The 206423-nt window shown below is 43.2% G+C and carries 191 protein-coding genes, 2 tRNA genes and 2 riboswitches (1 of these 195 only partly in view); of the genes, 109 read left to right on the forward strand and 84 right to left on the reverse strand.

Features of this window, described 5'->3' with window-relative positions; translation table 11 throughout:
* From L2740_RS12325 to L2740_RS12350, 6 genes are all read left to right on the forward strand, one after another.
* On the forward strand, window positions 1–319 hold the final stretch of the coding sequence (locus L2740_RS12325; RefSeq protein WP_248950492.1) for a carbon-nitrogen hydrolase family protein. Its footprint begins 515 nt before the window's first position; 319 of the gene's 834 nt are visible here — the last part of the coding sequence; its start codon lies beyond the left edge, outside the window; the stop codon is at window positions 317–319.
* A gap of 145 nt (window positions 320–464) precedes the next feature.
* A complete protein-coding gene (gene tldD / locus L2740_RS12330) occupies window positions 465–1913 on the forward strand; it encodes a metalloprotease TldD (protein WP_248950493.1) in 1449 nt (482 codons plus the stop codon).
* A 215-nt stretch (window positions 1914–2128) separates the two neighbouring features.
* Window positions 2129–3520, forward strand: a complete 1392-nt coding sequence (locus L2740_RS12335; RefSeq protein WP_248950494.1) for a TolC family protein — start codon at window positions 2129–2131, stop codon at window positions 3518–3520.
* Window positions 3510–4481 carry an HlyD family secretion protein gene (locus L2740_RS12340; RefSeq protein ID WP_248950495.1) on the forward strand — a complete coding sequence of 324 codons (972 nt, stop codon included), beginning with the start codon at window positions 3510–3512 and terminating at the stop codon, window positions 4479–4481. The genes L2740_RS12335 and L2740_RS12340 overlap by 11 nt, the downstream gene beginning before the upstream one ends.
* Window positions 4482–4498: 17 nt before the next feature.
* The gene (locus L2740_RS12345; protein WP_248950496.1) at window positions 4499–5680 is read left to right on the forward strand and encodes an ABC transporter permease; all 1182 of its coding nucleotides are present in this window, start codon (window positions 4499–4501) and stop codon (window positions 5678–5680) included.
* Between the two features lies 1 nt (window position 5681).
* Window positions 5682–6818 carry an ABC transporter permease gene (locus L2740_RS12350; RefSeq protein WP_248950497.1) on the forward strand — a complete coding sequence of 379 codons (1137 nt, stop codon included), beginning with the start codon at window positions 5682–5684 and terminating at the stop codon, window positions 6816–6818.
* A 204-nt stretch (window positions 6819–7022) separates the two neighbouring features.
* On the opposite strand, the gene L2740_RS12355 is transcribed toward L2740_RS12350, so the two are convergent.
* Together L2740_RS12355 and yjgA are read right to left on the reverse strand one after the other, a co-directional pair.
* On the reverse strand, window positions 7023–9530 hold the full coding sequence (locus L2740_RS12355) for an Ig-like domain-containing protein (protein WP_248950498.1): 2508 nt from the start codon (window positions 9528–9530) through the stop codon (window positions 7023–7025).
* Window positions 9531–9675: 145 nt separating this feature from the next.
* Window positions 9676–10218, reverse strand: coding sequence for a ribosome biogenesis factor YjgA (gene yjgA, locus L2740_RS12360; RefSeq protein WP_248471119.1), 543 nt, complete (start codon window positions 10216–10218; stop codon window positions 9676–9678).
* A gap of 226 nt (window positions 10219–10444) precedes the next feature.
* On the opposite strand from yjgA, the gene pmbA reads away from it, so the two are divergent.
* The 6 genes from pmbA to L2740_RS12390 all read left to right on the forward strand — a co-directional run bounded on the left by pmbA (window position 10445) and on the right by L2740_RS12390 (window position 17762).
* Complete coding sequence (gene pmbA, locus L2740_RS12365) at window positions 10445–11785, forward strand: metalloprotease PmbA (RefSeq protein ID WP_248950499.1); 1341 nt, start codon at window positions 10445–10447, stop codon at window positions 11783–11785.
* 238 nt (window positions 11786–12023) lie between these two features.
* Window positions 12024–12368: a metalloregulator ArsR/SmtB family transcription factor gene (locus L2740_RS12370; protein ID WP_248471198.1), complete on the forward strand. Its 345-nt coding sequence runs from the start codon at window positions 12024–12026 to the stop codon at window positions 12366–12368.
* 57 nt (window positions 12369–12425) lie between these two features.
* Window positions 12426–13460 (forward strand): ACR3 family arsenite efflux transporter, encoded by a 1035-nt coding sequence (arsB, locus tag L2740_RS12375; RefSeq protein ID WP_248950500.1) that lies wholly within the window; start codon window positions 12426–12428, stop codon window positions 13458–13460.
* Window positions 13461–13606: 146 nt separating this feature from the next.
* The gene (locus L2740_RS12380) at window positions 13607–14620 is read left to right on the forward strand and encodes an ArsJ-associated glyceraldehyde-3-phosphate dehydrogenase (protein WP_248950501.1); all 1014 of its coding nucleotides are present in this window, start codon (window positions 13607–13609) and stop codon (window positions 14618–14620) included.
* A gap of 252 nt (window positions 14621–14872) precedes the next feature.
* The gene (gene arsJ / locus L2740_RS12385) at window positions 14873–16090 is read left to right on the forward strand and encodes an organoarsenical effux MFS transporter ArsJ (RefSeq protein WP_248950502.1); all 1218 of its coding nucleotides are present in this window, start codon (window positions 14873–14875) and stop codon (window positions 16088–16090) included.
* Between the two features lie 295 nt (window positions 16091–16385).
* Window positions 16386–17762: an alanine/glycine:cation symporter family protein gene (locus tag L2740_RS12390; protein ID WP_248950503.1), complete on the forward strand. Its 1377-nt coding sequence runs from the start codon at window positions 16386–16388 to the stop codon at window positions 17760–17762.
* A 104-nt stretch (window positions 17763–17866) separates the two neighbouring features.
* On the opposite strand, the gene L2740_RS12395 is transcribed toward L2740_RS12390, so the two are convergent.
* From L2740_RS12395 to L2740_RS12415, 5 genes are all read right to left on the reverse strand, one after another.
* Window positions 17867–18046, reverse strand: coding sequence for a PA3496 family putative envelope integrity protein (locus tag L2740_RS12395; RefSeq protein ID WP_248471125.1), 180 nt, complete (start codon window positions 18044–18046; stop codon window positions 17867–17869).
* 327 nt (window positions 18047–18373) lie between these two features.
* On the reverse strand, window positions 18374–19066 hold the full coding sequence (locus L2740_RS12400) for a TorF family putative porin (RefSeq protein ID WP_248950504.1): 693 nt from the start codon (window positions 19064–19066) through the stop codon (window positions 18374–18376).
* A 224-nt stretch (window positions 19067–19290) separates the two neighbouring features.
* A complete protein-coding gene (locus L2740_RS12405; RefSeq protein ID WP_012156924.1) occupies window positions 19291–19563 on the reverse strand; it encodes an HU family DNA-binding protein in 273 nt (90 codons plus the stop codon).
* Between the two features lie 135 nt (window positions 19564–19698).
* A complete protein-coding gene (locus tag L2740_RS12410; RefSeq protein ID WP_248950505.1) occupies window positions 19699–20496 on the reverse strand; it encodes a response regulator in 798 nt (265 codons plus the stop codon).
* An 82-nt stretch (window positions 20497–20578) separates the two neighbouring features.
* Complete coding sequence (locus L2740_RS12415; RefSeq protein WP_248950506.1) at window positions 20579–20971, reverse strand: hypothetical protein; 393 nt, start codon at window positions 20969–20971, stop codon at window positions 20579–20581.
* Window positions 20972–21143: 172 nt separating this feature from the next.
* Between L2740_RS12415 and L2740_RS12420 the strand changes: the two genes are divergently transcribed.
* Window positions 21144–21653: a DUF4240 domain-containing protein gene (locus L2740_RS12420; RefSeq protein ID WP_248471129.1), complete on the forward strand. Its 510-nt coding sequence runs from the start codon at window positions 21144–21146 to the stop codon at window positions 21651–21653.
* Between the two features lie 103 nt (window positions 21654–21756).
* Here the strand turns inward: L2740_RS12420 and L2740_RS12425 are convergent, their stop codons facing one another.
* On the reverse strand, window positions 21757–22062 hold the full coding sequence (locus L2740_RS12425; protein ID WP_248950507.1) for a hypothetical protein: 306 nt from the start codon (window positions 22060–22062) through the stop codon (window positions 21757–21759).
* Window positions 22063–22320: 258 nt separating this feature from the next.
* Window positions 22321–22626, reverse strand: coding sequence for a hypothetical protein (locus L2740_RS12430; RefSeq protein WP_248950508.1), 306 nt, complete (start codon window positions 22624–22626; stop codon window positions 22321–22323).
* Between the two features lie 297 nt (window positions 22627–22923).
* Between L2740_RS12430 and L2740_RS12435 the strand changes: the two genes are divergently transcribed.
* Window positions 22924–23448 (forward strand): DUF3016 domain-containing protein, encoded by a 525-nt coding sequence (locus tag L2740_RS12435; RefSeq protein WP_248950509.1) that lies wholly within the window; start codon window positions 22924–22926, stop codon window positions 23446–23448.
* A 33-nt stretch (window positions 23449–23481) separates the two neighbouring features.
* On the opposite strand, the gene L2740_RS12440 is transcribed toward L2740_RS12435, so the two are convergent.
* Window positions 23482–25224 (reverse strand): bifunctional diguanylate cyclase/phosphodiesterase, encoded by a 1743-nt coding sequence (locus tag L2740_RS12440; RefSeq protein ID WP_248950510.1) that lies wholly within the window; start codon window positions 25222–25224, stop codon window positions 23482–23484.
* A 261-nt stretch (window positions 25225–25485) separates the two neighbouring features.
* Window positions 25486–25797, reverse strand: a complete 312-nt coding sequence (locus tag L2740_RS12445; RefSeq protein WP_248950511.1) for a prephenate dehydrogenase — start codon at window positions 25795–25797, stop codon at window positions 25486–25488.
* Between the two features lie 45 nt (window positions 25798–25842).
* Between L2740_RS12445 and L2740_RS12450 the strand changes: the two genes are divergently transcribed.
* Window positions 25843–26727, forward strand: coding sequence for a TraB/GumN family protein (locus L2740_RS12450; RefSeq protein WP_248950512.1), 885 nt, complete (start codon window positions 25843–25845; stop codon window positions 26725–26727).
* A 107-nt stretch (window positions 26728–26834) separates the two neighbouring features.
* Window positions 26835–27701, forward strand: a complete 867-nt coding sequence (locus L2740_RS12455) for a MaoC family dehydratase (protein ID WP_248950636.1) — start codon at window positions 26835–26837, stop codon at window positions 27699–27701.
* Between the two features lie 83 nt (window positions 27702–27784).
* Here the strand turns inward: L2740_RS12455 and L2740_RS12460 are convergent, their stop codons facing one another.
* Window positions 27785–28675 carry an aldo/keto reductase gene (locus L2740_RS12460; RefSeq protein ID WP_248950513.1) on the reverse strand — a complete coding sequence of 297 codons (891 nt, stop codon included), beginning with the start codon at window positions 28673–28675 and terminating at the stop codon, window positions 27785–27787.
* 150 nt (window positions 28676–28825) lie between these two features.
* Here L2740_RS12460 and L2740_RS12465 point away from each other — a divergent pair, with 150 nt between their 5' ends.
* On the forward strand, window positions 28826–30538 hold the full coding sequence (locus L2740_RS12465; protein WP_248950514.1) for a formate--tetrahydrofolate ligase: 1713 nt from the start codon (window positions 28826–28828) through the stop codon (window positions 30536–30538).
* A gap of 77 nt (window positions 30539–30615) precedes the next feature.
* Here L2740_RS12465 and L2740_RS12470 read toward each other — a convergent pair whose 3' ends face one another.
* Window positions 30616–32232: a mechanosensitive ion channel family protein gene (locus tag L2740_RS12470; protein ID WP_248950515.1), complete on the reverse strand. Its 1617-nt coding sequence runs from the start codon at window positions 32230–32232 to the stop codon at window positions 30616–30618.
* Window positions 32233–32534: 302 nt separating this feature from the next.
* Between L2740_RS12470 and L2740_RS12475 the strand changes: the two genes are divergently transcribed.
* Complete coding sequence (locus tag L2740_RS12475; RefSeq protein ID WP_248950516.1) at window positions 32535–32747, forward strand: hypothetical protein; 213 nt, start codon at window positions 32535–32537, stop codon at window positions 32745–32747.
* A gap of 271 nt (window positions 32748–33018) precedes the next feature.
* Here the strand turns inward: L2740_RS12475 and L2740_RS21465 are convergent, their stop codons facing one another.
* Window positions 33019–33144, reverse strand: a complete 126-nt coding sequence (locus L2740_RS21465) for a hypothetical protein (RefSeq protein ID WP_275974212.1) — start codon at window positions 33142–33144, stop codon at window positions 33019–33021.
* A 386-nt stretch (window positions 33145–33530) separates the two neighbouring features.
* On the opposite strand from L2740_RS21465, the gene L2740_RS12480 reads away from it, so the two are divergent.
* The 6 genes from L2740_RS12480 to rraB all read left to right on the forward strand — a co-directional run bounded on the left by L2740_RS12480 (window position 33531) and on the right by rraB (window position 38338).
* A complete protein-coding gene (locus L2740_RS12480) occupies window positions 33531–33812 on the forward strand; it encodes an ABC-type zinc uptake system zinc chaperone (protein WP_248950517.1) in 282 nt (93 codons plus the stop codon).
* An 82-nt stretch (window positions 33813–33894) separates the two neighbouring features.
* Window positions 33895–35124 carry a hypothetical protein gene (locus L2740_RS12485; RefSeq protein WP_248950518.1) on the forward strand — a complete coding sequence of 410 codons (1230 nt, stop codon included), beginning with the start codon at window positions 33895–33897 and terminating at the stop codon, window positions 35122–35124.
* On the forward strand, window positions 35108–36034 hold the full coding sequence (locus L2740_RS12490) for a metal ABC transporter solute-binding protein, Zn/Mn family (protein ID WP_248950637.1): 927 nt from the start codon (window positions 35108–35110) through the stop codon (window positions 36032–36034). The genes L2740_RS12485 and L2740_RS12490 overlap by 17 nt, the downstream gene beginning before the upstream one ends.
* Window positions 36035–36142: 108 nt before the next feature.
* A complete protein-coding gene (locus tag L2740_RS12495; protein ID WP_248950519.1) occupies window positions 36143–36952 on the forward strand; it encodes a metal ABC transporter permease in 810 nt (269 codons plus the stop codon).
* Between the two features lie 217 nt (window positions 36953–37169).
* The gene (locus tag L2740_RS12500; protein ID WP_248471144.1) at window positions 37170–37898 is read left to right on the forward strand and encodes a 1-acylglycerol-3-phosphate O-acyltransferase; all 729 of its coding nucleotides are present in this window, start codon (window positions 37170–37172) and stop codon (window positions 37896–37898) included.
* A 29-nt stretch (window positions 37899–37927) separates the two neighbouring features.
* A complete protein-coding gene (gene rraB, locus L2740_RS12505; RefSeq protein ID WP_248950520.1) occupies window positions 37928–38338 on the forward strand; it encodes a ribonuclease E inhibitor RraB in 411 nt (136 codons plus the stop codon).
* A gap of 79 nt (window positions 38339–38417) precedes the next feature.
* On the opposite strand, the gene L2740_RS12510 is transcribed toward rraB, so the two are convergent.
* Window positions 38418–39389, reverse strand: a complete 972-nt coding sequence (locus L2740_RS12510; RefSeq protein ID WP_248950521.1) for a GGDEF domain-containing protein — start codon at window positions 39387–39389, stop codon at window positions 38418–38420.
* A gap of 13 nt (window positions 39390–39402) precedes the next feature.
* Entirely contained in the window at window positions 39403–40398 is a 996-nt protein-coding gene (locus L2740_RS12515) for a response regulator (protein WP_248471147.1), read from the reverse strand.
* Between the two features lie 384 nt (window positions 40399–40782).
* On the opposite strand from L2740_RS12515, the gene L2740_RS12520 reads away from it, so the two are divergent.
* Together L2740_RS12520 and L2740_RS12525 are read left to right on the forward strand one after the other, a co-directional pair.
* A complete protein-coding gene (locus L2740_RS12520; RefSeq protein ID WP_248950522.1) occupies window positions 40783–41589 on the forward strand; it encodes a crotonase/enoyl-CoA hydratase family protein in 807 nt (268 codons plus the stop codon).
* A 166-nt stretch (window positions 41590–41755) separates the two neighbouring features.
* Window positions 41756–42247 (forward strand): YqhA family protein, encoded by a 492-nt coding sequence (locus L2740_RS12525; protein ID WP_248471149.1) that lies wholly within the window; start codon window positions 41756–41758, stop codon window positions 42245–42247.
* A gap of 63 nt (window positions 42248–42310) precedes the next feature.
* On the opposite strand, the gene L2740_RS12530 is transcribed toward L2740_RS12525, so the two are convergent.
* Both L2740_RS12530 and rapA read right to left on the reverse strand, forming a co-directional pair.
* A complete protein-coding gene (locus tag L2740_RS12530; RefSeq protein ID WP_248950523.1) occupies window positions 42311–43207 on the reverse strand; it encodes a DUF3530 family protein in 897 nt (298 codons plus the stop codon).
* A 112-nt stretch (window positions 43208–43319) separates the two neighbouring features.
* Window positions 43320–46226, reverse strand: a complete 2907-nt coding sequence (rapA, locus tag L2740_RS12535) for an RNA polymerase-associated protein RapA (protein ID WP_248950524.1) — start codon at window positions 46224–46226, stop codon at window positions 43320–43322.
* 331 nt (window positions 46227–46557) lie between these two features.
* On the opposite strand from rapA, the gene L2740_RS12540 reads away from it, so the two are divergent.
* The 4 genes from L2740_RS12540 (at window position 46558) to L2740_RS12555 (ending at window position 55176) form a co-directional block, all read left to right on the forward strand.
* On the forward strand, window positions 46558–47952 hold the full coding sequence (locus L2740_RS12540; RefSeq protein WP_248471152.1) for a PhoH family protein: 1395 nt from the start codon (window positions 46558–46560) through the stop codon (window positions 47950–47952).
* A gap of 180 nt (window positions 47953–48132) precedes the next feature.
* Window positions 48133–51843 (forward strand): response regulator, encoded by a 3711-nt coding sequence (locus L2740_RS12545; protein WP_248950525.1) that lies wholly within the window; start codon window positions 48133–48135, stop codon window positions 51841–51843.
* A gap of 153 nt (window positions 51844–51996) precedes the next feature.
* The gene (locus tag L2740_RS12550; protein WP_248950526.1) at window positions 51997–54399 is read left to right on the forward strand and encodes a zinc-dependent metalloprotease; all 2403 of its coding nucleotides are present in this window, start codon (window positions 51997–51999) and stop codon (window positions 54397–54399) included.
* Window positions 54400–54858: 459 nt separating this feature from the next.
* Window positions 54859–55176, forward strand: coding sequence for a hypothetical protein (locus L2740_RS12555; protein ID WP_248950527.1), 318 nt, complete (start codon window positions 54859–54861; stop codon window positions 55174–55176).
* Between the two features lie 87 nt (window positions 55177–55263).
* On the opposite strand, the gene L2740_RS12560 is transcribed toward L2740_RS12555, so the two are convergent.
* The 4 genes from L2740_RS12560 to L2740_RS12575 all read right to left on the reverse strand — a co-directional run bounded on the left by L2740_RS12560 (window position 55264) and on the right by L2740_RS12575 (window position 60563).
* Window positions 55264–55632, reverse strand: a complete 369-nt coding sequence (locus L2740_RS12560; RefSeq protein ID WP_248950528.1) for a hypothetical protein — start codon at window positions 55630–55632, stop codon at window positions 55264–55266.
* A 31-nt stretch (window positions 55633–55663) separates the two neighbouring features.
* Window positions 55664–56047 (reverse strand): hypothetical protein, encoded by a 384-nt coding sequence (locus tag L2740_RS12565; protein WP_248950529.1) that lies wholly within the window; start codon window positions 56045–56047, stop codon window positions 55664–55666.
* A 257-nt stretch (window positions 56048–56304) separates the two neighbouring features.
* Window positions 56305–59385, reverse strand: a complete 3081-nt coding sequence (locus L2740_RS12570; RefSeq protein WP_248950530.1) for an efflux RND transporter permease subunit — start codon at window positions 59383–59385, stop codon at window positions 56305–56307.
* Between the two features lie 95 nt (window positions 59386–59480).
* A complete protein-coding gene (locus tag L2740_RS12575) occupies window positions 59481–60563 on the reverse strand; it encodes an efflux RND transporter periplasmic adaptor subunit (protein WP_248950531.1) in 1083 nt (360 codons plus the stop codon).
* A gap of 220 nt (window positions 60564–60783) precedes the next feature.
* On the opposite strand from L2740_RS12575, the gene L2740_RS12580 reads away from it, so the two are divergent.
* Entirely contained in the window at window positions 60784–61734 is a 951-nt protein-coding gene (locus L2740_RS12580) for a LysR family transcriptional regulator (protein ID WP_248950532.1), read from the forward strand.
* Window positions 61735–61768: 34 nt separating this feature from the next.
* Here L2740_RS12580 and L2740_RS12585 read toward each other — a convergent pair whose 3' ends face one another.
* Both L2740_RS12585 and L2740_RS12590 read right to left on the reverse strand, forming a co-directional pair.
* The gene (locus tag L2740_RS12585; RefSeq protein ID WP_248950533.1) at window positions 61769–62425 is read right to left on the reverse strand and encodes a Qnr family pentapeptide repeat protein; all 657 of its coding nucleotides are present in this window, start codon (window positions 62423–62425) and stop codon (window positions 61769–61771) included.
* Between the two features lie 32 nt (window positions 62426–62457).
* Window positions 62458–63822, reverse strand: a complete 1365-nt coding sequence (locus tag L2740_RS12590) for an MATE family efflux transporter (protein ID WP_248950534.1) — start codon at window positions 63820–63822, stop codon at window positions 62458–62460.
* A gap of 246 nt (window positions 63823–64068) precedes the next feature.
* On the opposite strand from L2740_RS12590, the gene L2740_RS12595 reads away from it, so the two are divergent.
* The 5 genes from L2740_RS12595 to L2740_RS12615 all read left to right on the forward strand — a co-directional run bounded on the left by L2740_RS12595 (window position 64069) and on the right by L2740_RS12615 (window position 69391).
* A complete protein-coding gene (locus L2740_RS12595) occupies window positions 64069–64359 on the forward strand; it encodes a co-chaperone GroES (RefSeq protein WP_220782516.1) in 291 nt (96 codons plus the stop codon).
* An 87-nt stretch (window positions 64360–64446) separates the two neighbouring features.
* On the forward strand, window positions 64447–66093 hold the full coding sequence (gene groL, locus L2740_RS12600; RefSeq protein ID WP_248950535.1) for a chaperonin GroEL: 1647 nt from the start codon (window positions 64447–64449) through the stop codon (window positions 66091–66093).
* Window positions 66094–66354: 261 nt separating this feature from the next.
* Window positions 66355–66990: a hypothetical protein gene (locus L2740_RS12605; RefSeq protein WP_248950536.1), complete on the forward strand. Its 636-nt coding sequence runs from the start codon at window positions 66355–66357 to the stop codon at window positions 66988–66990.
* Between the two features lie 582 nt (window positions 66991–67572).
* The gene (locus L2740_RS12610; RefSeq protein WP_248950537.1) at window positions 67573–68322 is read left to right on the forward strand and encodes a hypothetical protein; all 750 of its coding nucleotides are present in this window, start codon (window positions 67573–67575) and stop codon (window positions 68320–68322) included.
* Window positions 68323–68419: 97 nt separating this feature from the next.
* Window positions 68420–69391 carry a transposase gene (locus tag L2740_RS12615; RefSeq protein WP_248950538.1) on the forward strand — a complete coding sequence of 324 codons (972 nt, stop codon included), beginning with the start codon at window positions 68420–68422 and terminating at the stop codon, window positions 69389–69391.
* 691 nt (window positions 69392–70082) lie between these two features.
* On the opposite strand, the gene L2740_RS12620 is transcribed toward L2740_RS12615, so the two are convergent.
* The 3 genes from L2740_RS12620 to L2740_RS12630 all read right to left on the reverse strand — a co-directional run bounded on the left by L2740_RS12620 (window position 70083) and on the right by L2740_RS12630 (window position 73592).
* The gene (locus L2740_RS12620) at window positions 70083–70643 is read right to left on the reverse strand and encodes a hypothetical protein (RefSeq protein WP_248950539.1); all 561 of its coding nucleotides are present in this window, start codon (window positions 70641–70643) and stop codon (window positions 70083–70085) included.
* A 10-nt stretch (window positions 70644–70653) separates the two neighbouring features.
* On the reverse strand, window positions 70654–71226 hold the full coding sequence (locus tag L2740_RS12625) for a hypothetical protein (RefSeq protein ID WP_248950540.1): 573 nt from the start codon (window positions 71224–71226) through the stop codon (window positions 70654–70656).
* Between the two features lie 215 nt (window positions 71227–71441).
* Entirely contained in the window at window positions 71442–73592 is a 2151-nt protein-coding gene (locus L2740_RS12630; protein WP_248950541.1) for a bifunctional 2',3'-cyclic-nucleotide 2'-phosphodiesterase/3'-nucleotidase, read from the reverse strand.
* Between the two features lie 1296 nt (window positions 73593–74888).
* Here L2740_RS12630 and L2740_RS12635 point away from each other — a divergent pair.
* Window positions 74889–76514, forward strand: coding sequence for a BCCT family transporter (locus L2740_RS12635; protein ID WP_248950542.1), 1626 nt, complete (start codon window positions 74889–74891; stop codon window positions 76512–76514).
* A 117-nt stretch (window positions 76515–76631) separates the two neighbouring features.
* Here the strand turns inward: L2740_RS12635 and L2740_RS12640 are convergent, their stop codons facing one another.
* Entirely contained in the window at window positions 76632–76988 is a 357-nt protein-coding gene (locus tag L2740_RS12640; protein WP_248950543.1) for a hypothetical protein, read from the reverse strand.
* 325 nt (window positions 76989–77313) lie between these two features.
* Window positions 77314–78306, reverse strand: coding sequence for a hypothetical protein (locus L2740_RS12645; protein ID WP_248950544.1), 993 nt, complete (start codon window positions 78304–78306; stop codon window positions 77314–77316).
* Between the two features lie 110 nt (window positions 78307–78416).
* On the opposite strand from L2740_RS12645, the gene L2740_RS12650 reads away from it, so the two are divergent.
* Window positions 78417–79412 carry a tetratricopeptide repeat protein gene (locus L2740_RS12650; protein WP_248950545.1) on the forward strand — a complete coding sequence of 332 codons (996 nt, stop codon included), beginning with the start codon at window positions 78417–78419 and terminating at the stop codon, window positions 79410–79412.
* Between the two features lie 59 nt (window positions 79413–79471).
* On the opposite strand, the gene L2740_RS12655 is transcribed toward L2740_RS12650, so the two are convergent.
* Complete coding sequence (locus L2740_RS12655; protein WP_248950546.1) at window positions 79472–79720, reverse strand: hypothetical protein; 249 nt, start codon at window positions 79718–79720, stop codon at window positions 79472–79474.
* Window positions 79721–79963: 243 nt separating this feature from the next.
* Here L2740_RS12655 and L2740_RS12660 point away from each other — a divergent pair, with 243 nt between their 5' ends.
* The gene (locus L2740_RS12660; RefSeq protein ID WP_248950547.1) at window positions 79964–80368 is read left to right on the forward strand and encodes a hypothetical protein; all 405 of its coding nucleotides are present in this window, start codon (window positions 79964–79966) and stop codon (window positions 80366–80368) included.
* Between the two features lie 116 nt (window positions 80369–80484).
* Here the strand turns inward: L2740_RS12660 and ppnP are convergent, their stop codons facing one another.
* The gene (gene ppnP, locus L2740_RS12665) at window positions 80485–80766 is read right to left on the reverse strand and encodes a pyrimidine/purine nucleoside phosphorylase (protein WP_248950548.1); all 282 of its coding nucleotides are present in this window, start codon (window positions 80764–80766) and stop codon (window positions 80485–80487) included.
* Window positions 80767–81184: 418 nt separating this feature from the next.
* Here ppnP and L2740_RS12670 point away from each other — a divergent pair, with 418 nt between their 5' ends.
* From L2740_RS12670 to L2740_RS12680, 3 genes are all read left to right on the forward strand, one after another.
* Complete coding sequence (locus L2740_RS12670; RefSeq protein WP_248950549.1) at window positions 81185–84388, forward strand: HD domain-containing phosphohydrolase; 3204 nt, start codon at window positions 81185–81187, stop codon at window positions 84386–84388.
* A gap of 243 nt (window positions 84389–84631) precedes the next feature.
* Complete coding sequence (locus L2740_RS12675; protein WP_248950550.1) at window positions 84632–85798, forward strand: BamA/TamA family outer membrane protein; 1167 nt, start codon at window positions 84632–84634, stop codon at window positions 85796–85798.
* A gap of 85 nt (window positions 85799–85883) precedes the next feature.
* Window positions 85884–86567 (forward strand): hypothetical protein, encoded by a 684-nt coding sequence (locus L2740_RS12680; RefSeq protein WP_248950638.1) that lies wholly within the window; start codon window positions 85884–85886, stop codon window positions 86565–86567.
* A gap of 56 nt (window positions 86568–86623) precedes the next feature.
* On the opposite strand, the gene L2740_RS12685 is transcribed toward L2740_RS12680, so the two are convergent.
* Window positions 86624–87514, reverse strand: a complete 891-nt coding sequence (locus L2740_RS12685; RefSeq protein ID WP_248950551.1) for a universal stress protein — start codon at window positions 87512–87514, stop codon at window positions 86624–86626.
* A gap of 170 nt (window positions 87515–87684) precedes the next feature.
* Here L2740_RS12685 and L2740_RS12690 point away from each other — a divergent pair, with 170 nt between their 5' ends.
* Window positions 87685–88890 (forward strand): cation:proton antiporter, encoded by a 1206-nt coding sequence (locus L2740_RS12690; RefSeq protein WP_248950552.1) that lies wholly within the window; start codon window positions 87685–87687, stop codon window positions 88888–88890.
* Window positions 88891–89105: 215 nt separating this feature from the next.
* Window positions 89106–90638 (forward strand): TerC family protein, encoded by a 1533-nt coding sequence (locus L2740_RS12695; RefSeq protein ID WP_248950553.1) that lies wholly within the window; start codon window positions 89106–89108, stop codon window positions 90636–90638.
* Window positions 90639–90691: 53 nt separating this feature from the next.
* Here L2740_RS12695 and L2740_RS12700 read toward each other — a convergent pair whose 3' ends face one another.
* Entirely contained in the window at window positions 90692–92062 is a 1371-nt protein-coding gene (locus L2740_RS12700; protein WP_028766513.1) for an NCS2 family permease, read from the reverse strand.
* Between the two features lie 106 nt (window positions 92063–92168).
* Window positions 92169–92268: riboswitch (purine riboswitch) on the reverse strand.
* 143 nt (window positions 92269–92411) lie between these two features.
* On the reverse strand, window positions 92412–93329 hold the full coding sequence (locus tag L2740_RS12705; RefSeq protein ID WP_028766512.1) for an EamA family transporter: 918 nt from the start codon (window positions 93327–93329) through the stop codon (window positions 92412–92414).
* A gap of 142 nt (window positions 93330–93471) precedes the next feature.
* Between L2740_RS12705 and L2740_RS12710 the strand changes: the two genes are divergently transcribed.
* The 3 genes from L2740_RS12710 (at window position 93472) to L2740_RS12720 (ending at window position 96923) form a co-directional block, all read left to right on the forward strand.
* Window positions 93472–93957 (forward strand): MarR family winged helix-turn-helix transcriptional regulator, encoded by a 486-nt coding sequence (locus L2740_RS12710; protein WP_248950554.1) that lies wholly within the window; start codon window positions 93472–93474, stop codon window positions 93955–93957.
* Between the two features lie 233 nt (window positions 93958–94190).
* A complete protein-coding gene (locus L2740_RS12715; protein ID WP_248950555.1) occupies window positions 94191–96155 on the forward strand; it encodes a methyl-accepting chemotaxis protein in 1965 nt (654 codons plus the stop codon).
* Window positions 96156–96500: 345 nt separating this feature from the next.
* Window positions 96501–96923 (forward strand): arsenate reductase family protein, encoded by a 423-nt coding sequence (locus L2740_RS12720; RefSeq protein WP_248950639.1) that lies wholly within the window; start codon window positions 96501–96503, stop codon window positions 96921–96923.
* A gap of 71 nt (window positions 96924–96994) precedes the next feature.
* Here the strand turns inward: L2740_RS12720 and L2740_RS12725 are convergent, their stop codons facing one another.
* The 6 genes from L2740_RS12725 to L2740_RS12750 form a co-directional block, all read right to left on the reverse strand.
* Window positions 96995–97981, reverse strand: a complete 987-nt coding sequence (locus tag L2740_RS12725) for a permease (RefSeq protein ID WP_248950556.1) — start codon at window positions 97979–97981, stop codon at window positions 96995–96997.
* A 4-nt stretch (window positions 97982–97985) separates the two neighbouring features.
* Entirely contained in the window at window positions 97986–98666 is a 681-nt protein-coding gene (locus L2740_RS12730) for an aromatic aminobenezylarsenical efflux permease ArsG family transporter (protein ID WP_245603074.1), read from the reverse strand.
* A 4-nt stretch (window positions 98667–98670) separates the two neighbouring features.
* The gene (locus tag L2740_RS12735) at window positions 98671–99174 is read right to left on the reverse strand and encodes a nitrophenyl compound nitroreductase subunit ArsF family protein (protein WP_051435549.1); all 504 of its coding nucleotides are present in this window, start codon (window positions 99172–99174) and stop codon (window positions 98671–98673) included.
* Between the two features lie 54 nt (window positions 99175–99228).
* Complete coding sequence (locus L2740_RS12740; RefSeq protein ID WP_028766506.1) at window positions 99229–99465, reverse strand: thioredoxin family protein; 237 nt, start codon at window positions 99463–99465, stop codon at window positions 99229–99231.
* A gap of 118 nt (window positions 99466–99583) precedes the next feature.
* Window positions 99584–99907 (reverse strand): ArsR/SmtB family transcription factor, encoded by a 324-nt coding sequence (locus L2740_RS12745; protein ID WP_248950557.1) that lies wholly within the window; start codon window positions 99905–99907, stop codon window positions 99584–99586.
* 299 nt (window positions 99908–100206) lie between these two features.
* Entirely contained in the window at window positions 100207–100458 is a 252-nt protein-coding gene (locus L2740_RS12750) for a DUF2999 family protein (RefSeq protein WP_248471200.1), read from the reverse strand.
* 273 nt (window positions 100459–100731) lie between these two features.
* Between L2740_RS12750 and L2740_RS12755 the strand changes: the two genes are divergently transcribed.
* Window positions 100732–101406: a Bax inhibitor-1 family protein gene (locus tag L2740_RS12755; RefSeq protein WP_248950558.1), complete on the forward strand. Its 675-nt coding sequence runs from the start codon at window positions 100732–100734 to the stop codon at window positions 101404–101406.
* 60 nt (window positions 101407–101466) lie between these two features.
* On the opposite strand, the gene L2740_RS12760 is transcribed toward L2740_RS12755, so the two are convergent.
* Together L2740_RS12760 and L2740_RS12765 are read right to left on the reverse strand one after the other, a co-directional pair.
* The gene (locus L2740_RS12760; protein WP_248950559.1) at window positions 101467–102498 is read right to left on the reverse strand and encodes an HlyD family secretion protein; all 1032 of its coding nucleotides are present in this window, start codon (window positions 102496–102498) and stop codon (window positions 101467–101469) included.
* Window positions 102495–102806 (reverse strand): Mg2+ and Co2+ transporter, encoded by a 312-nt coding sequence (locus L2740_RS12765; RefSeq protein WP_248950560.1) that lies wholly within the window; start codon window positions 102804–102806, stop codon window positions 102495–102497. The genes L2740_RS12760 and L2740_RS12765 overlap by 4 nt, the downstream gene beginning before the upstream one ends.
* Before the next feature lie 427 nt (window positions 102807–103233).
* Window positions 103234–103316: riboswitch (cyclic di-GMP riboswitch) on the forward strand.
* Window positions 103317–103382: 66 nt separating this feature from the next.
* On the opposite strand from L2740_RS12765, the gene L2740_RS21470 reads away from it, so the two are divergent.
* The 6 genes from L2740_RS21470 (at window position 103383) to L2740_RS12795 (ending at window position 112349) form a co-directional block, all read left to right on the forward strand.
* Window positions 103383–105563, forward strand: a complete 2181-nt coding sequence (locus tag L2740_RS21470; protein WP_275974214.1) for an immunoglobulin-like domain-containing protein — start codon at window positions 103383–103385, stop codon at window positions 105561–105563.
* A 256-nt stretch (window positions 105564–105819) separates the two neighbouring features.
* Window positions 105820–106989: a pyridoxal phosphate-dependent aminotransferase gene (locus L2740_RS12775; RefSeq protein ID WP_248950561.1), complete on the forward strand. Its 1170-nt coding sequence runs from the start codon at window positions 105820–105822 to the stop codon at window positions 106987–106989.
* 105 nt (window positions 106990–107094) lie between these two features.
* Entirely contained in the window at window positions 107095–108183 is a 1089-nt protein-coding gene (locus L2740_RS12780; protein WP_248950562.1) for a cysteine synthase A, read from the forward strand.
* A 78-nt stretch (window positions 108184–108261) separates the two neighbouring features.
* On the forward strand, window positions 108262–108543 hold the full coding sequence (locus L2740_RS12785; protein WP_248950563.1) for a helix-turn-helix domain-containing protein: 282 nt from the start codon (window positions 108262–108264) through the stop codon (window positions 108541–108543).
* Between the two features lie 525 nt (window positions 108544–109068).
* A complete protein-coding gene (locus L2740_RS12790) occupies window positions 109069–109995 on the forward strand; it encodes a transporter substrate-binding domain-containing protein (RefSeq protein WP_248950564.1) in 927 nt (308 codons plus the stop codon).
* Window positions 109996–109997: 2 nt separating this feature from the next.
* Window positions 109998–112349 carry a putative bifunctional diguanylate cyclase/phosphodiesterase gene (locus L2740_RS12795; RefSeq protein WP_248950565.1) on the forward strand — a complete coding sequence of 784 codons (2352 nt, stop codon included), beginning with the start codon at window positions 109998–110000 and terminating at the stop codon, window positions 112347–112349.
* A gap of 71 nt (window positions 112350–112420) precedes the next feature.
* Here L2740_RS12795 and L2740_RS12800 read toward each other — a convergent pair whose 3' ends face one another.
* On the reverse strand, window positions 112421–113836 hold the full coding sequence (locus L2740_RS12800) for an aminotransferase class V-fold PLP-dependent enzyme (protein ID WP_248950566.1): 1416 nt from the start codon (window positions 113834–113836) through the stop codon (window positions 112421–112423).
* Between the two features lie 494 nt (window positions 113837–114330).
* Here L2740_RS12800 and L2740_RS12805 point away from each other — a divergent pair, with 494 nt between their 5' ends.
* Window positions 114331–114825: a peptidylprolyl isomerase gene (locus L2740_RS12805; RefSeq protein WP_248950567.1), complete on the forward strand. Its 495-nt coding sequence runs from the start codon at window positions 114331–114333 to the stop codon at window positions 114823–114825.
* A gap of 74 nt (window positions 114826–114899) precedes the next feature.
* Here L2740_RS12805 and L2740_RS12810 read toward each other — a convergent pair whose 3' ends face one another.
* Window positions 114900–115577: a YoaK family protein gene (locus L2740_RS12810; protein ID WP_248950568.1), complete on the reverse strand. Its 678-nt coding sequence runs from the start codon at window positions 115575–115577 to the stop codon at window positions 114900–114902.
* Window positions 115578–116057: 480 nt separating this feature from the next.
* On the opposite strand from L2740_RS12810, the gene L2740_RS12815 reads away from it, so the two are divergent.
* The 3 genes from L2740_RS12815 to L2740_RS12825 all read left to right on the forward strand — a co-directional run bounded on the left by L2740_RS12815 (window position 116058) and on the right by L2740_RS12825 (window position 117334).
* Window positions 116058–116348, forward strand: coding sequence for a DUF134 domain-containing protein (locus L2740_RS12815; RefSeq protein WP_248950569.1), 291 nt, complete (start codon window positions 116058–116060; stop codon window positions 116346–116348).
* Between the two features lie 2 nt (window positions 116349–116350).
* The gene (locus tag L2740_RS12820) at window positions 116351–116890 is read left to right on the forward strand and encodes a NifB/NifX family molybdenum-iron cluster-binding protein (RefSeq protein ID WP_248950640.1); all 540 of its coding nucleotides are present in this window, start codon (window positions 116351–116353) and stop codon (window positions 116888–116890) included.
* Between the two features lie 123 nt (window positions 116891–117013).
* The gene (locus L2740_RS12825; protein ID WP_248950570.1) at window positions 117014–117334 is read left to right on the forward strand and encodes a hypothetical protein; all 321 of its coding nucleotides are present in this window, start codon (window positions 117014–117016) and stop codon (window positions 117332–117334) included.
* 85 nt (window positions 117335–117419) lie between these two features.
* Here L2740_RS12825 and L2740_RS12830 read toward each other — a convergent pair whose 3' ends face one another.
* The 4 genes from L2740_RS12830 to L2740_RS12845 all read right to left on the reverse strand — a co-directional run bounded on the left by L2740_RS12830 (window position 117420) and on the right by L2740_RS12845 (window position 121883).
* Window positions 117420–117629, reverse strand: coding sequence for a TOBE domain-containing protein (locus L2740_RS12830; RefSeq protein ID WP_248950571.1), 210 nt, complete (start codon window positions 117627–117629; stop codon window positions 117420–117422).
* 336 nt (window positions 117630–117965) lie between these two features.
* On the reverse strand, window positions 117966–119099 hold the full coding sequence (rlmC, locus tag L2740_RS12835) for a 23S rRNA (uracil(747)-C(5))-methyltransferase RlmC (RefSeq protein WP_338056256.1): 1134 nt from the start codon (window positions 119097–119099) through the stop codon (window positions 117966–117968).
* Between the two features lie 229 nt (window positions 119100–119328).
* Window positions 119329–120498, reverse strand: coding sequence for an MFS transporter (locus tag L2740_RS12840; RefSeq protein ID WP_248950572.1), 1170 nt, complete (start codon window positions 120496–120498; stop codon window positions 119329–119331).
* Between the two features lie 347 nt (window positions 120499–120845).
* Complete coding sequence (locus L2740_RS12845; RefSeq protein WP_248950573.1) at window positions 120846–121883, reverse strand: class I SAM-dependent rRNA methyltransferase; 1038 nt, start codon at window positions 121881–121883, stop codon at window positions 120846–120848.
* A 340-nt stretch (window positions 121884–122223) separates the two neighbouring features.
* On the opposite strand from L2740_RS12845, the gene L2740_RS12850 reads away from it, so the two are divergent.
* Window positions 122224–122799 (forward strand): lipase family alpha/beta hydrolase, encoded by a 576-nt coding sequence (locus L2740_RS12850; protein WP_248950574.1) that lies wholly within the window; start codon window positions 122224–122226, stop codon window positions 122797–122799.
* A gap of 126 nt (window positions 122800–122925) precedes the next feature.
* Here the strand turns inward: L2740_RS12850 and L2740_RS12855 are convergent, their stop codons facing one another.
* From L2740_RS12855 to L2740_RS12865, 3 genes are all read right to left on the reverse strand, one after another.
* On the reverse strand, window positions 122926–123510 hold the full coding sequence (locus L2740_RS12855) for a GAF domain-containing protein (RefSeq protein WP_248950575.1): 585 nt from the start codon (window positions 123508–123510) through the stop codon (window positions 122926–122928).
* Between the two features lie 185 nt (window positions 123511–123695).
* Window positions 123696–125060 (reverse strand): sensor histidine kinase, encoded by a 1365-nt coding sequence (locus tag L2740_RS12860; protein ID WP_248950576.1) that lies wholly within the window; start codon window positions 125058–125060, stop codon window positions 123696–123698.
* Complete coding sequence (locus tag L2740_RS12865) at window positions 125054–125743, reverse strand: response regulator transcription factor (RefSeq protein ID WP_248950577.1); 690 nt, start codon at window positions 125741–125743, stop codon at window positions 125054–125056. Before L2740_RS12865 ends, L2740_RS12860 begins: the two co-directional genes overlap by 7 nt.
* A gap of 127 nt (window positions 125744–125870) precedes the next feature.
* Between L2740_RS12865 and L2740_RS12870 the strand changes: the two genes are divergently transcribed.
* The 4 genes from L2740_RS12870 to L2740_RS12885 all read left to right on the forward strand — a co-directional run bounded on the left by L2740_RS12870 (window position 125871) and on the right by L2740_RS12885 (window position 130622).
* Window positions 125871–126926 carry a glycosyltransferase family 2 protein gene (locus tag L2740_RS12870; RefSeq protein WP_248950578.1) on the forward strand — a complete coding sequence of 352 codons (1056 nt, stop codon included), beginning with the start codon at window positions 125871–125873 and terminating at the stop codon, window positions 126924–126926.
* The gene (locus tag L2740_RS12875) at window positions 126926–128353 is read left to right on the forward strand and encodes an ArnT family glycosyltransferase (RefSeq protein WP_248950579.1); all 1428 of its coding nucleotides are present in this window, start codon (window positions 126926–126928) and stop codon (window positions 128351–128353) included. The genes L2740_RS12870 and L2740_RS12875 overlap by 1 nt, the downstream gene beginning before the upstream one ends.
* Window positions 128338–128886, forward strand: coding sequence for a GtrA family protein (locus L2740_RS12880; RefSeq protein WP_248950580.1), 549 nt, complete (start codon window positions 128338–128340; stop codon window positions 128884–128886). Before L2740_RS12875 ends, L2740_RS12880 begins: the two co-directional genes overlap by 16 nt.
* Window positions 128887–129101: 215 nt before the next feature.
* Window positions 129102–130622 (forward strand): FG-GAP repeat domain-containing protein, encoded by a 1521-nt coding sequence (locus L2740_RS12885; RefSeq protein ID WP_248950581.1) that lies wholly within the window; start codon window positions 129102–129104, stop codon window positions 130620–130622.
* Between the two features lie 131 nt (window positions 130623–130753).
* Here the strand turns inward: L2740_RS12885 and L2740_RS12890 are convergent, their stop codons facing one another.
* A complete protein-coding gene (locus tag L2740_RS12890; RefSeq protein ID WP_248950582.1) occupies window positions 130754–131059 on the reverse strand; it encodes a hypothetical protein in 306 nt (101 codons plus the stop codon).
* A gap of 339 nt (window positions 131060–131398) precedes the next feature.
* Here L2740_RS12890 and L2740_RS12895 point away from each other — a divergent pair, with 339 nt between their 5' ends.
* Together L2740_RS12895 and L2740_RS12900 are read left to right on the forward strand one after the other, a co-directional pair.
* Window positions 131399–132073, forward strand: a complete 675-nt coding sequence (locus L2740_RS12895; RefSeq protein WP_248950583.1) for a YiaD family glycine zipper/OmpA-like lipoprotein — start codon at window positions 131399–131401, stop codon at window positions 132071–132073.
* Window positions 132074–132349: 276 nt separating this feature from the next.
* Window positions 132350–133141, forward strand: a complete 792-nt coding sequence (locus L2740_RS12900; RefSeq protein ID WP_248950584.1) for a molybdate ABC transporter substrate-binding protein — start codon at window positions 132350–132352, stop codon at window positions 133139–133141.
* 63 nt (window positions 133142–133204) lie between these two features.
* Here L2740_RS12900 and mgtE read toward each other — a convergent pair whose 3' ends face one another.
* From mgtE to L2740_RS12960, 12 genes are all read right to left on the reverse strand, one after another.
* Window positions 133205–134569, reverse strand: coding sequence for a magnesium transporter (gene mgtE, locus L2740_RS12905; protein ID WP_248950585.1), 1365 nt, complete (start codon window positions 134567–134569; stop codon window positions 133205–133207).
* A 93-nt stretch (window positions 134570–134662) separates the two neighbouring features.
* On the reverse strand, window positions 134663–134938 hold the full coding sequence (locus L2740_RS12910; RefSeq protein WP_248950586.1) for an HPr family phosphocarrier protein: 276 nt from the start codon (window positions 134936–134938) through the stop codon (window positions 134663–134665).
* The gene (gene rapZ, locus L2740_RS12915) at window positions 134925–135779 is read right to left on the reverse strand and encodes an RNase adapter RapZ (protein ID WP_248472018.1); all 855 of its coding nucleotides are present in this window, start codon (window positions 135777–135779) and stop codon (window positions 134925–134927) included. Before rapZ ends, L2740_RS12910 begins: the two co-directional genes overlap by 14 nt.
* Before the next feature lie 191 nt (window positions 135780–135970).
* Window positions 135971–136414 carry a PTS IIA-like nitrogen regulatory protein PtsN gene (gene ptsN, locus L2740_RS12920; protein WP_248472019.1) on the reverse strand — a complete coding sequence of 148 codons (444 nt, stop codon included), beginning with the start codon at window positions 136412–136414 and terminating at the stop codon, window positions 135971–135973.
* 2 nt (window positions 136415–136416) lie between these two features.
* Window positions 136417–136704 (reverse strand): ribosome hibernation promoting factor, encoded by a 288-nt coding sequence (gene hpf, locus L2740_RS12925; protein WP_248472020.1) that lies wholly within the window; start codon window positions 136702–136704, stop codon window positions 136417–136419.
* 30 nt (window positions 136705–136734) lie between these two features.
* Entirely contained in the window at window positions 136735–138192 is a 1458-nt protein-coding gene (locus tag L2740_RS12930) for an RNA polymerase factor sigma-54 (protein ID WP_248472021.1), read from the reverse strand.
* Between the two features lie 136 nt (window positions 138193–138328).
* Window positions 138329–139060, reverse strand: a complete 732-nt coding sequence (gene lptB, locus L2740_RS12935; protein ID WP_028766465.1) for an LPS export ABC transporter ATP-binding protein — start codon at window positions 139058–139060, stop codon at window positions 138329–138331.
* Window positions 139060–139593: a lipopolysaccharide transport periplasmic protein LptA gene (lptA, locus tag L2740_RS12940; RefSeq protein WP_248472023.1), complete on the reverse strand. Its 534-nt coding sequence runs from the start codon at window positions 139591–139593 to the stop codon at window positions 139060–139062. Before lptA ends, lptB begins: the two co-directional genes overlap by 1 nt.
* A gap of 65 nt (window positions 139594–139658) precedes the next feature.
* Window positions 139659–140216: an LPS export ABC transporter periplasmic protein LptC gene (gene lptC / locus L2740_RS12945; RefSeq protein WP_248472024.1), complete on the reverse strand. Its 558-nt coding sequence runs from the start codon at window positions 140214–140216 to the stop codon at window positions 139659–139661.
* Window positions 140213–140764 (reverse strand): 3-deoxy-manno-octulosonate-8-phosphatase KdsC, encoded by a 552-nt coding sequence (gene kdsC / locus L2740_RS12950; protein WP_248950587.1) that lies wholly within the window; start codon window positions 140762–140764, stop codon window positions 140213–140215. The genes lptC and kdsC overlap by 4 nt, the downstream gene beginning before the upstream one ends.
* A 1-nt stretch (window position 140765) precedes the next feature.
* Window positions 140766–141743 carry a KpsF/GutQ family sugar-phosphate isomerase gene (locus L2740_RS12955; RefSeq protein WP_248950588.1) on the reverse strand — a complete coding sequence of 326 codons (978 nt, stop codon included), beginning with the start codon at window positions 141741–141743 and terminating at the stop codon, window positions 140766–140768.
* Window positions 141744–141785: 42 nt separating this feature from the next.
* On the reverse strand, window positions 141786–142745 hold the full coding sequence (locus L2740_RS12960; protein WP_248950589.1) for a calcium/sodium antiporter: 960 nt from the start codon (window positions 142743–142745) through the stop codon (window positions 141786–141788).
* Between the two features lie 176 nt (window positions 142746–142921).
* Between L2740_RS12960 and L2740_RS12965 the strand changes: the two genes are divergently transcribed.
* The 8 genes from L2740_RS12965 (at window position 142922) to L2740_RS13000 (ending at window position 147910) form a co-directional block, all read left to right on the forward strand.
* On the forward strand, window positions 142922–143734 hold the full coding sequence (locus L2740_RS12965) for an ATP-binding cassette domain-containing protein (RefSeq protein WP_248472028.1): 813 nt from the start codon (window positions 142922–142924) through the stop codon (window positions 143732–143734).
* Window positions 143721–144506: a lipid asymmetry maintenance ABC transporter permease subunit MlaE gene (mlaE, locus tag L2740_RS12970; protein ID WP_248950590.1), complete on the forward strand. Its 786-nt coding sequence runs from the start codon at window positions 143721–143723 to the stop codon at window positions 144504–144506. Before L2740_RS12965 ends, mlaE begins: the two co-directional genes overlap by 14 nt.
* A gap of 73 nt (window positions 144507–144579) precedes the next feature.
* The gene (mlaD, locus tag L2740_RS12975; protein ID WP_248950591.1) at window positions 144580–145050 is read left to right on the forward strand and encodes an outer membrane lipid asymmetry maintenance protein MlaD; all 471 of its coding nucleotides are present in this window, start codon (window positions 144580–144582) and stop codon (window positions 145048–145050) included.
* A 32-nt stretch (window positions 145051–145082) separates the two neighbouring features.
* Window positions 145083–145733, forward strand: a complete 651-nt coding sequence (locus L2740_RS12980; RefSeq protein ID WP_248950592.1) for an MlaC/ttg2D family ABC transporter substrate-binding protein — start codon at window positions 145083–145085, stop codon at window positions 145731–145733.
* Window positions 145734–145738: 5 nt separating this feature from the next.
* Window positions 145739–146032, forward strand: a complete 294-nt coding sequence (locus tag L2740_RS12985) for an STAS domain-containing protein (RefSeq protein ID WP_248950593.1) — start codon at window positions 145739–145741, stop codon at window positions 146030–146032.
* Window positions 146033–146045: 13 nt separating this feature from the next.
* A complete protein-coding gene (locus L2740_RS12990) occupies window positions 146046–146297 on the forward strand; it encodes a BolA family protein (RefSeq protein WP_248472033.1) in 252 nt (83 codons plus the stop codon).
* Window positions 146298–146318: 21 nt separating this feature from the next.
* Complete coding sequence (gene murA, locus L2740_RS12995; protein WP_248472034.1) at window positions 146319–147581, forward strand: UDP-N-acetylglucosamine 1-carboxyvinyltransferase; 1263 nt, start codon at window positions 146319–146321, stop codon at window positions 147579–147581.
* Between the two features lie 182 nt (window positions 147582–147763).
* Window positions 147764–147910 carry a hypothetical protein gene (locus tag L2740_RS13000; protein ID WP_248950594.1) on the forward strand — a complete coding sequence of 49 codons (147 nt, stop codon included), beginning with the start codon at window positions 147764–147766 and terminating at the stop codon, window positions 147908–147910.
* 106 nt (window positions 147911–148016) lie between these two features.
* On the opposite strand, the gene degS is transcribed toward L2740_RS13000, so the two are convergent.
* From degS to L2740_RS13015, 3 genes are all read right to left on the reverse strand, one after another.
* Window positions 148017–149099 carry an outer membrane-stress sensor serine endopeptidase DegS gene (gene degS / locus L2740_RS13005; protein WP_248950595.1) on the reverse strand — a complete coding sequence of 361 codons (1083 nt, stop codon included), beginning with the start codon at window positions 149097–149099 and terminating at the stop codon, window positions 148017–148019.
* A 213-nt stretch (window positions 149100–149312) separates the two neighbouring features.
* Window positions 149313–150665 (reverse strand): DegQ family serine endoprotease, encoded by a 1353-nt coding sequence (locus L2740_RS13010; RefSeq protein WP_248472040.1) that lies wholly within the window; start codon window positions 150663–150665, stop codon window positions 149313–149315.
* 164 nt (window positions 150666–150829) lie between these two features.
* Window positions 150830–151213, reverse strand: a complete 384-nt coding sequence (locus L2740_RS13015; RefSeq protein ID WP_248950596.1) for a ZapG family protein — start codon at window positions 151211–151213, stop codon at window positions 150830–150832.
* A gap of 396 nt (window positions 151214–151609) precedes the next feature.
* Between L2740_RS13015 and zapE the strand changes: the two genes are divergently transcribed.
* The 9 genes from zapE to L2740_RS13060 all read left to right on the forward strand — a co-directional run bounded on the left by zapE (window position 151610) and on the right by L2740_RS13060 (window position 162419).
* Entirely contained in the window at window positions 151610–152719 is a 1110-nt protein-coding gene (zapE, locus tag L2740_RS13020; protein WP_248950597.1) for a cell division protein ZapE, read from the forward strand.
* Between the two features lie 363 nt (window positions 152720–153082).
* The gene (rplM, locus tag L2740_RS13025; RefSeq protein ID WP_248950598.1) at window positions 153083–153514 is read left to right on the forward strand and encodes a 50S ribosomal protein L13; all 432 of its coding nucleotides are present in this window, start codon (window positions 153083–153085) and stop codon (window positions 153512–153514) included.
* A 14-nt stretch (window positions 153515–153528) separates the two neighbouring features.
* Window positions 153529–153921, forward strand: a complete 393-nt coding sequence (gene rpsI, locus L2740_RS13030) for a 30S ribosomal protein S9 (RefSeq protein WP_012156791.1) — start codon at window positions 153529–153531, stop codon at window positions 153919–153921.
* Window positions 153922–154475: 554 nt separating this feature from the next.
* Window positions 154476–154664 carry a DUF2065 domain-containing protein gene (locus L2740_RS13035; RefSeq protein ID WP_248950599.1) on the forward strand — a complete coding sequence of 63 codons (189 nt, stop codon included), beginning with the start codon at window positions 154476–154478 and terminating at the stop codon, window positions 154662–154664.
* A gap of 66 nt (window positions 154665–154730) precedes the next feature.
* On the forward strand, window positions 154731–156026 hold the full coding sequence (locus L2740_RS13040; RefSeq protein WP_248472043.1) for an adenylosuccinate synthase: 1296 nt from the start codon (window positions 154731–154733) through the stop codon (window positions 156024–156026).
* Between the two features lie 175 nt (window positions 156027–156201).
* Window positions 156202–156825 carry a tetratricopeptide repeat protein gene (locus L2740_RS13045; RefSeq protein WP_248472044.1) on the forward strand — a complete coding sequence of 208 codons (624 nt, stop codon included), beginning with the start codon at window positions 156202–156204 and terminating at the stop codon, window positions 156823–156825.
* A 40-nt stretch (window positions 156826–156865) separates the two neighbouring features.
* Window positions 156866–159361: a ribonuclease R gene (rnr, locus tag L2740_RS13050; RefSeq protein ID WP_248950600.1), complete on the forward strand. Its 2496-nt coding sequence runs from the start codon at window positions 156866–156868 to the stop codon at window positions 159359–159361.
* Window positions 159362–160102, forward strand: a complete 741-nt coding sequence (rlmB, locus tag L2740_RS13055) for a 23S rRNA (guanosine(2251)-2'-O)-methyltransferase RlmB (RefSeq protein ID WP_248472046.1) — start codon at window positions 159362–159364, stop codon at window positions 160100–160102.
* 229 nt (window positions 160103–160331) lie between these two features.
* Window positions 160332–162419: a prolyl oligopeptidase family serine peptidase gene (locus tag L2740_RS13060; protein WP_248950601.1), complete on the forward strand. Its 2088-nt coding sequence runs from the start codon at window positions 160332–160334 to the stop codon at window positions 162417–162419.
* Between the two features lie 97 nt (window positions 162420–162516).
* On the opposite strand, the gene L2740_RS13065 is transcribed toward L2740_RS13060, so the two are convergent.
* The gene (locus L2740_RS13065; RefSeq protein WP_248950602.1) at window positions 162517–163260 is read right to left on the reverse strand and encodes a DUF481 domain-containing protein; all 744 of its coding nucleotides are present in this window, start codon (window positions 163258–163260) and stop codon (window positions 162517–162519) included.
* Window positions 163261–163596: 336 nt separating this feature from the next.
* Between L2740_RS13065 and rpsF the strand changes: the two genes are divergently transcribed.
* The 4 genes from rpsF to rplI are packed head-to-tail and all read left to right on the forward strand — an operon-like array spanning window position 163597 to window position 165043.
* Complete coding sequence (rpsF, locus tag L2740_RS13070) at window positions 163597–164010, forward strand: 30S ribosomal protein S6 (RefSeq protein WP_012278734.1); 414 nt, start codon at window positions 163597–163599, stop codon at window positions 164008–164010.
* An 8-nt stretch (window positions 164011–164018) separates the two neighbouring features.
* Complete coding sequence (gene priB, locus L2740_RS13075) at window positions 164019–164324, forward strand: primosomal replication protein N (protein ID WP_248950603.1); 306 nt, start codon at window positions 164019–164021, stop codon at window positions 164322–164324.
* 11 nt (window positions 164325–164335) lie between these two features.
* Entirely contained in the window at window positions 164336–164563 is a 228-nt protein-coding gene (gene rpsR / locus L2740_RS13080) for a 30S ribosomal protein S18 (protein ID WP_005497284.1), read from the forward strand.
* A gap of 27 nt (window positions 164564–164590) precedes the next feature.
* Complete coding sequence (gene rplI, locus L2740_RS13085; RefSeq protein ID WP_248950604.1) at window positions 164591–165043, forward strand: 50S ribosomal protein L9; 453 nt, start codon at window positions 164591–164593, stop codon at window positions 165041–165043.
* Between the two features lie 193 nt (window positions 165044–165236).
* Here the strand turns inward: rplI and L2740_RS13090 are convergent, their stop codons facing one another.
* Complete coding sequence (locus L2740_RS13090) at window positions 165237–167456, reverse strand: S46 family peptidase (protein WP_248950605.1); 2220 nt, start codon at window positions 167454–167456, stop codon at window positions 165237–165239.
* Between the two features lie 123 nt (window positions 167457–167579).
* On the opposite strand from L2740_RS13090, the gene dnaB reads away from it, so the two are divergent.
* The 3 genes from dnaB (at window position 167580) to L2740_RS13105 (ending at window position 171523) form a co-directional block, all read left to right on the forward strand.
* Window positions 167580–168986, forward strand: a complete 1407-nt coding sequence (gene dnaB, locus L2740_RS13095) for a replicative DNA helicase (protein ID WP_248950606.1) — start codon at window positions 167580–167582, stop codon at window positions 168984–168986.
* Window positions 168987–169078: 92 nt separating this feature from the next.
* Window positions 169079–170155: an alanine racemase gene (alr, locus tag L2740_RS13100; protein WP_248950607.1), complete on the forward strand. Its 1077-nt coding sequence runs from the start codon at window positions 169079–169081 to the stop codon at window positions 170153–170155.
* Between the two features lie 111 nt (window positions 170156–170266).
* Entirely contained in the window at window positions 170267–171523 is a 1257-nt protein-coding gene (locus tag L2740_RS13105) for a BamA/TamA family outer membrane protein (protein WP_248950642.1), read from the forward strand.
* Window positions 171524–171759: 236 nt separating this feature from the next.
* Here L2740_RS13105 and L2740_RS13110 read toward each other — a convergent pair whose 3' ends face one another.
* Window positions 171760–173901 (reverse strand): OmcA/MtrC family decaheme c-type cytochrome, encoded by a 2142-nt coding sequence (locus L2740_RS13110; protein WP_248950608.1) that lies wholly within the window; start codon window positions 173899–173901, stop codon window positions 171760–171762.
* Window positions 173902–174320: 419 nt separating this feature from the next.
* Between L2740_RS13110 and L2740_RS13115 the strand changes: the two genes are divergently transcribed.
* Both L2740_RS13115 and L2740_RS13120 read left to right on the forward strand, forming a co-directional pair.
* Complete coding sequence (locus L2740_RS13115; protein WP_248950609.1) at window positions 174321–175280, forward strand: LysR family transcriptional regulator; 960 nt, start codon at window positions 174321–174323, stop codon at window positions 175278–175280.
* 1 nt (window position 175281) lies between these two features.
* On the forward strand, window positions 175282–176232 hold the full coding sequence (locus L2740_RS13120; RefSeq protein ID WP_248950610.1) for a LysR family transcriptional regulator: 951 nt from the start codon (window positions 175282–175284) through the stop codon (window positions 176230–176232).
* 153 nt (window positions 176233–176385) lie between these two features.
* On the opposite strand, the gene L2740_RS13125 is transcribed toward L2740_RS13120, so the two are convergent.
* Genes L2740_RS13125 through L2740_RS13145 form a run of 5 tightly spaced genes read right to left on the reverse strand, consistent with a single transcriptional unit; the run spans window position 176386 to window position 180145 of the window.
* Window positions 176386–178455 carry a heavy metal translocating P-type ATPase gene (locus tag L2740_RS13125; protein WP_248950611.1) on the reverse strand — a complete coding sequence of 690 codons (2070 nt, stop codon included), beginning with the start codon at window positions 178453–178455 and terminating at the stop codon, window positions 176386–176388.
* Complete coding sequence (locus L2740_RS13130) at window positions 178455–178739, reverse strand: YtxH domain-containing protein (protein WP_248950612.1); 285 nt, start codon at window positions 178737–178739, stop codon at window positions 178455–178457. The genes L2740_RS13125 and L2740_RS13130 overlap by 1 nt, the downstream gene beginning before the upstream one ends.
* Window positions 178732–179037 (reverse strand): magnetosome protein MamC family protein, encoded by a 306-nt coding sequence (locus L2740_RS13135; protein ID WP_248950613.1) that lies wholly within the window; start codon window positions 179035–179037, stop codon window positions 178732–178734. Before L2740_RS13135 ends, L2740_RS13130 begins: the two co-directional genes overlap by 8 nt.
* On the reverse strand, window positions 179034–179846 hold the full coding sequence (locus L2740_RS13140; protein ID WP_248950614.1) for a YtxH domain-containing protein: 813 nt from the start codon (window positions 179844–179846) through the stop codon (window positions 179034–179036). The genes L2740_RS13135 and L2740_RS13140 overlap by 4 nt, the downstream gene beginning before the upstream one ends.
* Entirely contained in the window at window positions 179843–180145 is a 303-nt protein-coding gene (locus L2740_RS13145) for an HMA2 domain-containing protein (RefSeq protein WP_248950615.1), read from the reverse strand. Before L2740_RS13145 ends, L2740_RS13140 begins: the two co-directional genes overlap by 4 nt.
* Before the next feature lie 284 nt (window positions 180146–180429).
* Between L2740_RS13145 and L2740_RS13150 the strand changes: the two genes are divergently transcribed.
* The 4 genes from L2740_RS13150 (at window position 180430) to L2740_RS13165 (ending at window position 183497) form a co-directional block, all read left to right on the forward strand.
* Window positions 180430–180789 (forward strand): HMA2 domain-containing protein, encoded by a 360-nt coding sequence (locus L2740_RS13150; RefSeq protein ID WP_248950616.1) that lies wholly within the window; start codon window positions 180430–180432, stop codon window positions 180787–180789.
* A gap of 796 nt (window positions 180790–181585) precedes the next feature.
* Entirely contained in the window at window positions 181586–182602 is a 1017-nt protein-coding gene (dusA, locus tag L2740_RS13155; protein WP_248950617.1) for a tRNA dihydrouridine(20/20a) synthase DusA, read from the forward strand.
* Window positions 182603–182860: 258 nt separating this feature from the next.
* The gene (locus L2740_RS13160) at window positions 182861–183169 is read left to right on the forward strand and encodes a hypothetical protein (RefSeq protein WP_248950618.1); all 309 of its coding nucleotides are present in this window, start codon (window positions 182861–182863) and stop codon (window positions 183167–183169) included.
* Between the two features lie 127 nt (window positions 183170–183296).
* A complete protein-coding gene (locus L2740_RS13165) occupies window positions 183297–183497 on the forward strand; it encodes a PspC domain-containing protein (RefSeq protein ID WP_248472054.1) in 201 nt (66 codons plus the stop codon).
* Window positions 183498–183666: 169 nt separating this feature from the next.
* On the opposite strand, the gene L2740_RS13170 is transcribed toward L2740_RS13165, so the two are convergent.
* Window positions 183667–184404, reverse strand: coding sequence for an enoyl-CoA hydratase-related protein (locus L2740_RS13170; protein WP_248950619.1), 738 nt, complete (start codon window positions 184402–184404; stop codon window positions 183667–183669).
* Between the two features lie 33 nt (window positions 184405–184437).
* Here L2740_RS13170 and L2740_RS13175 point away from each other — a divergent pair, with 33 nt between their 5' ends.
* Genes L2740_RS13175 through L2740_RS13185 form a run of 3 tightly spaced genes read left to right on the forward strand, consistent with a single transcriptional unit; the run spans window position 184438 to window position 186644 of the window.
* A complete protein-coding gene (locus tag L2740_RS13175; protein ID WP_248950620.1) occupies window positions 184438–184920 on the forward strand; it encodes a copper chaperone PCu(A)C in 483 nt (160 codons plus the stop codon).
* A 12-nt stretch (window positions 184921–184932) separates the two neighbouring features.
* On the forward strand, window positions 184933–185904 hold the full coding sequence (locus L2740_RS13180) for a DUF2333 family protein (protein ID WP_248950621.1): 972 nt from the start codon (window positions 184933–184935) through the stop codon (window positions 185902–185904).
* A 2-nt stretch (window positions 185905–185906) separates the two neighbouring features.
* Entirely contained in the window at window positions 185907–186644 is a 738-nt protein-coding gene (locus L2740_RS13185; protein ID WP_248950622.1) for a TIGR04219 family outer membrane beta-barrel protein, read from the forward strand.
* Window positions 186645–186755: 111 nt separating this feature from the next.
* Here L2740_RS13185 and tolC read toward each other — a convergent pair whose 3' ends face one another.
* Window positions 186756–188072 (reverse strand): outer membrane channel protein TolC, encoded by a 1317-nt coding sequence (gene tolC, locus L2740_RS13190; protein WP_248950623.1) that lies wholly within the window; start codon window positions 188070–188072, stop codon window positions 186756–186758.
* 289 nt (window positions 188073–188361) lie between these two features.
* Here tolC and nudF point away from each other — a divergent pair, with 289 nt between their 5' ends.
* The 7 genes from nudF to parC all read left to right on the forward strand — a co-directional run bounded on the left by nudF (window position 188362) and on the right by parC (window position 196311).
* On the forward strand, window positions 188362–188988 hold the full coding sequence (gene nudF / locus L2740_RS13195) for an ADP-ribose diphosphatase (protein WP_248950624.1): 627 nt from the start codon (window positions 188362–188364) through the stop codon (window positions 188986–188988).
* A 115-nt stretch (window positions 188989–189103) separates the two neighbouring features.
* Complete coding sequence (locus L2740_RS13200; RefSeq protein ID WP_248950625.1) at window positions 189104–189457, forward strand: DUF1249 domain-containing protein; 354 nt, start codon at window positions 189104–189106, stop codon at window positions 189455–189457.
* Between the two features lie 21 nt (window positions 189458–189478).
* Window positions 189479–190318 carry a 3',5'-cyclic-AMP phosphodiesterase gene (cpdA, locus tag L2740_RS13205; RefSeq protein WP_248950626.1) on the forward strand — a complete coding sequence of 280 codons (840 nt, stop codon included), beginning with the start codon at window positions 189479–189481 and terminating at the stop codon, window positions 190316–190318.
* A 28-nt stretch (window positions 190319–190346) separates the two neighbouring features.
* Window positions 190347–190919 (forward strand): YqiA/YcfP family alpha/beta fold hydrolase, encoded by a 573-nt coding sequence (locus L2740_RS13210; RefSeq protein WP_248950627.1) that lies wholly within the window; start codon window positions 190347–190349, stop codon window positions 190917–190919.
* Between the two features lie 55 nt (window positions 190920–190974).
* Entirely contained in the window at window positions 190975–192861 is a 1887-nt protein-coding gene (parE, locus tag L2740_RS13215) for a DNA topoisomerase IV subunit B (RefSeq protein WP_248950628.1), read from the forward strand.
* A gap of 40 nt (window positions 192862–192901) precedes the next feature.
* Window positions 192902–194044, forward strand: a complete 1143-nt coding sequence (locus L2740_RS13220; RefSeq protein ID WP_420833531.1) for a PQQ-dependent sugar dehydrogenase — start codon at window positions 192902–192904, stop codon at window positions 194042–194044.
* Window positions 194044–196311 (forward strand): DNA topoisomerase IV subunit A, encoded by a 2268-nt coding sequence (gene parC, locus L2740_RS13225; RefSeq protein WP_248950629.1) that lies wholly within the window; start codon window positions 194044–194046, stop codon window positions 196309–196311. Before L2740_RS13220 ends, parC begins: the two co-directional genes overlap by 1 nt.
* A 375-nt stretch (window positions 196312–196686) precedes the next feature.
* On the opposite strand, the gene L2740_RS13230 is transcribed toward parC, so the two are convergent.
* Complete coding sequence (locus L2740_RS13230) at window positions 196687–196878, reverse strand: bacterioferritin-associated ferredoxin (RefSeq protein WP_248472067.1); 192 nt, start codon at window positions 196876–196878, stop codon at window positions 196687–196689.
* A 223-nt stretch (window positions 196879–197101) separates the two neighbouring features.
* Window positions 197102–198028, reverse strand: a complete 927-nt coding sequence (locus L2740_RS13235; protein ID WP_248950630.1) for a D-2-hydroxyacid dehydrogenase — start codon at window positions 198026–198028, stop codon at window positions 197102–197104.
* Between the two features lie 48 nt (window positions 198029–198076).
* On the opposite strand from L2740_RS13235, the gene L2740_RS13240 reads away from it, so the two are divergent.
* Window positions 198077–198421, forward strand: a complete 345-nt coding sequence (locus tag L2740_RS13240) for a DUF3392 domain-containing protein (protein ID WP_248472069.1) — start codon at window positions 198077–198079, stop codon at window positions 198419–198421.
* A 140-nt stretch (window positions 198422–198561) separates the two neighbouring features.
* Here the strand turns inward: L2740_RS13240 and L2740_RS13245 are convergent, their stop codons facing one another.
* From L2740_RS13245 to rsgA, 5 genes are all read right to left on the reverse strand, one after another.
* The gene (locus L2740_RS13245; RefSeq protein ID WP_248950631.1) at window positions 198562–199251 is read right to left on the reverse strand and encodes a glycerophosphodiester phosphodiesterase; all 690 of its coding nucleotides are present in this window, start codon (window positions 199249–199251) and stop codon (window positions 198562–198564) included.
* Between the two features lie 21 nt (window positions 199252–199272).
* Entirely contained in the window at window positions 199273–202458 is a 3186-nt protein-coding gene (locus L2740_RS13250; protein WP_248950644.1) for a mechanosensitive ion channel domain-containing protein, read from the reverse strand.
* 68 nt (window positions 202459–202526) lie between these two features.
* Window positions 202527–203405, reverse strand: coding sequence for a DMT family transporter (locus L2740_RS13255; RefSeq protein WP_248950632.1), 879 nt, complete (start codon window positions 203403–203405; stop codon window positions 202527–202529).
* A gap of 15 nt (window positions 203406–203420) precedes the next feature.
* The gene (gene asd, locus L2740_RS13260) at window positions 203421–204284 is read right to left on the reverse strand and encodes an archaetidylserine decarboxylase (protein ID WP_248950633.1); all 864 of its coding nucleotides are present in this window, start codon (window positions 204282–204284) and stop codon (window positions 203421–203423) included.
* A gap of 129 nt (window positions 204285–204413) precedes the next feature.
* Window positions 204414–205478 (reverse strand): small ribosomal subunit biogenesis GTPase RsgA, encoded by a 1065-nt coding sequence (gene rsgA / locus L2740_RS13265; RefSeq protein ID WP_248950634.1) that lies wholly within the window; start codon window positions 205476–205478, stop codon window positions 204414–204416.
* A 112-nt stretch (window positions 205479–205590) separates the two neighbouring features.
* On the opposite strand from rsgA, the gene orn reads away from it, so the two are divergent.
* From orn to L2740_RS13280, 3 genes are all read left to right on the forward strand, one after another.
* Window positions 205591–206136 (forward strand): oligoribonuclease, encoded by a 546-nt coding sequence (gene orn / locus L2740_RS13270; protein WP_028766399.1) that lies wholly within the window; start codon window positions 205591–205593, stop codon window positions 206134–206136.
* 116 nt (window positions 206137–206252) lie between these two features.
* Window positions 206253–206328: transfer RNA gene (locus tag L2740_RS13275), tRNA-Gly, on the forward strand.
* Window positions 206329–206346: 18 nt separating this feature from the next.
* Window positions 206347–206422 (forward strand) — tRNA-Gly (locus L2740_RS13280).
* The last annotated feature ends 1 nt before the right edge of the window (window position 206423 follow it).

Consider the following 206423-nt stretch of genomic DNA (forward strand, 5'->3'; position numbering starts at 1 on the left):
TGCCGAGATGATAGCGGTACCTGCAGCATTTACTAAAGTTACCGGAGAGGCGCATTGGCAAGTGCTACTGCAAGCCCGTGCAATTGAAACCCAATGTTTTGTGTTTGGCGCAGCACAATGGGGGCTGCACAACGGTGGAAGCCGTGAAACTTGGGGCCAAAGTATGATTGTTAGTCCTTGGGGAGAAGTGATTGCACAGAAGCCTCAAGGTACAGGTTGGCTACAAGCCGAAATCGATGTACAAAACGTACATAGTATTCGTGCCAAAATGCCAGTAATAAACCACAACAGATTTGTATCGCCACAGCTTAAGTCGTGATTAACTGCGAGTAGCGCTTGTACAGTAAAGCTGTGAGAATTTAATCACGACAGCGATGAACCCAATTTAAGCGAGCTGAGTCAGTTAGCTACAAAGCTACTCGGCTTTGCCAATAATTTTATCGAATTAATAAAAGAGAGAATAGATGTCACTTTTAACTCAAGTTGGACAAAGCTTATTACAAGATGGGCTAGCAATAGATGATTTACAAAGCTATTTAAAGCGTATCCACGAGCATCAAATTGACTTCTCCGATCTATATTTTCAAGGCAGTCGTCATGAATCTTGGGTGCTAGAAGATGGCATAGTTAAAGATGGTAGTTTTCATATCGAACGTGGTGTGGGCGTGCGCGCTATTACGGGTGAGAAAACGGGTTTTGCTTATGCTGATGAAATTACGCCAAGCGCACTAGAAGCGGCAGCAACAGCAGCGCGCGGCATTGCGACCTCTGGCGGAAATGCACAAGTTAATGCATGGGCAAAGCAAGACCACAAGGCACTTTACATCAGCAGCGATCCAATTGCTGCCATGGAAGAAGTGAAAAAGATAGAACTGCTCAAGCAGGCCGATGCTTATATTCGTAGCCTAGATAGCCGTATTATTCAGGTGGTTGTAAGCTTGTCTGGTGTACATGAAGAGATTTTAGTTGCCGCAAGCGATGGCACCTTAGCTGCCGATATTCGTCCGCTAGTGCGCTTTAACTGTAGCGTCATTTTAGAAGAAGACGGCAAGCGTGAGCGCGGCGCATCAGGTGGCGGTGGTCGTCATGATTACAGCGTACTACTTGAAGATGGCGACGATGGCTTACCATACTGCTTTGCCTTTGCACGTGAAGCGGTGCGCCAAGCACAAGTTAACTTGCACGCTATTGATGCTCCTGCGGGTGAAATGCCTGTGGTTCTTGGTGCAGGCTGGCCGGGCGTACTGCTGCACGAAGCAGTTGGTCACGGACTTGAAGGTGATTTTAACCGTAAAGGCAGCAGCGCTTTCAGTGGTAAAGTCGGCCAGAAAGTGGCGTCTGAATTAGTTACTGTTGTTGACGATGGCACCATGGCAAATCGCCGCGGTTCATTAACCATTGACGATGAAGGTGTGGCAACGCAAAAGACAGTGCTGATTGAAGACGGTATTTTGAAGGGTTACATGCAAGATAAGCTAAATGCTCGTTTGATGGGCCAGCAATCTACAGGTAATGGACGCCGTGAATCTTACGCGCATTTACCAATGCCACGTATGACCAATACCTATATGCAAGCAGGTGAATCAGATCCAGCTGAGATCATTAAGTCAGTGAAGAAGGGGATCTATGCACCTAACTTTGGTGGTGGTCAGGTAGACATTACCTCGGGTAAGTTTGTGTTCTCGGCTTCTGAAGCATATTTAATTGAAGACGGTGAAATTACCCAAGCGATTAAAGGTGCAACCTTAATTGGTAATGGTCCGGAGTCAATGAGCCAGATCTCTATGGTCGGTAACGATCTAGCGTTAGATAAAGGTGTTGGCGTGTGTGGTAAAGATGGCCAAAGTGTCCCTGTTGGTGTTGGTCAGCCAACGCTGAAGTTAGATAAATTAACCGTTGGTGGTACCGCTTAATTGCTGACAGCCTAATGACTAACAGCTTAAATGCTCGGTTTACTTATTAGTACTTTTTAGCAAACCCGCTCAAATTTTATATTGAGCGCTGTAAAGCAAAAAAATTAATATAGTCTAGGATTTAGCGATAGGAGTTTCGTCTAAATCCTAGCTTGCTATTTATAGCAGTGATAGTATTTACCAATGGAATTAGAGTAAAAGCTCTAGAGGTGCTGATGAAACGTTTGCTGTGTGCGATTTTACTGACTTTGCCGATAACGGCTCAAGCTAAACCAATGACCTTTGATGAGGCTTGGCAGCAGCTGACTAAAGTCAGCGATAAACTGCAAGCGGGGGCGCAAGAAGTTAACCGCGCAGAAGCTGAACGCGAAGCCGGTGAAGATATGAATCTACCGTCGATTAATTTGACCGGTAGTTATACTCGCTTAGAAAAGCCGATTGAACTCGATCTCCGCGATCTTAACCCCCTTGCTGCAATTGATCCTGCAACGCTGCCGCCAGCTCTAGGTGGCGCTTTAGCCGGGATCCCTGGAAGCTTATTTGTTACCCCATTCACCGAACAAGATATTTTCCGCTCTAGTCTGCAAGCTATGTGGCCCATCTACACCGGCGGTAAAATTTCAGCTGCTCAAGGGATCCACGAAGCTCAGGTTGCCGAAAAAGAGCAGCAATTAAAGCTTACTAGTCGCGAGTTATTTTTGCAGCTGGTGGATCGCTACTACGCAGTAGCTGTGACTGATTCTCTAGCGCGCACTCAAGCCGAACTAGTTGATTCATTGACCTTACATGCATCTCACGCTGAAAAACTAGAGCAACAAGGTCAAATTGCTAAAGTCGAGCGACTTAATGCACAGGTAGCGCTGGAAAATGCACGAGTTAGTTATGGTAGTGCAAAGCGTCAATCTGAAATGGCGATGATTGCACTATCGCGCATGTTGCACGAGAGACAAGTGGATACTACTTCGCCGCTGTTTATGTTGCATAACTCGCCATCACTGCCGCAACTAGCGCAATTAACTATGGCGCAGCATCCTGCTTTAAAGCTGTTAGAAGCTAAAGAAGCACAGGCTAAAGGGTTAGTAGATGTAGAGAAGGGCAGCTATCTGCCAACGGTATTTCTTTACGGTAATTACACCTTGTATGAAGACGATAGTCTGTTTTCTCAAATCGAACCTGACTGGATGTTAGGAGTTGGCTTTACCATGCCATTACTTAGTCGAGACGGTCGCAGTGGCAAAGTTGAGGCGGCACAAAGTGCTTTGCTGCAAGCACGCTATACCAAGGCGCAAACTCAGCAAGACTTAAACTTATTACTCGATCAAAGCTACCGCCAAATGTTGCAAGCACAAGAAGAAGTGTTATCACTCAATACTTCTATGAGCTTAGCTCAAGAGAATAAGCGCTTAAGAGATATCGCTTTTAAACAAGGCTTATCGACATCAATTGAGAAAGTTGATGCTGAGCTTAAGCTTAACGCAGTAGCGACTCAGCAATTAGGCGCGCAATACCGCTATATACAAGCATACGCAAGACTGATGGCAATAAGCGGTCAGCTAGATGAATTTATAGGTAGAAGCATTCAGCAAGGGGATACTAATGCGCACTAACCGTATTTTAGCCATTTTGGCGTTAATCGTATTAATTGGTGCACTAGTATATGGATTAATCCTTGCTTACACCCCCAAGCCACAGCTACTGCAAGGGCAAATTGAAGCGCGTGAATATAACGTGTCATCTAAGGTGCCTGGCCGTGTTGAAGAAGTGTTGGTTAGACGCGGTGATAAAGTCACTGAAGGCGACTTGCTATACGCTATTTACAGCCCAGAGTTAAAAGCGAAATTGATGCAAGCTGAGGGTGGCCGAGATGCGGCACTCGCCATGCAACAAGAAGCTGATAATGGTGCGCGTAAGCAACAAATTGCAGCATCTAAAGAACAATGGCTCAAGGCGCAAGCGGCAGCAAAATTAGCGCGTACTACTTTTGATCGCGTTGAAGTGCTGTTTAATGAAGGCGTGCTGGCTAGACAAAAACGCGACGAAGCCTTTACTCAGTGGCAAGCGGCTAAATATACCGAACAAGCAGCATTAGCCATGTATCAAATGGCAGATGAAGGTGCGCGAGTAGAAACCAAAGCTGCGGCAGCGGGTAATGCGCGTATGGCAGAAGGTGCGGTTAATGAAGTCACCGCAATTTTGGCAGACAGTCAAATGCGCTCACCTAAAACGGGTGAGATCAGTGAAGTGTTATTACAAGCTGGCGAGCTAGCACCAAGTGGTTTCCCTGTGGTGAGTTTGATTGATATGAGCGATGCGTGGGCTGTGTTCCAAGTACGTGAAGATCAGCTTAAACAGTTTAAGCAAGGTGATGTGTTAAAGCTAACAATCCCAGCGCTGGATCAGCAAGTTGAGTTTACTGTTAGCCATATTTCCGTGATGGGCGACTTTGCGACTTGGCGTGCGACTGAGAGCGGCCATGACTTTGATATGCGTACTTTCCAGGTTGAGTTACGTCCCAATAAGCCTATTGCCGATCTACGAGTAGGTATGTCGGTGCTATTCACCCTTTAAGGCAAGAGAGGCAGGCAGTGATAAAGGCGCTAAAGCGAGAGTTTACCGCTCTGCAACACGACCCTTGGCAGTTAGCATTGGTTAGCTATATTCCGCTAATAAGCATTATTGCTCTTTGGTTGCTTTTTAGTGCGGGATTGCCCAGACAGCTCCCTGTAGCAGTAGTTGACTTGGATAATAGCCAAATCAGCCGCGCATTAGCACGGCAACTGCAAGCCAATCCAGTGACTAAGCCGATTAGCTACACAGGGCTACCAAGTGCAGAGGCGGCGATGAAGCAAGGTGAAGTCTATGCATTGCTAGTGCTGCCTTATGGTCTTAAGCGCGATTTACTGACCTCAAAAACACCAACAATCGATATTCGCTATAACAGCCAGTTTTTACTGGTAGGTAAGCTATTGTCGAGCCAGTTACAAGCGAGCATGGCTGATGGCTTAAAACCCTTAGGTGAGCTTAAGTTGCTTGCTGCTGGTGTGCCTATGGAGCGCGTTGCAGTTAACTTAAGCCCAGTTAGCAGTCAAACAACCGCGTTGTTTAACCGCAACAATAATTATGTCGGCTTTTTAGTACCGCCAGTATTAATTGCCTTGTTGCAGCTGGTGGCCATGATGGTATTTGCCAATAGCCTTAATCGTGAACTGCGCTGGAATACCACTAAGCAATGGTATGAGTTAGGTGTCGGCAAAGTGATAGCAGCAAAAATAGCTTTCTATACGCCGCTAGTCTTGCTGCATGGTGGCTTTATTTTAGCGCTAATTTACCTGTATTTAGGCTTGCCTATCGCTGGCAGTATTGCCGTGCTGTTAATTGCTCAAACATTGATGTTGCTTGCGGTATGGCTGATTGTATTGACGATTTTCTTCGTGCTAAAAGACAGTGCGCGAGTGATAAGTTTTTGCACCGCAATGTTTGCCCCAGCTTTTGCATTTATGGGAGTAACATTTCCCACCCATGAAATGCCAGAGCTTGCCCAATGGTGGCGAGTGATAATGCCAACGAGTCACTATATTGAAACCCATATTGCCGTGGTGAGCTACGGCCAAAGTTTAATTGCGAGCTTGCCGCAAATGCTTAGTTATTGGGGCTTCTTACTATTGCTTATTCCTATCGTTATTTTTGCTAAGAAGGGCTTTGATGAGCCAGAATTAGAGGCTTTATCCGCTGCTTCAAAGTCAGCAGCTTTGGTAGAGGAGCAATAGCATGAGCCTGTTACAACTGATTTGGACCGAGCTTAAAGCTATTCTCGCAGATAAAACTATCGTTATTACCGTATTTGGCGGCGTGCTGTTTTACTCGATTTTGTATCCACTGCCGTATTTGCATCAAGTACCGACTGAGCAGCAACTTGTGGTTATTGATCATGATAGATCGTCGCTGAGTCGTCAGTTAGTGCGCCATGCTGATGCCAGCCCAAAAATAGCAGTGATTGCCGAACTAGGCTCTATTGATGAAGCAAAGCGCTGGATTGAAACCGGCCGTGCGCACGGTTTGTTAGTGATCCCTGCTAACTTCAGACGCGACTTGCTGTTAGGTAAAGGCGTGACCTTAAGTTATGGCGGCGATGCCAGTTACTTTTTAATTTACTCGGCAGTGGCGGAAGGGCTGATTTCTGCCGGACTCGATGCGGGTAAAAATATTCAACGTTTAGGCATGTTAGCCCAAGGTGATAATGCTAAAGCCGTAGAGCAAAGCCTTAATGTCGTTAAGCTTAATAGCATACCTGCGTTTAATCCAAGTTTAGGCTATACACCGTATATTGTGCCGGGACTATTTTTACTTATATTGCATCAAACCTTGTTGATTGGCACAGGTATTTTAGGTGCAAGTCAGTGGAGTCAACGAGGCTATTGGCAGCAAGTGACTCCACTCAAACTTGTTTGTGGGCGTATCGCTGCGTTTATGTTGATTTACAGCCTACTAAGCAGCTACTACGTCGGATATTGTTACTATTGGTATGACGTTAGCTTACAGGCAAGTATCGGCCGAGTGGCTTTGCTGATGTTACCATTTTTACTGGCTACAACTGCGGCTGGAGTTGCATTTAGCAGCTTGTTTACCCGCCGAGACTTACCTACCCAAGTGTTATTGCTGATCTCTATGCCGATTTTGTTTGTGTCGGGTTTTGTGTGGCCTACAGCGTTAATTCCTGAGCCTGTGGTGGCGGTTTCGCAAATCGTACCAGCGGTTCCAGGCATTATGGCTATGTTAGAGTTAAATCAAATGGGTGCATCGTGGCAAAGCATTATGCCGCAGTGGCTACAATTATGGGCCATGGTAGTTATATTCTTTGCTTTGGCTTATTGGGGCGTATCTAAGCGTTTAAAAGCCATTGTATAGACGCTTTATTTAATAACCCTTTGATGATTATCGAGAGACGATTATCGAGAGATTATTTTAAAGCTCATGTCGTAGAGCGTTTTTCTAGATACTTGCAATTGATAGCTGCTCAAGCTGTGATGAGTAAAGACTAAAAAGCCCGTGTTCATTAAGTTGAACACGGGCTTTTAATATTTAGCGACTAAGTTGTTTTAATTAAAGGCGTTAAGGTGTTGGTGCTGATAGCTCAACGCTAAATGAAATACCAGACTTTATCGCTTTAGGTGTTTCTGACTCAATAGATACTAGGCTGATTTTTGTTGGCTCATCAGTGCTTGTTGGGTCAATATCATTGGTTAGTACAAAACTAGTGCTGCTACCAACACGGCTATTACGGTTACGAACTTCGTAAGGATCGGCATCAAGTTCACCTTTACTCGCGGTGGTCGTTACATTTGTGCCTGCTGGCATAATTTGACCCGCGCTATCGAAGAAACGTACATTAAATATTGAGAAACCACCTGCTGGGATTGCTGCGGTAACAATCTCTTCCGCTTGGCCATCGCTATAAATAAGGGTGCCATCTTGATGGATTTCAAAATGTGCATCAGAGCCCGACATAGTCATGATCAATGCTTTACGGATATAAGTCTTATTAGCTTGGCCTTCACCACATAAGCTACCAGTGCACTGCGGGCCATTAAACTTGCCGTCAGCACCTTTATACTCAGAGCTTGAGCCGGTATTAAAATACGGCTCGCCTGCTGAATGTGAAAATGACTCATCATCATCACGGAAGGCGTCACCTAAATCGCTAAACCCTTTAGGGTGGTAGGTTTCGATATCCATACCATTACCTGTGCATGGCGTTGGAAGTCCCGTTTGTTTGTCTATGCAAGCATTTGTAATCGCGCCGCCATCTGCATCATCAAAGATATTATTACCGTTAGTATCAAAGAAGGTTTCATGGCCCAAGGCATAAGCGAGGACTGTGATGCGATGATCTGGCACACGTGGATCTGCAGAAGTCCATTCAACACTACAAGTACCGTTTATTGTGGCGCAACTTGGCTGAATTTGGCCACCTTCAGAGGTGAAGTTAATGGTAGTGTCATCAGGTGCTGGGTTACCAAAACTGTCTGATGCATACGCGGTAATTGTGGCTTTTTCGCCGTCGTGTGAATCTGCTTCAGGGTTTAACAAGCTGCTCGATAAACTAAAGCCTAGCTGCTGCGGTAAACCAGTATTAATAGTGAGCTGTTCTGACTGGGTAGTTACTGACTCGCCATTGGCCGTTGCTGTTGCTAATACGCGCACTGGTGTTGGCATAGTGCCTGAAAGTATAGTCGCGCTAACTAGGCCTGCGGAATTACTGGTGTTGCTGCTATCTGTGAGCGTAATGCCGCCTACGGTGGTATCAAGCGAGAAATCAACATCTTGCTGCGCAATAGGCTGGCCATTAGCATCAGCTACTTTAAAGGTAATTAGTGATGATTCACTTGAGCCTGTGCCGCCAGCACCTTTAATGCGGATTGAAGTTGGTTCGGCAGAGATAAAGCTCAAATTCGCTAAAGTTTGGCTTGCTAATGAGAAATCTAAAGTGGCAGAAACAGTTTGATTACCAGCAATTACCGAAGCGGTAATTTGATCATCACGCTCGCTGTTACCGCTACAACTAGTGTTTTGGAAGGTTGAGCTAGCTGTACCTGAAAGCGTAGTTACTGGTGAATCGATGCTAGCATTATTACTCAATACGCAGCTTGAGCTAAATGTCACACTGGTAGGTGTTTGTAGGCGAGTGTAACTACCATCTTCATTTTTAGTTGCGACATCAGCGGTTACACCAAATGTACCGCCAGCACTGACAGTTTTATCATCTGGTAAGGTGGTTGCAAGTTGGTTTTCTGTAAAGCTGCCATCAGTTGCAAAATGACCGATAACAATTACGCCATCGTCACTAACGGCATCTTTTGCGAGTACTTCATACAAACCAGAGCTTTGATAAGTGATACCGTCGCTTTCTAATGTGACAGAGAAGTTTGCTGCGCCAAGCTCGCTATCGCTTGCTGTGTAACTCACTTGGGCAATACCGTTGTCTTTAGTCAGAGCAGAGCTTGGATTTAGGCTGGCGTTACCCGCTGTAAAGCTTGCCATCTTACCTGCTATGCCTTGGCCTTGTTCATCTAAAAACTGTGCTTGTAGCTGTACCGTTTCTTCAGCTTTAAATTGAGTCACGACTTGAGTGCCATTAATGATTGCACTGTTGAGAGTAAATTTAGGTTCTGATGGCTCGCTGCTAGAGGTGAACTCAAAATTGCGTGTTGCAGTGGCCGTGTTGTCACCTTCGCTGAAATCTGCTGTAAGAGTGCCGGCACCTTCAGCGCCAGCGCTGTTACTAACAATGATTTCTGCTTGGCCATTATCGTTAGTTAACTTGGTGCTTACTGATAGCTCACCAAAGCTGCTGGAAAAGCTAATCAGTTTACCGCTGCGATTGCTATTATCTTGTTTTAGTTGGGCTACCGCACAAAAAGCGCCATTAGCGTCAAAACTTAATGAATTGGTTGGTTCAGCACAAGCACCATTAACAACGGTCTTGTAACTTAAAGATAGGCTGTAGGTGCCGCCGTTGTCGGTATCGCTGCTGCCATCTGATGAGCCATTACAGCCACTGATTAATGATAGGCAAAGAAAAGATAAAGGCAGAGTGGCCAGTGTGTGGGGCAGACGCATGTGCATATTCCTTGTGCTGCAAATTTGTACTGGATTCTAGGCGGGGCTTTATTGGTATAAACAAATAAAAAAGCTCCCTAAGTCAGTTAAAGACTTAAAGAGCTATTGTGTAGATATATAGCGATGATGTCTATATTTGTAACGATTAATCTTTGATCTCGTTACGTAAATACTTACTTAATTCTTTAGCTGTCTTCGACGCAGCGATATCTGCGTTTTTAGATAGCTCTTTTTTGGTTTGACGAACTAGCTGACGCAGTTTTTGGCGGTCAAACTCAGGGTGCTGCTCAACTAAGTCTTGTACTGCTGAGTCACCTTCAGCAATTAGCTGATCGCGAGTCTTGTCTGCAACATTAGTTTTAGCACTTTCGTTGCTGTTTTGGTTCAGTACGTTTTTTAATGCAACCTCAAGTTCTTCAAGGTCAACATAGCGCATTAGTTTACCAATGTACTGAATGTGGCGACGGTAGGCTTCGGTATTAATTTTGATAGTTTTAGCTTTCAAAATATTATCAAAAAGCGTTTCATCTAAATCTAGCTTTTGCACTTGGCTTTTACTAAGTGCGACTAGCTTTTTGCCGTATTCCTGATAAATAGCGATTTCGCGTTTTACGTCCGCTCTACTTTCGTAGTTATCATCTTGGTCATAGGGCTGGTGGAAGTGCTCTGAGTCACCGACAATCTTCATATCTAAAAATCTCTTACAAATTCTGTGCTAATAATAACATCTAAACTTGCTTATTTCCTTTCCTATTTTTGTCTGTAATAGCCTTTATGGCGGCTTTTAGTCGCTGGTTGGCTGATATTTTTTTGCTCAACATGGTGATTGAGCTAGTTGCGGCGGGATTATTTAATGAGATTGGCATTTGGGTTTGTTATGCTAGCGCCATTGCCGATAAATAAAGAGTAGAACTGTGTCTTCACCTAGCATTGATATTGAATTAGATTCCTTGAAAGATGCCGTTTCGATGGCGCTGGAATATGCAAAAACATTAGGTACTTCTGGTGCTGAAGTTGCGATTAGTAAGCAGCAAGGCTTGTCTGTTTCAACCCGCATGAAAGAAGTTGAAACCGTGGAGTTTAATAAAGATGGTGCCCTAGGGATTACTGTTTTTAGAGATGGCTGTAAAGGTAGCTCATCGACCTCTGATTTAAGCAAAGCTGCCATTGAGCAAGCTGTTAAAGCTGCTGATGACATTGCTCGTTTTACTTCGGCTGATCCGTTTAATGGTTTGGCTGAAAAGTCGTTAATGGCGACACAATTTCCAGACCTTGATTTATACCACCCTGAAGATATCTCACCTGAAGAGTTAACTCGCCTTGCAGTATTAGCTGAAGAAGCAGCTCTAGATACAGATAAGCGCGTACAAACATCTGACGGTGCCAGCGCTAACGCACACTCTAGCGTAAAGGTTTACGGTAACAGCCACGGCTTTTTAAATGGCTTTTGCAGTTCTCGTTATAGTTTAAGTTGTGTGGCTATTGGTGAGCACGAAGGTGGCATGCAGCGTGATTACGATTATACGGTTGCGCGCAAGTTTAGCGATATGGCTGCACCTGAGATTATTGGCCGTAAAGCGGCTGAGAAAACGGCAGGTCGTTTAGGCGGACGCAAGATTGCTACTACCCAGTTACCAGTGCTGTTTTCGCCTGAAATTGCTACAGGTTTAATGGGGCATTTAGTTGGTGCGATAAGTGGTGGCAGCTTATACCGTAAGTCGAGCTTTTTACTCGACGCGATAGATACTCAGGTTTTTCCTGACTGGTTTAGTATTCATGAAGATCCTTTGTTAGTTGGTGCGCTTGCAAGCTCTGCATACGACAGTGAAGGCGTAGCGACACAAGCACGGGATATTATCGATAATGGTCGTTTAGCGACTTACCTGTTAACGAGTTATTCTGCGCGTAAGCTTGGGCTGACGAACACTGGCCATGCTGGTGGTATTTATAACTGGACACTATCGACAACAGGACAAACCTTTGACCAGCTAGTTAAAGAGATGGGCACAGGCTTAATCGTGACCGAGGTGATGGGCCAAGGTGTGAACACAGTGACTGGCGATTACTCTCGTGGCGCTGCTGGTTTCTATGTCGAAAATGGGGTTATCTTGTATCCAGTTGAAGAGATCACCATTGCAGGTAATCTGAAGGATATGTACCAGAATATCGTTGCCGTGGCTAAAGATCGCGATCTGCGTTCATCAATCCGCACTGGCGGTATCTTGATGGACAAGATGAAGATTGCTGGTAACTAAGCTAAGCGTTATGCAGACTTGATCTGCAAATGACAACCAATGAGGCTTCCTAAGGGAAGCCTTTTTTATATCTGAAATTTGTGAGCAGGTAACCTTGAGTAAAAATAGCGACTAGCGAATCTAAAACTTAGAAGCCAGATAAAAATTTCATCAGCAAGCTTGTTTATATGAAAAAACGTATATATTATTTGCCGCATATTCACTTTTTCATACTTAGTTAATTTGTCGAGAATTGATGATGACACCTTTAACCTTTTTTAAAGCACTAGCTGATGACACCAGAATGCGCAGTTTACTGCTTATTCAAGCTGAGTCAGAACTTTGTGTTTGCGAGTTGATGGCAGCGCTTGATGAGATCCAACCAAAGGTCTCGCGTCATTTAGCCCAGCTTAGAAAGCTTGGGTTATTGGTTGACCGTCGTCAGGGACAGTGGGTTTTTTATAGTATTAATCCGCAGTTACCGAGTTGGGCAAATGAAATTTTACAGACTTTGGCTAAGGATGAAGCCGAACTTATTGGTGGGAATTTAACTAATCTGGGACAGATGGGCGATCGCCCTGAAAGAGTTAAACACTGCTGCTAACCTTTAAAGCTAACTCAAGTCGGGTTAACGAAATTTTGTGCTAATAGGCTAAATATCATGGGTATTTTTGAACGTTATTTAAGTGTTTGGGTAGGTCTGGCAATTTTAGCTGGTGTATTTTTGGGTAACTTAGCACCTGATACATTTGCCGTGGTTGCTGGGCTTGAATATGCCCATGTTAACTTTGTAATTGCGGTGCTTATTTGGGTAATGATTTATCCAATGATGGTACAAATCGATTTTTCTGCAGTGAAAGATGTGGGGAAAAGTCCGAAAGGCTTAGTACTGACATTAGTCATAAACTGGTTGATTAAGCCGTTTACTATGGCTGCACTTGGCTGGTTATTCTTTAAAGTATTCTTTGTTGATTTTGTTGACCCACAGACAGCGAGTGAATACATAGCGGGTATGATTTTACTGGGTGTTGCGCCTTGTACAGCAATGGTCTTTGTGTGGAGTCAGTTAACCAAAGGTGACCCTAACTACACACTAGTTCAAGTATCAGTAAACGATCTTATTATGGTGGTAGCGTTCGCGCCAATCACGGCACTGTTACTTGGTGTTAGTGATATCCAAGTGCCGTGGGCGACATTACTTTCATCTGTTGGCCTGTATGTTGTGTTGCCGTTAGTTGCTGGTGTTATCACCCGCTATATGCTGCAGAAAAAAGGTGACGATAGCCAGGTCAATGCATTTGTGGCTAAGTTAAAGCCATGGTCGATGATAGGCTTGCTTGCAACTGTGGTACTGCTATTTGGTTTTCAGGCTGAAACCATTATTGCCGAGCCACAAAATATTGCTCTGATTGCGATTCCGTTATTGATCCAAACTTACGGTATCTTCTTCATTGCATTTTATGCAGCAAAAAAAATGAAGTTAACCCATAAAGTTGCGGCGCCAGCATGCATGATTGCAACATCAAACTTCTTTGAGCTTGCGGTTGCAGTGGCTATTTCATTATTTGGTTTACACTCTGGTGCTGCATTAGCAACAGTGGTTGGCGTGTTAGTTGAGGTGCCGGTGATGTTGTCTTTAGTGGCAATAGCTAACCGCAGTCGCCATATGTTTGCCGAAGACGAAGCAAGCAGCTAAGTAGTTTTAATAAGACCATTGCTGCAAGTGATAAGTGTCATACTTGCAGTATTAACCCTGTAACGGGATGAATGTATTCTTAGTTATACAAACTAGATTTAAGCAATAACAGTTAACTTAAACTCAGAACAGATTAAGAGACGACTATGACAATCAAAATTGGTATCAACGGCTTCGGTAGAATGGGGCGTTTAGCATTACGCTCTGCATGGAACAACACTGATGTGGAATTTGTACAGATCAACGATCCAGCGGGTGATGCAACCACATTAGCGCATTTGCTGACATTTGACTCTGTACATGGTCGCTGGTCTGAAGAGGCAACAGCTGAAGGCACTGATATCGTAATTGGTAGTAAACGTATTACCACTACGCGTAATAAAGCGATTGCAGAAACAGATTGGTCAGCTTGTGACGTAGTGATTGAAGCATCTGGTGTGATGAAAACTAAAGCGCTGTTACAAGCGTATTTAGACCAAGGTGTAAAACGTGTAGTCGTGACGGCACCAGTGAAAGAAGAAGGTGTATTGAATATTGTGATGGGGGTTAACCATGACCTTTACGATAAAGATATTCACCCAATCGTGACCGCAGCTTCTTGTACTACAAACTGTTTAGCGCCAGTTGTTAAAGTTATTCATGAAAAAATTGGTATTAAGCATGGTTCGATGACCACTATTCACGACATTACTAATACCCAAACCATTTTGGATGCACCGCATAAAGATCTGCGCCGTGCTCGTGCATGTGGCTTGAGCTTAATCCCGACAACAACCGGTAGCGCAACGGCAATCACTCATATTTTCCCAGAGCTCAAGGGCAAGCTTAATGGCCACGCAGTGCGTATTCCACTAGCAAACGCTTCTATCACAGACTGTGTGTTTGAAGTTGAGCGTGAAACGACTGAGGCAGAGGTTAACCAGTTACTGCAACAAGCAGCTGCTGGCGAACTTAAAGATATTTTAGGCTATGAAGAGCGCCCATTAGTATCGGTTGATTATAAAACGGATCCACGTTCAAGCATTATCGATGCGCCTTCAACCATGGTGGTTAATGGCACTCAAGTTAAGCTTTACGTGTGGTACGACAATGAGTGGGGCTACGCTAACCGTACAGCGGAGTTGGCAATTATGGTCGGTAAAATGGATCAACAGGCTTAACTCTAAGGGTTTAGGAAGAGCAGGACGCTTCGCTTATAGATCCTAGGACCTAGGGCCTAGGAAAAGCTAAATTGGAATCGTGTCTGCTCTTTGGCTGTTTCTTTTCCCTTGCATCCTCATTCCTTTTTAGGTGGTTTGATCGTGCTAACAAAACTTCATTCATTACCGGATAGCATTAAGCAGTAGTTAATTGTTACTGGAGCCCCTATTTGAGTGGGCATTACGCTCGTTATTTCATATAGAGAATAAGCTGTGTTAACAAAACTTCGTTCATTACCAGATAGCATTAAGCAGTACTTAATCGTGACCGGTAACTACTGGGCATTTACCCTTACCGATGGCGCATTGCGCATGTTGGTGGTGCTGCATTTCTATGACTTAGGTTATACACCGTTAGCGATTGCTATGCTGTTTCTGTTTTACGAAATCTTTGGTGTTATTACTAACCTTGTTGGTGGCTGGCTAGGCGCGAGGCTGGGGCTTAATCGCACCATGAATATTGGCCTTGGTCTGCAAATTGTAGCGCTCTCTATGCTGTTGCTGCCAAGTGCAATGCTTACAGTACCTTGGGTGATGGCAGCGCAGGCGATGTCAGGGATCGCCAAAGATCTTAATAAGATGAGTGCTAAGAGTGCCATTAAAACATTGGTACCTAAAGGCGCGGAAGATAAGCTCTATCGTTGGGTTGCTATGCTTACCGGCTCTAAGAATGCATTGAAAGGTGCTGGTTTCTTCTTAGGCGGGGTATTGCTATCTACAGCAGGCTTCAAAGGCGCGATTGCGATTATGGCTGCGGCACTGCTATTAGTGTGGATCTATAGCATTGTGAGCCTCAAAGCGGATTTAGGTAAAGCTAAATCTAAACCTAAGTTTACTCAGATATTTTCCAAAAGTGACAGTGTAAATATTCTGTCGGCGGCGCGATTATTCCTATTTTCTGCTCGCGATGTATGGTTTGTTATTGCTTTACCTGTTTTCTTGGCCAGCCAGCTTGGTTGGGAGCATAGCAGCGTAGGTACTTTTCTAGCCGCTTGGGTCATTGCCTATGGCATGGTGCAATCTTTCGCACCAGCATTAACCGCCAGAAAAGGTGCACCAGACGGTAAGGCTGCCACAATTTGGGCTGGTATGCTGACATTAGTGACCAGCATACTTGCAGTCGTCATGTTTACTGGTTGGATTGCACCACAAGTTGCGCTAATTGTCGGGCTTATGGTGTTCGGTGCGGTGTTTGCGATTAACTCGTCATTACATAGCTATTTAATCGTTAGTTATGCGGGCGAAGATGGTGTATCGCTTGATATCGGTTTTTACTACATGGCTAACGCGATGGGACGTTTATTAGGCACCATATTGTCAGGCTGGGTTTATCAAGAAGCGGGCTTGTCGGCTTGCTTGATGATTTCTGCAGCCATGTTGCTTACAACATTTATTATCTCCTTCAAACTGCCTCGCGCTTCTACGCACTAGCTGCTTCACTGGTCTTATTGGTAGCACTTATCGTTGTCATAGCGTTGCTAAGCGCTATGACAACTTTTCAACTTACTGCACTAGTTTATTTTCTAGCCTTTCCAATCGTTAACAATTCGTTGTAATCTGTTTGCTAAGTTGGAGTTTTTTATCATCTTTGATAGCTAACTCGCTTTATTAGGACCTTTTGATCTTGCTATGCCAATGAAAGATCAAAAAGCCCTAAATACATGATCATAAATATAAGTATAAATATAAATAATAACGATAATTTCTCTGTATCGACGAGGTTTGAATGGAAGCTATTACGAATTTAGTAAGCATGATCAATTCCGTAGTCTGGGGGACTCCAATGCTGGTGATGATCTTGGGAGTGGGGTTATTCCTTACTGTCGGATTACGCCTAATGCCTATTTTAAAACTAGGCACTGGCTTCAAGCTGTTGTGGTCAGGTCGAATTCCAGATAAAGACAAAAATATGAAGGGCGAAATTAGCCCTTTTAATGCCTTAATGACATCACTGTCGGCTACTATTGGTACCGGTAATATTGCCGGTGTCGCAACCGCTATTTTTATCGGTGGACCTGGTGCACTATTTTGGATGTGGTGCACGGCGCTGGTGGGGATGGCGACTAAATTTGCAGAGGCGGTGCTTGCGGTAAAATACCGTGAAGTCGACGACAACGGTAACCACGTTGGCGGCCCAATGTACTACATCAAAAACGGCTTGGGCTCTAAGTGGGCGTGGCTAGGTACAGCTTTTGCGCTATTTGGTTCGTTAGCTGGTTTTGGTATTGGTAATACAGTGCAGGCGAACTCAGTTGCTGATGCATTAGGCAGTAACTTTGGCGTACCAAACTGGGTAACTGGTGTGGTGCTAATGGTACTTGTTGGTGCAGTGCTAATGGGCGGCATTAAGCGCATAGCCGACGTGGCGGGCAAGCTTGTCCCTATGATGACGGTTTTCTATCTTGCTGCGGGTGTGGCCGTACTTATTGTCTACGCTGCGGAGATCCCGGCGGCAATTGAGCTTATTTTACATAGTGCATTTAACCCTGTTGCTGCGCAAGGTGGTTTTGCTGGAGCCGCGGTGTGGGCGGCAATTCGCTTTGGTGTGGCGCGCGGTGTGTTCTCTAATGAAGCGGGTCTTGGTAGTGCGCCTATTGCTCATGCTGCTGCACAAACTAATAACCCTGTGGCACAAGGCTTAGTGGCAATGCTAGGTACGTTTATCGATACCTTAATTGTTTGTAGCATTACAGGTTTAGCCATTATTGTTTCAGGGGCTTGGACTTCAGGTGAAAATGGCGCAGCGCTAACTTCATTTGCGTTCTCGCATGCATTCCCGATGGGCAATTATGTGGTGGCAATCGCGCTGACTATTTTTGCATTCACAACAATTCTTGGTTGGAGTTTTTACTGCGAAAAGTGTGTGCAGTTCTTATTTGGTGTCAAAGCCATTAAGCCGTTTAGAATTATCTGGACGCTAGTTGTGCCGCTAGGTGCAGTTAGCTCGCTGGAGTTTATTTGGCTTTTGGCGGACACGCTCAATGCGATGATGGCTATTCCTAACCTAATTGCATTGGCATTATTAAGCCCTGTGGTGTTTGCGCTTACGCGAGAATATTTCTTGAAGAAGCGTGAAACCGATGCGGCAACGCAAAAAAGTTAAATAGTGATAAAACTAAAAAAGCTCCTGCATATTATGTCAGGAGCTTTTTTTATATATCTGAGTCAGTCGATGCTGCTCAAATATTGTTTAGCACGTACTTTGGGTTATGCCCAAAAATCATCTTCACTTAAATCGCGCTTCAATTGCGCTTGTTCAAGGTAGTCTTCAAGACGTTTTTTAACGGCTTTCTTACGGGCTAACTCGTCAGCACTTTGCTGATCTTTAGGCGTTGTGTACGCCTCCATTTCTGCGTCGTTGGGCACCAACTCAAAAGTCTGAGCCATCACGAATTCCTCTTAGCTAGGTATCCATGTTCCGAAGCGCTTACTTAGCGTTAAAAGGAAATACTTTGATACCATCGGTTAATAACTAAACAATGTGTGCACTCTTTGGCTTACTTAATTAAACCCATCAGTGAGTGCTTAATTTGGAATTTAGCAGGAAGTGATTTAAAAATATGCGATCCATGTAACAAAATTACATTTATCGTTCATTTTTTATTAATCTGGATGTTTTTTAGTGATTTAGTGAAACTTAATAACTAACACGGCAAATTTTATAACTGGCCATTTATACTTAAAAGTAGCATAAATGGCCTTATTTACAGGACCTTATAGAGTAAAGCTGTAGCTATAACCGAGTAAAAACTTGGCATCATCGTTTTTAAGATCTGTATCACTGACAGTAAAAGATACAGTACCGAGGTCGGTATCTTTACTCAGCGCTAGTGAGTAATCAGAATAACTGTCGGTATTGTACCAAGCGGTGGTCACATCGCCTGTTGAATAGCCATAATGGGCACCAATAGAGAGAGTATCTGACAGTGGATAACTAAAATTGGCTTGAGCATAACCCATATCGCTATTATCAAGGGGCTCACTAGCGACATCATCGCCTGCATGGACAACATGAGAGTAGCTTACGCTGAGCCATTTCCAACTTAGTGCAGCAGTTACCTCAGAGAAATCAATACTGCCGTCAGCATCAGGGTAGGCGTAATACAGATAGTTAATATCGTAGCCAAAGTCGTCAGTAAAGTTACCTGTAAAACCGGCGTAGAAGTCTACCTCGTAACTGGTGTCATCGCCAAAATCGACATTTGACGCCCAAGTGCCCGCATAAAAGCCGGATTCATGGCTGTAATCAATGCCGCCTTGCACAGCTACAGCGTCATCAGTTTGGGTTACACCACGCCATAAGTAGTTTGAAGTTGCACCAATGTTGGCTTCAACGGCTGCATCAGCCGATGTTGCGATTAGTGAGCTTAAAAGTACTGCACCAGTATTGATTAGTAGCTTGTTCATAGTATTCCCCTTTGGTGAAACATTATTGTTTTTGAAGGTCAGAAGTTATTTAGCAAGCTCTAAGCCAGAATAAACATCTAATTAAAACAGTTGTTTATATGTTTTAAGGAATAATGGTTGTTCAATAATGATACAAATTAGGGCGGGGAGCACCGAGATGGGGCAGACAGGCATAAAAAAACCTCCGAAGGGGAGGTTTAGTTATTAACTGCGGAAACAGTGATTTAGTTAACGCTATCTTTAAGCGTTTTACCTGCTTTGAACTTAGGTACTGTAGCCGCAGGGATCTGGATTTCTTTACCAGTCTGTGGGTTACGACCTGTACGAGCTGCGCGTTGAGTTGTTTCAAAAGAACCAAAACCAACGATAGAGATCTTGTCTCCATTCTTCATTGCTTCTGCAACAGTTTCTTCAAAAGATTTTAATGCACGCGCGGCTTCAGCTTTAGTTAGTTCTGCAGATTCAGCCATTTTTGCAACAAGTTCAGTCTTATTCATTTGAATAGTCTCTTCTTTCCGTAGATTTAATTGTTAGTAGCGTTATGTAACATGCCATAAGCTTTTGCATTTGAAAAGTGCTTTAGCCTTATGACATGGGCATTAAAGTCAAAAATAGGGGCAAATTCTCAATTTTTACTCTTCCAATAGCTGATATAAGATCTGTTTCACAACATTGGGCTCAAAAGGCTTGTCACACAGGGCGTTAACGCCAGCTTGTGAAACATTGCTTAAATGGGTCTCATTGGCTTCAGAAGACACCATTAAAATCGGTATATGTGATTGCTGGCTATCGTTACGAATAAACTGGGTAAGCGCGAGGCCATCTACGCTAGGCATGTTGTAGTCGGTGATCACTAGGTCAAACATTTGTTGCTGCATCAGCTCAATTGCTTGTTGGCCATCTTCGGCTTCGGTGATCATTCTCAGGCCTAAATTGGTGATGGTTCGCTTAATAATGTTACGTGCCATCTTGCTGTCATCGACCACTAACACCCGTAAGTCTTGTACATCAAAGTGGGTTAGATCTAATTCATCATTGCTAAGCAAGTCTATGGTGGCGTTAATTGCTTTGCCTAAATGCTCTGCACTAAATGGTTTAGGCAAAATAGCAACCACGCCCGATTGTCTGAATTGCTCTAATTGCTCACGGCGACACTCACTAGAAACCAACATAAATTGAATATCACTAAAGTGAGCTGATGATTTTATTTGCTGTAAAAGCTCTAGCGCCGTGCCATCGGCATAGTGCATGGCACTTGCAACTAAATCTGGTTGATGGCGATTGATGATCTGCATGGCTTCAGCAAGATTAGTTGCGGTTTGGATTAACTTCACACCTTCTTGCTCTAAACGCTGACAAATGATTTTTCTCTGCGTATCTGAAGGCTCTACAAGCAAGATAGAAAGTTCGCTGGGCTGTAAATGGCTCATAAGTGTCATTACCGTTTTTATTTATTTTATTATGGCGCTGAGCTATGCGTAAAACAGCGCATAGCTGAGTAGCGACCTTGGTTTAACTGTTGTTGCCTGAGGCGAGATAAAGGCGTGTCTTGTTGCTAAAGGCTACCCAAAACTGAAAGCTCATTACCACTATGGCGAGAACGACTAGACCGCTAATAGGAATGTTTTGGCCTTGATAGACAACTTTTACATCTTCAGGAGTAATTTGATAAGCAATCACTGCGGCAGTCGCTAAAGCGAGCAAAGCGACGGTTTGAATTGCAAGATAGATTTTAAATACTACTCCAGCCCAAAATTGGCGGGTATATAAGCCGTATAGTACAGGCAAAACACCTAAAGTTAGCAGATCAAAAGTTTGCATCGTAAAAGTGCGCCATAGCGCCGCGACGGCTAAAATAGCGTAGATAAGCATCAAAAAGGCTAACAGTGGATGTGGTTTGGTCATTATCTGCTTAAGGCCATCATATTGAATAAATGTGCATTGAAGTGTAAAAAAATCTCATAGGTACGTCTATACCCGTATGATTTACGTTATAACGTGATGGATGTTGTTATACCAATCAATCTGAGTAATGCGCTAGAATAGCGGCAATTAAACCGTATGATTAGAGAATCCGATGACTGAATCTGAGTTTTGGGCGTTAGTAACCCGAACATCACCACAACAAGATCAAACAGAGCTAGCTGAAGCCTTAAAGCAAAAGCTGAGCCCGTTAAGCAATGATGAGTTGCGAGATTTTGACAAGATATTTGGTCAGCAGATGCGTCGAACCTATTCTTGGTCAGTGTGGGGCGCTGCATATATTATTACAGGCTGCGATTCTGAATATGCATTTGCAGAATTTCGTTGTTTCTTAATCTCTCTAGGTCAGGAATGGTACGACAAAGTTGTTGAGTCAGCTGATGAGCTGGGCAAGCTTGAGTTGTGGCCTGAAAAAGACGGTTATGCTTACCCATTTCTCGATGAATATGATCTTATTGCGGGTCAGCTTTATGAAGAGCGTAGCGATGATGAACTTCCTTATGTGCCGTCTGGGCAGGCAACACCTGCAGGCAAAAAGTTCTCGCATAAGAAAAAGCAGCTAAAGGCGACTTATCCGCTGTTGAGCGCAGCATTTCCTTTTTAATTGTCATCCTGATTACAGTTAGATAAAGAAAACAAAACGAGGCATTTGCCTCGTTTTTTGTTACTCAATTTGCTTACTTAAATTGATGTTTAGCCGGTATAAGTTATTCGAAGCAAACACCAGTGCTATTGTCGAAATCTAATCCGTGGGCTGTACAAGCTAGCTGCATAAACTCTTGCTCAGAATTCTTAACTTGAGCGTCAAACTCTGATTGCAATGTCGATTCGAGTTCATTCTCAGTTTTAGCCATTTGGTTTTCTATAATTTGGTGATGTTCTGCGATTGCAGCTTTTTCTTTTGCTGTAAACTCTTCGGCATTAGCTTGGCCTACAAAAGCAAACGCGCTCAAAATGATTGCCAATAGTGCCATACGGCCAGAAAAAGCGATTTTAGTGGTTGAATAGTTCATATTGGGCTCCAAACAATTGCGTAAATGCATGTGCTAAGAAACTCTTGGCTCAATTAACCTACTTGCTCAAGATTATTTCTGTACGTTAGCGTCCCCTTGCGCTTATTTAGCGCTGTGAACCTAACGTTGCGTGTTAACTTGAGACCTATATTAGCCGATACAACTTGTATCAAAGCTGAACAAAAACTAGTCAGTCACTATTAAGGGAGGAAAGGTGATTGATAACCTTGATTGATAACAAAAAATCCAATATAAGCGTTATTCATTCTTCATAGTTTCACAATGAAACCCCTGGCGCATGGAGTCAAATCGGCAGTTGAGACCGCACTCCCAAGCAACATCATTGAGTTTTGATGATTCATTTTCCGCATAGCTCTTACAGCTTGGATAGTCATCAAAGTCATCTTGCTTATGGTAATTTCCAGAATTGTAACCACCTTTATAGATAAAGGCCGACCATGACTCGGGATGAGAAGAGACTTCAGTTTGATTGATATGATAAATCGTCGCGCCTAAACCGATAAACAGTAAAACAACAAATAAAATGGGCGCCAGCTTTTGCATGGTAATAGTCTCTTGAGTACAGCTTATAACTCAAGCTTAAAGGCTGGAAGAGATAATGCAAACACTATAACGCTGACAATTATTTGCTTGTAAATGAATATAACTGGCTAGGGGTTGCAATCGGTCTGCGGTTACTGATGCAATTTGATGCAACTAATTTGTTTATACTATGGTCTACTAATATGCTTATAAAACACACTTTATCAGTATTCAAACTTAGATTAAGCAATTATACAGGTTTAATATTGTACAGTTGAGCAAGTTAAGATTCAGTCACGTATAGCGGTGGAGGCTAATATGAAAGCAAAACATATACTTGTTGCGAGTTTACTCGTATCTAGTTCAGTGTGGGCGGCAGATGAAGCCGTTGAAAACCCTGTAACTGAAAATGGCGTGGTTAAAGTTGAATGGCAAGATCCAAGTAGCTTCCGTGATATTCGCTCTAGTGGTGAAATGAAGACTCGATTTGAAAAGCGTACTTTCGAGCAGTTAACTAAGAACCTCAACAAAGAAGCGAGTAAAATTCTTAAGCCAGAACAAAAGCTTGAAATGGTGGTTACAGACTTAGATTTAGCTGGCGATGTTAGACCAACCTTTGGCGCAACAACCAATGATATTCGGGTAGTAAAAGATATTTACCCACCACGTATTACCTTCAGTTATAAAATTGTAGAAGGTGATAAAGTGGTGATGGCGGGTGATGAAAAGCTGACAGATATGGGCTTTATGTATTCCATTAATAAAATGAACGACAAGCCTTACCGCTATGAAAATGCGTTATTAACTTCATGGCTGAAAGATACTGTTAAACCTAAGCTGTAAACTCAGTTTTAGTTACAGTAAAAGCGCAAAACGTTACACACCCACCGCCATATCTAGCTTAAATAGGCTAAGTGAGCTTTGAGCTTGCTTAGCCTGTTTTTTTGCCTGAGCGCTATAGATAGACAATTGATGCTCATTGCAGTTTAGGGTAACACTAGGCGGTAAAATTCCGGCACTTAGTGAAATAAGCTCGTGATAGCACTTAACCCCCTTGCGATCTTCCGCCAGCATCTGTTTTGCCTGCCAGTGCTTTTTTGAATAAAACAATGACTTGCTAGCTTCAAAGTCCATGATAACTCGCTGCGCCTGTAACTCGATGTCTGCAGCGGTACTGATAATGACAAAATCGTCGCCGCCCACATGACCGATAAAGTTATTGCTGTCTTGCTGCTGTAGTAAGAGCCGTGAAACCTCACGGATCACCTCATCGCCACGACAGAAACCATATATATCGTTGTAAGGCTTAAAGTTTGATAAGTCGAAATAAGCTAAATAGAAGGCTTTTTTCTGTAAGCGTAAGCGCTGTAGCTCTTCTTGAATGGGAATATTGCCAGGCAAGCCTGTTAATGGGTTGGCGTGGCGAGCGACCGCTATCTTTTGCTCGGTAATCTTTGCTAGTAGATCTTTTGTGTGGCCAATACCCAGTAGTTTGCCTTGCTTGAGGATAATAAACTGCTGCACAACTAAGTCGGTAGACTCATTGGTTAAGCGCTGGCTTACCTGAGAAATAGGCATATCAGCTTCAATGCGTATAAGTTCTGCTGTTAGTACTTCTTCAACAGTTTTATGCTCATGCAGTGCACGCCCATAAGGTGTGCTAAATAACTCGATAACCTGACTTCTCTGCACCATGCCAATCACTTCATCAGCTCGCAATACAACAATGGCTTGCAGATGTAGATGCTGGTTAAAGGTCTCACCTATTTTTTTGAGTTTGCTGTTGAACTGGCATGTCGTTGCCTTGCTACATAAGCTCTCTGCTGACTCTGCAAAGCGAACTCGAGGGCTGACAGGTTCAATCATCGGGCTGAACGGAATATCACGATTCGGCTCTGAGGTAGGGCGGCCAAGTAAAAAACCCTGACAATAAATAATGCCGAGTTGCTTTAGAATGGCTAGCTCTGCATGGGTTTCAATACCTTCAGCAATGACCTTGCAACTTAGATTTTGGCAAAGCGCAATGATGGAACGTACAAACTCCTGTTTTACTGAAGAGGTGTCTATCGAATCAATAAAATGTCGGTCAATTTTTACGTAGTCAGGCGCAAGCTCTGACCATAAACGTAAGCCAGAATAACCCGCACCAAGATCATCGATTGCGGTTAAAAACCCTTGGCTGCGGTAATGGTTTAAACAGGATTTTAGCAGATCGATATCATCGGCGGGATACTGCTCTGACAGCTCTATAACCACTTGTGACGGCTCTAATCCCAGTTCTTGTACCAGACTGAGAGTTAAGCCCTTAGCGTGATTAGGTTCCAGTAATGCCTTGGGTGAAATATTAAGAAATAACTTGCCCTGTAACTTGGAATATTTAAATTGTTGAATCGAAATTCGACGACACAAACTCTCTAACTCAGATAAGCGCCCTTCGTAAGCTGCTGTTTTAAATAAAGGCACGGGCGAGAATAATGGACTATGCTCAGGCCCTCGGCTTAACGCTTCAAAGCCATGGATCTGGTGAGTAGAAATATTGCAAATTGGTTGGAACACCGCTTTAATTTTTTCTTTGCTGATAATTTTATCGAGTTCAAATTTTAGATCGATAGCGGACATTATTTCCTACCAAGTATTAATGAGATAGAAAATTCTATGACACAGGTGTGACAATTCAATGACAGAAACTGGGGTGTTATTGATATAAATTATGGAGTTTATTATCTCATTCATAGTGTATATGTGAGTGATAAATAGCGTGAGAGCGGCTTAATTGTAGTGAGATAAATGGCTAGTCAGATGGACTTAGCGGAAAAGTCTAAAAAGCACTAAACATTTACTGATATTTAGTGCTTATCAACTTCTTAAAGACTAACGGAATTACTTAGCGTTAGATTTAAAGGCCTGCATTGTTTGCAGCAATAGTCCAAGCTTAGGCACGTAGCTTTCAAGTGCAGGCGCAAGTGATTCTGGGTTTTGAATCATAGCTTCCATATCGGTCGCTAATTCTTGCACATATGGCGTGAAGCGATTGCTTTTAGTGGTAAAACCTTCTGATGCAGAGAAAATAGCGTCAAACTTTACATGACCAGCTTTTTTCAACTCATCGAGACGGTTGTCTGCATCAATCGCTTGGCGGTAGGCGGTTTGCAAACTGGCTTTAAGTTGCTCAATAACCTGTGTGTGTGGCATAACAGCCTCTCAAATAGAAATTTGGCTGAATTATAAGGGGCAAGGATGATAGCAACAAGTGGCGTAAGGCGTTTATTCAAATTAGTTGGTCTAAGCTTAGGTTTGATTTCGGTGACGGTAAGCGCTGAGCAAACTGATAAACCACCTTTTTATCAAATCTCTTATCAAGGCCAAACCGCTTATTTATTGGGCTCGATTCATGTTGGAAACGCAGAGTTTTATCCGTTAGCAGCGCAAATAGAACAGGCTTTTAAACAATCGGCTGCATTGGTTGTAGAGGCGGATGTAAGAGGCGCGAATGTGCCAGCTTTATTGGCTAAATATGGCGCTGACAAACTGCCGATGGATAGTGAGACCAAGTCTGTTATGGCTGCGTATTGTCAACACCAGCAGCGAGTGTGTGCAGCACTTGAAAACTATGCGCCTTGGCTACAATCAATGCAGCTAAGTATAGGGCGTTACGCAGCTTTGGGTTATAGCGGCGTATATGGGGTAGATGCGGTACTGGTTAGCCAAGCAGGGACTAAACCTGTGTACGAACTTGAGAGTACAGAGTTTCAATTTAAGTTGTTGTCATCTTTTGATGCAGATACCCAGTGGAGTATGGTGAAAGAAGCCATTGAGGCGCCTGATAGCGATATGTTGGAACTTATTTCAGCGTGGCGCAGCGGTAATGAGGCGGAACTGGCCGACTTAATGGAAGGGGAAATGTTGCGTGAAGGCGAAACTGAAATGGTGGAAAAAATGCTTTGGGGCCGCAATAAAACAATGGCGCAGCGCATTGTTGAGCTGATGCAGTCCCCAAATACTAAGCAGCCTTTATTTGTGGTTATAGGTGCTGGGCATTTGGTCGGACAAAAGAGTGTGCAGACTTATTTGCAGCCCCTTGGTGTAGCGGCAAAAAATTGTTGGCAACAAGAATGTGGTTAACTTGCAGCTAGCTTGATGTTGTTGGCGATTATCAGGTTTGTTGCTTTTGGTGTATAATGCGCCGCTCGATTTTGGTTTCCCGTGTCATTTTGAAGGGTTTTATTGGTTTGAATAAAGAATACAGCATCGATTTAAAGGCGTTACCGTCGCTATTTACGCTTTATCGCAAAATATTTTTTGGTCGCAAGCCTGGTTGGGATGAGCAACCGCTGCCAGTAATTAATATCTCTAGCCCTAACGTGGCCTTGTCGCAAGACAAAGTGGCACAATACGCCAAAGTCTGTGGCTTTGAGTTCAACGGTAAAACTCTACCACCGACATATCTATATGTGATGGCATTTAGGTTACATGCGGTTATTTTTACCCATGAAGGTATTACGTTCCCGTTGTTGGGAATGATCCACCTGAAAAATAGCATCACAATGCACCGCGCAGCCAGAGTTGATGAAACCTTCGATATCCAATGTGTATTAACGACCAGTCGCATGACTGACTCGGGCCTTGAGTTTGAGTTAGTGTCAAAAGCGTTTGTAGCAGGCGAGTTGGTTTGGGAGTCTCTCTCTACATACTTGTACCGCATTGAGGGTAAAGCGAAGCGCGTTCGTCCGCCTAAGGCGAATGAAATGGCGTGGCAAGATCCGATTAGCTGGACACTCGCTGAAGATCTTGGTCGCCGTTATGCTAAAGCATCCGGTGACTATAACCTCATCCATTTACACCCTGTTATGTCAAAGCGCTTTGGTTTTGATCGTGTACTCGCTCATGGTATGTGGTCTAAAGGGCGCTGTGTTGCCCAGTTAATGCCAACTATTAGCGACAAGCCATGCAAGATTGATGTGGCCTTTAAGTTGCCGCTATTTATGCCAAATAGCGTTAGCTTTGCTGCTGAGCACCTTGAAGATAAAACAGTATTTGAGCTGCGGGATCAAAAGGGTCGTCGGCCACATTTAAGTGGTGAAATCACTTTTTTATAAGCGCTAGGCAAGATAATTAGCGTGTGAAAGTCACTAAAAAGGCGCAATTAGCGCCTTTTTTGATCTTCAATATTATCGTCAGTCTAAGGTACACCGTGGCCAGTTGATGCTTGCCAAATACTAAACCATTGCTGGCGAGTTAGCGTGAGTTTACTGGAGTTGACTGCTGACGTGATCCGTTCAATATTGCCGCTGCCAATAATTGGTTGTGGCTTGCTTGGCAAGGCTAGTACCCAAGCGTAAATCACCTGACTAATATTTTCTGCACCAATCTCGTCAGCAATGCTTGTCAGGGTTGCACGTAACCTAATTGATTGCTGATCTTGCGCTGAAAATATATTGCCGCCGCCAAGGCAAGACCAAGCCATTGGGATCAGTTTGTGCTGTTGGCAATGATCGAGTGTACCATCGTGCAATGCACTCATATTACTTGGTGAGATCTCCACTTGATTGCAGAGCAGTTTCTGATCCCAGCGCGATTGCAATAGGTCGAATTGCTGCGGGCTAAAGTTCGAGGTACCGAAGTGGCGTACTTTGCCCTCGCGCTGCAGTTGCTCAAAAGCATTGGCCACCTCATCAGCATCCATCAACGGATCTGGCCTGTGGATCAGTAACAGATCTAAGTAGTCAGTCTTTAACCGAGTTAATGAGTTTTCGACGCTGGCAATGATGTGCGCCGCCGTGGTGTTATAGTGGTTGAGATAAACATCTGGATTATGATCGTTAACTAAGCGAATGCCGCATTTGCTGATGAGCTGCATTTTATCTCGAAGTGCAGGTGCTAATGCGAGGGCTTCGCCAAATAATTGTTCACACTGATAGCCACCATAAATGTCGGCGTGATCCATGCTGTAAACACCAAGATCTAAATAACCTTGGATTAACGCTAAACGTTGCTGTGTATTTGTGTTCCAGTCGGCAGTTCGCCAAAATCCGGCTATAAATTGTGATAGCTGCAATGCAGGCTGTTGCATGTTGTTTCCCTACTTAACGGTGCGACTTTGTTGACGTAGATTGCAAAACGCTAAAATAGCGTTCGCTGACTATTTAACCTCTGACAGAGATCATCTATATTCCCCGTCGAAAGCCTACCCTACATAAAAATACATCGTGGAACCATTCGAATGCTGTCAGATATTGAAATTTCGCGTCAACATACTTGCCAACCAATTAGCCAAATAGCCGGTGAACTCGGGATTAACCCTGACGAACTGTCATTGCATGGTGCTAACAAGGCCAAAGTTTCTTTAGCGGTTACCAATCGACTTGCCAATAATAAAAATGCCAAGCTAGTCATTGTTACTGCAGTAACGCCTACGCCTTTTGGTGAGGGGAAAACGGTTACGACTATAGGACTAACTCAAGCACTTAATCACAACGGCCATAAAACATGTGCCTGTATTCGTCAGCCAAGCATGGGACCGGTATTTGGTACCAAAGGCGGAGCTGCTGGAGGTGGTTATGCGCAGGTAGTGCCGATGGAAGAGCTCAACTTGCACTTAACTGGCGACATACATGCAGTAAGCAGTGCACATAATTTAGCGGCTGCAGCGCTTGATGCGCGTTTGTTCCACGAGACTCGGTTAGGCGCTGCGGCGTTTACCGAACAGTCGGGTTTAGCGGCACTCAATATCGATGCTGACAAGATATTGTGGCGCCGAGTTGTTGATCATAATGAGCGTAGCCTAAGACAGATCAATGTGGGTTACGGATCGTTTAATGGTCCAGTACATGAGTCTGGTTTTGATATTACTGCCGCATCAGAGCTGATGGCGATATTGGCGTTAAGCAGAGACTTAAAAGATTTGCGATCGCGCATTGGCCGCTTAGTATTAGCGCTTAATCAGCAAGGCGAGCCGATTACTGCAGAAGATCTTGGCGTTGCTGGCGCAATGACTGTGATAATGGTTGATGCCATTGAGCCTACATTGATGCAAACTCTATCGGGCGATCCTTGCCTAATTCATGCTGGCCCATTTGCTAATATCGCTCACGGTAACTCATCCATTATTGCTGACTCTATCGCAGCTAAACTGGCTGACGTTGTAGTAACTGAAGCGGGTTTTGGCTCTGATATGGGCTTTGAAAAGTTTAGCAATATCAAAGTAAGAGAGTCGGGTTACGCACCGAGTGCATCGGTTGTAGTTGTTACCCTTAAAGCATTGAAAGCTAATAGCGGTATTACGTCTGAGCAAGATATTAACCAACCAGATAGTGAAAGATTAACCGCAGGCTTTGCTAATTTAGAGTGGCACATTAACAATGTCAGCCAATATGGCGTACCTGTGGTGGTGGCCATTAACCGCTTCCCTACAGATACCGATGCTGAGCTCGAGTGGCTTATTGAGCGTATTGGCCAAACTAAGGCGTTTGGTTGTGAAATCAGTGAGGCCTTTAGTAAAGGCGCAGAGGGCGCAGCTAAATTGGCAGAAATGGTTTACCGTGCGACAGAGACTGCAACAGAGTTTAAGCAACTTTATGAAACTGAAGCGAGCTTAGAATCTAAATTGATGACGCTAGCGGAAGTGGGCTATGGCGCGGCGAGCGTAAGCCTATCTGATAAAGCTAAATCACAGTTAGCATGGCTGACTAAGCATAACTATGGCAACTTGCCTATTTGTGTAGCGAAAACGCCAATGTCGATTAGTCATGATCCAGCAATTAAAGGCATTCCTACCGGTTTTGATTTACCTATTACCGAGTTAAGGTTAAATGCCGGTGCGGGCTTTGTAACGGCGCTTGTTGGTGAGGTAATGACTATGCCAGGCTTAGGATTAACCCCGGGTTATCTCAATATTGATATTAACGATAATGGTGAAATCATTGGCTTAGCCTAATTTTACTATTCTTGATAGATACAAAAAAGCCCCTGCAACAGATGTTGCAGGGGCTTTTTATTTAGCTGAACACTCGATTACTTCTCAAGTGCAGTTTGATAAATATGTACATCGCGTTGCGGGAACGGAATGCTAATACCTTCAGCGTCAAAGCGCATTTTAACGGTACGCGTAATATCCCAATATACATCCCAGTAATCTTCAGGCTTAGCCCAAGGGCGTACAATAAAGTCCACTGATGACTCACCAAGCGTGTGTAGCTTGATAGTCGGCTCAGGATCTTTAAGTACTAGTGGGTGCGCCATAACGATATCACGTAGCACTTGCTCGGCGTGCTCAATGTTATCGGCATAACCAATACCAAAAGTCATATCAACACGGCGTTGATGTTCAACGGTGATGTTATTGATAGTATCGCCCCAAATCTTGTTGTTTGGCACAATCAGTCTTTGGTTATCTAAGGTCTTAATTGTGGTTGATACCAAGCTCATGTGGCTAACACGACCCGTTACACCACCTGCGTTGATCAAGTCACCCACATCGAATGGACGATAAACTAAGATCATCATGCCTGAAGCGAAGTTTGATAGCGTGTCTTGTAAAGCAAAACCGATAATCACACCGGCAATACCGAAACCAGCTAGCAGTGGCGCAAGTTCAAAGCCAAGTTGCGACAAGGCAATTAATAAACCCAGCGCAAATACAACTTTACCTGATAGTGAGATAAAGAAGTCTTGCAGTAGCATGCTGAATTTAAGCTTTGAGTTACTTACCGCTTTTTGTACTACGCGCTTAGCAATTTTACCAATTAAGCTAAATACGAATAGGATCAAGCAGAAAATAATCAGCTTGAACATAATACCAGCGCCATTTTCCATAGCCTGAGTTTTAGCAATGGTTAGCCACTCAGTTAGCAAGCTGCTTGCGACATCAAAGTTCAATACATCTTGAGTGATATCACCTGACACGCTAAACAGTGTTTGCTTATAAAGTGCGGTGTTTTGCCCAAGTGAGTCTAAGATGGCGATTGTGGTTGATAGGCTGCTTGAGCTTTGATCTAGGCGCTCTTTTAGTTCAACAACCAGTGCTTTTTGCTCGGCACTGACATCCGCACCAGCAATTTGCACATCGCTAACAGCTTGGCTTAAACGCTCTTGGTTGTAATAAACAAAGCTATTTAAGTCATCAGCACGTGATGTTAATGCAGAGATAAACTCAGTGGTTTTTGCTTCAACATCGATACCAGCAGTTTTACCCCAAACTAATAACTCTTGTTCAGAGGTGAATAGTTTGTCTTGTTCACGTTGGATCTGCATCAGGCCCAGCATGATCTTGCGATCGCCGTCAGCACCCACTTCGCTCATCAGTACAGTTTTTTGCTTAGCAAAGTAAGCTTCAACGCTATCTGTAAAAGCAAGTTGCTTAGCAATATATGGCTTCAAAAAAGCGAGATCTGGATTTGAACCGTCCATCTGCTCTTTTAACGTTTCTTGTAGTAACGCGGCATTACGGCCAATACGATATTCAAGAAAGTTCTTAATTTCGCCTTTGGTGTGAGGTAATGCTTTTACATCGCTATCGATTAAGCTCTGTATTTTATTAAGATTATTGGTTAACTCTGTATTTTGTGCATTTGCTACAAATGAGCAAAGACACAAAATCATCATTAAGATTTTGGGCAGCATTTTATGCATTTGGTGTGTCCGTTAGTTCCCAGGATTTAGTAATAATATTACGGCTTAGGAAAACTGTCGATTTGTTATTGTTAAAGCGGCAAACAAAGTGAGGATTAACAGCGGAAATCTGCTAAACTTTTGCTCCCCAAAATAGGGGCTAATTGAAGCTGCAATACCTTTAAAGAGAGATAACGCGAGTGATATGTAGTCATTGTTCTAAGCAGATAGCGATAGATAAAATTAAAAATATCAGAGGCAAGGGACTAAGAAGTGAGATCCAATGTCCTTCTTGTCAGGCTTGGCTTGGTAAAAATGTCATTTTGTCTTGGATTAAAATTATCGGCTTCTACAGTGGTGTGGGTTTATTTGTGTTGAGCTACTTTGATGCAGAAGCACGTTCACTGGCGATGCCTTTTGCGATTGTGTGCATCATGGTGATGTTTATCACTCATTTGATGGATAGTTTAAAAGTGATTGAAGCGCCTATTGAAGAGATAGTTGATAATAGTGAGCACCTGAAAAAGTATCGCTAATATCTTTGAGCTCGCAGTCTCGAAATGAGTGCATGCGGGCTTTAACCTGCAGTCGGATTTTTACTGATATTGATGATTTAAAGTAGAAGTTCAACAGCTAGGTGTTGCTGCAGTTCTAATAGTTAGCGAAATGCCTTCGGGCATGTCAGATAAGCCAAAATAAATGTTTGGCTAAAGTTAATTGCTAAATTGCATAGTTAGCAATTAACGCAGCTGACTAGCTGAAGAAATAACCGATTAGTTAGAGCGGAAGCTAATCGGTATTGTCTGTCTAATCGATTACTTGAACTTGGGCTTCAAGTGCCGCTTCGACGTAATAGATCCCACCAAGAATTGCGACAAAAAACAGCGTAGTCATGATGATAAGCTTTAGGTTTGAGCGAAGAAATTCAAGCATGATAATTGCGCCTTTCAATAGATAAACTCTTGTCTAATATCACGATAGATATCATTTGATGTTAGCAATATTAGTTGTTACAGCTTAAGACAGTATTAATTAGCCATCAAGTTTAGGTGATGTTGTTCACAATATTTTGAGGGCCTTTTAACGCTGATTTTTGTTAGCGTAAACCCAATACTGAGTTTGTGATTCAGTAATATCTTAAGTTGCTAAAAAAACTAATTATCTACTCATACTTAGGGAGCACCGATAAAAAGCTTGGTTAACTGTGGTGTTACTGGATGAATACTTTGCAACAATTGAGGTAGATTAAGGCTTGACTTAAATAATCAGAAACATAAACTTGTCACGTTTTAACACACAAGGTTAACACTGTGATTCGAATGAGTAGCGTGAAACAGAAACTGGTAATGGGGCTTTTAGCCGTGTTCCTGTGTCTGTCTTTTGCAGCGTCAGCTCATAGTCTGAGTCATTTGGACGATGGCGCTACAAACCATTGTACTCTGTGTTATCACCAACACCAGGTCAACAACCTGCTGCCAAGTTGTGAACTTAAAATAGCGATTGAGCGTCAGGAAGTTGAGAGCCAAGAGTACATTCTTCCAGTATTTTACTCACGTCATGTGAGTTTCTTCCAAAGCCGCGCCCCTCCAGTAGCAGCGTAATTCTTCATTTTATAAAACAACTAATTAATAAGAATTTTTGAGTATTCCCACGGGGAAGGCTTAGCTGTATTTCGGAGTAAATATGACTGTTTCAACTATGCGCCTAACTGGTGTAGCAGTGGCGTGCGCGCTAATTTCAACTCAAGCTTTGGCAAATGATCCAACCTTAACTAATCCAGCGATTAGCGCTGTACTTGATGGCTATTATCAAAGTGCAGAGCGTCCTATGGCAGAACGTGTTGAAGGCTTTGGTTTAGGCCATACAGAGCTTGCGTTAAGTGCCAATATCGACGATATGTTTTACGGTAAACTGACTGCAATCGTTGAAATTCACGATGGCGAAACTGAACTTGGTTTAGAAGAGGCCTTCATTCAAACATTAGCAATGCCAGGCGGTTTCTCAATTCGTGCCGGTCGTTTCCTATCTGACATTGGTTACTTAAACAACCAGCATGTGCACACTGATTCGTTTTCTGACCGTCCTGCTGCTTACCGCGCCTTTTTAGGAAGTCACTACTTTGATGATGGTGTGCGTTTAAGCTACGTTGCACCAACAGATCTGTATTGGACTATGGGTGTTGAAGCTTTTAAAGGTGACAGCATGCGCGCCGAAGATGAGCACGGCGAGCGCGATTTTGAAAACTTGGGTGTTTATACTGCTTTTACTAAGTTTGGTGGCGATATTGGCGACAATAGTTCATGGCAGGCAGGCCTAAGCTATTTACGCAATGAAAATGGCCGTATGACAGCTGCTGAAGAACATGATCATACAGAACCTGAAGTTCATGATGATCACGGCCATGACCATGACCATAGCCATAGCGCACAATACACAGGCGAAAATACTTATGTGGCTGACTTTGTATATAAGTGGGCCCCAAGCGGCAACTATAAGTACCAACACTTAACAGTAAGCGGCGAATACTTCCGCGTAACAGATTTTAAACCATTTGAAGAGCACCATGACGATCACGATGATCATGAAGGGCATGACGACCACGGTCACGGTGAAGGCGGTAAAGATTATCAAGAAGGTTGGTATCTAAGCAGCGTTTATCAATTCTCGCCAAACTGGTCTGCAGGTTTGCGCTACGGTGAAGTGGATACTCAGATGATGCATGGCGATCACTTTGATCCGCAAAAGCTGAAAGAAACTGAAGTTAGTCTAGCTTGGCACCACAGCCACTTCTCAACAGTGCGTTTGCAATATACTAATCAGAAAGGTACTAACTTTGATGGTATTGAAGACGATAACGTAATTACATTGCAATATGTAATGACTCTGGGGGCTCATGGTGCGCATCAATTCTAAGTTGTCTTTATCAAAAGGCCTAAAGGCGCTGACTCTAGCGTTAACATTGGGGGTTGCTAATAATGCAGTGGCCGGGCTAAATATTTTTGCCTGTGAGCCTGAGTATGCTGCATTGGCTAAAGAGCTGGCGCCAGACGCGAAGATCTATTCTGCGACCACCGCGTTGCAAGATCCGCATCAGGTACAGGCTCGTCCAAGCTTGATCGCTAAAATGCGTCAAGCAGATCTTGCGATTTGCGCTGGTGCCGATCTCGAGGTGGGCTGGTTACCAATGTTGCAAATGAAGTCTGCCAACGCCAAAGTTCGCTCTACCGATCAAGGGTTATTTTTTGCTGCAGAGCAGATAGAAACGCTTGATCAATTAGATTCGGTAGACCGTTCAATGGGCGATGTGCATGCTAAAGGTAATCCGCATTTGCACTTTGATCCTAAGCGCATGTTAGATGTTGCAAAAGCGCTAACAGCTAAGATGATCCAGCTAGATCCTGAAGCTAAGTCTGATTATGACGCAGCCCTTGCAAGCTTTAGTCTGCGTTGGCAAGCAGCAATCCCTAAGTGGCAAGCTAAAGCTAAGCCATTACAAGGTGGCAAAGTGATAGCTTATCACTCTAGCTTTAGGTACTTGTTTAACTGGCTAGGCATGGAACAAGTTGCCGATCTTGAGCCAAAGCCGGGGATCCCACCTAGCAGTTCACACTTAGCGAGCTTGTTAAATCGTGCTAAGCAAGGGGACGTGTTGGCGATCATCATTGCTTCTTATCAAAGTGAGCGCGGTGCAGACTGGCTGGCTGAGCGTTCAGAGCTGCCAGTATTGGTTCTGCCAATGTCAGTTGGTGGAAATGATCAGAGTGTTGATCTGTTTAGCTTATACGACAGTGCAATCGATCTACTGTTAAGTGCCAAGCAGTAACTTAACCTGCAGCGGTAGCTGACTTTATACTCAGCTAGCGCACATACTAGGGTGGGGCAGTTTGATATGCTCCATCTTAGCTTTCCTTATTTTGATAAGAGTTTAGTTATGTTTGATCTCGATCTTCTATCTATTCTACTGCCTGCTTTTGTTGCAGGGGTTTTAGTGTTGTCTACCCATGTGGTACTTGGTCAGCAGGTACTTAAGCGCGGCATTATTTTTATCGATCTTGCGATTGCTCAGGTGGCTGCCTTAGGTGCTATCGTTGGGCATATGAATCATGATATTGAAGCGCTGCCGTTTTCACACGTGTGGATGCCAGCTATTTTTGCCATTGGTGGAGCAGGGTTTATCGCTTGGTTATCTAAGCGTATGGCTGATGAGTTAGAAGCAATTATTGGTTGTTTCTATGTTCTTGCTGCTGTAGCGGCGATGCTGTTGCTATCGAATGACCCTCACGGCGCTGAGATGCTTAAAGAGCTGATGTCAGGGCAGATTTTATGGGTAGGTTGGAGCCAGTTAATCCTGCCTGCTTGTCTTTATATCTCTATTTTAGCGGCGCTAATTTATAAGCCTGAATTATTAAGTGGACGCGCGTTTTACTTAATCTTTGCCATAGTGATTACGCTATCGGTTGAACTGGTTGGGGTTTATTTGGTATTTAGTAGCTTGATTTTACCAGCGCTAGCAGTAAACCATTACTACGGCCGTTATAAGCTATTTTGGGCTTATATTGTGGGTCTTGTGGGTTATGTTGCCGGTTTAGTGTTATCTGCAAGCTTAGACCTACCTAGTGGCGCTGCTATCGTATCCACTCTTGCGGTAAGTGCGGTGATCTTTAGGCTAATATTGAATCTAAATAGCAAAACAACTGTGGTTAATGGCGCAGTAAATACCCAAGATTCGACGCAGGTCTGACCTTACCAATATTGGAACTAAGCTAAAATCTCCCAAAAATTCAACGCGATTAAAGTTCAGTTAAGTCATTTGCACTAAAGTTGCGTTGTTTTCCTCTGGTTTAGTCTGTATTCAGGCTACACGTGTAAACTATTGTTCATTGACATAAGTCGTATTTATATTGAGTCGCACTTACTTGGTGGCTATACTGGCGCCAATTAAATCGCGGGAGATTATTGTGCTGTTAATCCTTAGATGTTTGATCTTATCAGTTATGCTGATTTTAGCTTTTGTTATCGGTGGTTTAGCTTGTATTTTACGTCCTCGCCATCGAGATAACGTACATATGTTCGCCAAAGTGTTTTCTTGGGCGGCACCGGTTTTAGGTATTAAAGTGATTGTGCGTAACTCGGAAAAACAAAGCCAAAAGCCTTGTATTTTTCTAGCTAACCATCAAAACAACTTTGATATGTTTACCCACACAGCCGTTGTACCAAAAGGTACCGTGAGCTTAGGTAAAAAAAGCCTAGCGTGGATGCCTTTATTTGGGCAGATTTACTGGCTATCAGGCAACATTTTGATCGACCGTAAAAACCGTAGTAAAGCTTTCGATACTATGGCGGCAACTGCTCGTAAGATAAAAGAGAAATGTTTGTCGGTATGGATTTTTCCAGAAGGCACACGTTCACGTGGTAAAGGTTTACTGCCGTTTAAAGCGGGCGCATTCTATACTGCGATAGCTGCTGGTGTACCTATGGTGCCAGTATTGGCGTCTAATCAAGGCCATATTAAGCTAAACCGCTGGAATAACGGCGTGGTGATTATTGAAATGATGGATCCGATTGAAACAACGGGTATTGATAAAACTCAAGTGAAAGAGCTTTCAAAGCGTATTCACACCATGATGTCGGAAAAATTATCTCAGTTGAACCAAGAAGCTTCTGCATTAATGGCCAAAGCGGTATAATCGGTCGCGAAATTTTTGAGGAGTCATCAATGTCTATTGAACGTCAGTTAAAAGAACAGAAACAAGAAAATAAAGAAATCGTTGAGGCTATCCTTGCTGATGGTTCAATGCCAGATGTTGAGTATACGATTGAGCATCACTTCTCATCGACCAACTTTGATCGCTTAGAGAAAGCGGCTGTTGACGCATTTAAGCTAGGCTATGAAGTGAATGATGCAGAAGAAATGGAGCTTGAAGACGGCTCTGTGATCTACTGTTTTGATGCTGTTGCGACTCAGATGCTTGATACTGATCTGCTTGATGAAGCGTGTGAGAAAATGCTTACTATCGCGGCTAAACACAAGATTGATTATGACGGTTGGGGCACCTACTTTATCGACGAAAATGGCGAAGAAGTCAGAGACGAAGATGAATATGATGACGAAGAGCCGCTGCACTAATTCAATGATTAGTATTAACGCCTAGCGTGATTGATATAAATAAAAAATGCCCATCCTATGATGGGCATTTTTGTTGGGGTTACTCTTGGGTGATACTGCAGTTACGTCCGGCTTCTTTAGCTTGATAAAGCGCTTGGTCCGCTTGAGCCAGCCATATATCACAATCAGTCATGTCGGCTTTAATATCGCAAATACCTAGGCTTATAGTGACCTTAATAAGCTGCTCTTCATACATGATTTCAGATTGCTCTATCTTCTTACGTAAACGTTCGGCAAAAAACAGTGCATTGGCTGCTGGTGTATTCGCTAAAATAACACCAAACTCTTCACCGCCATATCGACCAGCGCAATCAGTTTCACGCAGTGACTTGTTGATGATATGCGACACATTTTGAATCACCCTATCACCAGCCTGATGGCCATAGGTGTCATTTATCGCTTTAAAGTGGTCAATATCAAGCATGACTAAGCTAGTTTCATTGCCATATCGAGCATAGCGATCAAACTCTCTTTGTAAGCAGATCTCCCAATAGCGGCGGTTATATAGCTGGGTTAGCCCATCAATTTGGCTTAAATACTCTAGGCGCTCATTTGCCGATTTAAGCTGCAGCTTATTGATCGCCACGTCAGTTACATCGTAGACAATCATACTGATATGAGTTATTTCACCGGTTAATGATGATAATGGTAGCAGCGTGACATTCTGGTACATGAAGTCGGCTCTACCTGTAATAGGACGGTAGTTTTTAAACTCAAAAATAAACGGTCTTTGTTCCCAGCTAATAAAAGCGCGGTTTTGAAGTAGATACACTGACTCCATTTTTTGCTTTAACCACTTAGCAGGCAGATACTCAAATTGCTCGAATAGATTCTTACCCTTGATCGAATTTGGACTCACTCCACTGTGGTTCTCCATAAAACCATTCCACAGTTGGATGTTGTAATCGCGATCGAGCACAACTAAGCCGACCTCTATGGTTTGCACCATATCGATAAGCCAGTGGAGTTCGTTCATTGCGCTGTTATCGAGCGCTTGTTGATCTGTTGCCATCCTAATGTCCATTTTAATCTAGCAAATAGCCGAGTTTGTAGTTGAGCGTTGGTAGAGAATCTTCGGTAAATAGCAGCAATAGATCACATTGAATATCGTGATCTTCAATGCTGTAATTGATTTCCATTGCTAAAGTGCGGCTCCATTTATCGGAGTTTTCGCTGATAAGCTGGTTGACACTGCAATGCCTGCCGAGTATCACAGGATGACTCTGGCTAAACTTCATATGCAGTTGTTCAGAGATGCCATTGAGAAACGCACCAATCAATACATTGGCGGTATCAATCATCACCTCAAGTTCTGTTTCTTCATCTTCTGGGTTTTCAAGGCGCATGAGCTTGGCCATGTCTTGAAAAGAAGAGTCATGGAACAGTAATAATGCTTCACCGGCAACACCTGCGCCGATAAAGCCTTGGCACAAGGCTGATACCGTGCCGTATTCCTCAGTGGCCTTCAAGGTCATGGTCAGTTCACTGACCTCAAGCACATTGACGTTAGGGATCGGTAGTTTTACGAATACATTAAGCAGTTTGGCTAGTAGATCGGCGGCGCGCCCCATGGCGACGTTAGCCACTTCTTGGCAGGCATCACGCAGATCGACTTGGATCATTGGCGGCTCATTATCTAAACCACCTAATGCTAATTCTAAAATGCCATACTCCTGCAGAATATGGCTAATGGCGTCGGCACTCACTGGTTTTTGGATAAAGTCGAGTGCACCTAAGCTTTTAACTCGCTCATGGGCTTTAATTTGGATGTCGCCTGACACCACAATAACCAGCGCTGGAAGATCTTCGCGTTGAATGGCTTCTAATACTTGATAACCATCCATGACTGGCATGTTTAAGTCGAGAAAAACCACCTCGCCTTTGCCTTCACGAATAGCCTCAATACCTTCTAATCCATTGGTCGCGTAAGTGATTTCCACATCCCAATCTTTAGGGAGTGTACGCGCCATCTGCTTTCTGGCTAATGCAGAGTCGTCACAAATTAATATAGGGAGCGCCATTGTTATTATTATTTCCTATTATCCATCTACTACTTTGCTTGTCGTTCTATTTAGTTGAGACTCTTACCTTAGAACGGCATGTCACTTTTTAAAGCCAATAGCGCGTCGACGTAATACTTTAATATGTAATACGTTTTTATGTCCTTGGCATCTTGCCTACGAAATGAAATCGCTCGGGGTAGCTTCCATAACACCGCCCTTATTGAGAAGAGGGTGCGCCACGGCCCGATTATCAAATATCAACCTATCAATAGAAAGGCTTATTTTGTGACAATAAAATGACGAACGTCATAATCCCCACACATGTTATAGGTATTAACCAAATAATCCAAATGTGTTAACTTGATGATCTGGACAGACCACTTAGCAAGGAAAGTTGAAAATATGGCTCATCAATTACTTAGTGTTAGCAAGCGCAATGGTATCGCTTATGTGGGTTTGAACCGCCCAGATAAATATAATGCATTGAATTTTAAGCTTTTCAAAGAAATAGACTCATGCATTAAAAGCTTAGCCAAAGATAAAACGCTAACAGCAGTAGTGCTATTTGGTGAAGGCGGCAATTTTAGCTCAGGCTTAGACGTAAAAAGTGTGATGAGCTCGCCATTCGATGCAGTTCGATTATTATTTAAGTGGTTACCAGGTAACGCAAATCTTGCTCAAAGAGTGTCGATAGGCTGGCGACGTTTACCTGTACCAGTTATCGCTGTAATGGAAGGTATTTGCTACGGCGGTGGCATGCAAATCGTTTTGGGGGCTGACATTCGAATCGCTGCACCAGATTGCAAAATGTCAATTATGGAGGCCAAATGGGGCTTAGTGCCTGATATGGCAGGTCTTGCTGGACTCAGAGAGTTAATGCCTAAAGATCAGGCTGTTATGCTTACAATGTCAGCAGACATCTTATCTGCAGAACAAGCTAAATCTTTTAATTTGATAACAGCAATTGAAGCTGAACCTATGGCCGCTGCAACGGCATTAGCGGCTAAATTATCTAACACTTCACCCGATGCCAATGCTGCAATTAAATCCAGTATTAACCGTAATTGGTCAGCTTCAATTAGGCAGTTACTCAGCCGTGAGTCATGGTATCAAGTACGTTTATTGCTAGGTAAAAATCGAGTGATTGCAGCAAAACGTCAAGGCAAAGACCCACAAAAATCTTACAGCAATCGGCAAGCTGGTTGGTAAAGTTACATGAAAGTTAAAAGTGTGATCTAGTTCACGAAAATTCATGTTTTATGTGTGTCGTCGCCATGCTTCTTTTAAACTCCCGCTCCATCTGATAGCAGAGTATTGATTCTGCTAATGTTTATCATAAATGCATTAACTTTAATCAATGGAGAGTTAAATACTCATGCGTGAACTTTTTGAACGTTTTCTGTGGAGCAGCCGCCTATCGGTAATGTTCGGCGTATTATCTTGTATCGTGGCAGCTTTTGTTGTGTTCGCTATGGGACTTAGAGACGTTGTGCACATGATTGAGTTGATTATGGGGTATGTATTCAGCGGCAGTCACGCGGTACGTAACGACCTCGTTATGGTTGTGGTAGAGATCTTAGATACCTTTTTACTTGGCGCGGTATTACTGATTTTTGCTTTTGGTTTGTATGAGTTATTTATTAATAATTTAAATGCAGCGAGCAAAAGTGAAGCTGGCGGCAAGATCCTTATTATCAGCAGCATAGACTCACTAAAGAGCAAGCTAGGTAAAGTGATCTTAATGATGCTTATCATTAAAGTGTTCTCTTTCTTTACTGAAATGAAGCCAGCATCTATGTTGGATCTACTTTACATGGGTATTACCGTAGTCTTAATTGCTGGCGCATTAAAGCTAAGTAAAGACTAACAGACCCGGCTTGAATAAGTGCTAGTTAAGCACTAAAAAGTACCAAGCAAATACTGATAAAGCCTATCCATTTGGATAGGCTTTATTGATCCGCTGAGCAAAACCTTCAATCAGCTTTAAGGTGTTATCCCAAGTTACCTTTAATGATAGATCCAGCGCTAATACTTGCTGGCTATAGCGAGTCGGTGCATTGGCTGGCGCCAAGGTTAATCGTTGGCTTTGAGTTGCAATTGAAGCAGCGCTGCCATCTTTTGATTGCAGATCTAATATTGGCATCGACAGTTTTGCGAGCGTTGTTGCAAGCTGCGCATTAATGCTATCAATATCGCTATATGGGTTTATCACCACTAAGATATCGGGCGCTGGCAAACCTTGTTTATCTAATAATTCAATCACCAGATTTGCGCTTTCACCAAAGGCGATAAGCATTCGCTTGCCGCTAAATTCTTTGCCTAAGCTATCTAACTGAGTCATTGAGCTTTGTAAAAATGTTTGCTGTTGTTGCTGAATATCGGCTAGTTGCTGCGCACTAAAATCTGGCGTTTCTTGGTCTGCTAATTGCGAATTATTTTGCTCACCAGCTTGATTAATATCATCGGCTCTAGTGGCGAAATAAGGTGGAGTTTCAAGACTCGGTGGCGTTAATGCTAATGTCGCCCAGCCTGAGTGATTGAGTTGCAGCCTAAGATAATTAGTCACACCTGCTGCGTCGGCGCGGGCAGAGAAGTCAGGTACGATTATCGCAAGGCCGTGCTGTTTTTTACCTAGCCAAGGCCTAAGCAGTGCAGGCACTTGCTTGCCATCAACTTGTAGCTGTTTGACTTCACTTGCTGGCAAGTAGCGATAGTCGGCTGTTGAAAGCATTTTTTGCTCAGCTGCAAATAGATGATGTGAGCTTAAAAGGCTGTAAGCAAAACAGCTAAAAACAACTAGCAGAGTTAGAAACGCAGAAAACTTCATCTTGGTAAACAACCTTTGTACCGACAACATAGATGATAAGCGCATCAGTATAGTATATTCGTGCCCATAAAAAAGCCCTGAATATTCAGGGCTTTCGATTCTATTGCATTACTTAAGCGTGGCTCACTAATACCAGTCTAATTGCGTCAAGCTGTAGCTTGCTGCTGTCTAGATAACGGTTTAACTCGCTCATCTGTTCGCTAAGGTGAGTTAGCTCTTCATCACGGATGTTAGGGTTTACTGCTTTAAGTGCTTTTAAGCGCTCAAGCTCACCTGATAACTGGCTGGTCATCTTCTCACGTGCACACTCTGTCAGTGTGTTTAGCTCTGCGTTTGCAAATGTTTCTGCTTTAGCGAATAGCGGGTGCAAAATTGCTTGCGATGCATTAACTAACTTACTGGCAATGTGACGGTTTACTGCGCTTAACTGCTTGTTAAAGCTTTCGTAAGTTACGTTGTCTGACAGGTTGTTACCGTTCTTGTCTAGCAACACGCGAATAGGTGTTGGTGGCAAGTAGCGGTATAGCTGGCTCGACTTAGGTGCAGAGGCATCAGCTAAGTAGATAAGCTCTAAGAACACAGTACCTGCAGGTAGTGCCTTATTCTTCAATACTGCAACGCTAGTTGTACCAGTTTCTGATGAGGTGATTAAGTCCAGACCCGTTTGCACTAATGGGTGCTCTTGGGTGATCAGCGCGATATCATCACGCGACAATGCCATTTCACGATCAAAAGTAACAGTAATACCGTCTTCTGGTAAGCCAGGGTATGTCGGGAACATCATGTGCTCGCTTGGGTGCAATACAATCGCGTTTTCGCCGCTATCTTCTTGCTCAACGCCAATAATGTCCCATAAACGAATAACCGAACCAATTAGCTGAGTATCTTCATCTTTTTCCGCTAGGCTTTGTACTAGCTTATTAGCACGCTCGCCGCCGTGAGAGTTGATCTCAAGCAGTTTGTCGCGGCCTTGTTCCATCGCGAGTTTAAGCTCTTGATAACGAGTCTTAGTGTTATCAAGTAGGCTAGCTAAGGTCTCTTGATCGTTATTCAACAAGGTTTCTAGCAACTCAGCAGAGAACTCGTTAAATAGAATATGACCACTTGGACAAGTGCATTCAAATGCATTTAGGCCTTGGTGATACCACTCAGTTAGTCTTTCTTGCGCCGTGTTGGCTAAGTAAGGTAAGTGGATCTCAACATCGTTCTTCTGACCGATACGATCTAGACGACCAATACGCTGCTCTAGTAGATCAGGGTTTAGCGGCAGATCGAACAGCACTAGATTGCTAGCAAACTGGAAGTTACGACCTTCAGAGCCGATCTCACTACAAATAAGCGCCTGTGCACCGCCGGTTTCTTGGGCGAAGTAAGCACCGGCTTTGTCGCGTTCAATAATCGACATGCCTTCGTGGAACACGGTAGCTTGAATACCTTCACGAGTGCGTAGCGCTTCTTCTAGACTTAAAGCGGTTTCAGCTTGGCTAGCAATAATTAGCACTTTCTTGCTGCGATTGTTCTTTAGGAAGTCAATCAACCAGTCTACACGTGGATCGAATTTCCACCATGCGGCACTGCCACTATCAAAATCTTGATAGATCTTTTCAGGGCTTAGCACTTGGCGAACTTTAGCATTAGTATCTAAATGCTTGTTCATCATTGAGCTAACGCGGTAAGCAGTGACATACTGCTCAGGCATTTTTTGCGGGTGAGTGTGCAAAATACGCTGCGGGAAGCCTTTTACTGATGCGCGGCTGTTACGGTAAAGCACGCGGCCGGTACCGTGACGATCCAGTAAGTCTTGTAATAAGCCATCGCGGGCTTGGAAGCGGCTATCAACATCGGCAGACTCATCTTGAATCAAGGCGATGTTAGCGCTGATATCTTTTTCTGCTAGTAGGCCAGTTAAGCTAGTAATTGCTTCAGCAGATAGTAACTCGCCAGAAGCTAGTGCATCGGCAGCTGTTGCTACGTCTTTATAGCTATCTTCTTCTTTTAAGAAAGCTTCATAGTCGTAGAAACGATCTGGATCTAGCAGACGTAGGCGCGCGAAGTGGCTCTGGTGGCCCAATTGATCTGGCGTTGCGGTTAGCAGTAGTACACCAGGGATCTCTTCACTTAACGCTTCAACAATTTGGTAAGCGCGGCTTGGCGCTTCTTCTGACCATTCTAAGTGATGTGCTTCATCGACAACCATTAGATCCCAATCTGCATCCAAGGCTTGTTCTAGGCGGCGTTTCTTACGCAATAGGTCAAGCGAACAGATCACTAGCTGCTCAGTGTAGAATGGGTTGTCGTGATCGGCATAAGCTTCAACACAGCGGTCTTCGTCGAATACCGAGAAGCGCAGGTTAAAGCGGCGCAGCATTTCAACTAACCACTGGTGGCGTAATGTGTCAGGCACGATAACCAAAATACGCTCAGCACGGCCTGTAAGCAGCTGCTGATGGATAATCAAACCTGCTTCAATGGTCTTACCTAAACCTACTTCATCGGCAAGTAATACACGCGGCGCAAAGCGTTGACCTACTTCATGGGCGATCCACTGTTGATGTGGGATCAATCCTACTCGTGGCCCTTGCAGTCCTAACAAGTCAGAAGTGGCTAGCTTGTTGCGTAGCAACTGGCATTGGTAACGCACATTAAATCTATCTAGACGATCGATTTGGCCGGCAAATAGTCGGTCTTGTGGCTTATTAAAACGAATGTTGTGATTAAGCAAAGTTTCACGCAGGCTAACTTGCTCACCGGTTTCGTTATGAGTGCCGTGGTAAATAATCAGTGAATCTTTTTCTTCAACTTCGGTAACGGTAAGGCTCCACTCTTCGTGGCTCTCAACGCTATCGCCTGGGTTGTAGATAACACGTGTTAGCGGGGCTTCGGTGCGAGAAAACAATCTATTTTCACCAGTGGCTGGGAAAAGCACGGTCACCATGCGACCTTCTACTCCAACAACGGTACCTAAACCTAATTCTGATTCGGTGTCACTGATCCAACGTTGACCTAAGGAAAACGGCATTTAAAACTCTCATATACTGGGTGAATCACAAGGGGCGCGTATGTTATACCAATCGCGAGCATATTGAAAATTGAACCCGCTAATATTCGCCTTAATCTGAAATAATAGTGTACTAAATAATCAGTTGCACAGAAGTATTTTTTTGTGTCATGCCACTGTCATACAGACTCGATATCAATGATTAACCTACTCGAGATTTGCAAAAATTTATCCAGAACATTGAAGCTGATGGTTATTGGTGGCAGTATGATAATTAGCGTTAACAAACCTGTAACTATTAAAGGAGCTGGACCTATCTTGTAATTGATACTAATGCACAATTGGAGGCGCCATGGAACAAGACGACAGAAAGTTGTTTGTACTGGATACCAACGTATTACTGCATGAACCTTTAGCGATTTATTCATTTAAGGAACATGACGTAGTCGTACCAATGACAGTTCTGGAAGAACTGGACCTGATTAAGGATAGAAAACGAGACGTCAGCCGTGATGCTCGAGTCGCGATTAGAGCATTAGAAGATATATTGGGCGGAACAACCACGCCTGAACAAATTGTCCAAGGGGTTCCACTGCCCATTCGTGAAGACCACGGAGATGTATCGGGCACACTGTCTATATTTCCAGACCATCAAATCGAATTCACCATTGGCAGCATGCCAGGTGATAACAACGATAACCGCATTATCAATACCGCGCTGCATTTACAGCAATTGCACCAACCTCGAAAAGTGGTATTAGTTACCAAAGACATCAATATGCGCTTAAAAGCGAAAGGCGCTGGCATTCAACATGTTGAAGACTACCGCACCGACCAGCTTATTGATGATATTCGTTTTTTAACCAAAGGATTTCATCGTTTTGATGGTGACTTTTGGGCACACACCGATGATGTCACCACCGAGAGTAATGGCCGCCACACAGTGCATAGCGTGCCGCTTGATAAACTCGGTGACGATATGTTTTACACCAATCAATACCTATTAGATGAAGGTCGTGATTTCTGCGGGCGTATTATTGAAAAAACGCCAACTGAGCTTAAATTTTTAGATTTAGGCCAAGAAAGATTGCTGAACCTTGAGGCTTGGGGGATCAGACCTAAGAATATTTATCAAGGTATGGCGATGCAAGCGCTGCTCGATCCTGACATTGATCTGGTCATCTTAACTGGCCCTGCAGGCTGCGGTAAAACCCTACTAGCAATGGCGGCTGCGCTTGAGTTAGTGGTTGAGCGCGGCAAATACGAGAAAGTTATCGTGACCCGTAATACGCCAGAGATCGCCGAGTCTATTGGTTTCCTTCCGGGCACCGAGGAGGAGAAAATGGCGCCTTGGTTGGCGGCGATTACCGATACCCTCGAAGTGCTACACAAAAACGATGTGAACCCAAGCGGCAGCATGAACTACATTATGGATAAAGCTAATATCCAGTTTAAATCGATTAACTTCATGCGCGGTCGTTCAATTCAAAATTCGGTAGTGCTGCTTGATGAGTGTCAGAATTTAACGGCATCACAGATTAAAACTATGATCACCCGTATGGGTGAGGGCACTAAGTTAATTTGTAGCGGTAACCTAGCGCAGATTGACTCCAATTATCTAACTGCAGTGACCTCTGGATTAACTTATATTGTCGAGCGTTTTAAAGACTTTGATGGTAGTGCAAACGTCTATCTAAATGGCGTTGTACGTTCACGTCTCGCTGAGTTTGCTGAAGAAAACCTATAGCCCATTCTGTTTTTTCTGAACCACAGACAAGGTCTCACATCCGTTGAGGCCTTTTTTAACTTTTAAGTTACATTTTTAAGCTATTATTGAAAGCTATCTTACTGATATTATTAACTCAGAACTCCTGAATTAGGATGACGCATTATGATTAATCTCGAAAGAGTATACCAAGGGTTGTAAATGAAACGGATTGAACCGGCTCTTCAGCTTAAGTCAACAATTCTAAAAAACTATAATAGAGCGGTTTTTTACACCTATATTGGCGTAATCATCATGGCTTGCTTAACTGCTTGGATGTCATTCGACAGGCAGAAAGCTCAGCTTATTCAGCAAACTGAAGAGCTGGTTGAGCGTCACGTATTACAAGTCGATTTATTACTCGAATCCAGTATTCGTGCGGTGCAGAGCCTACGTAATGTTGCGGTCGACCATTTACGCTTAGGCGAGCTGGTGCGTAAAGACCGTTTACCGCAATATGAAAAATTTAACGAAAGTGGTCAGTTTTTTACCCTCGAGCCGAGTTACGCCAAAAGTGGCGAGCCGTTTACCAATATGGGTCGCATTACTGGTGCGGGATCACTCAATGGCCGTAGTGATAAGTTCTATCAAGAACTTGAGATGCTGTTTGAGCTGTCGTTATCTTTTCCTGTGGCTAATGAAGCTGCGCCGAAAGCATCATCTATCTACTATATTTCGAAGCGCCGCATCATGTCGTATTTTCCGTGGCCATCTGATGAGCAGCGCTTTCGCGATGAACTGCTTAATAAGAAACAGTTTCAGTTAGTCACACCCTCGAATAACCCACAGCGCAGTGTCGCTTGGAGTCCTGCTTATGTAGAAGCAACAGGTAAAGGCTTGTTGACTACACTAGGTGTGCCTATCTATTTAGAAAATGAGTTTATTGGCTCTATCAATCTAGACATGACCTTGGCATCACTGCGTAAGCAAATCCGTTTATATTTTAAAATGCCGGGCACGGTAATTTTATTGGATCAAAATAACAATATTTTGACCCACAGCGATATCGATACCTCAGACGTTAATCGGGTTTACCACATTAGTCAGAAGATCCCATCTGAGCTGCATTCGATTCCTGAGTCTGAATTATTCGACGCCCATGAAGGCATTATTCGTAACGGTTATTACATTCACTCAGTGGCGCTGCATAACGCGCCTTGGCGTTTGTTGTATCTACAAGATGTTGATGAGTTATTTAAAGACTCGTGGGAAAAACTAGAGCTGACATTTTTGCTGGTGGTATTGGCGCTGTCGCTTTTGGTGACCATTGTGCATTGGCAAACTCGTCGCTCGTTTGTAAATCCAGCATCGCGGCTGCTGACTCACCTTGAAGAGTGTTCGGCTGAGCCAATTAAGCCGCCGGAGAAAATCACCGTTGGCTGGGCACCATGGTTCCAGTTAGTTAGTCGGATTTTTGAAGAGAACCAACAATACACTCGTCACCTTGCAGAGCAAAACCGCCGTCTGGATAAGTTAGTCGCGCAAAGAACCGAGCGCTTGAAAGAGACGACAGAGCGTCGTGAGCAAGAGTATGCCTTGCTGCGTTCGCTATTGGACTCGATCCCAGAAGCGATTGTGTTTAAAGATAAAGATGGCCGCTATTTGGGTTGTAACAAATCTGCAGAGCGCATGCTTGGTTATAGTGAAGGCGAGATGATAGGCCAATATTCAGATGCGCTAACACCAGACGAGCAAGCTACGCGGATCCGTGCTGAAGACGAACGTGTACTTAACGATAGGGTACCGTTGCGTTATCAAGAAAAGGTCGAGATCGCAGATAAACCAGTGTTACTCGATGTATTGAAAATACCTTTCTATAACAGTCGCCATGAGTTGCTGGGTTTGATCGCGGTTTGGCGTGACGTTACCCGCGAGTACGAGTCTGCTGAGCAGCTGCGCTTATCGGAAGAGCGTTATCACTTAGCGATGGACGCGGTAGAAGATGGCTTGTGGGATTGGTATTTAGATTCAGAGCAGATCATCTGTAATCCAGCTTACTACTCAATGCTTGGCTATAAGATCAATGAGTTCCCGGCACTCGTATCGACAATTGATGAGTTAGTGCACCCGGACGATCTTATTCGCGTACAAGAATATCGTGAGCAATATCTAAGCGATCCTGTCGGCGCTTATGACATTGAATTCAGAATGTTAGGTAAGAGCGGCGAGTATCACTGGCTACTGTCTCGTGGACGAATGGTTGAGTTTACGGCCAACGGTACACCTAAGCGTATGGTCGGTACCCATAAAGATATTACTCGCCACAAGCGCAATGAAGTTGCCATGCTAGAAGCTAAGCAAGATGCTGAAATGGCAAACTTATATAAGAGTGAATTCTTGGCCAACATGAGCCATGAGATCCGCACTCCAATGAATGCGATCATTGGTATGTTACAGCTGGCTCAGCGCACCTCGTTAACCGCGCAGCAAAAGGATTACCTTGAAAAGGCTGGCTTCTCGGCGCATTCACTGCTGCGGATCATTAACGATATTTTGGATTTCTCTAAGATTGAGGCCGGTAAGCTCGAGCTTGAGCGGGTTGCATTCCCACTGGATAAGGTACTTGAACACGCATTGGATCTGAATGCCCTTAAAGCGCAGGAAAAAGGCGTTGAGTTACTGCTTTATGCACCAGTTACTGCAGGACTGATCTTAGAAGGTGATCCGCTGCGTTTAGGCCAAGTGCTAATCAACTTACTATCAAACGCGGTTAAGTTTACTCAATCCGGTGAAATTGAGCTTGGTTGTGAAGATGTTGGTGAGCGCGATCACCGCATCACTCTTAAATTCTGGATCCGCGATACCGGGATCGGGATCAGCAAAGAGCAGCAAGCAACCTTGTTTGACGCATTTGCTCAAGCCGATGGTTCAACCACCCGTAAATATGGTGGTACTGGTCTTGGCCTATCTATCAGTAAGCACTTAGTGTCTATGATGGGCGGCATTATGCAGGTTGAAAGTGAAATGGGCGCCGGTAGTACCTTCAGCTTTACTATTAGTTTTGAGATCGCCGAAGAGGCTGAAGTCTTACCGTTAGTGGTACCTGAAACGCTCGGTAATCTAAAGACCTTAGTGATTGATGATAATCCAACAGCATTACAGATCTACTCTAATGTGATGCGTGATTTCCACTTCCATGTTGATACAGCGGCAAGTGGCCCAGAGGGCTTGTATAAGCTTGAAAATAACCCAGTCGATCTACTATTGCTCGACTGGATGATGCCTGAAATGGACGGTATCGAGGTGATCAAAAAGATCGACGCTATGGTCGCCGATGGCCGCTTAGAAAAGCGTCCGGTTATTATGATGATGACGGCCTATTCGGCTGAGCCGATGCAAAAAGATGTTGCTGACGCTAACGTATACGCCTTGCTGCAAAAGCCATTTAAAGCGTCATCGTTATTTGATGAAATCATTTCAGCCTTTGCCGATGAGCCGCGTCTTAACCCAACGCCAGAGGTGAATGAAGAGGTTGCCGATCAAGATGCTGGTTATGTTTTACTAGTTGAAGATAACTTCATTAACCAACAAGTTGCCACTGAGCTACTTAAGAGTGCTGGCTATGTGGTCGATGTGGCTGAAAATGGTCAAATTGCCTTAGATATGATTGATAAAGCTAACTATGACGCGGTATTGATGGATATTCAGATGCCAGTGATGGACGGCTTAACAGCGACGAAAGAGCTACGTAAGCGCTACTCGAGCGAAGATCTACCAGTGATTGCAATGACGGCGCACGCTATGTCTGGTGACCGAGAAAAGAGCTTAGCGGCTGGTATGAATGCCCATATTACTAAGCCAATTGTACTAACTGAGCTATTTGAAACCTTAAGTCACTGGATTGGAGAGTGTGGCAGAAAATCCAAACCATAAGCTGACTAAGTGATAGTTATTCAAATAGATCAAGATAGGCTTGCTAAGCGGCAAGCCTATTTATTAAGCTAAATGGCTAAAGCTCCTACTTAAAATAAAGACTACCGACACCTAGTGAATACGGTAGCGACCAACAAAGATCAAGGAGATCGAATGAGACCCTACAAGCTCGCGCTGGCGATAGCTCTCGCTGTTGCACCGGTAACCTGTACAGTGGCTGCCACAAATACCGCAACATTGATTAAAAAGAGTCAGGCCGCAACTGGCTTTGTTAATCTATTTTATGAGCAAGCCTCTGGCGATCTCTATCTTGAAGCCAATAAACTCAATGAGCCATTTTTACTGTTAACCAGCTTACCTCATGGAGTGGGATCAAATGATATTGGCCTAGATCGTGGCCAGCTTGGTCGTACCCGTATGGTGCAGTTTGAGCGCCACGGGCCATATTTGATCTTAAAGCAGCTTAATACCGATTATCGCGCGAGTACCGACAACGCCGCTGAACAGCGCGCAGTTAAAGAAGCCTTTGCTGAATCAGTATTGTGGCGTGGCAAACTCGTTACCGGTAAGCGTAACTTAGTGGCAATTAACGATCTTGTGATTAACGATCTGCATGGGATCAGCGACTCGCTTGAGCGCTCTAAGCAAGGCAGTTATCACTTAGATGCTAGCAAGTCACTTATTTTGCCTGAAGGGGTAAAATCATTTGAGCGTAATAGCGATATTGATGTGCTGCTTACCTTCGATTCGGCTAAAAAAGGTAACTATGTTGCCCAAGTGACTCCTGACGCCAAACACCTGTCAGTGCGCATGCGTTACTCTTTCATTGCCTTACCTGAAGAGGGTTATCAAGCGCGAGCCTATCATCCATTGAGTGGTTACTTATCTGATGAATACCTTGATTACGGTACCCGCGTTGATGAAGATATTCGCCAACGTTTTTTACTGCGCCACCGTTTAGAAAAAGTAACCCCAGGTAGCGCGCCAAGCCAAGTAGTTAAACCTATTACTTACTATCTTGATCCGGGCGTGCCTGAGCCGATCCGCTCAGCATTACTAGATGGCGCACGCTGGTGGGAAGATGCCTTTACCGAGGCCGGATTTATCAACGGCTTTAAGGTTGAACTACTGCCAGAAGATGCCGATCCACAAGATGTGCGTTACAACGTGATCCAGTGGGTACATCGTGCAACACGCGGTTGGTCTTATGGCGCAGCGGTTACCGATCCGCGCACTGGCGAGATCATTAAAGGCCATGTGACGTTGGGGAGTCAGCGAGTGCGCCAAGATCATTTGATCGCCCGAGGTTTAACCGCAGGTTGGCAAGATCGTGAGGCAGCCGATGAAGCATCAATGCAACTGGCATTAGCGCGGATTCGTCAGCTATCGGCACACGAAGTTGGCCATACCTTAGGCTTAGATCATAACTTTGCCGCATCGAGTAATAACAATGCCTCGGTGATGGATTATCCACACCCTAAAGTCACTCTTAATGGCGATCAAATCGATATTAGCCAGCCTTATGATGAAGGAATAGGAGTTTGGGATAAATACACTGTAGCCTATGGTTACAGTGAATATGCCGATCCGCAAGCAGAGGCGACAGGCTTAGCTAGCTTACGTGACGATGTAGCAAAACAAGGTCTGCGTTATATTGGCGAGGCTGACTCTAGATCGGCAGCCGCCAGTAATGCTTACGCCAGCCTTTGGGATAACGGTAACGATCCGGTTGCAGAGCTGAATCGACTCGGTGAAGTACGCGCGAAAGCGATCGCAGATTTTTCTGTAGCAGCATTGCTTGCTGAGCAGCCACAAGGTGAGTTACAAGATGCGTTTGTGCCAATCTATTTGCTCACGCGTTTTCAGATTGCCGCTGCGGCTAAAATGATAGGTGGTAGCACCTATAGCTACAGCGATAGCGTTGACGGTAAGACTTGGCACTATGTTGCGCCAGCGATTCAGCAACAAGCGCTAGAGTCGTTACTGTTGACCCTGTCACCTGAGCAGTTAACTGTATCTGAAAGCCTGCAAGAGATCTTAGTGCCAAAGGCGGGTAACTATTATAAAACCCGTGAAAGTTTTGATTCAGCACTCGGTGTGATTATCGATCCTTTAGGAATGGCAGAGGCATTAAGTAGACTTACGCTAACACAAATTTATGCACCTGCGCGGATCAACCGAGTCAACCAAGCTTATCTTGGCGACAAAGAGCAGCTTTCAATCGCTAAGCTTACCGATAAGGTATTTGCAGCCACAGTATTTAGCGATATCCCGACAGGGCCAGAGCTTGGCGTGTGGATGCGGGTAAACGCGGTTATGGTTGATAGCCTGTTAGCAAGCTACCATGACGATAACACTCGACCAGAAGTGAAAGCTCAATTAGCAGAACGCTTGACCTATCTGACTAAGCAGCTAAAACGCAAAGTGAAGCGAGTTAGTGCCTATGAAGCTGCCCATTACGCTTGGCTATTGCAAGGAGTACAAAAAGGCTTAACGGATAATGAGTTTAAATTGATTGTTAAACCGTTAGCTATCCCACCGGGCTCGCCAATCTAATCTTGTAAAAACTTAGCTAAACATTGGCTAATGTTAGCTAAGATTTCATACTGAAAAAGCGCGAATTATCGCGCTTTTTTATGGCTGATTGAGTGACTGATTTTGCGATTGCTATAAGTAGAGTCCACATCAATACCTAGCAGAGCTGTTGGCTTAAAAATAGCTATTAACCATAATTATAATATGGTTATTTAAGCACTGTTCTGATTTTAGGTGTCATCATTTCGTTACAGCAGTGTATTTTTGTAACTCTATTAGGCGAGTTCAAAGAATTACAAAAATCACAACACTTCATATGCTTATGCATAAATACCCCCTATAAATGCAGCCAGTCTCAATAGGGCTCTGTATCTTGTTTGTATCAAAATGCAAAACTTGGTTCATTTTTGTTCTCTAAAATGAACAAATAACATAGACTTGTTGTTAAGCGAATGTAGGCAAATAAGATTGGAGTTGTAAATGAAAAAGTTAACCAGCGTAGCCTTAACACTAGCGATTGGCTGTATTTCTACCTCAGCAATGGCAGAACGACCAGATTTTTCAAAAACCGCAGCTGCACGTGCTGACTACGATTTTTCAAAAAATATCACTGTAGCTAAGCAATCTAATGATATTCAACGAGGGTCGACCCGTCATGACTTCTCAAAGCCTCTAGCGGCAACCAGTGAATATGATTTTTCGAAAAACCCTCAGGCTAAAGTGCGCAGCTACACTAAGCCGACTACCCAACATGATTTCTCTAAAACAGACGCGTTTATTCGCGATGTGTGTATCTAGCAAATCTGCTAAATCGCAACTGAGAAGCAAAAGGGCTACTGACGAGTAGCCCTTTTTTATGGCTTGATTTAAGAGCTTAGGAAGATACTAATTGGTGTTACTTGTTGTTGGTTCGGCTTCATCGGCTCGCTTACCTAAGCGAAAAGCATCAATAGCCGCTATTAGCCAACTAATAATAAAACCAGCAGTTGCGAGATTGACGTACAGGGCTTCATTTCCTACAGGTGCTTGAGTAACCGCACTGTAGATAGCATTGAGTTCAAGCGGGATCTCGCCATTAAGGATCTGCTCAGAAATGACTTGTGCACGCTGATAGGCATGCCAAAATAAAAAAGACAGTGAAGCTAACGAACTCAATAGAAACACATTCCCTAGTAACGGCTTTTTAAGGTAGAAATGGCCACTACCTGGGCAGACAAAGGCTGAAAGTAAAACGGCTTTGATGGATGTTTTCATAAGGCATTTCTATTGAAAGTAAATGGGATGATCATTCAAGATCGATACGGCGAATAGCTTGGCTGAGAAAGTCACTTTTAGCTTGTAACCGAGCTTTGAACTCATCATCACTTTTGTAGGCTGCTAATTGGCTATTTACGCCCTGTAGCTCTTGCACTAACCAGCCGCGGATCATTACGTAATAGCGAGAGTCAGTACCATAATGTCTAATCAATTCTAGCGAATTTTTAGAGGGTTGCTTTATGGCGTTATCAAGCGCTTTCACCATCACGCCAATAGTATATTCTTCAGATTGCTCAGGTGTATTAGCTTGAACAGGCATGGTCAGTATTGCGCTCAATAGCACTATACTTAATAGCTTTGTTCTCAATAGCAGGGCGCTAGTGGCTAGTTTATTGCGGTAGTTAAATTTCATTTACGCCGCCAATCTAAAAATTGATTAGCCTAGATTAACAGTCATGTTGGTGAAATGCTGTTAAATTTTGTTTATCTAATATCTGTAAACAACGATTCGATCTGCAAGTAGAACCTAGAAATGAAAAACCCTGATTAAGCAACTTAATCAGGGGCGCCGGGAAGCAAATTTTCGGGGTTGACGATTACTTGAGTGTTGACCTCCTTATTGAGAACTCATACTCAGTGTCCTTATCTGGCTTACAGATTGAGATCCGCTTACGCGGTCTGTTTGCGTGGATAAGGAATTCTGAATGCTAAGGTGTAGGTCACCGGCAAAACGATTAATGTCAGTACTGACGCAAAACCAAGGCCGAAGATAATCGTGATAGCCATCGAGCCAAAGAAGGCATCAGATAGCAGTGGGATCATCCCCAGCATAGTGGTAATAGCAGCCATCAATACCGGACGCACGCGGCTTACAGCTGAGTCGACAACAGCTTGATAAGCTTGTTTGCCTTGAGATAACTCAAGGTTAATTTGATCAACCAATACAATGCCATTCTTAATGATCATGCCGGTTAAACTCAGTAAGCCCAGCAGAGCCATAAAGCTAAATGGCGCATCAAATAGTAATAGGCCTGACACCACACCAATTAAAGATAGTGGCACTGTAAACCAAATCACCAGTGGCTGTCTGACAGAGTTAAACAGCAGTACCGTGATTAAAAACATCGCCAAATAACCTAGCGGGATCGAGCTAAATACCGACTCCTGCGCTTCAAGTGAGGTTTCATATTCACCGCCCCATTCAAGCTCATAACCTGCAGGCAATGAGATCGCTTCAATATCGGCTTTGATCTTTCTAAATACCGAGTCGGCAGTTTCATCTGTGCCGTTAATCGGGTCGGCTAGAACTGAAATCACTCGCTTACGATCGCGGCGCATTATCAGCGGATCTTCCCATTCAGTGGTAAAGTCAGATACCACCTGAGTGACAGGTACAAAAGTGTTGTTTTCACTGCTCCAAATTTGCAGCTTCCAAATACTTTGCGCGTCCAGACGCTCTTCTGCTGGGGCGCGAGCAATAATAGGCAATAGGTGGCTGTTTTCACGGTAGGTACCCACTTGTTGGCCACTAAAGTTAGTTAATAGCGCATTATCAAGATCTTGCTTACTAATGCCGGTTTCACGGGCCTGTGCTAGTGCTAACTGTGGACGCACTAAAGTCACTTGGTTACGCCAGTTATGGCGCACGCCTACGGCAGTTGGTTCAGCCTTTAATACAGCTTCAGCTTGAGCGGCTAGTTGGCGCAATACCTGTGGATCTTCACCATAAAAACGCGCTTCAATTTTAGCCGCAGGGCTAGGGCCATTTTCCATATACTTAAAGCGATATTGCGCTTCTGGGTATTTCAGGCTCAGCTCACGCTCAAGTACTCGCATATACTGGTTAAGGGTCTTAAGATCTGTCATTTCCAGTAACAGCTGACCATAAGCCTTGTAACCTTTCTCTGGCACGTAAGACAGTACAAAGCGCTGCGCACCTTGGCCAACAACCGTAGTTAAGTTAACTAAACCAATATCTTCGGCTTGTTGCTGCGCCATTAAATCGGTTTCAATACGGCTTAATAAGCGTTCGGTCGCTTTAATATCTGAGCCTTCTGGCATCCACACATCAACAAAAAACATCGGCGTGTTTGACGCTGGAAAGAACACGTTTTTCACATGAGCAAAACCAAATACAGATGAGATCAATGCCGAAATAACCAATAGCAAAGTCACCACTCTAAAGCGCATCGCTAGGTTTAAGGTTTGGCGGTATAAACCAAATAACCAACCTTTGTACGGATCATCATTTTCCTCTTCACTAACCGCGCCGTCTTTAAACATTAAGTTGCAGAAAAACGGTGTTAGGGTCATCGCGGTGATCCAACTGATAAACAGTGAAATCAACAAGACTTGGAATAATGATGCACAGAACTCACCGGTAGAGTTGTCAGACAAACCAATCGGCGCAAACGCAATAATCGCAATAATGGTGGCACCAAGTAGCGGCCACTGAGTTTGTGAAATCACTTGCTTAGCGGTTTCTAGTCGAGTTTGACCACGCTTAATGCCAATCAATATGCCTTCGGTAACCACAATCGCGTTATCAACTAGCATACCGAGGGCGATAATCAGTGCTCCCAGCGAGATGATCTGCAGCTCAATATTGAGCACATTCATCACCACAAAGGTACCTAAAATAGTCAGCAGCAGTACTAAGCCCATTAATAGGCCAGAACGAACACCCATAAAGATAAGTAGTACGCCAATAACGATCGCAATTGACTCGGCCAAGTTAACGAGAAAGCCATTGACCGTCTGGTCCACCATCTTGCTTTGGTCATAGACCGTATCGAGTGACATGCCAATTGGTAGCTCGCTATTAAGCTCCGCCATACGTGCGTTTACCGCTTCACCCACTTTAACTACGTTAACGCCGCTAGAAAATGCGATACCAATTGATAGCGCTTGTTTGCCGTCGGCATGGTAAATACTTTCAGGTGACTCTTCGGTGTCTTTGTAGATCTTAGCTATATCGCCCAAATAGATAAGCTTGGCACTGCCTGGTGGGCTAATGACTAAGCGCTCCATTTGGCTAACGTTATTAAACTCGCCAGTAGGGTGAATACGAATGCGGTTATCACCAACTAACATGCTGCCAGCGTTAGAGACTACGTTTTGGCTGTTAATCAGGCCGTAGATGTAGTTTTGATCTAAGCCTAATGCATTAAGCTTTTGCTGCGAGATCTCAACCACCACTTGCTCGTTAACAATACCGGCAATAGTCACTTTCTTAATGCCGTCTACGAGTACTAATTCGCGACGTAAGAAATCGGCGTAGTTTTGCAGTTCACGGTCGCTATAACCTTCACCGCTAACGTTGAGCAAAATCCCGTAAACATCGCCAAAATCATCAATGACTTTAGGTGCCATCACCCCAGGTGGTAGCTCAACGGCTTTATCGTTGATTTTACGGCGCACTTCATCCCACACCTGTGGCAATTCTTCAGCGCCATAGTTGTCTTTGATTTCGATTTCAATCTGCGACAGGCCAGCACTGTTAACTGAGGTAATATGCTTAATACCATCAAGTTGCTGCAGTGCATCTTCTAGCGGCAAGGTAACTTCTTCTTCAACCTGCTCTGGTGACGCGCCCGGATAAGCGGTGACGACCATAGCTTGTTTGATAGTAAATTCAGGAAACTCTAGCTGACCTAAGCTAAAGAATGAGATGGTGCCACCAACTAGCAGTAGCAGGGCAAACATCCAGCTAATGACTTTGTGGGTAATCGAGTATTCAGCAAAATTCATTGGTCAATCTCTTGTATAGCAAGGCCAAAGCGCGCACGCGCTTTGACACAATAAAGGCGATAAAACAGGGGATATAGTAGAGCTAGGGCGTCAGCTTATACGCCGCGCTGCCAGCGCAGCGGCTTAACTTGTAGGTCTTCTGATAGATACTGCACACCAGCCACAACCACTTGATCACCAACATTGATACCGTTAACAATTTCAATGCCATCTGTGGTCACTTTACCTAAGGTCACTTGGTGTTGATTAACCTTGCCAAGCTCTGGGTTATACGCCCACACAACATGTTGACCGTCGCTATCACGCTTAGTAATGGCACTTGCTGGCAATACTGCTGTAATGCTACGTAGTTGGCTTTGTGCTACATCCATAGTGAGCTCAGCGCTCATGCCCGGTAATACCGTCATATTGTTTGGACGTGGTAGAGTAAATACCACTTCATAGCTTTGAGTACCCGGGGTTACTTGGGTCGCATGTTCTTTCAGCTTAGCGCTGTAAGCTACGCTTGGGTTATTAGCAAAGTGCACCACAGGCTGAGTATTCGCATGTGGATTAAACTGGGTCACGTTACCAGCCAATGATTCAGGCACTTGGATCACCACATCAATGTTGCTGTCTTTTTGCAGCACCAATACAGACTGGTTTGCTTGGATCATTTGGTAATTATCAATGGCGATTTTAGCCACTGTGCCATCGTAAGGTGCCGTTAGCTCGGTGTAGCTTAGCTGGTCTTGCGCGCTGGCAAGATTGGCTTTAGCTGACTTTAATTGTGCGCTAGCAAGATCATAGTCAGATTGCGAAATAAGCTCGCGGCGTAACAGCTCACCCTTACGTTTAAAGTCTGCTTTGGCTAATTCAAAGTCCGCCTCACGGTTTAGCAAAGTATTGCGGGCATCACGGCTATCTAGACGCGCTAATACTGAGCCTTTTTTAACGTGCTGACCTTCAACCAAGTTAAATTCAACTAAGTGACCAGATAGTCTAAACGACAATTCGGCTTGCTTAGTGGCAGCCACTTTTGCAGGGAAAGTACGTAATGAACCGGCATTAACATCAGTGACTTCAAATAGTTTTACTGGTCGAATGCTGGCTGGTACGACTTCAGTCGATTCTGCACTGCAACCAGAGATGATGGCAGTCAAAATGAGTAGTGAGAGAGAAGTCGTTAGCTTATTCATAACGGGATTTCCATTTGTTAAGGCAAGATATAAATTAAGGTTGGCTAAGATAACAGGGCTTACCGTTGAGTAAAATGGAATTATGTGGAATCATGAGTTCCGAAAAGTGAAACTACTATTGCTTGATTTGACACAATATGTGTGAGCAAACTATTAATGGATAACTGTCGTTTGTCGTGTTAGGCCAGCCAAAAAAGTCTATTTGAATTGAGATGTTGTAATGAAAACCGAAGATATTGCTTTGTTCCACCGAATTGTTGAAACCGGCAGTTTAGTGGAGGCGGCAGATATATTAAACCTGCCGAAATCGACCTTAAGCCGCCGCTTACAAGCGCTTGAAGACGAGCTTAATGTAAAGCTATTTCACCGCCAAAGCCGAGCGATGACATTAACAGCTTCAGGTAGCCATTTCTACGATAAAACCACCGGCATGTTGGCTACCCTTGAGCAGACCTTATCTGAGTTAACAGGGCAAGATGCAGAAGTATCGGGTCACTTGCGGATTTTAATCTTCCCGATCCCAGAACTGATGCATATTACCCATGCTATTTTTGAGTTTATGGATCTCAACCCTGAGCTAACGGTAGAGATTATTGTCAGCACAGAGCCACAAGATATGATCCGTAACAATATCGACATCGCTTTTATGCTTGAGGATGCATTTAACGAAAACGAAATGGTGGCGCGGCATATTATCAGTGAAACCGTACACTTTTTTGCTAGCCCTGAGTATTTAGAAAAAGCGGGTAAACCTATTACTCCAGACGCGCTGCCAGAACATAATTCAATTCTGTTTCGTTACCCCAATGGCCGCATTTTTAACGATGTGCCTTTTGGTAAAGATCGCACTTTACAGGTTAAAGGTAACCTGTGTGTTAATAGCCTCGCGACTTGCTTAGAAGCCACTTTAATGGGGCGGGGGATCTCTATGATGCCGCTACCCTTTGCCAAAGAGCATATTGATACAGGCGAGCTAGTCATGTTGTTTGAAGATGTCGAACCCTATGAAGGAAAATGCTTTTTAGTTTATCCCTCAAGGCGCTTTATTAGCTTGGCAAGTCAACGCTTTATCGACTTTATGATGCAGGCAATGGAAGAGTGTATGCAAAATGGTAGCGGCCGCTGCGATCGTGAGATCAGACTCAGAGGCGCGATCAAGTCAATGATCTAAATGTTAGATCAAACAGGCCGCTAGGTTAAACGGGTTAGTCGGCAGTAACGATTAGCCCAAGTGGCGCCAATAACTGCTCTTGTTGCCATTGATTGATCATCACACCTTTTAGATCCACAACCCGTGGATCTAAACCATCTAACTCGATACGGGTGATATTCGCGCCTTGTAACTCAAAACTCCCCCACTGCTCAGGGGAAAACTCACCGCCGCTTAAGTCACTGCCTTTCATTGAACTGCCGGTTAAATTCGCGCCGCGCCAACGATTATCAAATAGCTCACACTCTTCAAGTAACAGGTCGCCTAAATCGGCATAAGCCAAGTTGCAGCCTGTGATATACGCCGAGCAAAAATAGCTTTTTGCGGTAATGTAATTGGCAAAGGTTGCTCGGCTAAAATCACTGCCTTGCAGGTTAGTTTCGCGCAGCTCAAGGCTGTAGCAGCGAGCACCTTTAAACAGTGCCATGCTAAGGTTGCAACGCTTAAAGCTGGCGCTGGTGAGCGTGGCGTAACTAAAGTCACAACCAGCATCGTCTCCAGGGGCAATAAACTTACAGTTAATAAATTCGGCGTCAGTTAAGTCACTATGGTTAAAGCGACATTGATAAAAGCTGCAGTTTTCAAAGCGGGCGTCTTGCAAGTCTTGATCGCTAAAGTCTTCATGATTAAAGATCTGGTCAATGGCGTGCATTAGCGCTCCTTAGCTGCATTTAAGCGAAAAGATTAAGCCTGTTGGCTCACCACGATAGTGGTTTTATCAGGCTCTGAGATCCGTGTGGCAAGAATATAACAAGCAATGCCCATAATCGCATTGGTAATAGGCAGCGCAAGCAGTAAGCCTTTGACACCGCCCAAATAGGAGCCCAGCGCTGCCAGTGGCAACATGATTAAAAACAGTCGACACACATTTAAGATAAGTGAGCTCATCGGACGGTGATAAGCATTCAGTGAGGTGGCGACTAAAATCACAATCCCCAGCGGACCATAAGCGGCTGGCAAGACCAAAATATAGAAGGTTAGCCATTCAATCACTTGTGGATCGCTACTGAATAATTCAGCTAACGGCTGCGCTAAAAATAGCAGCGGCAAGTACAACAAGGTTTGAAACACCAGCACAAATCTTAGCGATAGCATCAGTGCGCTGCGGGCGCGTTTAGTTTGGCCGGCACCGAGGTTTTGTGCCACAAATGGCACTAAACTTGATGACAACGCCATCACCACAATCAACATAACCGATTCTAGTCGCGTACCGGCACCAAAGGCTGCCACAGCGCTGTGGTCGATGCGCGCTAACATTGCCATAATAATCGCATTAGCGAGCGGGTTGAGCAGGTTCATCACCGCCGCAGGCTGCGCAATATGAGCCAGCTGTTTCCAGTTACATTTGAGTCGCTCAATATTCGGCGCCACAAAGCTGACCAAATGACGTTTAAAAATCAATAAATGGCTTGAAAGTGATAGCGCAACGACCCAAGAAACCACAGTTGCAATAGCGGCGCCTTCAATTTCTAAACGTGGAAATGGCCCAATACCAAAAATAAGCAGCGGGTCGAGAATAAGGTTAATTAGTGCAGCTAGCATCATGATTTTAGCCGGAGATTTAGTATCCCCCGTGGCACGCAAGCCTTGGTTACCAACCATGAGTAGCACCAACAAGGGCGCGCCCAAATACCAGATCAGCATATAGTCATGAATAAGCGGTAAGCTAGTTTGGTTAGCGCCAAGCAAACTAAATAGCGGGTCAATAAACAGGCTGCCAAGCACGCCAATAAAGGCGATCAGCAAAAAGGTTAGCATTAAGGCATCGTGTAAAAACACTTTCGCTTTATCGGCCTCGCCCGCACCAATTAGGCGGCCAAGATTGGTCGACACCCCAGCGCCAATACCAATTGCAATGCTTGAAATAATCAGGGTAACCGGAAAGGTAAAACTAATCGCAGCCAGGGACTCTGTACCTAACTGACTGATAAAAAACGTGTCAACGAGACTGAACCCAAGAATGGTTAAAATACCAATCAGGTTTGGAAGACTCATATTTAGCAGTACACGACCGATTGGCTGAGTGAGCAGCCCGTGTCTGTCTCGCATAAGGAAGTATTGCCTCGTCTTTACTCGGAGGGCGATTCTATCAGGATTGCCATTATTTTTACCCGCGTGAGTTAAAAAAAATGGATTTATTTTGTAAATAGGGCTTGGAAGTGTCTACATTCACCCCCATGTATCGAACATCAAGCGGCAGTTTTGGCTTCACTAAAGTGAAATCCAGCAAAGTCGTTACTATCTTTAAAAGCCTGCAGATAAGTTTAGGCATAAATACAATTGGAGCATCCATCGATGAATATTCGTCCATTACATGATCGTGTCATTGTTAAGCGTTCAGAAGTTGAATCAAAGTCTGCTGGTGGCATCGTGCTAACAGGTAGTGCTGCTGAGCAGTCAAGCCGCGGTGAAGTTCTTGCTGTAGGCAACGGACGTATTCTTGAAAACGGTACTGTACAGCCACTAGACGTTAAAGTTGGCGACATCGTAATTTTCAACGAAGGTTACGGCGTAAAGAAAGAAAAAATCGATGGTGAAGAAGTACTAATCCTTTCTGAATCAGATCTAATGGCTGTAGTGAGCTAATCACTCCATTTAGACATTTTCAATACTGGCGAGCGTGCGAAAACGCGGCTTTTCAGGCATTTCAAAAGAATTTAAAGGACATTAAAAATGGCAGCTAAAGAAGTATTATTCGGCAATGACGCTCGCGTAAAAATGCTAGCAGGCGTAAACGTTCTAGCTAACGCAGTTAAAGTAACTCTAGGCCCAAAAGGTCGTAACGTAGTACTAGACAAGAGCTTTGGTGCTCCATTAATCACTAAAGATGGTGTGTCAGTAGCCAAAGAGATCGAACTAGAAGACAAGTTCGAAAACATGGGCGCACAAATGGTGAAAGAAGTTGCTTCTAAAGCCAACGATGCAGCCGGTGACGGTACTACAACTGCAACTGTACTTGCGCAAGCAATCGTTACAGAAGGCCTAAAAGCTGTTGCAGCTGGCATGAACCCAATGGATCTTAAGCGCGGTATCGACAAAGCGGTTGTTGCTGCTGTTGCTGAGCTTAAAAACCTATCTCAAGACTGTGCTGACACTAAAGCTATCGCTCAAGTGGGTACTATCTCTGCTAACTCTGACGAGTCAATTGGTGAAATCATCGCAACTGCGATGGAGCGCGTAGGTAAAGAAGGCGTTATCACAGTTGAAGAAGGTCAAGCACTAGAAAACGAGCTAGACGTTGTTGAAGGTATGCAGTTCGACCGCGGTTACCTATCTCCATACTTCATCAACAAGCCAGAAACTGGCACCGTTGAGCTAGACAGCCCATTCGTACTATTGGTTGATAAGAAAGTATCAAACATCCGTGAATTACTACCAATCCTTGAAGGTCTAGCTAAAACCGGTAAGCCACTGCTTATCGTTGCTGAAGACGTTGAAGGTGAAGCACTAGCAACCCTAGTTGTGAACAACATGCGCGGTATCGTTAAAGTTGCTGCTGTTAAAGCACCAGGCTTTGGTGACCGTCGTAAGGCAATGCTACAAGACATCGCTATTCTAACTGGCGGTACTGTAATTGCTGAAGAGATTGGTCTAGAGCTAGAAAAAGCGACTCTAGAAGATCTAGGTACTGCTAAGCGCGTAGTGATCACTAAAGATGACACCACCATCATCGATGGTAACGGTGAGCAAGAGCAAATTTCTGCTCGCGTAGCACAAATCAAGATCCAAGCTGAAGAATCAACTTCAGACTACGACAAAGAAAAACTTCAAGAGCGTATGGCTAAACTTGCTGGCGGCGTAGCCGTAATCAAAGTTGGCGCAGCAACTGAAGTTGAAATGAAAGAGAAAAAAGCACGTGTTGACGATGCACTACACGCAACTCGCGCAGCGGTTGAAGAAGGTGTGGTTGCAGGTGGTGGTGTTGCACTAGTACGCGTAGCAAGCAAAATTACTGATGTTGAAGTTATCAACGAAGATCAACGTCACGGTGTAACAATTGCACTACGTGCAATGGAAGCGCCACTGCGTCAAATCGCAACTAACGCTGGTGAAGAAGCATCAGTTGTTGCTAACAACGTTAAGAACGGCACTGGTAACTACGGTTACAACGCAGGTAACGACACATACGGCGACATGCTAGAGATGGGTATCCTAGACCCAACTAAAGTAACGCGTAGCGCACTACAGTTCGCTTCTTCAATCGCAGGTCTAATGATCACTACTGAGTGTATGGTAGGCGAAGTGAAGGAAGATGCACCTGATATGGGTGGCATGGGCGGAATGGGTGGTATGGGCGGTATGGGCGGCATGGGCATGTAATCTAACTGGTTAAAATCGCCTATAGCTGCGTTAGCTTGCCACTCGTTTAAGAAAGCTAAACGTCGTGGCAAGAAGCCTTGCTCTAGAACGATTTTTCCTGCGTTAAACATGTTTGCTGGTCTTAGCCTAAAAGCTTAAACCACTTCTTGTAGAAGAATAGAAAAACCCGAGACTGGAAACAGTGTCGGGTTTTTTAATACGTTAAATAGCTTACTTAGTGATAACACAAGTATTAAGAGTACTTGATTAAAAGGAATTAAAGTGAATCAGCTGCAGTACCGACTAGAACAAGAAACCCTCAAAACTAATCAAGCTATACTGGCTGCGATTGAAAATAGTCATAGATTTAGTTGGCAAGACTACATCACGTTATTGACCTCTTTGCTCACTATATTTATCGCAATAGTCGTTCCACTTTATTTATTTTTTAGGCAGCGAAAGTTTGAAGTTGAAGTACTTGAGAAGCAAAGGGTTGAATTCCGTAAAGCTGCGGTGATTCGCTTGATGCACCAAACAACTTCTATGGTGACGAGTGTTTGCAAGCCATTGCTGTTTATAGCAAACATTTCTAAAGATTTGACCAATAGTGAACAGCTAGAGATATTAAACAGCAATAATATGCAACTCGTTGAAGAGCTTACTCAGTTTGGCGAACTTGGAGCTGAATTGAGAGTTATCTTTAACGATGATAGTGAGATGGCTGATATTTATCTAGATTTTCAGCAAAAATACAATAGTGCTATAAGTAAGTCGCTGTTAGCATTTAAAGAATGCAAAACTCAAGGAAGCGAGCCCTTTTGGCAGGATAAATATGACTTTAATGAGCAGTTATCTATAGTTAGAACTTCTGGTGAAGCAATAGTATCGATCCTGCAGAAGAGATTTAAAGAAATATAATGAATAGTCTGAATATACTCAAAAACCGTGAAAAGTGGAGCTCCTGACTTAAAGCTCCTGCTGTCTAATACTGCATTTTAGGCAGTTCAAGGTGTAGGTATCTTGTTTTTTGAACTCTTGTATTTTTGCTGCATAGTGACAGGTTTGTTTCATCGGTGTTTTTTTAGTGCATTGGTTACAATGTAGTATCTATCTCTTAAGAGAGTTAGGTCGCCAAATTTTGATTTGTAATTTTTGATTGTAATCGATATTTATGGCTTGAATTTGTTCACCCCCAGCGGTAATGCTGTCTCTCACAAGAAATGCTATCACCTTTCAATCATCGAATATATGGGAGATTCCGGTTAGTCGGTTAATTCCACTATTTATTTATCGATATATTCATCTGTAGTTAGATGTATATTTATTGGATAGTTCTGATAAAAGCTGTAATTCGTTTTAAATCATGATTTCTTCATTCTAGTATTGATGATTTACTTTGTTGTTATTAATATGTTGCCACTATTCTGTTTCTATTTATGTTGTTTTAAACGGATGTTCAAAGGGAATGCAATTGATTTAATTGATAAAAAAGGATGGAAAATGATTAAGAAAGTAATAACAACAGCTTTATTTGCAGCTACTTTAACTGCTTGTAAATCAACGCCACCTGCTGATGTGTCGTTAATGGATACACCTAGTGTACGTTATAAGTTGCCATTAGATAGAGCTATTGATATTCGCTTTAATACCTACAATAGATGTGTTAATTCTGGTAGCAGTGGTTGTGGTAAATACGACAACATTAAACTTGCTCAGGGAAAAGATTCTATTCTTGTTGAAAGAAGAGTACATAATGGAATTGCAGGTTCGGGGGCCGTCTTTTCTATAGATAAAAAAACAGAACGCACAGAAAAAGCCACGATTGTTACATATCAACCAGTGAAAATGTCCTCATATCATGAAGGTCTTTTGTTTTCATTTGGTATTCCAAAACTTGATATCACAAATTACTTATCACAATCTCAGTTTAAAACTAAATTTGAAGTTGATTCTGATTATTCTTCTCAGTCGGTAAAAGCAAATTTTGACAGGTTGATGCAGAAAGCAAGTAGGGATTTTCGTATTTATGAAGAAAATACGAACTCCAAGTTAGATTTAGAAGATTATTATATGGTTGATCTTGATGGTGCCCAAGTAGTTATGCTAATTGAAACCTTTCCCTATCGAGATGGGTCTAAGGTGGTTGTAAATGCTGTTGTTCAATCAAAAGAAACAGGTTCGGGCTTAGTGGATGTTTCTGCTATTTTGAAAAGCGTAGAGGAAAAGGTTTCACAAGTAGTAAAATCATAGTTTTGTGAAATTGTTAAATTTCATAGACACCCATTATTAATGGTATATTTACAGCCCTCTTACTAAGCTTTAGCTAATGCTTAAGTAGGAGGTTGTTATGCCCCGCCCTAGAAGTACACTCATTAGCTTGGAAGACACGCCTTATTACCACTGTTGTAGCCGTGTGGTTCGGCGTGCTTTCTTATGTGGTGACGATAAATATACTGGTAAGAATTATGACCACCGCCGAGGTTGGGTTGAGGCTCAGTTACTTAAGTTAGCAGAGGTGTTTGCGATAGATGTCGCAGCCTATGCTGTGATGAGTAACCATCTACATGTAGTGCTTTATATTGACCTTGAAACGGTGAACAGTTGGTCAGATAGAGAGGTCGTTGAGCAGTGGCACAAACTGTTTAATGGTACTGATTTAACGCAGAAGTTTGCTAAAGGTGATGTAATAGATGAGTGCATGGTGGCTGCACTAAAGCACCTTATTGCGACATATCGTTCACGCCTGAGTGATATCAGCTGGTTTATGCGCTGCCTAAATGAGCCTATCGCTAGGCAAGCCAATTTCGAAGACAATTGCACAGGACATTTCTGGGAAGGGCGCTTTAAGAGCCAAGCCTTATTGGATGAAGCTGCAGTGCTGACTTGTATGGCGTATGTTGAACTTAATCCTATTCGCGCCAAGATGGCGAAGACCCCGGAAAAGTCTGATTTCACCAGCTTACAGCTTCGAGTGAACGCAGCCCTAAAAGGGAAGCAACCCACTAAGTTATTACCGTTTATTGGTAATGAGACAAAGCATCAACCAAAAGGCATTAATTTCTCGTTGCAAGATTACTTAACGCTTGTAGATGAGACTGGCCGAATCATTCGTGATGATAAACGAGGCTCTATTTCTCCTAGTGCTGAAAGGATACTGAATAGGCTTAATATTCCTAGTGAGAATTGGCTTAAGTTGACTACGGATTTTGGCAAGTTGTTTCATGGCCCCGTTGGGTCATTGCAAGAATTAACCGATTACTGTGAGCATTTAGAGAAACGACGAAGGCATTTCGCCAGCAGTTGTCAGCATCTCGGATAACCAACACTGTTAAAGCCCATCAACGAATACTATTCATAGCCACATCGTCTATGCAGACTTCTTTCGTCTAAATCTTACCATTTCCCCCTCGAACCATGGGTTTTATAGCTTCATCGCTATTTTTATCTTTTCGGTATAGAAAAAGTGAATGCTGATTACTACTAATAAGTCGCACTTATTAAGATATGTTGATAAGTTCTTGATTATCTATGGGTGGCTAAACTTTAGTTTTAGCTTTCTAGGAGGGAGATTCACTGAATCACTCTTAATTAAATCTCTATTAAGGTTATGGTGTTCAATAGCACTTTGCTAAAAAAGGCTGCTTGTTAAAGCAACCCTGCATAAGCAATATTAAGTGCTAAGCCGCCATTCTAAATGGGTTAGCCATACAATAAACGTCTTATTAGCTCTAGCAAGTAGATCATAATGAATTCTCCTTAGTTATTGGTGATTCTTTATGTTTGTGCAAAATAGAATACGCGTTAATTTTGCTGCTTTTTCAACCTAACCAAATCTGAAGGAATTTTCAAATATGCAGAGCCTAAGCAACAAAGCACAAGTAGAGCCGGAGTAAATAGGCTCTAAATCTTATCTAATCGCAATGACACCAATATCTGCCAAAGGTCTTTGTCTGCTAACCAATGCTCAGGTAGTTCATCGATAATCTATTAGTTAAATGCAATATACATAGCTAACCGGCCCAAGCTTGGTTAAAGTTTTCAATCGCTACAAACTCGATGCCCGTTGGTGAGTGGCGCATGATCTGATCGACAATATCTTTATGAAAAAACGTATGAAAACCCCAAGCGCTATCGCGAAACATCTGTCTTTTGTATAGCGGGATCTGCGCCAGCTTGTCGGTATCGATAACCAGTGTTTTCATGCCACTAATGTAGCCACGTTTAAAGCGTTTAAATACGCTCTGCTCATGGCAAATTACATCGATTTCATGGGCGAGTTGCAGCATCATGAAATCGTGTTCGCCTTGATCGAATAACTTGAGTGGGATCCAGTTGCTGCCATATAGCGGCTCAAGTGCTAGCGAATCAAACAAGCGTTGAGATATCGCAAATTCTGGCTCAAGTAGAATATCGGCAATTGCGTACTCTTGTTCTGGTTTATGAGTGGCTATAACGGGCACTGGCGCACTTGGATAGGTAAATCGAGTGCTAAATGCCGCCTCTTCAAACTCTTCTGCGACTTCATAGATTGGTGTCGGCTGGTTCTCTCTTATAAAAAAGTAATCACTCATGTTGTTAGCTTTAGCCTCCAAAATCTGAATAGCCTTCAGCTGGAATAAACTCCACGCCAGTTAACTTGAGCTTAGTCAGTTGCTCGACCACTGATTTGTGAAAAAACACCTGCTTGTACCAAGCGGGATCAATAAATATCAGCCGTTGTGCTAACTCGACTTGTTGTAATGCTTTCTGGTCGATGTGTAGCCGACGAATACCGCTAATCATCTCATCGCCGTCGTCGTCCTTGCGGTAGCGCTTGATATCGCTATTGACTCTATCTATTGCTTTTAGGTGATTGGCAACTTGTAGCATGACGAACTCATGATTGCCGTTGTGGACTAAATCAATATCTACCCAGTTAGTACCTGCAATAGCTTGCAGGTCGAGCGTGTTAAAAATGCTTTTGCGTAGCGAAAATGCTGGCATTTCAAATACGTCAGGTACGCTGCAGCCCTCTTCAGAATCATATTGGATGACTAAAGGTACCGGCGCTGCGGGAAAAGTAAATGAGTCGACAGGTACCGCATCGATATATTCATCAGCAAAAACATAACAGGCGATACCGACATTTTCTCTAGCAAAGAAGTATTCGCTCAAGACTAACTCCATGTTTTTAATAATTTAAGCGGCTATGACTTTTGGGAGGTTATCTTACTACGCAACTAGCTCGATCTAAATAAATCTCTCAACTCTGCTGTTTTAGGCTGTAGTTTGCTTGCGAACATAAAAAATCCCTACTTATTGCTAAGTAGGGATTGTTGTTTACGCTGTAAACTTACTCAGTTTAAGCGCTTTGCCTCATTGAGTTTGAGTTACTTAGCTTTAGCCGCGCAGTTAAACTCGCCGCTGTAGTCAAAGTTAAAGTGGAACTTAGTAAAGCCTTTAGTGCCAGCTTTAGTCTCTTCTACTTTCTCAGTTGAAAGGCCTGTGATGCCGTTGTCTACACAGCGGAATGCTTCATCTAAAGTTGCTGATGCAAACCAAACGCTATCAGTGGTTGGCGCGACTAGCTTGAACACTTCCGCATTCGGGAATGCTAATGATGCATCACCTTGGTGGTCAGCTAGCGAGTCTTCTAAGTAGTACTGCACTAATTCACGGTTGTTGAATGCGGCTTCTTCTTTAACAAGCACTGCTTTATCAACACCTGGCATTTTCACGTTAGATGCACGGTAGTTGTTAGTGATCACGTAGATTTCTGCGTCATCAGCAATTTCAACGCCGTTATAAGTTAGGCTGTCAATCTGCTCGTTAGTCGTTGTTTCATATTCAAAGCCATTAATGTTGATGTACTTTGACTCTTTTTCAACGTTAACTGTGTACTTAAGTAAACCTTCACCAGCTTGGTTGAAGCCACCGAAGAATACGTCAAAGTTGTAGCCTGGGAATGATTCATTTAGGAAGCGTTCATCGGTTGCTAACGGTAGGCTGTTGTACGCGTTTGAGTTAACCCATTCGATCCAGTTCTTCATATCTGAACCAGTCATTTTTAATACCGCTGGGGTGTTGTTATCAAATACATAGATATCAGCAACAGAGGCGTTAGTTAACTCACCTTCTTGAATGTTGGTGAAGTCTTGTGGACCGTTACGACCAGACTTGAACGGTGCTGAAACTGACAAGAAGATAGCGTCTTCAGCGGCGTCTTTAAATTCACCCGCCTCTTTCCACTTCATTAACTGATGCAGCTGTGCTTCGTTAACCACTTGGATAGATAGATCCGGTACCACTTGTGGGAAGAAACTGTTCATGTTCACATCGATTGCAGCAATAGGTGTAGACATGTAATCAATCGTGCCTTGGTGCTCATCGGCCACTAAGTCTTCGATGATTTTGTCAGAGCTATTTGGTACGAGTGAGCGTAGCTCTGAAGTTGATTTGGTATGATCAACGCTCCAGCTTTCGCCGTTATCTTTAGTTGTTAGTGTTAGGTCAATCACACCTAGCTTAGCGCCCCAGAAACCAGGCATAACGGCAGGGATACCATTGATTAAACCAAGCTCTGCATCAACACCTTCGATTTCGCCGTATTCACCTGTGGTATTTGGGAATTCACGGTGATCGTGACCAAACATGATGGCATCGATGTCATCAACATAGGCAAGGTGTAATGTAGCGTTTTCGGCAAACTCATTGTCATTGTCGTTTAGACCTGAGTGAGGAATAGCCACAATAATATCTGCGCCTTTAGCTTTCATCTTAGGCACATAGTATTCAGCTGTTTTCTTAATGTCAGATACCATCACATTACATTTTAGTAATGATGCATCCCAGCCCATAATGTTTGGTGGAGTAAAGCCGATAACACCCACTTTAACGATATAAGATTCACCGTTGCTGCTCTTAAATTCACGATCTAAGATCACGTATGGATTATATTTATGTTCCGCTGTTTCATAGAACTCTTCAGTAATGCGCACTTCACACTCTTCTGCTGCATTGCTTACTTTTTCTAGCGAGTCATCCACTTTCCATACGTTAGCGCTTACATATGGGAAGTCAGAGCCTTTTAGTGATTCATCTAGGTAATCTAGGCCATAGTTAAACTCATGGTTACCTAAGTTCGCCGCGTCGTACTGCAATTCGTTCATTGCTTTATAAACAGGGTGAGTATTGTCTTTAACGTGCTCAGTACCCAGTGACGCCATATAGTCGCCCATTGGACTACCTTGGATTAAGTCACCGTTATCAAACAGCATGCTGTTTTCTACTTCGTCACGAGTCGCAGCGATAACCAATGATGTACGTGCTAAGCCCCATTCAGGTAATGTTGTTTCATTAACTTCTTGGCTAACAAAGTAGTTGTATGGCATCACGTTGGTGTGGATATCAGTGGTTTCCATTAGACGTACGCTAATAGTACTGTCGTTGACATTGTTGTTATCGTCATCAGAACTATTACAACCTACCAATGCTGCAGCAATGCTTGAAACAAGCAGAAGCTTTTTAGTACTCAATTTCATATTTACTCCCATAATCATTTTTTATTTTTAATTAAAATTAATACCAGCACTTAAGGTTTTATAGGGGACTTAAGTGATGTCGGAAATATTGCTAGTTGTTCTTGATACTATTAAATTCGCGGCTAAATTAATTAAAATTAATGAGGAAGTAAAGTGAACAATATATGTCAGTTGGAAACTGTTAATAATACTTTTTAATACTTATGTTGGTGGTCGTAGAGGTTTAAGTAATAAAGTTAAAAATATACGGTATGTGGAACGATAAAAAACTACCAAAGATAACTCCCCCGCACTTTAATAACCTTGAACTCTGCGATTTAATTACAGGTTAGTAGTTTTTTTTTGCATTTTTCAGTGATTTTTTGCGGTGTTTGGTAACAGATGTTGCAAATGTTTCAGTGGGTAATTGCTTGGGATTATGTATACAAAAGAATGGGATAGTTCTTTGTGTAGAACGCTTTGGGGTGACTTGTGTTTATTTTTATTAAAAACAATATCTTGATTGGATACACTGGTTGTGTTTTTTGCGGGCTGTTGTAATTTTGAGGATGTTTATATTTCTATGGATTATATTTTGGCCATTAGTTGAATGGCAGGTTTACTCATTATGTACCTTGGATATGCCAAATGATCAAAATAATTCAAATCTGATTAAAAAATTAAATTTATTTATGCCTTGTCAAGAATTTGTTTTTGGTAATAATAATTTTGATGAATTGAAATAAGATCTACTTTTTAACCTTTTTAGTTAAAAATTAAACTAAATGCAACATGGGTAAACTTACTCATTTAAAGGTTTAGCTTATCTAGATGAACATTTGTTGAAAGTCATTAGGTTGAAATTAAGTTGTTTCGCATATTTTGGTAGGAAGGTTAATTTCTACAGCTAAGCATGCTACGGCGGTTATTGTCGCTTGGCCTGACAGCTCTAGCTAGTTGCTCATACAGTTATTTTGGCGATTATTTATCGCGTTGCACGTTTAGCGTATATCTCGGTCTAGTGATTATTTATCCTTGTAATACTGCAATGCCAATAATCGCATTAAATGCTTGAATTGAATCTTAAACTGAAATAATTCACTAATATCTAATGTTGGCTAATACTTTCATGTTAGTTGTGTTGATTTTATTCCTACTTTCGTATGTGTTAAAATATCGCCCCTTTTACGGCCTCAACCTTTACAAAGTTGCTATAAGTCTTTGCAATAGCCGAGGAAAACTCACCGACTCAGGGTGAAATTCACTGCCGAAACTGTAGACGAATTTGATGCTGACGACGAAAAAAGTGAACACTACATGTCGAATTTGACACAATCTGTCGATCGTAAATCAACGGATGAAAATTATCTTGCGGCTCATCCACCAGAGCGCAGCGATCCATCTAACTTAAACGCCTTTGCCAGCCCTGTGCTCTGGTTAAGTGGCGGCTTTCTCGTTCTATTTGTTCTACTTGCTGTATTCGATACTTCCGCTCTGTCCAACGTGATTCAAGTTGGATTCTCAAAAGTGACCCTATGGTTTGGCCCGTTTTGGCAGGTTTTACTGCTGGCTAACTTTGTTATTGGTCTCTACTTAGCCTTTGCCAGAACTGGCGATGTTATTTTAGGTAATCGTGCCACGCCAGAAATGGATACCTTTAAATGGTTGGCGATTATTCTCTGTACCTTATTAGCCGGCGGTGGCGTATTTTGGGCCGCTGCTGAACCGATTGCACACTTTGTCTCTTCACCACCATTTTATGGTGAAGCAGAAGGTCGCCATTTGGCAATCAATGCATTATCACAGTCATTCCTGCACTGGGGCTTTTTAGCTTGGGCGATATTAGGCACCTTGGCGGCAATCGTATTGATGCACCTGCACTATGATAAAGGCTTGCCATTACAACCTCGTACCTTACTGTACCCAATATTTGGTGATAGAGCGCTGAATGGCTGGATTGGTACGTTGACTGATACCTTCTGTATTATTGCGGTGGCCGCTGGAACCATCGGCCCTATTGGCTTTCTTGGTTTACAAATTAGTTACGCACTCAACGCTTTGTTTGGCGTGCAAGACACCTTGATGACCCAGAGTTTAGTGGTGGTGTTTGCGATTGCCATGTATACCTTGTCGGCATTAAGTGGCTTAAGCCGTGGTATCCAGATAATTAGTCGCTATAACATTATTTTAGCTGCGGCCTTGATTATCTTCATTCTGCTATTTGGTCCAACGAGCTTCATTGTTGATGGCTATATGCAAGGCATGGCGAGAATGGTAAATAACTTTGTGCCTATGTCGCTCTATCGCGGTGACGCTGACTGGTTAAGTTGGTGGACGGTATTTTTCTGGGGCTGGTTTTTAGGTTATGGCCCTATGATGGCTATCTTTATTGCGCGTATTTCGCGTGGCCGTAGCATTCGTCAACTGATCTTGTCGATCTCTTTGGTTGCACCCTTGATAACTTGTTTCTGGTTTAGCGTGGTGGGGGGATCAGGGCTTGCTTTTGAGCTGACCAATCCTGGCGTAATGGCCGATGCATTTGAAGGCTTTAACTTACCAGGGGTGTTGTTAGCTATTACTTCGCAGCTACCTATGCCGACTCTGATTGCGATACTGTTTTTGATCTTAACTACCACCTTTATTGTTACCACGGGTGACTCGATGACTTACACCATTAGTGTGGTTGTCAGCGGCTCGACAGAGCCAAGTGGCGCGATGCGTGCATTTTGGGGCGTATTGATGGGCTTAGTGGCTATCGCTTTGATTGCGATGGGAGCAGGCGGCATTTCTGCCTTGCAGTCGTTTATTGTGATAACAGCTGTGCCGGTGTCGTTTGTGTTGCTACCAACCCTGTGGCATGCCCCGAAAATGGCTAAATTAATGGCGGAGCAGCAGTTTGGTAAGCTCGCGCATAATACTGCGCAGGTAAAGTCATCTCGCTAATTTGGTGTTAACGACTTTTGCTGAACTTTCTTGGTGCCTGCTTGCTGATGTAGCTTAGAACTACTCAGATTTGAATCTTAAGCCCCTTTACTTAATTGTATTGGGGCTTTTTTATGATCACATCTCTTCCGTTACTGTGCACATACCAGTAAAGGCTGATTGGTCGGCTACCTGAACCGTTGCAAGCAATTCGTGATCAGCCAGTGGGTATTGGCCATAGGCGATATAGGTTGGAGTTTCGCTGATGTCTTGGCCATCAACACCATCGATACGGTAGATGTTGCTCATAACTGGTGATTTGTAGCTGCCATCAATTTTTACTAGAGATTCGTTTGAACGAAGGATCTCAATATTCTTCATTACCACATCATCACTGCCTTTGACCTTGCAAATTAGATCACCAGCTTGTGCTACGCCGCTCAATGCTGCAATGCTAATGGTTGAACCGATTAATAGTTTACTCAATGTATTCATTCAATTTAGCCTCATTAATTGTGCACCCAAACAAGATTTGTTATCTCGCATTAAGTCGAATGCCTGATTTCATTTCTAATAGCGGTATTTTAAATGCTTATTTTGTGCGAGTAATGAGTATGAGCGCACAGGGCTAAGAATAGTTCCCCTTGATAAGCTGTCAATTTGCTAGATTTCGCTGTTGATTTAATAAATGAGACTTGGGTGCATCTTTGTCGGTCGACAATGGGATCTTGCTGGCTAATTAACTATTCTGAGCAGCTTAGGCTGAAGCTGGCGTGAAGCTTACATGGATTAGTATAAGCTTCACTTTGTGGTTGAAGCGTTATTTAGCCATTGCTCTAACGGCTTTTGCATACGCCATTAGGTCGAACTCGCTTAGGTGTTCAGCCGCGTCTGTTGAGTTGTACTCGACGACTCTCTCATTCAGGTATTGCCAAATGTCCTCTATATTTTCAGCTATTTCTGCTAATGGCAATTTAGCACCTTTGGCGACTAGCTTAGAGAGTGCCTCTAGGTGCGTTGGCCCAAAATTGTTTTCCAATATCACATATTGCCAATTGATATCTGCTAATGCAGTTTCATTTGGAAGGTAGTCTTTAGCAATATGTGGGTGTGAATCTAACATCTGAGGCGCAATGGCAAACACCGCTGCAAAGAGTGAGCCGAAGTCTGCTACGCAGCTGTTGTCGTTGACGCTGCAGTTTAAGTCCGCACCTTTAGCGAGTATGTTGCTGACTATTTGCTGATTTCTATTTTCAAGTTCGATTTCATCGGCTTCATGGCTGAGTATCGCCGCGCAGGTTGTGGTTAATGCTTGTGGAGAAAACCTTTGATAATGGCCGGTTAAAAAATCATATAGTTGATATTCTGGGTCGTCATTGCCATCGTACACATGTTCTAAAAAGTCGTTCTGATCTAATTCGCAGCCAAGTTCTACCAAGCGCTTTATCATAGGCAAGAAAAAGTCGTTGCTAATCTGATAAACCATGTCATAGCAAGGCCCCACAGGTGCATCGGCAATGGTTAGGCTACCGTCCCTTGGGTAACGCTCAAGAATACTGAATAGTGCAGCTGTTTTGCCGCTCCACTCTTGTTCGTTCCAGTCGTGCATATGCTGTTCTTTGGCGTAATATAACTGCAGGAAAATATCCTCATCACTGAACACTCCAGCACCTCTGAGCTTATCTATGATGGCGATGCCTTGCTCATCCTCATAGATACAGTCGAAATGATTTGCGGCGTCATTGGCTTTTAGCCATTCGAAATCGTTAGCTGCTATGTACTGCATTAGTTCATTCTTTCCACGAATGGGCATTGTGACTCCAATATTTACGATTGTGCTCAGAGAATTAGCTTGTGTGACAGTTTATATAAGTCTGATATTTAGACCTAGTTGTTAGTCAGTATTTTTACAATGGAGTGGTTATGCCAGCAGTTATTAGTTTTTGTCAGCTTAGTGAGCGTTTATTTATTGCTTTGATGGTTAGTGTTGCCCTTATTGGCTGCAGCAGTCAGCCTACGCAAGATAATACTACTGTTAATACTCGAGAGCTATTCGACCCTTGGTGTAACTATGCGGCAGATGGATTAGCTGAGCAAATTAGCCAAAAATGTATCGATAATGCCGCCGCGGGCGATGTTGATGCGCTAACCAATTTAGCTTATCTCTATGCCAAAGGCATATTGGTTGAGCAAGATTTTGTGCGAGCCATGGTGTATTACCGTAAGGCAGCGCATCAAGGCATGCCCGAAGCACAATACTCACTTGCTGAAATGTATCGTGGAGGTCGAGTCGGCAAGCCAAATTATGAGTTGGCGCGTTATTGGTATCAGCAGTTGGCCAGCCAAGCTGTTGACCCGCAATATCCTAGGCATCAAGTCGATGCTCAATTTATGCTGGGTTTGATGCATTTTCAAGGCTTAGGTGATGTAGTTGATTTAAAGGCGGCACAGCATTGGTTAACGCTCAGCAGCAATAATGGCCACAGCGAAGCGCCATATGTATTAGGTAAGATCTATCTAGAGCACTATCACCAGCCTGCTCAGGCATTTAAATGGTACCAAGTAAGTGCGGAGCGTGAGTTTGCGCCCGCAATGCACCAAATTGGCATGATGTATATTGATGGCACATTTGGGAAGGTCGATGCAGTGAAAGCTGAAACTTGGCTTGAGCGCGCAGCGAGCTTAGGCTTGGCTGAAGCCCAAGTTGATTTAGCCACCAGTGAATATAACGGTATGAATGGCGAGGCGGATTTTATCAAAATCTATGTTTGGTTAGATGCGGCGGCTGGTCAAGGTAATGCCATGGCTAAGCAACGGCTCGAATTTATTGCTGCTAAACTGAATCCACAACAATTAGTTAAAGCGCAGGCATTGAGTAAACAATGCAGTACGAGTCAATTTAAGCAGTGTAACCTTTAGGTTAGATAAGGCTTGTGATGTTAAATTAGTGAGTACATCTAGTACTCACTGATCGAGATTTAGATACTCGTGCCAACAGCCTTACATGCCCATCCAGGACCAACATAAGTTTGTTGGCAGTATTGAATACTAATATTTTTGACGCCAGGGTATTGTGCTTTTAGCGAACTAATTGCGTTATTGCTTGCATTTGCTTTTGAATAACCATAAGTGAGGTTGCTATACACCGTTGTTCCGGCAAATGCGGAACTTGCAATTAGCAGGGACGATACAAAAATGGTGGAGATGAATGATTTTGAAGATTTCATTTGTATTAAATCCTTTAATTTGATTAGTTAGATAAATCTACCTATATAACTAAAGGTACTCCTTTACCCTTTAGAGGTTAATATTTATACATCTTATGACAACGCTGTCAAACCTGTTTGAGAAATAATTTCGTTAACTAACTCGGCAATTAACTGATGATTTTAATCTAGGCCTCAGGTTGGCTAATTATGATGAGCCGATTTGTTGTCTATTTTTTGTGGTTTAAATAAGGATTTATTGTTTTGAATACTGCTAATTCAAATTCATCTCGCCGCAAACCTTTGATTGCTTTTGGTGTTGTGGCTTCTATTGTGGCGCTGTTTGTGGCTTTAGTTATGGTTATGCCAAAAGGCTTTAAGGCAACCCATGAAGAGATAGGTACAGGTAAGCCTGCTATCGTTTTTGTTTATGATAATGGTTTGGCGATGAGCAACAGCCAAACTGAGCAGATGAATGAAGCCCGTGATTACCTCGGTGACTCGGTATATTTTTTGATAGCAACAACTGGCACGCCTGAGGGCGATAAGTTGATCCGCCAACACCGTGCTGATTCGGCAGAGTTATTATTATTTGATGCTTCAGGCGAGCTCACTAAAAGACAGTATGGCCTGAAAACTGCCGGCGAATTAGTAATGTGGGTAGAGTAATCATCATTTAATAGCCGCCAACATTGATAGCTATTAGGGAACTGAATATCCGGAAAACCATCCACCAGACATAAATGTCAAAGCGGATGGTTTTTTGCTTTACGGTTTATGCGTTATTAACCGTAAATACAAAGGTAAGCGGTTTGAGTCGCTACTTTTACTTGAAACTTTGCATCGCCAATTACGTTAAACTGCTCACCAGCGTTAAAGGTTTGCCATTCAGTTTGCCCAGGTAACAATACAGTTAGTGCGCCTGAGATCACTTGCATTACTTCAGGTGCAGCAGTGCCAAACTCATAATCACCTGCTTCCATTACGCCTACCGAGGCTGGTTTATCTGCACCAGCGAAAGAAATAGACTTAACCTGACCTTCAAAATATTCATTAACCGCTAACATTATAATTCCTCGTGATAAGAGCGTTGAACAAGGCTAAACAGAGTGAGTTTAGGGCTCATCATTCAACGGCGGGATAGTATCACTTGCTACTGCACAACAATACTCTCTAGGCGGTGACTGATATGAAACTAAGCAATGTGTTGCAAAGGCGACATTTGATAAAGAAATTTTTTTATATAACAGATAAATCTTATTGAGTGTGATCCCCTAGCTGTTACCTTTATTGTGGGCGAAAAAGTTGTAAATAGTTCTAAGGCAAAAGGCTTTATCTAAAACCGTAGAAATAGACAATTGTTCTATTGTTGAAAAGGATATTTTTACATTAAATTCAAAGTGTAATGCTAATGCGCTATGTTGACTTGTTACTCGCTTGTAATAAGATGTTTTTTCAAGGATAGAAAGACGGAGCAGAGACTTTATGGACGCCATGGTTAATAAGCGCAAAAAGCGATTCACTATTCGAGTGACCGTGGTGGGGATCTTTATTCTAGCAACTGTGCTAACCGCCGCCATTGCCATAGGTTTGCAGTATTATTTTAGTAAAGCAATGGCAACGGATTCTGCGGTGAAGCTTTATGATCTTACAGCTAAAAATACCAGCAGCTATTTAACGCAAGTCGACAATCAAGCGGTTAATGCCGTTCACTTACTTTCTAACCTCGATGCACTATCAATAAATGGTGGCGTAAACCTTGAAACTCGGCGTGTATTTGCCGAAATCATGCGCACAAATACACTGTTTTATGCGTTATATATTGGCACACCCAATGGTGATTTTTACGAATTAATTAATCTCGATGCGCATCCTATTATCAGAAAGCAACTCAATGCCTCTCATCTTGACCGTTGGGTAATGATTGAGATCCACGGTGAGGGAGAGCTAAGGCAGCGAACCCAGTCTTATTTTGACGACCAATTTACCTTGAGGGTTAAACGTAGTGAGCCCAGTGAATATGATGCTAGAGTGAGACCTTGGTTTATTAATGCTAACCAACAAACAGTTTCTAAAACTGAACCTTATTTATTTCAGCATCTACAATCTCCCGGGCAAACTTATTCAATTAAATTAGCTGAAACGGGCGCGGTATTAGCCTTAGATATTGCTTTATCAACGCTTTCTGATTACTTAGTAATGCAAGGAAAAGATGGCAATGCTGCTAGCGATAAAAAGATATATCTCTATAAGCAAAGTGGTGAGCTCATTGCGTCTAACCAAGTGCAGCAGACAACAATTAATATTCCTGCATCGCAGCCATTATCGTTAACAGCGAAGCAACGGGATCTGATCGCGAGAACTGAACCATTAAAGGTGTCGAACGAGACTGATTGGGCGCCCATTGATTTTGCCATCTCAGGCATGCCTCAAGGGTACAGTATCGATTTACTCAACCTAGTGGCTGATATGACAGGGTTAGAGCTTAGGTATATCAATGGTTTTAGCTGGGTTGAACTAACCGAAAAGTTTAAAAAACAAGAACTCGCGATGTTGCACTCGGTGATTAAAACCGATGAAACACGCTTACTCGGTCAGTTTAGCGATCCGTTTGTTGAACTACCTTATGCCATAGTGACTCAGCCAGACCTGGCGCCAATAACCCATATAGAGCAACTGTTTGGTAAGCAGCTCGCCATACCAAAAGGTTGGTCAATTGTTGAGGTCATTAAAACTAACTACCCACAAATAGAGGTGGTTGAAATGGCTTCAACCTATGCCGTGTTGCACGCAGTGGAAGAGGGGGAAGTTTATGCTGCGCTAGATAACAGCATTATTTTGCATTACACCGCCAAGCAATTTTTTGTTGAGAATATTCAATACCATGAGCAGGTTGGTTTCGCACCGCTGAAAGTCGAAACCGGCTTGCACATTGTGCTTGCTAAACATGACGCTGAGCTAATTGAGATAATTAACTTAGCTTTAGCCAATATTACCGCTGAGCAAAAACAGGCATTGAGTGCTAAATGGTTTGCTAGTGGTAAGAAACAAGACTTAACCACCAAAGGCACTGTACCTTTTGCTGAGCTAATTGAGCTTGCGAAAGCCCCCAGCAAACAGCGTAAATTAGTGCAGCGTGAGATCAATGGTGTTAAAGAGTTTCTGTATGTGACCCCTTTTGGTGGGAGTTCAGCGGGGAGCCAAGAATACTTTGCTATTGTCGTGCCAGCCCAAGAGCTGTTGGCGGCGAGTGTCGATAAAGTGCAGCAATCCATTTTGTTCACCAGTTTATGCTTATTACTGATTTTCCCCGTTTCTTGGGTTTTCTCATCGCCAATTATTCGACCAATTAAGTTATTAGAAAAAGAAAATAACAAGATTAAAAATCGTCAGTATGACGATGTCATTAAAGTGGATTCTAATATTACCGAGCTTGATGAACTGGCTCATTCGATGATGGAGATGTCGAGCTCAATTAGAGAGTATGAAGAAAATCAAAAAGAGTTAATGGAGTCGTTTATTAAGCTAATTGCACAAGCGATCGATGATAAATCTCCATATACCGCAGGACATTGTAATCGAGTGCCTGAACTTGGACTCATGCTGGTTGCTGCAGCTGAAAAGTCGCAAGCTGGGCCATTTAAAGACTTTAAGTTTAACTCACTCGATGAGCATCGTGAGTTTAGGATCGCTGCTTGGCTACACGACTGCGGTAAAATCACTACGCCAGAATATATTGTCGATAAAGGGACTAAGCTTGAGGCGGTTTACAATCGTATTCATGAAATACGCATGCGCTTTGAGGTGCTGTGGCGTGACGCTGAAATAACTTGTTTACAGCAAATCGCGTCGGATACAGATAACGAAGCAGGTTATCGTGCATTGCTTGCCAGCAAGCAACAGCAGTTAACTCAAGACTTTGAGTTTATTGCTACTGCCAATATCGGTGGTGAGTTCATGGGGCAAGAGTCTAAAGACAGGTTAGACGAGCTCGCGAGTATCACTTGGCAGCGCCACTTCGATGACAGGCTCGGTTTATCGCCAGTTGAAGAGCTTAATTTGAGCGAGCGCCTTAATGCTGAAGTTTATCCGGTAACTGAACAGCTGTTACGGGATAAACCTGAGCATATTATTAAACGTATCAGTGAAGTGAACTTTGATCCTAAGTTTGGTATTAAGATGACCATACCTAAGGATCAATATAATTTAGGTGAGCTGTATAACCTGTCGATCTCACGTGGCACTTTGACCGCAGAAGATCGATTTAAGATCAATGAGCATATTACTAGCACGATTAAGATGCTAGAGAATCTGCCGTTCCCACCAGAGCTAGCGCGGGTGCCACGTTACGCATCGACTCACCATGAAACCTTAAAAGGTACCGGATACCCACGTAAACTCAGTGCTGAGGACTTATCGATCCCTGAGCGGATCTTGGTGATAGCGGATATCTTTGAGGCATTAACCGCTGCTGATAGGCCTTATAAAAAGGCGAAACCGCTAAGTGTTGCGATTGATATCTTGTATAAGATGGCACTCGATGAGCACCTCGATATGGATCTCTTTAAGCTGTTTTTATCCAGTGGGATCTATCTAGAGTATGCCAATAAGTTTCTCGATCCGGCGCAGATAAATGATGTGGATATTGCAAAGTACCTAAACTGTAAAGCTATGGATAAAACTGCTTAGGGTGACTTATTGAGATCAAAATGCCGTGGTTTATCTTAGATTGACTGCGGCTTTATTCTTAGATGGCTTGTTCACTCCTTAATCAAAAAAAGTCATTGTTGAATATGGCTCAAGTGGTAGAATGCGCGCTCGGCGATTTGCGGCTAGAGCCATCAGCTGTCTTTGTGGCCAGAGGCATCACGTTTCTTTCACAGCATATCGCCTACAACACCCCATTATTCTTCACTATTAATTCGAGCATTTATGAAACGGATTTTATTGTTAACCCTGTTGGCACTTTCTAATCAAGCTGCTGCAGTTGAGCCACTTTTTGAAACGCCAAAAGATATGCAGCCGACTTGGATTGATGACATCCTGTCTGTATTTGGCGCAGACGGTGAGTTTGACCAAAGCAAAGCTATCGATATGAGCTATTTACCTACCGCGTATTACACACCAGAAAAGAAGTTTGGTGTGGGTTTGCTGATGGTTGGTCTATATAAAACTGATGGTTCATCAAGTGAAGAACAGCCTTCATCTATCGTACTTAACTCGTTTGTATCGATGAATAATTCTTACGGTGTTGAAGTTGAAAATATGACCTTTTTCAACGGGGGTAAACAGCGTTTGCAACTTGGCTTAGAGCTGCATAACGAAGCTGCGGTTTACTATGGTCAAGGGATTGAGCAGGGCAATATAGACGCTAACCATCATGAATTTGAAGAGCAAGTTTATAGTTTTAAACCTGTTTATATGACAGAAGTCGCTGACAACTATTTTCTGGGCCTCGGCGCTGACCTAACCTACGCTAGCGCAGAAAAATTAGAGCTAGTTGAAACTGGTTTGCCAGTTGATTCTAGCGATATTTTACCAAATAATTTTAGCACGGGTGTAAAGCTAACCAGTATTTATGACTCGCGTGATTACCGCTTAAATGCCACCCAAGGTTGGTTATTTCAAATCGATGCTGGGCTTTATCACAACAGCGAATATTCATCGTTTTCAACTTACGATGTTGAGCTAGCAAATTATATCGACCTAAGCCAAACCTCTTTGCTTAGTAATGCGCCTGGTTTGATTGCATGGCAAGTACAAGGTCACTTTACCGACGGCGATGTGCCTTGGAACATGCTGCCTGATTTAGGTGGTTCTGGTGCCATGCGCGGCTACATTAAAGGCCGTTACCGCGACAAGCAGATGATGATGGGCCAAGTTGAATATCGTCTGCCGATTTTCCAACGCTACGGTATGGTATTTTGGGGCGGAGTGGGCAGCGTGGCTGATAAGATGAGCGACTTAAATGAAGAGTTGCTGACGTCTTACGGCACAGGTTTCCGTTTTAAAATCAAAGATAATATCAATTTACGCCTCGATATTGGTGTAGGTGAAAACGAAACTAACTTCTATTTGAATGTGAACGAAGTTTTCTAGTATGCAAGCAACTTTGATCACAATGGCTTATTGCTGCATCAGCTTATTATTGTTGTTGGTATCGAGTGTTGCCGGTGCTGCACAGATGCCAGTCACACAAAATGCACAGGCGCAAACGTCTGTGCAGTGCAGTCGCCATGCTGAGTATGATATTTATCTTAGTGGCATCCATACCGGAAGCATGAGCCGCACTGAAACTTGGCAAGGTAAAACCGCGGTGGTTAATTCCATCAGCAAAGCCAGTATTTTGGGCATTGGCACTCAGTATCAGCAGCGGGCAGAGCTAGCTTGGTCAAACGAGCTTAATCAATGGCTTACGCAAAAGTTCCATCAAAAGGTTAGCGGCTTTCGAGCTCGCGATATGCATGCTAGTTTTAGCGCCAATGGGCTTGAATCTGAAGTGGATGTTGATGGTGAGCTAGACAGCTATCGTTCTGAGGACACTCCGCTGCGTGACGTTGATACGTTAGCCATTCAAATGCGAGAGTTTCTAATGCAAGGTCGGCAGCAGTTTCGCTTAATCCGCCAAGCATCGGATGCGATAGAACCGTATCAATATTATGTGCAAGACGCGAGGAGTAAAGAAATCGCACCTTGGGGGAAGTTAACTTTGATCCCCGTTGAGCAAACAGGGGCTGAGGAAGTGACTTACTATTTTGCCCCAGAGTTGGATTATCAGCTGGTTCAAGCTCGCTATCACGGCATTATCTTACGCGGTCTGATTGAGTTGAACCAGTACACTTCATCTTGCGATGAGAACGGCAGTTGAGATAATAAAAGGGTCTGCTAAGCGTAACTTTGCTGACCCTTATTAGGTGAGTTAGATTAAACTAAGCTAGAAAGTGTGTGGTTATCGCTTAGTTTTACTTTGGGAACCACAAGTATATTGCTTCTGAGTCGCTGCAATATTGATTCTGCGGTATTACCAATAATTTGCCCAAGAATGCCTTTGTGTTGCCGCACCCCCATCACGATATACTCTGCTTTTAAGCGACAACTGAGTTCAAATAGGCAAAGGTCGGCTTCACCGACTAATATATGAATATTGTCAGGTGCTAAGCCTATTTTCTCTAGCTCTTGCTTGTGTCTTTGGTAAGACTCTTTGACTAAGTAATGAGTATCGAGTACATCCATATCGCGTAACACTTTAGGTAATTGGATCACAAAGCCTAGGTGTAGTTCCGCTCCTGTTGCTTTAGCAAGCGACTTAGCTTGATTAATAACCGCTGTATTTAATTTTTGCTTTTCAGGATTATCACTGTCTAAGTCTACTGCCATTAAAATAGATTTAGCTTTATTGAGTAGGTTGTTACTCATCAGCATTAAGGGCACTTGGGTATTGCGGATGAGCTGCCAATCTTCAGGTTGAAAGTGCTCTGGCTCGGCTAAGGATTTGAGCATCATGGCGTATTCATCAGCGTTAACCTGAGCGCAAGCATGCTCACTGAGGTTTTTACACCAAATCGTATTATGTGGAACTTGCCCTGCATTGAGCTGGGTTAACTCTGTTTGCGCGGCGTTTTCTGCCTCGTTCAATATTTGCAGCCGCACTGACGCTGCGATACGGGGATTATAGTAAGCATCTCCGCTGAAGGATTCGTAGCAATAGCTCATCACCTCCGGACTTAAACCTAATTGGTTAGCGAGCAACACCCCAGCACTAATAACATCGCTTTTGGCTTGATGCTTTTGTGAAATGATAAACATTCTATCCATGAGTACACCCTCAAGATTGTTGAGATTGATACCAATCAGCATAAGAATTTGAGCGAGAAAATCTTTATTCTGATTGGTATCAGATTAACAAAATTGGTTATTTAGTCCTTGATCTTTATCATAAAAAAGAACAAGATTTATACAGTATCACTAGTGGTTTCGAGACGTATATGGCCGCTGACCAATTTATTCTCTCGCTATGTTTGATTCTCTTTTTTGGTAAACTATTTGGTAGCCTGTTTAAGTATTTCGGGCTGCCAGCTGTTGTTGGCGAAATACTGGCTGGGCTGGTATTAGGCCCAACATTGTTTAATCTTGTTCTCCCTCATCCTACTCTTGCTGTACTTGCCGAACTCGGCGTGATCTTGCTGCTGTTTTCCATTGGCTGTGAAACATCCATTAAACGTTTGCATCAAGCGGGTGGCCGAGCTGCCAAAGTCGCTGCGGTAGGGATCTTAGCGCCTGCGATTGTTATTGGGGTCAGTAGTGCTCTTTATCTCACTGACTCGCTGTTTACTGCAATCTATTTGGGCTGTGCATTAACGGCCACGAGTATCGGCATCTCTTTGCGGGTGCTCAATCAAGCCAAGCAAGGGCAAACCCCGGTAGGTAATATTATTTTGGGGGCGGCGGTAATCGATGATATTGCCGGAGTGATTTTGCTTAGTGTGTTGTTTAATTTTGCTAGTCAGGGAGCGTTAGACATTCCCAGTACCTTGTTACTCATCGGCAAGGTTGGTTTGTTCCTATTTTTAGCGCCTCCTTTAGCGCGGGCCTTACTGTATATTGCTAAAGCGCTAAAACCAGTGGCAGATAAGTCAGGCTATGAAGTGATTATTGCCATGGTGCTTATTTGCTTCTTTGCTTGGCTTGCACACGCGTTTGGCGCGCCTGCATTATTGGGCGGCTTTGCGGTAGGTATGGCCTTAAGTCGGCAATTTGTGTCACCGATTAACCACTATTTAGTTAACCCTTTTAGTTTTACTCACAAAATGGAGCAGTCGACTCAAGCCTTAGTTGATGTATTTGCACCGATCTTTTTTGTCTATGTCGGCATTAGCCTTGATTTAAGTCAGCTTGATTACAGCTTAGGCGGTATTTTACTGCTGGTTTGGTTATCGATATTAGCTATTTTCAGTAAGTTAATTGCTGGCTGGTTTGCTGCCGCAGCATGGCGAACGAAAATGGTGGTTGGCAGCGCTATGGTGCCTCGAGGTGAGGTGGGGTTGGTGTTTGCTGAGCTTGGGCTGCAAATGAATATTATCGATAGCAAGCTTTTTACTGAGCTGGTGGTGATAATTGCCATCACCACGTTAATTGGCCCTATGCTACTAAAATGGAGCTTGAAAAAGCTGCCCAATACACAAGAGAGTTAAGCTTAATATCTGCCGAGGCGCTTGAGTTTTCTGCACCAATTTGTAGTCGCTTTTACTTTGATTTAGCAAAGATAAAATTTAATTAATTATCGTTTTTGAGAAATCTCCAATATAAATGCGCTTAACTTTTATTAATGCGTAATATTTTGGAGCTATTGACCGAGCTGAGTGATGACATTGAACAATGATCTCAGTTGTGGAAGATAAAACACACGATGGAATTTTTGCTTGAACCACAAATATGGATTGGCTTAATTACCCTTATTATTATCGAGATCGTTTTAGGTATCGATAACCTTGTTTTCATTGCTATTTTAGTTAAAAAACTACCGCCAGAGCAGCGCGATAAAGCCAGAACAATCGGCTTGTCTTTAGCGCTAATTATGCGCCTTGGATTGCTGAGCATTGTTTCTTGGCTCGTGACGCTAACCCAGCCGCTATTTAGTATTTATGATTTAAGTTTCTCTACCCGAGATCTGATTTTAATCATTGGTGGTTTGTTCCTGTTATTTAAAGCGACTCATGAATTACATGAGCGTTTTGAAGGCGATATCAATCAACAGCAAGGCGCTAATGTTTATGCCAGCTTTGGTGTGATTATCGCGCAGATCTTAGCCCTAGATGCGGTATTCTCATTAGACTCAATTATTACTGCTGTGGGTATGGTTGATAGCTTAGCTGTGATGATGATTGCGGTTATTGTGTCGATGATTGTGATGCTATTAGCCTCTAAGTCGATCACTAACTTTGTTAACGCGCATCCTACGGTTATCGTGCTGTGTTTAAGCTTCCTATTGATGATTGGCTTTATCTTGGTCGCTGAAGGTTTTGGGTTCCATATTCCTAAAGGATATTTATACGCGGCGATTGGTTTCTCATTACTGATTGAGATGTTTAACCAGATGATTAGCTCAAGTCATGCGAAGCACGCAGAGCGTGTGCCACTGCGTCAGCGCACCACTGAAGCGATTTTCAGACTGATGGGCAGTAAGCATTACAACCAACATGATGACGATGAAGATGCTGAGCCTACTCCGGTAAGTTTTGGTGATGCAGAGCGTGAGATGGTCACGGGCGTATTATCATTATCTGAGCGAAATGTGCGTACGGTAATGACTCAAAGAAGTGAAACCGTATGGTTAAACACTGAAGATAGTAACGATAAGATTAAACAGACGATCAAAAACAGTCGTCACCAGATCTTCCCTGTGTGCACAGGTTCACTTGATAACTTAATTGGTATCGTGCGCAGCAAAGACTTGCTGTTGGGCATTGAAGCGGGTGAAAACTTAGCGGATATCGCAGCCGCTTTTCCTGCGTACATTGTGCCAGATAGCATTAACGTTATTCGTTTACTTGATGGCTTTAGAGAGTCGAGAGCGGGCATGGCGGTCTTGGCTGATGAATTCGGTAGTATTCAAGGTATCGTGACCCTACACGACTTACTCGAGTCGATAGTGGGTGAGTTCCCTGATATTGGTGAAACACCAGAGATCAGCGTATGTAATGACGGTTGGCTAGTAAAAGGTTCAACTTCATTACATGACTTAGAGTACCGCTTAGAGACTATCGGCTTAATTGATAAGCAGCAGGAATACATTACCGTTGCCGGCTTATTGTTGGCGCTGAATTCAACCATCCCTAAAGTCAGTGATGTGATTGAATTTGCAAAGCTGAAGTTTGAAATCGTTGAGGCTGACGAGTTTAAAGTGTCTTTGGTTAAGGTGAGTCACTTACCGGTTAATTAACTGGTTTGAAACAAAAAAGGGTCTGCATTGCAGACCCTTTTTTATGTCGTGCTTTACAGCATCAACAGATAAGCAATAAAGATCAGTGATAAGCCATAGATTATCGGGTGAACTTCACGGCCTTTACCCGCTACTAACATGGCAAATGCATAGCTGATAAAGCCCATGGCCATGCCGTTAGCTGGCGAGAAGCTTAAAATAGTGAACATAATGGTAAAGAAAGCGGCAATACATGATGGCTTATGATCCCACTGAATATTACCTAGGCGACCTACCATATAAATACCAACAACAATCATTGCTGGGGCGACAATTGCAGTAGAAAACATAGAAAACACTGGGTAGCAAAATAGTGCCAGTAGGAATAAACAGGCGGTTGCTACAGCGGCTAAACCGGTTTTTGCACCTTGGGCTGAGGCAATACCAGACTCTGAGAATGCGGTGATCGAGGTGGTGCCTAACACACTACCAATAACCGTACCGCCAGCGTCAGCAACCAATGCAGAACGTGCATTTGGCACCTTACCATCTTTATCGATAATGCCAGCATCTTTACCTACGCCAACAATAGTTGATAAGCCATCGAAAAAGTCGACAATAAAGAAAATAATCACGATAAATAGCAGATCAAATAGCTTATCAAGGGTAAGAAACTCAAAGTTAAATACCTTACCAAAGCTAGGCTCTATGCTTGGTGGCAGGCTAAACCAAGTTTCAGGAATAGGCGCAAATTTAGTGCCTAATACTGCGTCGCTTAACAGAGTTAGGGTAATTGAGGTCATAAAGGCGATAAACGTTGCCAGCTTGATATTGCGTACCATGCAAGCAACAGCGACAAATAAGCTGATAAAGGCAATGGCCACCTGCGGCTTACTAATATCCCCCATGCTAACCAGTACCACAGGATTTGCCACAATAATCCCTGCGTTTTTAAGGCCTAAAAAGGCGATAAACAAGCCCAAAGATACGGTAATGGCGAGCTTGAGATCTTCTGGGATCGACTCAATCATCTGTTTGCGGATCTTGGTCATCGAGAAGATCAAATACACCACACCTGATAAGAAGATACCGAATAGGGCTTCGTGCCAAATCAGTGCGACAGAGCTTGATGCCAGCATGCCTTTGAAGAATCCGTTCATGCTCATGCCCGGTGCTAACATAACCGGATAGTTGCCAAAGAAGCCCATTATCAATGTGGCTAATGCCGCTGCGATAGCTGTAGCGGTGAAGATAGCACCTTTATCCATGCCATCAATACTGCCTAAAATTGCTGGGTTCACTGCCAGAATATAGCTCATGGCTAAAAAGGTAATAAAGCCTGCGTACAGCTCAGTGCCAATATTGGCATTACGCTTAGAAAGCTGGAAGGTATTTTCCATAAAACGGGACTTGCCCGCACGTTGAAGTAAGCTAGAGATCGCCACAGTGATGCCTTATTAATGTTTATTGATGCGCTCTTTAAAGCGCTAAGGGTTCAATACATTTATTGGCAGATACCACTGGGCTGCCAAAGCATAATAGCCATTTGGCAACGGACGGTGATTGAGCTGTAGTCACAAGATTAGGTCTTGTGGTAGAGACTTCTGGACCAAATTTCCAGCGATATACAGCACAATAAATTGTTGGCGCGGATTGTACGCAAGCATATGAGTTGCGCAAACAATTGCAAAAAAAGTGTGCACTGGATCGCTGTTTTTTCAGCGAAGAAAAACAGTAATGGGGTCAAACCTTAACTAAGTGGTTCGAATCTATGGTTGACTACAGCAGGTTAAATTAACTCAGTTGTTCAGGCCTCTTGTGGTGTGAATTAGCGTTTGCTTTGAGTTTTTGATTAATGCTGTTAATCAGCGCTGGAGCGACTGACGCGACAATCATGCCGCCCATCAACAGGTATTGATACCAAGAGAAAGATTCACCGAGTAACAGCAGACCCGTGACAATGCCGGCAATGGGATTCGCGATACCACCAAAAGTAAAATCCACTACGCTCATACGCTGTAATAACCATACGTATAGACCGTAACCCAGCACAGTATTGAGCAGGATGATCCATGCCAGTCCTGCACTACTGCGCCAATCGATTTGTTGCACGGCGGCAATATAGGTGTCGCTCTGATAACTCGCATGCAATGCCGCAACAATCAGCAGTAAGCCACCGCCGATAATCAATTGCCAGGTCAGCACAGTCCACCAATGAATGCGGCTGCCAAGTGTTTTAGTGATAGTGCTGCCTATGATGATGCAGCTAATGGCGGCCAACATAGCAACTAAGCCAACTGGGTTTAAACTGATAGATTGTGGATCAAATAGTAACCAAGCAAATGCGATAATCATCGCTCCCGATAAGGCTTGCAGTAGGTTAGGACGCTGTTTGCTCACTAGCCAGTGAAATAGCATGGCAAAAACAGGCACAGATACCATGCCGACCCCCGATATTGCTGAAGGTAGGGTTAGCGCCATGACAAAAATAAGGCTAAAGAACAGCGCAATATTAATTGCACCGAGTTTGAGTAAAATCGGCCAGTCAGTTTTGCTCGGTAAGCTGGGTTTTATCAACAACAAAATTAACCCTGCCGGTAATGCCCGTAGGGCACCTAAAAGTAGTGGCGGCCAGTCAGGTAGCGTGAACTGGGTTACTGCATAGGTTGTTCCCCAAACAAATGCGGGGATCATGGCAAGGACAATATTCATAAAATACCTTTTTATAAAGTATCTTTATGTGAAGATACTTTATTGTGGATCGCGGCTTTAGTTTTGTAAAGAATCTTTTTATGAAGTATCTTTGCGTTAAGTTTATTTGGCGCTATGCGATTGAGGCGAAAGAAAGCAAAAAATGGAAGATATTGATAAGCTGGTGGCGCAATGGGGCAAAGAAAAGCCGCACTTAGACACATTACCCATGGCGATTTTTGGCCGCATAATGCGTTTGCAAAAACATATTGAAGCGCAAATTGCAGCTTGTCATAAACAGTATGGCCTGACGATGGGAGAGTTTGATGTACTCGCCACCTTACGTCGTTCAGGTGAGCCACACTGCTTGACGCCTTCGGCATTATTGTCAGCGATGATGCTGACTTCTGGTGCGATGACCAATCGCTTAGATAAGCTTGAATCTAAAGGTTTAATTGAGCGGGTACACAGTAAGGAAGATCGTCGTAGCGTGTCTGTTGGCTTAACTGAGCTGGGTTTTAATACCATAGATCAAGCCATTGAAGAGCATGTGAAGGTGCAACATCAATTAGTTGAGCAGCTATCTGAGCAGCAAAAACCAGAGTTAAACTCGCTGTTAAAAACCTGGTTAGCCTCTTTTGAGTCCTAATACCAAATAGTATAAGAACTTGCTCTACTCAGAGCGATTTTGGCAAACAAATTCAAGGCGAATAACTGAATTAGTTTGCCCTTGTGAAGGTATAACAACAGCGCCAAGGCTCAAAGGTCAGCAAATTGCTGACCTTTTTTATGCCTGATAGTCATGGCCATCTAGGTTGGCTAATTGACTGTTTTATAATTGGTATTACTCACAGTTTGGAATCCATTCCGCAGGTATAACTCTTGGCTTTAATTAATCCCGTCCAAAATAAGTCTGCCGAAACAGGAAAGCTATTTGCTATGAAAGCGCTTGGATTTAAACAAACCATTACCTTGGCCATTGTGGCATTAGTCTCTGCTAGTTTGTTAATTGCAAACTGGCTCTCATATCAATCGCTTAAGCAAGACACTATCAATTATGTACAAACCAGCTCACGGACGATGACTCACTATGAAGCCACAACAATAGCTGATTGGTTTAACAATAAAGCGACAGCAATAGTGACGCTGGCAGAGCAATATAAGCGTGGTGAGTTACATCAATATGTAGATTTTGCCCGCTTTACCAAGCAAGCAAGTGGTCTGTATTCCGTGTTTTGGGGATTTGAGGATGGCAGCTCTTATGCCAGTGTTGCTGATGATGCGGTGTGGCGTGATGGCGTTGCAGACACCACTAAGTATGACCCTAGGCCGCGTGGCTGGTATCAGCTAGCTCGCGCAAATTCTCAAGCTGTGCTGACGGATATCTATACCGATGTGGTGACTAAGCAGCCAGTGATTTCAGTGGTAACAAATATAGGCGATGGTGTGTTATCGGGAGATATTGGTCTTGAGATATTAGCTGATACGGTTGAGCAAATAGAGTTTCCCGGTGCGGTTGCAGCAATTATCGATCATCAAGGTAAGGTGTTAGCTTCGTCCTCTTCACGTTTTGAAGTTGGCGCCAGCCTTAGTGACTCAGGACTTAACCAGTTACAGCGGAATATCGTCAATAGCAACACCTATAGTGGTAGTTACCAAAACGACGGTAAGCACAACTTAGTCTTTAGTGAGTCGATCCCTTTACTTGGAGATCAACAGTGGTATTTGTTTATCAGTGTTGATGAAAGTGTGGCTTTTGCAGGTTTAAATGAGTCGCTTAAAGATGCGATTTTAACCTCTATCGTTATGTTGCTAGCCAGTATTGCTTTGGCTTTATCAGTTCTTAATCGTTTATATCGGCCGATTTTACACCTTAAGGAGGTTGTAATTGCCCTGTCGAATGGCCAAGCAGATCTAACTAAACGTTTGCCTGTGACCAGTAAGGATGATTTGGGAGAGATAGCCTCCGGGATTAATCGGTTTGTGGCCAATCTACAAGAGTTGATGCAACAGGTTGCCAGTGGTTCACGAGAAATTGCGCAAAGTATTCAGCATTTACATCAACATACCGATGATAATGCTAGCGTACTTAACCAGCATGTAATGGAAACAGAGCAAGTGGTTACCGCAGTGGAAGAGATGAGCGCAACGGCAATGGACGTGGCTAACAATACAGCTAACGCTTCTCAGGCTGCGGTGTTAAGCAATAATCAAGTGACTCAAACAAATGCAATAGTGGTTAGCACCCAGCAAACTGTTGAGCGTTTGATTGAGGATGTTGAAGCAACCGAGCTTAATATCAGCAATGTCGCTCAAGATGCCATTAGCATCACTAAAGTCTTGCAAGTGATAGGTGATATTGCCGAGCAAACCAATTTACTGGCACTGAATGCTGCAATTGAAGCGGCAAGAGCTGGTGAGCAAGGTCGTGGCTTTGCTGTGGTCGCTGACGAGGTGCGGGCGCTGGCAGCCAGAACTCAAGTGAGTACCACTGAGATCGCGCAGACTTTGGATCAGTTGCAAACAGGAGTGAACAATGCAGTGAATGCCATGAAGCAAACTAAACATACCTGCGAACAAGCAAGCGCTGCGACAACTGAAGTCAGTGATAACTTGGCAAAAGTGGTTGAATCAATCGTTGAGGTTAACGACTTAAATACTCATATTGCCACTGCAGCTGAAGAGCAAAGCGCGGTTTCAGACGAAGTCAGCCGTAATATGAATGCCATCCGTGACATGGTTGTGTTGCTAGATGACAATGGTAAGTCAACATTGGAAGAAACCGATAGGTTAACGACTGCCAACCAAAAGCTAATAGCAGTTGTTGATAAGTTTACAGTAGCCTAAATTCAACTCCCCTCTATACTTATTGATATTACGGTTAGCGATATCGCTAACCGTTTTCTTTTTAATTAGCAGCTCCCCTTAGGCTGCATGCCGCAGCAGCGAGTGCCTCACAAACCTAGCCAAATTTAGCTTAATTTAAGCCACCGAAGTGGATAGCGCGGCATAAATCAATTGTTATTAACAGACTAGTATTTGAATTAAGTTGAATATATATTTTAATGTATATATGATTTTGCGTATGTTTGGTGGTTTAATTAAGGTGTACAGTAATTGGATGCTACTGTTTTAAAGGGTTCAACGGAATAACTGACTTAAGTAAACCTCATAGAGTAGAGGGGATAAGTGATGATAGTGATCCACCACAATCCAGAGTGTGGCACATCAAGAAATGTGCTTAGCGTGATCCAGCAAGCTGGCTATGAGCCAGTTATTATTGATTACCAACAACAAGGTTGGACTAAACCACAACTGCTTGGTTTATTCGCTGCGGCAGATCTAACGCCAAAAACAGCGTTAAGAGTGACTAAGTCACCCGCCAAAGAGTTAGGCTTGCTTGAGGATAATGTGTCTGATGAACAGATTTTAGCGGCAATGCTGCAATATCCAATCTTGGTTAATCGCCCGATAGTGTGCACTCCTAAAGGGGTTAAACTATGTCGTCCAAGCGAAGCAGTACTAGATTTGCTAGATAAATGGCCAAAAGGTCCATTCAGTAAAGAGGATGGAGAGTTGATTATCGATAGTCATAACCAGCGCGTTAGTACTTAACACAAAATGGCGATTGTTAGCTGTTAACAAAACAAGGCCTTGTCATCCTCTACAAGGCCTTTTTGTTGAGCTTAAACTAAATTCAGCACCCAGCCCATAATAGTGAATGACACTAGCAATAAGCTAAATAGAATCGCCAGTAAACGCCACTGCATCACCTGCTTTAACATGACAAACTCAGGAAAGCTTGCGGCAACCGTACTCATACAAAATGCCAATGTAGTACCCAGTGGCACACCTTGTACGAGTAGGCTTTCCATCACTGGGATCACGCCAGTTGCGTTAGCATATAGCGGGATCCCCATTAATACCGCCAGTGGTACAGACCACCATTGACCATCGCCTAAGTTAGCTTCAAGCCAGCCAGCGGGCACAAAACCATGTAGCGCAGCGCCTAAGCCAACCCCGATAATGACCCACTTCCACACTCGGCCAAAAATTTCGCTGGTTTCAGCTTTGGCAAATTGATGGCGCTGTTGCCAACTAATGGCTGTGGATTCAGGCATTGCTTGGCTGGTTTGTTGCGATGATTCTCGCCCCATAGCATAGGCTTTAGCAGCTAAAGGTTGCAGCCAGCGTTCAGCTTTGAGCAGATCCAGTAACGCGCCACCAATAATACCGATAGCAATGCCGGTAACGACGTAAAGTAAGGTGATCTCAAAGCCCAGTAAGCTAAACAACAGCAAGATCGCGACTTCATTGATCAATGGTGAAGTAAGCAAAAATGCCATAGTGATGCCGATCGGGATCCCTGCTGAAGTAAAGCCTAAAAATACAGGGATACTCGAGCATGAGCAAAACGGAGTGATAGCACCGAAACCTGATCCTAAGCCATACCCTACGAGTTTGGGTTTGCCAGCCAAATAACCACGAACTCGCTCAATATTAAGTGACGCTCGCAGCCAAGCAATGCTGTAGATCATGACGATCAGTAGCGCAAAGATCTTACTGACATCTTCCACAAAAAAATGGATCGCTTGGCCAACTTGGGTTTGGTTAGATAGGCCGAAACAATCATAAACCAACCAATCTGCTAGCGATGTAAACCATGCAAACATTGACTTACTCCAGAAGGGGAATGAGGTAAAACCAACAGTAATAGATACCTGCGGCGATAAAGATGATGCCTGAGAGCATTCGTGCAAAGCGCTCTATCACAGTGATCTTGTTGAACAGACTGCCAATTTGTACTGTGCCCACTGCCAGTAATAGGCTGACGAGTAATACAGGCATGGCTGTTCCTATGCCGTAAGCTGCTGGGATCCAAAAGCTAGATTGCTGCGCAACAGCAAGTGGCAATAACGAGGCAAAAAACAGCGCTGCGGAGGTGGGGCAAAATGACAAGGCAAATAAGGCCCCTAACGCCAACGCACCGAGTTGACCCTTTTTAGCTAACTTTTGCTGTAGCTGGTTTGAGATAGACCACTTGCTACTTGGCAAGCGGATCCAGCCGAGCAAACAAGCACCAACAAATAGCAGTACAGGCCCTAGTAACATGTTCATTTGCGTCTGCAAAAAGTTAGACAACTTAGGCGCAGACATGGCGCTATGAAGTAGCAAGGCTGCCAGTAAAATGTAACTCAGCATGCGGCCAAGGCTATATGCAGCCCCCATCATTAGCGACTTTGATGGTTTATCAACTTGTTTGCTAAGAAACGATACCGCAGCAACATTGGTTGCTAAAGGGCAGGGCGAAATGGAGGTGAGCACACCAAACCATAACGCACTGGACAGTATCAACATCCACTCAACCATGACGAGCAGACTCTATTGCTGGCAGTAAAGCCACTTGCTTGTGAGTGATCTCGCCAATTTCACGATAAATATAATTGGTGAATTTCTGCTCATCAGTAAACAACTGCCAGACAGCGTCTAAGCGGCGATAATCAACGACCTTGCCATTTTGCTCAATTGCTAATACCACTGAGCGGGTAATGAGTTGAAAATCATCAATGTAGTGATCGTTTCCTTTAGACTCTAGGTTGACCATTTGTAGCTCGACGACACCTTGTTGTAGTGACTGCTGATAACCTTGTTCAATGGCTGCTTTGGTGTATTTTTCGATCAACTTGCACGAGGTGCAACGGGCATTACCATGAAAGTAGTACACTTTTAACACTTGGTTATCGCTAAGCTTCACTGCGGGTGGTGGCAGGGCAAGTTCGCTGGCGGCTTGCGATGGCACTGACGCTAAACAGAGTAATACGGCAAGTGGCATCAGCCACTTAGAAACACGATTAACGATATTCACTGGAAATTCCTTCTCTTGAGTACGCTGAATTAAATTTGGATTCTTGGGTAATGGTTACTTGTCGTTAAGTAGCTGTTGGATTTCGGCTTTAGAAGGCACATTGCCGGCAGTGATCACAGTGCCGTCAATCACGATTGCTGGAGTCGACATCACGCCATAATCGAGAATTGCCGCCATATCGGTGACTTTCTCGATGCTAAAATCAAGCGCCATGTCCGTTGCTACTTGCTCGACATCTGCAGCAAGATTGGTGCACTTTTTACACCCACTGCCTAGGATTTCAATTTTCATTTTGTTACCTCATTAATTGTTTGATGGTTTAACACTGCTGTTTCGTTCAAGACTTTTATTTCGTTCAAGACTTTTATTTCGTTCAAGACTGTTGGTTCTACTTAGCTCAAGACAGTTGCTACGCTTTATACAAGCGCGGCTTGCTCTGGGCGTTGTTGTCGATGACGCTTTCAACGCAAGTTAATGTTTTTAATAAACAAGGCGTTTCTAAGCGGTAGTAGATCTGTTTGCCGTCGCGTCGGCTATTTACGATGCCTGCTTGGCGCAATAGTGATAAGTGCTTAGACACAGTGGAAATATCTGCATTGACCCCATCAGTGAGTTCACAGACACAACGCTCTTGTTGCTGTAATTGCTCGACTAGCCATAGGCGAGTTGGGTGAGCGAGCGCTTTTAAAACCGTTGCCCGAGCCTTGAATTTTTGTTGCTCTTGTTCAGTCATCTTTTTATCTAAAAAAATGTATATATAAAAAAGTGTATATTTGGCAAAATAGCCAAATGTCATCTGCTGAACAAGTTTTTTGCTTATTAGCTATTCAGTTTCGTGATCTATGATTCAATTTGGTTGGCTTTGTGAACAAGGGGAAGTTGTAGCGATTGGCTTGATTTAGGATTCAGCGTTAACAAAAAAAACGCCTTGCAGCAAGAATCCACAAGGCGTTTAGAGTGATCTTGGTTGCCGCTGTTTAGCTATGAGCTAGCAGAGCCGTTTACAGACAGAGCCATTAACAACCAGACTTATTACTTTTGCAGTTGGGCTTTTGCTGCTTCAACTTTTGCAAAGTCTAAACCTAGCTCTTCAACCGCTTCTTTAATCAAAGCCGGGTTTTGCATAACAAGACCCATAAGTTGTTGAAGTTTTTCAGGTGGAATACCTAGTTGACCAATCACTGCCATAGCCATCATTGGGTTTTCTGTCAGGGTTTGGAACAGCTCTTTAGCTTGTTCGTCACTGACATTATGCTCTTTTAAGATCGCAAGGATCGGGTTCATTGCATTACCTTTGTGAGTATGAAAATTTAAATAGTGGCTAATTCTAACACTCATCTTTGCTTAAGGTGGAGCGTGTTTTATTGCTCTATGTTGAATGTATGTATATAGCAATGAGCAATGAGTTGAGTTTTGCATCAATTTTAATCGATTAAATCACAGTTTATTGATGTGTTTTGCAAAGTTAGATAATGATTATATTGCTAATTTTCAACCTTAGTTAAGCTGCGCAGTCGTTGGCGTATAACGTCGTATTATTGCTAGGAAATAGCTTACATGGAAAACTCACAAGCAGGCCTGAGTCATTATTTATCTGGGCTGTTTTTAAAAGATAGAAGCGTTAGCAAACGGGTATTCAACTTAGTGATTGGTTTGGTGCTAATTTGGGGCTTTACCACTAACTACCTGACGGTTGTTTACTTTCCGACAGAGTGGATTAATAGCATTAACCCTTGGGTTATATTGATCGGTTTTTTGGTTTTTTCGACGTTAGGCTTCCTGATTATGTTTCGTTATGAGGCGCCACTATATAGCTTCTTGGGGTATAACATACTCACGTTAAGCGTCGGTTTATTGCTGAACTTGGCTTTACAAGAGTTCTCCTACAGTGAGATTGTCACCGCGATTCAATATACTGCGACGATTACCTTGTTAATGATTATTACAGCGACGCTGATGCCGAATTTATTTATTCATTTTGGTAAGGTGCTGGCAGTGATCACTGGCTGGATTTTGGTGATTGAGCTGAGTTGGTTAGTTATTTTTGGCCATAGCCATGAGACTATTCACTGGATTGTAGCAGCTTGCATGTGTGGCTATATTGGCTATTTCTGGGCGACTGCTAGCAAGTACGGTGATACATTAGATCAAGCGATTGATTTCGGTGGCATGCTTTATATGGAGATCATTAACCTGTTCTTACGTATATTACAGTTGATCTCAAAGAAATAAGTTTATCGCGCTAATAAAAGCACAGCTTAAGCTGTGCTTTTTTGTTTAGGTATTAAGCCACTATAGTGGATTAAGGTAGGCTTTCACTGCGGTCAATCGTACCGTTGCCCCGCCAATAATATCGAGAAAGCCTAATATCGACAGCGGTTTATCAGCACTTATCCAAGCTGAGCCGGTTGCACCAATAGGTAACATTGCCATGGTGGCATCATCCACTTCTAACACGACTGTGCGACCAACAGGCATAGAACCAAAGTTGATGTGGCGCGATACCATTTGCTCGCGTGGTAAAATATCGCCCTGCGCTTCACCTGTGGCTTCAACCTTGCTGTGTACTTTCGCTCTGAATATTTGCCCTGGGTAAGCATCAATATAAAACTCGGCAAACTGCCCTGGTTGAATATAGGCAAATGATTGATCGGGAATACGCATTTCGACAAATTTACGTCCTGTATCCCACAAGTGCATAGCGCCAACTCGTGAGCCATCGGCGATATAAACATGGGTGACCATACCGTCAAATGGTGCTCTAACCTCTAGACGTTTTAGCTCAAATTGCTGTTTACGCAACTGGGCAAACTGCACTTCTAGCTGGGCATGTTGCACCTTAAGCTCAGCTTTTATTATCTCAACATTGTCCTGTGCATTTTCTAAATCACGCTCGCTAACATGCTCGCCAAGCTCTGCTTTACGCTGGTAGGTACGTTTAGCTTGGGCAAGTTTAACCTCAGTGGCTTCGATACTGCGCTCAACCTCGGTTATTCTGGCATTTATCTCATCGATTGCGCTGCTTACCTTGTCATCGACTAAGGTATAGAGCAGCTCACCTTTAGCCACATGTTGGTTGTGGTCAATGGCAATGGTATCGATTTGTTGGCCAATCGCTGGTGACAAAATCGCATGAGGCGCTCTCACTGTGGTGGAGTTGGTTAAATCGGCTGGAGAGTAAAAACGGTGAGCTAAAAACAAGCTTAACGCTATGATGCAGCCAACTAAAACGCTAATAAAGTAGTTACGTGGTCTGGTTTTTATCACTTTGAACTTAAACAGTAACCAAACAATAAAAATATACGGCAGCATTATCTCTTTCATGCGCGAGTCCCTCTAATCCACTCTTGTGCTCTATCCCAGTCGGTGACGATAGCGATAACAGCAAGTACCCATAAAGGCTTCCAAAATAGACCTAACATACATAGCCAAAAAATCAGCTTGGCTTGTTGCATGCCGCGTTCTTTGGCGAGGTATTTAGGCAGTGAATGTAAGTGCCAAAGTTTAAGAGCTATCCAACTAAAAATACCTAGGGTGACCAAGGTAACAAACCACATAAAAGCAACGGAGTCGAGCAGCGTCATTACACTGGGGAGATTTTCATAAACTAGGTTGGTGTCGTGGATTTTCATTCAACTCTCTTAATCAATGTTTGATCGGTTAAGGCTTAATACGCATGCAATATTAGCGTTTGCTAGCTGAACCCAAGTTGAACTCCTTATTTAGATAGCGTCAATAAACTGAGTTTTGAGACAGGCACTGCAAAAAGTCGACTAATTTGATTTTATGTAAGTTTTTTGGCATTTCTTTTTGAAAATATATTTTGTTGGTTGTTTTTGTTGGTTAAAACAGACTTTTATTGGTTATGGTGCTAGTTAGATTTTAATTCTGTTTATTTTTATCTGATTTTTATCAATATGTTGGTTGTCAATATTTTGTCTTTGATGGTTTTGTGATTTTTATGGTTATAAGTTGGTGGTTAATCGATATATTTAGATTTACAAAATTAGGATTACAGCTAATAATCCGCCAGATCTTACAAGTTGCACTTTGTGCACTTGCTGAAAAAGGCAAAACCTGTGAAAGCAGGTGACGCAAAGCATCCAGCCTAAGGGGCAACCTATGGCAGTGGCGCTACCACAAGTGACACAGGCCGCACTGCATGCCTGTTTGTTGCTTTTCTATATCTAATGAAAAGGGATAAATACATGAAATCACTAAAAATTAATCTACTAGGTGCTAGTGTTGCGTTAGCCATGGGCGCGTTATCTGCTCCAGCTATGGCTAACGGTAGCGATATGGTTAATCCACAAGCAGGTGTGGTTGTGGGCTATTGGCATAACTGGTGTGCGGGTGGTGGTTACAAAGGTGGCGTAGCGCCATGTGTGACATTAGCAGAAGTCGATCCGCAATATAACGTTGTTGATGTGTCATTTATGAAGGTTTATGGCGCAGTTGGCACCATTCCTACCTTTAAATTAGATCCCGCTGTGGGCTTGTCGGAAGCACAGTTTATTGATCAAATCAGTGAGCTAAACCGTCAAGGACGTTCTGTATTAATCGCATTGGGCGGCGCAGATGCGCACATTGAGCTGCGTAATGGTCAAGAGCAAGCACTGGCGGATGAAATCATTCGTTTAGTCGAAATATATGGCTTTGATGGTTTGGATATCGACCTTGAGCAAGCGGCTGTTACCGCAGCAGACAACCAAACAGTTATTCCTGCTGCGTTGCGTATCGTTAAAGATTACTACCTTGAGCAAGGTAAAAACTTCTTGATCACTATGGCGCCTGAATTTCCATACCTAACAACTGGTGGCAAGTACGTGCCTTATATCACGGCACTAGAAGGCTACTACGATTGGATTAACCCACAGTTTTATAACCAAGGCGGTGACGGTATTTATATCGAAGGCCTAGGTTGGATTGCCCAAAACAACGATAACTTAAAGCAAGAGTTTATTTATCATATCGCTGATGCACTAGCGAACGGCAACAATGGTTTTACTAAGATCCCCCACGACAAACTTGTGTTTGGTATTCCTACTAACATAGATGCCGCAGCAACGGGCTATGTTAAAGACCCACAAAAACTGTACGCTGCTTTTGAACAACTAAAAGCACAAGGTCAGCCACTACGTGGTGTGATGACTTGGTCAGTTAACTGGGATATGGGGCAAAATTCAGCGGGTCAGGCTTACAATGAGTCATTCATTAAGGCATACGGTCCGTTTATTCATGGCCAAGATATTTTGCCGCCAGAGCCTGATAACGGTAAACCCATTTTTAGTGGGATCAGTAATACTCGGGTTAAGTTAGGCGGTGAATTTAACTCACTAGCTGGCGTAACCGCCAACGATAAGGAAGATGGTGACTTAACATCGTCAATTGAAGTTGCAGGTCACGTAAACACTGAGGCACTAGGTTTGTATGCACTAACCTACCGCGTGTCTGATAGCGATGATAACCTGACTGAACAAGTGCGTAGTGTTGAAGTGTATAACACCAAGCCAGAAATCAAAGGCGTAACTAACGCCAGTGTATTAGTGGGTAGTGAGTTTTCCCCTATGGTAGGTGTTAGCGCACTTGATGCCGAAGATGGTGACTTAACAGACCATATCGTTATTGAAGGTGATGTCGATACGGATACATTAGGTCAGTATTCACTCACTTACCGCGTAACAGACAGTGCGGGACAACAAACTGTTGCATTGCGCAGTGTTACAGTGAAAGAGCAAGGCGCTGTGTGTGAAAACGCATGGGATAAAGCCAAGGTTTACCTTGGCGGTGATACAGTTAGTCATTCTGGTAAGAGCTGGTTAGCTGGCTGGTGGACTCAAGGTGATGAGCCGGGCACTACAGGCGAGTGGGGCGTTTGGAAAGCACAAGGTGATAGCGACTGTGACGGTGGCTTACCACCAGTGGTTAAACCTACTCTTGATGTCACCGGTATTGCACCGCGTTATGTGCTTGATCAAGGCAGTGTCACTATTGAGTTTAGCGCTAGCGTTAACCAAACCATGGTGATTAAAGCTAGCTTAGTACAAGGCAATAACGTATTTGCTAGCACTGAAGTTAATAGCGCAAGCACTGCTGCTCTGACTCTATCTGCGACAGATTTAGTCGCGGGTAGTTACGAAGTTGTGGTTAGCGCTCCAGAGCAAGAGCTAACTCGCCGTACTAGCGTGAACTTAGTTGAAGAAGATGAAGGTGGTGACTACCCAGCGTACGCTGCAGGCACTCAGTACCAAGCTGGTGATGTTGTGACTAACGCCGGCGGTGTTTATGAGTGTCTACCATGGCCAAACAGTGGCTGGTGTAGCGGTTCAGCAAGTCATTATGCGCCTGGTGTGGGTAGCGCTTGGGCAGATGCTTGGTTCGCTCGTTAATGTTGTTAATACATTAAACTAATCGGCAAACTTTATATCGATTAGCTTAAAAGCCCTATCAATTTGATAGGGCTTTTTTGTATCAGTTGTTTGATGTTTGAGCTCAATTGCCTCTAGGCTAATTTATACTTTATTTATATACGCTTACGGCTAGGTTTAAATGTGATCTAGTTATCAAATTAGCTTTGAAATACTAGCGATAGTGAGCAATTAATATGAATATCTATTCACATTAATTCAATAACTATAAATAAATATGCAATCAAATTCTGTTGAGTCAAACTCTTTCAAATTAAGCCGTCGTCAATTTCTTTATGCTGGTGCTGCTGCATCTAGCTTAGCGAGTTTAGGTTGTAGCTCAAGCCCTGTTTCTACGCAAACTCCATCAGTTGCAACAGTTGATACCACTGAAGCGATACCGCTTAACTTTAACGAAAATCCATTAGGGCTAGCACCTAAGGCACAGCAAGCGGTACTTGAAGCATTGCCTAACGCTTGGCGGTATCCAGATGCGGCACGTAGTGATTTAATGGCAACGATTGCTAGCAATCTATCATTAGAAGCCTCGCAGCTTATTTACGGTAATGGTTCATCTGAAGTGCTAAAAATGGCATTAGATGCACTGGTGCAAACTAATACCCAGTTAGTGATGCCAGATCCGAGTTATGGTGTGATTATTGATTACGCTATGGCCCGTGGTGTACCAGTGGTGAAGGTAAAGCTTGATGGCAATTGGCAAACTGACCTTGCAACGATGAAAGCCAAGGTTGCCGCCCATAACGGTCCATCGATTGTGTATCTATGCAACCCAAATAATCCAACGGGTCTATTACTACCGCAAAGTGAATTAAACCAGTGGCTAGATCAAGCATCGAGCCAATTAAGCTTTATTGTGGATGAAGCGTACGTGGAATATGTGGCACAAGCTGGCTTTGTTTCTGCTATCGAGCGAGTTAAACAAGGGCAAAAGCATATTGTGGTATGCCGTACTTTCTCAAAGATCTATGCCTTAGCGGGTTTACGCGTGGGCTACGGTGTTGCGCACCCTGAGTTAATCAAACTTATGCAGGCGCAAGCGAGTATCGATAACGCAAACTTAATTGGTTGTGTGGCGGCCAAAGCCAGTCTTGAAAGTCAGCAATGGCTGGAGTTGAGTCTAAAATCAAACAGCCAAGCTAGGGCATTGGTGTATCAGCAGTTAACTGAGCTTGGTTTAGATTACCTACCAAGTGAAACCAACTTCATCTTCCATAAAGTGAACGGTGATAGTGAGCTGTATATGCAACGTATGAGCAAGGCTGGGATTTTGGTTGGTCGTCCGTTCAATCACGGCGAAGGTTGGAACCGTCTTTCAATTGGCACACCTGCACAGATGCAGTATTTCTGTAAAACCTTGGCTAAATTCCGTGAGCTAGGTTGGGTATAAGCTTAGTTTATATGGCCAAGTTCAGCAGTTTGATGAACTTGGCTTTAGGCATATCTGTGGCTAGTATGGTAATAACAAAAATTAAGACCATAAAGAGTCCTTCTTATGCCTACTGCATCTACACCCGATCTCAGCGTTTCAACTAGTCCTGCCGCAATAGCTAGCAATGTCACCGATCTTATTGGTAACACAGATCTGCTTAGGATCAACAGTTTAAGTGAATTGACTGGCTGCGAGATCTTACTTAAGTGCGAGCAACAAAACCCAGGTGGTTCAATTAAAGATCGCGCAGCATTGCAGATGGTGAAAGATGCGATCGCCTCAGGAAAATTAACTCCCGGAATGACCATAGTTGAGGGCACGGCGGGTAATACCGGCATAGGTTTAGCGCTGGTGGCTAAAGCACTTGGCTTTAAGATGCAGGTGGTTATGCCAAAGGGGCAAGCGCCTGAAAAAGAGCAAATGATCGCCCTGTATGATGCAGAGCTTAAACTTGTCGATCCATGCCCGTTCGCTAATCCTGATCATTTCTATCACACCGCGAGAAGAATAGCTGAGGCGAATAGTGATTGCTGGTGGGCGGATCAATTTGAGAACACCAGTAATTTTAGGGCCCATTATCTCAATACCGCTCCTGAGATCTGGCTGCAAACTAAAGGAACGATCGATGCGCTCGTTTCAGTTGCCGGTACTGGCGGTACTATTGCTGGTAACTCGCGTTATTTATCTGAGCAAAACCCACAGTTACAAACTTGGTTGGTGGATCCGGATGGTTCTGGGATCTACTCATATTTGAAAACAGGCCAGTACCAATCAAGCGGCAGTTCATTCACTGAAGGTATTGGAATCATGCGCTTAGTTGAGAACTTCCGCCAAGCTAACATCAACAAAGCCATTACTTTGCCGGATGTTGATCTGATCGCCATTGCACGTCATGTTAGAGAGTATGACGGTATTACACTTGGCAGTAGCGCGGCACTCAATGTTGCCGGGGCGCTTTATGCCGCAGCTAAAATGGGCCAAGGTAAAACCATAGTGACCTTTTGGTGTGATATTGCCGAGCGCTCTTCATCAAAGCTTTATAATGAACAATTTCTTAGCGACAAAGGTTTTAGCTGCAGCAGTGAGGCCGTTGCAGATATGTTTGCTCGTTATCAAGCAGAAGCAGATAGCGCTGTGGTTACTCTAGAGTAGATTGGGAGCTGGGTTTAGTTTTTACTGCTAATAGAAAGCAAGGCTGCAAGCACCCGTGAGGCATCGGAGTATGCGCAGATGCTTCATGTATCCTACAAGTCACTTAATTTGCTGTGTAAGCAAGCTTGTGGCCAAACAGCAAAGCAGTTGATTGATGCGCATGCGATTCTTGAAATTAAACGCCGATTAATTATCGGTAGCGCCAAGATCCAAGAGATCGCTTATGATCTTGGTTTTGATGATGTAACTTATAAAGATGGTAAGTATGTGCAGCCTTGGAACACCTCAAAAGATAGCTGTTCTAGTTGCCACGAGAATTATGATGAGCTTGCCGCATTAGTTGAGAAGATGCATCGCTAGATTGTTATTATCAATATAAGCCCCTTTTTAGGGGTTTTTTTTATGTTTAATTTTCGGGTGTTAATGCTGTTTTTGTGGCGTCAATCTTGGGTTAACGACTGCCTATAGCAAGCAGTTGAAGCAGTTGTTCTATTTCGGCCAAGCGAATTTTGTTGCTGATTGGGATTGTATTATCTGCTAGTGATGGTGATTAAAGAGAGGGGGCTACTACTGAACCAACATCTACAACTGCTACAACATCGCGAGATATGCGCTTATTTTTTAGTGATGGGTTTGTTGACATTAGCCATTTTATTGACTGGTTTTGGCATCATTTTTGTAAACTTTTAGTTGGTTTTTTAGTTTGTATATTACTGTTTTTATATACTTATTTGTTCTTAATCATGATCCATGTTGAAATCTTATCATGATTATTCAAAGTGCAGCCTAGGTCGCGGATTTTGCAATGGCTGTGGTTATACTTCTCGACCTAAAAATCGACTTAGAACGATGTTTAAATCGTCGAGCTCTTTCAAGAGGCTTCCTGTGAAATTAAAGCGTATATTCCAGCTTGCGATACTTTTTATTTGTAGCACATCAACTATTCAAGTGATGGCAAGAGATCTGGCAGAGATCCAAGCCGAAGGCGTATTGCGTCATTTAGGTGTGCCATATGCGAATTTTGTGTCTCAGTATGCTGAGGGGAATAAAGTTAACCACAGCGGGCTTGATATCGAGTTGATGCAGAATTTTGCCGAGCATCTTGGTGTGAAGTATGAATTTGTACCGGCGCAGTGGACAAGCGTATTCGGCATGCTGACAGGAAGAAATGGCCAGTTTGTTGATAATAAAGTGGTTTATTCAAAGCCAGAACCTATTGTTGGCGATATTATTGCTAACGGTCTGACTATTCTAGATTGGCGAAGTGAGTTAGTTGATTTTTCTGACGATTATTTTCCATCTGCAGTTTGGCTTGTTGCTCGCACTGAATCAAGCCTTACTCCAATAAAACCAAGCGACTCATTGTTTGATGATATAAAAATGGTCAGAGGGTTATTAAAAGATCGCGATATTTTAGCAATGAAACAATCTTGCTTAGATCCGGATCTTTATGATTTGTATCAGACTCAAGCCAACGTTATTTTACCCACCAAGCAGCTACAGCTGAATGAAATGGTGCCATTTCTACTCAATATTCAGGCGGAAGCGACGTTACTTGATGTTGCAGATTCGCTGATAGCTATAGAGAAATGGCCTAATAAAATCAAAGTCATTGGCCCTATTTCTGAGGATCAGAGAATGGCGGTTGGCTTTAGAAAAAACTCACCGGAGTTACGTGCTGTTTTCAATCAATACCTAAAGCAGATCCGCGCTGATGGTAGTTATAATCAATTAGTCAGAAAGTACTACCCTACCGTTTTCCATTATTACCAAGACTATTTTGAAACTGCGGCTGTTGGTGATCAGAACTAAATATGAAGCATTTAAAATGGTTTAACAGTAAAACGGCAATCATCATTGCCGGGGTGTTACTTAGCGCCTATTTAATTTTAATCTTAACCGTAACCAACTTAGGCCAAAGCAGTTTAAGAGAATCACAAAACAGCGCACTTAATCTCAGGGTAACCAATTACACTGAAAACTTGAGCTTCTTTTTCGCTGCCAGTGAGAAAAATGTGGCTAATTTGAGCCAGCAGCGAGATGTAAATACTTATTTTTCAAATTTAGCGGCGGGGATGTCGCTGCGATATGGGTTAAGTTCGAGCTTGTTTAGTCTAACAAAGACTATTGATCAGTTTAGCTTATCGAACAAAATGGATAATCAGCTGATTTATTCTCGGGTGCTGATTGTTGGGCTTGGAGAAAGCATTATTGTTGACTCCCAGCCTGAGCTTCCCTTTGATGTTAGTCAGTTGCCAATAAAGCAGATGGAAACTTTTGGGCAAAAAATACATTTGGCTAGAGGGGCTAATGGCGTTGAAGTGCAGTTATTACAAACTATTTATCACCAAAATAAGCCGGTTGCAGTGTTGGTTGCTAGTTTAAATACAACAGTGATCATCAATATGTTATCGACTCAAGAACATATTGAGAGCGGTAGCTATTTGACATTGGAGTCCGCCGTTGGCGATATTTTGGTGTGGAACTCATTACCTGAAAGCCTACTAAGTATTGAGCAGGGCAGCGTTAACTTTTCTAAGGCGAGTCAAAAAACTATCTATTTTAAAACAGATGTTTTGGGCACCCCATTTACTTTAAAAAGCTGGTTTGAACCTGTAAGTGAAGAAGATATTTTTACTTCAACGTGGTTTATCGCGGCAATTTCGTTACTGGCTTTACCTGTATTCTTAGGCCTGATTTATTTACTACGAGTCAACAATAAGAACTTAATTTTACAAACCCAAGTTGCACTATCTTCTGAGCAGCAACAAAAGTTAGCTAAGCAAAATAGCTTATTGCATGAAGAGATCTCAAAGCGTAAGGCGTCAGAGAGTAAGTTGGCTTATCAGGCGACCCATGATGAGTTAACCAACTTAGCAAATCGAACCCATGGTATGACGCAACTACAGGCGGCTATCCGAAATGCCCATGCCAAAAATACCCAAATTCTATTATTGTTTATCGACTTGGATAACTTCAAACAAATCAACGATACCATTGGTCATCACGCTGGTGATGAGCTGTTACAACAAACGAGTGCTCGACTAATTAAATCTGTGCGTAGCACTGATATTGTCGCGCGTCTTGGTGGTGATGAGTTTTTGGTCATTGTGCCTGATATTCAACATCAAGATGCGGCAACGCTCGTCGCTAGCAGTGTTTTGTCGCTATTCGAGCAGCCATTCCATATCGAGCAACAAGAGTTTTTTGTTTCGACCAGTATCGGTATGTCTATGTACCCAAAGGATGGCAATAACGCGGCGACATTGCTGAAAAGAGCTGATACTGCTTTATATCGAGTAAAGGATATGGGGCGCAATGGCTTTGGTTTTTACGATTCGAGCATGAACTTAGATGTGGAGCGTAATTTAATGCTAAATATGCGCTTACATCAGGCTATTCAGCAGGGCGATATAGAGGTTTATTACCAACCTATTCTTGATTTAAAAAGTCGCAAGATTGTTGCTGCCGAGGCGCTAATGCGCTGGTTTGACCCTGAATTAGGTTTTGTATCGCCTGAAGATTTTATTCCGTTAGCAGAAAAGAACGGCTTAATCCATAAACTAGGTGTAATGGTATTGCTCGAGGCCTGTACGCAAGCCGCCAGTTGGCAGAAGATTAGCCCTATTACCGTAGCGGTGAACTTCTCTAGTGTGCAGTTTCGGCATTGTGAGCAGCTACAGGAAACCATTGTCGATATATTGCTTAAAACAGGGCTGCCTGCGTCTCAACTAGATATGGAAGTGACTGAAAGTTTATTGATAGATCAGGGCCATAGCTTGATGAAAATGCTGTCTTATCTAAAGCAGCTTGGGGTAGGACTATCTATTGATGACTTTGGTACTGGTTACTCGGCATTAAGCTATTTACAGAAGTTTCCATTTTCGAAATTAAAAATTGACCGCGCTTTTATCAATAAGATGGCTACGAGTTCATCAGATGAATCTTTGGTATCGGCGATATTAGCTATGGCGAAATCCTTAGGGCTAAAGGTGGTTGCAGAAGGCATTGAAACTGAGCAGCAAGCAAGTTTTTTACAAGAGCACAATTGTGAATTTGGTCAAGGTTACTTGTTTAGTCGACCAATCCCAGCAGCTGAGTTCACTAAGTTGTTATTAGATGAGCAGCGTAAACAAGAGTCATTAGTGCTTAAACAGCCAGCTTAAATGGTGATGACAACTACTCTATGGTTAGATAAATAGGCCTGCCTATATAGGGAGGCCTAACATGATGGATATTATCTCATTTCACGATAAAGTTGCTTCATGGCTTTAACTAAGCCTTTTACATCGTCATCATCGTGGAATAGGTGAGTTGAAATCCGTAACGAATAGGTTTTAACGCTATCGTTAGGGTCAAGATAGAAAGATGTAGTACGCACAATGTAGCCATATTCTTCATCTAGACGATCGCGAAACTCAGTTAATAAGGCGCTATCAGTTAGATCATCAAATGGGTTAAAGGTGGTTAAACCGCTGGATAACTTACGCACATTTGGGGCGAAGATCATTGCATCAGGGAATTTCCTCGCAAGCTCTTCTTTACATAACGCACTTAAATCAAGAATGCGCTTTTCAATTGCATCTCGACCAATTTCGTCCCACATTTCACAGGCTTTAGCTAGTGCACGTTTAGCTGGGTAGTTGTCTTGGCCAACAGATTGCAGTTTAGTTTGTACTTCAACAGATGAAGATGAGGTGTTGATAAACCATAGTGGTGTTTCACGGTCACTCCAGAACTCAAATAAGCGACTAGCATTATCACGTACATATAAAAAGCCGGTTGCACCAGGGCCACACTGCCATTTATGGCCCGCACCAGAGTAGAAGTCACAATCGATATCATGAAAATCTAAGTTGAACATGCCTGGAGTATGCGCACCGTCAACTAAAGTGACGATGCCATTTGGAATCGCGACTCTCTTACAGATCTGTTGAGCCGGTAGTGTTGTACCTGTGGTGAATGTGACGTGAGAGAACACCATTAAACGTACACGGCTGCCATATAGGTTTACCGCATCGGCAAATACTTGTACAAAATCGTTAACACTAACATCGTTACCTGGAGTGTATACAGGTAACGCTAATTCAATTACTTCGGCGCCATAACGCTCTGCTACATGCTTTAGCGGTGTAGTCACACCATGGTGTTCATGGTTGGTTGTTAGAATAATATCGCCATATTCAAACTGTAAGCCGTTAATGATGGTACATAAACCATCAGTCGTATTACGGCATAGCACAAGCTCATGTGGGTCGGCACCAAAACTTGGTGCAATTTGCTTGGCGTAATCTAGTGTTGGAATATTGCTGTTCCATGGGTTAATCGAAATTTGTTCATTGGCATGGTTATAGTCTTTTAATACACGCTTAGGCATAGTGCCTGCAGTGCCAATGTTCATGTAGGTATTGCGTTTGTTTAAGATGAACTCCTTACGCACCTTGTTCCAAAAACGCTGGTCTGCATGGTTACCATGGAAGGTTGCATTAAAATCATCTGTAGAGGCATGCGCGCTAGCAGGCAAAAGACTTGCGCCTGCTGCTGTGATTGCTAAGCCTGTAGTTGTTTTTAAAAATCGACGACGCTCGTTACTTTGTAATTGCTCGTTTTGTAATTGATCGCGGTCGAATAAGTTATTTTGTTGATTAGTCATGATTGATTCTCAAGGGAAAGTTACTTTTTTTGCTTTATCTTTATAAATCTCATTAAGCCTTATTATTCTATTGGTTAACCTGTTATTTAAACGTGATTTATACCGCATAAGCTTATGTCGCGTAGTGACATAAAAACTTTAAAATCAATGGGTAAGTCATTTAATTGGCGTTTATTGTTATCAGTACGTTTTATTGTGTTTAGCGTGGCGTAATACCGGCTTTTAGTTGTGTATATCCGTTTATTCTTTAATGTTTACTTAGTTTCGTCGATATTTGCAGCAGCCAATAGCTTGTTAGGATTGAGCATTAGCTGTAGTTGATAACTCGCTGTAAATTAAAAGTTATTACTGCATATAGACTAAAATATTACCGATCTGGCTTGGGCCAAACACATCAATATGCGTCAGTTTTTCGATCTGTTTAAGTAATTTTTACAGTCAGCAAGGCGCAAAAATGCTACCTTCGCGGCAAATTTTGAGTAAGGGGACACCCGATGATTATATTTACCACTAATCTTGGCGATATTGAGATAACGCTGGATTTTGACAAAGCACCTGTAAGTGCTAAAAACTTTTTAAAATACTGCCAAGATGGTTTTTTTGAAGGCACTATTTTTCACCGCGTAATTAAAGGATTTATGATCCAAGGTGGTGGTTTTACTGTGGATATGGATGAGAAACCGACTCGTGCAGCTATCGTTAACGAAGCTAATCGTGGCTTAAAGAATATTCGTGGCAGTATTGCAATGGCACGTACCGATGCGCCGCACTCGGCAACTGGACAGTTTTTTATTAACTTAGCCGACAACAGTTTTTTAGATCATACAGCTACCACCAACGCAGGCTGGGGTTACGCGGTATTTGGCCAAGTGACTAACGGTATGGATGTTGTGACCAAAATAGGTCGCGCTAAAACCACCTCTAAAGGCGATCATGACGATGTGCCAAGAGAGGCGATTATTATTGAGAAAGTGACCATTAATTTATAATGCAGTAGCCAAAATAGATAAGTGATTAAATCACTTATCTATTTATTAAATCAGTTATCTATATATCAAATCACTCATTTTAGGCTTTCTTTTTGGCGTGTGTGGATTTTATAGAAGCGATAGCTTATTGCGAGCGCGATACAAATAGCCGCTGGTGCTAATAGCGCGAAAAATGCCAACTTGGCAAAAAGAACTGCGCCTAAGGCGCCACCAGAGATAAAACCGGCAATGATAAGCATAAATAAAATGGCTTTGCGCTTATCAAACTTTTCCCCTTTTAGTGTGCCACCTAGCATTATGCCTAAGTCGGTAAAAATTCCTGTTACATGAGTTGTGCGAACAATTGCGCCACTATAAGTGGTTGCCAGCGCATTTTGTAAACCACAGGCCGCAGAAGCCATGTAATGGCCGTAATAAGTACCGTCTTGCAGTAAGTATATTGCCAGTAGTAAAAAGCCTGCTTCAATTAACAATAAGGTGTCGTAATGGCGCCCAAGCTTAACGCTACTCCCCGACAAGAATGCCCCTGAAAGTGTCGCGCCAAACATAAAGCTAATTAAAATACCCAGCAGATGGAACAGTGCCGTTGGCGACGAGCTAAGTAACTGAGTTCCCACAAGGGTGGCTGTTCCTGATAGGTGAGAAACAGATTGATGCTCAAATCCGAGTAGTCCAATCGCATTAACACTACCGGCAGTGAAAGCCAGAATGAAAGCGCCGTATTCTACCCATTTGGGAAGTTTAGAGATCACTGTATAGCCTTAGTTGTGCCCAATAGATGGTACGACTTAGCAGACGTAAAGTTGGGCATCTATTGAGCATTGAGTTATGGGTAATTTGGGAGCTTAAACCGCTTGCTGAATGCATTTGGTTTACGCTGTATATTTTGCCTTTGTTCAACATACTAAACTGCCATGTCGATCGCAAAAGTACAGCGATGTTGTTTATCTGCATAGCCACAGGCAAGATTAGCCGCGACGAGCCATATCTGGTCGAATAGGATAATCGTCTTGCTATTAACCCCTATGAGCAAACCATTTTTATACAGATTGCTATTACTGTAGTTGGCGATTATTTAGGCTTTGCGAATATTTTTCAGTGTGATTTTTCTCCCAGTTTGCCCGTTGAGCATACTTAATAATGCTGGTTATTGGCGTACGCCAAAAACTTGCTAGCAGCTAATCGTTGCAAATGCTTGTTGATACACCATTAAGTAACTAAGGGCTATTAACATGTCTAGACCTAAAAAGTGTCGCCATTTATCCAGCTGTGTGCCGTGCAGCTTATTCAAACCTAATGGCATTCCATCTCATCAGTTAGAAAAGATCCAGTTAGATGCTGATGAATTTGAAGCGTTAAATTTAGGTGATGTAAAAAAAATGAGTCAGTTAGATGCGGCGGCATTGATGGGGATTTCAAGACAAACTTTTGGTTACTTATTAGCGAGCGCCCGTAAAAAAGTGGCCACTGCCGTGACGCAAGGCCAGGCACTTTTACTACCTCAAAATATGAATAAGGAATGATGATGATTATTGCTATCCCTATGAGCCGTGACCGTTTGGCGACTCACTTTACCAAGGCTCCTGAAATTGCGTTTTATGATGAGCATCAACAGTTAATCAATCGAGTCGCTAACCCTGCAGTGGCCGGTGGCTGCAGCGCTAAAAAAGCGATGCTAAATATGATTATTGAGCATAACGCCGATATCGTAATCGTACAGTTTATTGGTGAGCGCATGCTTGGCAAGTTGCTCGATGCTGGTGTGAGTGTTAGTCAGGCTGATAACTCGTTAAGTATTGCTGAGTTAATGACAAATGCGAAAGATCTAAACTGTCGTTTAGTGGAAGCGAGCCAGGGCCGTAGATCGATTAACCATGAGAAAAAGGGCGGCTGTTGTGGTGGCTCTAGTGGCGGTTGTGGTTGTGGTTGTGGCGGAGCCAAAACGACGTCTAGCATTTTAGAGCCAAGATTACTGCATGTGCCGCAACATGTATCTGTCGGCAAAGATTCGAGTGGTAAAGCGATTTCTCCTGTTATGTATGCAGGCTTTAGAAGCGTCAAATAGCGACTAAAAATCTTATTGGCATGCTGCCTTCAAGTTACTGACTTTACATTTTTCGCTAAATATTTCATGTTAGTGCTTAAGTGGGTGAATAATTAATGTTCAATTTCGTCAGTGGAGGACGTTATGGCTGTGCTAGCGATTGGTGCGGGATTTATTTTTCTTGGCTTGATCCTGATGGATTTGCCAGATCTTAACCGAGCGTTAAAACAACATGATATAGAGTGTTGGCGAACGTTAACAAAGCAAGAGAGATTTATATTATCGTCAGAGCGCATGAATTTGTTTGCGTGGACATTAAGCCGTGGTTTTGAAAACGCTGAGCATATTGACGTTCAATACGCTGGGTTATTGGCGTATAAGCGTGCCACTAAGGTGAAGTATATAATTTTATTTGGTATTTCATTAATTATTGTTGGTTCGGTTATGGCAATTGTTAGTCAATAGAGAATAACCAGCAGCTGATAGAAATTTTGATACAAAAAAGCCGCAAGCACATAAGTGTTTGCGGCTTTTCTTTTTAAGCAATCGCTTAGTCTACAGCAACCATTACGTTGCTTGCTTTGATGATTGCGTATGCAGAACCACCAACAACTAGACCTAGTTGCTCACAAGATTTTTTAGTTACTACTGAAGTGATTTCAACACCTGGAGCTAGTTCGATAACAACTTCGTTGTTTACTGAACCTTCGTCGATTGACTTGATAGTACCGTTTAGAGTATTGCGTGCGCTGATTTTCATAAGTATATCCTTAATGGTTAAGTCATTATTATAATTGGCTTATTTTTATATTGATATCATTAAAAGGACAATATGTCGCATTATCTTGGTTGTGATCACATTTACTGGTTTCAAAGTGATGTTTTTGTGATTTTAATCATGTTTTGCTGACTGGTTGTTCATATGTTGCTAATTTAACAAGGGGTAATGATGCTGGGGTTTATAAATTTGTGACTGGAGATTGAGCTGGTGGATAGGATCTGGAGGGGAGAAAGGCACAACACTGGAATTTGAAAATATGCAGGCTTAGCTCTGTGTCGAAATAAGCCCGCTGCAACGATGATTATACTTGACTGATTATTGCTTAATTAGCATCACTAACACTTCAAAATGATCTGTGTGCGGGAACATATCAAATAACTGTACTTTCTGAACTCGATAGCCTTGAATGTTGGCTAAGTCTTTCGCTAAAGAGTGCGGGTTACAGCTTGAATATAAAATGGCTTTAGGCGCAAATGCCGACAGTGACTCACATAAGTCTTTGCCAATGCCGCGACGCGGTGGATTAACAATGACCACATCTGGTTTATCGGTTGCATTACAGCCTTGTGCAAAGCCTGTTGAATCCAGTGCGGTAAAGCTTACTTGAGTGAGTCCCATGGCTTCAGCCGAAAGTTTGGCACAGGCTATGGCTTCGCTAGAGATTTCAATCCCAGTAAGTGGAATACTGTTTGATGTGCAGTGCAGACCAAAGCCTCCGACACCACAGAAAAGATCCCACAAGGAGCTCGGCTTTAATTCGGCAACCCATTCTCTCGCGGTTTGATAAAGTTTAGCGGCGATCTCAGGATGCGTCTGAAAGAAGCTTTTTGGGCGTATAAACAGTGGTACGTCGTTGAATTGCTCTGCTAAGCGAGTTTCTTCGGTCAGAAATATCTCTTCTTCACCCTCTAAAATCGCCATATGGGTTGGCTGGAGGTTTACTGAAACAACTTTGATTTGTGGAAATTCAGTTAATAGCTTTGGCAGTTCGCGCTCAATCCTCTCAATGGACTTGTGAGATTTAAGCACAAAGCGTAAAAGGTATTCACCTTTAATTTGGCTGCGAGTCAGCAGGATAAATTTAAGCTCGCCTTTCATTTTTTCTACATTATAAGGCGGTATACCGGCTTGGCGAACAAACACTTCGAGCCTGCGCAGCAGTTGTTGCATATCGTCGGGATACAGATTGCAATCACATAAACTGACAGGTGTACCATTTGGGCTAACAATACCGAGAATAGGTTGATGAGCTGCACCAAGAACAACCATTTTGGCTTTATTGCGAAAGCCACTGTCTGGGCCAAATACTGGTTTGTGCCATTGCTCAACATCAAACTCACTCAGGAGCTGATTTAATACTTGCGACTTAGCCTCAACTTGCTCAGGCATAGCCTGCTGAATATGGACACAAGAAAGACATTGCTGTTGATCAAAGTAGGCACATTTCACGGATTGGGTTCTCTAAAGCGTTAGCTGAACAATATTGGACAACGATTTTAGCTACTGTATAAGTTGGATATGGACTCGATTAGCGGCTTAAGCTAAATATTAGGGCATATTTTAGTGGTTTTTTTCGAAAAAATCGCCCCTAGTGGAACTGAAGCTAGGGTTATTTTGTTGGAGAAACTAAAAGCGCAGCTATTGCTGCGCTTTTAAAGAATGATAAGTCGAGCTCGATTTAGCCAATTGCTGGTGTATGACCACTACGGGTGTTTTGTACGCTTTTGATCAGCATATAAATCGATGTAGTTAGCAGCACAACAGCTAAGTATGTGATTAAAGAGTGCGCAGATGTACTGCTGTGCTCAGCAATCACTGGGCCAAACACTGAGCCAACACTGTAGCTCAAAAGCATTAGTTCAGTCGCTGCAACAATTTTCTCAATAGCCATGGTTTCACAGGCTAGTGAAATTGCAATCGGGTAAAGCGCAAAGCAGCTAGCACCCAATAAAAAGTAACTTACCGTAATAACGGCAACTGAGCTGCCATCAGCGATGCCAACAATACCTATGGTCCCTAGTAAGCAAAATAGCGCCATTAGTAGACTTTTGCCTACTCTAGTCGATAAGTAGCTTACAAATGGCTGTACTAGCATGCCGCCTAAAATAATCACCGCCATTAAAAATGCAGTGCGCTCAGTGCTATCAAATTGACCATTGATATAGCTAGGCATTAAGCCGTAGATTGGGCCAAGTAACATGCCTGATACCAAGCAACCTATCACAGCTGGTAGGCTGATCTTTCTGACTTCACGCAAACTGATTTTTTTATGCTCTAGGCTTTCAGGCTGACCTCTTTTAACTAAAAGAGGTGGCAAGATCGCTAGCATTAGCAGGCCAATTACCCAAAGGAATGGCGTAACACCATTAACTCCTAATGGCCCGATAGCAAGTTGACCAAGGGCACTACCACCATATAACGATGTCATATAAAGGCCCAAACGTTTTGCTCTTTGCTTAGCGCTGTCGGCCATTAATAGCCAAGATTCAACAACGACAAATACGCCAGCTACGGCAAAACCTGCAACAAAGCGTGCGGCTAACCAAACTTTAGCTGTAGGCATGACCAACATGGCTACTATGGTCAAAGTTAGTAGTGTTAAAAAAAGCATTAATGAAAAACGGTGACCAACTTTAGCCACAATCGTTTGAATACACGTCGTACCAACTAGAATGCCTAAATAGAAGATGCTCGCCAACCAAGCCACGAGTGAGCTATCCATGCCAAATGAAGCGAGTGACAATGGAATTAGACTCATTAAGAAGCCAGATGCGATAGCGAAAAACGATAAACCAGCAACAGGTACGAACGTACTGTTTTTGTGTGGTTTGCAGGCAGAAATGTCCACCTTTATCTCCTGTAGATTGATACTTTTGAAAGTTTGAGGGTTGGTCTGATTTCGCGGATTTTATGCTTTTAAAATGGAAAGTAAAGCTTAATTTATGTACTAGTGAATAAAAAAATAAAACTAACAGCAATTGGTTTTTAAGGTTTTGTTTTTATTGTATATTTTATTGGTTGACCTGGTGGTTGAAATTTGCACTTAGATTGGGTTTTATGCTTGTTGATGGGTAAGTATTTGATGCTGCTAATCTAATGTGGTCTGAACTTTATAATTGTTTTTATATTGCTTAAAGTGTCATATGGTTAGTAAATGGTTAAAAAGCGGCGTTAACGCCGCTTTTTTTATCAGGACTAGCTTAACTCAAGTGCCACAATTTTTAGTGGATGATTACCATCAAACGAAGGGAAATCATTATGGCAATCTAACCAAGTATGTTGGGTTACTTGGCGGCCTTGTTTTTCAACGCAACGTACAAGACTTGCAAACCATTCGTCACGATCTACTTTGGCTACGTTATTACAACAGACAATCGTGCCACCGGCTTTTGTCGTTAACAAGGCTGGTTTAAATAGGCTTTGGTAGTCGTTAATTAAGTCGACAATGCCAAATGGGCTTTTAGCGTATCTAGGCGGGTCGAGAAACACTAGGTCAAACTGGGTGGCTGGTAACTTTGGGTAAGCGGGTAGCTTTTGATTACGTCGACCGCCTACTTTTAAACCTGCTAGTTGTCTAAGTGCTGGAAAGGCGTCGCTTTGAATAAATTCACATACATTTTCAGCTTGGTTTAGGGCGGCATTTTTACGTCCTGCAGCTAAAGCAAATGATGAAAAGTCGACGTTAACCACACGTGTTGCGCCGCCAACAGCTGCTGCAGTACCAATACCACAAGTGTACGAAAATAGATTTAGAACGCTTTTGCCTTCGCTGTTTGCTGCAACATACTCGCGGCCAATGCGCATATCTAAAAACAGTAATGGATCTTGGCCTTCATGGCGCAACTTACTGGTGAACTTGATGCCATTTTCCTGCATCTGCTGTTCACTGCTAGCAAATTCTTGTAGCTCATCAGATAGACGGTTCAATACGCGTGAGTTTTTATCTGAGCGATCGTTATAGACAACGGGTAACTCAGCAAGTTGGTTAAGCTGCGCAGATATATCAGCTAGTTCAGTTTCAGTTAGTGACTGATGAAAGCTTTGAATAAGCCAAGCGCTACCGTAACGATCGATATTGAGCCCATTGCACCCTTCAACCGTACCGTGAAATACACGGAAACAATCTGTTTGTTGCGTTGCAGCTTGTTGTAAAAAATCTGCTCGCTTAGTGATAGCTTGGGCCAATACCTGAGAAAGAGGTAAAGCGGTTGGGTCCGATGAGGTAATCGACATAAATATTGGGCTCATTTGAAATGGTGTCGGGGTGACAGGGCTAATGATAGCAAAAATGCACTAATAAATACCTCAATCTTATTGGGGGCGAGTTGTTAACTTAGCGCTTATTATTAGCTTTGTTAGTAAAAAAGCCCGGTGGGCTAATTGGGAGGATTGCTGAAGTGTGTTACGCATTGAGGTTAGAGTACACTCGGTTAAATTAATCTGGGCTAAATCGATTAAGTAAAGCCTGAGTAGATAAAGCTGAGCTGAATGCACGGCAATGTGACTACTGTTAGTTCAATTGGTTAACTCCAATAGTTAATGTAAATAGTTAGGTAGTTCAAAGGAGCAAAACATGAAAGTGGTATTGGTTCATGGCATTTTTAATACTGGCCATGTGATGCATTTGCTACAAAAGCGTTTGCAAGCTGCAGGACATGAATGCTTTAGTCCTACTATTGGTCCCTTTGATGGTCGCCGTGGGATTGAATTTGCCGCAGCTAATTTGAGTGAGCAGATTGATGCTTTCTTTGGTCAAGATAGCAACATTGTGTTGATAGGCTTTAGTATGGGCGGCATAGTTGGCCGTTATTATTTACAGTATTTAGATGGCGCCAGCCGAGTGAGTCAGTTTTTTAGTCTTGCGGCACCTCATCATGGAAGCTATTTGGCTTACTTGCCATATCCATCAAAGGGGATTAAACAATTAAGGCCAAGAAGCGAACTGTTACAGCAACTAGCTGGCTCAGAGTCGTGCTTAAATGAGGTTAAACTCTATTCTTATCGTACTCCTATCGATTTAACCATAGTGCCTAGTACAAGCTCTATATGGCGTGTGGCAGAAAATCAAAGTTTTATCATTGTATTGCATCTTTCGGTGATTTTTAGTCGGCGTATTGCAAAGGCAATTTGCGATAAACTGGTAAACTGATGCGACAATCCCTTATGCGGGGAGCTTCTTGAAGAGTTCTGTTATTGGGCTATTTGCTTGGCTAGCTTTTGCTGCTGTTTATAAGAGCTTTTTTTTTAAACTTTCTATAATGGCTTTTTATAAAAGCTAGGCCGATGGCTTTTGTGATAGCCAGGGACTATTACTACGTAACTTTTCTAATTCACGTGTTTGTTCTGCGAGTTTTTGCGACAAGATCTGGTTTTCATTGGCAAGTTTAGCTTGCTGATACACCTTATTTAAATCAGTCTCGATAATCGCTTGAAAGCGTCTTAACAATTGTTTTGTAGGATTATCAAATTGTTGAGGCTGATTATCTAGCATGCAAATTGTGCCAAAAATGTCGCCATTGGGCCAATGCAGGGGCATACCAAAGTAGGCGATCATACCTAGCTTTATATCTGGATTGTTGCACCAGTTTGGATCTTCAAGTGCATTATTGACGATAAGCTCTTTGCGACCATTAATGACAGCTTCGCAATAAAGGCCAATACCAATGCTTTCGCGCTCTTTTGCTGTATAAGGATTGTGTGCAGTTTGGCTGCGAGTGAAGACTTCGAGCTCATAGCTATGCAGGCGCATAATTAAGGTGGCAGGAATAGCTGAGATCTCAGAAATAAGATTAACGATCTCTTGCCAGCTTTGGCCTATATCCTCATGGATACGGATCTCTTTGGTATTGAGTAGGGCCATACATGCCTTCTATTATCTTAAATTCTGCTGATTGCTAACGCAGAAATATTCCTTGATATGTCTTTAAAATTTAATAGAGTTTCGCCATTTATGCGAATTTTACTCGTAAAATAATCTTTCGCTTTAGTTTGTTATTACAGGTGAGAACTCAGCGATTGTTATGCGCTGAGTTCTAGTGGCAAGTGTTAGCTTTTTAACTCTAGCAGAGGAAAAGTGAGCTTGGCTTGGCAGCCCTGAGGTTGAGTCTCGATAAGATTAAATTGCCATTGGTAGCGCTGGCATAAACTGTCAACAATAAGCAAACCTAAGCCGTGACTATTATGCTGAGCATTATGTTGTTCTTTATTGGAAGCGTTTAAGCCGTGTCCGTTATCGTTGATTGAGATATGGTCGCTATCGATAACGACCATAATCTGGCCTGAGTCACTGGCATTAATGGCGTTGCTAATAATATTACTTAATAGCATGCGTAGGACCGCAGGGGTGGGTTTGATCACCGGCGCATGTTTAAAATCGACAATAAGCTCGATTTTCTTTGACTGAGCGAGTAAAGATAGCGGCTGCACTATTTTCTCTATTTCTGCAAGTTCAAGGGCCCGTGCTTCATGGCTTACAGTGCCTTTTTCTTGCTTGACTATGCTGAGTAGCGCATCAACCGTATGCTGCATTTCATGTGCTGCCCTTTGAATTCTATCGCGCTGTCTAGCCTGAAACTCTGGCGCGTCATTTTGCTCCTGTAGCTTAGCCGCGCCGCTAATAACGGTTATTGGTGTGCGTAACTCGTGACTAGCATAACGGGCAAAAGCTTGCTCTTGTTTGATCATCATTTCATTTTGCTGGCGATAATCATTAAGGCTTTGACTAAGCTGGCTAAATTCTGCCGCCGATTGCTTTGGTACTGCAAATTTCGGGTGCTCGGCAGGTGACTTTAATTGTTTAACTAGTTGATCTACGGGCTCAACCAAGCGCTGACTCAGTTTATGAATGGCAAAACCAAATAATAAAAACAGTACACAAATAAAAGTTAATACGAACACGTTGATCGACTGCCATTCTTCATCACTTAGCTCGACATTATCTGCTGGCATAACCAGGTATAAAGGCTGCATTTCGCCATCGAGTTTAAACTCGCTACGATACAAAAAGAGCTCTTTTTGCGGGTTTAAATTATCGTCTTCAAATAATTTAAAACTCAATACTTCATGCAATAACCCAGCTTTGCCACGATCAACCACTTCACCGGAGAAGCCACTCGGAAATTGGCTTAAGTCACCATATGCCTCTGGAATAAAGTCATGGGAATAAAAGGCTTGCACATGTAAGCCAATCTGTAGCGGCTGTCTTGCCCCTTGCTGAAATAAACTAATCGCAAATGGCGCGCTCGCTTTTAGCTCATGTTGATTGACCTCATCTTCAATCCACTGCATAAGACTGAGCATAAAGATATAGATTGTGAGTCCTATCATTACCGCGATAGCACTAAAATAGAGCAGCAGCTTTTGTGGCAGGCTGACAGCCGATGAGGCGCGGTTAAATAAGCCGTTTAGCAAGCCTTGTCTCCAAGTTGTAGTCGAAAACCGATTTTCGGCACAGTAGCTAGCATAGGTTGCTTGAAAGGTTTATCTAGCTGATTGCGCAACTGATACATATGGCTGCGCAAAATGTCACTGCTTGGTGGCGATTGTCCCCAGATCTCTTCAATGATCTGTTCACGCTTAACGATATTGGGAGCATTTTTCATTAACAGGAGTAAAATTTGATAGGTGATTGGAGTTAGGGCTAACAGCATATTTTGGCGCGAAGCTTGATGCTTAGCGATATTGATTTCAATATCACCAAATTTAAGTGAGCCTTGAGCAACTTCACCACGATGGCGTTTAACTAAAGCTTGAATACGCGCATCAACTACATCTAAATCGAATGGCTTACCGAGGTAATCGTCTGCACCACAGTCAAACCCAGTTAATAGGTCGGTTTTATTATCTAATGCAGTCAGCATTAAAATTGGCGTGCTACAACCAAGTGAGCGCAGTGCTTTACAAAGGCTGAGCCCATCCATTTTGGGCAGCATAAGATCAAGAATGATGGCATCAAAGTCAAAAGCTTGTGCAAGCGATAACCCAAGCTCACCATTATCGGCAAAATCCAGTTCCATACCTTTGGCTTCAAAGTAATCACCAAGGATGCCTGCGACATCGCTGTTATCTTCAATTATCAGTAGTTTAATCGTCATTACTAAGGGCCATAACTGTATTTATAAGGTCGATTTTAGCATTTTTATGTCGAAAAAATGTCAATGACATTTTCTTCACTTGAGCCTAGGCATGCTAACGCAAAATTAGTCGCTGTAGGACAAACTTATGCCTTATTCTTCGCCCAGTCAAAGCCCAAGTAACACTGAAATTTGTTTATCTGTCGTTGTGCCTTTATTTAATGAATCTCTGATGATTAAGCCGTTAATTGAGCGCTTAACCAAGGTGCTGTCGACACTTGATGAACGCAGTGAGATTGTTTTTGTTGATGACGGTAGTAGTGATGACTCTTGGCGTCTGGTCAGTGAATTGCCATTGGTTGATAATGAATACCAATGCATTAAGTTAAGCCGTAACTTTGGTAAAGAAGCGGCGATGTCAGCAGGTATTGAGCACGCTAGAGGGCTTGTTGTCATTATGCTTGATGCTGATCTACAAGATCCACCAGAATTAATTCCTGAGATGCTCAATCAGTGGCGAGCGGGTTACGACATCGTCAATATGAAGCGTAAAAAGCGTCTGGGTGAAACTTGGTTTAAACGTTTTTCTGCCGCATGTTTTTATCGGCTAATGAACTGGGTTTCTGACTCGCCTGTACCTGAAAATGTCGGTGACTTTCGCCTAATGAGCCGTCAAGTTATCGACAGTATTAAACAGCTTCCAGAGCGCAACCGCTTTATGAAAGGCCTGTTTAGTTGGCCTGGATTTTCACAAAAAACCTTGGAGTTTGATCGCGACCCGCGTTTTGTTGGCGAAACAAAGTGGAACTACGGCAAGCTTTTTGGTTTGGCGATGGACGGCATTACTTCCTTTAGCTTTAAACCACTTAGGTTGGCGACATGGTGTGGTGTTATTACAGCCCTTGCGGCCTTTGCTTATGGCGGTTGGATTATTGCTAACACGCTTATTTTTGGTGGCAGTGTCGCCGGTTATCCATCGTTAATGGTGGTGCAGTTGGCGCTGGCCGGAATTCAACTACTTGCACTCGGTTTGATTGGTGAGTATTTAGGGCGTGTATTTGTTGAGGTCAAGCAGCGACCACTGTATTTGATTGAAGAAGTGGCATATAAGCAATCCCTTACTCAAGTGAAAGCTCGAAATAATATGTCGATAGACTTTAGTGAAGCTAAGCCTACCAACGTGAGTTACTTGGAGGTTAAGTAATGCTAAAGGCTGTAGATACACGCACAGGGCTGGTTGTTCTGCTGATTGTGGTGCTTACACGAATGCTGTTATTGCCTTGGTATCCACTGATGGACACTACAGAGGCAAGATACGGTGAAATGGCGCGGCTAATGGTAGAAACCGGCAATTGGGTTACACCGCTGTTTGATTACAATGTACCTTTTTGGGGGAAACCACCGCTGCATACTTGGATGAGTGCTAGCTCTATTAGCTTATTTGGCGTTAATGAGTTTGCAGTGCGGTTGCCCCATTGGCTTGCTGCTGTACTTTGCCTGTTGTTGGTTGGCTACTTTGCTAAAAGGCTGCAGTTACCTGTTCTGCCTCCATTAATTATATTGGCGTCAACGGTGGTGTTTACCATTAGTGCTGGCGCTGTGATGACAGATATGGCGTTAACCTTAGGTTTAACACTGGCAATGGTTGGCTTTTACTTATGTTGGCAAGGTGACAAGGTTTGGGGTTATGCAGGTTTTGCTGGCTTAGCCATAGGTTTGCTAGCAAAAGGCCCGGTGACCTTGGTGCTATTTGGCTTAGGCACTGGTTTGTGGTTACTTTTACGCTATGGCCCGTTAAAAGTGTGGCGCGAACTATGGCATAGAGTCCCTTTAGTGACAGGCTGCTTATTGATGCTGGCAATTGCGCTGCCTTGGTATGTGATTGCTGAGCAGACGACTCCGGGATTTCTAAATTATTTTATTGTTGGTGAGCACTGGTCTCGCTTTGTCGATAGCGGTTGGGAAGGTGACTTATACGGTAGTGCTCACGATGAAGTTAGAGGCACTATTTGGCTCTACTTTGTGGTTGCGGCCATGCCTTGGTCGTTATTTTTACCACGAGCGTTTTATAAAATTGTCACCGAGCGAAAGCAGTCTAAAAAGCTTGATGTAAATCAGCATGACTTAAACCTACATGATTTAAACACCAATTATTCTGGCCTACCGAGTTATCTTATTTGTTGGATGATAGCTCCCATGGTGCTATTCACCTTTGCGGGCAATATATTACCTGCTTATGTTCTGCCGGGGATCCCAGGGCTTGCATTGTTACTGGCTTATGCATGGCGAAAGAGCTTGTTACCAGGGCTGAATATTATCGCTTTATCTATTTCGGCGTTATTAGTTGTCACCGTGGCAGTGTTGCACTTTGAGGTGGGAAAAGACAAAAGTGAGCGCTGGTTGCTATCACAGCGAAGTGAAGCTTTACCTACCTATTATTGGCAAAGTCAGCCGTTTTCCGGCCGTTTTTATAGTGCAGGTACAGCGGATAAAATTCAAAGTTTAGATGAAGTTAGTAACGGTGAGTTTTACCTCGTGATTGGTAATAAAGCGCATCAATCGCAGTTTACAGCATGCCAAGCGGTAGCAAGTAATAAGCGACGAGACCTAATAAAATGTCATCGCAATTAAGCTTATTAGTTTCCAGTTTTAAAGCAAAATATCCTAATGCAACGAGCGACAAAAGCCTTAAACAGCTTAGCCAAGTTATATGGCGCAAGTATCATGAAAATATACGTTTTTTACTGGTTGGTGCTGGGGTTTTTGTTGTTGATTTTAATTTGTTTTTATTGCTTTCAAGCGTGTTTGAACTGGCGCTAATGCCAGCAAGAGTGACTGCATTTATTATCTCTGTCGGTCTGTCTTGGGGGATTAATCGTAGCTGGACATTTAAAGGGCGTAGTAACGTACTCAGCAAAGGGCATGGTAACGCAAGTTTTGAACTCGGAAATTATCAACAAAAATTAATACAGTTGGGTAAGCACTTATGCGTTGCGAGCTTTGCAGCGCTAGCAAACTTGTCTTTATTTTATTGGGTAAATATCGTGCTGGCTCAGTTTGTTGATGATGTGAGCATTAGCCGCTTTATTGGCTTTGCAATAGGCGTATTAGCAGGATTAGTCGTTAATTGGCTGGGGGCTAATTATTGGACTTTTAGCAAGTAGACTTATATTTGTAACTAAGCTTATGTTCGAAAAAAAGTATGGCCTAGCGGCGTTAAAATAGACCTCTTGTGTTACAAACTATTAACTAACGGTTTTACTCTGGCGTGAAAACCGTTAGTTTCAATAACCATAAATGATATGGATTAACGATATTGATAATACCGCGGTGAATAATGACACTGCGGCGAAAAATGGCTGACACAAGGAGCAAGCTTATGCGTTTAGCGTATAAAGGATTAATTGGTGTAGCTGTAAGTTTTGCAGCTTTGCCACTGCTGGCTAATGCAAATAACGCTGCAAAGTTAACTTTTAGCGAGTCTAAAATAAACGCGCCTTTTGAGCTGACCCACCCGATTATTGCTGCAGACTTACTGCCGCAATCGGGCAAGGAACTGGTCGCTTTCGGGATTGATAATATGAGTCAGCGCCGGATGGCCATTTACCAACTTGTTAATGGCCAATATAAATTGCTACATCAATACGAGCTGCCATTGGCGCTGCACAGCTTTGATATCACTGAGTCTACAACCGGTGGGCTACAACAATTGTATTTCTTATCGCAAGATGAGTTGCTATTAATGTCGCCAGAGCAAAATCGCTCGAACCTTAACCTTGAAGTCGTAGCTGAGATAAATTCGTTATCCTTTAAAGACCGCCCAGACTTTATTAGTCGTGGTGAGTTTATTAAAGATCTCAATGCGGACAATCAGGATGACATCCTGATCCATGATTTTAATCAAGTGCATCTATTTTTGGCGGATGAGCAAGGATTTAACCGCCAGACTTTGCCTATTAAGCCGCAATCTCGCCTATTCGAAGATGGGGCAACTTACACCCAATCTACGCTATATGTTAGTGATTTTAACCTCGATGGCTTAGCGGATATTATTAAAATTGGTGAGGGCGAGTTAGAAGTATATAAGCAGACAGACTTAAACCGTTTTGATCCCATCGCCCAGTATGTTTCTGTGAGTCAGCCTATAAGCGGTATTGATTGGTGGAATAAACGAGACGCTTACGGTGAGCAATTAGATCAAAGTGAGTTAGTGTATCGCAAAGTCGAAGAGCTTAAAGATCTGAATGATGACGGCGTTAGCGATATGGTGATCCGTTATACCAAAAGTACTGGTGTATTTGATCGTGTTAATGATTACGAAATTTACCTTGGTGAGGCGAAAAACGACAAAATCAGTTTCCCTAAAAAACCCAATAGCGTAGTTAGAGCTGAGGGCACATTAACCGGGTTAGAGTTTGTTGATATCGACAGCGACAATAAAGACGAAGTGCTGGTCGCAGGTTTTGATATTGGGGTGAGCCAAGTGGTTGGAGCCTTGCTATCAGGCAGCATAGATCAAGATGTGCATCTTTTTAAAATGGATGAAAATGGTCATTTTAATGATGAATCCAACGTAACCAAAGAAGTGGAGCTCAACTTTAGCTTGAGTTCAGGGCAGTCTGGTAGCCCAGTGGTTAAACTTGCCGATCTAAATGGCGACGGGCTAAAAGACTTATTGCTGTCGGAAGATGAATCAACCTTAAAGATCTACTTAGGAAAGCCCGGTAAAGATCTATTTAGTCGTAATGCCCAAGAGCATGAGTTAGCACTGCCGGTTGAGGGCGGCATGTTGATGGTGGATGATTTGAATGATGATGGTAGAGAAGATCTGCTTATCAAATATGGTCGCCAAGACGATAAGTCTTTAGCTAATCAATTTAGAGTATTTTTTGCAGGATAGCTTGGGGTGCAGAGGCGAAATTCACATTAAGCGTAATATTATTTTATAGAGTTAGCGCGTTAATTTTTTTATTTCGTTTGGGCGAAAATCGGTGTTTCCCGCCTCTGCTTAACAGGGTACAGCCTGTTAAATTAGTGACTGCGTAGTAGTTGCTTAATACGCAAGCCGAGAGACTTAGTTTGTTGCACTATGGGAAAGAGTTTTGGATTCGACTTTTGCTCATTTTGGTGAACAATCTGATATACCTTTTTGGTCGTTAGGCCATAGTCTTTAGCGACATCAGATAGTAAACGACCTTTGATTTTAACTTCGTTGATAACATTAAGGTTCATAGCATCCATCGGTATTTTCTCTTTCAATTCTAATGTGAATACATTAGTAGTTTGTACGTCTTTGAGCGTGGTGACGGAATTCCCTTGCCAAGGTGTAGTGCTCACCTTGTCGTTACTCTTTGGTCTCTTTTATTGATTATTCTTATTGCCGTTGAGTACTCAAATATGAGTATGCTTAAGCTGTGCCAAACTGGCCAAATTTTTTAAGTCATTACAATTCATATGGTTAAATATCCATGCTTGATAAAAGGGCATTAGCTTGAAAACTTATTGCACCGAATTGGAGCGTGAGTGCACACATTTAGTGCAATGTGGGTTGTTCAAAATTAACGCACTTGGGCGTTGAAGCATTGTTTAATCAGATCTGCTTTATATACTGCTAAAAAAATACAACTTATAAGTCGTCGCTTTTGTTATTCGCAAAAGCAGTTAGGAGTGGTAAACATGAGCGCAAAACGTAGTTCGATTCTTGCTGGTGGCTTAGCGGCTGTCATGCTGATTTCTGGTTGCCAAACAACCAACCCTTACACCAATGAATCTCAAAACGGTAAAGCGACTAACGGTGCATTAATTGGTGCTATCGCGGGAGCCGCAATTGGTGTGGCATCATCAAGTAAGAGTGACCGCGGTAAAGGTGCATTGATTGGTGCAGCCTCTGGTGCCGCGCTTGGTGGCGGTATCGGTTATTACATGGACGTGCAAGAAGCTGAACTGCGCAAGCAATTACAAGCGTCTGGCGTTAGCGTGACACGTAGTGGCGACAATATCATTTTGAATATGCCAAATGATGTGACCTTTGGTGTTGATCAAACAGATTTGAGTCAACGTGTGCAGCAAGTACTTAATAGTGTTGTGCTGGTGGCGCTAGAATATGACGAAACTAAACTTAACGTCATGGGGCACACAGATAGTTCGGGAGCAGAGTCTTATAACTTAAGACTGTCGCAGGTACGCGCAAGTGAAGTGGCAAATTACTTAACTCAACATAAAGTGCCTGCGATGCGTGTTGCGTCTCATGGCATGGGTGAGTCAAAGCCAATTGCATCAAATCAGACTAAACAAGGCCGCGCTGAAAACCGCCGGGTTGAGATTATTCTTAGCCCAATGCCAACAGCATAAGCCCGAAATTGCAGGCTGAACTAACCGTTAAAAAAGACTGATACCAATCAGTATAAGTATAAGCCATCTTCGGATGGCTTTTTTGATCCAGAAATTCGAGTTTTAGACTTTTTGTCCATGATGGGTATAAATCTAGTGATTAAGGTCGCGTGGTTAAACACAAAGTGGCTTAGTCATGGCTTGGGCATTGTGCTTTGTTGGCGGATGTTTTCTCATTAGAAATAACAATATGTGATGACACATAGATAAGTCTAATTAGAATATGAGCAAAATATAATGAAGAAATGGTTGTTAGTTTCACTGTTAGCCCTACCTATCGCAGCCCAAGCGACCCCTATTGAATTAAGAGCTGCTGGCAGCCTTAAAAATGCAATGAATGATATCGTCAGTGCTTATCAGCAAGAAACTAAGCAGCAAGTTGATGCCGATTTTGGTCCATCGGGTCTATTAAGAAAGCGTATTGAAAATGGCGAACAAGTTGGCGTGTTTGCATCGGCCAATATGAAGCATCCGCAAACATTAAAAGCCGCAGGTAAAGGCGATAATGTGGTGATGTTTGCGCGCAACCAAATGTGTGCACTCGCTCAAGCCGATGTGAAAATTGATAGCATTGGTTTACTCGATGTCATGCTTGATCCTAGCATTAGGGTTGGCACATCAACGCCGAAGGCCGATCCTTCAGGCGATTATGCTTGGAAGATTTTTGCCAAAGCGGATGCAGTAAAAGCTGGCGCCAAAGCGACATTAGAGCAAAAAGCGTTGCAGCTTACTGGTGGTGAAAAGAGCGCTAAAGCTCCAAAAGGACGTAATACCTATGGTTGGGTAATGGAAAACAAGCGCGCAGATGTGTTTTTAACTTACTGCACTAATGCGGTTTTGGCACAAAAAGAGGTACAGGACCTACAAATTGTACAAATGCCAGAGCCACTAGCTGTAGGTGCTAATTATGGCTTAATTGTTCTAGATGATGCCCATGATGATGCATGGAAATTAGCGATGTTTATCTTATCTGCTTCAGGCCAAGAGATTTTAGCGGACTATGGTTTTGATGCACCGTTAAAGCAGTAATAATGTCCGTCATGTTAAGCAAAAAGGCCGCGTAAGCGGCCTTTTTTGTCTTTGGGCAAAGGCTTAATTTAGTAGGAAAATCGTCGCTAAACCTAAGAAAGCGAATAGTCCGATTACATCAGTAACAGTTGTTAGAACCATACCGCCAGCTAAGGCGGGATCAATATTCATTCGCTTCAACATCAGCGGAATGGTTGCACCGGCAAGACCTGCCACTGTCATATTGATAAGCATAGCGCCAGCAATCAATCCACCTAAGGCGATATCACCTTTCCATAACCATACTGCTGCAAATACAAGAACAGACCACAGCAAGCCGTTAAGGAAGCCAATGGCTAACTCTTTACCAATTAGCCAGCGAGAGTTGCTTTGGCCAATTTGACCAAGGGCAATACCACGGATCACCAGTGCTAACGTTTGATTACCTGCAACCCCGCCCATACTTGGTACAATGGTCATTAAAATTGCGATGGTAGCAAATTGCTCAATGGTCCCTTCAAACATATTACTGACAGACGCGGCTAGCAATGCAGCAAATAGGTTTACAGTTAGCCACAGCGATCGGCGGAAGGTACTTTTTAATACCGGACCAAAGGTGTCGGTGTCGTCATCCATACCGGCCATACCCATCATTGAGTGTTCGGCATCTTCACGAATAACATCGACCACATCATCAATGGTGATACGACCTAGCAGTTTGTCATTTTCATCGATAACAGGGGCTGACACCCAGTCATGGCGTTCAAATAGCTGTGCGACTTCGCTGTCGGACATGCCAACAGGGATTGCTTCAAGATCTGACACCATTATTTCACGTACTGATGCATTTGGATCGCAGGTCAGTAGATCGGCAATACGCACACCGCCTAATACGCGGTCGTGTTTATCTACTACGTACAGCATATCGGTGGCTTCGGGGAGTTCACCGCGAATGCGCAGATAGCGCAAGATCACATCGATATTAACATCTGGCCTTAAGGTGACGGTATCGGTATTCATTAAACTACCGGCGGTGTCATCAGGATACGACAGGGCTTGCTCAACTCGGACTCGGTCTTGCTTGCTCATCGACTGCAGCACTTGCTTAAAAATACTGTCTGGCAGGCTACGTAAAATGTAGGCTAAGTCATCTGTATCCATGCTTTGCGCCGCTTTTGCGACGCGCTCAGGACTCATTTGTGAAATTAGGCTATCTTTGAGTTCTTCACCCAGTTCATCGAGGATTTCACCTGTGTGTTCTTGGTCAATCAGTTGCCACAGCACTTGACGAGTGCGAGGTGGGGAAGATTCGAGAATAAAGGCAATATCTGATGCGGCCATATCCTGCAACATGTTGCGAACATGGACAAACATACCGTTGCCTAATGCTTGAGTCAGCTGATTGAGACGTTGGTCTGTTGTTTCATTGTCTAAGACTTCAATCGGCATAGCTCCCTCACAGGGTAGATTTAAAGGCGCTTATAGTAGCTTAAGTGCTAGATATGTGTGTTGATACTTACCAAAGATAAATCAGTTGATCAGTTAACAGTCTTCATCAAATTTAGCATCGATTAATTGGCAAACGGCATCGAGTGCTGTTTGCGCATCTGGACCTGTTGCAATGAGTTGCACACGTTTGCCCATTCCGGTTTCTAGCATTAATAAGCCTAGTACACTTGTTGCTGAAGCCTGTTTTTCACCTTGGATAATGGTGATCTTAGCGTCGAACTCTGAGGCTAAAACGACAAGTTTTGTGGCTGCGCGAGCGTGTAGACCAAGCTTATTGCAAATGGTTACCTCACGCTCAATGGTCGGCATTTTTTAGCTCTCGGTGGCGGGCTTGTACCTTATGTTTACCATTTTTAAAGTGAGCCGCTAGGCGCTCGGTAATATAGACAGAGCGATGTTGGCCGCCGGTACAACCAATAGCTATGGTGAGGTAACTGCGGTTATTACGTTCAAGATCCGGTAGCCAGGTTGTGAGTAGATCTTCGATCTGCTTAATAAATTGATTCACCCGTGGGCGCTCATTTAAAAAGTCTTGTACTGGCTTGTCTAGGCCTGTCATTGGGCGTAGATCTGGCTCCCAGTGCGGATTTGGTAAAAAGCGAACATCAAACATAAAGTCGGCTTCAGTTGGCATGCCGTGTTTAAAGCCAAATGATTCAAAATTAATCATTAGTTCTTTATCGACATTACCAAGCAAGATCTCGCGCACCTGATCGTTTAGATCATAAATATTCAGGCTAGAAGTATCTATATAGTGATCAACGATATTAGCGAGAGGCTCAAGTAAGCGCGCCTCTGTTTCAATGGCTTCTTTTAACGAAACATTGTCGTGGGATAATGGGTGTAGACGTCGAGTTTCATTGTAGCGCTTAAGTAGCACTTCATCGCTCGAGTTTAAAAAGAAGCTTAGTAACTCAACGCCGTCCGGTAGAAAGGTAAGATGCTTAACTAGCTCTGCTTTATTTTCCGGTAGATTGCGTATATCGACACTGATAGCCACAAGTTTAGTATTACCTGATAATTCTTTCAGTAATGTGCCCATCATAGGCAGAGGAAGATTATCGACACAATAGTAGCCGAGATCTTCTAGCATTCTGAGTAACACTGATTTACCTGAACCGGATCGACCAGAGACTAAAACAAGCTTCATTGTATGATTACCTGATTGAAATATGAGGTTTATGACTATCGTTTGTATTGGTATAGATTAACTTTTTTAAGCCCTAAAGCAAGAGCTTAAGTGGATGCTGAAGCAGAAATCATCTAGCTGTAATAATTACTTAGGCCTTTAAATCATCAGTGTTTGAACACAGAAAACAACTTAAAGGCCTGAAATCGTAATTATTGGGTAATGACTTGGTATAGCTCTGACTCGTTACTGGTTTTTCTCAACTGCTTAAGCACTGCTTTGTCGTTGAGTTTTTCCGCCATTGAAGACAGTGTTGCTAAATGCTGTTCACACTGATCTGATGGCACCAATAAGGCAAATAGAATATCGACGGGTTGTTTGTCGATGGCGTCAAATGCGATTGGATCTTCACACTTCACCAGCACCGCAACCGGACGCTCTATATTGGTCAGCCTTCCATGCGGAATGGCTATACCGTTACCTATACCCGTGCTACCCATTTTTTCTCTCGCCAAGAGACTTTCAAAGATCTCTTGTGAAGAAAGGGTAGGGTACTGGACAGCGGCAATATCACTGATTAACTCCAATACCTTTTTCTTACTGCCCGGAGTGGCGCAGGTAGTGCACTCCGGCTGCAGGATGGTACTTAGTTCCATCGTTAGTGTTTAATTAGCTTCTCTTTGTGTTTAATTACCTGACGGTCGAGCTTATCGATCAGGGAGTCTATTGCGGCATACATATCCGCATGTTCCGAAACGGCAAAGACTTCACCTTTTTTCAGGTGTATCTTGGCTTCGGCTGTTTGCTGCATTTTTTGTACATTCAAAATAACGTGCACATTATTGATCTGATCGAAATGCCGTTCAAGCTTTGTGAATTTTTCTTCCACATAGCCGCGTAATGAAGCGGTAATTTCGATGTGATGTCCTGTCAGATTGATTTGCATATATCGATCCTCCAAATGCCTAATTTTGAGTTATAAACTCTTACGTTGGTTTGAGGGAGGGATCAGCATCGCTTCTCGATATTTGGCGATCGTACGTCTAGCAACTTTAATCCCTTGTTCTGCCAAAAGCTGCGCCATCTTGCTGTCGCTTAATGGTTTCTTTTGGTTTTCAGCAGCAACAAGCTTTTTGATAAAGGCTCTAATTGCAGTTGATGAACACTCTCCGCCATCGTCGGTACCGACGTGACTAGAGAAGAAGTATTTAAGTTCGAAAATGCCCCTTGGGGTATGCATATACTTTTGCGTGGTAACACGTGAAATGGTTGACTCATGCATTTCAACCGCTTCTGCAATGTCATTAAGTACCATAGGCTTCATTGCCTCTTCACCGTATTCAAAAAATCCTTGTTGGAATTTAACAATACAGTTGGTCACTTTTAATAAGGTGTCATTGCGGCTTTCTAAACTCTTAATAAACCATTTAGCTTCTTGTAAGTGGCCACGAATAAATTGACCATCGGCTTGGTTTGTTGTGCTGCGAGCCATCGATGCATAATGCTGATTTACATTAATTTTTGGCATGTAATCAGGGTTTAACTCAACTACCCAGCGGCCCTTTTTCTTACTAACAGAGACGTCAGGGATCACGTATTCGTCTTTGCTACGAGCAATGGCTAATCCTGGTCTTGGATTAAGGGTTTGAATCAGAGTGATAGCTTCACGAAGCTCATCTTCTTTGAGCTTCGTTTTACGCATTAATTGCCTAAAATCACGGCCGGCAATTAAATCTAAATAGTCTTTTATTAATAATCGTGCGTTGTCGATATGCGGAGTTTCGGGGGCATATTGTGCTAACTGGATCAGTAGGCATTCGCTTAGATTTCGTGCGGCAACGCCAATTGGATCAAAGTGCTGGATACGTTTTAGTACAGCTTCAACTTCGTCTAACTCAGTTTCAGGATCGCCCATAGCTTCTAAAATATCGTCGCAGCTTTGGGTCAAATAACCACGCTCATCAATTGCGTCGATAATCGCTGTCGCAATTGCAAGATCGTTATCTGAAAATGGGGTTAGATTTTTTTGCCACTCAAGATGCTCGTATAAGCCTTCGCTGGTTTCACCTTGAAAAGGCATATCATCTTCACGGCTAACCCCAGAGCTTGAATTAGAAGAAACGGTGTAAACTTCATCCCAAGTCGTATCCATTGGTAGGTCGTCTGGCATAGAGTCTTGAGTTAAGGCGTCGGAGGTTTCTACTGTGGCGCTATCTTGATTTTGGTTGACGTCATTTGAGGACGGGTCGTCAGTTTGATCCATATCGCCATCTGATTGCTCTTCATCTAGTTCCAGTAATGGATTAGATTCTAATGCTTGTTGGATCTCTTGTTGCAGCTCTAAAGAAGACAATTGTAAAAGGCGGATAGCCTGTTGCAATTGTGGAGTCATAGTGAGCTGTTGACCCATTTTGAGCTGGAGTGACGCTTTCATCGTACCGCTATTCCCTACACTGTAGTTAAACGTTAAAGCTGGCTGATCTAGCTAATAAAACTAAAAAACTTAATACTTTGATTTTATTCTAAATAGTAATAGGTATTAAGTTTTAAGGTTTGAAACTGTGAATTAACTATAGCCTGAATTGTTCACCTAAGTACACTGCTCGAACTTGCTGGTTGTCTAAGATCTCTGCGGGTGTGCCTTCGGCGATGAGATTTCCGTGACTAACGATATAAGCATGTTCACATACATCAAGTGTTTCACGTACGTTGTGGTCAGTGATGAGTACGCCTAGACCACGACCTTTTAGCTGCTCAATAATCTTTTTAATATCGATAACTGAGATAGGGTCAACACCGGCAAAGGGTTCATCTAATAGAATGAACTTAGGATTAGCCGCTAATGCTCTTGCGATTTCTACTCGACGGCGTTCACCACCGGACAGTGCCATACCTTGGCTATCGCGAATGTGGGTGATATGAAACTCTTCTAGCAGATGTTCAAGTTGCTCTTCACGTTGCTCATCATTGATATCACTACGAGTTTGCAATACAGCCATAATGTTGTCGCGAACAGATAGCTTTCTGAAGATACTCGCTTCTTGCGGCAGATAGCCGATACCTTTGCGGGCGCGCAAATGCATTGGATCTAAGGTGAGGTCGTCATTGTCGATAAAGATTTTACCTTTATCACTTTGAACTAGGCCTACTACCATGTAGAAAGTTGTGGTTTTACCTGCACCATTTGGGCCAAGTAAACCAACGATCTGACCGGTTTTCACGGTTAAGCTAACGTCTTGCACTACTGCACGGTTTTTGTAGCTTTTAGCAAGGTTGCTCGCTTTTAACGTAATCTGGCTCATTACTGTTCCTGTTTTACTGGCGTTTCAGATTTATCTTCCTGATAGGTCTCAGGTTGAATAATGGTGATAACTCTGTCATCGCCTTGGCCGGTACTCTCAGCAATAAGCTGTTGCTTGCTAATGTTGTATTTGATGCGGTTACCGGTAACTTGGCTACCATCTTGCTCAAGCGTCGCGTCACCCACCAAGGTTAGTGTGCGCGTAGCAAGCTCGTAGCGGATCTCTTTCGCACTTGCGGTTGCAGGACGTCCATCGTCCATTGTTTGGGTATATGTTGCTGGCTTGCCCGTTGCTACAAGGGTTTTACCGCTTTTATCTGCTTTAGAAAATACCCGTAACTCGTCAGCATTCATTTTAATTGAACCTTGAGTCACCTCTACTGGGCCAAAGAAAATTACTTGGTTGTTTTTAATGTCAGCTTCTTGGCTCGCTGCTGCAATTTTTACTTCCTGCTCTAAGTCATCGACTTTAGCTACGGTGTTAAAACTTAGCAGGCAAAATAGGCCTGCTAAAAGAGTGTGATTGTATTTCATAGTGTCCTTCTACTCAGCTAAAACTCGTTGTTAGCTGTGGTATGTATGTGTGCAATATTAGTGTATTACTTAGCCTCGTATATCCCTTCTACTTGGCTGATTAGTTTTACACTTTGGGCATTCAGGTCGGCATAAAGCCCCATACCTTGAATGACAAATTCGTTGCCAGTGACGTGGATCATTTCATCAGATGTCATGATCATCGTGTCGAGATCCAACTCGAGATAATTTGTACTTAATGTTTGGATCGGCTCTTCTGGACTAATTGAATCGATAATAACATCGTTTTCTAAAGTTACCTTACCAGTGATCTTATTATGGCTGCCTTTCGTGCTTTTTAGCTGCCACTGCGCTTGACCATCATCAGGGTAAATAAGGTAAACAGGATCAGTAAAGTAAGTCATGCTGGCACTGTCAAAGTGTTCCATGTGCTTGGCGGTTACTTCGCTGTTGATTAAGCCTTGCTCGTTATACTCAATACTACGTAAGTCGTCGATGATATAGTCTGGGCGTTGGCTTACGTCGATATCTAGCGCTTCTTCGCTCTTTTTCGATTGCACCTGCCAATATAAAAATAGCGCGGTGCCAAAAAATAGGATTATCGCTAGGGTAACGCGGTTCATATACTCATCCCGTGGGCTGACTCAAATTTATCTTGGCTTAAAAGCAACAAATCAGTTAGCTCGCGCAGTGCACCGTGACCACCTTTAATGTGAGTGGTCATTTTAGCGTGTTGTTTTACATATGGATGACCGTCGGCGACACATACAGATAAGCCAACCTGCTGCATAACGGGTAAGTCGACCATATCATCACCAATGTAGGCCACTTCTTCTGGACTCACATTGTAAAGTGATAGCAATTCTTTATAAGGTGCTAGCTTATCATCAACACCTTGATAAATATGAGTCACACCTAATGCGGTAAACCTATCTTCAACAATTTGCGACTTACGGCCAGTAATAATGGCAACGTGAATATCACTCGATAGTACTGAACGCACGCCGTAGCCGTCACGAGTATGGAAGGTTTTAAGCTCTTCGCCACTATTGCTCATATAAACAAGGCCGTCGGAGAACACACCATCAACATCACAGATAAGCAGTTTTATCTTGCTTGCTGCTAGCCAAACATCATCGCTTATTGGGCCGTAAAATCCTTGGTGAGACATATTAAATTACTCCTGCTTTAACCATATCGAGCATATTTAATGCGCCTACAGGCTGTTGTTGTTCATTAATCACAATTAAGCCATTAATACTTTTAGTGTCCATGACTTTTAAGGCTTCTGCAGCCAAAATACTGTCTGTAATAGTAACGCAGCCTTTAGTCATCACATCAGCGATTGAAGTGGTTCTTAAGTTAACATCGGCATCGATTACGCGGCGTAAATCACCATCAGTAAAAATACCGACTAAGGTATTGTTATCATCAACGACAGCAGTCATGCCTAAGCCTTTTTTAGAGATTTCATATAGTGCATCGGTAATGCAGATATTGTCTCTAACACTAGGTAGGCCATCACCTTTATGCATCACATCACTGACTTTTAATAATAGCTTTCGACCTAAGCTGCCACCAGGGTGAGACAGGGCAAAGTCATCTTGAGTAAAGCCGCGAGCTTGCAGTAGTGCCACGGCGAGGGCATCACCCATCACCAGTGTTGCAGTGGTGCTTGATGTTGGCGCTAGTCCAAGCGGGCAAGCCTCTTCAGGCACTTCAATGCATAAATGTAACTGTGCAAGTTTTGCCATGCTTGACTCTGGCTTACCTGTCACTGAAATCAGCGGCAAGCCCAAGCGTTTTATCACTGGTAATAAGGTTAAAATCTCGCTGGCTTCGCCGGAGTTTGAAATTGCCAGTACAATATCGTTTTCACTAAGGACACCTAAATCACCATGGCTGGCTTCACCTGGATGAACAAAAAAAGCCGGTGTGCCGGTACTCGCTAAAGTAGCTGAAATTTTGTTGCCTATATGGCCGGATTTACCCATGCCCATCACAATCACTTTACCCGTGCATTGCAAGATTAGTTGGCATGCTTGAGCAAATGCTGAAGAGTCGACGTACTGGTACAAGTTATCGAGTGCTCGTTTCTCGATATCGATAACTTTAGTGCCCCATTGGCGTAGTTGATTTTCATCTACCATTTCTTGGTCTCTCTTTAAACTGCTTGGCCTCTTGTCCTGAGATTAAGATAGGAACAGGAGTGCTTGATATGCAATAAATGTAATAAGTAATACTACGCCATGCCAAGGCTTTAGCTGCTTAGCGCGTCCAGATAGCAAGATCAGAACCGCTAATGCGCTGCTCGTGGCAAGCACCATATAAAAATCACGTGTACTCGCCGCAGCATCAACTGCGCCAGGCGCGATGATACCAGGTATAGCAAGTACCGCTAAAATATTGAATAAGTTTGAACCAACAATGTTACCGATAGCAAGGTCATCTTCCTTTTTTAAGACTCCTGCCACACAGGCCGCAAGTTCAGGCAAACTAGTGCCCACCGCAATAATGGTTAGCCCAATCACTAAATCGGACAAATGGTAAGCTTTAGCGATCCCAACAGCGCCTTGTACCATCCAGTCTGCAGATAGTGGCAATAATACCATGCCCACAACCAGCCAAAAAATTGCTTTAGCAGTTGGTACGTCTGCCGGGATCTCTTCTGCTGCCTCTTCGGCTAATGCATCACGGTTTTTACTATGGAGGCCGTGCCAAATGAGGTAGCCCATCAGGCCAATAAACAGTACCAGTAAGCTAATACCTTCAACTCGAGTTAAAAAGCCATCGTAAAGAAAATAGCCGACAATTAGTGTTGCCACTAACATCATTGGAATTTCACGTTTGAGCGTTTGTGAACTTACCGAGATTGCACCAAGTAGTGCAGTAATACCAAGAATTAGGGTGATATTTGCGATATTAGAACCGAGAACGTTACCAATTGCTGTGTCAGTCATGCCCTCTAGCGAAGCTGTTGCCGCAACAAACATTTCTGGTGCTGAACTACCCATGGCAACAATCGTTAGTCCGATTAACATTGGCGGTAAACCAAGGTTGCGAGCAAAAGCGGCTGCGCCGTAAACAAACTTATCGGCACTCCAAACTAGGGCACCTAAACCGGCGACTAACAAAAAAATATTAAATAACATCGATTCTTAGTATTTGTGGGTATAACGGCGTATTTTCGCTGTAATTGAAGAAAAATGAAAGTATTGCCGTGAGATAGTCTTGATTTGGTTGTACCTATAAGGTCAATTACGTACAATTTCTCCCTTTCCGGTACGGAAAATGGATGTTTCCACAATATAAAATGCAGGGCACTTGCATGACACATACCTCGAAAACATTGGTTGAAATCCAAAATATGGCCTTTAGCCGCGGTGAGCATGTCATTTATGAAGACGTTAGCCTGTCGATCCCTCAAGGAAAGGTGACCGCAATCATGGGGCCTAGCGGGATAGGCAAAACTACGCTGTTAAAATTGATTGGTGGTCAGCTAACACCAGATAGTGGCGTGGTGTTATTCGACGGTATTGATGTTCACAAATGCAATCGTAATGAGCTTTTTGCACTACGAAAGCGTATGAGTATGCTGTTTCAAAGTGGCGCACTTTTTACCGATATGAATGTATTTGATAATGTCGCGTTTGCTTTAAGGGAACACTCAGGCCTGCCTGAAGCGATAATTCGCAAAATCGTATTAATGAAGCTCGAAGCTGTGGGGTTGAGAGGTGCTGCTCAGTTAATGCCGACGGAGCTTTCTGGCGGTATGCAGCGCCGAGCGGCACTGGCGAGAGCAATTGCATTAGAGCCGGAAATGATCCTTTATGATGAGCCGTTTACTGGGCAGGATCCTATTTCTATGGGCGTGCTCGTTAAGCTTATTCGTGAGCTTTCTGATGCATTAAACCTCACATCAGTTGTAGTGTCCCATGATGTAACAGAGGTGCTTGGAATTGCGGACTATGTTTATGTGTTAGCAGATAAACGTATTATTGCTCATGGTACCCCTGAAGAGCTGCGATTAGCGGATAATCCGCAGCTAAAACAGTTTATTGGTGGTGAGCCAGATGGCCCAGTGCCTTTCCATTATCCAGCTGCAGATTATAAGAAGGAACTTCTCAGTGAGCTTGATTGATCAGGTTGCTCGTCTTGGGCGCAGCGCTATTGATTTAGTAATTGGCTTAGGCAAAGCCGGCCTAATGTTGTGGGGAGCGATAGCGCATCGACCTCGTTTTCGTAAAGGCATGCCGTTACTGATAAAACAGTTGTATGTTATTGGCGTGCAGTCGATGGTGATTATCATCGTCTCGGGCTTGTTTATTGGTATGGTATTGGCATTGCAGGGCTATAATATTCTTGTTGGCTTTGGTACCGAAGAAAGCCTAGGCCCGATGGTGGCATTGAGTTTATTACGTGAATTAGGCCCAGTGGTGACTGCGCTACTCTTTGCTGGACGGGCAGGTTCTGCACTGACAGCAGAGCTAGGATTGATGAAAAGTACCGAGCAGTTGTCTAGCCTTGAGATGATGGCCGTTGATCCACTTAGGCAGATTATTGCCCCAAGGTTTTGGGCTGGAGTGATTAGCTTACCGTTGCTGGCACTGATGTTTACCGCTGTAGGGATCTATGGTGGCCACCTTGTGGGTGTTGAGTGGAAAGGAATTGATAGCGGTAGTTTTTGGTCGATTTTACAAGCCTCTGTTGAATGGCGCCAAGATATTGTTAACTGCATGATTAAAAGCCTTTTGTTTGCAATCGTTGTGACTTGGATTGCGCTATACCGTGGTTATCATGTGACGCCAAACCCAGAAGGGATCAGTCGAGCGACAACACAAACCGTTGTGCAATCTAGCCTAGCCGTGTTGGCGTTGGACTTCTTACTGACGGCGATGATGTTTGGCCAGTAATTTATGGGGATGCAGGGAAAGACCTCGTCGTTAATTATTGTTTAGAGTTATTGAATAGAGTGGTAAATGAGTTATGTTGACAAGGAAGATTGAGATTTTAGTTGGTCTATTTTTATTGTCTGGACTAGCAGCGTTTTTAGTTTTGGTGTTTAACGTTGCCAATGTTGAAGTAAAAACAGGCGATAGCAGTTACACGTTACACGCTAAATTTAGTAATATTGGCGGCTTAAAAGTGCGCTCGCCAGTTAAAGTGGGTGGCGTGGTTGTTGGGCGTGTTAGTGCAATCAACCTTGATCCTGAAAAGCTTGTGCCAGTTGTTAGTATTGCTATGGATAACCGTTACCACTATTTTCCAGAAACAAGCACGCTATCGATCCTTACATCAGGTTTACTTGGTGAACAATTTTTAGGGTTAACTCCAGGGTTTATGGACGACGACATCGAGTTGTTAGTTGATGGGGATAGTATTGAAGACACTCATTCAGCATTAGTTTTAGAGGAACTTATCGGGCAGTTCTTATATAGCATGGGTTCAAAGGATTAACCTTTTCAGGATGAGCAGTAGGGGATTTAGGTATGTTTAAAGGTTTATATCGTCACGTTGTATTAGCTGTTATAGCGCTGTTTAGTATTGGCGCTCAGGCTGCAGAAGCTGAAATCGATCAAAGCAACCCGTATACTCTGGTTGAGCAAGTTGCGAATAAGACTTTTGCGCGCTTTCATCAAGATGAAAAGCTGATTGCTGAAAATCCGGATCATTTGAAAGTGATTGTGACTGAAGAGTTGATGCCGTATATCGATTACAAATACGCATCGTACAAGGTATTAGGGCAATATTTGCGTGATACCAGCAAAGATCAGCGTGGACGTTTTGTTGAAGCCTTTAGAGGCTATTTAATTTCCACTTATGCACAAGCATTTACTGAATATACAGATCAAACTGTTGAATATGGTAAGGCGCAGGACTTTTCAGGTGAAAAGTTTGCTAACGTGTACGTACAAGTTGTCGAGCAAGGTAGACCTGCGATTAAATTGCAATTTAAAGCGCGCCGCTTGAAAGATGGTAACTGGAAGGCATTTGACCTAGTTGCTGAAGGTGTAAGCTTATTGTCTTCAAAGCAATCTGAAATTACTAACCTTGTACGTCAACAAGGGATTGAATCTGTAATTGATATGCTTAATGAACGTACCGCAAAACATATCGATTTGTCGTCGGCTGAGAAGTAAAGCTCGTGGCCGAATTTAAACAACAAGGGAATACTTGTATTGTTTCTGGTCAATTAGATCAACAAGCGGTACGCAGTCTATGGAATGGGCGCGACAGTATTTTAGCGACAGAAACCTCTGCTTTGCAGCTTTCTAAGATTGAATACTGTGACAGTGCTGGCGTGGCATTTTTACTCGAGTTAGTCGGTATACATGCCGCCAAGGGCGTGAGCCTTAAGTTAGTCTCACCTTCAGAGCAGCTTAAGAAATTTATAATATTGTATGATTTAAACGACTTCTTTATTGAAGAAGCTAAGTAAGGTGAATAGTTCCATGGAATGCAAAGAAATTGAAACCATCCTTTTAGAATCGCTTTCTTTAGAGGAAGTTAAAGTGACCCAAGAAGGGACACATTACAAAATTATTGCAGTAGGTGAGTGCTTTGACGGTATGGGACGAGTCAAGCAGCAACAGACTATTTACGGCCCATTAATGGCTCACATTACCAGTGGTGAGCTACACGCAATTACGATTAATGCATTCACGCCAACACAATGGAAGCGTGAAAAAGTCTTTAATATGTAAGTGCGGATTTAGAGAGTTAAAGTGGATAAATTAAAAATTGAAGCAAGTGGTGCACTTGCTGGAAACGTAGTTATTTCAGGTGCTAAAAACGCTGCTTTGCCTATTTTGATGGCAGGTGTGTTGGCTGAAACTGATTTTAACGTTTCTAATGTACCAAACTTAAGAGATGTGAATACTAGTTGCGAACTGCTGCGTTGTCTGGGCGCAGAAGTAACTCGTTCAGGTACTGATCAAGTCTGTATTTCTACAACTAATCTAAATGAATTTTGTGCACCGTATGAGTTAGTTAAAACCATGCGTGCATCTATCCTTATTTTAGGTCCTTTGTTAGCGCGTTACGGTAAGGCTGATGTGTCTTTACCTGGCGGCTGTGCTATTGGTGCTCGTCCAGTTAACTTGCATTTGCAAGGGCTCGAGCAGATGGGCGCAAAGATCGAAGTTAAAGAAGGTTACATCAAAGCCCGAGTTGATGGTCGCTTAAAAGGCGCCCATATCTTTATGGATATGATTAGCGTTGGCGCAACTGAAAACTTGCTAATGGCGGCTGCACTTGCTGATGGCGAAACCATTATCGAGAATGCTGCACGTGAACCTGAAGTTGTCGATCTTGCTAATTGCTTAATTGCAATGGGCGCAAAAATTGAAGGTGCAGGTACTGATACCGTGCGCATTCAAGGTGTTGAATCGCTTCAAGGTTGTCACTACCAAGTGATGCCAGACCGTATTGAGACTGGTAGCTTCTTAGTTGCTGCCGCTGTGACTCGCGGTAAGATCCGCTGTACTAAAGCTGATCCAAAATCGCTTGAAGCGGTATTGGCGAAACTGGAAGATGCGGGTGCAAACATCACAACGGGTGATGATTGGATTGAGCTTGATATGCAGGGCAAACGCCCTAAAGCTGTTAATATCAAAACTGTAGCATACCCAGGTTTTCCAACCGACATGCAAGCACAGTTCTGCGTGTTAAATGCGCTAGCTGAGGGGACTGCGACGATCACTGAAACGATTTTCGAAAATCGTTTTATGCATGTACCAGAGCTAAGCCGTATGGGCGCGACCATGGAGCTTGAAGGCAATACTTGTATTATTCACGGTATTGAAAAGCTTAATGGTGCGCAGGTAATGGCAACTGATTTACGTGCATCAGCAAGCTTAGTGATTGCAGGTTTAGTTGCCGAAGGCACAACCACTGTTGATCGTATTTACCACTTAGACCGTGGTTACGAGCACATTGAAGACAAGTTTAAAGGTTTGGGCGGACAAGTAGTTCGTGTTAAGTCTTAATTAACAGCTTCAGCTAAAAATTAAAAGCCACTTAAGTGAAAACTTAAGTGGCTTTTTTGTTGATTTCAAAAGCTGATTAGGAAATCAGTCTACTACTAAGTTATTAATTAAGTTTAATAATCATGCAATATGCTCTTTGGTAATATTAATGAAAAATGAGCTAAGGAGAGTTGTATGACTTTATGGATGAGGGGCGTTTTTTAGCTGGATTACTCGGTGCTGCGATTGGCTGTTACTCAGCAGGAATGGCAAATGGTGCGGCTGGGTTGATATTTGCCGGGGTCATACTTGAGTTGGCATTTTGGTTTGGCCTAATCAAGCGTCGGTAATCTTATTAATACATCAATTAAATTAACACTTAGCTTTATGGGTTTAGTGATCAAAAAAGCCTGCAATTTAGCAGGCTTTTGATTAATTAAATTGTGGGACACCAAGCTAGTTATAATGCACTGGCTTTTCACCTATGATAACTGGCACTTGGTAAGACTTGCCTTCACGGATCACCGTCATTGTTATCTTAGTTCCAGGTGTGGTTTCTGCAATTCTATCCATTAGCATTTCAACGCCTGGGATTGGCTCGCCTTCAAATTCAGTAATGACATCACGAGGTCTCAGTTTAGCTTGCGCTGCTGGGCCGTTAGGGTCGATTTCAGTAATGACTACACCCGTTAAGTCTGGAATATTTAAAATTTGTGCCATTACAGGGCCAACAGCTTCACCGCCAATACCTAGGGCACCACGAATAACTCGGCCATTTTTAATCAGCTTACCCATAATGCTATGAGCTAGCTTAATTGGAATAGCAAAGTTAATACCGTGACCGCCACCTTCGCCGCCAATTTGAAACGCTGCGGTATTGATGCCAATCAGCTGACCTGTAGTATCAATCAGTGCACCGCCAGAATTACCCGCATTAATCGCTGCATCGGTTTGCAAAAAGTCTAAATAGCCAGAGCTTAAACCGTTGCGACCCGTTGCGCTGATAATACCTTGGGTGATGGTTTGTCCAAGGTTATATGGGTTACCGATTGCGAGGACTACATCACCAACTCGAGCAGGGATATTTAAGTTCAATGGCACAACAGGTAGATTGTCACCTTCAACTTTTAGAACTGCTAAGTCTGTTTCAGGATCTGAACCGACAACCTCTGAGGTGAATTTACGACCATCTTGTAGCGCGACAACAATTTCATCTGCGCGCTTAATCACGTGGTAGTTAGTTAGGATATAACCTTCTTTACTCATGATCACGCCAGAGCCTAGCCCTTGCAAAGAGCCGGGATTTAACGGTTTCGATTGATCAATACTCAAGCTATAAATATTAACTACAGCTGGCGCGGCGCGGCGCACGGCTTTGGAAAAAGACAGTTCACTACTGCTGGTCGATACTCGGCTTGTTATACCGTTTGTTAGACTCTGCCCTGTGATAAGCGGCAAGATAAAGATAATAACTGCAGCCATGATAAGGCCAAACAAAATGGCTTTACCGACATAGATAAGAGCGTCTTTAATGATCATGGTCTGAGAGTAAATGCTGAAAAGATGAAATATATTAACATGTTTGGATTAACTTGTACTCAGTACAGCAAATAAAGCGGGCTTTGGGTTAATAAAGTCGCTAGTTAATGCATCAGGTTAGTTGCTCTAAAGCAAGTTGCTTCAGAATAAATAGCCGAGCAAATTGGCTCGGCTATTTATAGTAGGCACATAACAATTAGCGCCTTGTTGCGTTTATCTCAAAATCAAATACAAGCTTGTGTTGTCACGTTTAATTTTAAGGGCGACAGAGCCTTTTTGATCTTCGAGTGCTGATTTTAGCGCTTTTAAGCTATTGACCTTGGTACGGTTGACACCAACGATAACATCGCCTTTTATTAGGCCACTCATTGCTGCTGGAGACCCCTGTGCCACCTCAGTTATTTCAACTCCAGAGTCGTTTGTCTCAAGTTTTGCGCCTTGTAGCATTGGGTGCACAGCACCTGCTGCAGCCTCGGCGGCTTGAGTTGATTCACCTAATATAGCGGTAACAGTCTCTTTATCACCATCACGAATTAGGCCAAATTCGACTTCAGAACCGGCTCCCATGGTGGCAACTTTTGCGCGTAACTCTTGGAAGCTTTTAATACTGCGACCATTAACGCTTACGATAATATCGCCAACTTTGATTCCTGCTTTTTCAGCAGCACTATCGGGCATGACTTCGTTAATAAAGCCACCATGTTGGGTTTCGATGCCAAAGCCTTTTGCAAGTTCGCTATTAAGGTCTTGTCCCATTACCCCAAGTACACCGCGACGCACTTCGCCATGCTCAATAATTTGCTGCACAAGGTTGTTAGCCATGTTGGCAGGGATCGCGAAACCAATCCCCACGTTACCGCCGCCCGGAGCGACGATGGCGGTATTAATACCGATTAGCTCACCGTTAAGGTTTACCAGTGCTCCGCCTGAATTACCGCTGTTAATTGCAGCGTCGGTTTGAATAAAGTTCTCTAGCATCTCAATGCCCAGACCACTGCGGCCCATAGCACTAACAATGCCTGAAGTGACGGTTTGTCCAAGGCCAAACGGGTTACCTATGGCTACTGCAAAGTCACCAACTTGCAGTTCATCAGAGTCTGCTCGTTTAAGCGCTGTAAGATTTTTAGCTTTAATTTGTAGTAAGGCAATGTCAGATTCCGCATCTGCACCAATTAGTTTTGCCTCAATTTCACGGCCGTCGTGTAAACCAATAAGAATTTCATCGGCACCTTCAATTACATGGTTGTTGGTGACGATATAACCTTCTTTGGCATCGATGATTACGCCTGAACCTAGCCCTTTAAATGGGCGCTCTTGAACTTGTTCTCGAGGAGCGTTAGGACCAAAGAAGTATCTAAATGCATCTGGCACTTTTTGCTTGGATACATGAGTGCCAGATACCGCTACAGCGACAACCGCTGGCGTTGTTTTTTGTAGCATAGGCGCTAGGCTAGGTAGCTCTTGCCCGCCAACGGCTAAAGGAATGGCTGCTTGTGATACTGCAGGTGCCAAAGTCAAAGTGGCACTTAATAAGGCTGCTGAAAGTATGGATAATTTTGTCTTCATTTATATTGCTCCAATTTCTCAAAACTAAATTGAACGGCGCTTATAATGAGTGCTGCGCTAGGCACTCATATGTTTACAAGCGCTCTCATTCATTATTGATTCGGACTCAAGTGAGTATCAAAAAGTTCATCAATTATTAACAAAGGTTAATTTATCCCTAGGGGTTACGCAGCCTCAGGTGATTGCTCTTTAACGTTATCTTCTTTTACCGCTGGTGCTTTTATTAACGCTGCTTTGTCTGTGGATTCAAGTGACTTAGTTGTTAGCTCCGGCAGCTTTTTATCAGTAATTGGCGAGGTAAAAAGAGGCGCCGCGTCATTCCACTGCTGATTAACCTTGCTAAGCTGAGCTGATAACTCTGCAAGCTGCTTGTAGTGATCATCAAAATGATCTGACACTTCTTGCTTATATTGACTCAACTCTAGTTGAGTTTGCTCTAATTGTTCATTGTTGCTCTTATGGTGATTGTTTTTTGCCAACAAAGTATGGCTTACATAGCCAAATACGCCACCAATCACGAATGCGGCAAGGGTTAATGCCCACTCCATATAGACTCCTAATAATACTTATATGTTGATTGACCCAAATATACATCGCAGATTTATGCCGCGGTACTGTTTAATTCAAAATACCTCGTCAAAGCACTTATATTGGTGGGATTTGCATGGTTCGGATGCGTAGTTAGTATCTATAGCTGGTTATTGCTATGGTGCTTAGCAGTAAATAGAGTCATCCAAAAACTAAGCTTGTTCGTATAGCAGGGCTTATCAGTTAGAGATCGCTGAATACTGCAGGGTTAATTATTGCCTGTAGGGGTTGCAGCTCGTAGCGAGGGTGCATTGCTGCTTTCTGGCATGATAGTATTTGCAAGCTTAAAAATAAGATATCAGACAGCTATTGATATAGCTGATTTGGATGAACCCTACAAATAGAGAAGTATTTACGTGTCGCAATTAACTCCATGGCAGCATTATCAGCAAGACTTAACTCGAGATGATTTTTCACATGATGCGGCGCAAGAGCACGCCGTAAAACAGTTGCAACGAGTCTATGATGAGTTACTTGTTTTAAATTCTCAGGCAGCCAAGAGTGGTGGGCTATTTTCATTTTTTAGTAAAAAGCATAAACCTACGGTTCAAGGTTTATATTTGTGGGGGGGCGTAGGGCGAGGCAAGACTTACCTTATGGACACTTTTTATGATGCATTACCGGGTGATAAAAAGTTGCGAGCGCACTTTCACCGATTTATGCATCAGCTGCATATCGACTTAGCTGAATTACAAGGTCAGCAGGACCCATTGATTAGTATTGCTAAAAAAATGGCGTCTCAATATCAAGTGATCTGCTTTGATGAGTTCTTTGTATCTGACATTACTGACGCCATGCTGCTTGGCACTTTGTTTGAGTCGTTATTTGCAGAAGGCGTAGCATTAGTTGCGACTTCTAACATTATCCCCGACGAGCTATATCGTAACGGTTTACAACGCGCACGCTTTTTACCTGCAATCGCAGCGATTAATAAACACTGCGACGTAGTCAATGTCGACTCGGGCATCGATTACCGCCTACGAACCCTTGAGCAGGCTGAGATTTACCATTCACCACTGGATCAACAAGCAGAGCAAAACCTTAAAGAGTATTTTACGAAGCTAGCACCAGAGTCTGAAATTTCAACCAAAGGGTTAGAGATTGACGGCAGAGTGATAGAAATTCGCCAGCAGGCTCAAGGTGTGTTGATGATTGACTTTAGAGCCTTATGCGATGGCCCTCGGAGTCAGCGAGATTATATGGAGGTCGCTCGGTTGTATCACACCGTGTTATTGAGCAACGTAGAGCAAATGGGTGAGCAATTAACTGGTGATGATATAGCAAGGCGTTTTCTGGCTATGGTTGATGAATTTTATGAGCGAAATGTGAAGCTGATAATCTCATCGGCAGTTAGCCTAGAAGATATATACACTGAAGGCTTATTAAGCTTTGAATTTAGACGCTGTCGTTCAAGATTAACTGAGATGCAATCTCATGATTATTTGGCTTTAGAGCATATCCCGTAGATTTCTGTTTAAAAATAATAGAAAACTGCTGCAGGATCGCTTATTGTTCGCGGCCAAAATTTTATGCAGCAAAGGCAAAGCTCTTTATTAGAAGGATCTTTGGCCTGTTTGCTTAGTATTTTTTGAAATGAGCGCGCATAAACAGGCGGAATAAATTAAAACTGATAAGAATTAAACTAAAATATTAGGTGATTTTTAACTCAGCTTTGTCTATAATCCGCAACCTGCCCTCGTTATCCACCAATTAGGTGGAAGTTGTAAAGCTTATTCTTTGCTCGAAGGGGCGGGGAATGGCACTTTTTGTGTTTTTGCCAATAGTGGCTTAAGCATGTGAGACAGAATTTTAACATTGGGTTTTTGTAAATGAAGACTACTTTTACTGCTACACCAGAAACAGTCACTCGTGATTGGTTCGTCGTTGACGCCGAAGGTAAAACTTTGGGTCGTATCTCTACTGAAATCGCTACACGTCTACGTGGTAAGCACAAGCCAGAGTATACGCCTCATGTAGATACTGGTGACTACATCATCGTTATTAACGCTGATAAAGTTGCTGTGACTGGTAACAAAGCGCAAGGCAAAGTTTACTACTCACATTCAGGTTTCATCGGTGGCATTAAGCAGATCAGTTTTGAGAAGCTACAAGCTCATAAGCCTGAAATGATCATCGAAAAGGCTGTTAAGGGTATGCTACCTAAAGGTCCATTGGGCCGTGCCATGTTCCGTAAGCTTAAAGTTTACGCTGGTTCAGAGCATAACCACGCTGCACAACAACCTCAAGTACTTGATATCTAAACGGGATTATAGCAATGGCTGCAACTCAATACTACGGCACTGGCCGTCGCAAAACATCTACTGCTCGCGTATTCGCTAAAGTAGGTACTGGTAACATCATCGTTAACAAGCTACCTCTAGACGAATACTTCGGTCGTGAAACTTCTCGTATGGTTGTTCGTCAGCCACTAGAGCTAGTTGAAATGACTGAGAAGTTAGACATCATGGTAACTGTAAAGGGTGGTGGTAACACTGGCCAAGCAGGTGCAATCCGTCACGGTATTACCCGTGCGTTGATGGAACTTGACGAGTCTCTACGTCCTTCTCTACGTGCTGCTGGTTTCGTTACCCGTGATGCTCGTAAAGTTGAGCGTAAGAAAGTTGGTCTACGTAAAGCACGTCGTAAGCCACAATTCTCTAAGCGTTAATATTTCGCTTTCAGAGTTCAAAAAACCCAGCTATATGCTGGGTTTTTTCTTGCCTAAAATTCAGCATATTTTAGACTCCTGACACTTATGCTTGCTGTCGGAAACTGAATTTATGCAAGCTCACACAGCTCATATATCTATTTACTGTTAGCCCATAGCCCATAGCCCATAGCTAATCCTACTTGTTCCCATCGACAGGCAAGCCTTGTAATAACCTAGAAAGTTTACCTAGTGGCAGAGCATTTAAACTGTGCACAGCTTAGTTTAAAAGGCCTGAATTAACCTAGTTCTACGATTTATCTACACAAGATGGGCCTTGATTATGGTTTGCTATTTGGTCACGAATCTTGGTTTTACAGCTTAGTTTTACTGCTTGGTTTTGATGTCTGATTCCTGGTTTGAGTTTGGTTATTTTGGTAAGCGCATCAATTTGAGCCGCCAAAGGTGAGTTTTGCGCTAAAAAATCTAAAAATTTGATTGAGCATATTTACGTCGTGCTATGCGCAAATCTAGGTTTTATTCGCTATATTGTTCACGCTAAGGAACACAATGTTATGTCTTTTGAGTTAATCATGCTGACGTTAGGATTAGTGTTAATTATTGAAGGAATTGGACCACTTTTGTTTCCAAATCGTTGGCGAGCTTATCTGAAGGAAATTTCCAATCAAAATCAGCAGGTTCTGAGGTATATAGGTGCTTGTTTGGTCTTTGTTGGCGGGATATTGTTGATTATTTTTTCATAAATGACTTGCCTACCGCCCCCATAGATCTGCTAAAATCCCGTTTTAACCACTACCGTGCAGCAAATAATGGGCAAAAACGTTGTAGTTCTCGGCACCCAATGGGGTGACGAAGGAAAGGGTAAGATAGTTGATCTTCTTACCGAACAGGCTAAATATGTCGTTCGTTACCAAGGTGGCCACAATGCTGGTCATACTCTAGTAATCGATGGCGACAAAACCGTTCTTCATCTTATTCCGTCAGGGATCTTACGCGATAATGTTAAGTGCATTATTGGTAACGGCGTGGTGCTAGCACCAGACGCACTGATGGCAGAAATTAACATGCTTAAAGAGCGTGGCGTACCTGTAGAGGAACGTTTATTAATTTCTGAAGCATGTCCTCTAATTCTACCATTCCATTGTGCTCTTGATATTGCTCGCGAAAAAGCGCGCGGTAACAATGCTATTGGCACAACGGGTCGTGGTATTGGTCCAGCATACGAAGACAAAGTTTCTCGTCGTGGTTTACGTGTAGGCGATCTGTTTGATGCAGAATTGTTTGCTACTAAACTGAAAGAAGTAATGGCTTACCATAACTTCATGCTGACTGAATACTACAAGTGTGATGCTGTTGATTACGAAGAGACATTGAAAGATGCTCTAGCAATCGCTGACTACTTAAAGAGTATGTGCACAGACGTTTCTGAACTTCTTGATCAGGCACGCAAAGCTGGCGAACCAATTCTATTTGAAGGTGCTCAAGGCACGTTACTAGATATTGACCATGGTACTTATCCGTTCGTAACCTCTTCTAATACTACTGCCGGTGGTGTTGCTACAGGTTCTGGATTTGGTCCACGTCACCTAGATTACGTTTTGGGTATCATGAAGGCTTACACCACACGTGTTGGTGCGGGTCCATTCCCAACGGAATTGAAAAACGAAATCGGTGATTACTTAGGTACTAAGGGTCACGAGTTCGGTGCGACTACTGGTCGTAAGCGTCGTCCAGGTTGGTTAGACATTGTTGCGATGAAGCGCGCAGTGCAAATCAACAGCGTTAGCGGTTTCTGTTTAACTAAGCTAGACGTTTTAGACGGCCTAGAAGAAGTTAAAATTTGTGTTGGTTACCAGTACCCAGATGGAACTGTTGCAACTACAACACCACTAGCAGCTGAAGGCTATGAGCAGGTTACTCCTGTTCTTGAAACTATGCCTGGTTGGAGCGAGTCTACTTTCGGCGCAACTTCTGTTGATCAATTGCCACAAGCGGCATTGAACTACATTAAGCGCTTAGAAGAGTTACTAGAAACTCCAATTGATATTATCTCAACGGGTCCGGATAGAAACGAGACCATGATTCTAGTGAATCCGTTTAGTTAATATATAAGAGGCCGCAATTAGCGGCCTTTTTATTGGCTTGCTTATCTAAGAGCACAGTGCTCAAGAAATGCGTTATACTGCCGATGACTTAAAATAGAGTATATTCAAGTTACCTTCATGATTGGTGGCTTGTTACCCAAATATAAGCTTAACCTATTTGTCATTGAGAACCCTTATGCTGCGTTATGTATTGATTACTATTCTTTCGATATTATCTCTACCAAGTTTTGCTATGCCTAAAGCTGTTGATGTCTATACTCAGGAGCAGTTGGTTGAATTAATTCGCAGTAAACGCTATTTAACTCAAGTGCAAGGCGACGATTGTCAAATTGTCGAGGATATTGAAGCAAGGGCTGAGGTGCTACAACAGCCTTTGTATCAGTATCTTTGGGCTGAAATGCTCAATTATGGGATCTGCGTTAAGGCCAATCCGCCGCGCGGTATCGCCATGCTAAAAACCTCTGCAGAGCAGGGGAGTGCTGAAGCCATGGTTAGAATGGCTGAGTATTATCACGATGGTAAATTTGTCATCGAAGATAAACAACGCGCAGTGCAATACACATTGCCTGCTGCAGCGACAGGTGATTTACCTGCGCGCATGATGTTGGTTCGGTTATTTGGTGAGGGCTATGGTAGTCCTCGAGATTACGAAGTGGGTTTTCATTGGCTATACAACGAAGTGTTTAGTGATGAAGCAACGCAAGCCGAAGCAATTAACTTGTTAAAGGTGTTAGAGGCAAAGATGCCGCCCAGCGCAGTTGCTAGGGCAAAGAAAGAGCACCTAAGAACGCCACAATAAACATAACCTAAAGAGGTTATGCCAATAATTTGGAAAATGAATGATACAAGATCCGCATATTAAGCGTGAGCAAGAAAAGTACGAAAACCCAATTCCTAGTCGTGAGTATATTTTAGATTACTTGCGCTCACAAAAGTCCCCGTTAACCCGTGAACACATTGCTAAAGCCCTGAAAATCGAAGGCGAGGAGCAGCTAGAAGCTATTCGCCGTCGCCTGCGCGCAATGGAGCGAGATGGTGAACTAGTCTTTACTCGTGGCCAGTCGTACGGATTGCCTGAGAGAATGGATTTACTGACCGGTACCGTTATTGGCCACCGTGACGGTTTTGGCTTTCTGAAATTAGAAGAAGGCGGCGACGACCTTTATATCAATAATCGTGACATGCTGATGTATTTTCACGGTGACAAGGTGTTAGCGCAAAAAGCCGGTGTAGACCGTAAAGGCCGCCGTGAAGCGCGTATTGTACGCCTGATTGAAGAACGCAGTGCTGCTTTAGTTGGCCGCTTTCACCTAGATGCCGGCATGGGCTTTGTGATTGCAGATGACCGTCGCATCACCCAAGAAATCTTAGTTCCTGAAGAAGACCGTAAAGGTGCTCGCCAAGGCGACATCGTGGTAATTGAGCTAACTCGTCGCCCAGGCCGCTACGTAAAGGCTGCTGGTAAAGTGACTGAAGTGCTTGGCAAAGAGATGGCGCCTGGCATGGAGATTGAAATTGCACTGCGCAATTACGATTTGCCACATACATGGTCTGGCTTAATTGAGAAAAAGCTACGCAAGATCCCTGATGAAGTTACCGAAGCTGACAAAGAAGGTCGCGTTGATTTACGCAATTTGCCATTAGTGACAATTGATGGTGAAGATGCGCGTGACTTCGATGATGCCGTATACGCAGAAAAGAAAAAATCCGGCGGCTGGCGTCTATGGGTGGCGATTGCCGATGTGAGCCATTACGTTCGCACTGAATCTGCACTCGATAAAGAAGCGCGTGCACGAGGTAACTCGGTGTACTTCCCATCGCAAGTGATCCCTATGCTGCCAGAGAAGATCTCTAATGGTCTGTGCTCGTTAATGCCTAAGGTTGATCGCCTATGTATGGTAGCTGAGATGACTATTTCGGCAGCAGGCAAGTTATCGGGTTATAAGTTCTACCCTGCGGTGATGCATTCACATGCACGCCTGACTTATACCCAAGTGGCTGACATGCTAGAAGGTGGTGAAGTGAGCGAAGAGCTCAAGCCTATTTACCCTCATCTAGAGACGCTACAGTCACTATACCTGACGCTAGAGCAAACTCGTGCAGAGCGTGGTGCAATTGCATTTGAAACTGCTGAAACTCAGTTTGTTTTCAATGAGCAGCGGAAAATTGATAAGATCGTTCCGCGCCATCGTAACCAAGCGCATAAGATCATTGAAGAATGCATGATTTTAGCTAACGTTGCGTCAGCCAAGTTTGTTAAAAAGCACAAGGGTGAAGTGTTATACCGAGTGCATGAGGCGCCATCGGAGCAAAAGCTGACTAACTTTAAGGATTTCCTTAAAGAGCGTGGCTTAACGCTAGAAGGTGGATTAGATCCTGAGCCGAAAGATTACCAAGCGGTAATGGAGCAAATTGCAGATAGACCTGATGCTGAACTTATTCAGGTGATGTTACTACGCTCTATGCGCCAAGCAACTTACACACCTGATAATGAAGGCCACTTTGGTTTGGCATTAGAAGAGTATTCACACTTTACGTCGCCAATTCGTCGTTATCCAGATCTGATCTTACACCGGGTTATTCGTTACTTGCTTGCTAAGCAAGAAAACGCCGCAATAACCGATAAATGGACCGCAGATGGTGGCTTCCATTATCAGATTGAAGAGCTAGATCTATTAGGTGAAGAGTGTTCAACCACTGAGCGACGTGCAGATGAAGCCACTCGTGATGTGAGTGACTGGCTTAAATGTGAGTTTATGCAAGATCATGTGGGTGACACCTTTGAAGCGGTAATCGCCTCGGTGACTCATTTTGGTATGTTCGTACGCTTAAACGACCTGTTTATCGACGGTCTAGTGCATATCTCAAGCCTAGGCAGTGATTACTATCAGTATGACAATATGCGTCAGCGTTTAGTGGGTGAAGCTTCAGGTCAGGTTTATCAAATTGGTGACACTGTCACGGTTAAAGTCGCCGGGGTTAACCTTGATGATCGTCAAATTGATTTGATGATGGAAGGTGACTCTGCAGGTGGACGCCGTCGCAGGCCTACTAAGCCGTTAACCGCTCGTGAACGCGTTAATCGCGAAGGTGCCAAGCTTGGCAACCGCCGAGACTCATCACGTGGTAAGGGCGCTGAAGCAGAAGCTGAGTCTGAATCGAAATCAGGCAAGCGTAAACCGCGTAGCAATAGTCGCTCAGGTGCTAAGCCAAGTGGCGGAAAATTTAAGAGTGGCAGCAAGGCTGCTGGTAAAAAGACTAAGACAAAAGCTTCGGCAAAAAAATCTTCAGCAAGTAAAGCTAAGTCAGCCAAGCGTAAAGCGAGTAAGAAATAGATGAAAAAGCAAGATATGACCTTCGGATTACATGCTGTTGAAGCGGTACTTAAAAACAGCCCTGAACGTGTAATTGAGATGTGGGTGCTACAAGGCCGTGATGACGCAAGACTAACCCCAATCCTTGAGATTGCAGCCGAGTGGGGCGTGTCGGTACAGTATGCTTCTCGTAAAGCATTGGATGAAAAGTCAGACGGCGGTCAGCACCAAGGTGTGGTTGCTAAAGTGAAGCCTGCTAAAATTCTTAGCGATAATGATTTAGCTGCAATGCTTGAAAAGACTGAAGTACCATTCTTGCTTATTCTTGATGGCGTGACTGACCCGCATAACTTAGGCGCATGCCTACGTAATGCTGACGCAGCAGGTGTCCACGGGGTTATCGTGCCAAAAGACAACTCTGTTGGTTTAACGCCAGTAGTAAGTAAAGTGGCTTGTGGTGCTGCCGAAGTAGTACCGCTATATCAAGTGACTAACCTTGCGCGCACCATGCGTAGTCTGCAAGAGAAAGGCGTGTGGATTATTGGCGCAGCAGGTGAAGCCGACTGTGAGCTTTACCAGGCTAGCCTAACGGGTCCATTAGCTATTGCTATGGGCGCTGAAGGTAAAGGTCTGCGTCGCTTGTCACGTGAAAGCTGCGATACCTTAGTATCGATCCCAATGGCTGGTAGCGTTTCAAGCTTAAACGTTTCTGTAGCAACGGGTATTTGTTTGTTTGAAGCTGTGCGTCAACGTCTAGCTTAATAGTAATTGGTGTCACAACTACACTAGATTTAACGCCAAGTTATAAATCATGCCGATAGGGTTTCCTTATCGGCATTTTTGTAACTGGTTTTTATACTGATAGGTTTAAAGTCACTCCTTAAGGAAACGCTTTGTTACACCATTAAAGTCGTTAGCTGCTGTCTCTTGTTCAACTTTTTCGCAAAATGCAGTAATTTAGGCTCACAAATTCTAATAACAGGATGTTTACATGCGTAATCAACTTTTATCATTGTGCGTGCTTGGGGCCATGACAGCGGCGCCAGTTTACGCCGAAGAAGATAAGTACCTTTGGCTAGAAGATGTCGAAGGGGCAAAGCCAATGGAATGGGTGAAGCAGCAAAATGCTATTTCAGCTAAAGAGATCAAAGCTTATGAAGGTTTCGATAGTTTAGTCAGTAATAGTTTAGCGATTCTCAATGATAAAGAGCGCATTCCCTACGCTAGCCGTATTGGTGATTACCTGTATAACTTCTGGAAAGATGAAAACCATGTTCGCGGGATCTATCGCCGCACAACGATGGAAGAGTATAAGAAGGCGTCTCCTAAGTGGGAAACCGTACTTGATATTGATAAATTGGGTAAAGACGAAGGTGTAAACTGGGTGTATAAAGGCTTTAACTGCCGAAATCCTGAAAATGACCGCTGCTTTGTATCACTTTCTCGTGGTGGCGCTGATGCTACCGAAACTCGCGAGTTTGATTTAGATTCACTGACCTTTGTTGAACAACAAAGCCAACCTTTTTTCTTACCTGAAGCAAAATCAAATTTAAGCTGGATTGATAAGGATAATGTGTTTGTTGGCACCGATTTTGGTGACAATAGCATGACAGACTCTGGCTACCCTAAAATTGTAAAGCAGTGGCAACGTGGTACGCCGTTATCAAGTGCTAAAACAGTGTTTACTGGTGAGCAAAGCTCAGTTGCAGTATCAGGCTATGTGCTTTTTGATGGAGATAACTCGCTTGAAATCGTTACTGAGTCATTAACGTTTTATACCGCGGATCATTACGTATATCGTGATGGCAAACTGATACAGTTACCTTTGCCAAAAGATGCTGAGTTAAAAGGCTACTTTAACGGCCAACTCTATGTCGAGTTAAAAAGCGACTTAGAGCAGAATGGTAAACAGTATAAGCAAGGCTCAATCATCTATACGCCTATTGAGCAATTGATAGCGCAAAAGCCAACCTTTACCACGTTAGTTGAACCATCTGCTACAGCCTCGATTTCACAAGTGAGTTTTACCAAAAGTGCTATTTTCGTGACTTGGTTAGATAACGTTAAAGGCAAACTGGTGCGTTACACTCAAGCAAAAGATGGTCAATGGAAAAGCATGCATGCACCGTTTGACCCAAATGGCACTATCAGTGTGTTTGATATTGAACGTGATAGTGATGAGTTCTTTGTCAATTTCACTAGTTTTCTTGAACCATCTAGCTTGTATAGCTTTAACGCTGTGACCATGAAAGCTGAAAAAGTGAAGGGCATGAAGCAGCAATTTGCCGCGGATAAGTTTGAAACTAAGCAGTACTTTGCCACCTCTAAGGATGGTACTAAAGTACCTTACTTTGTGGTGATGGCAAAAGATCTTAAGCTTGATGGCAGTAACCCTACTTTGCTTTACGGTTATGGTGGTTTTGAGGTGTCGTTGCGTCCTTATTACTCAGCAACCATAGGTAAAAACTGGTTAGAGCAAGGTGGCGTATATGTTTTGGCTAATATCCGCGGTGGTGGCGAATATGGCCCTGCTTGGCATCAAGCAGCATTAAAGCAAAATCGCCATAAAGCTTATGAGGATTTTGAAGCCATCGCTGAAGATTTAATTGCTAAGAAGATCACGTCAAGCGAACATTTAGGGATCCAAGGTGGCAGTAATGGCGGTCTATTAATGGGCGCTGCATTTACTCGTCGACCAGAACTTTACAATGCGGTTGTTTGCCAAGTGCCTTTGCTTGATATGAGGCGTTACAGCAAGTTATTAGCGGGTGCCAGTTGGATGGGGGAATATGGCGATCCAGATATTCCTGCACAGTGGCAATACATTAAGACCTTCTCGCCTTACCATAATCTAAAAGCTAATACTGAATATCCAAAAGTATTCTTTACTACTTCAACCCGAGATGATCGTGTGCATCCAGCTCATGCGCGTAAGATGGTCGCAAAAATGGAAGGTATGGGCATTGATGTTTTATATTATGAGAATATGGAAGGTGGACACGCTGGCGCTGCAGATAACAACCAAGTCGCCGAGTTAAGTTCTATGGTTTACGCCTATCTGATGCAGCAGTTGAAATAGCAGAGTCAATGAAGAGCGGCTTGCTGAATAAGAGCTAGATGATAAGCTTGCTCTGCAAAGCGATAACTAAGAAGCCTGCAATTAATGCAGGCTTTTTTTATTGGAAGGTATACAGCAAATTAAAGGTGGTGATGGTATCAGTTTGCTTTGAGCCCTCAGGTACCACTTCTGTGTACTTGACGTTAACACCGATCTTAAATGCCCAATCTTGGAATAAGGTGTTTTTATAACTCATATCTAAGGTCAAGGTATTATTATCCTCGCCTGTTTCAGCAGTTAGGTCTGCGTTGAGGCTGGTGTATTCTTGCAGCTTCATCTCGAATTTGGCTGCTGTACGCAAAATCACATCTTTATTGGCTTCAGGGATCGGCATGTCGTCAGTCGCTATCGGCAGGTTATATCGATAACCGGGGCCGATTTCTAAACTGAGGTTAGTTTTAGAGGAGCTAATGGCATCGAAACCATAACCGCCTGAAACCGTAGATATGCGGGTATAACTACCAAATTGATCCCAAGTAAAATCGCCTCGACCAAAAAAGTAACCACCATTGATCTTATAACTGGACTGTAATTGCAGATCATACTTTTCTGCGGTGGTTTTTTCATTATCCGCAGCAAAGTAAGCTTTAATTGTGCCTTCCTGTTTGGTTTGCTCTGTATCGTAAACCAACTTAGTTCTGCCGTTAAAGCTACTTGATTCGGTGTTACCAGTATTGAGCTGAAAGCCCGCTTCGATTTCTGCGGTTAGATCACTAGGAGGCTCTTGGTAGTCCGGCGGCACAAGTGCGAAGGCTACCTGTGGACACGTTAGCGCAAATACAACAGTGAGTTTCTTTAGCATTATTCTTATTCTTGGTGTTGTTTCTAATAGAGGATGCGTCAGTTATTACTGAGCAACATAATACCTAGAATCAGCTGCTACGCAAACTAGATTACTTTAGCTGTTGCACTGATAACATTGCCCTGTAGCTGGAAAATGCCTTTGTGAATCTTGCTCATTGAGCGAGGCGTAAAGGCAGATAAAAGAGCAATAACAATCAGGTTAAGTTAGTGCTTGAATTATCGCTTGAGTTTATGTAATATTCCGCGGCTTAATTCAGTCACTTTAATTAGTTCCTTGCCTCTATTAGGTCTGACTGAGCCAACAACGAGGCTAGATAACCGTAAGGAGCAAAAAATGCGTCATTATGAAATCGTATTTTTAGTTCACCCTGATCAGAGTGAACAAGTGCCAGGTATGATCGAACGTTACACGGGTATTCTTACCCAAGCTGGCGGTCAAATCCACCGTTTAGAAGACTGGGGCCGTCGTCAATTGGCTTACCCAATCATCGAATTGCATAAAGCTCACTATGTTCTTTTGAACGTAGAGACTACTGCAGAAGCGGTTGAAGAACTTGAAACAGCTTTCCGTTTCAACGACGCTGTTTTGCGTAGCATGGTTATGCGTACTAAAGCTGCCATCACTGAAGCATCTCCAATGGCTAAAGCTAAAGACGAGCGCGACACACGTCGTTCATCTGAAGAGCGTGCACCACGTGCAGAAGCTGCTGAAGAAGTTGAAGAAAGCGCTGAAAACACTGCTGAGTAAGCTTTTTTGTGACCACAAACAATCTGGTATTAGCAGGAACCATTACGCGTTCTAGGCAGTTTGATAGTCCAGCAGGTATTGCCCATACGGTAGTTATGTTGGAACACAAATCGCAGCGTTACGAAGCAGGAATGTTACGCAACGTTTATTGCCAAATCCAAGTTGTATTAAGTGGTGGACACTTTAATAGTGTTGCAAAAGATCTGAAAGCTGGCGTGGAAATACAAGTTGAAGGCTTCATTAATCTGCAACAGAGCAGAAATGGCCAAAATCGCTTAGTTTTACACGCTGAAAATGTCGAATTGAAAACTTAGGAGACTGTCACATGGCACGTTATTTCCGTCGTCGCAAGTTCTGCCGTTTCACTGCAGAAGGCGTTACCGAGATCGATTACAAAGATATCGTTACTTTGAAGAACTACATCACTGAAAGTGGTAAAATTGTTCCTAGTCGTATCACTGGTACAAATGCTAAATATCAACGTCAACTAGCTCGCGCTATCAAGCGTGCTCGTTATCTTTCTCTACTGCCGTACACTGATTTACATCAGTAATACTGCATTAATTCAGAGGAATATATAATGAACGTTATTTTACTTGATAAAATCGCTAACCTAGGCAACTTGGGTGACCAAGTTTCTGTAAAAGCTGGTTACGCTCGTAACTACCTTTTACCACAAGGTAAAGCTGTTGTTGCTAACGCTGCTAACACTGAAGTTTTTGAAGCACGTCGTGCTGATCTAGAAGCTAAGTTAGCTGCTGACCTAGCTGCTGCTACTCAACGCGCTGAGAAAATCTCTGCACTTGAGTCTGTTGTTATCGCTTCTAAAGCTGGTGACGAAGGCAAGCTATTCGGTTCAATTGGTAACCGTGATATCGCTGATGCAGTTACAGCTGCTGGTGTTGAACTAGCTAAGAGCGAAGTTCGTCTTCCACTAGGTGCTATCCGCACTACTGGTGAATTCGAAGTTGAAGTTCAAGTTCACACTGAAGTTAAAGCAATCGTTAAACTATCTGTAGTTGCAGAAGCTTAATAATTTGCGCTAAGCAAATGCTTTAATTAGAAACGCCGTATTAATTTATTAGTACGGCGTTTTTTTTATGCCTGTAATTTAGCATTGTAGGAAATATCAAGATGAAGAAAATAGGTCTGACTGACTCATTTGAAAGCAAATAAAAAGGCATATAAGCGAACTTATATGCCTTTTAGTGACGCGTAGAGTGAAATTAGTTACGGACTAAATCCAGCTCTTCAATGAGGTTTTGCGCATTATCGACTTCATCCATCATCCACAGGATGTAACGAATGTCCACGTGTACTGCACGAGTGATGGTTGGGTTAAAGAACCAGTCTTTGGTTATCGCTTCATAAGTTGAGTCGAAGTTGAGGCCGACTAATTCACCTTTGCCGTTAAATACTGGTGAGCCTGAGTTACCGCCTGTGGTATCAACGCTCGATAAGAAGTTAACCGGCACCGAGCCAAACTCTTCTGGCTTGTCTAAGCAAGAGAACAAGCGGCATAACCAAGACGCAGGGTCTTGATATACGCTTTCAACCGCATGAGTGCCATAACGCTGAGCTTCAATGGCTGCTAAAAGCTTAGCGGGTGCGTTAAATGGCTCAACACCAGTGTGCTTAGCGGTAATGCCTTCTAAGCGAGTAAATGGCTGCTTGTAAAGCGCATCTGCTGATTGGTAACCATCGACCATACCGTAAGTAATACGCAGTGTACCGTTAGCGTCTGGGTATACAGGCCAGCCATTAGCCTTGTTATAGGCGATAATCGCTTTCATATAGTCAGGGCGCGCTTTCGATAGCTTACCCGCTAAGGTCTTAGCATCTTTCTCTGCTTGCATATTTTGCGGGTAAAGCGCTACGGCAAGACGGATGAAAGGATCGGCACTGGTTTCAAATGCTTTAGCATCGGCGTCCATCCACGCAAGACGCTTTTGCTTGTCAGTAAGTGAGCTAAGTGCATACAAGGCATCAAGTTTGTCGCTTAGGCTAACTTCACTGTCGCCTTCGTTAAGCATGGCATCAAGTTCAGCCACGCGGTTGTCTTGGGCAAGATAAGCTTCTAAGTCTTGCATCCACAGGGTTTTATCAACGCTAATGGCAAAGCTTGAATCTAGGCGCTTAAGGCGAGCCTTAAACATCTTCATATCACGCTGTTGATAACCTTCTTCACGTTTAGCATCCGGCTTTTGTTTTTCTTTCGCTAGACGGTATAGCTTATTGGCTGTAGCTAACAAATCACTGCTTTGCGCATTTTCAAAATAGTAACGACCTTGGCGCTGCTGACGTTGCTCTACAAGTAATTCTTCTAGTGCTGCAAACTGACTTTGGAATGACTTATATTCAGCATCTTTTGCCAGCCAAGCGAGGAAGTCATCTTCGCGGCTTTGTTTGATACCGGTAATATCAGTGGCTTTAAAACCATCAAGCAAACCATTGTACTTTTTCATACGGTTCGCCATGCCTGCAAGCGTGCCAGCGTATTTAATTTTAACGTCTTTATCGTTGGCGCTCATGGCCTCGATAGTGTCGATACGCAGCTGGTAGCGTTCAGCAAGGGTTGGATATAACCAATCGCTAGCAAACTTAAGCTCGCTGGTTAAACGGTAGCGACTGGTTGAGCCTGGGTAACCAGCAACAAAAACGCCGTCACCGGCTTTAACGCCGTCAGCATTAACCTTTAAATAACTCTTAGGCACGTATGGCACGTTATCTTCGGCAAAGGCTGCGGGCTTACCATCTTTACCAACATAAGCACGTAGGAAGGTAAAGTCTGCTGAGTGACGTGGGTACTCGTAGTTATCAATATCGCCACCAAAGGCACCAGCGCTTTCAGGTGGTGCATATACTAAACGTACATCGCGGATAATCAGCTGCTTGATAAGGTAATACTCAAGGCCATTATGGAAGCTTCTTACTGAGCAGCGGTAGTTATCATCGCTTTCACACTCTTTAATTAGCGCTTTGCGATTAGCTTGAATATTTTCATAGCGCTTTAGTGGATCTTCACCGATATCTTTTTTTACTTGCTCTGAGACATCGGTAACCGCTTCAGTGATATAAAGACGTTCATTTGGGCCGGCAGTGGGCTCTTTGTCTTTAGTGGTCGCTAAAAAGCCATCTGCAAGATAGTTATGCTCTTTTTTGCTGTTATATTGAATAGCACGGTAGGCGCAATGATGGTTTGTCACAACTAAGCCTTGGGGCGAAACAAAACTGGCGGTACAATAGCCCAGTCCAACTACCGCGTTCATCGGATAGCTGGTTAAATCGGCGAGTTGTTTAGCTGGAATATCGATACCACGTTCGCTGAGCTTATCGGCGATAGATGGCATTTGATAGGGTTGCCATTGTCCTTCATCGGCCAATGCTACGGCTGATGGCAGCATCCCTGTTGAAAGGGCAACGGCGGCAATCAATGCATTGCGCATGTTCTTTCCTTAATATTGTTATAGTTTATTTTTAGGTGCAGGTCGTTAGATGTTAAATGCCTGCTTTGCTTGACCCCAGTTTTATACCACATTTTGCTTAATCGTTGGAATTTTGGAGATTTAATGTCACAACAACGCGCCTTTAAGGGCAAAGAGAAACCAAGAGATGTTCAGATGGACGCGCTGAAGATGCCGCCGCATTCAATTGAAGCTGAGCAATCGGTTCTCGGTGGTTTGATGTTGGACTCTGACGCTTGGGACAGAGTGGCTGAAGCTGTCGTCAAAGAGGATTTCTATTCCCGCGCCCATGGCACCATTTTTACGGCAATGGAATCTTTGATCAGTGCGGGTCAGCCAATCGACTTAATTACTGTATCTGAGCAGCTTGAGCTTGAAGATCAGCTCGAAGATGTGGGTGGCTTCGCTTATATCGGCGAAATCGCTAAAAACACACCAAGTGCGGGTAACATTCACTCGTACGCTAACATCGTGCGTGAGCGTGCGGTTGTGCGCGATATGATTAAGGTTGCTAACGAGATTGCTGATGCAGGCTTTAACCCTGAAGGGCGTAACTCGAGCGAACTGCTCGACTTAGCTGAAACTAAAGTCTTTAAAATTGCTGAGCAGCGCGCTAATGCTAACGAAGGCCCTGAAGGCATTAAAGCTATTCTTGAAAAGACAGTTGATAAGATTGAAGAGCTATACAACAACCCAACCAGTGGTGTAACTGGGGTATCAAGTGGCTTTGGTGATCTTGATAAAATGACCGCGGGCTTCCAGTCTGGTGACTTGATTATTGTTGCTGCGCGTCCATCTATGGGTAAAACCACCTTTGCGATGAACTTGTGTGAGCAAGCGGCGCTACATGAAGACAAACCTGTGCTTATTTTCAGCTTGGAGATGCCTTCAGAACAGATCATGATGCGTATGTTGGCCTCTTTAGGCCGCGTCGACCAAACTAAAATTCGTACCGGTCAGCTAGATGATGACGATTGGGCGCGTGTATCTTCGACTATGGGGATTATGCTTGAGCAAGGTAAGATGTATATCGATGACGGCTCGGGCTTAACACCTACTGAAGTGCGCAGCCGTGCACGACGTATTGCCCGTGAATATGGCGGTTTGTCGATGATCATGATCGATTACCTTCAGTTAATGCAGGTTCCAGCACTTAAAGATAACCGTACTTTGGAGATCTCGGAAATTTCTCGCTCGCTTAAAGCCTTGGCGAAAGAGTTGGAAATCCCTGTTATCGCACTATCGCAGCTTAACCGTTCACTTGAACAACGTGCAGATAAACGTCCAGTTAACTCGGATTTGCGTGAATCGGGCGCGATTGAGCAGGATGCCGATTTGATCATGTTTATTTATCGTGATGAAGTGTATAACGATGACTCTGAAGATAAAGGTACTGCTGAAATCATTATTGGTAAACAGCGTAACGGCCCAATTGGGCGTGTGCGCTTAACCTTCCAAGGTCAATTCTCACGTTTTGATAACTACGCCGGCCCGCAATTCGAAGAGGATTAATTATTGTCCATAAAGACATTTAGGGACCATGATTAATTACAATAGAGCCTCATAGAGGCTCTTACTTTTTAATAAAGATAACAAGGTTAGTTGTGAAACCATTTCCACGAGCAGAGATCAGTCGCCAAGCATTGAAAAATAATCTGGCTCGGCTGCACGAATTAGCCCCATCAAGCAAAGTGATGGCGGTTGTAAAAGCCAATGGCTATGGCCATGGTTTACTTAATGTCGCGCAATGTTTAGATAATGCCGACGGTTTTGGCTTAGCGCGTTTAGAAGAAGCACTGGCACTGCGTGCCGGTGGAGTTAACGCTAAGCTGTTACTGTTAGAAGGCTTTTTTAGGCCTGCCGACTTGGCGACCTTAGTTGAGCATGATATTGAAACCGTGGTTCATCATGAGTCACAAATTGAGATGCTAGAGCAAGCGGAGCTAACTAAACCTGTAACGGTTTGGATGAAAGTTGACTCAGGCATGCATCGCTTAGGCTTTGTTCCGGATGAATTTCACGCGGTTTATCAGCGGTTATTAGCCTGTAAAAATATTGCCAAGCCAATTAATTTGATGACTCATTTTGCTTGCGCCGATGAACCTGATAATAATTACACCGCAACGCAATTAGCCACATTTGAGCAGTTAACTCAAGGTTTGCCGGGGGAGCGTACATTAGCGAATTCTGCTGGCGCATTGTTTTGGCAGCAAAGCCAAGCGAACTGGATCCGTCCTGGAATCGCTTTATATGGCGTGTCTCCTGTAGTGGGTGACTTAGGCACTAAACACGGGTTGATTCCAGCGATGGAGTTAGTGTCGCAATTGATTGCTATCCGTGAGCATAAAGCGGGTCAGCCTGTGGGTTATGGTAGCCATTGGGTTGCGGATAACAACACAAAACTAGGTGTTGTGGCTATTGGTTACGGTGATGGTTATCCGCGCAATGCACCATTAGGTACGCCAGTGTTAATTAACGGCCGTTTAGCGCCAATCGTTGGCCGGGTATCTATGGATATGCTGACGGTTGATCTTGGCGCCGATGCCGCTGACAAAGTAGGTGATAAAGCCGTGCTTTGGGGCAAAGACCTCCCAGTAGAGGAGGTGGCCGAGCACATTGGCACTATCGCTTATGAGCTTGTAACTAAATTGACTCCTCGAGTCGCAGTTTGCCTAGACTGAGCAAATAATCAAATTATGTAATGCTGCAATTCGAGGCAGGACGCCCGTTGCAGTAGAAGATGTCTTAAATTGAAAACAAATCCATTATCTATATTCTTTGCTTTGGGCTTAATGTCTCCTTTTGCGAGTGCGACATCAACAGCTGAGCGATCGGAAGATAAGTCGTCTGCTGACGAGCAAATGATTATTGAATCAGTTGCAGCAAGCGCCAATAAAAATCCTCAAACAAATAATCAGCAATTACCTGATTTTGAATCTGAATTTGTAGCTGTACCATTTGCATTTTCAACCGAGAGTCTGAGCACTGCCTTTGGTGCTGCCGGTGTGCTAAAACATGCAGGGCAAATTCAGTCTTCTATTTTAGGCATTGGTGTCTATAGTACTAATGGTAGTTGGATCAGTTATTTAAGATTTAACGACTATAAAGTTCCAACTATCGATCAATGGTTGTTTTCAGCTGAAACTTATCAAGCTCGTTATAAAGAAGGGGTGTATTACGTTCCAGGGCAAACTGATATTTACGGTGAAACCGAGAAAGTTGTTGCCCTTGGTGATGAGTCTTATACCAAACTACACGCTAAATACATTTTACCAATAGGGCGTGGTAGCCAAGGGGCGGTACGCAGTCTTGGTCGTGCCCGTGGTGATATTAGTTGGAATCCACTTGAGTCGGGTGTCACCAGCGTTAAGTTCAGTCCGTTTATCCAAAGTCGAGAGTTAGAAGGTTATGATTATCTGCCTGAAGAGGCGAAGGGGCTCGCGCTAGAACTTGATTGGGATAACCGTGATAACGGTAAAAATAGTACTCAAGGTGGGCAAACTAGCTTTAAGGTTACCCGCGACTTTGGCAGCGGCTCACGCAATAGCTGGACCACCTGGGAGTTTGAGCAAAGTGCATTCGTATCGTTAGATTCAAGTGATTGGTTTGGTCAGCAAATTATGGCGTTTAATTTTTACTTAGCTGATACCCCAACATGGACTTCAGGTTCTGATGATTTACATCGCCCACCTAGTTTTGCAGGTGTTAGCTTAGGTGGTTTTGAGCGTTTGCGCGGCTATACCAGCAAGCGTTTTACAGGACGTTCTGCCATGCTTTATAGCGCAGAATACCGTGTACAGCCTAAGTGGCAACCTTTGCAAGAATGGCCAGTGTTTAACTTGTACGATATTCCGTGGTGGCAGTGGGTAGCCTTTGCTGAAGCCGGGCAGGTCAGTGATGAGTTTAGCGCCAGTGCATTGCATGATGAGCTAAAGTGGTCTGCAGGTGTCGGTGCGCGCTTTGAAGTTGAAAGCATAGTGGTTCGTGCAGAGCTTGCCTTTAGTGAAGAGTCTAATCAGTTCTGGATAATGGTAAATCAGCCATTTTAATTAAGTTATTTTACTCATTAGCTTAAAGCGCAAAAAAGGCACCCGAGGGTGCCTTTGTTTTTTGCAGGGAGATGAAAATAGTGTGAGAATCTAGGGATAAGTTAGATCTCACATTGCTCGCTAAGGTAACGAATTACTTTTAGTGAGCGCTGTTTGTCGTGTCGGTTTGTTTTTAGGTTTGACTTACAAAAGAGGCACCCGAGAGTGCCTCAGATTTAGCTAAGTAATTTATACTATTACTTATTGTGAACTTCCATTAGCTTGGCTGGACTATGACATACTGCACAAGCTTCTGAACTCGTGGCTTCGATAGCTAATGCTTTATCTTCACCGTAGTAACCACCATTGCTCTTGAAGTGGCTTAGCATTGCATCGCTCTCATGGCCCCAGTGACAAGTCATACAAGCACCTGCGTCGGCTGAAGCGTACATAGGTGTGCCATCTGTCTTACTGGTTGGGAAGACGTAGGTACGACCTTCGCTAGCACGACCTAACTCGATACCATCAACATTACCGCTTTCATCAGTAATGTGGCAAGTTGCGCAATCAGTCTTCATGACAGTACCTGAACCACCATATTTTTTATTCATATAGTGACCAGAAGCCTTGTGGACTTTCCAAGCAAAACCAGCTCCGCGGAACTGTTTTACGCCGTCTACAGTATCATCTTGTAGTCCTTGATCGCTGGTGTGACATGCTTCACAGGCAACAAGGCCATTATCTTTATGACGAATTTCAGCACTATGACAATCGCGGCACTTGGCTTCATCTAAAATGGCGCGACGTGCAACAACATCACCTTGGGCGTCGGCTGGCATATTGATGCGGTGTGGTTCAGACTTGATGTAGGCACTACCTGAAACTTTATCTGAATCACAGTCAACATCCACGCCTTGAGCATCAAAACAGATGCTGAAGATTGGCATTAACTCAACAGAGACACCGTCAGGGATCCCCATATCTTTAGCTGTAACCGTCATCACGCCGCTGTCTGGTAATACGTGGTCTGGGTTTGGCTTATCTGATGTAGGACGTAAAAATTCAATTTCACGAGCCCATGGACTTGAGTCGGCAGTATCGTCGCCAATAGCGCCATCTTTTTCAACATTCCAAGAAACCTGTACCACAGGTGCGGTATATTTATACACCTTGTGACTTAACCCTGAAACAATCGCCCCTTCACTATCTAGCGCTTTTGCTACAAAGCTAATTGCACCATTTTCCACTTTAACATTTTCAAACTTCACGTCATAAGCAGCAGCTGATTCGTAAGGCTTATTAAACTTACGGTGATCAACTTGATGGCAATCAGTGCAAGCAAGTTCTGGGTTTTTATCTGATTTATGCTCTGCTGGTGAATCAGTATGGCAGCCTGTACAAGCATTAGTATTGGCATTGGCTAGCCACAGATCTTTATCTGCTAGGCTGTCATCTTCAACGTGGCAGGTTGTACAATCCATAGTGGGTTTAGTCGGGAATGCAGGGTAATCAAATGCATGATCGCCACCGTAGCCTGCAATGGTGTAAGGCATAGGTACAATATTACCTTGCGCATCTTTACCTTCACGGTTTTCGCCCATATGGATAGCATGCACCATATGTCCTAGCTCAACAGAGATAGCGTTAGGATCGGTAACTAGACCATTATGACAAGATTGGCAGTTCTCCATGTCTAAGCGACGGCCACCGTGCGCTTTTAGACTGTCTGGTTGATGACAAGAATAACATGTCTCCAACGTCACTAGATCTCTGGTTTCAACGCCTTCAGTAGCATTAGTCGCAGGGATCCAATCATAATGCGCGTTTTCAGCAAGCTCATGTCCTGAGTCGTATTCGAACTGCATTTCCATTGCAATACGTTGGGTTAGCGCAGGGTCGAAAACAATACCAGCTGGATCTGTAACGCTGGTTAAATTGGTACTAAAAGTATACGTATAGGTACCGTCTTTATGGTCAACTAAGCATTCAGCGCAATCTTTGATGGACTCGAAGCCTTGCTCGAATGTAGTTCCTTCATCATTGGTCGGCGCATTTAATAGTGAAAACCACTGTTTTAGCTCTGTTCCTTCAGCTGTTTGCAGTTGAGCTAGTGAAAAACGGAAATCGTGAAATTGATTGTCTGAGCTTAAACCGTATAAGCCAACGCCTTCTTTATTTTCAAGCTCAAAATCAAGTGTAATAATGCCGTTTGCGTATGCGGCATTATTAATGGTTGCGATTGCTTCAGCAGCCATATCGATGTGCAGGCCTGAAGTACCTGGTTCGCCACCTCCACCAGGCTTACCGTCTTCACCATCTTTGCCATCTTTACCGTCTGAGCACCCGCCAATAAATAAAGCAGAACCAATTAGTAAAGCTAGTGATGTTTTTTTTGTCATTATCATCATACATTCCTTAAAGGTAACCATTTTCGGTTGCTGAAATGTTATTAATCTTGCTTAGGCTTTGATATGAACTGGATCACTTGATGAATTCTCGGGTCTTTGGCTTTAAGTTCTGCTATTTGGGTTTTTATCTTAATACTTTGTCTAGTTTTTGGTTTTAGGTTAGTTGTATGCTCTGTATTCGATTGTATTTTTGGCGTTACCTATCAATTTTTAAAATGTGAAAATGTAAATTTCATATTTTGCAAATCCTGAACTTGAATCGAATTTGAGAGTTAAAATAATCAATGTGAGTCACAAAATGGCGTATTAACTAATATGATAATCACGAAAGTCGATGCTATTTATACGTAATATAGGGTGAATGGTTTAGATTGCTTAATTAGGGATTTAGCACATTACGTTGAGGGCAAATGAGTAAGTTAAGCGTCAATAGTCTATTTGATATTCAAGTCTTTGTTTTATTGTATGAGTCACTCAATGCAACGACCGTAAGCCAAACCTTGGGGGTGCCGAGTTCTAAAGTTAGCCGTAGCCTTAAATCTTTGAGGCACTCTTTAAATGCGCAGTTGTTTATTAGAAGACAGCAAGGGTTTGAAGCCTGCGACCTGGCAAATGATATTTACCCTAAGATGAAGCGTATCGTTGAACTTGCTAAGCATTGTGAAACGATTGAAGCAGGTGCTGATACTTTACGAACTCGTAAGCTGGTTATTGCTTGCCCACCAACATTATCTTTAAATCTTCTTAGTCACTTACAAATCAGGGCTCGTGAAGAACAAGACTCGTTTCTATTTCATCTCAAGCCTTGCTCTAGCAATATTGCGGAGCTTATAAAGCAGCAGCACGTTGATATTGCAGTGACTTATAGCGCTTATAATACCGAGCAATTAACTTCAAGTTTAATTGCAACATCAAGTGATTATGTTTTGGTTGCTAGGCAGGGACACCCACTGCTGGCTCACCAGTTTCCGTTAGTGTTGGATGATTTATTTGATTATCCTTATATTAGTTTTTCGGGCAATGAACTTAATGATGTGATTGATCCACTGGAATGCTATGCGTTAGATATTGGACGTAAGTTAAAGCTAGTGGTGAAAGTTTGTTTTCTAGCGGATCTCATGTTGCAGTTGGAGCAAAGTGATGGCATCGCACTTTTAAGTCACATGGACGCAGTTAATTTTTTGTGCCAACGAGGCAATATCCAGGCATTAAAATTAGAAAAAGCGTTATGTGAATCTATTAATCAAAGAAGTGGCCGTTACCATTATTATTTAACTCAGACGCGCAAGAATAGGACCTCACCTAGCTGGATAAGCAAAGAAATTCATCGTTATATTCAAGCAAATATTGCTTCAGAGAGTGAAGGCTAAAATGAAGAGATTAAGTAGTGTTAGTCTTTCTTGTATAGAAATATTTTGCCAGCTTTATATAAAGAATAGTACTAAAGAAGTTGCACTTGCATTAGGGACTTCACAGCCAAAGGTAAGCCGCGCCCTAAATGCTCTTCGAGATGTATTTGATGATCCATTATTTATTCGTAAGAATAATAAAATGGTCGCGACAGAGCTTGCTCATAGCTTGTATCAATCATTTTCAGAAATTTTATCTTGTGCGGGTGCTGTTGAAACAGATGTTATTAATAGTCTATCTACGCCTGAGCCGCATATTGTTATTAGCACTGTACCTCAATTGGAGATTGGTTTAGCCCAACAAGTAATTGAAGAGGCTGACAATAATAGTGTTAGTGCCAGCATACCTATATCAACTGTCGCGTGGTCTGAGCGCAGTGAACAGCAACTCATTGATGGTGAGATTGATGCGGTTATCTGTTTCAAGCCTTCGATTAGAAAAGAACTGCTATCAAAATCCATCATTCAACATCGTGGAGGGCACTTAGTTGCGCGTGCTGGGCATCCTATCTGGCAGTCCCCGACGATCGATAATATGATTAATTTTCCTATGGTTAAATTAGTGACAATGCCGTTCCCTGCAAATAAATCTCCGATAGGCGTTTATGCAAAACTGCAGGGCAAGCCGATGCAGGTTTACGCTACAGCTCCTGATTTGGGGAGTGCTGCCAGCAGTTTACTAAACTCGAATGCGTTTATGATTGTAGGGGTAAAAAGCGCGGTCGACTTTTTAGCCAATATTAATGGGCTAAAAGCGAATAAAATGGAATATGTTGAGGATCTGAACCTATTGAAAGGTTTTTCTTACCCCACGGTATACTTATGGCTTAAACGAGCAATAGACGGCAAAGTGTTAGCGCCTATGTGGCTTCAACGAACTTTGGAGTCATATATTGTGAAGTCTCATAAATAATTAATCCAATACCTGATTTTGGTAGAGGAGCCAATTATGCATTTTAAGTTGGGGAGCCCTCTAATGAAAATCGCTAACTGTTTTATCTAGCTTGGATCTGAAAATGACAAACAGAAAGGCGATAGAAGCGCTAACGCCTATACTGTTGAGATATTAGTTGTTTTTTATCGCTAATGAGCGGGCTAAGATCCCCAAGGTGGTGCCATTATGCAGTAGCGCACTCATAGCCGGGCTAAGCCAGCCCAAAGCTGCTGCGAGCATAATGCCGCTGTTTACATATTCAGCTATTTTTATATTGTTATTAATCATACCCATAGCAATTTTAGCCAAGTGATAAGTTTCAGATACGCCCGCTAACCTATCTTGAAGCAGCACCACATCAGCAGCCTGCCTAGCTAATTCAGTACCATTACACATGGCGATACCAACATTGGCTTTGGTTAAGGCTGGTGCATCATTAACACCATCGCCAATAAACATCACTTTGTGGCCTTGCTGTTGCAGAGAATCGATAATAGTGGATTTAGATTCAGGTGTTGCCTCGGCAAATACCCGATCTAACTTTAGATCTTCACCTAGCATGTTAGCTTTATATACACTATCACCGGAGATCATCATGATTTGTTTGATCCCCAACTCTCGGAGTTGATTTAAGGTTTGCTGTACGTCTTCACGTAAATGATCACGTAAGCCAATCATTCCCATTAGCTCGCCTTTATGAGAGATAAAAATGAGGTGGCGGCCTAAATCTTCATAGTGACGTATTTGAGATTCAAACTCAGTAAAGTCGACATTTTCATGAGCTTCTAAAAAGTGGCGACTGCCCATAACAAGGCAATGATCGTTAACCGTGCTCTTTAAACCATGAGCGATAACGTATTCCACTTCACCGTGATCTATATGCGGAAGTTGGTGCTGTTTGGCTGCGTTAACAATAGCTTGTGATAATGGATGATTGCTATGTTCTTCTACTGAGGCGGCAATAGCCAACAGATCTCTAGCGCAGCTGACCCCTGAGCAATTAAAGGGCACAACATCGGTCACTTCCATATCGCCATATGTCAGAGTGCCGGTTTTATCAAATACACAGACATCGATTTCCGCCAGCTTTTCTATAGCGCTACCGCCCTTAAGTAGAATGCCTTGTTGGGCTGCGCGATACATAATCGACTTAAACGTAACCGGAGTACTGAGTTTGAGCGCGCACGAGTAATCGACCAGAAAAACCGATGCAACTCGATTTATATCTTGGGTAAGGGCAAATACAGCTGCGCCCATAGCAAGGGTGATTTTTACCCTTCGATTTGCCATATCTTGGGTGACTTGCTGGATTTCACTTTTTTCACTTAGTGAGTCGTAAATCAGCTGGGCAATTTTGGCCGTTGTGGCTTCACTACCAACCTTATCCACACGTACTTTTATGGTGCCTTCATGTACGCTGGTTCCTGAGTAGACATAAGCATCGAGCTCTCTGCGAATCGGTACGCTTTCACCTGTAAGGCTAGATTGGTTAATTAGAGCGGCACCGTCTATAACGATACCATCAACCGGAATTGCGCTTCCCGGCGTTAACTCAATAATATCGTCAACAACTAAAGTCTCAGAGTTGACTTGTTGTTTACTGCCGTCAGCATTGATGCGCCACACAATAGATGCTTGCGGCAGCATGAGTTCGGCGAGTAATTTATCGCTCTTGCGGCAAGTTTCTTGCTCCATGTATTCGCCAAGGCTAATCAGCGATTGCGTCATCATTGCAGTACGATAGTCGCCGCGGTATGCAGAAAGACCAACAGCAATAGCGTCCAGTACTTCAACGGTAACTTGTTTGTTTTTTAGGTCGTTAATGCCTTCAAAAATCGTCGGAGCAATAAGGGTTGCTGTTGATAGTGCCCCCCACTTACCAGGAAGCAATGCCGCAGATAAAGTACCAATAATATTCATGGCAATATCGCCACGAGTGAATTGGTGTTCAGCAGCAGTAAGCTCGGCTTCTGCGAGATTGAGCTCAGTCAGCCTTGCCTCAATTGTGCTAGGGTCGAGTAAACTATCATCATAGTCAATGACGATAGAGTAAGCGTCTTCGTTGACCCTTACAGAACTAAGGCCCTGTATTGCCATGAGGCTGTGTTTTATCCACTCACCACAATCAGTTAGCGTTTGCGAACGATCCAGTTTAAAGCGGATCCGTCCTGGAATATGATGCTTAATTCGCAATGAAAGCATTAATCACCTTTTTGTAAATTACGGTAATAATCGAGTTCGGCTTGGGTGTCTTCTAAGCGCTCTTTTAACTCTTCTAGCTCGCCCTGTACTGACGACCAGGCTTTTTCTCCCGTTGATGCAACACTCTGTTGGATTTTTTTGTTGGTTAACAGATAAGCCACAGCCGCACCTGCTGCTAAGCCCATTGCAAAGTGGGTTTTACTATTTTGGGTCTTGTATTGAGGTTGCTGGCTTTCTGGCGGAACATGAAAATGTCCGTAGCCATAATGAGGATGGTTATTCATGGTTATGTGTCTCTGAAAGTTGATCGACTAGGTAAAGACTAGCAGCGCCTGCAGCAAGAATCGTAAGTAGCGACAATGCAGAACGACCAGCCATTTTCTCTGCAGCATATGTTGTCAGGCCGCTAATCGCTGCTGCTTGCACTGCAGATTTTGTGGTGTGCCAGACTAATTCGTTAATTGCTAGCTCACCTTCCTTATAAGACTGCCAGCGGGTCGCTACCGCGGCACCACCGCCAACCATGGCGCCAACGAGTGAAGCTCTACTCGCTGGGCACAATAGATTGCTTGAGTTACTCATGCAGGGGTAACTTCTTTTGTGACTATAGTGGTATCTTCTGCTTGCTCTTGTTGCGCTGCTGGTATTGCTTCTGCGGGTTGATAGTGACGCTCGACTGACTCATTAAAACCTTGCTTGCCTGCGCTATAAGTATCTTTGAAAATTTCACCGCTGTTAGTGACATTTTCTTTTACGTTTTGTGCAGTATGAGTTGCAGCATCTTTCACTTTTCCGCCGCCAGTTTTCAACATATCTCCGGCACCAGAAACAACATCAAACAGCTTACCGCGGACTTTATCGTTACTCAGTAATAAAGCAGCTGCAGCGCCAATCATTGCACCTTTCCAAAATTCTTTATCGTTCATGCCTAAACTCCCTAAAATATCTTTAAACATACCAGCATCTTCACCCAGAGCTTGTTCAAGCATTGCTTGTGCTTGCTCCATAAACTGACCGTTATCTTCAGTCGCTGGGTTGGGTTGGGCTGGTGGTACTTGGTGTGGAACATAAGTTGGATGCATCATATGTGGGTGATGACACATAGGATGGTAGCCATGTTGAGCAGCATAGAAGTGCGGTGGATAATACTGCGGTGGATATGGGTATTGCCCATGACTTGGTGTCATGTGTGGCGGATAAAAGTTGGGAGGAGCCGCATGACCACTCGCTCCATGAGGCTGGCCATAATAAGTAGGAGGAACATAGCCAGGTGGATATTGCTGGTTATGCGTTGCAAATTCCGCTTGCTGTTGTGACTCTGCCGAGGGCTCATTGGTCGAAGTTGCCTGATGTTGCGCCTGGTACCCCTCCGGTGAATAATAATGGCTCATTGGGTAATTCCTTCAGCTTGTAAATATTCAGCAAGCAGGTAATAAGCGTCTGCGACTCGATCATCTGACTCACCAAAAAGATCATTTATGGTGGCAGCTGATACGAGTTCTGAGTTGTACTCAATGACTATACTGCCAGTTGACTTATTGAGCTTATAACTTAAAAAGGCTGGGATTTGAGCAACCACCTCATCAACATCTTTTAAGTTATATTGCATGAGTTGGGCCATTAACCCGACTTTATATTTGAGACGAATACGCCCTGGTATGTGGTGTGCTATTTCCACCCAGCGTCTCATCTTCAGCACTTTTGTGAGATATTTATCCATCCAACCATTATACGAATGTGACACCAGCATATTTTGTTTGAGATCACGTTTCTGCTGAGTTATTTACAGCTTTTATACCGTGTTATAATTAATTTAGTAGCCTGATAACATTAGTGATTTCTTATTTTTGTTGCAGAGTCATTTACCTTAGGTGCTTTTGTTTATTTAAACGATTTGTCTACTTTACGTGCACTATAAAGCAGTGATAATATTCATTGGAATGATAATGATTATCAATTAAAGAGGCTGCGCTAATGAGTGTATATGTCCACAAGACAAAGCAAAGATTAAGGGTTCGCTCTGCTTTTATTCGTACTAACAGACAAGCGGTAGAGACGTTGCTCGAACAATTGCAGCAGATTGAGGCTGTTAAACATATAAAGCATCAATTGCACGCTGGATCGGTTGCAATCACTTTTGATGATAAAGATATTAGCTGTGAGGATTTACTCGGTATTCTCGAAAGTCATGGATGGTTGGAGCAAGATCAGCCACGTTCTTTTATAGAAAATGCTGCCATTGTTGGTACCAAAACGTTAGTAAAAGGCATAGCCGGCATTGCGTTATCACGACTTGTTGGCCCTTCTTTTAGTCGAGTAATCTTGAACGCCTAAGTTTGAGCTAATTAGCAACTAGGTTGCCACTAAAGATTGATATTGAGTTTCTTGGCGGCGCACTTACAATTGCCTCCCATTTTTGCTGGACAGCGTTTACAGGGGGGAGACTTTAGTGGGATTTGCAAGATAGACACTGACTTTTTCGGCATCATCTTTATCGACGTTACCGCTGGTAAATTAGCATCCGTGGCAGGTTGGATAGGAGGCCTCGTAGCTTCCCTAGCTTGATTGACAGAAATGCCATCATTTAGCCACGAAAGGATAGGCGACAAAGGTGGAGTGAGCTCTTGAACAACATTGCCAATGACTTTGTATGAGAGTTGATTAAGCTCTGCGGATAAATTTGGCGAGATGTGCAGCTTTTTATCGTTATTAGCTGCGAGTGAGTTAAGTTGTTTCAGTGAACGACTACTGACTTTTTTGCTTTTCTTTATCAGTTTTTTTAGCGCACTTTTAGAGCCCATGACGACCACCAATCTGATTATGTTGTCGACATAAAATAGCAAATTTCCAGCTCTAAATAAATACCATTCTCATTTACCTATTTGGCTAGCCTTGATTTTCTTGGGGAAATCTTCAGTTGTATGGAGTTTTTGGAAAAGAAGCGTACGGGTGTATAATGCACGTCCATTTTTCTATGCGAATATCCCATAACTTTTAAAGCTAACTCTTCATTGAGTAATGAGCTCATCAAATGATTTGACCTTGCTAAACTGAGTATACAGCTAGCTTGCAGTTAAATATTGAGGAAAAGCATCGCTAGATTGAATTTAATATTGAAATGAAGAGTTAAATGAAATCACAAGTAAGTCAAAAGGTTGGTTCAAACATTATGCCGATTAATCGCACATTTTCCATTGCGCCCATGCTGGATTGGACGGATAAACATTATCGTTATTTTGCCCGTTTGATGTCTTCGCAGACGTTGCTGTATACCGAAATGGTGACGACTGGTGCGATATTGCATGGTCGCGGCGATTACCTTGCTTATAATCAAGAAGAGCATCCACTTGCATTGCAACTTGGTGGTTCAAACCCAACGGATCTAGCTGCCTGCGCTAAGCTTGCTGCGGAGCGTGGTTATGATGAAATCAACCTGAACGTAGGTTGTCCATCAGATAGAGTGCAAAATGGTCGCTTTGGCGCATGTCTGATGGCGGAGCCAGAGTTAGTGGCTGAGTGTGTATCAGCCATGAAGCAAGTGGTCGATATTCCTGTTACCGTAAAAACACGCATCGGTATTGATGAGCAAGATAGCTATGAGTTCCTCACTCAGCTGATTGATACGGTAAAAGCTGCTGGCTGTGAAGAGTTTATTATTCACGCCCGTAAAGCATGGCTACAAGGCTTGAGTCCGAAAGAGAACCGTGAGATCCCACCATTAGATTATGAGCGTGTATATCAATTAAAGCGTGATTATCCTGAGCTGAATATCTCGATTAACGGCGGCGTTAAAACACTAGAAGAGTGTCAAACTCACCTAGCACAGCTTGATGGTGTGATGGTTGGTCGTGAGGCTTATCAAAACCCGTATATCCTGGCTGAAGTAGACCAAAAGCTTTGTGGTCTAAACACGCCAGTATTGAGCCGTGATGAAGTGTTAGAAAAGCTGTTGCCGTATATTGAGACTCATCTTAAGCAAGGTGGACGTCTTAACCATATTTCGCGCCATATTATTGGGCTTTATCAAGGCGAAGTCGGTTCACGTATTTGGCGCCGATATATCAGTGAAAATGCCCATAAGCAAGGCGCTGGTATTGAAGTCATTACTCAAGCTCGCGCAGCTATGGATGACATTGTTAGCTTGTAATTGTGTTCACTTAGTGAAATTCACCAGTGCATGGTGAGTTTCACTATTATCTTTTACTGTTTAAATATTCCTCATCGTTTCCCTTCTCGTTGTTTTACCTTCAATCCTTTTTTAAACAATGCCTTAGATTCGAAATTGAAAGTTGGCACGCTGCTTGTATTACCTTATGTGTAATTTAGGAATGTGTAATAAAGACATCTAAAGATTAGAGTCCCGCACATAAATATACATTTAGGCAAACTCGAAAAGGAATCCATTATGTTTAACTCAACTGTATCTAAAACTCTTAAAGCTTTTTTACTTACTGCGGTAATGCTTGGTGTTAGCACAACTGCTCATGCTGATAATGCTTTAATCACAGATGTGACTAAAAACATTGAGCAAAATATCTCATCACAAATGCAGGAGATGATTAATTCAGCACAAACCGAATTAAGTCTTTCTATCCAGTCACAGATGTCTGAATTGATGTTCGATATGGACGCAGAGCAAGAGCTTGCTAACAAGCAAAAAGCGACAAAGCAAAATGAGCAAGCATTGGTAACAACAGCTATAACTAAGGACTAATTATGTGGTTCTTTGCTCAGTTTATTGCAATGTTATTGTTACCGATTATTAGTTTAGTCATGTTTGCTTGCTTAGTGTGCTCACTGGAATGGCACAAATTGGAAGATTAAAAACAAGGGAGTTTGAAATGGTTAATTTTGTTGAACGTTTAAAAGATCCTCGCTCGATGGTATGTGGCGTAACCGCTGCAATGGCTGATAAGTTTGAGTGGTCTTGCATGTGGACCCGAGTGGTATGTGCAGTAGCGATATTTTGTAATCCTGCAATGGGATTATTAGTCTACTTTGTATTAGCTTTGGTATTACCTAAGTGGCAAAAGCCTTGCTAATGAATTGCTCTAATAATGAAAACGAGGATACTCATATGCAAATTGAACCCTCCAACCGTTATCAAGCAAGTCGTAAACTTTGTAGTGATAATATTAGATTAAAGCGGATGCTATCCGGTATTTTACTAGCATCCGCATCTAGCAACTGATTAAGCTTAATCTTTACAGTTTAGCGCTTTAAAAATGCAGCGAATCGCGCTTTAGCCTCATCACTTGCTAGTCTTTGCTCAAATTCCAGCAATTCTTTTTCCATCTGCTTACGAACATCTTCTCTATTATAGCGAATTAATTTCTTAGTCGTTTGCAATGATATTGGTGGCAGTGAAGCTAATTGATGCGCACGTTTCAGGGCGTAATCAAAAACCGTATCGCTGGCGATAACCTCATTTATGAGGCCAAATTCATGTGCCGCATTAGCATCAAAGCTTTCACCAAGCATTAATAGTTCACTAGCTTTGGTTTGGCCAACAACTTGCGGTAGTAATAGGCTCGCACCAGCCTCAGGAACGAGTGCTAGTTGCACAAAAGGCAGTTGAAATTTAGCGCTATTATCAGCGTAAACTAAATCACAATGTAGCAGCATGGTTGTGCCAATGCCTACGGCGGCCCCCGTCACTGCGGCCACAACAGGTTTTTGTAAGTCTAATAGGCAAAAAAGAAAACGAAAAGCAGGATGATCTGCGCCTAAGCCACTATTTTGTAAAAAGTCAGCGACGTCATTACCTGAGGTGAAACAATCTGCTTGGCCACGAAACATAAAGGCTCGAATTTCATTGTCCGACTCGCCTTGGATAAGGTATTCTGTTAGCTGTGTATACATTTGTAGGTTAAGCGCATTGCGTTTATCCGGGCGATTAAACGTAATGACCCTTACGCCATTGTCGTCCCTAACTTGAATCGTGCTCATTCGTTATGTCCTCATTCTGCGAATTGGGTTTACATGGAGTTTATGACATTGAAACGAATATTCAAACAACTGTTTAACATCGGCCTGTTAAGTTGCCTTTCATTCACAACCATGGCGCAGGTGGTGCTTGTTGATGGCTACGTACGCGCTATGCCAGCTACCGTGCCAAACACCGCAGCCTATCTCACTTTAGAAAATCATGGTGCAGCTACTCGCTTAGTCGCAGTTGAAGCCCCTTTTGCCAAAGAAGCTCAACTACATACGTTGATTGAAGAAAATGGCGTGATAAAAATGCGCCAAGTATCAGGCTTTGATATAGACTCTCATGCAAGTTTAATTCTGTCTGAATCTGGAAATCATATTATGTTGATGGGATTACTGTCGCCTTTAGAGGTGGACTCTAGTGTTGCTATGACATTGAAGTTTGCTGATGGCACAGAGCAACAGATTAATCTGCCGGTGAAAAAGCAAGCCAGCACAAGTGATGCTGAACATCACCATCATCACCACCATTAAGGAGTAAATACGATGCAAGTGACATGGAAAAAGGTCTTGGCCGCGATAGCAGTCGTGTTCTTTATTGGTTATCTGATTAGCATTTGGTGGAGTGTAGAGCCTGATCCTATTGAACAAACCGTTTATAGCCAAGACAACAATCAGCAAGTGGTTGGTTATGCCACTACGACTTCACTTATTTTGACTGTTGAAGCGCTACTCGATAAGTCGGGAGGATGGCTTTCTAACGATGTCACACCACCGTCAATCTTTATGGATAATATGCCTGCATTCGAGTTTGGTGCTATTGAGCAAGCCCGCGATTTAGCGTTAATTATGCGTAAAGAATTTAGTCGCTCGCAATCGCAATCAACGGCTGATAAAGATTTATTAGCCGCGCACTCAAAACTTAATATTGAGCATACAAGCTGGTTGGTGCCAAGCGCTGAGAGTGAGTACCGCGATGCGATTAAGTTACTTAAGCTTTACCGCGCTCGAATGATGGCAACTGAAAATGCAGATGCTCAGTTTTATGCGCGTGCCGACAACCTTAATGAGTGGCTGAAAGAGGTGCAAAAGCGCTTAGGCAGCATGTCGCAGCGACTATCGGCAAGCGTAGGTCAAGAGCGTCTAAATACCGACTTGTCAGGCGATAGTTCTGCTAGGCAGTCAACGCCAGGTTTTGGTATGCAAGAGATTAAAACCAGCTGGTGGAAAATTGATGATGTGTTTTATGAAACGCGCGGCGCGACATGGGCACTGCTTAATTTCATGAAAGCAATTGAAGTTGATTTTGCTGATGTATTACAAAAGAAAAATGCTCAAGTTAGTCTACGTCAGATTATTCGTGAGCTAGAAGAAACACAACAACCTGTATGGAGCCCAATGATCCTTAATGGTTCTGGGTTTGGGGTTGTCGCTAATCACTCCTTGGTGATGGCAAACTACATCTCCCGCGCAAATGCTGCGGTTATCGATTTAACTAACTTATTGACTCAAGGTTAACTATGAAAAAGACGTTATTGGCGTGTGCACTATTAGGTTATTTGGTGGGCACTTCAGCTCAAGCTGCTACAGTTGTCGGCTTTAAAGTCGGTGGTGATTACTGGAAAGCTGATACTAATGGTACTTTTGCTGAAAGAGGTAAGGCTCAGCAAGAGTTTAACTATGACTCATCTTCTCAAGGTAGCATTTGGGTTGCGGTTGAGCACCCAATTCCATTAGTGCCAAATGTTAAGATCAGACAAAACAGTTTAGATGCCGATGGCAAGATGAGCGATGCTGACTTTAACTTCAACGGTCATGACTTTAGTGGCAACGTAAACGCTAATGCTGACTTGAGCAATACTGATTTCGTGCTGTATTACGAGATTTTAGATAACGATATCGTATCTCTAGATTTAGGTGCTGCATACAAAAAGATGGACGGTCAGTTCCGTGTATCAGACGCGGGCCACCCAGAAACTAAGAATATCGATAGCGGCATCGTAATGGGTTATATCGATGCACAAGTTGGTATTCCTGGCTTAGGTCTATACGGTTTTACTGACATCATGATGGGTGTTGATGAGTCTAGCGTATATGACTACTCATTAGGTCTGGGTTGGAACTTTGATGGTACAGCGCTAGATTACCGTATCCGCGCCGGCTACCGTGACTTTAAATTTGATGTAAACGGCTTTGATGGCGTAACAGCAGATATGCAGTTTAAAGGCTACTTTGCTGGTTTAGAATTAGTATTCTAATTCAATAGAGCATGATTGATAACTGCGGTAGATCTATCGCGGTTATCAGATATAAAAAAACCGCCAATTGGCGGTTTTTTATTGCTTTAAAAGCAGGCTTTACAAGTCGGCTTAGTTAGCAGTTGGAGCAACAAGGCCGTTGTTAATTGATGCAATGTCATCTTCATTCAAAGTACCAGCAGCTTGTTTAAGCGCTAGGATTGAATTGATGTAGCCGTAGCGGGCATCAGATAACTTACGCTTTGAATCGTAAAGGTCACGAGTACGGTTTAATACGTCAACAATAGTACGTGTACCCACTTCAAAACCAGCTTGAGTCGCTTTTAGGGCGCTCTCTGAAGAGATAACTGATTGCTCGTAAGCACGGATTGAACTGATTGAAGCGCCGACGTTGTTAAAGTTATTACGTACATCTTTAACCACTTTACGGTGAGTCTGTTCTAGCTTCTCGCTTGCTTCTACATATTGGTATTGTGCTTGGTTTACTTTTGAAGACACTTTAAAGCCTTCAAAGATTGGGATACTAAGCGTTACGCCAAGGGTACCATTGTCAAAGTCTGGTTGGTTAACACCACCACGATCTTGCTCGATACCTTTTTGGTAGCCAGCATTTAAGCTAAGCGATGGCATGTGGCCAGCTTTGTATAGCGTAATGGTTTCTTCAGCAATATCTTTACCAATGCGTGTCGTCATCAAGTCAACGCTGTTGGTTTCAGCCATCTTGATCCAATCGCTTGAAGATGCTGGTGCAACAGCTGTTGCTGAGAAGCGAGTTGTATCTAGGATATTGATGTTCTTATGATCAATACCAGTGATTTCACGTAATGCTTCGTAGCTGTTTGCTAGTGTGTTTTCAGCCAAAATTTCAGTCGCATTGGCTAAGTCATACTGAGCTTGCGCTTCATGTACGTCAGTAATTGCGGTTAGACCTACAGCAAAGCGCTGTTTAGTTTGTTCTAGCTGACGTTCAATTGCACGCTTCTCAGAGCCTTGGAACTCATAGTTATCTTTGGCTGTTAATACGTCAAAGTAGGCGTTAGTTACACGGATGATTAGGTTTTGTAGTGCAGATGCGTAAGCAGAATCAGCTTGAGATGCTGCTTTTTCTGCTAGGCTTAAGCCAACCCATGCGCTGTGATCGTAAATAACTTGATTAAGCGTTACACCGCCTACAAGGCCGCTAGTATCATCGCTTGGGTCGTTCCATGCTTTGTCGTAACCAACATTCGCACTGATTGTTGGTAGTAACGGTGCACGGTTTTCTTCAATCTGTTCATACAGAGCATCACGTTGAGCTTTAGCTTGGAGCGCAACAGGATCGCTAGTCAATGCTTGTTGATATATTTGCAGAAGGTCATCGGCATGGGCTACTTGTGCAGTCGCTGCTAACGTCAGTGCGGCACATAGAGAACGGATCTTGAATTTCATTTGCTGTCCTTTTAGACAAAATTCTCCATTGAGGAGCGAATTTAACTTGTTATGTTTAGCTATGCCTTACATATAACAAAAAGTAAGACGGTTTGCGCTTCCCGACGCTTCCCAATACATCTAAACTTAGTGGGTTAAATAGTAAAAACCTACAAATTCTAAGTCAACTCAGAAGTGTAACAGTTTTTAATGCATATGATTAGTACAGCTTTCATCATAGTATTAATATTTCTATTTGACTTTATTGTGGCATAAATACCTTTATAAACAAGTATGTTTAGGACATGAAATGAACAGCACTTTTAATCGTGATGACGTCGAGCTTTTGAGCAAAAAAAACTTGTATAAAGGTTTTTTTAAAATGGAAGAATATCGCTTCAAACATCGGCTATTTGCGGGCGGTTGGAGTGAAGTTGTTACCAGAGAAGTTTTCGAACGAGGCCATGCCGTGGTGGTGCTGCCCTATGATCCAATTACAGACCAAGTGGTGCTAATTGAGCAAATTCGCATTCCTGTGCTTGAGTCCGCAGCGACACCATGGATGTTTGAGCTAGTTGCAGGCATGATCGATAAAGGCCAAACATCGATTGATGTCGCTCACCGCGAATTACTGGAAGAAACAGGCCTTAGCGCTAAAAGCGTGACCAAAGTGAATGAATATTTTTCAAGTCCGGGCGGAACCAGTGAGCGTTTCGATTTCTATTGGGCCGAAATTGATGCGGCTGATGCGAATGGGCTTCACGGTCTTGATGCTGAAGATGAAGATATTCGCGTACATGTATTGAGTCGTGAGACTGCCTATCAAATGGTGGTTGATGGTAAGATTGATAACGCATCAACAGTGATCGGAGTACTTTGGTTGCAACTTAATTATCAAAATATCGTCAAACAAGTCGCTCAGCCAGTTAAATTGTAGAGTAAGTCATAGCTAAAGTGTTGGAATTTAAGTTTTGTCGAATGTGGTGTTAAACAGTAGAAATAAGTATCAACCGAACGTGAGTCAGTTTTTAGCGCTTTGCGGGCGCAACTATATGCATATTCAACGTTGGTTAACGCTTGAGCCTAGTGAGGGCAAGCAATGGCAAGTAAAGGGCGAATTCGGCCAACTTGATGTTTGCTTATTAGAAAATACTAAATATACGCAACTTGTGCAGATTTCACGCTGTGTGGGTAACCACCAGTTAGTGTCAACTCCTAAGGTTTCTGTGCGCATTTATCACGATGCTAAATTAGCAGAAGTGTTAACTAGTCAACAGATTTACCAATTGCGACCAGTGTATGATTATCCAAATATGCATATGCATCACCGGGATGAAAAGTACCAAGTCAATGCTTTTCTAGAAGAGTTATTAAAAATTGATAACTTAACTAAATTTGTTAGTTGATCTGATTATTGGGTAATTAATTTGCTAAAAGCAGCTATCTCTTATTCAATTTCTGAAGCGAAAAGTGTGCGAATTGTGCAAGTCACAGATCCACATCTGTTTGCTGATCCTGAAGCGCAGTTGCTTGGCGTTAATACAGCTCAAAGTCTTGCAGCTGTGCTCAATACTATCTCCGCGGTAAACTATCCTGCCCATTTTATGCTGGCAACAGGCGATATTAGCCAAGACTATTCAATTGCTTCATACCATAACTTTGTCGATGCCGTTAAACCGCTAGGAATGCCTTGCCATTATCTTCCTGGTAATCATGACGACCCGCGTATTATGAATTTACATATGCAGGGGGCTAACATGTTTGGCCAAAAACGCATTTTAGCGGGTAACTGGCAGATCATTATGCTTGACTCAACAGTGCGTGGTCGCCCTGGCGGGCACATGTCAGACGCTGAGCTTGAATTAATTGAAACCGCGATTGCTGCAGAGCCAGAACGTCATACGCTATTGGTTATGCACCACAATCCCATTTTGGCGGGTTGTGCTTGGCTAGATCAGCACTGCATGGACAATGGTGAAGAGTTTATTGCGCGAGTGGCTCAATATCCACAAGTGAAAGGCCTATTGTGGGGGCACATTCATCAAAATATTGATACAAACCATCAAGGTCCGCATGGTTTGATTAAATTAATGGCTACGCCATCGACTTGTATTCAGTTTAAGCCTAAGTCGCCTTATTTTGCCTTAGATGCACTGCAACCGGGATACCGTTTGCTGGAGCTTAAATCCGATGGTAGCATTCTGACTAATGTTTACCGAGTGCCGGGTGAAACATTCTCTCCCGATAAAGATGCAGGCGGTTACTAGCTAAAATACAGCCGCAGTGTGAGGAAATATGCTGCTTTATATACATGGATTTAATAGCTCCCCCTTGTCCGATAAAGGTGTGATCACCGCGCAATATATAGCGCAGCATCACCCAGAACTCCATTTTCAGCAGCCGCAGTTACCCAGTGAACCTTCAGAGGCCATGGTGTTACTTATCGCTATTGTTGAAAAAGCCAAAGCAGCAGGGGAGTCGCTGACCTATATTGGTTCATCATTAGGCGGCTATTTCGCCAGTTATTTAGCAGAAACCTATGGCGGACGCGCAGTTTTAATTAATCCTGCGGTAAAACCGTTCGAACTGTTTGATGAATTCATTGGCACTCAGTACAATCCCTATACGGATGAAACCTACCAAGTCGTTGCTGAACATAAGCAGGACGTCGCGCGCTACAATACGCCCGCAATATTAAATCCCGATCGCTTTTATGTACTTTTACAAACAGGCGATGAAGTGCTCGACTACAAACAGGCCGTGCAGAAATATCACTGTTGTAAGCTATTAATAGAACCTGATGGCGACCATAGTTTTATAGGCTATGAACACCAATTAGCTTCTATCTGTGAATATCTGTTTTCTTGACAAATAGACCCGTAGGGCCGCAACATGGCCTGAATAACAACATAATATGTGTGCCATGACAAACCAATACACCTCAGATGCTATTGAAGTCCTGAATGGACTTGACCCGGTAAAACGTCGCCCCGGTATGTATACCGACACCACCCGTCCAAACCACTTAGGGCAGGAGGTCATAGACAATAGTGTCGATGAGGCATTAGCAGGTCACGCCAGTCGAATCGACGTGATTTTACACGCCGATAATTCACTGGAAGTGATAGATGACGGTCGTGGTATGCCGGTGGATATTCACCCTGAAGAGGGGATCCCTGGTGTTGAACTTATTCTGACTAAGCTGCATGCCGGCGGTAAGTTTTCTAATAAAAACTACCAGTTTTCGGGCGGTCTTCACGGTGTGGGGATTTCGGTTGTAAACGCGCTTTCAAGCCGTGTTGAAATTACCGTTCGCCGTAATGCTGAAGTCTATGAAATGGCATTTGAGCACGGCGAGAAAGTTGAAGATTTACGTGTTACTGGTACCTGTGGTCGCCGTAATACCGGTACTAGTGTACATTTCTGGCCGGACGCGAGTTATTTCGACTCTGGCAACTTCTCTATTTCTAAACTGGTGTATTTGCTTAAGGCAAAAGCGGTGCTTTGTCCGGGGTTACGAATTAAGTTTGTTAATAAGCAAACTAACGAAACCCAAGAGTGGTTTTATGAAAGTGGCTTAGAAGATTACCTTAAATCATCAGTAAACGGTGTGCCAACGCTGCCAGAAGTGCCATTTGTTGGCAGCTTTGCAGGCAACTTAGAGGCGGCAGACTGGGCGATAACTTGGCTACCAGAAGGTGGCGACTACCTTAACGAAAGTTATGTAAACCTTATTCCTACTCCACTTGGTGGTACTCATGTTAATGGCTTCAGACAAGGTCTGCTTGAGTCTATGCGTGAGTTTTGTGAATTCCGCAATCTTATGCCGCGCGGAATAAAGCTAACCCCAGAAGATATTTGGGATCGAAGCACTTTTATCTTATCGATTAAGATGCAAGACCCGCAGTTTGCAGGCCAAACTAAAGAGAAACTTTCCAGCAGACAGTGCGCAGCGTTTGTTTCTGGTATCGTGCGCGACGCGTTCAGTTTGTGGCTCAACACCAACACCGAGCAAGCTGAAGCATTAGCCGACATGTGCATCAATAATGCGCAAAAGCGTTTAAAAGCCGCGAAAAAAGTTGCCCGTAAACGTATTACCTCAGGCCCAGCCTTACCAGGTAAACTAACCGATTGTAGTGGCCAAGACCCAATGCGCGGCGAACTATTCCTGGTGGAGGGTGACTCTGCGGGTGGTAGTGCCAAGCAAGCACGGGATCGCGAGTTTCAAGCGATTATGCCGCTGCGTGGTAAGATTTTGAATACTTGGGAAGTTGATGCTTCGCAAGTACTTGCATCGCAAGAAGTACATGATATCTCTGTGGCGATAGGCTGTGATCCTGATAGCGCAGATATCTCAGAATTACGCTACGGCAAAATATGTATTTTAGCCGATGCGGACTCGGATGGTTTGCACATTGCAACCTTGCTTTGTGCACTGTTTATGAAGCACTACCGAGTGCTGGTTGAGCAAGGCCATATTTATGTTGCCATGCCGCCACTGTTCCGTATCGATATTGGTAAAGAAGTATTCTATGCCCTTGATGAGGCAGAGAAAGACGGCATTCTTGATCGAATTGCCGCAGAAAAACGGAAAGGAAAAGTCCAAGTAACACGATTCAAAGGATTGGGTGAAATGAATCCGCTACAACTACGTGAAACGACGATGGATCCAAATACGCGTCGACTAGTGCAATTAACCATTGATGATGCCGATGACACTATGGCACTTATGGATATGTTACTGGCCAAGAAACGCTCTGGAGACAGAAAAACTTGGTTAGAAACTAAGGGTGATCTCGCCCAGCTCTAGTCGGTAATTTGTGATTACAAATCAGACTAAAAGAATAATAATGACGTTTGAAAACTATCGAAATCAAATAGCTGCATGGATATCGTTGCTTTGCGCTCAGTTAGTTTTTAGCTGTAACGCGCTAGCAGCTGATCCAATGATGATTACTGTTTCTAAAGGTTTTGGCTTAACTTTGTATGCCTCTAATTTGGGCGATGCAAAACAGCTTGCTGTAGGAGACAAGGGCACCTTATTTGTTGGCTCTTTTCGCGAAGGCACGATTACTGCGTTAGTCGACGCTGACAATGATGGCCGAGTCGACAAACGCTACGTTATCGCTAAGGGTTTAGATTATCCTGAAGCGATCGCGTTTAATGACGGCGCATTATACGTCGCTGAAGATGAGCGAATTTTACGTTTTAACCAGATTGAGTCGCGACTAAAAAGACCTGGCAGGCCGAAAGAGGTGTATAACCGCTTGCCTGGTAAAGCAAAAAAGAGTCGCCGAGCAATGCGTTTTGGCCCCGATGGACGCTTATATGTTGCTATCGGTGCGCCTTGCAACGTGTGTGAAGCAGAAGCGCCATACAGCAGCATTATTGCGCTTGATGTGAATACTGGTGAGAGTGAGCAAATCGTCAGTGGGGTAAGAAAAGTATTGGCTTTTGATTGGTCGGTTGACGATCAGCAGCTTTGGTTTGCTGATAATGGCCGCGATTGGATGGGCGATAACTTGCCACCCGATGAAATCAATAAAGTGGATTTGGTCGGCAGTCATTTTGGATTCCCTTATATTCATGCTACAGACGTGATTGAGCCTGCATACGAAAAGCCTAAAAATTTAAAAGTTGTAGCGCCTAATTATGAATTGCCAGCCCATGTTGGTGCTAAAGGATTACACTTCTACCGTGGCACCCAGTTCCCTGAGCGCTTTCACAATCAAATGTTTGTTGCCGAGAATGGTTCATGGAATCGTTCCAGTAAAGTTGGCTATCAGGTAGTCATGCTTACCATTGAAAACGGTCAAGTTAGTCAACGAAGTACAGTAGTTAGTTTTCTCGACGGAGAGTTTCCCGTCGCTAGACCATATTCGTTGGTCACCGCACCGGATGGTGCCATGTATATATCTGATGATCTAAAGGGCAATATATACCGTTTGTTCTATAAAGACTCAGCGAAGAATCAGTCACAGGATAATGATTAATGAGTGATGCGATAGATTTAAGCCTTGATGGTGTAGAGCAAATGCCTCTGCGCCGCTTCACGGAAGAGGCATATCTGAACTATTCCATGTATGTCATCATGGACCGTGCATTGCCACATATTGGCGATGGACTCAAACCGGTTCAGAGACGTATTGTCTACGCCATGAGTGAGCTTGGCTTATCTGCTCAATCTAAGCATAAGAAATCAGCACGTACCGTCGGTGACGTATTGGGTAAGTATCACCCTCATGGCGATAGTGCCTGTTACGAAGCTATGGTGTTGATGGCTCAGCCGTTTTCATATCGCTATCCCTTGGTAGATGGTCAAGGTAACTGGGGCGCGCCAGACGATCCTAAGTCGTTTGCAGCAATGCGTTATACCGAGGCGAGACTATCTAAATTTTCTGAAGTACTGCTAAGCGAGCTTGGTCAAGGTACGGTTGATTGGGGCGTTAACTTTGACGGCACCATGAAAGAGCCGCTAGTTTTACCTGCGCGCTTACCGCACATTTTGCTTAATGGTATTACCGGTATTGCTGTTGGTATGGCAACCGACGTACCTCCTCATAACGCTAAAGAGCTTGTTGGTGCTTGTGTTGAGTTACTTGATAATCCGAAGGCAGATCTTCCACGTTTGATGGAATTTGTGCCAGGCCCAGATTACCCGACTGAAGCTGAGATTATTACCTCTAAAGCGGATATCGCTAAGATCTACCAAACAGGCCGTGGCTCGATTAAGACCCGCGCCGTTTATACTGTTGAAAACGGTGAAGTCGTGATTACCGCACTACCGCATCAAGCGAGTGGCGGTAAGATTTTAGAGCAGATCGCTAATCAAATGCAGGCGAAGAAGTTACCTATGGTGACGGATTTACGCGATGAGTCAGATCATGAGAATCCAGTACGGATTGTGATTGTTCCACGCTCGAATCGCGTTGACAGTGATCAGATGATGGCGCACTTATTTGCGACAACAGATCTAGAAAAAAGCTACCGTGTTAACCTAAACGTACTTGGGCTAAATGGCCGTCCTCAAGTTAAAGGCCTATTGCAGCTACTAACTGAGTGGCTAGAGTTTAGAATGACTACGGTTAAGCGCCGTTTAGAGTTCCGTTTAGACAAGGTGCTATCACGCTTACATATTCTTGACGCGTTAATGATCGCCTTTTTAAATATTGATGAAGTGATTGAGATCATTCGTTATAACGACGATCCTAAAGCTGAATTGATTAGGCGTTTTGATTTATCGGATAAGCAAGCTGATGCGATCTTAGACTTAAAACTACGTCACTTAGCCAAGCTTGAAGAGTTTAAGATTAAAGCTGAACAAAGCGAATTAGAAGCTGAACGTGATAAGTTACAGCTATTGCTAAGCTCTGAGCGCCGCATGAAAACCCTTATCAAGAAAGAGTTGATTAAAGACGGTGAAGATTATGGTGACGCACGTCGTTCGCCATTAATTGAGCGTACAGAGTCAAGAGCGCTTACCGAGCAAGAGCTAGTGCCTGCAGAATCAGTGACTGTTGTGCTATCTGAAAAAGGCTGGGTGCGCAGCGCTAAAGGCCATGATGTTGATGGTCAAAATCTATCTTATAAAGCGGGCGATAGTTTCTTACGCTCAGCGCAGGGCCGCAGTAATCAGCCAAGTGTATTTATCGACACTTCCGGTCGAGCTTTTGCTACAGATACACATACTTTGCCGTCAGCCCGCTCTCAGGGCGAGCCGATCACCACACGCTTTAATTTAGCCCCTGGTGCGACCATGGAGCACGTTTTACTGTCTGATGAAGAGCAGTGCTACCTACTAGCTTCTGATGCTGGCTACGGCTTTATCTGCGCTAATAAAGACATGGTATCGCGTAATAAGGCGGGTAAAGCGTTATTGAGCTTGCCGACTAATGCCAAGGTGTTGCTGCCAAGAAAGGTGGATAAGTCGAAACCAAGCTCGATATTAGCCATTACTAATGAGGGCCGCATGTTGTTGTTCTCGCTTGATGCATTGCCGCAATTGTCTAAGGGTAAAGGTAATAAGATTATCGGTATTCCGACTGAGCGTGCTAAGAATCGTGAAGAGTGGTTACTACACTTGAATGTGATCCCTGAGGATATGTCAGTGACCTTATGGGCTGGCAAACGTAAGCTAACCTTAAAGCCTAGTGATTTAGAGCATTATCGCGGTGAACGTGGCCGTCGTGGTGCTAAGTTACCACGTGGCTTACAACGTGTAGATAGCGTTGAGCTTGGTGACGGTGAACCTGTGGTTTAAGTTAATACAAGCCGAAATAAAAAATGCAGCCATTAGGCTGCATTTTTTATTGGAAGTCGCTAAATGATTGAGACCGCTTATGCTGGCCGACATTTATACCAATCAGTATAAGAATTTGATCAACTCAGAGCGATTTTTGGCAAACTAATTCAAGGCGAATAGCTGCAATAATGGTGGCTCCCTTACAAAGCTAATCAACGCAGAAGTAGGCAGCCAAAAACGCTCCAGAATGGCGAGTTTTAGCGATTCTGATGCTGTGTTAACGAGCTTGAACGTAGAACAACTATGCCCTTTACTCGTTGCCTTGCCTCAAAACCCCTAAACTCTCGCTGAGTGACTAAATGTTTATACTGATTGGTATTAATACTGATTGTATTAAGCAACTTCGTAAAAGTTGGGTTCGATATCAACTTGCTTCTGGATGATTTGTGTTGCCATCTTGGCGCATTTACCGCATTGATCAGCAACTCCAAGACGCTTTTTAACATCGGCAAGTGACATATCGCCTTGGCTAACAGCTTCTTTGATTTGCGTATCAGTAATTGCGTGACAAAGACAAACGTACATTGAATATCATCTCTAAATCGAACATAGCCCGAAGTATAAATGAAAATAATTCTCAATGCTAATAACTGCTGAATATAATTATTGGCTAATTCAATTATCGCAGTTATTAAAAAGCGTGCTTAGTTCACGCTTTGTTGATATTCGTGTTCAGTGTCAGTATTCGTCTCGATTTCAGTTCGATCAGTTTCCAGTGAAATCAACAATTGTTCTCACAATATTTGGGTTAGTAGCCGCGTTCAAAATGGACTCTATGGGACAGCTTTTCACCTTTAATCCACTTGTGAAAGTTCTCAGAGAATATTTCTACCACTTGTTCAGGAAAACTTGGCGCAGCAATATGCGGCGTGATCACCACATTATCTAATGACCAAATTGGGTGTTCTTCTGGTAACGGCTCTTGGTTGAATACATCTAAAATGGCTTGCTGCTCAGGGTGCTTAATTAGCTGTAAATATAACGCGTCCAAATCGAGCACATCACCTCGGCCTAGGTTGAATAACACGACTTCTTCTTTAAGTAGCGATAAGGTGTGCGGGTTTAACGCGCCTTTGGTCTCCGGCGTACTCGGTAAAATACTGGCAACCGCATCGGCGCGGGGCAGGTAATGGGTTAAGTTGGCTAAGGTATCGACTTCGTCAAAGCCGCGAGTAGGCTTAGCGCCACGATTAATACCAATCACATGCATGCCGAAATGCTTGGCTGTTTGTGCAATATGCTTAGCGATAGAGCCTGTGCCGAGTAACAATAAGGTTTGGCCCTGAAGAGTTTTAAAACTGCCCGGTAACCAGACTTTTTGATCTTGCTGAGTTTTGTATTTTCTATGCTCACGTTGATAAGCGAGCAGGTAACCAAACAAATATTCACTCATTAATGGGCCAAAAATGCCCCTAACATTGGTGAGTTCATAATCTTTGCGTTGCCTTGGTTTTACCAGCGCATCAACACCAGCAAAAGTAGACTGCATCCATTTCAAATTAGCGGCGTGAGGCAATAGAGGCGCAGCAAGTTTAGGCTCAGCTAGCCAGATGTCGGCATTGAATATTCCCTGAGGATCATCATCCAATATGATGGTATCTGGCAGGTGACACGAATTTAATAGTTGGCGATAGCGCTCATTCTCTCTGGTGAGTAAGAGTAACTTGTGTCCCATACTAACTCCCTATATTCTACATTTACCTGAGATTTAACTTGCTGAAAAATGTCTGATTTTATTACTAAGCTCATTGCGTTGTTAAACTATTTAGGCGGATTTATCGCCCCATGGCTTACCGAAGTCGCAACAGCCATTATAGCTTGTTGTTTGGTTGTTTTTGGCGCTGACATAAATCGTTTTTTACGCCGTTACTTTGCTGGTCGCTCATTTTTATTGCGCACGCTAATCTTTGTTATCGTCAATGCTTTCGGCTATGGCCTAATCATTATTCATTTAAGTCCATTGTTGGCGCAATATATGGCAAAAATACCAGCCCACTGGCTGTTTGTATTAGTCGTTGCCATTTTCTTTGCGATAGGTAGCTGGGCACAGCGTAATAGGCAAGTTTAAATAGCTGTATTATTGATTAATATAAACCCTAAGCTGCTAATTTCAGTCTAGTTTATATTGCTGGCTTTGCGCAAATCTAGTCGCTATTTATTAGCAAGTGTTAGCGACAAATGCTAGCCACAATAGCTAGTCACATTAGCTTAGGCTAAATGCTGGATAGCTCTATCTGGGTAGTTAGTAAATATGCCATCAACCCCCATGCGGCTTAGCATATCCTGATCCTCAAGATTGTCGACGGTATAAACATACACTTTAGCGCCGCGCTGGTGTGCATCATCCACCATTTCTTGAGTTGTGAAGCTCAGTCCTAGATGAATTGAATAGGCGTCGAGTTGAGTCACGATAGCTGCTAAATCAAGTGGCACCCCCTCTATCAGTGGAGCGATAAACGCATCTGGATGTTGCTGCTTGAAAGTTGCTAAAAATCTATGATTAAACGATGAGATAAGTAGCTTTTCTGCCGGGTAATCAAGTTCACTAATCAGTGTTGGATAAAGTGCGATAAAAGCATCAAGGCAGCCAAGACCTTTTAGCTCTATATTAACTAAGGTGTTATGGGGTCTGAGTAACTGTAATACCTGTAATAAGGTTGGTATTGGCTCGCCATCAATGTTTAGCTGTTTCAACTGAGTTTTTGTCGTCGCTTCTATCAGACCAAAGCCAGAACTCTTTGGCTCTAGTCTTCTATCATGAAAGACATAGAGCTCATCTTCCACCAAATGAATATCTAACTCCACAGCTGTCGCGCCTAACTCTATAGATTTGGCAAAAGCGGCCAAGCTATTTTCAGCAACGTAACCGCTGGCTCCGCGGTGAGCAAAAATTTTCATAATGGTTCCATTTAGCGTAAATTAGCTTCTGATCAGGTTTTGTACGTCTTTACTTTGGCTTGATGACAAATGCACTTCAAGCTGAGGGTATGCTAGTACTAAGTTATTTTCATTTAACTTCTTGGTGATCTGCTTATGCAATTTGTGCTTTAACGGCCAGCGAGCGCCCATATCTTTGGCGTAAGCTCTGACTTCAAAGTCTTGGGTGTGTTGGCCAAAACCTGCAAACCAGACTTCAGGCTCAGGTGAAAGCAGAGCATCATCACACTCTTGTACAGCCTGATAAAGCGCGGCTTCTACCCGTGCAGGATCAGAGTCCCTAGCAACTGACACATAGACGATCACACGAGTTATTGGATCAGACAATGACCAGTTGATCAATTGCTCGGTAATAAAGGCCTTATTTGGCACGATGATCTCTTTGCGATCCCAGTCAACAATGGTGGTGGCGCGGATCTGAATCTTACTCACTGTGCCAGTTAGATCGCGTATGGTGACGGTATCACCAATGCGCACAGGTTTTTCAAACAGGATGATTAAGCCTGAAATAAAGTTAGCGAAGATCTCTTGTAGACCAAAACCTAAGCCAACCGATAAGGCGGCAACTAACCATTGCAGTTTTGACCATTCCATACCCAATGTAGAGAAACCGCTTAACACACCAAACAATACCACTAAGTAACGACTTACCGTGGTTAAAGCAAAGCCTGTGCCTTGGCTTAAATCGAGTCGCTGTAAAATCGTTAACTCAATCAGACCGGGCAAATTGGTGGCGATCATCATCGAAAAACCGACAATAATCAGCGACAGCAATAAGGACTTAAGCGTAATTGGCAGTTGCTGCTCAATACCATTAACTGTGGTGTTACTCGACCATAATGTCACGCCATCAAGTAATGAAAACAGTGCTGTATGGGTTTGAGTCCAAAGGCCAACAATACTGGCTAAAAACGCCAGCAATAAAAGCGATCGCACTAAGCCTAAAGACTGGCTGGAGATGGTTTCTAGATCAACGATAGGTTCTTCATAAGTATCAGTTTGATCGCCAACACTGACTTCACCCTTTTCACGTTGTGCTAAAACTTCAGCACGTTTTGCTTTAGCACGTTCAAAGGCTATTCGACGCCGTTCAATTAGCATCCAGCGCTTGATTAGGTGATATAGCAATAAAAAGCCTAAACCAAAGACTAAAGACAGCTGTAGCTGCAAGAACATTTGGAATGCGGTGTAGTAGTAGCCTTGGAATGCTAGTACTGCACAGGCAACAGGCATAATAATTAGCATTGCCCACAATAATTTTTGAATGAGCTTCTTATTTTTGCTGTGCTCTTCCGTTGTTTGCTTGTTTGATAAACTGAGCATGTCTTTGTAGAACCAAAACAGCATCAAACAGAAAATAATAAACGCACCGCGGCCAAGACTGTTACGCACCAGTGAGGTGTCGATGATCTCGGTAAAGGCCATAATCGCAAAGAACGGTGTTGCCATCAGAGTAAACTGCTTAAAGCGTGCTTGGCCTGAGCGAACTAGGCTTTGTGGCGCTTTAAAGTGGTTTATTAGCAAGCCTCTGTCTAATGCCAGCAAGAAGATAAAACGATATAGCTGGTACAAAATACCTGACGCTAAGATCCCCATACCAACAGCTGACACGAAGTTGTGGCTAGATTGATAGAAAATTACCCCTGCTAACACGATAGGCAATGGCTTAAGTAGACTGTAGCCGAATGAGTTGATTAATACGTGGAAGGTATAAATAAACTTATCTTGGGTAACGTTACCAACAAATGGCAGCTCTCGGCGCATCGCCGATTTAAACCTTGGAGTTAAAATATCTTGCGCCAGCATACTGACCACAAACAAAATCAACCACCAAGACCATAGCGTACTTTGTTCATCAAAGGAGCTTTGCATCTGGCTCCAAGGGGCTTGTTGTAGCATCCATTGAATACTTTGATGTAAGTCTGTGATCCATAAACTGCCGATACTATTAGCGTTTGGTACCCAGAAAAGGTGTTCGTTTAGAATGCTTTTTAAAGTGAGATATTGCTGATTAAGCTGCTCATAGCTCACTCTAAGATCTGCAAGTTCACTTAAGTATTGATCGTAGCTTTGGATAAGCTGCTGTAACAGCAGAGCCTGAGACGATAACAGCTTAGCTTGTAAAGAGTCGCTCGAGCCCATTTCAGTGACTAATTGGCTATTCAGCGTTTGCGCCTGCTCGATTTGGTAGCGAGCTAATCGGGTGTTTGCTATTTCACTTTGTACCGGATCTTGGCTAGGAGGCTTAGGCAAGGCTTGTAGCATCTGCAAAAAGCGCTCACCAAAAGCCGAGTTAAGTTTGATCCAGCCAATTTGCTGCTGAATCGTGGTCAGTTGCTTAGCTTGTGCTTGATATTGGGCTTCAGCTTGTTCTTGCTGGCCTAAGGTTTGGCTAATTTTATGATTTAACTGCTTAAGGTTCTCACCATATATTAAATTGTTATCGCTAAGCTCTTGTGCGATAGGATCGTAATTCTTATCGCTTGGTAATAAGCTGCCAGCTATCGCCGCTTCTGTTTGTGCTTGCCTTTGCTTAACCACTTGTTGGTTTAAGTGCTCAATTAATAATTCTTGCTGGGCAAGTTGCTCACGCACCAATTTTAGCTGTAGCTGATTTAAATCAATCTCTTTTTGACTACTGGCTAACAATGCTTCTAGTGTGGTGACGTGTTGCTGATAAAGTGCACCTTGAGCGAGTAAAATCTGTTCGGCAATAGTTTGCTCGTTAGAAATACGGATCTTTTTATGCTTTTGTAATGTTGCACGAGCCTCGACTAATGCGTCAGGCAGGGCATTATGAGACTTAATTAAGCCATTTATTTTTTGGCTTAGACTGATCTCAACTTCTTTTAATTCAGATAAGCGCAGGTAAGCCAGTGAGGCTTGTTGATTGATATCTTGCTGTGGAGAAGCGGTTAAACCTTGCTTAGCCTCTTCAATTTGCGCTAATAAGTTTTGCTTGTGCTCGTCATAGTTACGTAGCAAATCTTGAGCATTGGTCGCAGTTAATACTAAGTCACTGGTTTTATCCTGCAGCAAGGATAGCTGCTCTTGTGCTGTTGTTTCAGTATTTGTAGGTGAAAGGCCTAAGCGTTTTTCAATTTGCAGCGGATTAGCGCTGGCGGAGGCGACAAATAAACACAGGACAAGCAATAAAAAACGATACATGGTAAGAGTTTGAGCAAGCAAAAAAGACTTATTCATAGTAGCCAAGTTATCGAGATAAATAAATCGCTCTAAGCAGTCTTTTTTACGCTATTTGATCTGTGACTTTGTTGGGTTTCAAATAAGGCGGTTACAACAACTAAAGTCCCGCCAATGATAGTATTGAGCGCCAAATCCTCACCCAATAAAACAAGTGCTAAGACGGCGCCGTAAAAAGGCTGTAAGCAAGAAACTAAACCAACGGTTTTTGCGCTTAGCAACCTAAGTGCGGAAGTAAATAATGCGTGTGGCGCAGCGGTAAATACCACACCGAGTAATATGATAAGCCACCATACATTTTGCTCTATGTTACTCAGCTCTACATTCAGCCAAGGGGCAAGAAAAACAACCGCAACTGAGGTTTGATAAAGCATGGCTTGTTGGCCGCTATATGCAGAGAAATAACGTTTATGCAGTAGGTTGCGAGCAGTAAATAGTGCGGCTGATAAAATACCAATAGCGATCCCTAAGGTGACGTCATTACCTAGACTTGCTTCAGGAATTAATAAAGTCACGCCAATTAATACCGCAATACCACTGATAACATCAGTTAATTTCAGCTTAGTTTTGGTGACTATCGGTTCGACTAAAACCGTCATTACCGGATAAGTGAAAAACGCTATCATGCCTATTGCTACTGATGACAACTGCATTGAGGCAAAGTAGGTAACCCAGTGCAGGCTAACTATAACGCCTAGTCCGATGGCAATAAGGTAATCTTTGCCAGCGCTAAGACGGATAGGTTGTTTGCTGAGTTTTACAATAAGCGCCAGCACGGTAGCGGCAACCACACAGCGAAGTAAGGTGATATCGAGTGCACTAAGAGGAATAAGCTTGGAAAATAACGCGGTACCACCAAATAGTAGTACCGCGAAGTGAAGTTCTAACAGCCCTGTTTTTTTACTGTCCATGCAGTCCTTGAGAAATTAATCTTCGATTTTTGCAAAAGGCTGACCCATACGAGTCACACTTTTTGGCTCTACTCCGTCAGCAAATTCATCAAGTGCATCTTTAGCAAATAACATGACTACAGTGCTACCTAGCTTGAAGCGGCCCATTTCTGCGCCTTTTTCAAGTGTTAATGCATTTGGGCCTTCAGTTGGGTAGTCCCAAGTGAATACCTTTTTACCTGTTGGTGGGGTAACTGTGCCAGCCCATACAGTTTCAATGCTAGCAACGATTGTTGCACCCACTAATACCATCGCCATTGGGCCAATTTCTGTTTCGAAAATTGCCACTACACGCTCATTACGTGCAAATAAGCCTGGTACGTTTTCAGCTGTTAACGGGTTAACAGAAAACAGTTCGCCTGGCACGTAAGTCATTTTAGAGAGTGTGCCTTTAATTGGCATATGAATACGGTGGTAATCTTTTGGCGCAAGGTAAATTGTTGCGAAGTCACCGCCTTCAAAACGCTTAGCATCATCAGCTTGATCGCCTAATAGCGCAAGTGAAGAATAGTCATGGCCTTTAGCTTGAAAAATACGACCTTCTTTGATTGGACCAAGTTGACTAACTGCGCCATCTACAGGGTGCACAATATAGTCTTTGTCATCACATAGTGGACGCATGCCAGGTTTTAAAGCACGGGTAAAGAAGTCGTTAAATGTGCGGTATGCGCTTGCTTCAGGTGCAGCAGCTTCACTCATATCGATTTTATACTGCTTGATAAACCAGTTGATTGCCGCAGTGGTTACCGAGCCCATTTCAGCGGCTGCCAGTTTGCCCACAAGACGAGAAAGTAAGTGCTTTGGCATAATATATTGCAGAGCAATTTTAACTTTATCCAATTTGAATATCCTTTAATCTTCACCCACACAGAGGTGTTGTCTATTTATAGTAAAGATACTGGCCGATTTTAGTTAATTTAGGCCGCTTAGTAGCTTCTTGATTAATTGTGCTTTACCGCAGTATTACGACTATTCGTCGGGGCCCGCTCTAAAGTGACGAGCATGTCTTTGCTCATCTAAGCTGGCAATAATACGATGGTAATTATTATATCTGTCTTCGGTGATCTCACCGGCTTTATACGCTTCGGTAATTGAGCATCCTGGGTCGTTTAAATGTTTACAGTCTCTGAACTTACAAGTCCCTAAGTAGTCTCTGAACTCAACAAAGCACCAGCCGACACGATCAGCCGGTAAATGCCATAATGCAAATTCACGTACACCTGGAGAGTCAATTAAATCACCACCAGTTGCGATATGCAGTAGCTTGGCTGTAGTTGTGGTGTGCTGTCCAAGACCTGAGTTTTCAGAAATATCACCGGTAATAAGTTCTGCATCTGGCATCATAGCGTTAATCATTGAAGATTTACCTACACCAGACTGGCCAACAAATACGTTTACCTTGTCATTCATGAGTGCATGCAGCTGCTCAACACCTTCGCCGGTTTTACTGCTGACACGATAAACCTGATAACCAATAGCTTGGTAACGCGCCAATGCAGCGTCAATTTCCGGAGCTTCTTCAGCAGTGATTAAATCGACTTTGTTTAAGATGATAACGGGTTCAATACCTGTATCTTCAGCAGCAACAAGGTAGCGGTCAATAATCTGAGTTGTAAACGCAGGTTTGACTGAAGTGACAATCAAAATTTGGTCGATATTGGCGGCAATGATTTTAACGCCGTCATATAAATCCGGGCGAGAAAGTTGCGAATGCCTTGGATGCACGGCTTCAACTACGCCTTCAATGCGGCTAGCCCCTGATTCACTGGTTAGCGCTAAACGCACAATCACTTTATCACCGGTGACTAGGCTTTTAATATTACGGCGGATGTTACAGCGAGCAAGATGGCCGCCATCGGTTTCAACATCTGCATGCTGACCGAAGCGGGAAATAATGGTGCCTTGCTGCTCAGGACCTAACGTACTGTCTTGTATGTCAGTCGTTGCGCCTGCATCGTGGCTCTGTAATTTCTTTTTTTGGTTGGTCCGCATTCTGCGTAATTGACCATGGCTTAGCGGTTTCTTTTTACTCACGTATTAGTCTTCAATGATAAAGGTGATTTTGTGTTGCTTAAAAAAGCAGTATGATACACGGTCTTAAACAAAAAAGCCTGAATTTAGGCTAACAGGAATAACAGGTCCCTTTATGGCTATAGATGAAAACAATCTGATTTGGGTCGATTTGGAAATGACAGGGTTAGAGCCTGCCGTTGATAAGATTATAGAAATGGCCACAATCGTTACAGATAAAGAGCTTAATATTATAGCTCAAGGCCCGGTTATTGCGATTCATCAATCTGATGAGCAGTTAGCATTAATGGATGACTGGAACCAAAAACATCATGGTGAGTCAGGTTTAATTGATCGCGTAAGAGCCAGTACTGTTACTGAAGAGCAAGCGATTAAAGAGACTATTGCGTTTTTATCGCAATATGTTCCTGCAGGTGCTTCACCAATGTGTGGTAATAGTATTGGCCAAGATCGTCGCTTTCTAAATCGTTACATGCCAGAGCTTGAAGATTACTTTCATTACCGAAATATCGATGTGAGTACAATTAAAGAGCTCGTTCGTCGCTGGGAACCAACAGCAATGGAAGGCTTTAAGAAAAAGAATACTCACCAAGCATTGCAAGATATCGAAGAATCTATCGCCGAATTGCAGTTTTATCGAGCTAAAGTATTTACTATTTAACCAATCAGTCAGATTATTTAAAAGAAAGGGTTGCAGAGTAGGAAATTTTTCATATAATGCGGCCTCAACTTTTCGCTAAGCGCCAAATTTAGTGAATAGTAATTAAAAGTTGAAATGCGACATTAGCTCAGTTGGTAGAGCGATACCTTGCCAAGGTATAGGTCATCGGTTCGAACCCGATATGTCGCTCCAATTTTTAAAAGTTGAAATGCGACATTAGCTCAGTTGGTAGAGCGATACCTTGCCAAGGTATAGGTCATCGGTTCGAACCCGATATGTCGCTCCAA

This window comes from Shewanella pneumatophori, from assembly GCF_023283895.1.
GTDB classification, from domain to species: domain Bacteria; phylum Pseudomonadota; class Gammaproteobacteria; order Enterobacterales; family Shewanellaceae; genus Shewanella; species Shewanella pneumatophori.

Coding starts and splice junctions, on each gene's coding strand:
- L2740_RS13110 (WP_248950608.1), bottom strand. CDS start 173,901: ATGACAAAAAAAACATCACTAGCTTTACTAATTGGTTCTGCTTTATTT.
- L2740_RS13125 (WP_248950611.1), bottom strand. CDS start 178,455: ATGCTTTCATTGCGAATTAAGCATCATATTCCAGGACGGATCCGCTTT.
- parE (WP_248950628.1), top strand. CDS start 190,975: ATGACAAACCAATACACCTCAGATGCTATTGAAGTCCTGAATGGACTT.
- L2740_RS12415 (WP_248950506.1), bottom strand. CDS start 20,971: ATGACCAAACCACATCCACTGTTAGCCTTTTTGATGCTTATCTACGCT.
- L2740_RS12555 (WP_248950527.1), top strand. CDS start 54,859: ATGAAAAAGTTAACCAGCGTAGCCTTAACACTAGCGATTGGCTGTATT.
- kdsC (WP_248950587.1), bottom strand. CDS start 140,764: ATGTCTCACCAAGGATTTTACGGCCCAATAAGCGATGATGTTTGGCTA.
- L2740_RS12550 (WP_248950526.1), top strand. CDS start 51,997: ATGAGACCCTACAAGCTCGCGCTGGCGATAGCTCTCGCTGTTGCACCG.
- orn (WP_028766399.1), top strand. CDS start 205,591: ATGGCTATAGATGAAAACAATCTGATTTGGGTCGATTTGGAAATGACA.
- L2740_RS12845 (WP_248950573.1), bottom strand. CDS start 121,883: ATGTCGATTACCTCATCGGACCCAACCGCTTTACCTCTTTCTCAGGTA.
- L2740_RS12750 (WP_248471200.1), bottom strand. CDS start 100,458: ATGAACCCGATCCTTGCGATCTTAAAAGAGCATAATGTCAGTGACGAA.
- L2740_RS12585 (WP_248950533.1), bottom strand. CDS start 62,425: ATGCACGCCATTGACCAGATCTTTAATCATGAAGACTTTAGCGATCAA.
- L2740_RS12795 (WP_248950565.1), top strand. CDS start 109,998: ATGAAGCATTTAAAATGGTTTAACAGTAAAACGGCAATCATCATTGCC.
- L2740_RS12785 (WP_248950563.1), top strand. CDS start 108,262: ATGCTTCATGTATCCTACAAGTCACTTAATTTGCTGTGTAAGCAAGCT.
- L2740_RS13040 (WP_248472043.1), top strand. CDS start 154,731: ATGGGCAAAAACGTTGTAGTTCTCGGCACCCAATGGGGTGACGAAGGA.
- L2740_RS12590 (WP_248950534.1), bottom strand. CDS start 63,822: ATGCGAGACAGACACGGGCTGCTCACTCAGCCAATCGGTCGTGTACTG.
- L2740_RS13000 (WP_248950594.1), top strand. CDS start 147,764: ATGGATGAGGGGCGTTTTTTAGCTGGATTACTCGGTGCTGCGATTGGC.
- dusA (WP_248950617.1), top strand. CDS start 181,586: ATGAAATCACAAGTAAGTCAAAAGGTTGGTTCAAACATTATGCCGATT.
- L2740_RS12730 (WP_245603074.1), bottom strand. CDS start 98,666: ATGTTGATACTGTCCAGTGCGTTATGGTTTGGTGTGCTCACCTCCATT.
- L2740_RS12775 (WP_248950561.1), top strand. CDS start 105,820: ATGCAATCAAATTCTGTTGAGTCAAACTCTTTCAAATTAAGCCGTCGT.
- rplI (WP_248950604.1), top strand. CDS start 164,591: ATGAACGTTATTTTACTTGATAAAATCGCTAACCTAGGCAACTTGGGT.
- lptA (WP_248472023.1), bottom strand. CDS start 139,593: ATGAAATACAATCACACTCTTTTAGCAGGCCTATTTTGCCTGCTAAGT.
- tolC (WP_248950623.1), bottom strand. CDS start 188,072: ATGAAATTCAAGATCCGTTCTCTATGTGCCGCACTGACGTTAGCAGCG.
- L2740_RS13130 (WP_248950612.1), bottom strand. CDS start 178,739: ATGAATAACCATCCTCATTATGGCTACGGACATTTTCATGTTCCGCCA.
- L2740_RS12720 (WP_248950639.1), top strand. CDS start 96,501: ATGATAGTGATCCACCACAATCCAGAGTGTGGCACATCAAGAAATGTG.
- rapA (WP_248950524.1), bottom strand. CDS start 46,226: ATGCCGTTTTCCTTAGGTCAACGTTGGATCAGTGACACCGAATCAGAA.
- L2740_RS12525 (WP_248471149.1), top strand. CDS start 41,756: ATGCGTGAACTTTTTGAACGTTTTCTGTGGAGCAGCCGCCTATCGGTA.
- rapZ (WP_248472018.1), bottom strand. CDS start 135,779: ATGAAGCTTGTTTTAGTCTCTGGTCGATCCGGTTCAGGTAAATCAGTG.
- L2740_RS12510 (WP_248950521.1), bottom strand. CDS start 39,389: ATGGCAACAGATCAACAAGCGCTCGATAACAGCGCAATGAACGAACTC.
- L2740_RS12615 (WP_248950538.1), top strand. CDS start 68,420: ATGCCCCGCCCTAGAAGTACACTCATTAGCTTGGAAGACACGCCTTAT.
- L2740_RS12690 (WP_248950552.1), top strand. CDS start 87,685: ATGGCCGCTGACCAATTTATTCTCTCGCTATGTTTGATTCTCTTTTTT.
- L2740_RS13200 (WP_248950625.1), top strand. CDS start 189,104: ATGCATATTCAACGTTGGTTAACGCTTGAGCCTAGTGAGGGCAAGCAA.
- dnaB (WP_248950606.1), top strand. CDS start 167,580: ATGTCACAACAACGCGCCTTTAAGGGCAAAGAGAAACCAAGAGATGTT.
- L2740_RS13165 (WP_248472054.1), top strand. CDS start 183,297: ATGGTTAATTTTGTTGAACGTTTAAAAGATCCTCGCTCGATGGTATGT.
- rlmB (WP_248472046.1), top strand. CDS start 159,362: ATGAAAAAGCAAGATATGACCTTCGGATTACATGCTGTTGAAGCGGTA.
- L2740_RS12980 (WP_248950592.1), top strand. CDS start 145,083: ATGTTTAAAGGTTTATATCGTCACGTTGTATTAGCTGTTATAGCGCTG.
- mgtE (WP_248950585.1), bottom strand. CDS start 134,569: ATGCCGATTGAAGTCTTAGACAATGAAACAACAGACCAACGTCTCAAT.
- L2740_RS12540 (WP_248471152.1), top strand. CDS start 46,558: ATGGAACAAGACGACAGAAAGTTGTTTGTACTGGATACCAACGTATTA.
- L2740_RS12465 (WP_248950514.1), top strand. CDS start 28,826: ATGCTGTCAGATATTGAAATTTCGCGTCAACATACTTGCCAACCAATT.
- L2740_RS12965 (WP_248472028.1), top strand. CDS start 142,922: ATGACACATACCTCGAAAACATTGGTTGAAATCCAAAATATGGCCTTT.
- L2740_RS12675 (WP_248950550.1), top strand. CDS start 84,632: ATGAAACGGATTTTATTGTTAACCCTGTTGGCACTTTCTAATCAAGCT.
- L2740_RS12595 (WP_220782516.1), top strand. CDS start 64,069: ATGAATATTCGTCCATTACATGATCGTGTCATTGTTAAGCGTTCAGAA.
- L2740_RS13230 (WP_248472067.1), bottom strand. CDS start 196,878: ATGTACGTTTGTCTTTGTCACGCAATTACTGATACGCAAATCAAAGAA.
- mlaD (WP_248950591.1), top strand. CDS start 144,580: ATGTTGACAAGGAAGATTGAGATTTTAGTTGGTCTATTTTTATTGTCT.
- lptB (WP_028766465.1), bottom strand. CDS start 139,060: ATGAGCCAGATTACGTTAAAAGCGAGCAACCTTGCTAAAAGCTACAAA.
- L2740_RS13250 (WP_248950644.1), bottom strand. CDS start 202,458: ATGTATCGTTTTTTATTGCTTGTCCTGTGTTTATTTGTCGCCTCCGCC.
- rraB (WP_248950520.1), top strand. CDS start 37,928: ATGTCTATTGAACGTCAGTTAAAAGAACAGAAACAAGAAAATAAAGAA.
- yjgA (WP_248471119.1), bottom strand. CDS start 10,218: ATGAAGATTGTCGGTGACTCAGAGCACTTCCACCAGCCCTATGACCAA.
- L2740_RS13185 (WP_248950622.1), top strand. CDS start 185,907: ATGAAAAAGACGTTATTGGCGTGTGCACTATTAGGTTATTTGGTGGGC.
- L2740_RS12380 (WP_248950501.1), top strand. CDS start 13,607: ATGACAATCAAAATTGGTATCAACGGCTTCGGTAGAATGGGGCGTTTA.
- L2740_RS12765 (WP_248950560.1), bottom strand. CDS start 102,806: ATGAAAATCCACGACACCAACCTAGTTTATGAAAATCTCCCCAGTGTA.
- rpsR (WP_005497284.1), top strand. CDS start 164,336: ATGGCACGTTATTTCCGTCGTCGCAAGTTCTGCCGTTTCACTGCAGAA.
- L2740_RS12685 (WP_248950551.1), bottom strand. CDS start 87,514: ATGGATAGAATGTTTATCATTTCACAAAAGCATCAAGCCAAAAGCGAT.
- L2740_RS12680 (WP_248950638.1), top strand. CDS start 85,884: ATGCCAGTCACACAAAATGCACAGGCGCAAACGTCTGTGCAGTGCAGT.
- L2740_RS12900 (WP_248950584.1), top strand. CDS start 132,350: ATGAAGAAATGGTTGTTAGTTTCACTGTTAGCCCTACCTATCGCAGCC.
- L2740_RS12425 (WP_248950507.1), bottom strand. CDS start 22,062: ATGAACTATTCAACCACTAAAATCGCTTTTTCTGGCCGTATGGCACTA.
- L2740_RS12370 (WP_248471198.1), top strand. CDS start 12,024: ATGACACCTTTAACCTTTTTTAAAGCACTAGCTGATGACACCAGAATG.
- L2740_RS12740 (WP_028766506.1), bottom strand. CDS start 99,465: ATGAAAATTGAAATCCTAGGCAGTGGGTGTAAAAAGTGCACCAATCTT.
- L2740_RS13010 (WP_248472040.1), bottom strand. CDS start 150,665: ATGAAGACAAAATTATCCATACTTTCAGCAGCCTTATTAAGTGCCACT.
- L2740_RS12885 (WP_248950581.1), top strand. CDS start 129,102: ATGCGTTTAGCGTATAAAGGATTAATTGGTGTAGCTGTAAGTTTTGCA.
- L2740_RS12955 (WP_248950588.1), bottom strand. CDS start 141,743: ATGGTAGATGAAAATCAACTACGCCAATGGGGCACTAAAGTTATCGAT.
- L2740_RS12830 (WP_248950571.1), bottom strand. CDS start 117,629: ATGAAAATCAGCGCACGCAATACTCTAAACGGTACTATCAAGTCAATC.
- L2740_RS13210 (WP_248950627.1), top strand. CDS start 190,347: ATGCTGCTTTATATACATGGATTTAATAGCTCCCCCTTGTCCGATAAA.
- L2740_RS12405 (WP_012156924.1), bottom strand. CDS start 19,563: ATGAATAAGACTGAACTTGTTGCAAAAATGGCTGAATCTGCAGAACTA.
- L2740_RS13140 (WP_248950614.1), bottom strand. CDS start 179,846: ATGAGCCATTATTATTCACCGGAGGGGTACCAGGCGCAACATCAGGCA.
- degS (WP_248950595.1), bottom strand. CDS start 149,099: ATGATCATTAAAGACGCTCTTATCTATGTCGGTAAAGCCATTTTGTTT.
- L2740_RS12990 (WP_248472033.1), top strand. CDS start 146,046: ATGGAATGCAAAGAAATTGAAACCATCCTTTTAGAATCGCTTTCTTTA.
- L2740_RS12390 (WP_248950503.1), top strand. CDS start 16,386: ATGGAAGCTATTACGAATTTAGTAAGCATGATCAATTCCGTAGTCTGG.
- L2740_RS12495 (WP_248950519.1), top strand. CDS start 36,143: ATGTTTGATCTCGATCTTCTATCTATTCTACTGCCTGCTTTTGTTGCA.
- L2740_RS13175 (WP_248950620.1), top strand. CDS start 184,438: ATGGAGTTTATGACATTGAAACGAATATTCAAACAACTGTTTAACATC.
- L2740_RS12815 (WP_248950569.1), top strand. CDS start 116,058: ATGTCTAGACCTAAAAAGTGTCGCCATTTATCCAGCTGTGTGCCGTGC.
- L2740_RS12705 (WP_028766512.1), bottom strand. CDS start 93,329: ATGAATATTGTCCTTGCCATGATCCCCGCATTTGTTTGGGGAACAACC.
- L2740_RS12445 (WP_248950511.1), bottom strand. CDS start 25,797: ATGCCACACACACAGGTTATTGAGCAACTTAAAGCCAGTTTGCAAACC.
- rplM (WP_248950598.1), top strand. CDS start 153,083: ATGAAGACTACTTTTACTGCTACACCAGAAACAGTCACTCGTGATTGG.
- L2740_RS12670 (WP_248950549.1), top strand. CDS start 81,185: ATGGACGCCATGGTTAATAAGCGCAAAAAGCGATTCACTATTCGAGTG.
- L2740_RS13255 (WP_248950632.1), bottom strand. CDS start 203,405: ATGGACAGTAAAAAAACAGGGCTGTTAGAACTTCACTTCGCGGTACTA.
- L2740_RS12395 (WP_248471125.1), bottom strand. CDS start 18,046: ATGGCTCAGACTTTTGAGTTGGTGCCCAACGACGCAGAAATGGAGGCG.
- L2740_RS12450 (WP_248950512.1), top strand. CDS start 25,843: ATGATAGCAACAAGTGGCGTAAGGCGTTTATTCAAATTAGTTGGTCTA.
- L2740_RS13220 (WP_420833531.1), top strand. CDS start 192,902: ATGACGTTTGAAAACTATCGAAATCAAATAGCTGCATGGATATCGTTG.
- L2740_RS12485 (WP_248950518.1), top strand. CDS start 33,895: ATGACTGTTTCAACTATGCGCCTAACTGGTGTAGCAGTGGCGTGCGCG.
- L2740_RS12420 (WP_248471129.1), top strand. CDS start 21,144: ATGACTGAATCTGAGTTTTGGGCGTTAGTAACCCGAACATCACCACAA.
- L2740_RS12755 (WP_248950558.1), top strand. CDS start 100,732: ATGGAAAACTCACAAGCAGGCCTGAGTCATTATTTATCTGGGCTGTTT.
- L2740_RS12875 (WP_248950579.1), top strand. CDS start 126,926: ATGCTAAAGGCTGTAGATACACGCACAGGGCTGGTTGTTCTGCTGATT.
- L2740_RS12880 (WP_248950580.1), top strand. CDS start 128,338: ATGTCATCGCAATTAAGCTTATTAGTTTCCAGTTTTAAAGCAAAATAT.
- L2740_RS12855 (WP_248950575.1), bottom strand. CDS start 123,510: ATGGCCCTACTCAATACCAAAGAGATCCGTATCCATGAGGATATAGGC.
- L2740_RS13150 (WP_248950616.1), top strand. CDS start 180,430: ATGAGTGTATATGTCCACAAGACAAAGCAAAGATTAAGGGTTCGCTCT.
- L2740_RS13065 (WP_248950602.1), bottom strand. CDS start 163,260: ATGCTAAAGAAACTCACTGTTGTATTTGCGCTAACGTGTCCACAGGTA.
- L2740_RS13015 (WP_248950596.1), bottom strand. CDS start 151,213: ATGGAGTGGGCATTAACCCTTGCCGCATTCGTGATTGGTGGCGTATTT.
- L2740_RS12760 (WP_248950559.1), bottom strand. CDS start 102,498: ATGAAAGAGATAATGCTGCCGTATATTTTTATTGTTTGGTTACTGTTT.
- L2740_RS12645 (WP_248950544.1), bottom strand. CDS start 78,306: ATGCCCATTCGTGGAAAGAATGAACTAATGCAGTACATAGCAGCTAAC.
- L2740_RS12400 (WP_248950504.1), bottom strand. CDS start 19,066: ATGAACAAGCTACTAATCAATACTGGTGCAGTACTTTTAAGCTCACTA.
- L2740_RS12355 (WP_248950498.1), bottom strand. CDS start 9,530: ATGCGTCTGCCCCACACACTGGCCACTCTGCCTTTATCTTTTCTTTGC.
- L2740_RS12410 (WP_248950505.1), bottom strand. CDS start 20,496: ATGAGCCATTTACAGCCCAGCGAACTTTCTATCTTGCTTGTAGAGCCT.
- L2740_RS12820 (WP_248950640.1), top strand. CDS start 116,351: ATGATTATTGCTATCCCTATGAGCCGTGACCGTTTGGCGACTCACTTT.
- rnr (WP_248950600.1), top strand. CDS start 156,866: ATGATACAAGATCCGCATATTAAGCGTGAGCAAGAAAAGTACGAAAAC.
- L2740_RS13045 (WP_248472044.1), top strand. CDS start 156,202: ATGCTGCGTTATGTATTGATTACTATTCTTTCGATATTATCTCTACCA.
- L2740_RS12695 (WP_248950553.1), top strand. CDS start 89,106: ATGGAATTTTTGCTTGAACCACAAATATGGATTGGCTTAATTACCCTT.
- L2740_RS13235 (WP_248950630.1), bottom strand. CDS start 198,028: ATGGGACACAAGTTACTCTTACTCACCAGAGAGAATGAGCGCTATCGC.
- L2740_RS12620 (WP_248950539.1), bottom strand. CDS start 70,643: ATGAGTGATTACTTTTTTATAAGAGAGAACCAGCCGACACCAATCTAT.
- L2740_RS12780 (WP_248950562.1), top strand. CDS start 107,095: ATGCCTACTGCATCTACACCCGATCTCAGCGTTTCAACTAGTCCTGCC.
- L2740_RS12570 (WP_248950530.1), bottom strand. CDS start 59,385: ATGAATTTTGCTGAATACTCGATTACCCACAAAGTCATTAGCTGGATG.
- L2740_RS13115 (WP_248950609.1), top strand. CDS start 174,321: ATGAGTAAGTTAAGCGTCAATAGTCTATTTGATATTCAAGTCTTTGTT.
- L2740_RS12470 (WP_248950515.1), bottom strand. CDS start 32,232: ATGCATAAAATGCTGCCCAAAATCTTAATGATGATTTTGTGTCTTTGC.
- L2740_RS12460 (WP_248950513.1), bottom strand. CDS start 28,675: ATGCAACAGCCTGCATTGCAGCTATCACAATTTATAGCCGGATTTTGG.
- L2740_RS12565 (WP_248950529.1), bottom strand. CDS start 56,047: ATGAAATTTAACTACCGCAATAAACTAGCCACTAGCGCCCTGCTATTG.
- L2740_RS12895 (WP_248950583.1), top strand. CDS start 131,399: ATGAGCGCAAAACGTAGTTCGATTCTTGCTGGTGGCTTAGCGGCTGTC.
- L2740_RS21470 (WP_275974214.1), top strand. CDS start 103,383: ATGAAATCACTAAAAATTAATCTACTAGGTGCTAGTGTTGCGTTAGCC.
- L2740_RS12480 (WP_248950517.1), top strand. CDS start 33,531: ATGAGTAGCGTGAAACAGAAACTGGTAATGGGGCTTTTAGCCGTGTTC.
- tldD (WP_248950493.1), top strand. CDS start 465: ATGTCACTTTTAACTCAAGTTGGACAAAGCTTATTACAAGATGGGCTA.
- lptC (WP_248472024.1), bottom strand. CDS start 140,216: ATGAACCGCGTTACCCTAGCGATAATCCTATTTTTTGGCACCGCGCTA.
- L2740_RS12580 (WP_248950532.1), top strand. CDS start 60,784: ATGAAAACCGAAGATATTGCTTTGTTCCACCGAATTGTTGAAACCGGC.
- L2740_RS13145 (WP_248950615.1), bottom strand. CDS start 180,145: ATGAGACGCTGGGTGGAAATAGCACACCACATACCAGGGCGTATTCGT.
- L2740_RS12800 (WP_248950566.1), bottom strand. CDS start 113,836: ATGACTAATCAACAAAATAACTTATTCGACCGCGATCAATTACAAAAC.
- L2740_RS12630 (WP_248950541.1), bottom strand. CDS start 73,592: ATGAAATTGAGTACTAAAAAGCTTCTGCTTGTTTCAAGCATTGCTGCA.
- L2740_RS12825 (WP_248950570.1), top strand. CDS start 117,014: ATGGCTGTGCTAGCGATTGGTGCGGGATTTATTTTTCTTGGCTTGATC.
- L2740_RS13180 (WP_248950621.1), top strand. CDS start 184,933: ATGCAAGTGACATGGAAAAAGGTCTTGGCCGCGATAGCAGTCGTGTTC.
- L2740_RS13240 (WP_248472069.1), top strand. CDS start 198,077: ATGTCTGATTTTATTACTAAGCTCATTGCGTTGTTAAACTATTTAGGC.
- L2740_RS12745 (WP_248950557.1), bottom strand. CDS start 99,907: ATGACTGAACAAGAGCAACAAAAATTCAAGGCTCGGGCAACGGTTTTA.
- parC (WP_248950629.1), top strand. CDS start 194,044: ATGAGTGATGCGATAGATTTAAGCCTTGATGGTGTAGAGCAAATGCCT.
- hpf (WP_248472020.1), bottom strand. CDS start 136,704: ATGCAAATCAATCTGACAGGACATCACATCGAAATTACCGCTTCATTA.
- L2740_RS12515 (WP_248471147.1), bottom strand. CDS start 40,398: ATGGCGCTCCCTATATTAATTTGTGACGACTCTGCATTAGCCAGAAAG.
- L2740_RS13170 (WP_248950619.1), bottom strand. CDS start 184,404: ATGAGCACGATTCAAGTTAGGGACGACAATGGCGTAAGGGTCATTACG.
- L2740_RS12350 (WP_248950497.1), top strand. CDS start 5,682: ATGAGCCTGTTACAACTGATTTGGACCGAGCTTAAAGCTATTCTCGCA.
- L2740_RS12560 (WP_248950528.1), bottom strand. CDS start 55,632: ATGAAAACATCCATCAAAGCCGTTTTACTTTCAGCCTTTGTCTGCCCA.
- L2740_RS12655 (WP_248950546.1), bottom strand. CDS start 79,720: ATGAAATCTTCAAAATCATTCATCTCCACCATTTTTGTATCGTCCCTG.
- L2740_RS12440 (WP_248950510.1), bottom strand. CDS start 25,224: ATGTCCGCTATCGATCTAAAATTTGAACTCGATAAAATTATCAGCAAA.
- L2740_RS13160 (WP_248950618.1), top strand. CDS start 182,861: ATGTTTAACTCAACTGTATCTAAAACTCTTAAAGCTTTTTTACTTACT.
- L2740_RS12725 (WP_248950556.1), bottom strand. CDS start 97,981: ATGTTTGCATGGTTTACATCGCTAGCAGATTGGTTGGTTTATGATTGT.
- L2740_RS13120 (WP_248950610.1), top strand. CDS start 175,282: ATGAAGAGATTAAGTAGTGTTAGTCTTTCTTGTATAGAAATATTTTGC.
- L2740_RS12640 (WP_248950543.1), bottom strand. CDS start 76,988: ATGAATACATTGAGTAAACTATTAATCGGTTCAACCATTAGCATTGCA.
- L2740_RS12650 (WP_248950545.1), top strand. CDS start 78,417: ATGCCAGCAGTTATTAGTTTTTGTCAGCTTAGTGAGCGTTTATTTATT.
- groL (WP_248950535.1), top strand. CDS start 64,447: ATGGCAGCTAAAGAAGTATTATTCGGCAATGACGCTCGCGTAAAAATG.
- L2740_RS13035 (WP_248950599.1), top strand. CDS start 154,476: ATGTCTTTTGAGTTAATCATGCTGACGTTAGGATTAGTGTTAATTATT.
- L2740_RS12435 (WP_248950509.1), top strand. CDS start 22,924: ATGAAAGCAAAACATATACTTGTTGCGAGTTTACTCGTATCTAGTTCA.
- L2740_RS12850 (WP_248950574.1), top strand. CDS start 122,224: ATGAAAGTGGTATTGGTTCATGGCATTTTTAATACTGGCCATGTGATG.
- L2740_RS13135 (WP_248950613.1), bottom strand. CDS start 179,037: ATGAGTAACTCAAGCAATCTATTGTGCCCAGCGAGTAGAGCTTCACTC.
- L2740_RS12870 (WP_248950578.1), top strand. CDS start 125,871: ATGCCTTATTCTTCGCCCAGTCAAAGCCCAAGTAACACTGAAATTTGT.
- L2740_RS12430 (WP_248950508.1), bottom strand. CDS start 22,626: ATGCAAAAGCTGGCGCCCATTTTATTTGTTGTTTTACTGTTTATCGGT.
- nudF (WP_248950624.1), top strand. CDS start 188,362: ATGAACAGCACTTTTAATCGTGATGACGTCGAGCTTTTGAGCAAAAAA.
- rpsI (WP_012156791.1), top strand. CDS start 153,529: ATGGCTGCAACTCAATACTACGGCACTGGCCGTCGCAAAACATCTACT.
- L2740_RS13105 (WP_248950642.1), top strand. CDS start 170,267: ATGTCTCCTTTTGCGAGTGCGACATCAACAGCTGAGCGATCGGAAGAT.
- L2740_RS13245 (WP_248950631.1), bottom strand. CDS start 199,251: ATGAAAATTTTTGCTCACCGCGGAGCCAGCGGTTACGTTGCTGAAAAT.
- L2740_RS12530 (WP_248950523.1), bottom strand. CDS start 43,207: ATGAAGTTTTCTGCGTTTCTAACTCTGCTAGTTGTTTTTAGCTGTTTT.
- L2740_RS12635 (WP_248950542.1), top strand. CDS start 74,889: ATGTCGAATTTGACACAATCTGTCGATCGTAAATCAACGGATGAAAAT.
- L2740_RS12335 (WP_248950494.1), top strand. CDS start 2,129: ATGAAACGTTTGCTGTGTGCGATTTTACTGACTTTGCCGATAACGGCT.
- rpsF (WP_012278734.1), top strand. CDS start 163,597: ATGCGTCATTATGAAATCGTATTTTTAGTTCACCCTGATCAGAGTGAA.
- ppnP (WP_248950548.1), bottom strand. CDS start 80,766: ATGTTAGCGGTTAATGAATATTTTGAAGGTCAGGTTAAGTCTATTTCT.
- L2740_RS12805 (WP_248950567.1), top strand. CDS start 114,331: ATGATTATATTTACCACTAATCTTGGCGATATTGAGATAACGCTGGAT.
- ptsN (WP_248472019.1), bottom strand. CDS start 136,414: ATGGAACTAAGTACCATCCTGCAGCCGGAGTGCACTACCTGCGCCACT.
- L2740_RS12865 (WP_248950577.1), bottom strand. CDS start 125,743: ATGACGATTAAACTACTGATAATTGAAGATAACAGCGATGTCGCAGGC.
- L2740_RS12710 (WP_248950554.1), top strand. CDS start 93,472: ATGGAAGATATTGATAAGCTGGTGGCGCAATGGGGCAAAGAAAAGCCG.
- L2740_RS12930 (WP_248472021.1), bottom strand. CDS start 138,192: ATGAAAGCGTCACTCCAGCTCAAAATGGGTCAACAGCTCACTATGACT.
- L2740_RS12960 (WP_248950589.1), bottom strand. CDS start 142,745: ATGTTATTTAATATTTTTTTGTTAGTCGCCGGTTTAGGTGCCCTAGTT.
- L2740_RS12610 (WP_248950537.1), top strand. CDS start 67,573: ATGATTAAGAAAGTAATAACAACAGCTTTATTTGCAGCTACTTTAACT.
- L2740_RS13060 (WP_248950601.1), top strand. CDS start 160,332: ATGCGTAATCAACTTTTATCATTGTGCGTGCTTGGGGCCATGACAGCG.
- arsB (WP_248950500.1), top strand. CDS start 12,426: ATGGGTATTTTTGAACGTTATTTAAGTGTTTGGGTAGGTCTGGCAATT.
- L2740_RS12575 (WP_248950531.1), bottom strand. CDS start 60,563: ATGAATAAGCTAACGACTTCTCTCTCACTACTCATTTTGACTGCCATC.
- L2740_RS12545 (WP_248950525.1), top strand. CDS start 48,133: ATGAAACGGATTGAACCGGCTCTTCAGCTTAAGTCAACAATTCTAAAA.
- L2740_RS12910 (WP_248950586.1), bottom strand. CDS start 134,938: ATGCCGACCATTGAGCGTGAGGTAACCATTTGCAATAAGCTTGGTCTA.
- L2740_RS13090 (WP_248950605.1), bottom strand. CDS start 167,456: ATGCGCAATGCATTGATTGCCGCCGTTGCCCTTTCAACAGGGATGCTG.
- L2740_RS12520 (WP_248950522.1), top strand. CDS start 40,783: ATGGCTCATCAATTACTTAGTGTTAGCAAGCGCAATGGTATCGCTTAT.
- L2740_RS21465 (WP_275974212.1), bottom strand. CDS start 33,144: ATGCTTGAATTTCTTCGCTCAAACCTAAAGCTTATCATCATGACTACG.
- L2740_RS12340 (WP_248950495.1), top strand. CDS start 3,510: ATGCGCACTAACCGTATTTTAGCCATTTTGGCGTTAATCGTATTAATT.